At 66.7% G+C, this 230686-nt stretch carries 213 protein-coding genes, 3 rRNA genes and 3 pseudogenes (2 of these 219 running past the window's edge); 77 read left to right on the top strand and 142 right to left on the bottom strand.

The window, feature by feature from the left end; translation table 11 throughout:
- Nucleotides 1-217, top strand: the 3' end of a protein-coding gene (locus tag OG203_RS41660; protein WP_405162689.1) for a DoxX family protein. Its footprint begins 257 nt before the window's first position; 217 of the gene's 474 nt are visible here — the last part of the coding sequence; its start codon lies off the left edge, out of view; the stop codon is at nucleotides 215-217.
- A gap of 3 nt (nucleotides 218-220) precedes the next feature.
- Here the strand turns inward: OG203_RS41660 and OG203_RS41655 are convergent, their stop codons facing one another.
- Complete coding sequence (locus tag OG203_RS41655) at nucleotides 221-1282, bottom strand: threonine aldolase family protein (protein WP_405162688.1); 1062 nt, start codon at nucleotides 1280-1282, stop codon at nucleotides 221-223.
- A 133-nt stretch (nucleotides 1283-1415) separates the two neighbouring features.
- On the opposite strand from OG203_RS41655, the gene OG203_RS41650 reads away from it, so the two are divergent.
- Nucleotides 1416-1751, top strand: coding sequence for an Lsr2 family protein (locus OG203_RS41650; protein ID WP_405162687.1), 336 nt, complete (start codon nucleotides 1416-1418; stop codon nucleotides 1749-1751).
- Nucleotides 1752-1889: 138 nt separating this feature from the next.
- Here the strand turns inward: OG203_RS41650 and OG203_RS41645 are convergent, their stop codons facing one another.
- From OG203_RS41645 to OG203_RS41635, 3 genes are all read right to left on the bottom strand, one after another.
- A complete protein-coding gene (locus OG203_RS41645; RefSeq protein WP_405162686.1) occupies nucleotides 1890-2222 on the bottom strand; it encodes a hypothetical protein in 333 nt (110 codons plus the stop codon).
- Nucleotides 2219-2479, bottom strand: coding sequence for a hypothetical protein (locus OG203_RS41640; RefSeq protein WP_405162685.1), 261 nt, complete (start codon nucleotides 2477-2479; stop codon nucleotides 2219-2221). The genes OG203_RS41645 and OG203_RS41640 overlap by 4 nt, the downstream gene beginning before the upstream one ends.
- A gap of 311 nt (nucleotides 2480-2790) precedes the next feature.
- On the bottom strand, nucleotides 2791-3516 hold the full coding sequence (locus OG203_RS41635) for a LuxR C-terminal-related transcriptional regulator (RefSeq protein ID WP_405162684.1): 726 nt from the start codon (nucleotides 3514-3516) through the stop codon (nucleotides 2791-2793).
- A gap of 329 nt (nucleotides 3517-3845) precedes the next feature.
- On the opposite strand from OG203_RS41635, the gene OG203_RS41630 reads away from it, so the two are divergent.
- Nucleotides 3846-4658, top strand: coding sequence for a thioesterase family protein (locus tag OG203_RS41630; protein WP_405162683.1), 813 nt, complete (start codon nucleotides 3846-3848; stop codon nucleotides 4656-4658).
- Nucleotides 4659-4909: 251 nt separating this feature from the next.
- Entirely contained in the window at nucleotides 4910-6961 is a 2052-nt protein-coding gene (locus OG203_RS41625) for a phosphocholine-specific phospholipase C (RefSeq protein WP_405162682.1), read from the top strand.
- 10 nt (nucleotides 6962-6971) lie between these two features.
- Here the strand turns inward: OG203_RS41625 and OG203_RS41620 are convergent, their stop codons facing one another.
- Nucleotides 6972-7169, bottom strand: coding sequence for a hypothetical protein (locus OG203_RS41620; protein ID WP_405162681.1), 198 nt, complete (start codon nucleotides 7167-7169; stop codon nucleotides 6972-6974).
- 173 nt (nucleotides 7170-7342) lie between these two features.
- Here OG203_RS41620 and OG203_RS41615 point away from each other — a divergent pair, with 173 nt between their 5' ends.
- On the top strand, nucleotides 7343-8161 hold the full coding sequence (locus OG203_RS41615) for an SDR family oxidoreductase (RefSeq protein ID WP_405162680.1): 819 nt from the start codon (nucleotides 7343-7345) through the stop codon (nucleotides 8159-8161).
- A gap of 62 nt (nucleotides 8162-8223) precedes the next feature.
- Here OG203_RS41615 and OG203_RS41610 read toward each other — a convergent pair whose 3' ends face one another.
- Nucleotides 8224-8427 carry a cold-shock protein gene (locus OG203_RS41610; protein WP_107655522.1) on the bottom strand — a complete coding sequence of 68 codons (204 nt, stop codon included), beginning with the start codon at nucleotides 8425-8427 and terminating at the stop codon, nucleotides 8224-8226.
- Nucleotides 8428-8740: 313 nt separating this feature from the next.
- On the opposite strand from OG203_RS41610, the gene murJ reads away from it, so the two are divergent.
- On the top strand, nucleotides 8741-10324 hold the full coding sequence (gene murJ / locus OG203_RS41605) for a murein biosynthesis integral membrane protein MurJ (RefSeq protein ID WP_405162679.1): 1584 nt from the start codon (nucleotides 8741-8743) through the stop codon (nucleotides 10322-10324).
- A gap of 11 nt (nucleotides 10325-10335) precedes the next feature.
- Here the strand turns inward: murJ and OG203_RS41600 are convergent, their stop codons facing one another.
- Nucleotides 10336-11220, bottom strand: a complete 885-nt coding sequence (locus OG203_RS41600) for an SDR family NAD(P)-dependent oxidoreductase (RefSeq protein ID WP_405162678.1) — start codon at nucleotides 11218-11220, stop codon at nucleotides 10336-10338.
- Between the two features lie 111 nt (nucleotides 11221-11331).
- A complete protein-coding gene (locus OG203_RS41595; protein WP_405162677.1) occupies nucleotides 11332-12555 on the bottom strand; it encodes an MFS transporter in 1224 nt (407 codons plus the stop codon).
- A gap of 74 nt (nucleotides 12556-12629) precedes the next feature.
- On the opposite strand from OG203_RS41595, the gene OG203_RS41590 reads away from it, so the two are divergent.
- A complete protein-coding gene (locus OG203_RS41590; RefSeq protein WP_405162676.1) occupies nucleotides 12630-13388 on the top strand; it encodes a DeoR/GlpR family DNA-binding transcription regulator in 759 nt (252 codons plus the stop codon).
- Nucleotides 13389-13506: 118 nt separating this feature from the next.
- Nucleotides 13507-14514 (top strand): iron-containing redox enzyme family protein, encoded by a 1008-nt coding sequence (locus tag OG203_RS41585; RefSeq protein ID WP_405162675.1) that lies wholly within the window; start codon nucleotides 13507-13509, stop codon nucleotides 14512-14514.
- Here OG203_RS41585 and OG203_RS41580 read toward each other — a convergent pair.
- Both OG203_RS41580 and OG203_RS41575 read right to left on the bottom strand, forming a co-directional pair.
- Complete coding sequence (locus OG203_RS41580) at nucleotides 14497-14730, bottom strand: CDGSH iron-sulfur domain-containing protein (RefSeq protein WP_405162674.1); 234 nt, start codon at nucleotides 14728-14730, stop codon at nucleotides 14497-14499. The two genes, OG203_RS41585 and OG203_RS41580, sit on opposite strands and share 18 nt — an antisense overlap.
- A gap of 56 nt (nucleotides 14731-14786) precedes the next feature.
- The gene (locus OG203_RS41575) at nucleotides 14787-15299 is read right to left on the bottom strand and encodes a hypothetical protein (RefSeq protein WP_405162673.1); all 513 of its coding nucleotides are present in this window, start codon (nucleotides 15297-15299) and stop codon (nucleotides 14787-14789) included.
- A 213-nt stretch (nucleotides 15300-15512) separates the two neighbouring features.
- On the opposite strand from OG203_RS41575, the gene OG203_RS41570 reads away from it, so the two are divergent.
- The 4 genes from OG203_RS41570 to OG203_RS41555 all read left to right on the top strand — a co-directional run bounded on the left by OG203_RS41570 (nucleotide 15513) and on the right by OG203_RS41555 (nucleotide 20282).
- Nucleotides 15513-17033 carry a catalase gene (locus OG203_RS41570; RefSeq protein WP_405162672.1) on the top strand — a complete coding sequence of 507 codons (1521 nt, stop codon included), beginning with the start codon at nucleotides 15513-15515 and terminating at the stop codon, nucleotides 17031-17033.
- Nucleotides 17034-17115: 82 nt separating this feature from the next.
- Nucleotides 17116-17283 carry a hypothetical protein gene (locus OG203_RS41565; RefSeq protein WP_405162671.1) on the top strand — a complete coding sequence of 56 codons (168 nt, stop codon included), beginning with the start codon at nucleotides 17116-17118 and terminating at the stop codon, nucleotides 17281-17283.
- Nucleotides 17284-17366: 83 nt separating this feature from the next.
- A complete protein-coding gene (locus OG203_RS41560; RefSeq protein ID WP_405162670.1) occupies nucleotides 17367-18731 on the top strand; it encodes a DUF5933 domain-containing protein in 1365 nt (454 codons plus the stop codon).
- Between the two features lie 93 nt (nucleotides 18732-18824).
- Nucleotides 18825-20282, top strand: a complete 1458-nt coding sequence (locus OG203_RS41555) for a WS/DGAT/MGAT family O-acyltransferase (RefSeq protein WP_405162669.1) — start codon at nucleotides 18825-18827, stop codon at nucleotides 20280-20282.
- A 6-nt stretch (nucleotides 20283-20288) separates the two neighbouring features.
- On the opposite strand, the gene OG203_RS41550 is transcribed toward OG203_RS41555, so the two are convergent.
- From OG203_RS41550 to OG203_RS41505, 10 genes are all read right to left on the bottom strand, one after another.
- A complete protein-coding gene (locus OG203_RS41550; protein WP_405162668.1) occupies nucleotides 20289-21986 on the bottom strand; it encodes a DUF885 domain-containing protein in 1698 nt (565 codons plus the stop codon).
- Between the two features lie 153 nt (nucleotides 21987-22139).
- Entirely contained in the window at nucleotides 22140-23846 is a 1707-nt protein-coding gene (gene ilvD / locus OG203_RS41545) for a dihydroxy-acid dehydratase (RefSeq protein ID WP_405162667.1), read from the bottom strand.
- 9 nt (nucleotides 23847-23855) lie between these two features.
- Nucleotides 23856-24566 carry a cation transporter gene (locus tag OG203_RS41540; protein WP_405162666.1) on the bottom strand — a complete coding sequence of 237 codons (711 nt, stop codon included), beginning with the start codon at nucleotides 24564-24566 and terminating at the stop codon, nucleotides 23856-23858.
- Nucleotides 24566-24895 carry an ArsR/SmtB family transcription factor gene (locus tag OG203_RS41535; RefSeq protein ID WP_405162665.1) on the bottom strand — a complete coding sequence of 110 codons (330 nt, stop codon included), beginning with the start codon at nucleotides 24893-24895 and terminating at the stop codon, nucleotides 24566-24568. Before OG203_RS41535 ends, OG203_RS41540 begins: the two co-directional genes overlap by 1 nt.
- 53 nt (nucleotides 24896-24948) lie before the next feature.
- Nucleotides 24949-26358 (bottom strand): AMP-binding protein, encoded by a 1410-nt coding sequence (locus tag OG203_RS41530; protein WP_405162664.1) that lies wholly within the window; start codon nucleotides 26356-26358, stop codon nucleotides 24949-24951.
- Nucleotides 26351-26953 (bottom strand): energy-coupling factor transporter transmembrane component T family protein, encoded by a 603-nt coding sequence (locus OG203_RS41525; protein ID WP_405162663.1) that lies wholly within the window; start codon nucleotides 26951-26953, stop codon nucleotides 26351-26353. The genes OG203_RS41530 and OG203_RS41525 overlap by 8 nt, the downstream gene beginning before the upstream one ends.
- Nucleotides 26950-27630 carry an energy-coupling factor ABC transporter ATP-binding protein gene (locus OG203_RS41520; RefSeq protein ID WP_405162662.1) on the bottom strand — a complete coding sequence of 227 codons (681 nt, stop codon included), beginning with the start codon at nucleotides 27628-27630 and terminating at the stop codon, nucleotides 26950-26952. The genes OG203_RS41525 and OG203_RS41520 overlap by 4 nt, the downstream gene beginning before the upstream one ends.
- Nucleotides 27627-28754 (bottom strand): thiolase family protein, encoded by a 1128-nt coding sequence (locus tag OG203_RS41515; RefSeq protein ID WP_405162661.1) that lies wholly within the window; start codon nucleotides 28752-28754, stop codon nucleotides 27627-27629. Before OG203_RS41515 ends, OG203_RS41520 begins: the two co-directional genes overlap by 4 nt.
- Nucleotides 28751-29866, bottom strand: a complete 1116-nt coding sequence (locus OG203_RS41510) for a class I adenylate-forming enzyme family protein (RefSeq protein ID WP_405162660.1) — start codon at nucleotides 29864-29866, stop codon at nucleotides 28751-28753. Before OG203_RS41510 ends, OG203_RS41515 begins: the two co-directional genes overlap by 4 nt.
- Nucleotides 29859-30350: a biotin transporter BioY gene (locus tag OG203_RS41505; RefSeq protein ID WP_405168167.1), complete on the bottom strand. Its 492-nt coding sequence runs from the start codon at nucleotides 30348-30350 to the stop codon at nucleotides 29859-29861. Before OG203_RS41505 ends, OG203_RS41510 begins: the two co-directional genes overlap by 8 nt.
- A gap of 331 nt (nucleotides 30351-30681) precedes the next feature.
- On the opposite strand from OG203_RS41505, the gene OG203_RS41500 reads away from it, so the two are divergent.
- A protein-coding gene (locus tag OG203_RS41500; protein WP_405162659.1) for an IS5 family transposase occupies nucleotides 30682-31601 on the top strand; the annotation gives its coding sequence in 2 pieces (ribosomal slippage) (nucleotides 30682-31071 and nucleotides 31074-31601; 918 coding nt in all).
- On the opposite strand, the gene OG203_RS41495 is transcribed toward OG203_RS41500, so the two are convergent.
- Nucleotides 31598-31879 carry a DUF2277 domain-containing protein gene (locus tag OG203_RS41495; protein ID WP_405162658.1) on the bottom strand — a complete coding sequence of 94 codons (282 nt, stop codon included), beginning with the start codon at nucleotides 31877-31879 and terminating at the stop codon, nucleotides 31598-31600. The two genes, OG203_RS41500 and OG203_RS41495, sit on opposite strands and share 4 nt — an antisense overlap.
- A gap of 401 nt (nucleotides 31880-32280) precedes the next feature.
- Here OG203_RS41495 and OG203_RS41490 point away from each other — a divergent pair, with 401 nt between their 5' ends.
- From OG203_RS41490 to OG203_RS41455, 8 genes are all read left to right on the top strand, one after another.
- Nucleotides 32281-33699, top strand: coding sequence for a family 2B encapsulin nanocompartment shell protein (locus OG203_RS41490; protein ID WP_405162657.1), 1419 nt, complete (start codon nucleotides 32281-32283; stop codon nucleotides 33697-33699).
- A gap of 132 nt (nucleotides 33700-33831) precedes the next feature.
- The gene (locus OG203_RS41485) at nucleotides 33832-34854 is read left to right on the top strand and encodes a polyprenyl synthetase family protein (protein ID WP_405168166.1); all 1023 of its coding nucleotides are present in this window, start codon (nucleotides 33832-33834) and stop codon (nucleotides 34852-34854) included.
- A 29-nt stretch (nucleotides 34855-34883) separates the two neighbouring features.
- Complete coding sequence (locus OG203_RS41480; RefSeq protein ID WP_405162656.1) at nucleotides 34884-37232, top strand: germacradienol/geosmin synthase; 2349 nt, start codon at nucleotides 34884-34886, stop codon at nucleotides 37230-37232.
- The gene (ispH, locus tag OG203_RS41475) at nucleotides 37229-38182 is read left to right on the top strand and encodes a 4-hydroxy-3-methylbut-2-enyl diphosphate reductase (RefSeq protein ID WP_405162655.1); all 954 of its coding nucleotides are present in this window, start codon (nucleotides 37229-37231) and stop codon (nucleotides 38180-38182) included. The genes OG203_RS41480 and ispH overlap by 4 nt, the downstream gene beginning before the upstream one ends.
- Nucleotides 38179-39303 (top strand): flavodoxin-dependent (E)-4-hydroxy-3-methylbut-2-enyl-diphosphate synthase, encoded by a 1125-nt coding sequence (ispG, locus tag OG203_RS41470; RefSeq protein ID WP_405162654.1) that lies wholly within the window; start codon nucleotides 38179-38181, stop codon nucleotides 39301-39303. Before ispH ends, ispG begins: the two co-directional genes overlap by 4 nt.
- Entirely contained in the window at nucleotides 39300-40382 is a 1083-nt protein-coding gene (locus tag OG203_RS41465; RefSeq protein WP_405162653.1) for a polyprenyl synthetase family protein, read from the top strand. Before ispG ends, OG203_RS41465 begins: the two co-directional genes overlap by 4 nt.
- A gap of 15 nt (nucleotides 40383-40397) precedes the next feature.
- On the top strand, nucleotides 40398-41171 hold the full coding sequence (locus OG203_RS41460; RefSeq protein WP_405162652.1) for a DUF4239 domain-containing protein: 774 nt from the start codon (nucleotides 40398-40400) through the stop codon (nucleotides 41169-41171).
- Nucleotides 41172-41218: 47 nt separating this feature from the next.
- Entirely contained in the window at nucleotides 41219-42073 is an 855-nt protein-coding gene (locus OG203_RS41455) for a hypothetical protein (protein ID WP_405162651.1), read from the top strand.
- Here the strand turns inward: OG203_RS41455 and OG203_RS41450 are convergent.
- Nucleotides 42070-42951: a LysR family transcriptional regulator gene (locus tag OG203_RS41450; protein ID WP_405162650.1), complete on the bottom strand. Its 882-nt coding sequence runs from the start codon at nucleotides 42949-42951 to the stop codon at nucleotides 42070-42072. The two genes, OG203_RS41455 and OG203_RS41450, sit on opposite strands and share 4 nt — an antisense overlap.
- 130 nt (nucleotides 42952-43081) lie before the next feature.
- Between OG203_RS41450 and OG203_RS41445 the strand changes: the two genes are divergently transcribed.
- From OG203_RS41445 to OG203_RS41425, 5 genes are read left to right on the top strand one after another with little or no spacing between them, the layout of a single operon-like run.
- Nucleotides 43082-44800: an acetolactate synthase catalytic subunit gene (locus OG203_RS41445; RefSeq protein ID WP_405162649.1), complete on the top strand. Its 1719-nt coding sequence runs from the start codon at nucleotides 43082-43084 to the stop codon at nucleotides 44798-44800.
- Between the two features lie 37 nt (nucleotides 44801-44837).
- Complete coding sequence (gene hemA, locus OG203_RS41440; protein WP_405162648.1) at nucleotides 44838-46100, top strand: 5-aminolevulinate synthase; 1263 nt, start codon at nucleotides 44838-44840, stop codon at nucleotides 46098-46100.
- Nucleotides 46097-47332 (top strand): MFS transporter, encoded by a 1236-nt coding sequence (locus OG203_RS41435; protein ID WP_405162647.1) that lies wholly within the window; start codon nucleotides 46097-46099, stop codon nucleotides 47330-47332. The genes hemA and OG203_RS41435 overlap by 4 nt, the downstream gene beginning before the upstream one ends.
- Nucleotides 47329-48618 carry an aspartate aminotransferase family protein gene (locus OG203_RS41430; RefSeq protein ID WP_405162646.1) on the top strand — a complete coding sequence of 430 codons (1290 nt, stop codon included), beginning with the start codon at nucleotides 47329-47331 and terminating at the stop codon, nucleotides 48616-48618. The genes OG203_RS41435 and OG203_RS41430 overlap by 4 nt, the downstream gene beginning before the upstream one ends.
- Nucleotides 48611-50059: an NAD-dependent succinate-semialdehyde dehydrogenase gene (locus OG203_RS41425; RefSeq protein WP_405162645.1), complete on the top strand. Its 1449-nt coding sequence runs from the start codon at nucleotides 48611-48613 to the stop codon at nucleotides 50057-50059. Before OG203_RS41430 ends, OG203_RS41425 begins: the two co-directional genes overlap by 8 nt.
- Here OG203_RS41425 and OG203_RS41420 read toward each other — a convergent pair.
- Complete coding sequence (locus OG203_RS41420) at nucleotides 50056-50412, bottom strand: winged helix-turn-helix transcriptional regulator (RefSeq protein ID WP_405162644.1); 357 nt, start codon at nucleotides 50410-50412, stop codon at nucleotides 50056-50058. The genes OG203_RS41425 and OG203_RS41420 overlap by 4 nt on opposite strands.
- A 91-nt stretch (nucleotides 50413-50503) precedes the next feature.
- Between OG203_RS41420 and OG203_RS41415 the strand changes: the two genes are divergently transcribed.
- Nucleotides 50504-51343: an SDR family oxidoreductase gene (locus tag OG203_RS41415; protein WP_405162643.1), complete on the top strand. Its 840-nt coding sequence runs from the start codon at nucleotides 50504-50506 to the stop codon at nucleotides 51341-51343.
- Nucleotides 51344-51361: 18 nt separating this feature from the next.
- Here the strand turns inward: OG203_RS41415 and pcaC are convergent, their stop codons facing one another.
- From pcaC to OG203_RS41365, 10 genes are read right to left on the bottom strand one after another with little or no spacing between them, the layout of a single operon-like run.
- Nucleotides 51362-51739 (bottom strand): 4-carboxymuconolactone decarboxylase, encoded by a 378-nt coding sequence (pcaC, locus tag OG203_RS41410; RefSeq protein WP_405162642.1) that lies wholly within the window; start codon nucleotides 51737-51739, stop codon nucleotides 51362-51364.
- Nucleotides 51736-52512 (bottom strand): 3-oxoadipate enol-lactonase, encoded by a 777-nt coding sequence (pcaD, locus tag OG203_RS41405; protein WP_405162641.1) that lies wholly within the window; start codon nucleotides 52510-52512, stop codon nucleotides 51736-51738. The genes pcaC and pcaD overlap by 4 nt, the downstream gene beginning before the upstream one ends.
- A gap of 19 nt (nucleotides 52513-52531) precedes the next feature.
- A complete protein-coding gene (gene pcaB, locus OG203_RS41400) occupies nucleotides 52532-53884 on the bottom strand; it encodes a 3-carboxy-cis,cis-muconate cycloisomerase (protein WP_405162640.1) in 1353 nt (450 codons plus the stop codon).
- Nucleotides 53877-54416 (bottom strand): protocatechuate 3,4-dioxygenase subunit alpha, encoded by a 540-nt coding sequence (gene pcaG, locus OG203_RS41395; RefSeq protein WP_405162639.1) that lies wholly within the window; start codon nucleotides 54414-54416, stop codon nucleotides 53877-53879. The genes pcaB and pcaG overlap by 8 nt, the downstream gene beginning before the upstream one ends.
- Nucleotides 54409-55143 carry a protocatechuate 3,4-dioxygenase subunit beta gene (pcaH, locus tag OG203_RS41390; protein ID WP_405162638.1) on the bottom strand — a complete coding sequence of 245 codons (735 nt, stop codon included), beginning with the start codon at nucleotides 55141-55143 and terminating at the stop codon, nucleotides 54409-54411. Before pcaH ends, pcaG begins: the two co-directional genes overlap by 8 nt.
- Nucleotides 55140-56321, bottom strand: a complete 1182-nt coding sequence (locus OG203_RS41385) for a thiolase family protein (RefSeq protein ID WP_405162637.1) — start codon at nucleotides 56319-56321, stop codon at nucleotides 55140-55142. Before OG203_RS41385 ends, pcaH begins: the two co-directional genes overlap by 4 nt.
- Nucleotides 56318-57061: a CoA-transferase subunit beta gene (locus OG203_RS41380; RefSeq protein WP_405162636.1), complete on the bottom strand. Its 744-nt coding sequence runs from the start codon at nucleotides 57059-57061 to the stop codon at nucleotides 56318-56320. Before OG203_RS41380 ends, OG203_RS41385 begins: the two co-directional genes overlap by 4 nt.
- On the bottom strand, nucleotides 57058-57882 hold the full coding sequence (locus tag OG203_RS41375; protein WP_405162635.1) for a CoA transferase subunit A: 825 nt from the start codon (nucleotides 57880-57882) through the stop codon (nucleotides 57058-57060). The genes OG203_RS41380 and OG203_RS41375 overlap by 4 nt, the downstream gene beginning before the upstream one ends.
- A gap of 24 nt (nucleotides 57883-57906) precedes the next feature.
- Nucleotides 57907-59082: a 4-hydroxybenzoate 3-monooxygenase gene (locus tag OG203_RS41370; RefSeq protein WP_405162634.1), complete on the bottom strand. Its 1176-nt coding sequence runs from the start codon at nucleotides 59080-59082 to the stop codon at nucleotides 57907-57909.
- A complete protein-coding gene (locus tag OG203_RS41365) occupies nucleotides 59079-60302 on the bottom strand; it encodes an MFS transporter (protein ID WP_405162633.1) in 1224 nt (407 codons plus the stop codon). Before OG203_RS41365 ends, OG203_RS41370 begins: the two co-directional genes overlap by 4 nt.
- Before the next feature lie 103 nt (nucleotides 60303-60405).
- Between OG203_RS41365 and OG203_RS41360 the strand changes: the two genes are divergently transcribed.
- On the top strand, nucleotides 60406-61308 hold the full coding sequence (locus tag OG203_RS41360; RefSeq protein ID WP_405162632.1) for a LysR family transcriptional regulator: 903 nt from the start codon (nucleotides 60406-60408) through the stop codon (nucleotides 61306-61308).
- Nucleotides 61309-61353: 45 nt separating this feature from the next.
- Nucleotides 61354-62325, top strand: coding sequence for an alpha/beta hydrolase fold domain-containing protein (locus OG203_RS41355; protein ID WP_405162631.1), 972 nt, complete (start codon nucleotides 61354-61356; stop codon nucleotides 62323-62325).
- Between the two features lie 4 nt (nucleotides 62326-62329).
- On the opposite strand, the gene OG203_RS41350 is transcribed toward OG203_RS41355, so the two are convergent.
- The 5 genes from OG203_RS41350 to OG203_RS41330 form a co-directional block, all read right to left on the bottom strand.
- Complete coding sequence (locus tag OG203_RS41350) at nucleotides 62330-63238, bottom strand: dioxygenase (protein ID WP_405162630.1); 909 nt, start codon at nucleotides 63236-63238, stop codon at nucleotides 62330-62332.
- A gap of 10 nt (nucleotides 63239-63248) precedes the next feature.
- The gene (locus tag OG203_RS41345) at nucleotides 63249-64313 is read right to left on the bottom strand and encodes a maleylacetate reductase (protein ID WP_405162629.1); all 1065 of its coding nucleotides are present in this window, start codon (nucleotides 64311-64313) and stop codon (nucleotides 63249-63251) included.
- Nucleotides 64310-66082 (bottom strand): FAD-dependent monooxygenase, encoded by a 1773-nt coding sequence (locus OG203_RS41340; RefSeq protein WP_405162628.1) that lies wholly within the window; start codon nucleotides 66080-66082, stop codon nucleotides 64310-64312. Before OG203_RS41340 ends, OG203_RS41345 begins: the two co-directional genes overlap by 4 nt.
- Nucleotides 66083-66084: 2 nt before the next feature.
- Nucleotides 66085-66552: a hypothetical protein gene (locus OG203_RS41335; protein WP_405162627.1), complete on the bottom strand. Its 468-nt coding sequence runs from the start codon at nucleotides 66550-66552 to the stop codon at nucleotides 66085-66087.
- A 140-nt stretch (nucleotides 66553-66692) separates the two neighbouring features.
- Nucleotides 66693-68144 (bottom strand): glycosyltransferase 87 family protein, encoded by a 1452-nt coding sequence (locus tag OG203_RS41330; protein WP_405162626.1) that lies wholly within the window; start codon nucleotides 68142-68144, stop codon nucleotides 66693-66695.
- A 323-nt stretch (nucleotides 68145-68467) separates the two neighbouring features.
- On the opposite strand from OG203_RS41330, the gene OG203_RS41325 reads away from it, so the two are divergent.
- From OG203_RS41325 to OG203_RS41315, 3 genes are read left to right on the top strand one after another with little or no spacing between them, the layout of a single operon-like run.
- Complete coding sequence (locus tag OG203_RS41325; protein WP_405162625.1) at nucleotides 68468-69865, top strand: cytochrome P450; 1398 nt, start codon at nucleotides 68468-68470, stop codon at nucleotides 69863-69865.
- Entirely contained in the window at nucleotides 69862-71109 is a 1248-nt protein-coding gene (locus OG203_RS41320; protein ID WP_405162624.1) for an ATP-binding protein, read from the top strand. The genes OG203_RS41325 and OG203_RS41320 overlap by 4 nt, the downstream gene beginning before the upstream one ends.
- Nucleotides 71099-72205, top strand: a complete 1107-nt coding sequence (locus tag OG203_RS41315; protein WP_405162623.1) for a hypothetical protein — start codon at nucleotides 71099-71101, stop codon at nucleotides 72203-72205. Before OG203_RS41320 ends, OG203_RS41315 begins: the two co-directional genes overlap by 11 nt.
- A 209-nt stretch (nucleotides 72206-72414) precedes the next feature.
- Here OG203_RS41315 and OG203_RS41310 read toward each other — a convergent pair whose 3' ends face one another.
- A complete protein-coding gene (locus OG203_RS41310) occupies nucleotides 72415-73515 on the bottom strand; it encodes a helix-turn-helix domain-containing protein (RefSeq protein WP_405162622.1) in 1101 nt (366 codons plus the stop codon).
- 181 nt (nucleotides 73516-73696) lie between these two features.
- Nucleotides 73697-74125, bottom strand: coding sequence for an NUDIX domain-containing protein (locus OG203_RS41305; RefSeq protein ID WP_405162621.1), 429 nt, complete (start codon nucleotides 74123-74125; stop codon nucleotides 73697-73699).
- Nucleotides 74126-74221: 96 nt separating this feature from the next.
- On the opposite strand from OG203_RS41305, the gene OG203_RS41300 reads away from it, so the two are divergent.
- Both OG203_RS41300 and OG203_RS41295 read left to right on the top strand, forming a co-directional pair.
- Nucleotides 74222-74956, top strand: coding sequence for a TauD/TfdA family dioxygenase (locus OG203_RS41300; protein WP_405162620.1), 735 nt, complete (start codon nucleotides 74222-74224; stop codon nucleotides 74954-74956).
- Complete coding sequence (locus tag OG203_RS41295; protein ID WP_405162619.1) at nucleotides 74953-75204, top strand: hypothetical protein; 252 nt, start codon at nucleotides 74953-74955, stop codon at nucleotides 75202-75204. Before OG203_RS41300 ends, OG203_RS41295 begins: the two co-directional genes overlap by 4 nt.
- A 619-nt stretch (nucleotides 75205-75823) precedes the next feature.
- Here the strand turns inward: OG203_RS41295 and OG203_RS41290 are convergent.
- Together OG203_RS41290 and OG203_RS41285 are read right to left on the bottom strand one after the other, a co-directional pair.
- Nucleotides 75824-76192 carry a DUF664 domain-containing protein gene (locus OG203_RS41290; RefSeq protein ID WP_405162618.1) on the bottom strand — a complete coding sequence of 123 codons (369 nt, stop codon included), beginning with the start codon at nucleotides 76190-76192 and terminating at the stop codon, nucleotides 75824-75826.
- Between the two features lie 143 nt (nucleotides 76193-76335).
- Entirely contained in the window at nucleotides 76336-77064 is a 729-nt protein-coding gene (locus OG203_RS41285) for an alpha/beta fold hydrolase (protein ID WP_405162617.1), read from the bottom strand.
- Nucleotides 77065-77207: 143 nt separating this feature from the next.
- Between OG203_RS41285 and OG203_RS41280 the strand changes: the two genes are divergently transcribed.
- From OG203_RS41280 to mraY, 3 genes are all read left to right on the top strand, one after another.
- The gene (locus tag OG203_RS41280; RefSeq protein WP_405162616.1) at nucleotides 77208-77588 is read left to right on the top strand and encodes a winged helix-turn-helix transcriptional regulator; all 381 of its coding nucleotides are present in this window, start codon (nucleotides 77208-77210) and stop codon (nucleotides 77586-77588) included.
- A 163-nt stretch (nucleotides 77589-77751) separates the two neighbouring features.
- The gene (locus tag OG203_RS41275; RefSeq protein ID WP_405162615.1) at nucleotides 77752-78057 is read left to right on the top strand and encodes a hypothetical protein; all 306 of its coding nucleotides are present in this window, start codon (nucleotides 77752-77754) and stop codon (nucleotides 78055-78057) included.
- Between the two features lie 191 nt (nucleotides 78058-78248).
- A complete protein-coding gene (mraY, locus tag OG203_RS41270; protein WP_405162614.1) occupies nucleotides 78249-79325 on the top strand; it encodes a phospho-N-acetylmuramoyl-pentapeptide-transferase in 1077 nt (358 codons plus the stop codon).
- A 26-nt stretch (nucleotides 79326-79351) separates the two neighbouring features.
- Here the strand turns inward: mraY and OG203_RS41265 are convergent, their stop codons facing one another.
- From OG203_RS41265 to OG203_RS41200, 14 genes are all read right to left on the bottom strand, one after another.
- Nucleotides 79352-80113, bottom strand: a complete 762-nt coding sequence (locus tag OG203_RS41265; RefSeq protein WP_405162613.1) for a type 1 glutamine amidotransferase domain-containing protein — start codon at nucleotides 80111-80113, stop codon at nucleotides 79352-79354.
- Nucleotides 80114-80142: 29 nt separating this feature from the next.
- A complete protein-coding gene (locus tag OG203_RS41260) occupies nucleotides 80143-80688 on the bottom strand; it encodes a hypothetical protein (RefSeq protein WP_405162612.1) in 546 nt (181 codons plus the stop codon).
- Complete coding sequence (locus tag OG203_RS41255) at nucleotides 80685-81839, bottom strand: hypothetical protein (RefSeq protein ID WP_405162611.1); 1155 nt, start codon at nucleotides 81837-81839, stop codon at nucleotides 80685-80687. Before OG203_RS41255 ends, OG203_RS41260 begins: the two co-directional genes overlap by 4 nt.
- 55 nt (nucleotides 81840-81894) lie before the next feature.
- The gene (locus OG203_RS41250) at nucleotides 81895-82323 is read right to left on the bottom strand and encodes a FixH family protein (protein WP_405162610.1); all 429 of its coding nucleotides are present in this window, start codon (nucleotides 82321-82323) and stop codon (nucleotides 81895-81897) included.
- Nucleotides 82320-83954, bottom strand: coding sequence for a hypothetical protein (locus tag OG203_RS41245; RefSeq protein WP_405162609.1), 1635 nt, complete (start codon nucleotides 83952-83954; stop codon nucleotides 82320-82322). Before OG203_RS41245 ends, OG203_RS41250 begins: the two co-directional genes overlap by 4 nt.
- A 180-nt stretch (nucleotides 83955-84134) precedes the next feature.
- A complete protein-coding gene (locus OG203_RS41240; RefSeq protein ID WP_405162608.1) occupies nucleotides 84135-84818 on the bottom strand; it encodes a VC0807 family protein in 684 nt (227 codons plus the stop codon).
- Nucleotides 84818-85447 carry a TetR family transcriptional regulator gene (locus OG203_RS41235; protein WP_405162607.1) on the bottom strand — a complete coding sequence of 210 codons (630 nt, stop codon included), beginning with the start codon at nucleotides 85445-85447 and terminating at the stop codon, nucleotides 84818-84820. Before OG203_RS41235 ends, OG203_RS41240 begins: the two co-directional genes overlap by 1 nt.
- Nucleotides 85448-85508: 61 nt before the next feature.
- Entirely contained in the window at nucleotides 85509-86276 is a 768-nt protein-coding gene (locus tag OG203_RS41230; protein WP_405162606.1) for a class I SAM-dependent methyltransferase, read from the bottom strand.
- On the bottom strand, nucleotides 86273-87295 hold the full coding sequence (locus tag OG203_RS41225; RefSeq protein ID WP_405162605.1) for an alpha/beta hydrolase: 1023 nt from the start codon (nucleotides 87293-87295) through the stop codon (nucleotides 86273-86275). Before OG203_RS41225 ends, OG203_RS41230 begins: the two co-directional genes overlap by 4 nt.
- Nucleotides 87296-87608: 313 nt before the next feature.
- On the bottom strand, nucleotides 87609-88181 hold the full coding sequence (locus tag OG203_RS41220) for a DUF779 domain-containing protein (protein WP_405162604.1): 573 nt from the start codon (nucleotides 88179-88181) through the stop codon (nucleotides 87609-87611).
- Nucleotides 88181-89704, bottom strand: coding sequence for an aldehyde dehydrogenase (gene adh / locus OG203_RS41215; RefSeq protein ID WP_405162603.1), 1524 nt, complete (start codon nucleotides 89702-89704; stop codon nucleotides 88181-88183). The genes OG203_RS41220 and adh overlap by 1 nt, the downstream gene beginning before the upstream one ends.
- Before the next feature lie 81 nt (nucleotides 89705-89785).
- Nucleotides 89786-91063: a transcriptional regulator gene (locus OG203_RS41210; protein WP_405162602.1), complete on the bottom strand. Its 1278-nt coding sequence runs from the start codon at nucleotides 91061-91063 to the stop codon at nucleotides 89786-89788.
- A gap of 74 nt (nucleotides 91064-91137) precedes the next feature.
- On the bottom strand, nucleotides 91138-92247 hold the full coding sequence (locus OG203_RS41205) for a TerD family protein (RefSeq protein ID WP_405162601.1): 1110 nt from the start codon (nucleotides 92245-92247) through the stop codon (nucleotides 91138-91140).
- A gap of 203 nt (nucleotides 92248-92450) precedes the next feature.
- A complete protein-coding gene (locus tag OG203_RS41200; RefSeq protein ID WP_405162600.1) occupies nucleotides 92451-94073 on the bottom strand; it encodes an acyl-CoA synthetase in 1623 nt (540 codons plus the stop codon).
- A gap of 177 nt (nucleotides 94074-94250) precedes the next feature.
- Here OG203_RS41200 and OG203_RS41195 point away from each other — a divergent pair, with 177 nt between their 5' ends.
- The 4 genes from OG203_RS41195 (at nucleotide 94251) to OG203_RS41180 (ending at nucleotide 103619) form a co-directional block, all read left to right on the top strand.
- Nucleotides 94251-95105, top strand: coding sequence for a tryptophan 2,3-dioxygenase (locus OG203_RS41195; RefSeq protein ID WP_405162599.1), 855 nt, complete (start codon nucleotides 94251-94253; stop codon nucleotides 95103-95105).
- 4 nt (nucleotides 95106-95109) lie between these two features.
- A complete protein-coding gene (locus tag OG203_RS41190; RefSeq protein WP_405162598.1) occupies nucleotides 95110-96345 on the top strand; it encodes a kynureninase in 1236 nt (411 codons plus the stop codon).
- Nucleotides 96326-97186 (top strand): PaaX family transcriptional regulator C-terminal domain-containing protein, encoded by an 861-nt coding sequence (locus tag OG203_RS41185; RefSeq protein WP_405162597.1) that lies wholly within the window; start codon nucleotides 96326-96328, stop codon nucleotides 97184-97186. The genes OG203_RS41190 and OG203_RS41185 overlap by 20 nt, the downstream gene beginning before the upstream one ends.
- A 175-nt stretch (nucleotides 97187-97361) precedes the next feature.
- Entirely contained in the window at nucleotides 97362-103619 is a 6258-nt protein-coding gene (locus OG203_RS41180; protein ID WP_405162596.1) for an amino acid adenylation domain-containing protein, read from the top strand.
- Here OG203_RS41180 and OG203_RS41175 read toward each other — a convergent pair.
- The 4 genes from OG203_RS41175 to OG203_RS41160 all read right to left on the bottom strand — a co-directional run bounded on the left by OG203_RS41175 (nucleotide 103566) and on the right by OG203_RS41160 (nucleotide 108026).
- Complete coding sequence (locus OG203_RS41175) at nucleotides 103566-104834, bottom strand: lipase family protein (RefSeq protein ID WP_405162595.1); 1269 nt, start codon at nucleotides 104832-104834, stop codon at nucleotides 103566-103568. The genes OG203_RS41180 and OG203_RS41175 overlap by 54 nt on opposite strands.
- Nucleotides 104835-105203: 369 nt before the next feature.
- Nucleotides 105204-106082, bottom strand: a complete 879-nt coding sequence (locus OG203_RS41170; protein ID WP_405162594.1) for a biotin-dependent carboxyltransferase family protein — start codon at nucleotides 106080-106082, stop codon at nucleotides 105204-105206.
- A complete protein-coding gene (locus tag OG203_RS41165) occupies nucleotides 106079-106729 on the bottom strand; it encodes an allophanate hydrolase subunit 1 (protein ID WP_405168165.1) in 651 nt (216 codons plus the stop codon). Before OG203_RS41165 ends, OG203_RS41170 begins: the two co-directional genes overlap by 4 nt.
- Nucleotides 106730-106748: 19 nt before the next feature.
- Nucleotides 106749-108026, bottom strand: a complete 1278-nt coding sequence (locus OG203_RS41160; RefSeq protein WP_405162593.1) for an MFS transporter — start codon at nucleotides 108024-108026, stop codon at nucleotides 106749-106751.
- Nucleotides 108027-108183: 157 nt separating this feature from the next.
- On the opposite strand from OG203_RS41160, the gene OG203_RS41155 reads away from it, so the two are divergent.
- The 3 genes from OG203_RS41155 (at nucleotide 108184) to OG203_RS41145 (ending at nucleotide 110538) form a co-directional block, all read left to right on the top strand.
- Nucleotides 108184-108891: a GntR family transcriptional regulator gene (locus OG203_RS41155; protein ID WP_405162592.1), complete on the top strand. Its 708-nt coding sequence runs from the start codon at nucleotides 108184-108186 to the stop codon at nucleotides 108889-108891.
- 99 nt (nucleotides 108892-108990) lie between these two features.
- Nucleotides 108991-109461 (top strand): GAF domain-containing protein, encoded by a 471-nt coding sequence (locus OG203_RS41150; protein WP_405162591.1) that lies wholly within the window; start codon nucleotides 108991-108993, stop codon nucleotides 109459-109461.
- Nucleotides 109462-109644: 183 nt separating this feature from the next.
- Nucleotides 109645-110538, top strand: coding sequence for a class I SAM-dependent methyltransferase (locus OG203_RS41145; protein WP_405162590.1), 894 nt, complete (start codon nucleotides 109645-109647; stop codon nucleotides 110536-110538).
- Between the two features lie 48 nt (nucleotides 110539-110586).
- Here OG203_RS41145 and OG203_RS41140 read toward each other — a convergent pair whose 3' ends face one another.
- On the bottom strand, nucleotides 110587-111240 hold the full coding sequence (locus OG203_RS41140; RefSeq protein WP_405162589.1) for a maleylpyruvate isomerase family mycothiol-dependent enzyme: 654 nt from the start codon (nucleotides 111238-111240) through the stop codon (nucleotides 110587-110589).
- Nucleotides 111241-111284: 44 nt separating this feature from the next.
- Here OG203_RS41140 and OG203_RS41135 point away from each other — a divergent pair, with 44 nt between their 5' ends.
- The gene (locus OG203_RS41135) at nucleotides 111285-112199 is read left to right on the top strand and encodes a MerR family transcriptional regulator (protein WP_405162588.1); all 915 of its coding nucleotides are present in this window, start codon (nucleotides 111285-111287) and stop codon (nucleotides 112197-112199) included.
- 83 nt (nucleotides 112200-112282) lie between these two features.
- Here the strand turns inward: OG203_RS41135 and OG203_RS41130 are convergent, their stop codons facing one another.
- The 8 genes from OG203_RS41130 to OG203_RS41095 all read right to left on the bottom strand — a co-directional run bounded on the left by OG203_RS41130 (nucleotide 112283) and on the right by OG203_RS41095 (nucleotide 122756).
- Entirely contained in the window at nucleotides 112283-113971 is a 1689-nt protein-coding gene (locus OG203_RS41130; protein WP_405162587.1) for a hypothetical protein, read from the bottom strand.
- Nucleotides 113972-114220: 249 nt separating this feature from the next.
- Nucleotides 114221-115459, bottom strand: coding sequence for an acetyl-CoA acetyltransferase (locus tag OG203_RS41125; RefSeq protein ID WP_405162586.1), 1239 nt, complete (start codon nucleotides 115457-115459; stop codon nucleotides 114221-114223).
- Nucleotides 115460-115491: 32 nt separating this feature from the next.
- On the bottom strand, nucleotides 115492-117267 hold the full coding sequence (locus OG203_RS41120; RefSeq protein WP_405162585.1) for a class I adenylate-forming enzyme family protein: 1776 nt from the start codon (nucleotides 117265-117267) through the stop codon (nucleotides 115492-115494).
- Nucleotides 117268-117276: 9 nt separating this feature from the next.
- Nucleotides 117277-118461, bottom strand: coding sequence for a thiolase family protein (locus OG203_RS41115; protein ID WP_405162584.1), 1185 nt, complete (start codon nucleotides 118459-118461; stop codon nucleotides 117277-117279).
- Nucleotides 118454-119446 (bottom strand): LLM class F420-dependent oxidoreductase, encoded by a 993-nt coding sequence (locus tag OG203_RS41110; protein ID WP_405162583.1) that lies wholly within the window; start codon nucleotides 119444-119446, stop codon nucleotides 118454-118456. The genes OG203_RS41115 and OG203_RS41110 overlap by 8 nt, the downstream gene beginning before the upstream one ends.
- The gene (locus OG203_RS41105) at nucleotides 119443-120903 is read right to left on the bottom strand and encodes a carotenoid oxygenase family protein (RefSeq protein ID WP_405162582.1); all 1461 of its coding nucleotides are present in this window, start codon (nucleotides 120901-120903) and stop codon (nucleotides 119443-119445) included. The genes OG203_RS41110 and OG203_RS41105 overlap by 4 nt, the downstream gene beginning before the upstream one ends.
- Before the next feature lie 77 nt (nucleotides 120904-120980).
- Nucleotides 120981-121925, bottom strand: coding sequence for a winged helix-turn-helix transcriptional regulator (locus OG203_RS41100; RefSeq protein ID WP_405162581.1), 945 nt, complete (start codon nucleotides 121923-121925; stop codon nucleotides 120981-120983).
- Nucleotides 121926-121967: 42 nt separating this feature from the next.
- A complete protein-coding gene (locus OG203_RS41095) occupies nucleotides 121968-122756 on the bottom strand; it encodes a glutamate racemase (protein ID WP_405162580.1) in 789 nt (262 codons plus the stop codon).
- Nucleotides 122757-122816: 60 nt separating this feature from the next.
- On the opposite strand from OG203_RS41095, the gene OG203_RS41090 reads away from it, so the two are divergent.
- Together OG203_RS41090 and OG203_RS41085 are read left to right on the top strand one after the other, a co-directional pair.
- Nucleotides 122817-123482, top strand: a complete 666-nt coding sequence (locus OG203_RS41090) for a class I SAM-dependent methyltransferase (protein WP_405162579.1) — start codon at nucleotides 122817-122819, stop codon at nucleotides 123480-123482.
- Nucleotides 123483-123513: 31 nt separating this feature from the next.
- Entirely contained in the window at nucleotides 123514-124149 is a 636-nt protein-coding gene (locus tag OG203_RS41085; protein ID WP_405162578.1) for a histone deacetylase, read from the top strand.
- Between the two features lie 9 nt (nucleotides 124150-124158).
- Here the strand turns inward: OG203_RS41085 and OG203_RS41080 are convergent, their stop codons facing one another.
- Nucleotides 124159-125058, bottom strand: coding sequence for a class I SAM-dependent methyltransferase (locus tag OG203_RS41080; RefSeq protein WP_405162577.1), 900 nt, complete (start codon nucleotides 125056-125058; stop codon nucleotides 124159-124161).
- A 139-nt stretch (nucleotides 125059-125197) separates the two neighbouring features.
- Between OG203_RS41080 and OG203_RS41075 the strand changes: the two genes are divergently transcribed.
- Nucleotides 125198-125398 (top strand): hypothetical protein, encoded by a 201-nt coding sequence (locus tag OG203_RS41075; RefSeq protein ID WP_405162576.1) that lies wholly within the window; start codon nucleotides 125198-125200, stop codon nucleotides 125396-125398.
- Here the strand turns inward: OG203_RS41075 and OG203_RS41070 are convergent.
- Nucleotides 125395-127965: an MFS transporter gene (locus OG203_RS41070; protein WP_405162575.1), complete on the bottom strand. Its 2571-nt coding sequence runs from the start codon at nucleotides 127963-127965 to the stop codon at nucleotides 125395-125397. The genes OG203_RS41075 and OG203_RS41070 overlap by 4 nt on opposite strands.
- A 729-nt stretch (nucleotides 127966-128694) precedes the next feature.
- On the opposite strand from OG203_RS41070, the gene OG203_RS41065 reads away from it, so the two are divergent.
- The 3 genes from OG203_RS41065 (at nucleotide 128695) to OG203_RS41055 (ending at nucleotide 132017) form a co-directional block, all read left to right on the top strand.
- Complete coding sequence (locus OG203_RS41065; RefSeq protein WP_405168164.1) at nucleotides 128695-129867, top strand: PP2C family protein-serine/threonine phosphatase; 1173 nt, start codon at nucleotides 128695-128697, stop codon at nucleotides 129865-129867.
- A complete protein-coding gene (locus OG203_RS41060; RefSeq protein WP_405162574.1) occupies nucleotides 129864-131498 on the top strand; it encodes an ATP-binding protein in 1635 nt (544 codons plus the stop codon). Before OG203_RS41065 ends, OG203_RS41060 begins: the two co-directional genes overlap by 4 nt.
- Before the next feature lie 75 nt (nucleotides 131499-131573).
- Entirely contained in the window at nucleotides 131574-132017 is a 444-nt protein-coding gene (locus tag OG203_RS41055; protein WP_405162573.1) for a response regulator, read from the top strand.
- 64 nt (nucleotides 132018-132081) lie between these two features.
- On the opposite strand, the gene OG203_RS41050 is transcribed toward OG203_RS41055, so the two are convergent.
- The 10 genes from OG203_RS41050 to OG203_RS41005 all read right to left on the bottom strand — a co-directional run bounded on the left by OG203_RS41050 (nucleotide 132082) and on the right by OG203_RS41005 (nucleotide 136953).
- Nucleotides 132082-132450, bottom strand: coding sequence for an STAS domain-containing protein (locus OG203_RS41050; RefSeq protein ID WP_405162572.1), 369 nt, complete (start codon nucleotides 132448-132450; stop codon nucleotides 132082-132084).
- Nucleotides 132451-132806: 356 nt separating this feature from the next.
- A complete protein-coding gene (locus OG203_RS41045; RefSeq protein WP_405162571.1) occupies nucleotides 132807-133382 on the bottom strand; it encodes an alkaline shock response membrane anchor protein AmaP in 576 nt (191 codons plus the stop codon).
- Nucleotides 133382-133918: a DUF6286 domain-containing protein gene (locus OG203_RS41040; RefSeq protein ID WP_405162570.1), complete on the bottom strand. Its 537-nt coding sequence runs from the start codon at nucleotides 133916-133918 to the stop codon at nucleotides 133382-133384. The genes OG203_RS41045 and OG203_RS41040 overlap by 1 nt, the downstream gene beginning before the upstream one ends.
- Nucleotides 133915-134241: an Asp23/Gls24 family envelope stress response protein gene (locus OG203_RS41035; protein ID WP_405162569.1), complete on the bottom strand. Its 327-nt coding sequence runs from the start codon at nucleotides 134239-134241 to the stop codon at nucleotides 133915-133917. Before OG203_RS41035 ends, OG203_RS41040 begins: the two co-directional genes overlap by 4 nt.
- Nucleotides 134238-134426 carry a hypothetical protein gene (locus tag OG203_RS41030; protein WP_405162568.1) on the bottom strand — a complete coding sequence of 63 codons (189 nt, stop codon included), beginning with the start codon at nucleotides 134424-134426 and terminating at the stop codon, nucleotides 134238-134240. The genes OG203_RS41035 and OG203_RS41030 overlap by 4 nt, the downstream gene beginning before the upstream one ends.
- Nucleotides 134427-134930 carry an Asp23/Gls24 family envelope stress response protein gene (locus tag OG203_RS41025; protein ID WP_405162567.1) on the bottom strand — a complete coding sequence of 168 codons (504 nt, stop codon included), beginning with the start codon at nucleotides 134928-134930 and terminating at the stop codon, nucleotides 134427-134429.
- A 95-nt stretch (nucleotides 134931-135025) separates the two neighbouring features.
- On the bottom strand, nucleotides 135026-135343 hold the full coding sequence (locus OG203_RS41020) for a hypothetical protein (RefSeq protein ID WP_405162566.1): 318 nt from the start codon (nucleotides 135341-135343) through the stop codon (nucleotides 135026-135028).
- A 76-nt stretch (nucleotides 135344-135419) separates the two neighbouring features.
- On the bottom strand, nucleotides 135420-135797 hold the full coding sequence (locus OG203_RS41015; protein WP_405162565.1) for an Asp23/Gls24 family envelope stress response protein: 378 nt from the start codon (nucleotides 135795-135797) through the stop codon (nucleotides 135420-135422).
- Nucleotides 135794-136396: an Asp23/Gls24 family envelope stress response protein gene (locus OG203_RS41010; protein ID WP_405162564.1), complete on the bottom strand. Its 603-nt coding sequence runs from the start codon at nucleotides 136394-136396 to the stop codon at nucleotides 135794-135796. Before OG203_RS41010 ends, OG203_RS41015 begins: the two co-directional genes overlap by 4 nt.
- Nucleotides 136387-136953 carry an RNA polymerase sigma factor gene (locus OG203_RS41005; RefSeq protein ID WP_405162563.1) on the bottom strand — a complete coding sequence of 189 codons (567 nt, stop codon included), beginning with the start codon at nucleotides 136951-136953 and terminating at the stop codon, nucleotides 136387-136389. The genes OG203_RS41010 and OG203_RS41005 overlap by 10 nt, the downstream gene beginning before the upstream one ends.
- Nucleotides 136954-137121: 168 nt before the next feature.
- On the opposite strand from OG203_RS41005, the gene OG203_RS41000 reads away from it, so the two are divergent.
- The 3 genes from OG203_RS41000 to OG203_RS40990 all read left to right on the top strand — a co-directional run bounded on the left by OG203_RS41000 (nucleotide 137122) and on the right by OG203_RS40990 (nucleotide 138594).
- Nucleotides 137122-137328 (top strand): CsbD family protein, encoded by a 207-nt coding sequence (locus OG203_RS41000; protein ID WP_405162562.1) that lies wholly within the window; start codon nucleotides 137122-137124, stop codon nucleotides 137326-137328.
- Nucleotides 137329-137389: 61 nt separating this feature from the next.
- Nucleotides 137390-137587 carry a hypothetical protein gene (locus tag OG203_RS40995; RefSeq protein ID WP_405162561.1) on the top strand — a complete coding sequence of 66 codons (198 nt, stop codon included), beginning with the start codon at nucleotides 137390-137392 and terminating at the stop codon, nucleotides 137585-137587.
- A 257-nt stretch (nucleotides 137588-137844) separates the two neighbouring features.
- Nucleotides 137845-138594, top strand: coding sequence for an IclR family transcriptional regulator (locus tag OG203_RS40990; protein WP_405162560.1), 750 nt, complete (start codon nucleotides 137845-137847; stop codon nucleotides 138592-138594).
- Between the two features lie 57 nt (nucleotides 138595-138651).
- Here OG203_RS40990 and OG203_RS40985 read toward each other — a convergent pair whose 3' ends face one another.
- The 6 genes from OG203_RS40985 to OG203_RS40960 form a co-directional block, all read right to left on the bottom strand.
- Nucleotides 138652-139737 (bottom strand): amidohydrolase family protein, encoded by a 1086-nt coding sequence (locus OG203_RS40985; RefSeq protein WP_405162559.1) that lies wholly within the window; start codon nucleotides 139735-139737, stop codon nucleotides 138652-138654.
- 150 nt (nucleotides 139738-139887) lie between these two features.
- Complete coding sequence (locus OG203_RS40980) at nucleotides 139888-141000, bottom strand: ABC transporter ATP-binding protein (RefSeq protein ID WP_405162558.1); 1113 nt, start codon at nucleotides 140998-141000, stop codon at nucleotides 139888-139890.
- Between the two features lie 10 nt (nucleotides 141001-141010).
- Entirely contained in the window at nucleotides 141011-141874 is an 864-nt protein-coding gene (locus tag OG203_RS40975; RefSeq protein WP_405162557.1) for a carbohydrate ABC transporter permease, read from the bottom strand.
- Nucleotides 141871-142839, bottom strand: coding sequence for a carbohydrate ABC transporter permease (locus OG203_RS40970; RefSeq protein WP_405162556.1), 969 nt, complete (start codon nucleotides 142837-142839; stop codon nucleotides 141871-141873). The genes OG203_RS40975 and OG203_RS40970 overlap by 4 nt, the downstream gene beginning before the upstream one ends.
- Before the next feature lie 2 nt (nucleotides 142840-142841).
- Nucleotides 142842-144185: an ABC transporter substrate-binding protein gene (locus tag OG203_RS40965; protein WP_405162555.1), complete on the bottom strand. Its 1344-nt coding sequence runs from the start codon at nucleotides 144183-144185 to the stop codon at nucleotides 142842-142844.
- A gap of 4 nt (nucleotides 144186-144189) precedes the next feature.
- Nucleotides 144190-145197 carry a sugar-binding transcriptional regulator gene (locus tag OG203_RS40960; protein ID WP_405162554.1) on the bottom strand — a complete coding sequence of 336 codons (1008 nt, stop codon included), beginning with the start codon at nucleotides 145195-145197 and terminating at the stop codon, nucleotides 144190-144192.
- A gap of 101 nt (nucleotides 145198-145298) precedes the next feature.
- On the opposite strand from OG203_RS40960, the gene OG203_RS40955 reads away from it, so the two are divergent.
- A complete protein-coding gene (locus tag OG203_RS40955) occupies nucleotides 145299-146786 on the top strand; it encodes a mannitol dehydrogenase family protein (protein WP_405162553.1) in 1488 nt (495 codons plus the stop codon).
- Nucleotides 146787-146831: 45 nt separating this feature from the next.
- Here the strand turns inward: OG203_RS40955 and OG203_RS40950 are convergent, their stop codons facing one another.
- The 14 genes and pseudogenes from OG203_RS40950 to steA all read right to left on the bottom strand — a co-directional run bounded on the left by OG203_RS40950 (nucleotide 146832) and on the right by steA (nucleotide 163481).
- Nucleotides 146832-147590 (bottom strand): acyl-[acyl-carrier-protein] thioesterase, encoded by a 759-nt coding sequence (locus OG203_RS40950; protein WP_405162552.1) that lies wholly within the window; start codon nucleotides 147588-147590, stop codon nucleotides 146832-146834.
- A gap of 1149 nt (nucleotides 147591-148739) precedes the next feature.
- Nucleotides 148740-148898: pseudogene (locus OG203_RS40945) on the bottom strand (hemolysin III family protein); the annotation flags it as partial.
- A 270-nt stretch (nucleotides 148899-149168) separates the two neighbouring features.
- Entirely contained in the window at nucleotides 149169-150578 is a 1410-nt protein-coding gene (gene der, locus OG203_RS40940; protein ID WP_405168163.1) for a ribosome biogenesis GTPase Der, read from the bottom strand.
- 11 nt (nucleotides 150579-150589) lie between these two features.
- Entirely contained in the window at nucleotides 150590-151333 is a 744-nt protein-coding gene (gene cmk, locus OG203_RS40935; protein WP_405162551.1) for a (d)CMP kinase, read from the bottom strand.
- Nucleotides 151333-152193: pseudogene (locus tag OG203_RS40930) on the bottom strand (pseudouridine synthase); the annotation flags it as partial. The gene cmk and the pseudogene OG203_RS40930, both read right to left, overlap by 1 nt.
- Nucleotides 152194-153258: 1065 nt before the next feature.
- Nucleotides 153259-153903: an SMC-Scp complex subunit ScpB gene (scpB, locus tag OG203_RS40925; protein ID WP_405168162.1), complete on the bottom strand. Its 645-nt coding sequence runs from the start codon at nucleotides 153901-153903 to the stop codon at nucleotides 153259-153261.
- Between the two features lie 772 nt (nucleotides 153904-154675).
- Nucleotides 154676-155551, bottom strand: a complete 876-nt coding sequence (locus OG203_RS40920; protein WP_405168161.1) for a segregation and condensation protein A — start codon at nucleotides 155549-155551, stop codon at nucleotides 154676-154678.
- A gap of 851 nt (nucleotides 155552-156402) precedes the next feature.
- Nucleotides 156403-157347 (bottom strand): ParA family protein, encoded by a 945-nt coding sequence (locus OG203_RS40915; protein ID WP_379292109.1) that lies wholly within the window; start codon nucleotides 157345-157347, stop codon nucleotides 156403-156405.
- Between the two features lie 225 nt (nucleotides 157348-157572).
- Nucleotides 157573-157713 (bottom strand): hypothetical protein, encoded by a 141-nt coding sequence (locus OG203_RS40910; RefSeq protein WP_405162550.1) that lies wholly within the window; start codon nucleotides 157711-157713, stop codon nucleotides 157573-157575.
- A 165-nt stretch (nucleotides 157714-157878) separates the two neighbouring features.
- On the bottom strand, nucleotides 157879-158832 hold the full coding sequence (gene xerD / locus OG203_RS40905) for a site-specific tyrosine recombinase XerD (protein WP_405162549.1): 954 nt from the start codon (nucleotides 158830-158832) through the stop codon (nucleotides 157879-157881).
- A gap of 12 nt (nucleotides 158833-158844) precedes the next feature.
- Nucleotides 158845-159507, bottom strand: coding sequence for an NUDIX domain-containing protein (locus OG203_RS40900; protein ID WP_405162548.1), 663 nt, complete (start codon nucleotides 159505-159507; stop codon nucleotides 158845-158847).
- 4 nt (nucleotides 159508-159511) lie between these two features.
- Nucleotides 159512-161233, bottom strand: a complete 1722-nt coding sequence (locus tag OG203_RS40895; RefSeq protein ID WP_405162547.1) for a CTP synthase — start codon at nucleotides 161231-161233, stop codon at nucleotides 159512-159514.
- A gap of 75 nt (nucleotides 161234-161308) precedes the next feature.
- On the bottom strand, nucleotides 161309-162253 hold the full coding sequence (locus OG203_RS40890) for a copper transporter (protein WP_405162546.1): 945 nt from the start codon (nucleotides 162251-162253) through the stop codon (nucleotides 161309-161311).
- A gap of 13 nt (nucleotides 162254-162266) precedes the next feature.
- Nucleotides 162267-163481: a putative cytokinetic ring protein SteA gene (gene steA / locus OG203_RS40885; protein ID WP_405162545.1), complete on the bottom strand. Its 1215-nt coding sequence runs from the start codon at nucleotides 163479-163481 to the stop codon at nucleotides 162267-162269.
- A 740-nt stretch (nucleotides 163482-164221) separates the two neighbouring features.
- On the opposite strand from steA, the gene OG203_RS40880 reads away from it, so the two are divergent.
- The 3 genes from OG203_RS40880 (at nucleotide 164222) to OG203_RS40870 (ending at nucleotide 167113) form a co-directional block, all read left to right on the top strand.
- Nucleotides 164222-165070 carry a M23 family metallopeptidase gene (locus tag OG203_RS40880; protein WP_405168160.1) on the top strand — a complete coding sequence of 283 codons (849 nt, stop codon included), beginning with the start codon at nucleotides 164222-164224 and terminating at the stop codon, nucleotides 165068-165070.
- A gap of 385 nt (nucleotides 165071-165455) precedes the next feature.
- Nucleotides 165456-165875, top strand: coding sequence for an SRPBCC family protein (locus OG203_RS40875; RefSeq protein WP_405162544.1), 420 nt, complete (start codon nucleotides 165456-165458; stop codon nucleotides 165873-165875).
- A 329-nt stretch (nucleotides 165876-166204) separates the two neighbouring features.
- Nucleotides 166205-167113, top strand: a complete 909-nt coding sequence (locus tag OG203_RS40870) for an IS5 family transposase (RefSeq protein WP_405162543.1) — start codon at nucleotides 166205-166207, stop codon at nucleotides 167111-167113.
- Between the two features lie 131 nt (nucleotides 167114-167244).
- Here OG203_RS40870 and recN read toward each other — a convergent pair whose 3' ends face one another.
- The 12 genes and pseudogenes from recN to OG203_RS40810 all read right to left on the bottom strand — a co-directional run bounded on the left by recN (nucleotide 167245) and on the right by OG203_RS40810 (nucleotide 183014).
- Entirely contained in the window at nucleotides 167245-169020 is a 1776-nt protein-coding gene (recN, locus tag OG203_RS40865) for a DNA repair protein RecN (RefSeq protein WP_405162542.1), read from the bottom strand.
- On the bottom strand, nucleotides 169020-169991 hold the full coding sequence (locus tag OG203_RS40860; protein ID WP_405162541.1) for an NAD kinase: 972 nt from the start codon (nucleotides 169989-169991) through the stop codon (nucleotides 169020-169022). Before OG203_RS40860 ends, recN begins: the two co-directional genes overlap by 1 nt.
- Nucleotides 169988-170809: a TlyA family RNA methyltransferase gene (locus OG203_RS40855; protein WP_405162540.1), complete on the bottom strand. Its 822-nt coding sequence runs from the start codon at nucleotides 170807-170809 to the stop codon at nucleotides 169988-169990. Before OG203_RS40855 ends, OG203_RS40860 begins: the two co-directional genes overlap by 4 nt.
- Nucleotide 170810: 1 nt before the next feature.
- The gene (locus OG203_RS40850; RefSeq protein WP_405162539.1) at nucleotides 170811-171119 is read right to left on the bottom strand and encodes a hypothetical protein; all 309 of its coding nucleotides are present in this window, start codon (nucleotides 171117-171119) and stop codon (nucleotides 170811-170813) included.
- Nucleotides 171120-171132: 13 nt separating this feature from the next.
- Nucleotides 171133-172041, bottom strand: coding sequence for an HAD-IIA family hydrolase (locus tag OG203_RS40845; protein WP_405162538.1), 909 nt, complete (start codon nucleotides 172039-172041; stop codon nucleotides 171133-171135).
- A 350-nt stretch (nucleotides 172042-172391) separates the two neighbouring features.
- Complete coding sequence (locus OG203_RS40840; RefSeq protein ID WP_405162537.1) at nucleotides 172392-172706, bottom strand: hypothetical protein; 315 nt, start codon at nucleotides 172704-172706, stop codon at nucleotides 172392-172394.
- Nucleotides 172707-173056: 350 nt separating this feature from the next.
- Nucleotides 173057-174103 (bottom strand): annotated as a pseudogene (locus tag OG203_RS40835) (tetratricopeptide repeat protein); the annotation flags it as partial.
- 1107 nt (nucleotides 174104-175210) lie between these two features.
- Nucleotides 175211-175327, bottom strand: a 5S ribosomal RNA gene (gene rrf, locus OG203_RS40830).
- Between the two features lie 147 nt (nucleotides 175328-175474).
- Nucleotides 175475-178613, bottom strand: a 23S ribosomal RNA gene (locus OG203_RS40825).
- A 341-nt stretch (nucleotides 178614-178954) separates the two neighbouring features.
- Nucleotides 178955-180471 (bottom strand): 16S ribosomal RNA (locus tag OG203_RS40820).
- Together the 16S, 23S and 5S rRNA genes form the textbook arrangement of a ribosomal RNA operon.
- 541 nt (nucleotides 180472-181012) lie before the next feature.
- The gene (tyrS, locus tag OG203_RS40815) at nucleotides 181013-182290 is read right to left on the bottom strand and encodes a tyrosine--tRNA ligase (protein ID WP_405162536.1); all 1278 of its coding nucleotides are present in this window, start codon (nucleotides 182288-182290) and stop codon (nucleotides 181013-181015) included.
- A gap of 82 nt (nucleotides 182291-182372) precedes the next feature.
- Complete coding sequence (locus OG203_RS40810) at nucleotides 182373-183014, bottom strand: TetR/AcrR family transcriptional regulator C-terminal domain-containing protein (protein WP_405162535.1); 642 nt, start codon at nucleotides 183012-183014, stop codon at nucleotides 182373-182375.
- Nucleotides 183015-183105: 91 nt separating this feature from the next.
- Between OG203_RS40810 and OG203_RS40805 the strand changes: the two genes are divergently transcribed.
- On the top strand, nucleotides 183106-183432 hold the full coding sequence (locus OG203_RS40805; protein ID WP_405162534.1) for a hypothetical protein: 327 nt from the start codon (nucleotides 183106-183108) through the stop codon (nucleotides 183430-183432).
- Between the two features lie 69 nt (nucleotides 183433-183501).
- Here the strand turns inward: OG203_RS40805 and OG203_RS40800 are convergent, their stop codons facing one another.
- The 4 genes from OG203_RS40800 to OG203_RS40785 form a co-directional block, all read right to left on the bottom strand.
- Nucleotides 183502-183927 (bottom strand): DoxX family protein, encoded by a 426-nt coding sequence (locus OG203_RS40800; RefSeq protein WP_405162533.1) that lies wholly within the window; start codon nucleotides 183925-183927, stop codon nucleotides 183502-183504.
- A gap of 99 nt (nucleotides 183928-184026) precedes the next feature.
- Nucleotides 184027-184653 carry a DNA-3-methyladenine glycosylase gene (locus OG203_RS40795; protein WP_405162532.1) on the bottom strand — a complete coding sequence of 209 codons (627 nt, stop codon included), beginning with the start codon at nucleotides 184651-184653 and terminating at the stop codon, nucleotides 184027-184029.
- Nucleotides 184654-184668: 15 nt separating this feature from the next.
- Nucleotides 184669-184950, bottom strand: a complete 282-nt coding sequence (locus tag OG203_RS40790) for a DUF3761 domain-containing protein (protein WP_405162531.1) — start codon at nucleotides 184948-184950, stop codon at nucleotides 184669-184671.
- Between the two features lie 106 nt (nucleotides 184951-185056).
- Entirely contained in the window at nucleotides 185057-186205 is a 1149-nt protein-coding gene (locus tag OG203_RS40785) for a low temperature requirement protein A (RefSeq protein ID WP_405162530.1), read from the bottom strand.
- Nucleotides 186206-186412: 207 nt separating this feature from the next.
- Here OG203_RS40785 and OG203_RS40780 point away from each other — a divergent pair, with 207 nt between their 5' ends.
- The 4 genes from OG203_RS40780 (at nucleotide 186413) to OG203_RS40765 (ending at nucleotide 189628) form a co-directional block, all read left to right on the top strand.
- Entirely contained in the window at nucleotides 186413-187144 is a 732-nt protein-coding gene (locus tag OG203_RS40780) for an ABC transporter ATP-binding protein (RefSeq protein WP_405162529.1), read from the top strand.
- 44 nt (nucleotides 187145-187188) lie between these two features.
- The gene (locus OG203_RS40775; protein ID WP_405162528.1) at nucleotides 187189-187983 is read left to right on the top strand and encodes an ABC transporter permease; all 795 of its coding nucleotides are present in this window, start codon (nucleotides 187189-187191) and stop codon (nucleotides 187981-187983) included.
- Complete coding sequence (locus OG203_RS40770; RefSeq protein ID WP_405162527.1) at nucleotides 187980-188645, top strand: TetR family transcriptional regulator; 666 nt, start codon at nucleotides 187980-187982, stop codon at nucleotides 188643-188645. Before OG203_RS40775 ends, OG203_RS40770 begins: the two co-directional genes overlap by 4 nt.
- A 425-nt stretch (nucleotides 188646-189070) precedes the next feature.
- Entirely contained in the window at nucleotides 189071-189628 is a 558-nt protein-coding gene (locus OG203_RS40765) for a hypothetical protein (protein ID WP_405162526.1), read from the top strand.
- Between the two features lie 13 nt (nucleotides 189629-189641).
- Here OG203_RS40765 and OG203_RS40760 read toward each other — a convergent pair whose 3' ends face one another.
- The 4 genes from OG203_RS40760 to OG203_RS40745 all read right to left on the bottom strand — a co-directional run bounded on the left by OG203_RS40760 (nucleotide 189642) and on the right by OG203_RS40745 (nucleotide 195066).
- Nucleotides 189642-189869 (bottom strand): Trm112 family protein, encoded by a 228-nt coding sequence (locus OG203_RS40760; protein WP_405162525.1) that lies wholly within the window; start codon nucleotides 189867-189869, stop codon nucleotides 189642-189644.
- A 9-nt stretch (nucleotides 189870-189878) separates the two neighbouring features.
- Nucleotides 189879-190472, bottom strand: a complete 594-nt coding sequence (locus OG203_RS40755; protein ID WP_405162524.1) for a GtrA family protein — start codon at nucleotides 190470-190472, stop codon at nucleotides 189879-189881.
- Nucleotides 190473-190647: 175 nt separating this feature from the next.
- A complete protein-coding gene (locus tag OG203_RS40750; RefSeq protein ID WP_405162523.1) occupies nucleotides 190648-192891 on the bottom strand; it encodes a hypothetical protein in 2244 nt (747 codons plus the stop codon).
- 15 nt (nucleotides 192892-192906) lie between these two features.
- Complete coding sequence (locus OG203_RS40745) at nucleotides 192907-195066, bottom strand: hypothetical protein (RefSeq protein WP_405168159.1); 2160 nt, start codon at nucleotides 195064-195066, stop codon at nucleotides 192907-192909.
- 348 nt (nucleotides 195067-195414) lie between these two features.
- On the opposite strand from OG203_RS40745, the gene OG203_RS40740 reads away from it, so the two are divergent.
- Nucleotides 195415-196530 (top strand): glycosyltransferase, encoded by a 1116-nt coding sequence (locus OG203_RS40740; protein WP_405162522.1) that lies wholly within the window; start codon nucleotides 195415-195417, stop codon nucleotides 196528-196530.
- Entirely contained in the window at nucleotides 196520-197659 is a 1140-nt protein-coding gene (gene rffA / locus OG203_RS40735; protein WP_405162521.1) for a dTDP-4-amino-4,6-dideoxygalactose transaminase, read from the top strand. Before OG203_RS40740 ends, rffA begins: the two co-directional genes overlap by 11 nt.
- 93 nt (nucleotides 197660-197752) lie before the next feature.
- Here the strand turns inward: rffA and OG203_RS40730 are convergent, their stop codons facing one another.
- On the bottom strand, nucleotides 197753-198358 hold the full coding sequence (locus tag OG203_RS40730; protein WP_405162520.1) for a class I SAM-dependent methyltransferase: 606 nt from the start codon (nucleotides 198356-198358) through the stop codon (nucleotides 197753-197755).
- A 128-nt stretch (nucleotides 198359-198486) separates the two neighbouring features.
- Nucleotides 198487-201480, bottom strand: a complete 2994-nt coding sequence (locus OG203_RS40725; protein ID WP_405162519.1) for an acyl-CoA synthetase — start codon at nucleotides 201478-201480, stop codon at nucleotides 198487-198489.
- 509 nt (nucleotides 201481-201989) lie between these two features.
- Here OG203_RS40725 and OG203_RS40720 point away from each other — a divergent pair.
- From OG203_RS40720 to idi, 4 genes are all read left to right on the top strand, one after another.
- Nucleotides 201990-203396, top strand: coding sequence for a family 2B encapsulin nanocompartment shell protein (locus OG203_RS40720; protein ID WP_405162518.1), 1407 nt, complete (start codon nucleotides 201990-201992; stop codon nucleotides 203394-203396).
- Nucleotides 203397-203410: 14 nt separating this feature from the next.
- On the top strand, nucleotides 203411-204922 hold the full coding sequence (locus OG203_RS40715) for a family 2 encapsulin nanocompartment cargo protein terpene cyclase (protein ID WP_405162517.1): 1512 nt from the start codon (nucleotides 203411-203413) through the stop codon (nucleotides 204920-204922).
- Nucleotides 204923-204986: 64 nt separating this feature from the next.
- Nucleotides 204987-205859 (top strand): geranyl diphosphate 2-C-methyltransferase, encoded by an 873-nt coding sequence (locus tag OG203_RS40710; protein WP_405162516.1) that lies wholly within the window; start codon nucleotides 204987-204989, stop codon nucleotides 205857-205859.
- Nucleotides 205856-206428 (top strand): isopentenyl-diphosphate Delta-isomerase, encoded by a 573-nt coding sequence (idi, locus tag OG203_RS40705; protein ID WP_405162515.1) that lies wholly within the window; start codon nucleotides 205856-205858, stop codon nucleotides 206426-206428. Before OG203_RS40710 ends, idi begins: the two co-directional genes overlap by 4 nt.
- On the opposite strand, the gene OG203_RS40700 is transcribed toward idi, so the two are convergent.
- Nucleotides 206406-206930, bottom strand: a complete 525-nt coding sequence (locus OG203_RS40700; RefSeq protein ID WP_405162514.1) for a hypothetical protein — start codon at nucleotides 206928-206930, stop codon at nucleotides 206406-206408. The genes idi and OG203_RS40700 overlap by 23 nt on opposite strands.
- A 265-nt stretch (nucleotides 206931-207195) precedes the next feature.
- On the opposite strand from OG203_RS40700, the gene OG203_RS40695 reads away from it, so the two are divergent.
- Nucleotides 207196-207546, top strand: a complete 351-nt coding sequence (locus OG203_RS40695) for a hypothetical protein (RefSeq protein WP_405162513.1) — start codon at nucleotides 207196-207198, stop codon at nucleotides 207544-207546.
- A 79-nt stretch (nucleotides 207547-207625) separates the two neighbouring features.
- Here the strand turns inward: OG203_RS40695 and OG203_RS40690 are convergent, their stop codons facing one another.
- The 3 genes from OG203_RS40690 to OG203_RS40680 form a co-directional block, all read right to left on the bottom strand.
- Nucleotides 207626-208354 (bottom strand): aspartate/glutamate racemase family protein, encoded by a 729-nt coding sequence (locus tag OG203_RS40690; RefSeq protein WP_405162512.1) that lies wholly within the window; start codon nucleotides 208352-208354, stop codon nucleotides 207626-207628.
- Nucleotides 208354-209868, bottom strand: a complete 1515-nt coding sequence (locus OG203_RS40685; RefSeq protein ID WP_405162511.1) for an NCS1 family nucleobase:cation symporter-1 — start codon at nucleotides 209866-209868, stop codon at nucleotides 208354-208356. Before OG203_RS40685 ends, OG203_RS40690 begins: the two co-directional genes overlap by 1 nt.
- 86 nt (nucleotides 209869-209954) lie before the next feature.
- On the bottom strand, nucleotides 209955-210677 hold the full coding sequence (locus OG203_RS40680; protein ID WP_405162510.1) for a GntR family transcriptional regulator: 723 nt from the start codon (nucleotides 210675-210677) through the stop codon (nucleotides 209955-209957).
- Nucleotides 210678-210832: 155 nt separating this feature from the next.
- On the opposite strand from OG203_RS40680, the gene OG203_RS40675 reads away from it, so the two are divergent.
- Nucleotides 210833-212002, top strand: coding sequence for a serine hydrolase domain-containing protein (locus tag OG203_RS40675; protein ID WP_405162509.1), 1170 nt, complete (start codon nucleotides 210833-210835; stop codon nucleotides 212000-212002).
- Nucleotides 212003-212218: 216 nt separating this feature from the next.
- Complete coding sequence (gene ilvA / locus OG203_RS40670; protein ID WP_405162508.1) at nucleotides 212219-213448, top strand: threonine ammonia-lyase; 1230 nt, start codon at nucleotides 212219-212221, stop codon at nucleotides 213446-213448.
- A 121-nt stretch (nucleotides 213449-213569) separates the two neighbouring features.
- Here the strand turns inward: ilvA and OG203_RS40665 are convergent, their stop codons facing one another.
- Genes OG203_RS40665 through OG203_RS40655 form a run of 3 tightly spaced genes read right to left on the bottom strand, consistent with a single transcriptional unit; the run spans nucleotide 213570 to nucleotide 216504 of the window.
- Nucleotides 213570-214544 (bottom strand): ABC transporter substrate-binding protein, encoded by a 975-nt coding sequence (locus tag OG203_RS40665; protein WP_405162507.1) that lies wholly within the window; start codon nucleotides 214542-214544, stop codon nucleotides 213570-213572.
- Nucleotides 214545-214586: 42 nt separating this feature from the next.
- Nucleotides 214587-215642, bottom strand: coding sequence for an ABC transporter permease (locus OG203_RS40660; protein ID WP_405162506.1), 1056 nt, complete (start codon nucleotides 215640-215642; stop codon nucleotides 214587-214589).
- A gap of 55 nt (nucleotides 215643-215697) precedes the next feature.
- On the bottom strand, nucleotides 215698-216504 hold the full coding sequence (locus tag OG203_RS40655; RefSeq protein WP_405162505.1) for an ATP-binding cassette domain-containing protein: 807 nt from the start codon (nucleotides 216502-216504) through the stop codon (nucleotides 215698-215700).
- A gap of 350 nt (nucleotides 216505-216854) precedes the next feature.
- Between OG203_RS40655 and OG203_RS40650 the strand changes: the two genes are divergently transcribed.
- Nucleotides 216855-217412 carry a Uma2 family endonuclease gene (locus OG203_RS40650; RefSeq protein WP_405162504.1) on the top strand — a complete coding sequence of 186 codons (558 nt, stop codon included), beginning with the start codon at nucleotides 216855-216857 and terminating at the stop codon, nucleotides 217410-217412.
- A gap of 57 nt (nucleotides 217413-217469) precedes the next feature.
- On the opposite strand, the gene OG203_RS40645 is transcribed toward OG203_RS40650, so the two are convergent.
- The 4 genes from OG203_RS40645 to OG203_RS40630 all read right to left on the bottom strand — a co-directional run bounded on the left by OG203_RS40645 (nucleotide 217470) and on the right by OG203_RS40630 (nucleotide 221716).
- Entirely contained in the window at nucleotides 217470-217793 is a 324-nt protein-coding gene (locus OG203_RS40645; protein ID WP_405162503.1) for a DMT family transporter, read from the bottom strand.
- Nucleotides 217794-217963: 170 nt separating this feature from the next.
- Complete coding sequence (argH, locus tag OG203_RS40640; protein ID WP_405162502.1) at nucleotides 217964-219385, bottom strand: argininosuccinate lyase; 1422 nt, start codon at nucleotides 219383-219385, stop codon at nucleotides 217964-217966.
- Nucleotides 219382-220305, bottom strand: coding sequence for an SAM-dependent methyltransferase (locus tag OG203_RS40635; RefSeq protein WP_405162501.1), 924 nt, complete (start codon nucleotides 220303-220305; stop codon nucleotides 219382-219384). Before OG203_RS40635 ends, argH begins: the two co-directional genes overlap by 4 nt.
- Before the next feature lie 208 nt (nucleotides 220306-220513).
- A complete protein-coding gene (locus OG203_RS40630) occupies nucleotides 220514-221716 on the bottom strand; it encodes an argininosuccinate synthase (protein WP_405162500.1) in 1203 nt (400 codons plus the stop codon).
- 256 nt (nucleotides 221717-221972) lie between these two features.
- Between OG203_RS40630 and OG203_RS40625 the strand changes: the two genes are divergently transcribed.
- A complete protein-coding gene (locus tag OG203_RS40625) occupies nucleotides 221973-222128 on the top strand; it encodes a hypothetical protein (protein ID WP_405162499.1) in 156 nt (51 codons plus the stop codon).
- Nucleotides 222129-222135: 7 nt separating this feature from the next.
- Here the strand turns inward: OG203_RS40625 and OG203_RS40620 are convergent, their stop codons facing one another.
- The 7 genes from OG203_RS40620 to OG203_RS40590 all read right to left on the bottom strand — a co-directional run bounded on the left by OG203_RS40620 (nucleotide 222136) and on the right by OG203_RS40590 (nucleotide 228670).
- Nucleotides 222136-222651, bottom strand: a complete 516-nt coding sequence (locus OG203_RS40620; protein ID WP_405162498.1) for an arginine repressor — start codon at nucleotides 222649-222651, stop codon at nucleotides 222136-222138.
- A gap of 128 nt (nucleotides 222652-222779) precedes the next feature.
- Nucleotides 222780-223736 (bottom strand): ornithine carbamoyltransferase, encoded by a 957-nt coding sequence (gene argF, locus OG203_RS40615; protein ID WP_405162497.1) that lies wholly within the window; start codon nucleotides 223734-223736, stop codon nucleotides 222780-222782.
- Nucleotides 223733-224956: an acetylornithine transaminase gene (locus OG203_RS40610; protein ID WP_405162496.1), complete on the bottom strand. Its 1224-nt coding sequence runs from the start codon at nucleotides 224954-224956 to the stop codon at nucleotides 223733-223735. The genes argF and OG203_RS40610 overlap by 4 nt, the downstream gene beginning before the upstream one ends.
- A complete protein-coding gene (argB, locus tag OG203_RS40605; RefSeq protein ID WP_405162495.1) occupies nucleotides 224953-225885 on the bottom strand; it encodes an acetylglutamate kinase in 933 nt (310 codons plus the stop codon). The genes OG203_RS40610 and argB overlap by 4 nt, the downstream gene beginning before the upstream one ends.
- Nucleotides 225882-227102 carry a bifunctional glutamate N-acetyltransferase/amino-acid acetyltransferase ArgJ gene (gene argJ, locus OG203_RS40600; protein WP_405162494.1) on the bottom strand — a complete coding sequence of 407 codons (1221 nt, stop codon included), beginning with the start codon at nucleotides 227100-227102 and terminating at the stop codon, nucleotides 225882-225884. The genes argB and argJ overlap by 4 nt, the downstream gene beginning before the upstream one ends.
- Complete coding sequence (argC, locus tag OG203_RS40595; RefSeq protein ID WP_405162493.1) at nucleotides 227099-228172, bottom strand: N-acetyl-gamma-glutamyl-phosphate reductase; 1074 nt, start codon at nucleotides 228170-228172, stop codon at nucleotides 227099-227101. The genes argJ and argC overlap by 4 nt, the downstream gene beginning before the upstream one ends.
- A 27-nt stretch (nucleotides 228173-228199) precedes the next feature.
- Entirely contained in the window at nucleotides 228200-228670 is a 471-nt protein-coding gene (locus tag OG203_RS40590; protein WP_405162492.1) for a DUF5946 family protein, read from the bottom strand.
- Nucleotides 228671-229150: 480 nt separating this feature from the next.
- Between OG203_RS40590 and OG203_RS40585 the strand changes: the two genes are divergently transcribed.
- Both OG203_RS40585 and OG203_RS40580 read left to right on the top strand, forming a co-directional pair.
- Nucleotides 229151-229486 (top strand): hypothetical protein, encoded by a 336-nt coding sequence (locus tag OG203_RS40585; RefSeq protein ID WP_405162491.1) that lies wholly within the window; start codon nucleotides 229151-229153, stop codon nucleotides 229484-229486.
- Nucleotides 229487-229574: 88 nt separating this feature from the next.
- Nucleotides 229575-229775, top strand: a complete 201-nt coding sequence (locus OG203_RS40580) for a hypothetical protein (RefSeq protein WP_405162490.1) — start codon at nucleotides 229575-229577, stop codon at nucleotides 229773-229775.
- On the opposite strand, the gene OG203_RS40575 is transcribed toward OG203_RS40580, so the two are convergent.
- Nucleotides 229750-230487 (bottom strand): ArsR/SmtB family transcription factor, encoded by a 738-nt coding sequence (locus OG203_RS40575; RefSeq protein ID WP_405162489.1) that lies wholly within the window; start codon nucleotides 230485-230487, stop codon nucleotides 229750-229752. The genes OG203_RS40580 and OG203_RS40575 overlap by 26 nt on opposite strands.
- A 64-nt stretch (nucleotides 230488-230551) precedes the next feature.
- Here OG203_RS40575 and OG203_RS40570 point away from each other — a divergent pair, with 64 nt between their 5' ends.
- Nucleotides 230552-230686, top strand: the 5' portion of a protein-coding gene (locus tag OG203_RS40570) for a hypothetical protein (RefSeq protein WP_405162488.1). 555 nt of this gene lie beyond the right edge of the window; only the first 135 of its 690 coding nucleotides appear in the window; its start codon is at nucleotides 230552-230554; its stop codon lies off the right edge, out of view.

Genomic DNA, 230686 nt, shown 5'->3' with positions numbered 1-230686 from the left:
GCTGTGCTCGGGCTCGATGGCCTACGCGTTCCTGTTCGTGCATCTGAAGAGCGGCATACTGCCGATTCAGAATGGCGGGGAAGCCGCCGTGATGTTCTGCTGGTCGTTCTTCCTCATCGCCGTTATCGGTCCCGGCGCGTTCGCGGCCGGGGCGCTGATTCCCAGCCGCTCACTGCGACGCACTGCCCCCGCGGACGTGGCGCCTACCCGCGGATAACGGTCAGGCGCGGCTCATTTCGTCGGCGATCGCGTCGGCGAAACTGTCGATATCGTCCTCGGTGGTGTCGAAGGCACACATCCAGCGGACCTCGCCGGTGTGCTCGTCCCAGAGGTAGAAACGGTGCCGCTTGCGCAGCCGCTCGGTCACCGGCGGCGGCAGCATCGCGAAGACCGCGTTGGCTTGCACCGGACGCACGAGCCGCACGCCGTCGATATCGCGGACCGCCGCCTCGAGCCGCTTGGCCATGGCGTTGGCGTGCGACGCGCTACGCAACCACAGATCACCGCCGAGCAACGCCTCGAACTGCACCGAGACAAAACGCATCTTCGACGCCAACTGCGCCGACATCTTGCGCAGATAGACGATGTCGCGGACCGCCTCCGGATTGAGCACCACAACACACTCGCCGAACAGCAGACCATTCTTGGTGCCGCCGAAGGACAGCACATCCACACCGACATCGGTGGTGATATCGCGCAGCGGCACACCGAGCGAGGCCGCCGCATTGGCCAGCCGCGAGCCGTCGACGTGCACCAACATGCCCCGCTCGTGCGCATGTTCGCAAATCGCGTGAATCTCGTCGGCGGTGTAAACGGTGCCGAGTTCGGTGCTTTGCGTGATCGAAACGGCCGAGGGCTGGGCGCGGTGTTCGTCGCCCCAACCGTAGGCGTGGCGGTCGATCAGTTCGGGGGTCAACTTTCCGTCCGGTGTGGCGACGGAATAAATCTTGATCCCGGCCAGCTTCTCCGGCGCACCGCATTCATCCACGTTGATGTGCGCGGAGTCGGCCGCGATCACGGCACCCCACCTCGGCAGCAGTGGCTGCAGCGCAACGATGTTCGCGCCAGTGCCGTTGAATACCGGGTAAACTGACGCCCGCTCGCCGAAATGCAGGCCGAAGACGTCCCGCAGGTTGGCGGTGTAATCGTCCCCGCCGTAGGCGATCTGGTGACCGCCATTGGCCAATGCCAGCGCGGCAAGCACCTCGGGGTGGACCCCCGCGTTGTTGTCGCTGGCGAAGCCGCGCGCGGCGGGATCGTGCCTGCGGACGGCGTCGGTCATCGGGAAATCAGCCACAGAATAGGTTCCCATCGAGTTCGGTTGTGCGGACTCGGATACCGCGAAGTCCACGTGTTGTTCGTGGGTCTACGATTGTCGCTTCTACACATTCGAGCAACTACGAAGGGGAAACTCCATGGCACGCAAGGTCGTTGTGACACTGGTCGACGACTACGACGGCAAGTCTCAGGCCGAAGAAACAGTGCACTTCACCTTGGATGGCGTGGCCTACGAGATGGATCTGTCGGCACTGAACGCCAAGCAGCTCCGCGGCATTTTCGCGGAGTGGACGGCGACGGCCCGCAAGGTCGGACGCGCGCCGCGGGGCACGGGCAACCGCTCGCAGCCGGCGACCGGGCGGGAGCAGACCGGTGTCATCCGTGAATGGGCACGCCAAAAGGGTATTGATGTGTCGAGCCGCGGGCGGATTTCGGCCGAGGTCGTGGACGCCTACAAGAAGGCGAGCATGTAAGTCCACCCGAAACGCCGAGTTGGGCTCGGCCGCGGAGACCTTGGTCTTCCCTGCCGAGCCCGCCCGTCGATTTCACCGACACGTCGCCGCTGGCGACACACAGTTAGCTGCCGCGCCACCCCTCGGGGCGCGGCTTTCTCATCTCGGCCGACCGTTCATCGAGCGCGCGATCCGCCGGATTCGTTCGCGCGCAAGCAATTCGGTCATTTCGGCGAGCGAGTCGGCCAAGAATGGATGCAGTTCGGCGCGGGCCCGTGCGATAGCCGCATCGATAACGACCGGGGATACCGTCGGGAATTCCCCGCCGAGTAGCTGCGCCGTCGCGCGACTCGCCGTCACCGATTTCGCCCACTGGAACGCCAGATCCGGGGCGCGGTTGCCGGACCCGCTACCAGGACTCGGCGCGGCGGCGAGCGGCCCGAATTTCGAAGGCCTTCGCCCCGAACGCAAGTCGGACCTGTCGACGCTCATCGACCGCCATCCCCTTCCGCGTAGGCGCTGGCGTGACGAGCCGGAGCCGATCCGGCCGCGCCGGGGTGATCCGCCTCGTCCCACATCCTGACCAGGCTCATCCGGCGTAGCGGCGGCGCCGGGCGCGCGGAAAGGAACACGCGAGCCAGGATTCGGTCATCGACGACACGCACCCCGTGCTCGTAGAGCGCGCCACCGAACACCCACAGGCGCTGAGGAAGTCGACGACCCACGTCGCAGCGATCAACAAGAGGCATGAATTACTCCAGAGTCGGCACCCGCACGGAGCGAGCCGCACGTCGGGACCCGAGGAAAGTAGTTGAACTGTACGCCGCAAATAGCGCCGGACACAAACCAATCCGCACATTAGCTCGTCGAACCCGGAACAATGTCAGCGACTCCGGATCACATCAATGTGAAATAGCGTTCCCGCTGGTCACAGCTAGTAGTGGTAGCTGATGCCGATAAGCCCTGAACACTCGAACTGGACAATTGCCCGGGGCCCGATTTGACCGAATTCGACGCGTCACGTGACACTGTCGCACCGCCAATTGGGCGCTAGTTCAATTCAATACGAGGTGCCGAGGCCCGCGTCTCGCGCGCGCACGATCGCATTCGCACGGTCGGCGACACCGAGTTTGGTGAAGATGTGCGAGAGGTAGTTGCTGACGGTCTTCGGCGCGAGGTGCAGTTCAGCCGCGATGGCCGCGTTCGGTAGTCCCGCGGCGACCAGGGTGAGCACGTCGAATTCTCTGGCGGTCAGTTCCGGAAACGGGCGGGTGTGCCGGGCGGGGTCGGCAAGCATGGCGGCAAGCCTGCTGCCGATGTGCGGGCTGAGCACCACCCAACCGGCGGAGACCGCGCAGATCGCGCGCAGCAGGTCGTCGCGATCCGCGGCGTTGCGCAGGTAGCCACCGGCCCCGGCGCGGATCGCGGCGAACACCGACTCGTCGTCCTCGGCGACGCTGAACACGAGCACCGCGACACCCGGCGCCGAACGCGCCAATTCGCCGATGACAGCGGCGCTTTCGGGTTGTCGCCACTGACCGAGGATCAGCACGTCCGGCCGGTTCAGCACCGCCTCGCGCAACGCGCCGTCGGCGCTCGTCTCGGCGACGACACTGATCCAGTCGACCGAGGTGAGCAGCGATCGCAGCCCGGCCCGGACCACGGCGTGGTCATCGGCGAGCACAACGGTCAACGGACGCGTTTCGGTGAGCGTCGCGCCGATGCCGTCGATGACCGACAGCTCGGGTCCGAAGGTTCGCTGCTCGGGAACAGGCTTCGACAGCACAGTGATCAACCCCCTGCTGGTTTCGATACCGCTGAGAATGGCTTGACCAGCGGCGAATAGGAAGATTCCGGACCACTGGCCGAACCTCGGCGGCGACCGAATTCTTGTCGGTCCGCTTCCCCACCGTTCGGGAAAGGTTCCCGGCGAACTGTGGCTGTGCGTGTTCCACAAACGCCCGAGCCTCAAAGGCCGAATCTTCCGCCTGCAGCTGCGCTAGCTCCCGCCTCACTCTGCCGACCCTCCCCGAAGCGGAAACCCTGCGCACACTCGACGAATTCGTGAAGCTCGCCGATCGCTACCTGGAGCGGAATAGCTAAGCTCAGCGCATCATGGATGCGTTCTACTTTCGCGACTCCGCCGACCCAGATCTGTTCCATCCCACCGAGCTGACGCGGGGGCCGTGGTCGCCGGATGCCCAGCACGGCGGGGCGCCGTCGGCACTGCTGGGGCATGTGATCGAACGGTGCGAGCCGCGACCGGAATTCCGGGTCGGCCGGATCGCGGTGGAAATGCTCGGGCCGGTGCCGATCGCGCCGCTGCGGGCTGAGACGCGAGTCACCAGGGCCGAGGCGCGGGTCCCCGGGTCTGGCCGCACTGTCGAATTGGTCGAGGCCACACTGAGTTCCGCCCAGGGACCGGTGCTGAAGGCCAACGCGTGGCGGCTGCGGCAGTCGGAGCTGGACGTGCCGGCCGAGGTGCTGCCGACCGGCACCAAGCCCGGTCCGGACACTGTGACGCAGCGCCCGGATCATGCCTTCCCGAGCAGTCAACCCGTCGGATTCCATACCGGCGTCGAATACCGTTTCGTCTCAGGAGCATTCCAGACTCCGGGCCCGGCGGTGTGCTGGATTCGCCTGCGCTATCCGATTGTGGCCGGCACGTCGTCCAGCCCGGTGGAGCGAACCCTCGCCGCCGCTGACTTCGGCAACGGTGTCAGCTCTGTCCTGCCGTGGGGCCGATACTTCTTCATCAATACCGATCTCACGGTGACCCTGCACCGCGAGCCGGTCGGTGACTGGGTGTGCCTGGACGCGGTCACCTACCCGGAACGCAGCGGTGTCGGCCTGGCCGAGTCCCGTCTCTTCGATGAGCAGGGACCGATCGGACGCGGCACCCAGACCCTGCTGCTCGGCACGCGCTGACCTGCGACAGCGCGAAAACGGGCATTCCGGGCGAGTTCTCGATCGGCAACTCGGTGCCAGATCCATTCTTCTGGCGTCTTTCGAAAATTAACGGGGATTTTGCTCGCACCCCGTGGCCCCCGCCCGTTCGGTTCCCAGTTACGACTTGTTTACTGCCCAGTTGACTCCGACCGAAAACATCATTGGTGGTTATAGCAAGCGAACATTCTTTACTCTGCACGTCAGCTACATGTCGTATCGAGAGGAATGCTGTGCCCCACGTAGGTTCTGGTTTTCCAAGGCGGCGATTCATCGGCGGGGCGCTCGGCGCGGCGGCGTTGGGCGGCGGGTTGCAGCTATTGCCCGCCGATATGGTCGAGGCGCTCGCGGCGCCTGGCCGCAAAGGCACACTGAGCGATGTCGAGCATGTGGTGATCCTCATGCAGGAGAATCGTTCCTTCGACCACTATTTCGGCACTATGCGCGGGGTACGCGGGCTGGCCGACGCGACCGCCGTCGTCAAGGCGGACGGCCGCAACGTCTACTACCAACCGGATCCGCGTCGATCCGACGGCGGCTACCTGCTGCCCTTTCACGTCGACACCACGAAGGTCGACGGCCAGGATCTCGGCGATCTGCCGCACGGCTGGGACGATCAGCATCTCGCGGTCCGCGGCGGCTGGAGCGACGGCTGGACCGCGGCCAAAGGCGAGATGGCCATGGGCTACTTCACCGAGGCCGACATACCGTTCCATCGCGCCCTCGCCGACGCGTTCACCGTCTGCGACCACTACTACTGCTCGGTCCTCGGGCCGACCACCCCCAACCGGCTCTACCAGTGGACCGGAACCATCGATCCCGCAGGCCAATACGGCGGTCCGGCGATCAGCAACCCGGCCGACTACAAGCCGGTCTATCGATGGACCACCTACCCGGAACGCCTGCTCGACAAGGGAATCAGCTGGAAGGTCTACGCCAACGACGAGGTGGGCGACAACGGTAGCCACCCCTTCGTCGGCGACTACGGCGACAACCCGCTGTGGCTGTTCGACGCCTATCACGACGCGAAGAACACCGAACTCGCTTCGCGGGCAAAGGTATTCGGCGAAGAAAACTGGAAGCCGGATTCGGGGCAGGGCAAGAAGGTCGACCACGTACTCGCGGATTTCATCGCCGACTGTGCCGGCGGACGCCTCCCCCAGGTGTCCTGGGTGGTCGCCCCCTACGGATACTCCGAGCACCCCGCTGCCCGCCCCGTTGACGGTGCCGCCTACACCCAGGGCGTGCTGAGAGCGTTGTGGGGCAATCAGAATCTGTGGAACTCGACCGCCCTGCTGATCAACTTCGACGAGAACGACGGATTCTTCGACCATGTGCCGCCGCCGATGGCACCGCCCGGCACCCCCGGCGAGTACGTCAACGGCCAGCCCATCGGCCTCGGCCCGCGCGTGCCCATGCTGGTGATCTCACCGTGGAGCCGCGGCGGCTGGGTGAATTCGCAAGTGCACGACCACACTTCGGTGATCCGCTTCCTGGAGAAGTGGACCGGCGTCAACGAACCCAATATCTCCGCCTGGCGCCGATCCATCTGCGGCGACCTCACCGGATGCTTCGACTTCGCCAAGCCGAACACCAGCGTGCCGACGCTGCCCGACGCCAATGCCCTTCGGGCACAAGCCGATGCGACCCAGAGCTCACTGCCCAAGCCCGCACCGCCCGCCGCGGGCAGCCAGCAGCCACCGCAGCAGGAATCGGGAACCAGACCCGCCAGGCCGCTGCCCTATGCCCCCGTGGCGAACGGAACCCTCGCCCCGAGTGGTGCGCTCACCACCACGTTCCGCAACACCGGCTCGGCCGACATTCAGTTAGCGGCATATCGCGCCGACGGGCGCACCGACGGCCCGTGGCGCTATGACGTGAAATCGGGGGCGACGGTCACCGATACCTGGAGCGTGCAGAGCTATCCCGACAAGAAATACGGTATCGCGATACACGGGCCCAATCGCTTCCTCTGGCGAATGATCGGCACCTCGGTGTCCCCCCTCGAGGTGACCGCCTCTTACTCCACCGACAACAAACTGCAGCTGTCCATGACGAACAAGGGCACCGCGCCCGCCGTGGTCACGGTGAAGGCCAACAGCTACCGCACCGACGGACCGTGGACCTACAAGATCGCGCCGGGCAAAACCACCACCGACACCTGGAACGCGCTCAGCTACGGCAAAGGCTGGTACGACCTTTCGCTGACCGTCGATATCGACCCGGTCTATCAGCGCCACTTCCGCGGCCATATCGAGAACGGTCAGGCGAGCGTCACGGGCTGAGGCGCGCAGGTCAGTGGCGATGTGCCGTGTCGTACCACTGGTGCGGCACGGACCAGTCCCAGCACTGCTTCGACGACGGCGGGTCGATGGGATTTTCCCGCGCCCATTCGAGGTAGCAGCTGCCTGATCCACCGGCGCACGAGCCGAACAGGATCAGGCCACGCTGCACGTGACGCCACAGCGGGCGGAGTGAGATGCGTCGCCGCATTGCGACCTCCTCGGCAGGGAAAGCGGTTCCGAGTAGAGACATAGTCTCAGGTCAGGGACGATACCGGCGCGGTACGCGGCGCGGACGCGAATCGCGTCGACTGGTCCACGTGGCGGGAAATCGGGTGCGTCGAAGCTTGCTTGGAGTGCACTCCAGGTAGCTACCGTTGTCGTATGAGCAAAGTTTGGTTCATCACCGGTGTTTCACGAGGATTCGGCCGCGAATGGGCACTCGCCGCCCTGGAGCGCGGCGACAGTGTCGCAGGCACCGCACGCGACCTCAGCACGCTCGACGACCTGGTCGCCAAGTACCCCAACACCTTTGAGCCGATCCGGCTCGACGTCACCGACCGGGCGGGCGATTTCGCCGCGGTGCGGCAGACGGTCGACCGGTTCGGGCGGCTCGATGTGGTCGTCAACAACGCGGGCTACGGGCAGTTCGGCATGATCGAGGAGCTCAGCGAGGACGAATTGCGCGCGCAATTCGAGACCAACGTGTTCGGCGCGTTCTGGGTCACCCAGGCGGCACTGCCGATCCTGCGCGAGCAAGGCAGCGGCCACATCATCCAGGTCTCCAGCATCGGCGGCATCTCCGCGTTCCCGAATATCGGCGCCTATCACGCGTCGAAGTGGGCGCTTGAGGGGTTCTCGCAGTCGCTCTCGCAGGAAGTCGCGTCGTTCGGCATCCATGTGACGCTGGTCGAGCCCGGCGGGTTCAGCACCGACTGGGCGGGCCCGTCCGCGAAGCGCGCCACTGAGATCCCGGCGTACGACTCCGCGAGGGAACTTCGGAACAAGCAGCGTGCGGGGATGCGCAGCGGTGATCCGACCGCTACCGGCGATGCGATTCTGGCCGTGGTCGACGCGGACGAGCCGCCGTTGCGCATCTTCCTCGGCGAGGCTCCGCTCACGATCGCTACCAAGGACTACGAGTCCCGGCTCGAGCTGTGGCGTCGGTGGCAGCCGGTTTCGGCTGCCGCACAGGGTAATTGACAGGTCGGCATAGCAAAAGCCCCGCACCCAGAAGGGTGCGGGGCTCTATGACGCTACGTCGATCAGATAGCGCGGACGTCCTGGGCCTGCGGCCCCTTCTGTCCCTGTCCGACCTCGAACTCCACGCGCTGTCCTTCTTCAAGGGACTTGAATCCCGAGCCGGACACGGCGGAGTAGTGGACGAACACGTCAGCGCCGCCACCATCTTGTGCGATAAAGCCGAAGCCCTTTTCGCTGTTGAACCACTTCACACTGCCTTGAGCCATTACTTTTACTTCTTCTTTTCTGTAGATGAGCCAAACGAATCACGTCGATAAGCTTGATCTCACTGGACAACCATGTCATGGATCGGTGGCAATCCCTACGAAATATCCCAGTATGTGAGCTAACCGACACCCGCGCCGGGGCCGGGGCCCTGGCATCATGGCGAAAGGCTGTCCAGGGGGGGAGCATCCGAGCTGCCGCCACCGAGCGCGAGTGAGGGCCATGACCGACTACGGCAATTTACCGACGCAACCACTGCCGATCGGGTTGAGATCGCGGGCGCAGACCACACCGGAAGCGCCACGGCGGAAGGGGATGCGCTCGGGAAATGGGCTCGCGCGAGCTGGCGGCCACGTCGCGCTGGCCGGTGCGGTGAGCCGCGTGACCGGGTTTTCCCGCACGATCCTGTTGACGGCCTTGCTCGGTACCGCGGCGGTGGGTGATGCCTACACGGGGGCGAACAGCCTGCCGAACATGGTCTACGAAATGCTGCTCGGCGGCGTGTTCGCCAGCGCTGTCGTGCCGTTGCTGACGAGGGCAAGGCGGCACGGGCGCAAGCACTCTCGGGAATTCACGCAGCGGGTGATGGTGGCGGCGGTGCTCGGACTCGGCGCGGTGACGGTGGTCGCTGTGCTGTGCGCTCCGCTGATCGTGCGCGCCTTGGTTGGCGATTCCGATCAGCGGCAGCTCACCACCTTGTTCGCCTATCTGCTGCTGCCGGAGATCTTCTTCTACGGCGTCACCGTTTTGCTGACGGCCGTGCTCAATGTTCGAGACAGCTTCGCCGCGGCCGCGTGGGCGCCGGTGGTCAACAACGTGATCGTCTTGCTGACGTGCGGGATCTTCGTGCTGCTTCCCGGTCCGGTCACGCTGACGCCGACCTCGATGACGGCCGCGCAGGTGCTCACGATCGGGATCGGTACCACGATGGGGATCGTCGGGCAGGCGGTCTGGGTGGTGTTCGCGTTGCGGCGCAATGGGTTTCAGTGGAAGTGGCGGGTTCGGCCGTTCCCGTACACGTGGCGGCCGGTGCGCGCTGGTATGCCCGTGCTCGGTTGGATTCTGACCTACGCCGCGATCAGCCAGGTCGGCGTCATCATCACGATGCGGGTCGCGTTCTCGCACAACGGAGTAACCATCTACAACTGTGTTGACCTGCTGTTCCAGGTGCCGTACGGCATCCTCGCGGCATCGCTGCTCACGGTGCTGATGCCGCGCATCTCCCAGTCGGCCGCCGCGGGCGATCAGGCCGCCGTGATCGCCGATCTCGGGCGCGGCGCGCGCTATCTCACCGTCGCGCTCGTTCCGATGACCATGGCGATGGGCCTGCTCGGTCCTGTGTTCGCCGTCGTCGTGTTCACCGGTCGCGTCGACGCGCACGCGGCCGGGCTGATCGGGACGGCCCTCGCGTCGTCGGCGTTCGGACTGGCACCGTTCGCGCTGGTGATGCTGCAGATGCGAGTCTTCTACGCGAACAACAACACCCGCACACCGACCATCATCAATATCGCCATGGTCGCGACGAAGGTCGCCGTGGTCGCCTGCTCCGTCACCGTCTTTCCCAACAGTGTCGTCGTGGTCATGCTCAGCGTCGCGAGTTCGCTGTCCTATGTGGTCGGCGCGATCATGGGACACGTGCTGCTGCGCCGACGCTACGGCTTGCTCGGATTCTCCGACGTCGCAGTGACATTCACGCGCGTCATCTGGGCAACCGCCAGCGCGGGCTGGGCCTGTCTGGCGATCATGGCCGTCACGCGCCACACCGTGCCCAACCCAGGTGTGGAGCACCTCGTCACGCTCGCGGGCGGGACGACGATCGGTGTCGCGGCATTCCTGCTGGCCGCCAAGGCAATTGGGATACCCGAGGTGCGCAATGCGCGCGCCCTGCTGGCCGCCTGATCGGATTCCGTTTACAGCCCGACCAATTCGGCGCTGCGCAGCCAGAGCCGGTGCTGGTAGTCGGTATCGCGGCGAATGGCGACGGGCGGCAGCAGGTGCAGGCCGGGGGTCGAGGTAATGAACTGGCCGGTGGTGGTTCCCAGTTTCGGGTCGATGCTCAGCTCGATTCCGGTGCGGGCGCCCACCTCTGGTCGTCTGATGATTCGGGTGCTCGCCAGCGCCTTCATCGGGACCGCGATGAGGCGGTTGTCGCCGATGAGGCCGGTGGCGTTGGCGCCGGGGCAGAAGCAGTTCACCGTGACGCCGCTGCCCGCAAGTCGCCGGGCGAGTTCCTGGGTGAACAGGATGTTCATGAGTTTGGACTGTCCGTAGGCACGGAAGGAGCCGACCGGTCCGAAGCGGCGGGGCTCGGCGAAATGGTCGAGGTCGGGGCGGCCGCCCTGCCGGTGCGCCTCGGAGGCGGTGATGACGATCCGGGACGGTGCCGCGGCCACCAGCCGATCGAGCAGCAGGTTGGTCAGCAGGAACGGACCGAGATGGTTTGTCGCGGCCATGGATTCGAATCCGTCCACCGTCGTGTGCGGGGACAGCGCGTGGATGCCCGCGTTGTTGACGAGCACGTCGATGCTGGCGTAGCGCGAACGGATCTCCGCGCCCGCGCGCCGGACCGAGGCGAGGTCGGACAGATCGCCGCTGACCACGTCGGGGCGGCCCTTCGCGCCAGGCTCGCGCTGGAGTTCGTCGGCGGTCGCCGCCGCCTTGGCCTCGTTGCGGGCCACCAGGGTCAGGTCCGCGCCGCGGCGAGCAAGTGCCCGCGCGATCTCCTTGCCGATGCCGTTGGTGGCGCCGGTGATGACGATTCGTTTGCCGGTGACGTCGGTGTCGTTGTCGCCCATGGGAATCAGCCCTTCATGGTCAAGTGGCGACAGCACGGACGGTCGGTGTGGCCAAGCGAGAAGGAGTCACCACAAGTAACAGATAAACAGCGATGGTGACGACCGTAGCCGCTATTCACCGACACGGCGAGGGGCAGCGCGTTCCAGTGCGTCGTCTGGAATGAGGTCAGCGGAGTGTGCAGCCGAAGACGGTTGTGGGCGCAGCACGTTCGCCGCGACAGCAGCGACGACGCAGAACGCGACGGGCAACAGCAGGACGATATTGAGCGGAGCGAGGTGGGTCAGCGGTCCGATGATGGCAGGCCCGGCGAGCACGCCGAGGTAGCCGAGCCCGGCGACGCGAGCGACGTTGGCGCCCGCGGCATTTCGGTCCGCGTGACCTGCCGCGCTGAACAGTTGCGGGACACACCCGGACAGCCCGGCCCCGAACACGGTCCAGCCGACCAGCGCCAGCGGAATCCATGGCGACAGCGCCGCCGTCAGCATGCCGACCGCGCCGATGGCCGTCCCGTAACGCAGCACGGCCATCGACCCGAAGCGGGTGGCGACGCGGTCCGCGAGCAGCCTGCCGACGGTCATCGCGGTGGCGAAGGCGCCGTAGGCCAGGGCCGCGGTGGCCGGTGGCGCCGCGAGCACATCGCGCAGGTGCAGCGCGCTCCAGTCGTTGGCGACGCCCTCGCACAACATCAGCAGCAGCGCGAGACCGGCAAGCAACCAGATGCGCCGCGGCGTCACCCGCCGCTCCCCCACCGCAAAAACCCCGGCGGGGCGCGGACTTTCGGGTCGCAGCAACGCGGGGGCGGCCAGCGCCGCGCCGACGAGACCGAGCAGCGCCGCCATGCCGAGCGCGGTCGCCGAACTCCAACCCCAGCTGAGCGTGCGCGCGCCGACCAGCGCGGCGAGCACGCCGCCGAGCGAGTAGGTGGCGTGGAACGCGGACATGACCGACCGCTGGTAACGGTGTTCGACCCGCACCGCGTGCGCGTTCATCGCGACGTCGAGGCAGCCGTTGCCGAAGCCGAGCGCGAGCAGCGACATCCCCAGCGTCCAGACATTCGCCGACAAGCCGGGCAGGACGACGGCGGACGCGCACAGCGCCGCGCTGACCGGCACGACGATGTGGGCGCCGAACCGATCGGCGAGCGGACCGACCAGCCGCATCCCGACGAAAGCCCCGGCGCCGAGCAGCAACAACAACCAGCCGAGCGTCGGATGACCGATCCCGACCCGGTGCTCGACCGCGGGAATGTGGACGACCCACGTCCCGATCAGGAAGCCGTCCAGCGCGAAAAAGACGAACGTGGCCAGTCGAGCGGCCCGCAACGATCTCTGCATGCTTTCGAACATATCGGACAGATTAAGTGTTCGAAACATTGACTTTCGAATACTGAAGATGTTCCATTGCGGGTGTGGCGAGCGCAGACCGACTGAAACAGATCACCGATGCCGTGCGCGAAGCAGGCCAGCTCGGCGTGACGGAGCTGGCCGAGCGCACGGGCGCCTCGGAGATGACCATCCGCCGCGACCTCGAGACCCTGGCCGGTCAGGGCATCCTGGAGCGTTATCGCGGCGGCGCGCGCACCCTGCTGCTGCGCGGCGACGAACCACCGTTCGCCCTGCGCGCCACCGACGGGCTCGAGGTCAAGCGGCGCATCGCCACCGAGGTCGCCGGACTGATCGCCGACGGTGAGTCCGTCGTCCTCGACAGCGGCACCACCTGCCTCGAAGTCGCCCGCGCACTGGCCCATCGCCGCCTGACCGTGCTGCCCCTGTCGCTGCACGCGGTGAACGCGCTCACCGACGCACCCTCGCTGACACTGCTTGTGCCCGGCGGCAATCCACGCCAGGGCGAGCTGGCGTTGACCGGCCCGCTCACCCTCGCATCGCTGGCCGCGCTGCGTTTCGACACCGCGATCCTCGGCTGCTGCGGCCTGAACGCGACCGACGGACTCACCGCCTACGACCTCGACGACGCCGCCATCAAACGCGCCGCGATCGCATCATCTCGCCGAGTCATCGCCGTCACCGAGGCCGCCAAGCTCACCCACACCGCCCTCGCCTTCGTCGCCCCGGTCGCCGCCCTGCACGCCGTCGTCACCGACGACACCGCCGCGCGCGACGACACCGACCCGCTGGAAGCCGCGGGCGTCCTCGTGCGACGGGTGTGATCAGGGAAGACAACAGTCACGAACCTGGATGTGCGGGCGGGTTGGCAAGCCTGGCAGCGGGTATGCGGTCGGTGAAGGGAGCGTGATCAACGATGACCCATACCCGAGTAGAACGCCTGTGACGAGCGACCGCTCGATCGCACTCCCCCGCCCCCGTGGCGAATTGTCCGCAGCGGTCACCGAAATCCTGCGGGGCACACCGTCCGCACAAACCCGTTTCCCCGAGGTCGGTGCCGCCGATCCGTACGGTGACGATCTGCAACTAGCCCTGCACACCTGCTACGAACTGCACTATCACGGCTTCGCGGCGGTCGACCCCGGCTGGGAGTGGGACCCTGAACTGCTGCGGTTACGCGCAAGCATGGAGCGGTTGTTTCGCCGAGCCCTGCGCAACGACGTCAAAGGCGGCGACGAGGTGACCCAGGCATTGGCCGAGTTGCTGATCGAGCCGATCGAACCGAACGATGTCGCACAGTATCTGCACGACGAGGGCCAGTGGTCGCACCTGCGCGAACACTTCGTGCAACGCTCGATCTATCACCATAAGGAGGGCGATCCGCACGCCTGGGTGATCCCGCGCCTGTTCGGGCAGGAAAAGGCGTCGCTGGTCGCGGTCGAGTACGACGAGTTCGGCGGTGGCCGTGGTGAACGGCTGCACGCGCGCCTGTATGCCGATCTGCTCGCCGCCGCCGGACTGGACGACGGCTACCTGCACTACCTCGACCTGGTACCCGCGCCGATGCTCGCGCTCGTGAACATGATGTCGCTGTTCGGCCTGCACCGTGCGCTGCGCGGCGCGCTGGTCGGCCAGCTCGCCACCGCCGAAATCACGTCCTCACCCGCCGCGCGCCGCATGATCGCCGCGCTCGACAAGCTGGACGCGCCGCCGCAATGCCGACTTTTCTATACCGAACATGTGGAGGCCGACGCCGTGCACGAGCAGGTCATGCGGCGCGACGTGATCGGCAGCCTGCTCGCCCGCGAACCCGCGCTCACCGAGTCCGTCGTCTTCGGCATCCAGGTGACGAACCTGCTGGAGGACCGGTTCACCGACCACGTGCTCGGCAGCTGGCGGGCAGGTCAAAGCTCCCTGCTGGAGACGCTGGGCTCAGTCCGTACGCCGTGATCGCTTGCGATGGCTGGTGTCGCAGAACGGAAAGTTCTTGCTGCGCCGACACATACACACCGCGACGAGAAAGCGATCCGAACACACCACGGTCCCGTCCGCACGCACCAACTCGACCGGACCCGCCACCAGCGCTGGTCCGTCCGCGGCGAACGTGATCCGGCGCCGGTCGGTGTCGGTCGCCGGCACAGGCTTGCCGTCTCGGTTTGCCGACATATCGCACCTCCTGCGCCACGGATACCCCCGCGCACGGTACGAAACCAGCGATCAGCTCACACGACCTCGAGGTCGTAGGTGACCTCCACCCAGAATCCGCCGGGTTCGTACTCCCCACCGAGGGTCAGGATGTAGTCGCCTCGGCTGAGGTCGTCCAGGCTGCACCACAGGCCCCAGGCGTTGGCCCGGTACCGGCCGGGCGGCCCGAACGGCCCATCGGGATCCGCGTCGATGAGAAACGGACTGCGGTTGGCGACTTCGCGCAGCGGCAGGGACACCCCGTTCAGCTCCGCGTGACCGCTCGCCGTCGGCACCACCGGAACCCGCCGGCCGAACAGCGACGCGCGCTGCAGGATATTGAAGGCGGGAAAGAAGATCGGGCGACCATGCGGCACGGCACACTTCCTGGTGACCTTGCCGCCGAACGTGCCCCCGAGAAACCAGACGTCCGCGGGCTGCCCCTCGGCCGCGAACTTCCCCGTCTCATCGCTGACCGGATTCCTGTCGGTCGGAATCGCCATGGCCCACTGCCACCATCGAGCCGCCAGCTCGATATCCCTGCTCCGCATAACTACCCACCTCGATCAGCACGCCTTGAACCCAGGTCAGGATAGCCATGCGTTTCGGCCACGGAGCACCGAGTTCGCGATACGTTTGACCTTCAGGCACCTGGGAAGTCGATCGGTGAACCGAGACGGACGGGCACAGCCACCCGCCGTCGTCGGCGCATCAAGACCGGCTCGCCGCAGGGCCCTCCTTACCGCTGGTAGAAGAGGAGAGACATGTCTGATCCGAACTACACCACCGACGACGCCGGTATCCCGGTACCAAGCGACGAACACTCGCTCACGGTCGGCGCCGACGGCCCGATCCTGCTCAATGACGCGTACCTGATCGAGAAGATGGCCGCGTTCAACCGCGAACGGGTCCCCGAGCGTCAACCGCACGCCAAAGGCGGCGGCGCGTTCGGCACCTTCGAGGTCACCAACGACGTGAGCGCCTACACCAGGGCCGACGTCTTCCAGCCCGGCAAGAAAACCGAGCTGCTCGCCCGCTTCTCCACCGTCGCCGGCGAGCGTGGCAGCCCGGACACCTGGCGGGATCCGCGCGGGTTCGCCCTGAAGTTCTACACCGAGCAGGGCAACTTCGACATGGTCGGCAACAACACCCCGGTGTTCTTCGTGCGCGATCCGATGAAGTTCCAGGACTTCATCCGCTCGCAGAAGCGCCGGGCCGACAACAACCTGCGCGATCACGATATGCAGTGGGATTTCTGGACGCTGTCACCGGAGTCCGCGCACCAGGTCACCTGGTTGATGGGTGATCGCGGCATTCCACGCACCTGGCGGCACATGAACGGCTACTCCAGCCACACCTACCTCTGGTACAACGCCGCCGGCGAGAAGTTCTGGGTCAAATACCACTTCAAGTCCGATCAGGGCGTCGAGTTCTTCACCCAGGACGAGGGTGACCAGATGGCCTCGATGGACACCGACTATCACACCCGCGACCTGTGGGAGGCGATCGACGGCGGCGACTTCCCGAGCTGGACGCTGAAGATGCAGATCATGCCGTTCGAGGACGCGAAAACCTACCGGTTCAACCCCTTTGATCTCACCAAGGTCTGGCCGCACGGCGACTATCCGCTCATCGAGGTCGGCAAGATGACCTTGAACCGGAACCCGGCCGACTACCACACCGAGATCGAACAGTCCGCGTTCGAGCCGAGCAGTTCGGTGCCTGGCACCGGCCCGAGTCCGGACAAGATGCTGCTCGGCCGGTGGTTCTCCTACCCGGACGCGCATCGGCACCGCATCGGCGTCAATTACAAAGAGCTGCCGGTCAATTCGGCGCACGCGGCCACCGTGCGGTCGTATTCGAAGGACGGCGCGATGCGCCACCACAACCCGGGTGATCCGGTGTACGTACCGAATTCGAAGGGTGGCCCGCACGCCGACGCCACGGTCTCCGGCCCGGTCGTCGGCTGGCACACCGACGGCGAAATGGTCCGCACCGCTTACACATTGCGCAAGGACGACGACGATTGGGGCCAGGCCGGCACCATGGTCCGCGACGTGCTCGACGACGCGGCCCGGAATCGGTTGGTGGACAACATCGTCGGGCATCTGCTCAACGGCGTCACGGCACCGGTATTGAGCCGGGCGTTCGAGTACTGGCGCAATGTCGACAAGGATCTCGGCGACCGGATCGAAGCTGGCGTCCAGGCCAAGCAGAACGAGCGCGATCCCAAGGCCGCGAAGCAGGCGAATCCCGCACGCTCCTCGGCACAAGACAAAGCCTGACATTTCCGACAATCGCAGGGTGTGCCACGGCGCGCCCTGCGATTGTTCGTTTAAGCCCAAGATCGGCGGGTAGCTCGCGGCCATGACCGTGAGACATCGCGCCAACGGACCGCGTTCGGAGCAGGGACCAGCATGGCTCGAGGTGCCACTGAGCGCGCTCGCCACGGCCGCCGTAGTGATCGTGGACTCGGTCGGCGCGACCGCGACGGCGAGCCTCGGCATCATCTCGGCGCTGGTCCTGGCGCTATGAGCCGATAGGCGTTCGCATGGGCGCCAGCGGCACGTGTTCACCGGGCCGCATGGCCATGTTCACATCGTGTTTACGATGTCCGAATGCTTATTCACGACGCTCCGTGCAGTCCGCCACCACCCGGCGAGCACACGGGTGCCGCGCGGCTCCAGGAACGTCGCGTTCGACCGGTGGCCGTCTGGTGCGGTATCGCCGCCGCGGTGCTCGTGCTCGTGGCCGGCGAGCTGATGGCCGCGCACATCGACGCGCTCGGCCCGCTGACGAGCCTGCTGCGCGATTACGTCGGCAGGCCGAAGTCCGCGACCACCCCGTGGGCCGGATTCCTGCTCGCGCTCGTCGGCCTCACCAACCGGGTCCGGGTGACCGCGCTTGCCGCGGCGATCGGCATCGACCTGATCTTCGTCGCCATCCGGGCGATCGAGGGCAGGCTGTTCACCGTCGGCAACGGTCCGACCATCGTGCTCACCGCGCTCGCGGTGATCGCCGCCTGGCGCTGGTCCGGTGAGCGACGCCGAACCGCGCTGCGCGCCATCGCTTTCGGCGCGCTGCTGATCCTCGCGACGAAGGTCGGCGAGATCTGGCTCGACGTCACCGCGTGGGCCTGCCCGAACGTCCTCGATCCGTACGCGCAACTGGCCGACCACGCGCTCGGCAATCCCTCCTGGTTCGTCGGCCACGCGCTCGACCTGGCGGGACCGGTGGCGCTCGGTGTGGTGCGCTGGGTGTATTTCGAGCTTCCGGTCGCGGCCATCGTCGTCGCCGTCTGGCAGTTGCGCGGCGTGACCACCGGACCGTGGCCGCGACACCACCTGGTGCGCACGTTCCTGGCGCTCGGGCTCATCGGCCCGCTCTGGTACGTCGTGTTCCCCGTGGTCGGGCCGGTGCTCGCGTTCGGGCCGCAGGGACACGGCCTCGAACTCGCCGACGTGTGGCCGAATATCGTTCCGCCGCTGCCGTTCTCCCTCGAGCCGATGCCCTTCGACGGCATCACCCCGCGCAACTGCATGCCGTCGCTGCACACCGCGTGGGCGCTGTCGCTGTTCATCCACTCCCGCCGCGGCCCGCTGTTGCTGCGCGTCGGCGGCGCGTTCTGGCTGGTCTGTACCCTCATCGCGACCCTCGGCCTCGGTGCGCACTACGGCGTCGACCTGGTCGCGGGCGCGGCGCTGTGCATGACCGTCGAATCCGCGCTGCGCGACCCCGACCGGGGATGGGACCACTACCGAATCCGCGTGGTCGCCTTGGGCGTCGTCACCTTCGCGACGACCCTGCTGTCGGTCCGCTACTTCGCCCAGACGATGGCCGACCACCCGCTCGTGTCCGGCGTCGCCCTGCTCGGCCTGCTCGCCGCCCTCGCGACCACGTTCTACCTGACCTGGTTCGCGCCGACCCGCGCGCAGCATGCGTCAGCGCCCGAAGTCGCCCTCGACGATCGGATTTCGCGCTGACCCACCCGCTTCGCGCAGTCTCGCGACCGTTTCGCAGACTGCGCGAACCGGAGGTGCGATGCTCAGATCCTCAGGAGCAACAGAGGATCAACGATGAAGCAGCTCTCCGGCCTCGATGCCGCGTTCTTGTCGCTCGAGACCCACAACTCCACCGGGCACGTCGGCGGGTTGTGCGTGCTCGACCCGCGCGACTCACCCACCGTCCTCGACCTTGCCGCGCTGACAAGTCTGCTCGGCGAGCGGGTTCCGCTGATACCACTGCTGCATCAGCGACTGACCTATGTTCCGCTCGGCCTCGATCAGCCCTATTGGATCGATGACGAGAACTTCGACATCGAGTATCACGTCCGCGAGATCTCGCTGCCGACACCGGGTTCGGACGCCCAGCTCACCGAACAGGTCAGCAGGCTGCACGCGCGCCCGCTCGATCGGCGCAGACCGCTGTGGGAGGCGTATCTGATCTCCGGGCTCGCCGAGGGTCGCCTCGCCGTCTACACGAAAATGCATCACGCGGCGATCGACGGCGTCTCCGGTGCGGAACTCATGACGATCCTGCTCGACCTCACACCGGAGGGTCGAATATCCATTCTCCCAAGCACTTTCGCCCCGGAGCCGAAGCCGAGCACCCGAACGATGCTCACCCGCGCGGCGCGATCGATGGCGAGCACGCCCTTACAGGCCGCGCGGATCGCCGGGGATCTCGGCCGTTCGCTGCCGCTCATCGGCAGCTATCTGACGCCCTATGTTGGGGCGCTGCTCGGTCGCGAACACGATGACGGTGCGGTGATCGCCAGCGTGGTCGGGCTGGCACCGGCGACACCGTTCAATCGCGAGATCACCCCGCACCGCCGATTCGCCTTCCGCAGCGTCGATCTCGGTGCGGTGAAGACGGTCAAGAACACCTTCGGCATGTCGGTCAACGACGTCGTGATGGCCATGTCCGCGGGGGCGTTGCGGCAGTGGCTGCTCGATCACGACGCGTTGCCCAAGGTGCCGCTCGTCTCGATGATCCCGGTCTCGGTGCGCGACGAGGGCAGCAAATCCGCACTCGGCAACAAGGTTTCGGCGATGCTGGCATCCTTACCGACCCACCTCGACGATCCCGTCGCCCGGCTCACCGCCGTGCACCGGGCAACGAAGATCGCGAAGGCACAGCAGGCCGCGATCCCGGCCGGCCTCGTCGAGAACGTCACCGACTTCGCGCCACCGGCACTGGTAGCCCGTGCCGCCCGCGTCGCCTTCGCAATGGGCCTACCCCACCGCATCCCACCCTTCAACCTGGTGATCTCCAACATTCCAGGCCCGAACGTCGACGTATACCTCGGCGGCGCGAAAATGGTTGCCAACTACCCCCTTTCGGTCATCATGGACGGTCAGGGCTTGAACATCACCGTCAGCAGTTCCGGTGGACGCCTACACTTCGGCCTGCTCGGCTGCCGCGAACTGGTCCCCGACATCGATGACATCGCCGGTCACCTCGTCACCGAGCTGGAAGTACTGTTGCGCGCGGCGGATCAGGACGGGTCCGTCGCCGAATTACCCAGGGGCTGAAAGATTTCAGAGCGCGGAGAGTTCGGCGACGAGGTCGTCGAGGCCGAGGGAGCCTTGCGACAGGGCGGCCATGTGCCAGGCCTTCAGGTCGAAGGCTTCGCCGTGCGCCTCGGCGGCCGCGGCCCGGCCGCGTAGCCAGGCGCGTTCGCCGAGCTTGTAGCCGATCGCCTGGCCCGGCCAGCCGAGGTAGCGGATGAACTCGCTGTCGAGATACTCCTCGGACTGTCCGTAGAAGAGGCCGAAGAATTCCCTGGCGTTGTCCGGCCGCATCCGCTCGCCGGGCTGATACGGGGAGTCTGGCGGATAGTCGAGTCCGACGTGCATGCCGATGTCCAGGATCACCCGAAGTACCCGCAGCATATGCATATTGAGGTAGCCGAGTCGATGGCCCGCGTCGGTGAGATAGCCGAGTTCGTCCATCAGACGCTCGGCATACAGCGCCCACCCTTCGACATTGGCGCTCACGCCGCCGAGGCTGACCTGATAGACGGACAGCTGGTCGGCCAGGTAGGTCCACTGCGCGATCTGGAGATGATGGCCGGGGACCCCCTCGTGATACCAGGTGGAGATCAGAGTCCACACGGGGATTCGGGTCCGGCCGAGCGGGGGCAGCCAGGTGCGGCCAGGACGGGTGAAGTCCAGCGAGGGCTGGGTGTAATAGGGCGCGGCCGCGCTGCCCGGCGGCGCGATCATCGATTCGACCTTCAGCAGCGGCTCAGCGAGATCGAAATGGGTGCCTTGCAAATCATTGATGGCTCTGTCCATCAGGTCCTGCAGGTAGACGCGCGCGTTTTCCGCGCCGTCGAGCGCCGGACCTTCCTGCTCCAGCCACCGCATGGCCTGCATAGGAGTCGCGCCAGACAACACCCTGCCTGCCTCGGCCCGCATCTGGGCGTCCACCTCGTGGAACTGTTCCCATGCCCAGCGGTATGCCTCGTCGAGGTCGAGGTCGGCACCGTTCCAATAGCGAGCCCAACGCTGGTAACGCTCACGACCTACCGTGTCAAGGGCGTCGATTGCCTTCGGGCCGTAGACATCTCGGAACCAGTCCCGCAGTTCGGCCACGGCGGCCGTCGCACCGACGGCGGCCGAGTCCAGTACGGTGCGCAGCGATTGCGGCGCCTCGGCAACGAATTCGCCGAACCAGCCGCCCGGACTATCGCCTATCCATTCGCCGAGTTGCTGGACCATAGTGCTCACTTGCCGAGGTCCGGCCAGCAGGCCACGATCGATTCCTTCGGCAAGCGTGGACCGGTACTGCGCCAACGCGATGGGAACCCGGCGCAGTCGGCGGCCGATAGCGTGCCACTGTGCCTCGGTATCGGTCGGCAGCAGGGTGAAAATGTCGCGGACGCCGTGCACCGGAGATGCCAGGTTGCGGATGGCGCGGAAATGTTCACCGGCGTCGTGCACGGCCAGTTCCGCGGTAAGGCGCTCGCGTAGCAGTGTGGCACAGCGTCGTTCGGCCGCGTCCGGGTAACCACCGGCGGGCTCGGCGGCGTACAGCTCGGCCAGGGTGGCACGGGCGGCCGCGGCCTTCGCTTCGAGACCGGCCGGGGACAGGTCGGGTAGTCGATCGTCGTCGAGGTTGCGTCCCAGTCCGACGGCGACCAGTGGATCGAGCTCGGTCATGATGTCGACATACGCGTCCGCGATGCCACGCGCGGTACGCGTCGGAGTCGAATCGGTTGTGGTGTCGTCCATCTCATCGACTCTGCTGGAAATCGTCACCCCTGACAAGGTCAATTGCTCGCCGCCCGCCCGCCCGTCACGGCTTCGGGCGGCGGCGAGCAATTGATTGTCCAGGGGACGGCGGGTGAACGTCCCTCGCGGACCCGCCGGACCACCCCGCCGACCTCAGCCGCAGACGGCACCGTAGGACGCCGAGCCGACCAGCTTCGAGTACTTGGCGAGTACGCCGCGGGTGTAGCGGGGCGGCAATGGTTCCCAGCCCTCGCCGCGGCGGGCGAGTTCCCCGGCATCGACCAGCAGGTCGAGGGTGCCCTTGCCGACGTCAAGGCGGATTTGGTCGCCGTCGCGGACGAACGCGATCGGTCCGCCGTCGACCGCTTCGGGGGCGACGTGTCCGACGCACAATCCTGTTGTGCCGCCGGAGAATCGGCCGTCGGTGAGCAGCAGGACGTCCTTGCCGAGTCCGGCTCCCTTGATCGCCGCGGTGATCGCGAGCATCTCGCGCATCCCTGGACCACCCTTAGGGCCCTCGTATCGGATGACGACCACGTCGCCCGCCGAGATGGTGCCGTCCTCCAACGCGTCCATTGCCGCCCGCTCGCGATCGAAAACCCTTGCCGTGCCGGTGAATACGTCGGAGTCGAAACCCGCCGACTTGACCACGGCGCCGCCTGGCGCGAGGGTTCCTTCGAGGATGGTGATGCCGCCGGTCGGATGGATCGGCGACGTCATCGCCCGCACGACCTTGCCGTCGGGGTCCGGCGGCGCGATCTCGGCCAGGTTCTCCGCCACCGTCCGCCCCGTCACGGTCAGGCAATCCCCGTGCAGCAGACCGGCATCGAGCAATGCCTTCATCATCACGGGTACGCCGCCGACCCGGTCGACATCCGTCATCACGTGCTGCCCAAAGGGTTTCACGTCGGCGAGGTGCGGCACCTTGCGACCGATCCGCGCGAAATCGGCCAGCTTCAGGTCGACATTCGCCTCATGCGCGATCGCGAGCAGATGCAGTACGGCGTTGGTCGAGCCGCCGAATGCCATCACGACGGCGATGGCGTTCTCGAACGCCTCCTTCGTCAGGATGTCCGAGGTCGTGATCCCGCGCCGAAGCAGCTCGACCACCGCTTCGCCGCTGTGCCTCGCGTAGCCGTCGCGGCGGCGGTCGGTCGCGGGCGGTGCCGCGCTGCCAGGCAGTGACATCCCCATCGCCTCGGCCGCGCTGGCCATGGTGTTGGCGGTGTACATGCCACCGCAGGCGCCCTCGCCGGGACAGATGGCCCGCTCGATGGCGTCGACATCGGCGCGGCTCATCAGCCCGCGCGAGCACGCGCCGACCGCCTCGAACGCGTCGATGATCGTCACCTCGCGCTCGCTGCCGTCGGACATCTTCGCGATACCGGGCAGGATCGAACCGGCGTACAGGAACACGCTCGCCAGATTCAGCCGGGCGGCCGCCATCAGCATGCCTGGCAGCGACTTGTCGCAGCCGGCCAGCAGGACCGAACCGTCGAGTCGCTCGGCCTGCATCACCGTCTCGACGCTGTCCGCGATCACCTCACGCGACACCAGCGAGAAGTGCATCCCCTCGTGGCCCATGGAGATGCCGTCGGACACCGAGATGGTGCCGAACTGCATCGGGAACCCACCACCGGCGAACACCCCGTCCTTGGAGGCCCTGGCGAGCCGGTCGAGCGAGAGGTTGCACGGCGTGATCTCGTTCCACGACGAGGCCACCCCGATCTGCGGCTTCTCCCAGTCGTCGTCCCCCATCCCGACCGCCCGCAGCATCCCGCGGGCGGCGGTTTTCTCGAGGCCGTCGGTGACGTCGCGGCTACGGGGCTTGATATCGGTGACGTTCGAATCAGTGGGCACGATCCCCCATCATCCTCTCGTCGGTTCCGATTCCCGCGGCGCCCACACCTTGCCCGTGTCGCGCGAACACGGGGCAGGTCCGCCACAGCACGCGTCGCCACGCCACGCATCGCGACCCTCCTTGATCGCGATCACCGCGATGACGAGCGCCGCGATCGGGTCCGCCCACGACAAGCCGAACAGACTGTTGAGCAGCAGGCCGGCCAGCAGAACCGCCGAGAGGTACGTGCACAGCAGAGTCTGCTTCGAATCGGCGACCGCTGTCCGCGAACCGAGTTCACGCCCGGCCCGCCGTTGCGCCGACGACAGTATCGGCATGACCACCAAACTCACTGCGGCCAAGGCGATTCCGACCGGGGAATGCCCTGCCTCGCCGAGCCCGAGCAACGAGCCGATCGCGTCGATGGTGACATACAGCGCCAGCGCGAAGAACGAGAACGCGATGATCCGCAGCGTCACCCGTTCGCGCGCCGCGGGGTCTCTGCCAGCGAACTGCCACGCAACGGCCGCCGCGGAGGACACCTCGATGACCGAGTCGAGACCGAAACCGATCAACGCCGCCGAGGACACCCGAGCGCCTTCGGTCAACGCGATCACCGCTTCGATCACGTTGTAGGTGATCGTCACCGCGACGAACAGCCGGATTCGCCGCGAAAGAACTTGTCGCCGTTGTGGACTCGGAGCGCTGCGCACACTCGGCAGCCCGAGGTGCGAGGCCATCAGCAGCACCCCTCGGTGTCGGAGTCGGGACAGCAGGCCGGATCGACCGCCAACACCAAGCCGACCAGGTCGTCGAGGGCTCGCCCGATCCGCGGATCAGCCAACTCATACCGGCTCCGCCGCCCTTCAGGAACGGCAACAACCAACCCACAGCCCCGCAAACATGCGAGGTGGTTGGACAGAATCTGACGAGAGACCCCGATCTGATCAGCAAGATCCGACGGATAGCTCGGCGCGGTCCGCAGCGCGAGCAGGATCTGTGATCGCGTCGAATCCGACAGCGCGTAACCGAAGCGGGACAGTGCGTCGCTGTGCACCAGGGTGACCATGGCCAGACAGTACAGATTTTTCTGTATTCACGTCAATCTGTACAAACAGGCGATTAGCGTTCGGCCTCGGCGGGGTGCCCGTTTCCCCGATGGCTCGCAAAGACAGCGGCGAGGGCTTGACGATCGAGCTTGCCGCGTGGCGTGCGCGGCAAGCTGTCGAGCGTCAGCAGCCGCACCGGGATGCTCGGACTCGGCAGGGTCGCGCGCAGGTGGCGCCAGATGTCGTCGATGGTCGGGGCGTTGTCGTCTACCACGATCGCGGCCGCGGGAGCCTGGCCCATTCGTTCGTCGGGGATGCCGATGCAGGCGGCCTCGGAGATGCCGGGGATTGCGATGAGGGCGGCTTCGATGGCGGCGGGTTCTACGTTCAAGCCCGCGCGGATCAGCATTTCGCTGTCGCGGCCGAACAGTCGCAGCTGATTCCCGATCACGGCGCCCCTGTCCCCTACCGACATCCAGCCGTCGACGGGGCCGTCGGCCACGCCGTGTTCGGTGAGGTAGCCGTCGAAGAGCATGTCGCTGCGGACGAATACCAGGCCGTCTCGGATGTCTATCTCGACGCCGTCGAACAGTTCGCCTGCCGAATTCTCATCGATGGCGCCGAGTCCTCGGTCGAAGGATACGAAGCTCAATTCGGATGCGCCGTAGAAATGCACGAGCGATGCGTTCGGCAAAACCTCTTGCAGCGCTTGCCTTCCCGTGCGCGGCCAGCGTGCCGCCGAGGACAGCACTTCGCGGACGCTATGGATCGCGCCGGTGCCCGATCGCACGATGTCCCAGGCGATGGTTGGCACCGAATACAGGTGCGTCGCACCATCATCGAGCGATTCCAGGACCGGTCGCAGGTCAACCGTCGCGCCTCGGGTCAGCGCATGCAACGCGCCGTACAGAAAATGCGTGTGGTCGAGTACGCCGGGCGCTGAGACCAGGTCTCGGCTGCCGATGTCGAAGGTGGCGTCGGAGCGGTCGAGGGTGGTGGCCCACGATTTCTGGTTGCGTACGAACAGCTTTGGTTCGCCGGTGGTACCTGACGTGATGCCGACCAGCAATTCGGTGTCGGGCAAAGCCTGGACAGCCGAGCCATCCGATTCCAGTGCGGCGGCAGTCTGGATTGCTCCGTCGTATCCCATCTTCCGCAGTCGGCGGTGCTGTTGGGGCGAGGCGACGACGGCACCGGGTTTCGCGAGGTCGAGAACGCGGGTCAGCTGCTCAGGGATGAGGTGCCGGTGCAGCAGCACGATGCTGACACCGGCGGACATGGCCGCCGTGACGGTGACCAGTGATTCGATGTCCGAAGTCGGCAGTACGGCAACGCGATTCATGCCGTCGAGTCCGGCTGCGGTGCGGGTGACGCGGGCCCAGAACTCGCGGTAGTCGACGCGTTCGCGAGTGGAGATGACGGCGGTCGAGTCCGGGCGCTCGGCGGCGCGGCGGGCGATGCGCTCGGCAAGCAGCTCAGTCATCGTCGACTCCTCTCGCGGCGAGGGCGTCGCCCATCGCGTCGGCGGTGCGCAGCGCACGGACCAGCACCGGCGTCGCCAGGGCCGTCATCGACCATTGCAGGCCGCGGGCCCGCCGTGCCTCGGCGACGTCGTGCACGATCCCGGCCAGCAACGGTACGCACCGAATGGCCAGCGCCAGTAGCAAACCCACCCGATCCGGGTCGACGCCGAACCTGCGCAGCGGTCCGAGCGCGCGCGTCACGGTGTCGAGCAGGTCCGTCACCCGGGTGGTGAGCGTGACCAACGCCGCGAGCGCCACCGAGATCAGCAGCACGCCGCAGACGACGACCGCCCGCGCGGGCGAGGTGATCAGCACCTGAAACACGGCGATGATGAGCAGCATCCACACCATCGGACGGAGTTGCGCCACAGCCACTGTGAAGGGGATGCGGGCGAGTGCGAACAGTCCCGCCACCACCGCGGCGACCACGCCGACCTCAATCGGACTGCGCACGAACACCGTTGCCGCCACGATCAATACGATCAGCAGCACCAGCTTCGCTCCGGCGGGCATCCGGTGCAGCAGCGAGTCACCGGGGCGGTAGAGCCCGATCATTCGACCAGTTCCCGGTACGCGGGGACGGCGGCGGCCGGAGTTCCGTCGAACGCGACGAGACCCTCGTCGATCACGATGACCCGCTCGAAACTATCCAGCAGCGCCAGCTGATGCGTCACGACGATCACCTGCTGATCCATCGCGTCCAGCGCGTCGGCGACCACGCGGGCGTTGCGCAGGTCCAATAGGGTGGTCGGCTCGTCGGCGACGATCACCTCGGGCCTGCGGATGAGGACCGCGCCGATGGCGAGCAATTGCTTCTGCCCACCGGAGAGCAGATGCGAAGGATGGTCGCCGTGCTCGTGCAGCCGGAACCGAATTAGCATCTCCTCGACCCGCGCCGCGACCTCCTGCTTGCTCAAACCTGTTCGGCGCAGGGAGAAAGCGAGATCCTCGGCGACCGTCGGCATCACGATCTGGGTGTCGGGGTCGGTGAACACGAACCCGACCTTGCGCCGCACCTGCCCACCCTTGCGCGCCGCGTCGATGCCGTCCACCGTGACGGTGCCCGACGTCGGCGCCAACAATCCGTTGATCATGCGCGCCAGGGTCGATTTGCCGGAACCGTTGGCGCCGATGATGCCGACACGGCGCTCGGTAATGCGAAGATCGATGCCACGCAATACTTTTCGTTCACCGAAGCGATGACTGACCGCGGAAAAGACGATCTCGCTCACGAAACACGCTCCACCAACATGGCAATCCCCTGCCCACCACCGATGGCGCAGGCCGCGAGTCCGAGCGCGGGCCCTCCCTCGCGCAACATCTGACTTGCCAACCGCACCAACAAAATAGCTCCCGACGCACCCCACGGATGCCCCATCGCGATCGCCCCACCCTGCGGACAGATCTTCGATTCGTCCAAACCCAGTTCGTCCGATACCGCGAGCACGACCGAGGCGAAAGCCTCGGTGATCTCGACGATCCCCAGCTCTGCCGCATCAATTCCGGTGCGCCGCAGCAGCTTCCGTATCGCTGGCACCGGCCCGAGCCCGGGGTACGCGGGATCGGATCCGGCGACGGCCGACCCGAGTATCCGCAACGCGGGCACCCCCGCGGCCAGCGATTCGCTGGTCACCGCCACCACGGCTGCCCCATCGGAGATGCCACACGAGTTACCCGCCGTCGCGGTCCCGTCGGCGCCGAAACTGGGCCGCAGCCGCGCGAGCCGTGCCTCGGTCATCCCCGGACGGATCCGTTCGTCGCGACGCACCTCGCCGATCGGCACGATCTCCGCGGCGAAATCGGCCGCTGCGGCAAGGGTGTGCGAACGCGCCGCGTACGCGTCCTGCCGCTCCCGACTGATCCCACGAACCCGGGCAAGATCATCGGCCGCAACACCCATGTCGGGGTCCGGAAAGCCTTGCGGCGCAAAGGGAGCACGGGTGTACCGCACGGGCTCGGCACCCGCGACCGGCGGCCAGCACCGCCACGGCGCGGTACTGGCCGACTCGACACCACCCGCCAGAATCAGCTCATCGGCACCGCTGCGCACCCGCAACGCCGCCTGCATCACCGCGTCGAGGCCCGACCCGCACTGACGATCAACCGTGACACCAGGAACCTGCACCCCGAAACCCGCCGCCAATGCTGCGATCCGGGCCGGATCCCCGCCAGGTCCAAGGCAGTTGCCGAGGACGACATCGTCCACCTCGGCGTCGATGCCCGCACCGCGCAACGTCGACAGCACCTCGCGCAACACGGGCGCGGCCAGATCGGTGGTCGTCAACGCGGCGAACCCGTGCCCGGCATTGCCGATCGGCGTTCGACGCGGCGCTACCAGCACGGGGACCGAGTTCATGCCAGCAAGTCTTTCAGCTGACCTCTGGCCACCTTCCCGCTGGCGGTCCGCGGCAGCGTCGGCAGCGGCACCCAGCGACGCGGCATGGCCTCCTTCATCAGCAGCCCACGCGCCTGCGCACGGACCGCATCGATCCCGACGCCGTCGAGTTGCACTGCGGCCGTGACGATCTCACCGAACACCGCATGCGGCGAACCGATCACGGCCACCGCGGTGACACCGTCGAGAGTGCCTAGGACACGCTCCACATCCTCGGCGACGACCGTGGTGCCGCCGACATTGATCGCGGATTCACCCCGGCCCCTGACCGTGAGCTCGCGGTTCGCGCCGAGCTCGGCAAGGTCGCCGACGCCGAACCATTCCGGGGCCCCGAGCACGCTGTACGGGGTTCGGACATAGAGCAGCCCGTCGCGAATGTCGGCATCGACATCGTCCAGCAGGCGAAGCGGCTCGGGCACCCGGCGGGCCGCGACAAGCGAGACCTCCGCGGCGCCGTAATACTCGACGATCTCGATATCGTCCGCCGCCGCACGAGCACCGTCGTCCAGTGCGATGCCCGCGACGATCGCCGTCCGCAGCTTCGGCGCCTTACTCACCACGTCGCGAAGCACAGCGGGTACCGCGTGCACGACCGTAGCCCGCGACGGATCGTCGGTGACGCACGCACCGCGCCACAGTGTGTGCAGCGCGCCGAACAGATGCATCGTCGCGTGCAAGGGACCGGTGAGGAGCACGCGATCCGTGGCCTCGACGCCGGTGATCGTCGTGAACGCCGGGAAACTGTCGAACCAGGACGCCGCGGTACGAGCGAGCGGTCGCGGACGCCCGGTCGAGCCCGACGTAGTCACCAGCAGAAACGCCCCGGACGGAATGGCCGGGCGATCGGGCCGCGCCTCGGGATTCTCGACGAGCACCGGAACACCCCGCCGAAACGCGGCGCAAACGCAGATCAACGCGTCCGGAACCGACAGTGTCGACGCGTCGTAGACGGGCGCGGTCTCCCGTTCGATCCACTGCTCGATCGCCTGATCGAGTTGGCCGTAAGTGTAAGCGCGGCCGTCGAATTCGAGGGCGGGTCGGTCCAAGGAGCCGCCGAGTTCCGGACTACGCACGGATCAGACCGGGGTACGCGCGGTGCACACCCTTGGCGACCACCGTCGCGACGACAACCTTCGCCAGGTCGCCGGGGATGAACGCGAAGTTGGTGCTGACCGCGTGCGCGAAGTCCAGATCGGTGCGCAGCAGCAGCCCGAGCGTGCCGAAGAGATAGATGACCACGATCCCGCCGAGCGCGTTGATCAGCAGCCCGAGCACCAGCGGATACTTCGGCAGAATGCGATAGGTGAGCAAGCCGATGACCAGCGCCGCGGGCGCCCAGCCGACCAGGTAACCGGCGCTCGGCCCCGCCAACGCCGACAGCCCCGTTCGACCACCCGACAGCAACGGCAGGCCGATCAACGTCAACGCGAGGAACACCAGCACCGCGGCCGTCCCCTTGCGCGCACCGAGCACCGCACCGGCCAGAATGACGCCGAGCGTCTGCACCGTGATCGGCACACCGCTGAACCCGACCGTGATGGCCCCCGGCAACCCCATCGCCGCGATCAGCGCGGCGAACACCGCGATCTGCGCGATCTCCCGCGCGGAAAAGGCGAACCTCGTCCCCCGCGAGTTCTCGACTTCGTCCACGACGACTTCCTCCCGCTACCAGCTTGAACGACGTTCAAGATAGCAGGACGGTCGTCGCCTACTTCACCCGCGCACAGCGGCCGAGGCGGCTAGGCCGTGTTTAAGAAGTGGTTGATGGCGGCGTCGCTGACGCGTAGTCGCTTGTAAGCGTTGGGGTTTCGCGTGTCGCTGCCGGGAGATGGGCGAGGTCTCCGGTAGATGGTTTGTTTACCAAGACGAACCGAATTCCGGAGACCTCGTGACCAGCGTAGCGGCATCGAGGCGTGCGGATCTCACCGATGAGCAGTGGGCGGCGATCGAGCCGCTGCTGCCGGTCGGTAAGAGGGCCGGGCGCCCGCCGAAGTGGATGAAACGGCAGCTCATCGACGGGATCCGTTGGCGGACAAGGGTGGGGGCACCGTGGCGGGATGTGCCCGAGCGGTATGGACCGTGGCAGTCTGTGTACGGATTGTTCCGGTCCTGGCAGCGCGGCGGGGTGTGGGCGGCGATCTTGTCGGCGTTGCAGATCTGCGCCGAGGCCGCAGGCGACATCGTCTGGGAGGTCAGCGTGGATTCCACGATCGCCCGCGCCCACCAGCACGCCGCTGGTGCGCGTAAAAGGGGGATCTGCAGGTCGAAGCGCCCGGCGGGGTTACCGTCGAGCCTGCCGACCACGGCCTGGGGCGCTCTCGCGGCGGGTGGACCACGAAACTGCACTTGGCGTGTGAGCAGGGCCGTAAACCCTTGGCGCTGTTGATTACTCCTGGTCAGTGGGGTGACAGTCCGCAGTTCGAGGCAGTCCTCGACGCGATCGAGGTTCCCCGTTTCGAGACCGGGCGGACCCGCACGCGACCAGACCGGGTGTTGGCCGACAAGGCCTACAGCTCCCGCGCCAACCGCGCCTACTTACGGCGACGAGGCATCAAGGCGACTATCGCCATCCCTGCCGACCAACTCGCCCACCGCCGACGGCGAGGAACCTCCGGTGGCCGGCCCCACGCGTTCGATACCGAGATCTACAAGCAGCGTCACGCCGTCGAATGCGGCATCAACCAGCTCAAACAACACCGTGCCGTCGCGACCCGCTACGACAAACTCGCCGTCCGCTACCTGGCCACCGCCCAGATCGCAGCCATCAACATCTGGCTCGGCAACGGCCACTTGTTAAACACGGCCTAGTCGTGCGAGTGCGCCCTGGCCTGGATTCGCGCCTGTACCTCGGGCCTGCGCAGCGGCGGAATCGACTTCGGCGGCACCTTACGATCGGGCAGCTGGGCCAGCAGCCTGGTCGTGACGGCGGCGATGTCCGCGACGGCGGCATCGATCGCGGGCTGGGTCGCGGCCGAGATGCTGGACAGCCCGCCGACCTTACGCACGTATTGCAGCGCGGCGGCCTGGATCTCCTCCGGCGTCGCCGCGGGCTCCAGCCCCCGTAGGGCAGTGATGTTTCGACACATACTGCGAGGCTAATCCCCTACACCGACAGGTGCCCGAGTCTCGCCGAAGGGGTTGTCGACGCCGCGGTCAGAAGATAGCTACCCGTCGGCGATCTGTCCGGACTTTCGCGATCCACGTCGAAGTGTTATCTCGTGTTGGCCCAATCGAACACGTGTCGTAACCATCCGAATAATAACGACTAATATTCGAACTTCCGCTGCGCCCAACGGGTTCCGCGACTTAAGATCGACAGCGTCTGAAATGCACTGTCATATAGCAACATTCGCTCCAGTGATCTCTTCCCGCGGGCTTCTTGCCGCCTGCCGACCTGCTGTGCACAACCATCGAATCTGAACGATCACCTATTCGGATATTCCAGCGTCGGCCATCCGAGGTGACCATTTCGAGGTGAGGATCCAATATGACAATCGAAATGCCAGTTTCCACCGAGACCAATGGCAACGGCAATGGCCGTAAGAGTCTCAGTACCGCAGCCGCTCACCAGTTGGCGACCACCACCAAATCCGAACCCCAGATGCAGGGCATCACCTCGCGCTGGCTGACCCGCATGCTGCCATGGACGCAGGTCAACGGCGGTATCTACCGGGTGAACCGGCGACTCACGCACACCCTCGGCAACGGCGAGATCGAGTTCGTCATCGACGGCTCGCACGCCAAGGTGATCCCCATGGAACTGCGCGAGATGCGCGCATTGCACGACGTCGACGACGAGGACGTGCTGCGGGCACTCGCACAACGATTCGAACAGCGCGACCTCGAACCTGGCACTGTGGTAGCCGAATTCGGCAACCCGATGAATCAGATCATGCTGATCGTGCACGGCAAATTGGCCAAGATGGGTTCCGGCGAATACGGCGAGCAGACGATGCTCGGCATGCTGGCCGGCGGCAACTTCTTCGGCGACGAATGCCTCACCGACGACTCCGCCATTTGGCCGGTCACCGTCAAGGCGGTCACCAAGACCACCATGCTCGTCATGCAACGGCAGGCGTTCGAGGAAGTTCTCGACAACACACCGGCGCTACGAGAACAACTCTCACAGGTGGCGGAAGCCGCCGCGCAACCACAGAACAAACAGGGCGAGGCGGCCATCCAGATCCATTCGGGCCACGAGGGTGAACCCCTTTTGGACGGCACCTTCGTCGATTACGACGCCAGCCCCCGCGAATACGAACTCAGCCTCGCCCAGAGCGTGCTCCGCGTGCACACCCGCGTCGCCGACCTGTTCAACGATCCGATGAACCAGACTCAGCAGCAGTTGCGGCTGACCATCGAGGCGCTCTACGAACGCCGCGAGTACGACCTCGTCAACAGCCCCGACTTCGGGCTGCTGAACAACTGCGACCTCAAGCAGCGCATCTACACCGAGTCCGGCCCGCCGACCCCCGACGACATGGACGAGCTGCTCAGCATGCGGCGCAGCACCAATCTCTTTATCGCGCACCCGAAAGCGATCGCCGCATTCGGTCGCGAGTGCAGCAAGCGGGGCCTGTACCCGGATCCGGTCGACATCGACGGCCACCGCGTGCCCGCATGGCGCGGCGTACCGATCTTCCCCTGCGGCAAGATCGCGGTCAACGACACCCACACCACCTCCATTATCGCCATGCGCCTCGGCGAGAAGGATCAGGGCGTCATCGGCCTGCACACGACCGGACTCCCCGACGAATACGAGCCGAGTCTCAACGTCCGGTTCAAGGGCATCGACGACCAGTCGATCATCTCCTACCTGGTGAGCTGTTACTACTCGGCGGCGATCCTCGTCCCCGACGCGCTCGGCATCCTCGACAACGTCCTCGTCGCCCGCCAGACCGACTGACCTGGACGATCAGCGACCTCGATGTCTTCGACGCCGCGGCGGCCGCGAAACACCAAGCAGCCGCGGCGTTCCCAGGTCGTGGACGACCGGACTCCGGCGTTCCCGACACCGCAAGGGAAGGTGTATGTGCTGATGGTCGAGAGCACCTCGGCGGCGACGAGCCGCCGGGCCACAGAGATCCTGACCAGCGTCCGCAAGATGTGCGATCCGCTACTGCGCGAAGCTGTTTCGTCACTACCCGAACCGCTGTGCCTGATGGGCGGCTACCACCTCGGCTGGTGGGATGCCGAGGGCACCGCGACCCCGCAACCGGCCGGAAAGGCGCTGCGGCCCGCGCTGACCGTCTGCGCGGCCGTCGCGTGCGGTGCCACCTCTCGGCCCGCGCTCGCCGCGGCGGCCGCCGTGGAACTGGTGCACAACTTCACGCTCCTGCACGACGACATCATGGACGTCGACCAGGTCAGGCGGGGCAGGCCCGCGGTGTGGACGGTATGGGGCATCGCTGACGCGATGCTGCTCGGCGACGCGCTACATGCCCTCGCGGCGCGCGTATTGGTGACCGGCCTACCGGGTCGGACGGCGACGGCGGCGGTCGCCAGGTTGGAGACGGCGGTCATCGAGATGTGCCACGGCCAGCACAAGGACTGCCAGTTCCGTTCGGGCGGGCACGTCGATGTCGAGGAATACACGCGGATGGCCATGGGCAAGACGGGCGCGCTGATGGGCTGTGCGTGCGCGCTCGGCGCACTGTGCGCGCAGGCCGATCTGGCGACCGTGGCGGCGATGGAGACGTTCGGGCGGGAACTGGGGATGGCCTTCCAGTTCGTCGACGACCTGATCGGCATCTGGGGTGATCCGGATGTCACCGGCAAACCGACGAGCGACCTTGCCCGCCACACGATGTCGCTGCCGGTGGTCGCGGCGCTCGGTTCCGGCACCGAGGCGGGCGCCGAGCTGGCGACGATGTACGGCCTCGATCCGGACTCGATGGATACCGCTCGGGCCGCGGCGCTCGTCGAGTCGGCGGGCGGGCGGCAGTGCGCCCAGCAGCTCGCCGACGACCGGGTGCGCGCGGCGATCGCGGCGTTGGCCGACCCCGCCGCGGCCGCGGACCTGATGGCGCTGGCAGGCATGGTTTCGCGCCGGAACCACTGAGCCGCGAGTGTCGACCGTAAGGAGATGACATGCAGCCCTTCGAACTTCCCGACTTCTACATGCCGTACCCCGCCAGGCTCAACCCTCATGTGGACAGCGCCCGTGCGCACACCAGGATCTGGGCCGACGAGATGGGCTTCTTCGAACCCCAAGAAGGACACCATATTTGGGACGAAGCCGACCTGGAAAAACACGACTACGGCCTGCTGTGCGCCTACACCCACCCCGAATGCGACAGCCAGGAGCTGTCTCTCATTACCGACTGGTATGTGTGGGTGTTCTATTTCGACGATCACTTCCTCGAATTGTTCAAGCGGACAAGGGACACCGAGGGCGCGCGGCAGTATCTGGAGCGGCTGCGCGACTTCATGCCGCTCGCGGGCGGCCCGATGCCGGAGCCGACGAATCCGGTCGAGCGCGGACTCGCCGATCTGTGGGTTCGTACCGTGCCGTCGATGCCGATGGACTGGCGGCAGCGCTTCGTCGCGACAACCACCGCGCTGCTGGAGGAGTCGCGGTGGGAGCTGACCAATATCACCGAGGGCCGGATCGCGAATCCGATCGAGTACATCGAGATGCGGCGCAAGGTCGGCGGCGCACCGTGGTCGGCCAACCTGGTCGAACACGCCGTCGGCGCGGCGGTACCGGCCGAGCTGGCCGCGACAAGACCACTGGAGGTACTGCGCGACACCTTCTCCGACGGGGTGCACTTGCGCAACGACATCTTCTCCTACGAACGCGAGGTGCGACAGGAGGGTGAGAACGCCAACGGAATCCTGGTGGTGGAGAAGTTCTTCGACTTCGACACCCAGCATGCCGCCGACGTCGTCAACGACCTACTGACCTCACGCCTGCAGCAGTTCGAGCACACCGCGCTCACCGAACTGCCGATGCTGTTCGCCGAGCACGCCGTCGGCCCGCAGGACCAGGCCGCGGTCCTCGCCTACGCGAAAGGCTTGCAGGACTGGCAATCCGGCGGCCACGAATGGCATATGCGCTCGAGCAGGTACATGAACAAGGGCGGTACGACGGCGAGCGATCCGTTGCCGCGACTGTTCAAGCCCGTCGGGCTCGGCAGTTCCGCGGTCTATTTGTTCACCCCCACAGCGGCTCTCGGCACGAACCGGATCAGGACCTTCCTGCGTCCGCGCTTCGAAAACGTCGGCCCGACGGCCTTACCGGAGCTCTATCTGCCCTATCGACTCCAGCTGAGTCCGTTCCTCGACACCGCGCGCGAGAACCTGCTCGCCTGGGGCAAGCAGATGGGCTTCCACGGCCCGGTACCGGAATTGGGTGGCCGCGCGCTGTGGCGGCCGGTGGATCTCGCGGAGTTCGACTTCGCTTTGTGCTCAGCGGGTTTGGATCCCGACGCTACCCCGGCCGAACTGGATCTCTCGGCGAATTGGCTCGCCTGGGGCACCTACGTCGACGACTACTACCCCCAGGTGTTCGGTGCGCGCAAGGACATGATCGCGGCCAAAGCGCAGGGCAAACGATTCCTGGCGTTCATGCCGCTCGATGCCGAGGTCGTCCCGCCGGCGACCAACGCGATGGAGCGCGCCCTCGCCGACCTGTGGCACCGCACGACCGCCATCCTCGATGACGAGCAGAAGCGTGAATTCCGCCGTGCCGTAGTGGCTTTCCTGGAGAGCTGCGCATGGGAGGTGGCCAACGACATCGCCAATCGCATTCCCGATCCGGTCGACTATGTCGAAATGCGCCGCCGCACTTTCGGTTCGGACCTCACCATGGCGCTGTCGAGATTCTCGCACGGCCATCTTGTCCCACCCGATGTCTATCGCACCCAGACGATCATGGACCTGGAGCACACCGCGAGCGACTACGCCACGATGGTGAACGACCTGTTCTCATATCACAAAGAGACACAGTACGAAGGGGACTTCCACAACGCGGTCCGCGTGATGCAGAACTTCTTCGACTGCGACTCGACCGCGGGCGTCACCATCGTCAACGATCTGCTGACTGCCCGAATGCAGCAGTTCGAACGCATCGTCGGCAGCGAATTACCCGCCCTCTACGAGGAATACGACCTCGGTCAGGACGTGCGCGATTCGCTGGATCGGCGAGCCGTCGAACTCCAGGACTGGATGGCGGGAATCGTGAACTGGCACATATCGTGTGGGCGCTATAAGGAGGCGCAACTCGAGGACCGCTATCGGCCCTCGGCCGCGCCCGATGACCCGGCAGCGCCCGATGACCCGGCCGCGCACGGCGGCGACGCGGCCACCGAGCAGGTGACCGCGGCGGCACCGTCCTACCTGCGCCCGAACGGCCTCGGCACCGGAGCCACCCGTATCGATGGACTCCATCGTTCGCTGGCCGACCACGCTCCCGCGCCGCAAACGGTGTCGCCATGACGACGGCCCGCGTGAGAACGGTATTGCTCGCCGCGCCACGGTCGTTCTGCGCCGGTGTCGAGCGGGCGATCGACACCGTGGAACGGTTGCTGGCCGCACCGGATCGGCAGCAGCCGGTCTACGTGCGCAAACAGATCGTGCACAACACCCACGTTGTCGCCGATCTGGCCGCGCGCGGCGCGATATTCGTCGAGGAACTCGACGAGGTTCCGCCGGGCGCGACGGTCGTCTTCTCCGCGCACGGCGTCTCCCCCGCCGTGCATGAACAGGCGAAAGCGCGCGGGCTCACCGTGGTAGACGCCACCTGCCCGCTGGTCACCAAAGTGCATGCCGAGGCACGACGTTTCGCGGCCCGCGGTAACACCATCGTGCTGGTCGGCCACGCCGGGCACGAGGAGGTCGAAGGCACCGCTGGCGAGGCGCCCGAGGTGACCGTGGTGATCGACAGCCCCGCCGAGGTCGCCGCGCTCCAGGTCCCCGACGAAAGCCGGGTCGCGTTTCTGACCCAGACCACACTGTCGGTCGATGAGGCCGAGGAGACCATTCAGGCACTGCGCCAACGCTTTCCACAGGTGCACGGCCCGAGCAGCGCCGATATCTGCTACGCGAGCACCAACCGGCAGCAGGCGGTCGAGGCGGTGGCGCAACAGAGCGACGTCGTGCTGGTCATCGGCTCGGAGAATTCCTCCAACTCCCAGCGTCTGGTGGAAGTCGCTCAGCGCCAAGGCGTTCCGGCCTATCTGATCGACGACGCATCAGCGATATCGCCCGCGTGGATCGAGTCCGCGGACACCATCGGCCTGTCCGCGGGCGCCTCCGCACCGGCGGCGCTCGTCGAAGCGGTCGTCGAGGCGCTGCGCGGCTTTGGCCCGATCACCGTTCGCGAACACGTCACCGCCGTCGAGCACATCGCCTTCGCCCCACCGCCCGAAATCAGGCACCTGCCATGACAAGTAGCGATCTCGGCCTGCCGACCGCACCCGCGCGCCACCGCACCCGGAGGCTGAACATCGGCGGCGTTCCGGTCGGCGGCGGCGCGCCGATCTCCGTGCAGACCATGACCACCACCCGCACCGCCGATATCGACGGCACGCTGCAGCAGATCGCCGCGGTCACCGCGGCGGGCTGCGATATCGTCCGAGTGGCGGTGCCGACCACCGAAGACGTGGCCGCGTTGCCGACCATTGTCGCCCGATCGCCGCTACCGGTGATCGCCGACATCCACTTCCAGCCGCGCTATGTCTTCGCCGCGATCGACGCGGGTTGTGCGGCGGTGCGGGTAAACCCCGGCAATATCAAGCAATTCGACGATCGGGTCGGCGAGATCGCGAAAGCGGCGGCGGCAGCGGGCATTCCGATCCGCGTCGGGGTCAACGCGGGCTCGCTCGACCCACGCGTGCTCGCCAAGCACGGCGCCGCCACCGCCGAGGCCCTGGTCGAGTCGGCGCTGTGGGAGGCGGCGCTGTTCGAGGAGCACGGCTTCACCGATCTCAAGATCGCGGTCAAGCATCACGACCCGCGCACCATGATCGCGGCCAATCGGCTACTCGCCCAACGCTGCGACTACCCGCTGCACCTTGGCGTCACCGAGGCGGGGCCGATGTTCCAGGGCACCGTCAAATCGGCGGTCGCCTTCGCCATCCTGCTCGGCGAGGGCATCGGCGACACCATCCGCGTCTCTATTTCGGCGCCGCCGGTCGATCAGGTCAAGGCGGGCTGTCACATCCTGCAGTCGCTCGGCCTGCGCCCGCGCAAGCTCGAAATCGTCTCCTGCCCCGGCTGCGGTCGCCTTCAGGTCGATATTCATCGGCTGGCCGGGCAGGTCGAGGCGGCGTTCGAGGGTTTCCCACATCCGCTGCGGGTCGCGGTCATGGGCTGTGTCGTCAACGGCCCCGGCGAGGCCCGCGAGGCCGACCTCGGCGTCTCCTCGGGCAACGGCAAGGGGCAGATCTTCGTCCGGGGCAAGGTGATTCGCACCGTGCCGGAACACCTCATCGTGGAAACCCTGGTGGCGGAGGCCATCGCGCTCACCGAGCACCTCGAAGACGCACCGGCGGAAGGGATCTCATGACCACCGCGCACGCCGAGCCCACGACACCGGCGCCACTGGATCTGGCCGCGATCCGCACGCGGGTGGATGACGAGCTTCGACATTTCCTGCGCGACAAGGCCACCGGCACCGAACCGGCGCTGCCCGACGAGCTCACCGACACCGTGTACGGCTTTCTTTTCGCGGGCGGCAAGCGGATTCGCCCGCTGCTGTGCGTCCTCGGCTGGCATGCCGCGGGCGGCGGCACGCCGGTGCCGCCGCCGATCGTGCGCGCCGCCGCCTCGCTCGAGCTGTTCCACGCCGCCGTGCTGATGCACGACGACATCATCGACAACAGCGACACCCGCCGCGATCACCCCACCGTGCACCGCACGCTGGCGGCACGGCATCAGAATCGCCGCGATCCCGACCGGTTCGGCGCCGATGCCGCCATCGTGCTCGGCGACCTGACCATGGTCTGGTCCGCCGAACTACTACACACCGCACAGCTGACCGCCACGCAGCTGTCCGCGGCGCTCACGGTGCTCGACGGCATGCGCGCGGACGTCATGTACGGCCAGTACCTCGACCTGCTCACCACCGGGCGTCCGTCGCGCGACCTCGACCGTGCGATGCGGATCATCCGATACAAGACGGTGTCCTATACCTGCGACCGCCCGCTGCAGCTCGGCACCGTGCTCGCCGGTGCGCACCGCGGGGTTCGCGAGGCGCTCACCGCCTACGCCGGGCCGCTCGGCGAGGCGTTCCAGCTGCAGGACGATCTGCTCGGCGTCTACGGCGATCCGGCGCGCACCGGCAAGTCCGATCTCGAGGACCTGCGCGACGGCAAGCACACCGCGCTGGTCGCGCTTGCCCTCGAACACGCGCCCGCCGCGCAATCCGCGCAGCTGCTCGCCCTGCTCGGAAATCCGGAACTCGACAATCGACAGGCCGACACCTGTCGCGAAATCCTCACCGCCACAGCACGACCTCGCGTCGAAGCGATGATTCGCACCCGATGGGCCCAGGCCAACCGCGCCCTCGACGACGCGCCGATCCCCGCCGCGGTCAGCCAAGCACTTCGTCATATCGCCGACGTTGTCGTTTCGAGGAACACCTAAGAAAGGCCGCGCGCCATGGATAGTGAGCTCATTCTGCAATTGCTCGTTCCCGTCGCCCTCGGGATCGTGGCGGTGATCATTTTCGTGGTCGGGGATCGGCTGCGGCCCGATTCGTGGCGCCAGAGCGAGGACGAGGCGCCGGGCACCCTGGTGATCGACCTGATCAACACACTCTTCATGGCCGTTGCCGCGTTCGTCGTTGTGATCTGCTGGCAGCAGTACGACAACGCGCACAATCACACCATCGCCGAGTCCAAGGCGCTCATCGACGTCTACTGGGCCGCGCACTCGATGCCGGAGCCCGAACATCAGCAGGTGCAAAAGCTGGTGCACGATTACACCGAGCAGGTGGTCACCGTGGAGTGGCCGGAGATGGACAACGAGGGCAGGCTGAGCCAGTCCACCCAGGACACCCTCGACAACCTGCGCGACACGGTCATGGCGATCCAGTCGCCGGACTCCAACGTCACCGACCTGCGAGCCAGCGCGGTGGCCGCCCTCGAAGCGGTAGCGCAGGCGCGCGCCGATCGCGCGATGGACGCCGATCTCGGCATGCCCGGATTCCTTTACACCGCTTTGTGGTTCACCACGGTGCTGCTGTTGTTCACCGCGGTGCTCTCCGGTGTCTCGGTCAACAAACGCAGCCTGCTGATGACCGCGCTGCTCGGCATCGTGGTCGGCGCGGCGATCGTCGCGATCTACGGCCTCGATCGGCCGTTCTCTGGCGGGAACATCGTGCCGAAGGACGCCTTCGATCTGGCCCTGTCCCGTTACCAGCACATCACCTAGCTGAATCTCGTTGCCTGAACACCACTTACGGATGGGGATGTGCGCACATGGCACACACCAGAAGACTCGTCGTCGCGGCCGCGCTGCCGATCGCGGCGGCATTGCTCACCGGTCAGTCCGCTGTCGCGGCCGCTGACCTGTTACCGCCGGACTTGCCGACGATCGGCGAAATCGCCAGTGGCAGTGCGGGTCCCGCTGCCATCGATACCGGAAGCGCGTTCGCCGGGAATGAGTTGGGCCTCGGCCCGAGCAGTACACCGGCCGGGCACCTCGGTACCGGCAGTGCGGGCCAGACCCTCGGCCTCGGTGCCCGCACCCGCATAGGCACCGGGGAGACCAGCCGCCCTGCACCTGCCCCGGCCGCTGAGCCCGCAGCTCCGCAACTCTTCCCCGAGGGCTCCGTCGAGCTGCCCGATCCCCACTCCGACGGCGCCCGAACGGCATGCACCGGCAGCGTCGCCGTCGGTGGCGCGCTGATTCTGCTCGGCATCGTGACCGGCAGTTCGCACGGCATCCTCGGTTCCAGCGGGTCCGCACTCGGCAGCGCCGCCGTCGGAAGTGCGGCCGTTGGCAGCGGCCTGGCCTGCCTGCTGTGGCCGCGCGATGTCGTGCCGCCATTCCCGGGTGCGCCACTCCTGCTCGCTCCCCCAGCCCCGGCTTTGCCGGTGTTCGCCACTCCCCCGGTCGAGGCCCCACCTCCGATACCCGAGCAGCCGACACCGGTGAAGCCGAACCCGCCACTGGCCCAAATATTGCCCCCACCAAAGCATTTGGCCGAGGCCATCCCGAAGCCCGACCCGGTTGCCTGGAACATCATGCAGCTGTTGACGATCATGGTGGTCGCGATCCTCACCACGGTGCGCGGCGTAACCATCGTCCGGCGCAGCAGGCACGCCGGTTAACTACAGCGCCGCCACCATTCGAGGAAGTGCGCGAGGGCGGGCGCATCCGAGCCGCGCATCCAGGCGATCTGGATGGCGATTTGCGGCGGGTTCGTGCCGAACGGGATAACGACGATGTTCTCGTGCGCGATGCGGGTCGCGCGTTTTCGGTCGAGCACGCTGATTCCGGTGCCGCTCGACACCAGGTCGAGGACCTGTTCAGCGTCGGATTCCTCGGCGACCAGGTTCGGGGCGCCGTCGCCCCAGACATGACTGACCAGTTCGTCGTAAAAGTCCGGTCCGGTCTGCCGTGACCAGAGCACGATCGGCTCGTCGACAATGTCGGAGATTTCCACGCTGGCCTTTTCGGCAAGCGGGTGTCCCTTGGAAACCACTACGGCGGCTTCCTGCAGCCCGATCAGGTGCGTTTCCACCCGAGGATGGGCGATATTGCCACGCACGAACGCGACATCGACCTCACCCGATTCGAGCAGGTCGAGATTCCACGAGGTCCATCCGGTGATCGTCGACACATCAATGTCCGGAAATTCCTTACGGAACGACCTGATGCGCTGCGAGATATCGCTGTCGGAGCCCGACCGAGTGAAGGCGACCTTCAGCTCCCCGGCCGTACCCGACGCCCGTGCGCGGACGGTGCGTTCCAGGTCCGCGGCGGCCGACAGCAGTTGCTGGGAACCTGCCTGCAGCGCGAGACCGGCCGGTGTCAGGACGAAGCCGCGCCCGGTGCGCGCGAGCAGCTCGACACCGAGCTCCTTCTCCAACGCCTTGACCTGCTGAGACAGCGCGGGTTGGGTGATATGCAGCGCCTCGGCCGCGCGACCGAAGTGTCGGTGCTCGGCTACCGCTAGGAAGTAACGAACGCGACGTAGGTCGTCCACGCGGCCAGCCTAGCCAGATAAGAGTTCCTTATCAATGGCAAGTAAATACGTATTGGACCTGCGGTTCTCCGCGGGCCGAGACTGTAGCTACCGATCAAGTCAACGTCCGCTACCGCGAGAAGGTGTTCCGATGCCGACAGTCGCCGCCGCCATAGCCGAGAATCTTCGAGCAAGGCAGATATCCGAATTCTTCGGCCAGAGCCTGCCGTCGCTGCTTGTTTTGGCCGCCGAGGATCTCGGCATCAGGCAGATCGTTTACCGCACCGAAAACGCGGGCGGCACAATGGCCGACGGTTTCGCCAGGGTTTCCGGGCATTGTTCGGTTGTCGTCGCGCAGAACGGTCCGGCGGCAACGCTGCTCGTGCCGCCGCTGACCGAGGCCGCGAAGGTGTCGATTCCGGTGGTCGCATTCATTCAGGACGTGCCGAGTCCGATTCGCAACAAAAACGCGTTTCAGGAGATCGATCACCAGAGTCTTTTCTCCGGCTGCACCAAATGGTTCGATCGCCTCGACGATCCCGATCGCGTGCACGACTATATCGACGCGGCATTCCGGGCGGCGACCAGCGGACGGCCCGGCCCGGCGGTGCTGATGCTGCCGAAGGATGTCCTCGAACTGGACGCACCGCAGACACCCGAGCACCTCGGCCCCACCGTCTTCCCGCTGGATCGGATCCGGCCGCCGGAAGCCAACATCCGTGCCGCGGCGGAACTGCTCGCCGGTGCCAAGCGGCCGCTGGTCGTGGCGGGTGGCGGCGCGGTCTCCGCCGACGCGGGCGCCGCCTTGGCACGGCTCAGCGACCTGGCCTCGTTGCCGGTCGCGACCACACCGATGGGCAAGGGCGTTGTCCTCGACACCGCGGACCTGAGCGTCGGCGTCATCGGCAATTACATGGGGCCGCACGGGGTTTCGCACGGCATGCGGGAGTGGATCGGCGGGGTGGACACGGTTCTGCTCGCGGGTTCCCGCACCAATGAGAACGGCACCGACGGCTGGAGCCTGTTCCCGCGCGAGGCCACCTTCATCCACCTCGACATCGACCCGACCGAGATCGGCCGCAACTACCCGTCGCTACGACTGGTCGGCGACGTCCGGACCGGCATCGACGACCTCGCCGCCGCACTGCGCGAACTCGACCTCAGCAAACGCAGCGCGGACCGGCCTGCGGTCACCGCGCAAATCGCCCGGTCCCGCGCCGAATTCGAGACGACAACGGCCGCCGTGCGAACCTCGACGCGGCAGCCGCTGCGCCCGGAGCGGGTGGCCGACGAGATCAGCACCCTGCTGCCCGATGACGCGATCGTCGTCGCGGACGCGAGCTACTCCTCGATCTGGGTGGCCAACTATATCCGCGCCACCACGCACCGCCAGCGCTTCATCCTGCCGCGCGGCATGGCCGGGCTCGGCTGGGGACTGCCCCTCGCCCTCGGTGCGAAAGCGGCGCGACCGTCCGCGCCGGTCATCTGCCTAGTCGGCGACGGCGGCTTCGCGCACTGCTGGGCCGAGATCGAAACGGCCGTCCGGGAAAACCTGGATGTCGTTGTGCTCGTGCTGAACAACGCGATCCTCGGCTACCAGAAGCACGCCGAAATCGTCCAGTTCGGCAGGCCGACCTCGGCCGTCGAACTCGGCCACGTCGATCACGCGCAGATCGCGACCGCGTGCGGCGCGCACGGTGACACCATCCACACCGATGTGGAACTGCGCGAAGCACTGTCGAAGGCGATCGTCGACTCCGCCACCACCGTCTTGGACGTCATCACCGACTCCGACGCCTACCCACCGATCACCGGGTGGGACACCAACCGCTCGCTCACCGACCATCTCGCCGACCAGAAGCTCAACTGACCAGACAGATAGACACTTCGAGAAAACGGAGATTCCCATGGCATTCGACTACACCGCCTTTTTCGAGAGAAGAATCGACGACATCCGAGCGTCGGGGCAGTACCGAACCTTCGTCGAAATCGAGCGCCTGGCAGGCAGATTCCCGCACGCGGTACACCACCACCGGGACGGGCTGCGCGAGATCACGGTGTGGTGCAGCAACGATCACCTCGGCATGGGCCAGTTCCCCGCCGTGGTCGAGGCCATGCACCGGTCGGTGAACCGCTCGGGTGTCGCGGCAGGCGGATCGCGCAATATCTCCGGCAACAACCACACCCACATCCTGCTCGAACGTGAAGTGGCACAGCTACATCGGAAGGAAGCCGGCCTGACGTTCATCACCGGCTACGCGGTGAACGACGCCGTGCTCGGCGTGCTCGGCAAAGAGCTGCCCGGCGCCATCTTCTTCTCCGATGAACAGAACCACGCGTCGATGATCCTCGGCATGCGGGCTTCGCGCGCCGAGCGACAGATCTTCCGGCACAACGATCCGGCCCATCTCGACGAGCTGCTCTCGGCCACCGATCCCGATCGCCCGAAAATCGTTGCCTTCGAATCGATCTACTCGATGGACGGCGATGTCGCGCCGATGCCCGAATTGTGTGCCGTGGCAAAGAAACACGGCGCACTGGTCTACGTCGACGAGGCGCACTCCGTCGGCATGTACGGCCCGGAGGGGTCAGGCATGGCGGCGCACATGGGATGCGCGGATCAGGTCGACCTGCTGATGGGCACCTTCGCCAAGGGTTACGGCACCCTCGGCGGCTATCTGACCGGGCCGGCGCCGATTCTCGACGCCGTACGCAGCTTCGCGCCCGCGTTCATCTTCACCCTCGCGATGCCGCCCGCCCTCGCGGCCGCCGCGCTGGCCAGCGTGCGGCATCTGCGCGAATCGGACAACGAGCGAATCCTGTTGCACCACCGGGCCCGACTACTCCAAGACCTGCTCACCGATGCCGAAATCCCTTTGGTATCAACCGAAAGCCATATCGTTCCCGTTCTCGTAGGTGACCCGCACAAATGCAAACAACTGGCCGATATCCTGCTCGAGGAATACCGCCAATACGCCCAGCCGATCAATTTCCCGTCCGTCGCGCGCGGCACCGAACGACTCCGGATCAACCCGTCGCCGGTGCACAGTCCCTCGGCCGTGCATCGGTTCGCCGAGATCATCGACACCGTCTGGTCGCAGCTGAAGCTGCCTCGTCGTCCGGTACTCCCGATCGCCACGCACGAGGCGCTGGAGAAGGTTTCGGTATGAGTGTCGAGACGCGGCCGAAGCCACCCCGGAACCTGCGTCCGGCGGCGGAGGCTGAGCCCCCAACGCCGTGGGCTCAGCACATACTTCTCTACGCCGCGTTCTTCCTGATGGGCGCCGAAATGTACTTGGTGGCACCGATGCTGCCCGGTATCGCCCAGTCGTTGCACGCTTCGGTGGCCGCCTCGGCCACCATCGTCACCGCCTACGTTCTGGTCTACGCCGTCGCAGGACCGCCCTTCGGCATCCTCGCCGACCGCTACCCGCGGCGATGGTCGATCCTGTTGGGTTCGCTCGTCTTCATGCTCGGAAATCTGGCCTGCGCGGCGGCGAGTTCACTGCCGATGTTGATCGCGGGCCGCGGCATCACCGGACTCGGCGCGGCCATCGCGGCACCCGCGATCTGGGCCTATCTCGCCGAGCGCACGCCGCAGCACAAGCGCGGACGGGTGATCTCGCTCGGCGCGAGTGTGTATTCGCTCGGGCAGGTGCTCGGTGTGCCGCTCGGCGCGGGTCTCGCCTCGTTGACCAGTTGGCGGTGGCCGTTCCTGGCCGTCGGCGTGCTGATGATCGCGACATCGGCGGTGCTGTACCTGCGCCTGGATCACATCCCGGCGACCGGAACCGCACGCGGCTTCAAGGCACTGCTCGCACCGTGGGCGCAGCCGCGAATCAGCCTGGGGCTCATCGCGACTCTGTTCCTACAGGCGGGCCGCCTCGGCGCCTACACCTTTGTCGGTGTGATCTTCGCGCAGCGATTCGGCTTCAGCCTCAACACACTTGGTCTCGTCGGCCTGCTCGTCGGCGCCGGATCGCTGATCGGCTCGCTGAGCACCGGGACAATTCTCGATCACCTGCACCGGCGCAACGTGAGCGGTGTGTGGGTCTCGGTCATCGCGGCGGTGGCGTTCGCGCCCTGTGCCGCAGTGGCTTTGAGCACGCACACCATGATCCTGGCTCTGGTGGCGCTGACGCTGTGGTGTGTTTTCGGCGGCGCGTTCTACTCCAGCCAGCAGGCCTACCTGTCGTCGGCCGATCCGACCCAGCGCGCGTCCGTGGTCGCCTGGAACAACTCGATGATGAACGCGGGCATCGCGATCGGCACCACCCTGCTCGGCACGCTCACCGTCGGCGGCGCCGCCTTCGCGGGCCTGACCGGCTTCCTCGGCATCGCGGCGGCCCTGGTCGCGGCCGCGCTGCTCGTGCTCATTCGAAAGGATCGTCAGCCAGCATGATTCCCGCTCCGGCCACCGCGCCAAGCCGAACCGCCCTGCCTGTCGCCGCATGGGCCAAGGGCCCCTACATCTACGACGCCGACGGAAACGACTATCTCGACGGGTCGTCCGGTGTCCTCAATGTCAATGTCGGACATGCGCATCCGAAGGTCTTGCAGGCCATCGAGGCCCAGCTCGGACAGCTGACCTTCGTGCATCGCACGCAGTTCCGCAACGATCCGGCGCTGCGGCTCACCGAGCGACTGCTTGCCATCGCGCCCGCCAAGACCGCCGCGGTCGAGTACAGCAATTCCGGTTCCGAGGCGAACGAATGCGCGCTGCGGCTGGCTTTCGCCTACCAGCACCGCCGTGGCAAAGCACAACGCACCGTCATTCTGTCCGAGGAGCCCAGCTACCACGGGATGACCGCGGGGGCACTGTCCATCACCGGCAGTCCCAATAAGCGCGATCCGTCGGTGGAGCCACTGTTGGGTGCGGGCGTGCATCGAGTTCTGGTGCGCCCCAGGCCCGGTCGGCGGCGCGCCACCCACGAGGAGTGGGGTCAGGCGCTGCTCGGAGTCGGGCCGTCCAAGGTCGCCGCGATCGTCATCGAACCGCTCGGCGGCGCCTCGTCCGGTGCCGCACCGATCGACATCGACACGATGCACTGGCTGCGCAGGGAGACGAGGAACAATGGGATCGTCCTCATCGCCGACGAGGTCATGTCCGGCTTCGGGCGCACCGGAAGGTGGTGGGCCTGTGACCATTCGAGCATCGCCCCCGACATCCTGACGTCGGGAAAGGGCGTCACTGGCGGTTACACCAGCCTCGCCGTCACCATGATCTCCGAAAAGGTGACCGCGGCGATCGCGGAGCCGCTAGGGCCGATCGCACTGGGGCACACCATGTCCGCGAATCCGCTCGCCTGCGCCGCCGCCAACGCGGTGCTGAGCGTCATCGAGGACGAAGCTCTGCTGAGCAACGCGGCCAAGACCGGCACGCTGCTCACCGAGGCACTGCAAGCCCTGTGCGACCGCTATCCGACGCTGCTGTCGGATCAGTCGGGAATCGGCTTGATGCGAGCGCTACACATCGATGCCGGACAACCGGCGGACACGAACAAGCGAATCATCGCCGCCGCCAAGGAAAGCGGGCTCGTGCTGTGCACGGCGGGCATCGGAACGACGACCAACTCGGTACTCGTTGCTCCGCCACTGAACAGCACACCGGAGCTCATCGACGAGCTCGCCAACCGCCTCGACAAGGCACTTGCCGCGGTCGCCGGGATTCGAGCCGACAATGCGTGAGGCGGCCGAACTACTCGCCTCGCTGCCAACGGACCTGTGGATCGGCGGCGAACAGGTATCGGCGAGAAGCACTTTCGCCGTGGACAATCCCGCGACCGGTGAGATCCTCATCGAGGTCGCCAACGCGTCGGCCGCCGACGGTGCCCGCGCGCTCGACGCAGCCGCGGCGGCGCAAGGCGCATGGGCCGCGACACCATCCCGCGAGCGCGCCGAAATCCTGCGCCGTGCTTGGGAACTGGTGATCGCCCGACGCGACGACTTCGCGTTGCTGATGACCTTGGAAATGGGCAAGCCGCTGGCGGAGAGTCACGGCGAGGTCACCTATGGCGCGGAGTTCCTGCGCTGGTTCGCCGAGGAGGCGGTCCGCGTGCACGGCCGCTACACGCACTCGCCGTCGGGCAGCGGCCGCATCCTCGTCACCAAGCAGCCCGTCGGCCCGACGCTGGCCATCACACCGTGGAACTTTCCGCTCGCCATGGGCACTCGCAAGATCGCCCCCGCCCTCGCGGCAGGCTGCACGATGGTGGTCAAGCCCGCCGCCGAGACACCGCTGACCATGCTGCTGCTCGGCCAGGTCTTCGCCGACGCCGGATTGCCGCCCGGCGTGCTGTCGATCCTGCCGACCGCTGCCGCAGCACCGCTCACCGACCCGATGTTCACCGACAACCGGCTGCGCAAAGTCACCTTCACCGGATCGACCGCCGTCGGCAAAACCCTTCTCGCGCAATCGGCTACGCGCGTGCTGCGGGTCTCGATGGAACTCGGCGGCAACGCGCCGTTCGTCGTGTTCGCCGACGCCGACATCGATGCCGCGGTCGACGGCGCCATGGCCGCCAAAATGCGCAACACCGGCGAGGCCTGTACCGCGGCGAATCGCTTCCACGTCGACAACGCTGTGCGCGCGGAGTTCACCGCGAAGCTGACCGACCGCATGCGCGCACTGAAGATCGGGCCTGGCCACCTGGACGGAGTGCAGGTCGGACCGCTGATCAGCGAGAAGCAACGCGGCACGGTCACCGAGTTGGTGCGCGATGCGAGGGAGAAGGGCGCGCGCGTCACCACCGGCGGCGCGAGCATCGCGGGCGAAGGCTTTTTCTACGAGCCGACCGTCTTGGCGGAAGTACCCGCCGACGCACGCATTCTGCGCGAGGAGGTATTCGGCCCGGTGGCCGCGATCACCAGCTTCGACGGCGAGACGGAGGGGATCATCGCCGCCAACAACACCGAATTCGGCCTCGCCGCATACCTTTACACCACCGACCTCGACCGCGCCCTGCGCGTCGCCGAGGCACTCGAATCCGGCATGGTCGGCATCAATCGGGGCGTCATCTCCGATGTCGCCGCCCCGTTCGGCGGCGTCAAGGAATCCGGCCTTGGCCGCGAAGCAGGCACCGAGGGCATCGAGGAGTACCTCGAGACCAAATACCTCGCCCTGTCCTAGGGACGGTCGCGGCCGATCCGTTCGAACAGCTCATCGAGCGATTCGCTGATGTCCTGCCCGAACGGGGTCAGGCCGTAGGTGACCTGAGGTGGCGTCGTCGGCTCGACCTCGCGCCAGACCAGGCCGTCCTGCACCAGCCCGCGCAAGGTCTGGGCGAGCATCTTCTCGCTGATGCCACGGATGCTCTCGCGCAGCTCGTAGAACCGAAGGGCGTTGCTGCGCAGGGAGATCAGCACCCAGACGCCCCACCTGCTGGTGATGTGGTCGAGCACATCACGGGCCGGGCAGTCGGTGTGAAACACCTCATACCGTTGCTCCGCCGCACCCTGTGCTTGCTGCACGCCTCCTGCCATGTCATGAGCTTACCCAAAGGTACGTCCTTACGAATGGTGAGCCCGGCTCCTAGCGTCATGCCGGCAGTGAACATGAGACAAGGAGCTGAACATGATCGTAGTGACCGGGGCTACCGGAAATGTGGGCCTGCCGTTGACGCGGGCGCTGGTCGAGGCGGGCGAGCAGGTGACGGCGGTGTCGCGGCGCGCGACGGCGGTGCCGGACGGTGTCCGGCACGTAGCCGCCGACCTGACCGAGCCGACGAACCTCGAGCCAGTGCTGGCCGGGGCGAAGGCGCTGTTCCTCCTGCTTAACGGCGACCTGCACGCCCCAGGCGCCAAGCCGTCCGACATCATCGACCTGGCGGCCGCCAGTGGAGTCCGCCGAGTCGTGCTGCTGTCCTCGCAGGGCGTGGCGACCAGGCCGCTCGGGCCGACGCGGATCGCGGTGCGCGCGGTGGAGGACGCGGCGCGGGAGTCCGGCATGGACTGGGCCATTCTGCGGCCGGGTGGCTTCGCCTCCAACGCTTTCGGCTGGGCGGAGTCCGTCCGTACGCAACGGGTTGTCGCCGCGCCCTTCGGTGACGTCGGGGTGCCGGTCATCGATCCGGCCGATATCGGCGAGGTCGCGGCGGCCTGCCTGCTCGATGACCGGCACACCGGCGGCGTGTACGTGCTGACCGGGCCGGCGGTGATCACGCCGCGCCAGCAGGCGGAGGCCATCGCCACCGCGGTCGGCTCGCCGGTGCGATTCCAGGACCTCACCCGCGCCGAGGCCAAGGCCGAGATGACCCGGTTCGTGCCAGCGGAACTCGCCGACGACACCCTGGATATCATCAGCGCCCCGAACCCGGCCGAGCTACAGATCAGCCCGGACGTGGAGAAGGTCCTCGGCCGCGCGCCGCGCCCCTTCGCGGACTGGGTCGCCCGCAACATCGACGCATTCCGTTGAGCTGCAACTGAACTCGCGCTACGAGTCGCCGAGTTCGTCGAGTACCCGCTGCCCGATGGCGAACGCGGCGTTCGCGGCGGGAACTCCCGCGTAAGCGCCGGTGTGCAGCAGCACCTCGGCGATCTCGGCGCTGGTGACGCCGTTGCCGATCGCGGCACGCACGTGCATCGCGATCTCCTCGTGCCGACCGAGGGCGGTGAGCACCGCGAGGGTTATGCAGCTGCGGGTGCGGCGGTCCAGGCCGGGGCGGGTCCAGATCGAACCCCACACCGCCTCGGTGATGTAATCCTGGAAAGGCCGGGTGAATTCGGTGGTCTTCGCTTCGGCGCGGTCGACGTGCGCGTCGCCGAGGACCTCGCGGCGGATCTGTGCACCCTGCTCTGCGCGGTCGGTCACGAATGCTCCTTCAGGTGTCGCAGGATCAGGTCGTTGACGGTGTCCGGCAGTTCGGCATTGGCGAGATGTGCTGCCGGACGGATGATTTCGAGACGCGCCAGCGGCACCGCGTCGACTATCCGCTGTCCGTGCTGCGGCGGGGTCGCTTGGTCGTTCGCGCCCGCGATGACCAGTGTGGGTGCGCTGATCCGGCTCAGGCACGCGGCGATGTCCATCGTCTCGATCGCCGCGCAGCATGCCGCGTAGCCCTCGGCGGGCGTGGCGGCGACCATGTCCGTGTAACCGCGGGTGCGCTCGGGGTTGGCGGCGCGCCACTGCGGGGTGAACCAGCGTTGCACGACCGCCGCCGCGACCGCCCCGGTGCCTTCGGCTCGAACGAGGGCGGCGCGGTCGGCCCAACCACTGGGCGGGCCGAGTTCGGCCGAGGTGCAGCACAGCGTCAGGGTGCGCAGCCGACGTGGCGCGTACTGGCCGAGCCACATGCCGACCATGCCGCCGAGGGACAGCCCGACGACATCGGCCCGGCCGATGCGCAACCGGTCGAGCAGTGCGAGCACGTCGGCACCGAGATCCGCCAGCGCATACGGGCCGGGCGGCACCGGCGAGCGCCCGTGGCCGCGATGGTCATAGCGCACCACCCGGTAGCCCGCCGCGACCAACGCGGCGACCTGCGGCTCCCACATCCGCACATCGCTACCCAGTGAGCCACTCAGCAGCACAGCTGGACCCTTCGACGGTCCGTCGACGGCATAGTCGACCGCTACGGGGGTCACGACGCCACCTCACCGGCACTCATAGTCGCGACTGCCAATCGTTCAGCGCGCGGCGAATGAACTCGTCCGTGGATCCTAGATAGCCGGCCGGCTCGAGCAGTTCACCGATTCGCTTGCGGTTCAGGAACTTTCCGACAACGGCGTCGGCGGCTAACACGTCGGCGAGATCGTCCGGCCCGGCCGCGCGGCAGCAGACCGCGACGAGGTCGCTTGCTTCCTGCCTGCCAACGGCTCCGTGCGAGACCGACGTCAACTCGATGGCGACGTGCTCGGCAAGCAGCTGGCCACCGGTGCTGTCCAGATTGACGCGCATGCGCTGCGGGTCGACCTGGAGTCGTTCCAGGCACACGCGAAGCCAGTGCACCGAAGACCCTGTGCTGCGCAGCAATTCGACCAACGGCCGCCACTCGGCATGCCATGATCCGGCGGCGCGCTGATGTTCGTGCGCCCCCGCGCTCAGCAGCGTCGCGACCAGTCCGGGAGCCTGGGCTGCCGACCCGGCGGCGAGGACCGCGGCGACGGGATTTCGCTTGTGCGGCATCGTCGATGAGCCGCCACTACCCGGTGGCCCCTGCTCGGACACCTCGCCGATCTCGGTCTGCGCGAGCAGTGTGATATCGCGGGCGATCTTCGCGACCGCACCGCACGTCTGCCCCAAAGTCCCGGCGATCTCGGCGATCCGGCTGCGCTCGGTATGCCATGGCAGCACCGGCTCGACGAGCCCGAGGCGGCGCGCCAGCTCGCTCAGCACCGGAATGCCGTTGCCGCGCAACGACGACAACGTGCCGACGGCACCGCCGAACTGCACCGCGAGGCGTTCACGGCGAATCAGATCGATGCGGTCCAGCGCCGCGACGATGCCGCCGAGCCACCCGGCCGCGGTGCGCCCGAACGTTACCGGCGGCGCCTGCTGGAGCAGGCTGCGTCCGGCCATGACGGTGCCCGCATGCTCCTCGGCCAACTGCGCGAGCCGCGTCGCGCAAGTGCGCAGATCGGCATGTAGAGCGGCCAAGGCCCGCGCGGTCACCACCATCGCGGCGGTGTCGATAACGTCCTGACTGGTCGCCCCCAGATGCACATAGGCGGCCGCCTCGGGCGCGACCCGCTCTGTCAGTGCACGCACCAGCGGACCCGCCGGATTGCCGATCCGCACCGCGTCCGCGCCGAGCGCGCCGATGTCATAATCCTCAGCGCGACAGCAGCTTTCGATGGCTACCGCCGCCTCGTCCGGAATCGCTCCGGCCGCCGCAGCGGCCGAGGCGAGCGCACCCTCGAAATCGAGCATCGCCTGCACCCAGGCTCGATCGCCGACCAGCTCGGCGACGGGCCCCGCCGCGAGTACGCCGTCGAACAGCCCGTGCCCGTCAGACATCGAAGAACACCGTCTCGCCCGCGCCCTGGAGGTGCACGTCGAAAACGTATCCGTCACCGTCGCGCACGGCGATCAACGTGTCGCGACGCTCCAGCGGCACCGTCGCCAGCACCGGGTCGACGAGATGGTGGTCGGCGTGTTCCGGAAAGTAGACCCGGGTGACCACCCGACGCAGCAGCCCACGAGAGAACACCGACATGTCGAGGTGCGGAGCCTGCTCTCCCCCGGCACCGTCGCACACCGGACCAGGGACGACGGTGTACACCGCGAACTGCCCGGCACGGGTGTCACTTCGCGCGAAACCTCTTCTGCCGCTGCGGGTCTCGCTACATTCCGGTCCAGCGAGATCGGCCTGCCACGTCTCGACCATCGCGTCATCGATGGCGGTGCCCGCGCCGTCGAACACCCGCCCGGTGATCCACACCGCACCCGGCGTCCCCGACGGCACCGCGAACGGTCCGTCATCCTCGATCAGCCCGATGTGCAGAAACGGGCCGACGGTCTGCGAGGGGGTGCTGCGCAAACTAGTCATCGTGGTCCTCGTTCTCGAACGGTGTCGCGGCATGACCGCGCAGGACGATGTCGAACTCGAAGGCCAGCGCCCGCTCCGGCTCGGTGCGCTCGTAATCGAAACGGCTGACCAGTAATTCGCGCGCGTGCTCGGGCACCGCGTTGTAGAGCGGGTCCTGGAAGAACAGCGGGTCGTCCGGGAAGTACATCTGCGTCACCAGCCGCTGGGCGAACGCCTGCCCGAACAGCGAGAAGTGAATGTGCGCTGGCCGCCACGCGTTGTGGTGGTTGCGCCACGGGTAGGCGCCGGGCTTGATGGTGGTGAACTCGTAGCGCCCCTGATCGTCGGTGTAGGTGCGCCCGGCACCGTCGAAGTTGGGATCCAACGGGGAATCCCAGCGATCGCGGTCGTGCCGATAGCGGCCGCCCGCATTGGCCTGCCAGATCTCGACCAGCGATTTCGGGATCGGCTTGCCGTCGCCGTCGAGCAGCCGTCCGTGCACGATGATGCGCTGACCGATCGGCTCGGCGCAATGCTGGGCGGTCAGGTCATTGTCGTTGGGGCCGACCAGATCTGAACCGAACACCGGACCGGTGAGCTCGGTCAGCCGCTGCGGCAACACGATCAGCGATTCGCGCGGATGGCGGAGCACCGTGGAGGCGTAGCCCGAAAAGTCCAGCGGCGGATGGGTTCCGGCCGGATCACGGCGGTAGCGGTGCAAATGTGCGGTGCACGGTTGAGCTTTCATGATGTTGCCTCCAGGACGACGGCGAGGCCTTGACCGACGCCGATGCACAGTGCGGCAAGTCCCCATCGACTACCGCGGCGCCGCATTTCGCGGGCGAGCTGGTTGACGATCCGCCCGCCGGACGCGCCGAGCGGATGACCGAGCGCGAGTGCGCCGCCATTGCCATTGACGATCTCCGGGTCCAGCTCAGGCCACCCGGCCAGGCAGGCGAGCGATTGCGCGGCGAACGCCTCGTTCAGCTCGACCACCCCGATATCGGCCCAGCCGATTCCGGCTCGCCGCAAGGCAATTCGGGCCGCCTCCACCGGACCGATGCCGAACTCGTCGGGGTCGACCCCGGCCGCACCGCGCCCCGCGATCCGGGCGAGCGGTGCGCGGCCGATCCGATCGGCCAGGGACTCGTCACCGAGTAGCAGCGCGCACGCGCCATCGCTCAGCGGCGAGGCATTGCCCGCAGTGACGGTCCCGGTCGGGCGGAAGGAGGGCCGCAGTCGCATCAGTTTCGCCACCGTGGTGTCCGGGCGCATCGGTTCGTCCCGGGTGAGGTCGGTGTCCGGGACGGCAACGACGTGATCGTCGTAGAACCCGTTGACCCAAGCCTTCGCGGCGAATTGGTGACTGCGCGTGGCGAACTCGTCCTGCGCCGAGCGATCGATGCCGAAGCGGTCGGCGAGCAGCTCGGTGCTCTCGCCCAGCGTCACCGTCCACTGCCCCGGCATCGCCGGGTTGACCATCCGCCAACCGAGCGTGGTCGAGTGCATGGTGGCATCACCGGCGGGAAATCCCTTGGGCGGCTTGGCCATCACCCACGGCGCGCGGCTCATCGACTCGACCCCGCCCGCCACAACGGTCGAGGCGTCGCCGGTCTCGATCGACCGCGAAGCATGCAGTACCGCGTCCAGACTCGAGCCACACAGCCGGTTCACGGTGGTGCCGGGCACCGACGTCGGCCAGCCCGCGAGCAGCGCGGCCATCCGCGCGACATTGCGGTTGTCCTCGCCCGCCTGGTTGGCGGCGCCGAACAGCACGTCATCGACCGTCGCCGGATCAAGCCCGGTGCGTTCGGTCAGTACGCGCAGAACATGCGCGCCGAGATCGTCGGGGCGGACACCCGCGAGCGCTCCGCCGTAGCGGCCGAAGGGCGTTCGCACACCGTCGTAGAGAAATGCGCCACTCATGACGCCGCCTGCAACGTATGCAGAGCCGCGAGCTCGCTGGCGGTCGGCGGCTCGGTGACCGCCAAGTCGGCGGCAACCTTCAGCTCCCAGCCGGTCGCCGCGCGCACCTGCTCGACGGTCACCCCCGGATGCACGGCGGTCAGCACCAATTCACCGTTCTCGTCGGGCCGCATGATGCCGAGATCCGTGATCACCTGAGTCGGTCCGGCCCCGCGCAACCCGAGCCGCGCGCGCTCCCCGCCGCCACGCCCATGCCCGAACGAGGTGACGAAATCGACTCGCTCGACAAAGGATTGGCGCGATTGGCGGACAACGACGAACACCTCACCGCAGGACGCGGCGATCTCCGGCGCCCCACCGGCCCCGGGTAGCCGCACCTTCGGATGGTGATAGTCGCCGATGACCGTCGTGTTGATATTGCCGAACCGGTCCAACTGCGCGGCGCCGAGGAACCCGATATCGATGCGTCCCGGCTGCAGCCAGTAGTTGAACACCTCCGGCACGCTGATCACGGCGTCGGCGGTTTCCGCGAGGATGCCGTCGCCGATCGAGGCGGGCAGCCTGCCCGGCTTGGACCCGAGCGTGCCGGATTCGTAGATGAGCACCAGGTCCGGCGCGTGCGTGGTGCGCGCCAGATTCGCGGCGGTGGACGGCAGGCCGATGCCGACGAAGCAGCGCTTGCCGCCGCGTAACGCCCGCGCGGCCGCGACAGTCATCGTCTCGTCGGAGGTCGAGTTCATGCCAGGCTCCCTTCGATGTCGGCGAACACGTGCTCCTGGAGCCAGTCGTCGAATCGTCCTCGATCCCGGCTGATCGCGTCCCAGGCCGCGTAATAGGCGTTGTCCCGTTCGGAATACCCGTGGGCGTACGAAGGATTCGCGCCGCCGGGGACCTCGGCGACCGCGGTCACCGCCCACGCGGGCAACACGATCGCGCCGGGCACCGGTGTGAGTTCGTCGACGATCTCCTCGACGGTGACCAGGCTGCGGCGCGCCGCGAGCACGGCCTCCTTCTGCACGCCGAGCAGACCCCACAGCTGCACATTCCCGGCCCGGTCCGCCCGCTGGGCGTGGATCACCGTGACGTCCGGGTTGATCGCGGGCACCGCGGTCAACCGCTCACCGGTGAACGGGCAGGTGATCGGCTTGATGGTCTCGGTCACCGTCGGCAGATCCGTGCCGACGTAACCCCGCAGCACCCCGAACGGCAGGCCGGACGCGCCGGCGACGTACCGGTTGGCCATGCCGGCGTGGCTGTGCTCTTCGATCGCCAGCGCGCGCGGCCAGCCATGCTCGACCGCGTCCCGAAACCGGTGCAGCGACCCGACACCGGGGTTGCCACCCCAGGAGAACACCAGCTTGGCCGCGCACCCGGCACCGATCAGCTGGTCGTACACGATGTCCGGGGTCATCCGAACCAAAGTCAATTCGCGTCTGCGCTGCCGGATGATCTCCTGTCCGGCCGCGACCGGAATCAGGTGCGTGAATCCCTCTAGCGCGACAATGTCGCCGTCGTGGACGAGCGCTGCCACCGCGTCCGCCAAGGACGATATCCTGGCCACGATCACTCCTTACCTTCGTCGGGTCTATTTCTGCCAGCCGGTGTATGCCTCAGCGAAATACGCTGCGCCATAGCGTGATCCGGTGACCATCGAGAACTCACCGCGCTGTCGCTCGATATCGAAGGGCGTCGCGCCGTCGACCGCGTGCAGCATCGTGGTCGCCCAATAGGAGAAGTGCTGGGCCCGCCACACCCGGTCCAAGGCGCGCTCGGTGTATCGGTCGAGCACGTCGGCGTCACCGTTGCCGAAGAAGTCGGCGATCACCTCCGCGAGCACCGCCACATCGGCAAGCGCGAGATTCAGCCCTTTCGCGCCGGTCGGCGGGACGGTGTGCGCGGCGTCACCGGCGAGCAGCAGCCGGCCGTGGCGCATCGGCGCGGTGACGAAGGAGCGAAACGGCAGCACCGACTTCGCGCGGATCGGACCTTCCTTCAGTGCGAAACCGTTGCCGTTGACCCGGCGGCGCATCTCGGTCCAGATCCGGTCCTCGTCCCACTCTTCCGTGCGCTCATCGGGATCGCATTGGAAATACATCCGCTGCATCGTCGGCGTGCGCTGACTGATCAGCGCGAAACCGAATTCCGAACGCGTGTAGATCAATTCGTCGTGCGAGGGCGGCGCCTCGGTCAGAAATCCGAACCAGGCGAACGGATATTCGCGGAACCATTCCGCGCGTGCGCCGTCGGGGAAGGCGTGGCGGCAGATCGATCGGGAACCGTCCGCGCCGACGAGCAGGTCGGCCTCGACGCGTACCCGCACGCCGTCGGGTTCGGTGAACGTCATCGTCGGGCGACTACCGGAGATGTCGACGACGGTCTCGGCCACGCTGTAGCGCACGTCGCCGCCGTCGACCGTGCGCCGCACGGACAGGTCCATGAACACCTCGGTCTGCGGGTACAGCCAGACGGATTCGCCGACCAACTCCTGGAAGTCGATCCGGTGGTTCTCCCCGTCGAAGCGCAACACGACACCGTCGTGCCGCTGCCCCTCGATGAGTACACGATCGGACACCCCCGAATCCACAAGCAGCCGAACAGAACCCGCCTCGAGAATCCCCGCGCGGATCGTGCCGGCGATCTCCTCGTAGCCGCGGTGGTCGATGACGACGGACGCGATGCCGGCGCGGTGCAGCAGATGCGAAAGCAGCAGACCGGCCGGGCCTGCGCCGACGATCGCTACCTGGGTGCGGGTTGTCTTCATGCCGGACGTACTCCTCGGGCGGCGGACTCGACCGGGACGAGGCCGTCGACGGTGGTGCGCGGAACAGCGGCCATGGCGAGCAACGCGATGCCCGCCACCGCGGCGAAAAGATAGAAACCCCAAGGGTTCGCGGAGCCGACGACAATGAGCCAGCCGGTGACCGTCGGGCCGAAGATGGCCCCGAGGCGTCCGACGCCTGCGGCGAATCCCATTGCGGTGGCGCGCATCTCGGCGGGATAGGCCTGGGTCACGTAGGCGTAGATGAGTACCTGGGCCGAGAAGACGAAGATGCCGGTGACGAGTACCAGCGCGTTGAGCAGCACGGTGCTCAAAATCTTGATGCTGAGCAGCGCGAGGAAGATCGCCGCCGCGCCGTACCACACCAGGATCGTCGGTTTGATGCCGCGCCGATCGGCGAGTGTCCCCGCCGCGAGCAGGCCGATGACCGCCCCGATGTTCAACATCAGCAGCACGGTCAGCGAGGTGGACATGTTGTATCCGGCGTCGCGCATCAACTTCGGCAGCCAGGTGTTCAGGCCGTAGACGAGCAGCAGCCCCATGAACGAACCGACCCAAACCCCCAGCGTCGCACGCAGATACACCGGTCGCAGCAATACCGTCGGCCGCACCCGGGTCGGTGCGTCCTTGGCCGCGAGGTAGGCCGCGGACTCGGGCAGCTTGGCCCAGATCACCGGAAGCAGCAGCAGCCCGGCCAGACCACCGCCGTAGAACAGCGGCTGCCAGTGCGGGATGAGGCGCAGCGCGACGAGCGAGGTGAGCACCGCGCCGGTGTGGTAGCCGGTCATGGTGATCGTGCTCGCGAAGGCCCGCCGCTGCGGCGGCATGAACTCGGCCATCAGGGTCAGCGCGGTCGGCAGGCACGCGCCGAGCCCGAGTCCGGCGATCAGCCGGAACGCGGCGAACACACTCACCGACCCCGCGAGCGGCACGGCGGCGGTGAACAGGGAGAACACCGCGATCGACACGAGCAGCATGCGGCGGCGGCCATAGCGATCGGCGATCGGTCCCGAGGCCGTCGCGCCGATGGCCACCCCGACCAGCGAGATGGTCGCGGCGAAAGTCGCACTGGCGGCGGTGAATCCGAGGTGATGCTGATCGATGAGCGTGGGAATGACGGCGCCGAGAACGACGAGGTCGTAGCCCTCCAGCAGGACGGTCAGCCAACAGAGCGCGGCGGACCAGGACAACAACGTCTTCATATGCAGTTCGTTTCTGGAGAAGCAAGCGTGATTGCCATCACGCTACGATCGGCCACATCAGAAATCCAATAGATGTTTTTTCATATCTACATAGAGGTGATCTATGGGCGCCGAGTTCGATCTCAACCTCATCCGGACCTTCGTCCTGCTCTACGAGACACGGAGCGTGACGGCGGCGGCCGACGTCCTCGGCGTCACCCAACCCACCGTCAGCTACGGGTTGGGCAAGCTGCGCAGGCGGCTCGGCGACGAGCTGTTCGTGCGCGGTCCTGGCGGGCTCGTCCCGAGCTCGGAGGCCGAGCGGCTGTATCCGCCGCTGCGCACCGCCATCGAGCAGCTCGATGTAACCATCGGCGCCGCAACACAATTCGACGCATCGGGCCCGGTCAGCTTCTCCATCGGGCTCACCGACCTCGGCGAGGTCAACTCGCTGCCGCTGGTGATCGCGGAACTCTGCGCCCGCGCGCCCGACTCGACCTTGCAGGTACACGCGTTCGATACCGAGACGGCGGCGGATCAACTCACCCGAGGCCAGGTCGACGCGATCGTGGCGAGCCCGGTGCTGGATTCGGTGCGCCTGCACCGGGTACCGCTGTTCACCGAGGACTACGTCGGCATGGTCGCGGCCGACCACCCTCGGCTGCGCGGTGCCTCCGCGACCGACGCGGAACTCCGAGGTGAACGACATATCGTCGTCGAAGGAACCACCGGTCATCCCGCGCCGCGCCATGCCTTGCGCGCGTACGGGCTGGAAGAGCGAATCTCGGTCCGCGTCACGCGCTTCGCCACGCTGCCCTACGTCGTGCAGGACACCACATACGTCGCCATCGTGCCGAAACGCATCGCTTGCGCGATGGCCAGCACACATCGGGTCCGAACCTTCGCACTGCCGTGGCACATCGAGCCCGTCGAGGTCGCCGTCTATACCCGCCGACCACCGGGCCGCAGCGCCGCCCAGTCGTGGTTTCTCGATGTGATCCGCGCCGCATTGCAAGACTTACCCTGATTCCTCATCGATCCCGGCCGTTCAGATACGGGCCGCAGACTCCGCATGCCTTCGACAGAAAAGTTCGACATGATGATCCTCCGCAGGCCCCTCCTCCGATTCACGGCGACTCTGCTGCTGGCAGCGACGACAGCGCTCGGCTGCACCGCCGCGACGGCGAACACCGCACCAGCTGATCGACACCTATCCGGCATTGCCTACACCGAAGAAGCGGGAACTCCACAGCTCCTCGATCTGTATCTGCCGAGTACTCGGCCCGATGGACCCGCGCCGTTGGTCATCTATTTCCACGGCGGCGGGTTCTTCTTCGGCGATCGGACCAATATGGGCGCCCCGCTCCCGTGGGGATCGGTGGCCGATATCGCCGACGCGCTCAACAAGCGCGGGTATGCCGTGGCCAGTGTCGACTATCGCCTGAGTCCGCAAAGTCAATGGCCCGCTCCGGTTTTCGATGTCAAGGCCGCGGTGCGCTGGCTCCGCGCGCATGCCGGCACCTATGGCTTCGATCCCGCCAGGTTCGCCGCATGGGGAGATTCGGCGGGCGGTTACATGGCCGCCATATTGGGCACCACCGGCGATATCCCCGAACTCGAAGGCAACGGCGGCAACCCCGGCTATTCCACCCGGGTGCAAGCGGTGGCGGACTGGTTCGGGCCGACTGATTTCACCACGATGAACAGCCAGGCCATCCCCGGCGGTCTCGCGCACGATGAAGGCTCCCCCGAACACAGGTACCTGGGTTGCGCCCCCTCGCAGTGCCCCGACTTGGCCCGCGCGGCCAGCCCTGTCACCTACGCGAGCAGCGACGACCCGCCGTTTCTCTTCCAGCACGGCATTATCGATCACCTGGTGCCATTCGGGCAGAGCGTCGAGTTGAACACCGCGCTGAGAAATACCGGAGTGCGCACGCTGTTCTTCGACTACCAGTTCACCGACCACGAATTCATCGGCGCCGCCGATACACGCACCATCACGCAGCAATTCTTCGACTTCCTCGATCTGGCTCTGCGGGCCTGAGTTCTCAGGTGCCACTGGGGGCGAGGACGATGTCGAAGCGGGTCTGCGACCATGCTCGATTGCCGAGATCGCGCCCGTCCGGCGTCGGGGTACCCGGCGGATGCTCGATGAACTCCTTGACCAGGGACTGCTTCACGCCGAAAACACTGTCCCGGTCCAGCAATTCGTCACCGCGCACGAAGATATGGGTGACCAGGGTGCGCAATCCTTCGGCGGAGACCATGAAATGCAGGTGCGCGGCGCGGACCGGCGAGCGGCCGACGGCCTCGAGCAGCATGCCGACCGGGCCGTCGTGTGGGATGGGATACGGCGTCGGAGTGAGCCCCCAGAACCGGAATTCGCCATTGGCATCCGAAAACAGCTGGGCCCGGCCGAATACCTTGCCGTCGGCGTACTGGACGTCGTAATAGCCTTGATCGTCGGCCTCCCACACCTCGATGCGGGCACCGGGCACGGGCAGGCCTTCGGTGTCGGTGACGGTTCCCTCGACCAAGCACGGCTGGCCGGACGCACCACCGGCGATATCGCCACCGAGTTCGATGCGGGGAGCGTTCTCGACGAAGAACGGACCGAACACGGTCGCCTCCGTCGCGCCTTTGTATGCCTGGTTGTTCACCGCGATGCACTGCGCGGAGGCGCCGAGGACATCGGAGAGCAAGATGAACTCCTGACGCTTCTCATCGGTGATTTCACCAGCGGCGGTGAGGAATTCGATCGCCGTGTGCCATTCGTCCTCGGTCAGCCGCACCTCGCGGATGAAGGCGTGCAGGTGTCCGGTCAGCGACCGCATCAAGAACTTGAGCCGCTCGTCGTCGGCATTGCCGAAGGACGCAAGGACGGTCTCGACGAGCGTGTCCTCGACGTCATGTTGCTGCGGCGAGATCGGCTGTGCCGCAGTGCTGAACTCGGTCATGGTGCCGCTCCTATCGTCCCGGCGCCGCGCCGGTCAACGCCGCGCGGAGCAGTTCGTCGAGGTTGCCGCTGGTGACCTGGCGTGGGTTGCTCGCCGGGATGTGCGGCAGGATCAGTTGTACCGCTTCAGGGATATCGTCTTCGGTCAGTCCGTAGTCCTGAAGTGCCGTCGGCGCGCCGACATCGGCCCGGAGCTTGTCGAGTCCGCCTGTCGCGGTGATGCTTCCGAACGCGTCGGCGAGACGCTGCTCGGCCTCCGGGGCTGCGGCAGAGTTGAACGCGAGCACATGCGGCAGCACGGTGGCGTGAGTCTGGGCATGCGGCAAGCCGAACGCGCCACCGAGGACATGGCAAATCTTGTGGTGCATACCGGAACCGGCGGACGCGAACGCGACCGCGGCGAGATAGGCGCCGTAGAGCATCCTTTCGCGTCCGACAGCGCCTTCGGGGTCCATGACGACCAGCCGAAGACCCCAGGCCAGCGCATGCACCCCCTCGATCGCCAGCGCCTGATTGATCGGGTCGGCCCTGGGCGCCCACATCGAATCGACGCAGTGCGCAAGCGCGTTCAGCCCTGAGGCCACCGACAACGCGACCGGCAGCGTGAGCGTCAACTGCGCCTCATAGATCACCGTGACCGGCAGGACCGCGTTGTTCACCCCCGTTGTCTTCCTGGCTGCCTCGGTCAGCCCCCACACATTGGTGGCCTCGGAACCGGCATAGGTGGTGGGAATCGCCACAATGGGCACCTGCCGCACCATGGCGACCGCCTTGGCCAGACCGGTGGTCGACCCGCCGCCGATGCAGACCAGCAGGTCGATATCGGCGTCATTCGCGGCCTTTCGCGCGTTCGCGGCCTTCTCGATCGGCACGTGCGGCGCAACGTCGGTATAGACCAGGGCGACATCGAGATCTTCGGTCAGGGTGGCGGCGATGGTCGCTTCCGATTCGGCCGCGATCACCATCACCCGATGCGCTTTCAGCCTGGCGATCTCCGCGGCGAGGTGCGCGGCCGCGACGCCGGTGCCGAACAGCACTCGCTGGCCGAGGGTTTCGTGCTCGAAACGCATGCTCATGTGTGGCTCCCTCGACTCAGGATGACAGATAGGGACTCGATCAGCGCCGTCTCCGGATCAGCGGGCATGACGGGGGATCGCCACCCGATGTGCTTGTCCGGGCGCACCAGCACCGCACCGTCCTCGGCCACACCGCGCAGGTCGGCCCAGTCGAAATAGAGGTCCGTGTAGTGGTTTCCAGGTCCGATCACGACGGTCTTGATATTGATACCGAGTTGCTCACCGACCTTCTCCGCCACGGTGATCCAGCGGTCGCCGGTGGTTCCGGTGAAGAGGGTGAATTGCCCATAGGGGGCCAGGTCGTGGGTGGAGTGCTTGCTGCTGCTGTCCCCCACCCATGCGTGCGGCAACCGAACTCCGGGGAAAGTCGATGGCTCGTAGTACAACTCGGGATCCCTGGTCGACGCGGGGCGCTCACTGCCGTCCGCGACCACCGCGCTGGAGACGTAGCACTGCCCTAATTCGACACCGTGCGCATTGAATTCGTAGTTCTTGATCGCCATGGCCTCGCTGATCGCGCGTCGCTTGGCGGCACCCGCCGGGGTGTTGTCCTTGCGGGATTCGATCAGCGCGGCCATCTCCTGCGGTGTCTCGGCCTTGTCGATGCCGAGGGCTTCGAAGAGCCTGCCGAATTCACGGCTGGACTTGTTGGCGCGCCGGACGATCTGTTCGGCGACCGGCGCCCGTTCCGCCGAATACGTCTCCAGCAGTGCCGGACCCGCTGTGCCCGAGAGTACCGCGGCGATCTTCCAGGCGAGGTTGTAGGAATCCTGGATGGAGGTGTTCGAGCCGAGACCATTGCTCGGCGGGTGCCGGTGCACGGCGTCGCCCGCGCAGAAGACGCGGCCGGTGTGCAGTCGCGTCGCGAACTGTTCGTTATTGCCCCACAACGACTTTCCGGTGATCTCGACCGCCAGATCGGGGACACCGACGAGGTTGCGGACGATCTGGGTGGCCGATTCGTCGGTCACCTCCGGTGGCGGCCCGTCGATGTCGTATCCCCAGACGATCAGCCATTCGTTCCACGGCCGAACCATGCGGACCAGACCGGCACCGATGCCGCCGATATTCGATCCCGGTTGCACGACCCAGTACAGGACCGAAGGGCGTTCGCGGACAAGGTCACCCATGTCCGCCTTGAAGGTGATGTTCATCGATCCGGCGATGTCCATCCGGCCCTGCATCGGCAGATCGATATCGGCGGCGACTTGGGACCGCGCGCCGTCCGCGCCGATCAGGTACTTGGCCACGATCGTGTACTCGACTCCGAGCAGCCGGTCCGCTACCCGAACTGCCACATGATCGGAATGCTGTGTGTGCGAAAGGTATTCGGTGGAGAAGCGGGTGTGTGTGCCGCGAACGGTCGCGTTCTTGACCAGGATCGGTTCCAAATAGGTCTGCGGGATATCACAATTCATCGACGGCGAGGCGAGTTCGTAGTCCGCGTGGCGCGTGGGATGGTTTCCCCAGGTGAGGATGCGGCCCAGTTCGTCACCGGCGAGGGAGGTGCAGAAGACCGTGTCGCCGATCATCGCGTGCGGCGTGGCCTCGGCCAGCACCTGGTCCTCGATGCCGAGGTCGCGGAAGATCTCCATCGTCCGCTGGTTGGTGATATGCGCGCGTGGCGTATTGGCCGTCCATCGATACTTGGTGATCATGATGTTCGGCACGCCGAGCGTCGACAGAAACAACGCCGCCGCCGCGCCCGCGGGGCCGGAACCGACTATCAGGACATCGGTTTCGACAACACGATCATCGAAGCTCAGCACGCCTACCCCCGCGCCCGGCGGCGGATCTTGCGCAACATGGCGAGGGTGCCGAATTCGCTCAATCGCGAGTCGACCACGACCGCCTGGTAGAGGCGTGCGATCACGCCGGGGAAAATGGCACGCGTCTCGGCGTGCAGCATTGTCCGCGCGCCCTCGGCCGCGAGCCGGAAGGTGACCACATATCGCGAGAACCGGTGCTGCCCATGGAATACGAGCTCCCGGCACGGTTCCGCGCGCACTGTCGCGAAGCCGGGCAGTGTCGAACCGACGAACAGCGGGTCGCCCCCGGCAACGGTTGGCCGGACACCCAGCAATCGACCGCCGACCTCGACACCACGAGAACCCAGCTGCCCGACTACCACGCCGAGTTCCCGCCAGACCACCGCCGCGGGTGCGTCGATGAAGATCGCCTGATCATCGACCACCGGCAAGAGCGACGGGTCGACGGCCCTTTTCCCCGACTCAGCCATGGGTTTCCTTCCACGCAGTACCGACGTTGCAGCCGTCACTGTATTCTAAGTACACATCCGTAGCTACGGTTTCGTACTTAAAGATTCGCGAGGTCGATACCCAGGCTGGCAGAGAGCAATACCCGCCGACGCCGTCCCGGCTACAACGGGACTGAATCCCGCTGTTCCGCAGGCACTTCGACCGATGCCCCGACTCTGCGCCGACGCAGTCCACGACCACGGGAACCCGTGATCTCTTCGGTAGTCATCGAACTCACCACGACCACGGAATCCGGCTCGATGCCCGATGTGGATTCGGGGTTCCGTGGCCTGCGTAGCAGCAGCCAGCCGCACGCGGCGAGCAGCGCGCCGACGGCGAGCAAGGTATAAGAGTCGCCGAGCAGGAATTGCCATAGTGTCCAACGGTATTCGCGGCCATTGGTCTGCGGTACCGCCCAGACCAACCCTTGCGGCAGCAGGGGTAGGTCAGGATCCCACCAGCCGACCCGATCGATGCGCATCGGCCACGCGAATACGAACAGGTAGATCACCGAGGGAACCGCGATCCGCACACCGAGCGAACGATCACGCAACGCGTGGAACACCCACATCAGCGCCGGAACGATCCACACCCAGTAGTGGGTCCAGGAGATCGGCGAGGCGAGCAGCATCACGGTGGCCGCGAGCAGCGCGCCCAGCAGTTCGTCGCCGCGCAGGTAAGCGATTCGGGCGGCGGCTATTCCGGCGATCCCCAACAGTCCGGCACACACCAGCGAGGAACTGCTGTCCTCCCATGTCGACCATTGCAGACGACCGAACAGCCCGTTGATCGATTGATTCTGCACATAGGCGAAGCCGATCCGGTTCTGCGAGGTCATCGTCGTCGTCCAGAACTGCCACGCCTGCGTCGGCCGATACCAGAAGCCGATCGCGACCGTTGCGGCAAAGGCGCCGCCCGCCGCGGCAGCGGCCTTGAATTGACGGGTGACAAGCAGATAGACGACGAAGACGGCGGGCGTCAGCTTTATGCCGGTCGCGATGCCGATGAGAATGCCGCGATACCAACGGTTCTTGGGGATGGCGAGATCGGCGAGCACCATTGCCATGAGAATCACGCTGAGCTGCCCGAACTGCAATGTCTGCTGAACCGGCTCCAGCCACAGCCCCGCGGCACCGACGGCGATGGTCATCGCGACCAGGACGAGTCCGCGCCGTCGACGCTGGAGCACACCGGCACTCCACACGCTAACTCCGAGCGACGTCGTCGTCATGATGACAATGCCCGTCCCGACATAGTTGATCGGGAACTGGGCCAATTCCGCGCAGATCCACGCGGCGAACACCGGATAGAGAAAGGGCAGGCCCAGCGGGCCGCGCCCGTCATAGAGCAACTCGGGATGCAGCGCGGCCATCGAGCCGCCCCACATATAAACCTGCAGGTCGACCTGGTGCCAGTACATATCCCAGTTCGGCCGGAGGAATGCCAGCCAGGCGCCGACGGAAACGCAGGCGAACACGATCGCGGCACCGAGTATCGCGAGTTCGCGCGGGACCCGAGGCTTCTCAACCGTGGTGGTACCGCGCTGTTCTCCCGATTGCAGCATGACAGCCATGGAGTTGTTTTTCCTTCATCAGGTTAGGCAACACACGCAGACCAGCAACTGTTTAGCTAAACTAAGATCAATCATCCTATCACTTAACTCGGGGACGTCGCGCACCCCGAACACGCTGCCGTGGAACACATCTCACGGAGGTTGCCGACCTGGGAAAACAGCGCCGGAACGCGCACGGGACCCCACTTCTACGGGCATGACTACCGGCCGTCGCCCAAATATCATCCGGCAGAGACAGATTGCTCGTCAGACGTCCTAACACCGGGGCGGCGGGGCTGACGAATCGCTCTGACTTCGATGACGAACCACGGGAGGAATCGTCAGTGAACGATGATCGGGCGGGAAAAGGCGAGCTACTCGACCACGGACGTAGTGGCGTGCTCGGCCTGGGTACAACCCTGCGCTGGTTCCATGATCCGCTGGCCGTCATGGGCCGGCTTGCCGACGAACAGGGCCCGGTGGCCGGGTTTCGCATCGGGATGTTTCCGGCCGTGCTGGTGACCGGACCCGAGCAGATCCATGAGGTGCTGGTATCGCGCGCCACGGAATTCCGGCGGGCGCGGGCGGTGACCGGAACACTGTGGCCAGCGCTGCGCGAGGGATTGATCATCTCCGAGGGCGAGGTGCATCGCAGTCAGCGCGCGATGGTCGCGCCGCTGTTCACCGCTCGGCGGGTGCCGAAATACGTCGACGTGATGGCGACCCGCATGCAGGCACATCTGCGGCGGTGGCAGGCGGTGGGCGAGATCGACCTGCTCGCCGGGGTGCAGGCGATGATGCACGATGTCGTCGCCGGACTGCTGATCGACGAGCCGCTCGACGACCATCTGGATGTGGTCGACGCGGCGACCAGAATCTTCGACTGGGAAATGCGGGCGATGTCGCGACCGATCGTCGCGCCGTTGAACATTCCGACGAAACGCAATCGCGACTTCATTCAAGATCTCGCCCTGGTCCGCGACTGGGCCGCTCGAATGATCGATGCGCGGCGCCGCAACCCCGACGGACAAGACGACCTCGTGTCAGCGCTGCTCGCTCAGCGCGACCGAGATGGCGCGCCGATGAGCGAGGACCGGCTCGTCGACGAGGTGATCAACCTGTGGGCGGCGGCGCACGAGACCAGCGCCGACGCGATGTTCTGGACGACGTACGCGCTGTCGCGGCACCCCGATATCGCCGAGCGTGCCGCCGCCGAAGCCGACCGCGTGCTTGGCGGTGCGACGCCGACGGCCGCGGATCTGGCCGAACTCCCCTACTGCCTACAGGTGTTCAAGGAGTCGATGCGGTTGTATCCACCGTCGCCCGCGTTCCTGCGCGAGGCCGCGTGCGCAACGCGGATCGGCGACTACTCGATCGCCGAGGGCACGATCGTGTTCGTCGCCCCGTACGTCATGCATCGTTCGGCACGACAGTACCCGGATCCGGCGACATTCGACCCCGATCGATTCGCCAAGGAAGCGGACCGGTCGTGGGAACGACTGTCCTACTTGCCTTTCGGTGCCGGTGAGCACGTGTGCATCGGTTCCGCCCTCGCCCTGCTCGAGGGCCAGATCTTCACCTCGCTGCTGCTCAGCGGCGGTATGGTGCGCATCGACCGTGATGTCGCGATGAAGTTGACGATCAACCTGCGCCCGAAGCGCGAGGCGCGGGCCGTGTACACGCCGAGAAAGCAGGCGGCGCACCGCGATCGGTCCAGGATCGAGGTCAGCGAACCGCGATGACGTCGCTGTCGCCGTCGCTGTTCGGCCGCACGGTGGCCGCGTTATCGGGTCGCCGCAGCCAGGGGACTTCGATCAGCCGGGTGGCCACCGAACAGATCGATCGCATCCTCATCTTCGCGCTCGGCGTCGGCGTGTGGATCTTCGGCGCCGGCGACGCCGCCGAGATCGTCAGGCAGTCGCGGTACTTCCCGAACTGGTGGACCACGGTGGCGATGTTCGGTGTGTTCGGCACCGCGCTGCTGCTTGCCGCGACCGCCCTGCGGGTCGCGCTGCCCGCTGTTCGATGCATCGCGGCAACGCACGCAACGGTTTTCGCGGTGGCCGTCGCGCTGTCCGGACTCGCGGTGCGCCCCGGTCAGATCACCGACGATGTGGAGTGGATCTATCGGATGGTTCCGCTCGGCGGGGTCGCGGCCACGCTGGCCTGGCGGACCCCGGCGACCTCGATCTACGTCGTCATCATCGGGCTGCTTGCCGCGTCGTCGACCGGGCAGGCCACCGGCGACCTCGGCTGGCGCGAATTCGCGCTCACCTCGATTCGCATCATCGGCATCACCGTGACCTTCGTCTACATCGCCGAAACTGCCCGCCGCGCGGCACGCCTGCTCGACAAGGAACGGGCGCGCGCACACCACCAGGCCTCGCTCGCGGCGGCCGAGGAAGCACGCGCCCGTGAGCGGGCGCGCTTCGCCGGTGTGATCCACGACAAGGTGCTCGCCACCCTGCTCGACATGTCCCGCGGCGGCTGCCCCAGCATGCTTGCGCGGCAAGCCAATCAAGCCCTCGGCCAGTTCGCGGCCATCGGGCGCGTCAACGATCTGTGCACCGATCTCGAGGCGATCGAGCGGATCGGGCGCGAAGTGGTCGACGCCACCGATGCCGAACTGCGCGTTCAGGTTCGGCACGACTACAGCTCGGCCGACCTGCGCATCGACGCCGCGACTGTCACCGCACTCGCCGAAGCCGCCGCCGAAGCCGTCCGCAACAGCGTTAAGCACGCCGACGTTCCCGGACGCGCGGTGCTACGGCAATTGACGATCGTGGCGCGCGCGTGCGGCATCAGCGTCGTTGTCGCCGACGACGGTGCCGGATTCGATCCGGCCCTGGTCGCGGCCAACCGGCTCGGTCTGACGCTGAGCATCGTGCAGCGGATGCGAGAGGCGGGCGGGCGCGCCACCATCGAGTCCCGTCCCGGCGCCGGCACCCGAGTCGCATTGGAATGGAACGCACCCGATGACAGCTGACGACGGCGACCTGAGCCGACTGCTCAGCGAACACCGCTCCACCATGGTGACGATCATCGCCGTTGTGCTCGCCACCGACGCCGCCGTGGTGATCCGCTCGGTGCACCGAGCCAGCCTGCCGATCTCCGGGCAGCTGGTCGCCGCCGCCGTGATCATCGCCGCCGCCACCGTCGTCGTCGTGCTCGACACCGGCAAGCCGATCCACGAGTACGCGGCGGCCTTTGTCGCCTCGTCCGGTGCCATCGCCACCTTCATCGCCAACGACCAGGTAGCCGCCGAACTCCGTGCGCACACCAGCGTGTGGATCGCGTACACCGCGGGCAGCGCGCTCGCGATGCTCGTGCTGCGCGGCCGAAACCTGTTGGCCTGGTCGGGAACCGCGGCAACCTGGTTCGCCATCGTCCTCGCCGCCGGCGGCGAACCGACCGCCTATGTGCAGGCGGTCGTGCCGCTGGTCAACGTCGCCATCGCCGCTGCCTTCGCCGCGATCATGCGCCCGACCCTGCGATCGCTACACCTGCTCGAAATCGAATCGACCGCACGCGCGGTGAAACAAGCCAGGCTCGACGCGCAGAACGCCGAACGCAAACGTCAACTCAACCGGCTCGACCGGCGCGCCCGCCCGATGCTCGAACGCATCGCCGCCGCAGTGCCTTTCGACCCCGAAGAACGCGAAGAATGTCGTCTGCTCGAAGCCGAACTCCGCGACGAACTCCGCGCTCCCCAACTGTCCACCCCCGAACTCCTCGCCGCGGCACGTGCCGCACGCCAACGCGGCGTAGAGGTAATGCTGCTCGATGACGGCGGCCTCGACGCGGCATCCCCCTTGCTCAGCACCCGCGTCCGCCACCTAGCCACCCGCGAACTCGACAACACCCAAGACGGACACATCACCGTCCGAGTACTTCCCCCCGGCCGCACCAACCTCGCCACCGTGCTCGTGGACGAGAAGCGAGGCAACCGCCGCACCGAAATCGACAGTGCCGGAACAGTAACCGTCACCCTCGATCGCACCGCGATGTCCCACTGCGACGACACCCACCCAGCATGCGACATCCTGAACGAACCACCACACGTCCGATCGTTGGATGCTTGACCGGCTCGACATGTGCCGCGCATTACCGCGCATCGCCCAGCTCCGGCTGCTGCTCCCCACCGAATACGCTGTCGGACAACCGATCCACGACCAGTCCTCCGCTGCCCTGAGTCGCCCTGGACGACGGCGCCAACAATAAGTTATTGCACGCCATCACGCTCGGCAGCGAGGGTGAGCTCCGCCAGCTCCGTGGTGTCGATCATCAATCCCTACCCCTTCAAATCAGCGTGGTGCAACAGCCGTCGGGTTCGCCGCAGTGCCGCTTCGGCTTCGGCGGCCAGTTCACGCATACCGGTCTTGATCGTTGCCCGAATTGTCCGCTGAATCTGATGCGGTAAGCGGTGCTGCCCAGCCGCCTGGATGGCATCACGGAAAGCCTCGGCGGCAGCGTCGGACTCACCGACCGCAACCAGCACTTCGCCGGTCGTCACCCGCTCGATGATGCGCCACTGCGGAGCGGAAGGTGAGCCGACCATGACGTTAACAAGTCGACCGGCCTCAGCAACGCGACCCGTGCCGAGTAAGCCTCGCAGCTCGATCTCACGCAATGTAAACGGTTGGAATAATAAGCCACTAAAGGTATTTCGATCGAGCAGTTGCCGATAGTGTTGCAGGACAGCGTCAAATCGGTCGCCGTCGCCGAGCTCACCAGTGGCTCGGCATAGGAACGCAAGAGTCGAGCCCTGGTCTGCGGGCTCGACCGATAACGCTAGCGAATGCTCCAGTCGGGCGACCGCTGCGCCGACATGGCCGGCTTTCCGTAACTCGTTGCCGTGCATGCGAAGGGTGTGTGCGTAGAACGCCGGGTCTTCGAGGTGGGCAGCCACCCTAACCGCCTGCCCTGTCCATCGGGCCGCCGAGGACAGGCGTTCTTCGGGCAGGACCGTACCGAGCGAGACGCCGAGGGCTGCGCGGGCTTGAGCAAGCAAGATGAGGCTGTCGCGGTCCATCCGCCCCTCTGCCGCCCTGGTTTCCAATCGGGCGACGAGGGGCCACAGCTCGTTAACGGCTTCGACGGCGTGCCCGGCCTTTCGGGCGATCTCAGCGAGTCGTACTGTGCTGTCGCCGAATTGGACCATGGCCCGATATTCCGCATCGTCGGTATCGGTCACTCCAAGTACGTGCGCAGGTAATCCCAACCTCGCCGCGATGTGGCGGCGCGAAGCTAGGTCAGTAATTGCGCGGCGGCCGGTTTCGAGCATCGACACATAGGATTTGTCGTAACCGAGTAGATCGGCCAATGTGGTTTGGTTGAATCCGTTGATGCGGCGGTAGGCGCGAAGGATCGTCGGTAGGTCACGACTCGCCATCGCGGTTGCCGCCTCAGGGGCAGCCCATAACCAAATGGCGGACGCGATCGGAGCAGGACGGACAACGGTCTGGCTGACCACACTGGTGTTCGCGGCACAGGTGGGACACACAGGCTCACTCGCGTAGCGGCTGATGGTGACGCCACAGGCCTGGCACCTGTCACTGCTCATAGTGTTCCCTCTAGACGTTCTCCGCGGCCCGGAGCTGAGCGAACCACGTAAAGATGGATCGCTTGTAGCCATCTGGCATGTTCAAGTCCGCTATCTCGTCTTCGCGAAACAATCCGACCGCTTTATGTTCATGCGATAAGACAGGCTCGGCGTCGGTGTCCGGATAGCAGCCATAGGTCACGATGAACACATGCTTCTCAGCCGAGTTGATGTAGTAGATCCATGAGTCGAGGATCGGCCCGGTAGTGACGGACCATTGTGTCTCCTCGGTGATTTCCCGAGCCACGCATGCTTCCGGCGTCTCATCGGTTTCGATTCTGCCACCCGGCAATTCCCACTCTTCGCGCTCATTCTTCAACAGCAGAACCTGACCGTCACGAACAACAACACCCTTGATCGAGATCGAGTACATGTGCGGCACGTAACCGGAAGCAGTCATGTCGCGACGCTAGCACCGGCCGAGGCCCAAGGCAGATGGTTGATGTTGACAGCCTGTCAGTGGACGTGTCCGTAACCCGCAGCGCACGGTTAGGCCATGTTGATTGACTTGCAGCAGGATTGGGCGGCGAGACTCGTTGCCGACGGGTTCGCCCGCTTCGACAGGATCAGTACTCGAGCCCAACTATTGACGCTCGGGACATCGCTGGGCCGCGTCGTCGCGCACCGCGATAGCGACGACGACGGCGTGACAACACTCCAAGACCGGGGTGGGATCGCCAAAATGATCGGCTACGAGGGATTCGGTGTCGGCGCCCTCTCGCCCCACACCGACCGATCGGGGGTGGCGGAACCACCCGCACTTCTGCTCGTCGTCTGCGGGCGAAAAAGCAACTCCGGCGGTGAGTGCGTCGTGATCGACGGGTGCAGCGTGTACAACGACCTCGCGATGAACAATCCGGAAGCAGCGCATGCGTTATCTCAACCGCGGACAGCGCTTTTCGGTGGAGCTGCCGGATACTTGGGATCGATCTTCGAGCATGCTCAGCGAGGCCGGATACGAGTCCGCTACCGCAATGACGGACTGGTCAAATACTCGCCGGAGATCACACGTTTCTTGCCCGTGCTCACCGCGTCGATCAAAAGGCACACCACCTGCTTCACCCTCGAACCAGGACAGGGGTACGTACTGCACAACCACCGATGGCTGCATGGCCGGACGGCGTTCACCGGCGATAGGGTCATGTACCGGCTGAGCTTGGAGCCCCATCCTGAGGTCGCGATCCCGTCCGGGTTCGCGAGGCCAGACGGGTCGGTGGTGGTTGCGGGATGAACGTCGACTTCGACACGGTCCGCGTGGCGGTGCGCTTCGAGAACGGCTCCGACGACCCGAACACCTATCCCTTCTACGACCACTGTGGTTTCGACCCTGGTCGTCTCAGTGTCGAGGAGGCGCACAGGCTTTCGCAAATTCACTTGCATAACGAGTCTGTGCAGTGCAGACAGAAGCAGGCCGCCCTATCGACGCTGGAAGCGGCGGGAGTACTGCGCCGCACCTTGCGATCGAGTGTGCGGTCATGAGTGATGCACTCGGTCGTCTCCCATGGCGAAATCGACTCGAACCGGCGGAGTTCGCGCGGGTCGAGTCGATCCTGCGCGAAGCCAGCCGAGCCGACTTAGAGACCATGACGCGCATTGCGGCAGAACTCCGGACCGAGCCTGGTTTGCCGCGTCAGCAGGCTGAAATAGACGGCGTGATCGCTCGGTACAGGGCCGCACACCCCGAGACGGTGCGAGCACACGATGGACCGCAAGGACAGGCTGCCAGACCAGTGCTCGACATAGCAGTGGAAGACAACAAACGGTAGCCCGCTCGTATGCATTCGGCGGTAGCGCTGTTGCCCGACCCGGCATGTTCAACCCAGCGCATATCGCGACGCTGACACCACCCACTGCTGGACATGGCAGGAACCTCCTGCTCCGCAACGCGCCACATCAGTAAAGCCGAGCAACTTACCGATCCACGTAAGCGCCGCGTCGCGATCATCGCCGGAATTCGTGGTTCAAGGCTGGCGGACCAGCCAGCCGGAGAATATCGAAATCCCCCACCTGCTAACTGGTTTCGCTGATCCGGACACGTTCATCGGAGCGATGCTGACCGACACCGGGCGCGGAACGTTCACCCTCATGGGTCGACCGATCACCGACCCCGAAGTGCTCGGCCAACTGGACTTGGCCGAGGATGAGTGTCGATCTGTTCGCGGAGAATGTCGCCGTGACCCGCGTGCCTGGCGAACTCTTGGGTCATGGCGAGCAGTGTCCATCGCATGCTGACGTTTCCCTCGCGGGGGTTGTCCTTGGTGTCGTCGAGGTCGAAGCGGGACGCGATCGCACGTGAGCGTTGGCTTGCGCGCTCGAACTCGGCGATGACCGCTGCCAGCGACTCGTCGTCGGCGACGGCGAAGGTGCCCTCGTCGCGGCGCGAGTATCCGTCGCATTCGGATTCGTCGAGTCCCGCCCAGAACCGTTGGAACCAAATCCGTTCCGCGGCGGCGGTCGATATCAACACCGCGGTCCGCCAGGGGCACCGCTGCCGGGGTCAGTGTATATCGCACTCTGCGCCAGAATCCACTGACGCCGAATAGTATTGCCGGACCGTATGATTGGATTCAGGCCACCCCCGCGGCGAGCAGCGCCCTGTGCAACAACCACCTACCGACCGACCTCGAGCAGTAGTTCACTGAGCTCGGCGGGCATGGTGATCATGCAGTCGTGGCCGGTCGGCAATTCCCGAACTCGTGCCGGAGAACCGTTGGGCTGTAGCGCCGGGACCGGCCGCCGGGTGATGCCTGCTGGCCTGGCGCCGACGCAGTGGATATGGGTGCGCGCGATCGCGTTCATGGCTGGGTTGTCGAGCCGGACCGGTTGCTGGAGGCAGCGCACGGGCTGATCGGAGAGCATCGTGCGCAGCCAGGCCATATCTGCGGGGTCGGTGACCCCGAACAGGCCGAAGGGCAGCGGCTGTTCCGGGAGCGGCGGAATGCGCCAGGGGCTGGCAGACTTTGCGGCGAGGTCGATCAGGTGCTGGCTCATGGGCTGAACGTCGACCGCGGTCTCCCCGTCCTCGGGGACCATCGCATCGAGGTAAACGAGGTGTGCGATCCGGTCCGGAACCTCGTTGGCCACAGACGAAATGACCAGTCCCGCATAGCTGTGGCCCACCAGGACAACCTCGGCGAGGTCTTCCTTGTCGATCAGCGTGACGATGTCGTCGACATGCGTGTCGAGCCCAACCTCGGGGCCAAGTAGATCCATCTTGTCGCCGTAGCCGGTCAGCGACGGCGCGAGCACTCGGTGTCCAGCCGACTCCAGCAGCGGCACGACCCGCTCCCAGCACAGTCCGCTGTGCCAAGCACCGTGTACGAGCAGAAATGTTGACATGGTTTACCACCTGTTCGACGCACGAAAAGCCGCGAGTTACCATTCGTAACCCGGTATGATTTAGGAACCACAAACAGCATGATCGTTCGACATACCGCAGGCAATAGGGCACATTCCGGTGCCCCGGTTCCTTGGAGGTAACCATGACCACGACGGGCAGCGAGTCGCCGGACAACGCGTGCCGGACCCGGATAGTGCTCGACATCGTCGGGGACAAGTGGTCTTTGCTGGTCGTGCGCAATCTCAGAAACGGACCGCGCCGCTTCACCGAACTCAAGCGAGAGGTCGACGGAATCAGCCAGCGCATGCTCACCGTCACCCTGCGCAGCCTGGAACGCGACGGAATCCTGACGCGGACCGTGCACAACGTCATGCCGCCGCACGTCAGCTACGAACTCACCCCGATGGGCACGACCCTGCGCGGCGCCACCGCGCCCCTGCTGGAGTGGAGCGTCGCACACCTGACGCATATCGATGCCGCCCGCGCCGAATACGACACCCGCCCCAACCCCCAACCGAACTAGCAGCGGAAGGTGTCACCGGCGCGAACCGGCTTCAGGAACTTCACAGCGATCGGCCGGGGTGTTCCACAGGCAGGGCGAGTGTAGTGAGTGCCGAGCGGCCCGAGAGGGGCCGACTCTGCGCTCACACAGCGTATTTTCAGTTCGCCCTGAAGGGAATTGCACTATGCCAGTTCAATCATTCCGTCGACGTCGTATCGGGATCCGCCTGGCCGCGGCCGCCGCGGTCGTTGCCGTGCCCGCGGTCATGGTTGCCGCACCCGCCATGGCCGCACCGACGGCGATTTCCAGCCCTTCGGTGCAGCTCATCGACGATGGCCGGCACCACCACTGCAACGCCTGGGATCGTGACGACTTCTGCCGCGACCGCGGCGCCGGAGACTGGCACCGGCGCCCCGACGGCGGCTGGGACCGCGACAACACCGCACCCCAACCCGCACCGGCCATGCCCCCGACCGGCAGCAGCCTGTAACCGCTGAAAACACCCCTAACCAACAATGACCGTGCATCGGCCCGGCCCGACACCCCGTGCGCGCCGGGCCGATTCACCACCCATCCCCCACCAGCACCGGGGCGTCGATGTCCTGACATTGGCTAGCATCTGATCGGCGCACATGTGTCGACGGTGGCTAGGTCCGCCGAATTGGGCTCGGAGGGGGGCGGATGAGGCAGATTCTGTTTGCGGCGTTGATCGGGTTGGTGGTGTCGATCCTGTTGACGCCGTTGCTGATCATGGTGTTCGCGAAGAAGGGGTTCGGTCAGGAGATCCGGGTCGAGGGACCGGCGAGTCATCAGGCCAAGCGAGGCACCCCGACCATGGGTGGTTTCGCGATCCTGATCGGCATGTGGGCCGGATATCTGGGGTCACATCTGATCGGAATCCGCTACCACGCGCACGGGCCGTCGGCGTCGGGTCTGCTGGTCCTCGGCCTGGCCACCGCACTGGGCGGTGTCGGATTCATCGACGACTTCCTCAAGATCCGCAGGCGGCACAATCTCGGTTTGACCGGCGTCGGGAAGATCATCGGCCAGGTCTGTGCCGCAATCGTTTTCGGTGTGCTCGCGCTGAGATTCCCCGGCAGCACCGGGTTGACTCCAGCAAGCCGCGACCTATCGCACGTCCGCGACACCACCATGATCTCGTTCGCGACGATCGTCTTCCTGCTCGTCGCCTGCTTGCTGGTCATCTCCTGGTCCAACGCGGTGAATCTGACCGATGGGCTGGACGGTCTCGCGGCCGGTTCGATGAGCTTGGCGTTGGGCGCCTACGTGATCATCACCTTCTGGCAATACGAAAACGCTTGCGCCACCAACCCCGGCGCCGGGTGCTACACCGTGCGCGATCCACTCGATCTGGCGCTGGTCTGCGCCTCGGGCGCGGCGGCGTGTGTCGGTTTCCTGTGGTGGAACGCGGCTCCGGCCAAAATCATCATGGGCGACACCGGAGCGCTGGCGCTGGGCGGACTACTGGCCGGGCTGTCGATCACCACCCGGACCGAGTTGCTGATGGTCGTGGTCGGCGCGCTGTTCGTCGCCGAGATCGGTTCGGTGCTGCTACAGATCGTCGTGTTCCGCACAACGGGGAATCGGCTGTTCAAGATCGCACCGTTCCATCATCATTTCGAACTCAGCGATTGGGCCGAGACAACGGTGGTCATCCGATTCTGGCTCGTGGCCGCGATCGCCTCGGCGATCGGATTGTCCTTCTTCTACGGCGAGTACCTCTCCGCCATCGGGTGAGCGCCGGCCCGGTCAGTCGTCTCGACTCAGTGTGCGGCGCTTCGATATTCCAGCACCAGATCCCGGTATTCGGCGGCCAGGCGGTGACAGTCGCCGGGCCATCTGGCGGAGAGGTAGTTGCGGTCGTGGACCGTGAACCCGCGGTTCAGGTTCGTTGCGGTGTCACGTTGCGGGAATAGCGGTCCGCGTACGAATTGACGCGGATCACGCAGTGCGGCAGTAACTTCCGCCTGCACGGTTTGCGGGTAGGTGCGGTAGTAGTTGCCGAGCCGCAAACGGGTCAGGTTCCATGCCGACAGTTCCAAAGTGGCTGTGACAGCGGTGGTTCGGCGGTCGTACAGCACCGAACGTCCGGCCTCCGGGTCCTTGGCGCGGGCGGCGAGCAGGACTCCGTGACAGACCGCCGCTACCGGCTTTCCGGTTAGCAGAGCGCGGCCGAAAATGTCTTGGGCGGTGGTCGATTCGAGCATCGACTTCATGCCTGGGGCGTGTCCGCCGGGCACGACGACGCCGGAGACCTCCGAGTCGACCACGTCCGAATATGCCAGGGGCGACTGGAAATCGGGGTCCTCGCGCATTCGGTCGTAGTCACGCAGGGCGTCCGAGCGGGTCATGAGCAAGGGCGAAAGTATCGAGAAGCCCTGGTCGACGAGGCGTTCGTCGGCGAGGGCGACGCGACCTTCCGGTGTGGCGAAGCGGACGGGGATCCCGGCGCCCCGCAGTGCCGCCCACGGCACCGCCGATTCGGTCGGGTCGTAGTCGCGGGCGGGCAGGAGAAACAGGATCATGTACGAAGGGTAGCCGTAATGTTGCCAGTTCAGAGGGGCAATGGTTGACGGGCGGGGCGGGTGCGGCGCCAGGAGACGCTGAGGAAGGCGATCAGGCCAAGGAGCGGGAGGGAGGCGATCGTCCAGCTCAGTGACAGGGGCGGGCCCGGCTGGTCGAGTACGTGCACTCCTTCGAGGGTGCCTTCGCCGTGTCCGGCGGGGCCGTCGAGGGTGAAGCGGAAGTCGTAGCTACCTGGGTCGTTGATGGCCAAGATGTCGAGACCCCAGGAGTCGCGTTTGCGGGGGTGCCGGACGAGGGGCGCGGCGCGTTTCCAGCCATGGAATGCGGGACCTTCTATCTGGATCGTCCCGGATTTGCCGTCGATGCCGCCGTCGGGCATGAAGGTGAAGTCCAGGGACTTCATCGCGCGGATGGGCCAGGTGGAGAAGCCGACGGTCATGGCGTACGGGCCGACCTGGACCCGTTCGGTGTGCACGACATCGACGGGGGCGTATGCGGATGCGGGGCCGACCGCGACCAACGACAGGGTGATCGCGGCCAGCACGGTGAGGGCGAACTTGCGCAGTGCGGTCATCGGGCGGCCTCCGTCGTCGGCATGGGCAACATACGGGCGAAGCGCCCGGCAAGGAAACCGGCGAGCAGGCCGAGCGGGATCGCGACAACAGTCGAGGTCACGACATCGCTGAAGGCGAGGTGTGCCGAGGCGTGGGTGAACTGCAACTGCAGCGGAAAGGTCACGCCGACAACGATTCCGGTCACCAAACCGGCCGCAAGCACGATCTTGTTCGCGTCGTAGCCTCGGGTACGGGCGAGCCAGAACAGCCCCTCGATGGCGACGGCCGCGATGATCAAGAACATCGGCAGGATGCCGGGCAACGACGGCGGACGAGCGCTCAGACCGTCACGCAGTGGCAGCCCGATCGCCGAGGCGTAGGTTTCCGCGGCCCACGGCGAGAACCACCACAGGATCGCCTGAATGGCGCCGAGCGCGGCCGCGATGGCGATGGCGGCACCGGGGCGGGCCAGCGCCGCCGCACCGAGGACAAGCAGCAGCGGCCCGAAGAACAGCACACCGAGGATGGTCGAATTGACGGGCAGATTCAGGTTGTTCAACGCCTGGGCGAGGATCGGGGCGAAGGTGATCAGGATCGGGATGGCGAAAACGATGCCGAACTGGGCCCAGCGATGGTCACGATGGGACGCGAAGACCATGATGCTGCCGATCATGGTGAGCGTGATCGACAGGAACAGCGCGACGTGCGACGGGGTGTTCAGCACCGCGTCGAAGCCGTAGATCGAATGCCACTGCATATCGAGCAGGCCGTAGAGCAGGAACAACGCCGCACCCGCCCCGGCAACCATGTAGCCGAGCGGGGCGGTGAGGTTGCTGCCGAACACCCGGATGGGTGTGCCGCCCATCGCGGGCACGGGCCGTCCGGCACGTTGGGCGAACGTGGCGATGAGCACCATCGCGAGGCTGGCGAAGCCGGCGATGGCACTGCCGGAGTACAGGAACAGGTGGGGCAGCGTGAAGAAGGTGTCGGGGCCGACGTCGTTGTGCCACTGGATATCCCAGCTGAGACCGACCAACGTGACGGCGGTGCCGAGTAGCACAACCCATGCCCCGACCCGGGCCGCGGTGCTGTTGTCGGACGCGGCGTCGACGGTCGACGTCGCCGACCCGCCACCGCCTTCGATCGTGTCGGACGGTGCTGAAACCCTCATGACGAGCGGTCCCTCCTGTGTAGTGCTCCGATGTTTCGTGCTGATAGGCCCCGGCTCATCCGCCGACCCAAAGGGGCAGGGTCACTTGGTCTATGCCGTTGTGCGCGTCGATCGACAGCCGCAGTTCCCATGGGCCGGTCATCATCAGCGACACCGCCGTGGCGTGGAAACGACCGGGTCCGGTGGCGGCGGCCGGAACCGACGCTCCGGCGTGCCCCATCAGCGGCTGGATCGCCTGAACCTGTACTGCCGCATGGTCTATCGGGGTTCCGGCGCGGTCGGTGACGGTGACGTCGACGGCGGTGTCGCCGAGACGGAGGCTGTCGATGGTGACGGTGACGAGGTGTTGGGGCGTACCGGTTTTCAGCACGACCGGGGCGTGCGGGCTCGGCCACACCAGCCAGCCGATGACGGCGAGTATGACCACGACACCCACTGCGACGCCAATACCCAGCGAACGCCGACGGGTTGCAGATGTGCTCATCGATATGCCCCCTGCGCTGCCGCGACATCGAGTATCACGGGAACGGTGAGCAGAGTGTAGTTCCGTTCGACCTGGATCCAGAGCCGGTATCGGCCCGCGACCGGGAACGTGAAGGTGAACGGAACGTCGGGTCCGTACGCGGCAACGGTTTCGTCGGGTGGACTCTCGCCGTTGACGGGCGGCATGAGCATGACCCCGCGGTCGCCGGCGGCATCACCCATCCCCGGCATGTCACTCATCCCCTGCATGTCATGCATCCCGCTCATCCCCGGCATGTCGGACATGGTCTGCATCGATGTCGGCCCCATCGAGTGCGCGTGGCCCCAGACAGGCGAATCCTGCACGGCGGCAGCGATATCCACGCTTCCCTCCGGCACCGGACCCGCCATGATCAGATGTCCGACCATGCCGAGCCACGGTTGCAGATCGGCGGCGTCACCGATTTCGGCAGTAACGGTGGTGGGTTTTCCCACCACCGCCTCGGTGGTCCGGACGGTGATGGGATTGCCAGCGAGCACCATCGACGCGGACTTGTCGTTCGCACTGAGATGCAGTGGCGCGGTGGACGATTGGGGCGCCACGTCACTCGGCCCAGCGGTGAATCCGCCTGCGGCACGCACCATTTGGACACCACCTCCGCGACGAGCCAACTCCGCCGACAGCGCGTAGCGACCGGGCTCGGGAGCCGTCAGATGAACCTGATAGCGGCCGGGCCCGGTCCGGATCGGATGCAGGTGCGACAGTCCGCCGGACGGGCTGACCACCAGCAGATGCATCAGCGCACTGTCGTGCACGAGCAGATCGTCCACGGACGCTCCGGTGGCGGCATCGATCAGCACCAGGTCGAGATCGCCTGGCCGCCCGGCGGTTACCGAATCACCCTCGACGGTGAGCAGGACGGGCGGACGGGAGAAGTCCGAAATCATCGGCTGGTTCAGCGAATACGGGTCGGTGACGTTGGCCACGGTCGGGTCGAGCTGGTTGCCCGGTTGCGGCGGCAGCGGCAACGAGGCCGAGAGCAGCGCGGCGGTCACCGACACGGCGATCCCGGCCACCATGCCCCCGGCCGGAAGCAACGCCAACGCGGTGCGCCGGGCGCGCAGCGCGACCACCACCGAAACCGGCAGCAGCACACCGGCGATCAGGAACCCAACGTAGACCAGACGTTCCGGCGGCGAGGTGACCTGCGCGGGTATCACAAACGGAATCCGCGCCACCCGCACACCGTCGCCGACGGCAAGATCCCAGGGGCCGGGCCGGTCGATGTCGAGAGTGGCCGAGTACATCCCGGGTGTGGCACCGAGTTCGACAGCGGACTCGGCGGTCGGCGCTCCCGGAGCAGGCAGATTCGAGTCGGCCCCCGTCGGCGTCACTGCGAGCGTGAGCTTTCCGGCGGCCGTGCCCGCGTGCGTGACAACGTCAACGCGCAACGGTCCAGGCACGCTGGTCACCCGGCGGAGCACGATCGTGAGTTCCCGATCACCGAGCGACTGCGCCACCGAAACATCCGCGCCCGCGGCGGCGGAATCGGCGGACGCCGGTGCCATCCCGACCGACGCGAGCAGGATCCACAGCCCGGCGACGAGCAGGACGCGGCAGCGAGCAGCGCGGGCGACAATCACGATCGCCATCGTAGGGAAGACATCCTACGAGTTCATCACCTCCAGAGGGGATCTCCGCTACCCCGCTGGGGTGATGTCACAGTGGGGGAAGTCCCGGAGAATACCCCGACCCGTGACCCGCACCCGCGTGCCGGAGCAGATCGAGCAGAGTCGAGCGCGGTCTCGGCACGGGCATCATCGAACCGCGGCTCAGACCTTCAGCCCACACCTGGTGACGTAGATGTTGTGGAAGACGAGCAGGACGGTGAGGACGACCAGCCATTGCACCGTGCTCACCAGCGGTATCGCATCGATCGGCAAGGTGTAGGCGAGTAAAACCCGCACCAGGGCGTCCAGTGCGAAGGCGGCGCCCCACGCCGTGGTCAGTACCCGTAGCTGGTGGCGGAAGCGGGAGTCGTTGTCCCAGCGAGCATCCCACTGTTGGTAACCTTCCTCGCCGATCTTCGCGGTAACGATCGCACGGGAGGCCGTGCGCATGAATGGGCGCTGGGTCAACAGGGTGCCAAGCATCCACAGGCCGAGCACGCCGAAGATCCAGCTGTCGCGCACCATCAGCGTGCGCGGGTCTCCGGTCACCAGCGTCATCACCGAGCCGATCACGATCATGCTGAGGGTGAACAGCGCGAACGCCTCGACGCGGCGGTCCCGGATCGCGTGGTAGACAACAAGTCCCGCGATGAGCAGCGAGGGCGCGATGAGCGCGAGCCACGGGTTCACCCCGGCCGCGCGCAGGGCGTAGTAGCCGCCGAGCGGAAGGATCAACTCCAGGATCAGCTGGCGGATGAGGTGGCGGCGGACGGCGGCGCGCTTGCGTTCCTGCGTGCGGTCGGCGGTGAGTGCCTGCGGTGCGTTCATCTCGACTCCGGTGTTCATCACGATTCCTTACGGGTGGCGCGTTCGAAGAGATCGGCCAGTTCACGGGTACAGGCCGCGGTGTCGAAGCCGGGTTCGTCGCCCGCGCGGGCAACAGCCGCATCGCGGGCGGACCGAATGGCGAGCGCCATGATCGCGGGGTCGAAGGCGCGAAATGCCCCGGCCCGCTGCCCTTTTCGGAGCCAGTCCTCCTGACCGCGGGCGATCTCGGCGACCTGCTCGATCAGGCTCACCACCTGCGGATCGCCGGGCCTGGCATTGGCGATGATGCTGGCGAGCGCCCGCTGATGCTTGGGGTACTCGTCGAGCAATGCCAGGTTGGCGGCGAAGTACGCGCGCAGCGTGGCCGTATACCCGGCCTCGTGCTCGAGCTTGGCGACGACGAATTCCGTGTTCACGCGCACGATTTCGTCGGCGACGGCACGAATCAGATCATTCTTGCCGCGAAAGTGGTAGGAGATCATTCCGGTACTGCTCAGCCCCGCCACCTGCGCGATCTTCGCGAACGAGGTGTTCGGCAGCCCGTGCTCGGCGACCACCTCGATCGCCGCCTCCACGATCTGCACCCGCCGACCCGCCTCGGTGAACGTGCGCCCGGATTGCTTATCCGAGCCATCTTTTGCTTGCATGAGCAAAACTGTAACCCGCCTTGCTCACGCGAGCAAGAATCAATTCAGGCGAGCAACGGTGTCAGATCTTCTTGGTCGCGGTGACGAGCCTGGTGGGGAAAAACGGGCTGCCCCACCACATATGCCAGCCGAGGTTGCGTCGACGGACGTCGGTCAGGCCGAGTTCGCGCAAGCGGGCGCGGTATCGGTGGGTGGCCAACAGGTCGGCGATGGCGAGGCGGCCGCCGGGGCGTAGCACTCGGACGGCTTCGTCAATGGCGGCGCGTCGATCGGCGTTCGAGGCGATGTTGTGCAGCACCAGGTTGCTGATGATCAGGTCGAAGGTGTTGTCGGCGAACGGAAGTCGCGTGATGTCCCCGGTTTCCACCTCGATCCGGTCGGCTACCCCTTCGAGTTCGGCGTTGCGCCGAGTGGCGTCCGGGCTGTTGCCGGTCTGGTCGGGATGCCACAGATCGATGCCGACCGCGCGGCCGCGGGGCAGCAGTTCGGCTGCCATCAGCAGCACCGCGCCGCGACCGCAGCCTAGGTCGAGCACCTGCTCGTCACCGTGCAGGGCGAGATCACCGAGGATCCGCGCCCACACCTTGAACTTGCCGACTCGGCTCGTGTGCACATACGAGCCGGCGAACAGCACAAGCCCGAGTGCGATCACGCCGGCGACCAAAGCGACTACGAGGGAGCCGATTACGATGCCGCACACCGTCAGCGCAATCAGCACTGCGACGATCGCGGCAAGGATCATGGCTTGCCAGCGCGCTGAAATCACACGGAAATCCCCGTCGAGACCGTAGTCACCCTGTCGGCGCACGTCCGGCGCATGTGTCGTCATCGCGCCTGCGCCTCAGTCGGTTCCGCCGCTGCTGACTGTGCTCCAGCAAGGCGACCACGGAGGAACTCGGTGATCTCCGCACGGGCGACCTTGGCCTGTGGCACCACACCGGGCAGCGTGATGAACGCGTGCGGCGCTCCGGGATATTCGGTAAGTGTTGCGGGCGTATCGAATTCGCGTAGTCGTTCGGCGTAGCGGCGGCCCTGATCGGCCACCGGATCGATGGTCGGCACCACAACGAGTGCTGGTGCCAGGCCGCTCAGGTCGGCGGCGTGCATGGGCGATACCGCACGGCGATCCGTTCCCGCCGGGACGGCCAATCGCTGGAACAACCGCAGCTTCGACACGGTCAGCATCGGGCTGTGCGCGTGCTGGGCGATCGAGGGGTAGTCGTACATCGTTTCGGTCAGATCGCAGGCGGGATTGATCAACACCTGCGCCCGCAGGTGCAGGCCGGACGCTTTGGCCCGGATCGCGGCCAGCGCGGCGATCAACCCGCCGGTGCTCTCACCGGCGACCGCGATCCGTGCCGGGTCGATACCCCATTCGGCAGCGTGCTGAACTACGTGCCGCAGCACGTCCCAGCCGTCATCGACGGCATCGGCGAGCGGAGTCCCCGGAGCGAGCAGCCGGTGCTCGACCGAGACAACCACCGCGGGCAGCCGCGCGGCGAGATGACTGTTCGCCCAATCACATTGCGCGGCCGTGCCAACGAACCCGCCGCCGTGCACGTGCAGCACGAGCGGCAGGCCGGTGCCGCCATCTCCTGCCGACGGCCGATACACCCGGACCCGGAGCACGCGATCAGGCAGCGTCACCTCCTGCCAACGGATCTCCGCGCCGCGATCCGGCAGCCCGGTGATCACCCGGCTGAAGCGCGCGGCCGCGACGCGGTTCGCCTTGTCGCGGAAGGTGATCAACTCCTCGGGCGTTATCGTCGACCAGTCCGGGTCCTTTCGCAGGGCATGCAGCAGTCGAATACCGAGCGGCAGCCGTTCGATCCTGATTGTGTCGTTCATCTAGACCTCCTGCGAGCGCGTGTTTCCAGACCCAGCATCGCCAGCACACCGGCAGGTGTCTTGGACAAATCTTCCCGTCCCGGTAATCAGCACCGGCCGAGCACACTGGCCTCGGCAGCCAGCCGCTCGACCCGAATCTGCCCACGGCTCACCATGATTCGCGCCCAGGCGAAGGCAATCTCCGGGTCGACCGTGCCGGGACCGCGATATCCACCACGGCCCCGGCAAGGCGAAACGGCTCGACGGGCATGTCGCCATGCTACGAGCCAGTCGAGCCGTACGCTTCGGCCTTAGCCGCCAACCGAATTCGACATCACCTGCCGGGTGGTGGCGCGGGCACCGGGCAGGCGTCCGCGGCCTCCGCCACGACCTGTGCCGCATCCGGAATCGGTGGACGGACGCCGTCGGCGTAATCGGTACCGACCACGGGTGGCGCCGAGTCGAGTGCCTCGTTCTCCACTGTCGTGAAAGCCCTTGCCCTGCTGAGGAATCGCCAACCCTCGGGGGCTTCCAAGCTGAAGCCGCCGCCACGGCCCGGCACCACGTCGAGGACGAGTTGGGTGTGTTTCCATGCCTGGAACTGAGATCCGGAGATCCACACCGGTACCGCGTCGAGGTCGGCCGACGGCAGACTCTCGGGCACCTCCCCTACCGCGAGGCGCAGATCGAGGATGCCGAGGAGGATGTCGCGATCGCCGACGATGAACTCTCCCAACGGATAACACATCGGCGACGACCCGTCGCAGCAGCCGCCGGACTGGTGCATCATCAGCGCACCGTGCACGTCGCGGAGGCGGCGCAACAGCGCCGCCGCCCCGACGGTCGCGACCAAGCGGGGCGGGGCGACACTCACCGTGGCGCCCGTTCCCGCTTCGCTACTCGACATCAGAAGAATCCCATGGCCTTTGGCGCGTAGCTGACCAGAAGGTTCTTGGTCTGCTGGTAGTGATCGAGCATCATCTTGTGGTTCTCCCTGCCGATGCCGGACTGCTTGTATCCGCCGAACGCCGCGTGCGCCGGGTACTGGTGATAGGTGTTGGTCCACACCCGCCCGGCCTGGATGTCGCGGCCCGCGCGGTACGCCGTGCCGCCGTCGCGGGACCACACGCCCGCGCCGAGCCCGTACAGGGTGTCGTTGGCGATGGAGATGGCGTCGTCGTAGTCGGTGAACGAGGTCACCGAGACCACCGGACCGAAGATCTCCTCCTGGAAGATCCGCATGGCATTGCGGCCGGTGAAGATGGTCGGCTGCACGTAGTAGCCGCCGTTCAGGTCACCGCCGAGCATCGCGCGTTCGCCGCCGGTCACCAGCTGCGCGCCCTCGCCCTTGCCGATCTCGATGTAGGACAACACCTTTTCCAGCTGATCGTTGGACGCCTGCGCGCCGATCATCGTCTCGGAATCGAGCGGATCACCTTGGCGCACCGCCTTTGTCCGCAATGCGGCCAGATCGAGGAAGCGGTCGAAGATGTCGGCCTGGATCAGCGAGCGCGACGGACACGTGCACACCTCGCCCTGGTTGAGCGCGAACATGGTGAAGCCTTCGAGGGCCTTGTCCAGGAAGTCGTCGTCGGCGCTCAGCACATCGGAGAAGAAGATGTTCGGGCTCTTGCCGCCGAGCTCCAGGGTCACCGGGATCAGGTTCTGCGACGCGTACTGCATGATCAGTCGGCCGGTGGTCGTCTCACCGGTGAACGCGATCTTGGCGATCCGGTTGCTCGATGCCAGCGGCTTGCCCGCCTCGACGCCGAAACCGTTGACGATATTGACAACTCCGGGCGGCAGCAGATCGCCGATGATGCTCCACAGGAACAGGATCGAGGCGGGCGTCTGCTCGGCGGGCTTCAGGATCACCGCGTTACCCGCGGCCAGCGCGGGCGCCAGCTTCCAGGTGGCCATCAGGATCGGGAAGTTCCACGGAATGATCTGTCCGACAACGCCGAGCGGCTCGTGGAAGTGGTAGGCCACGGTGTCGTTATCGATCTCCGACAGCGAACCCTCTTGGGCGCGAATGGCCGCGGCGAAGTAGCGGAAGTGGTCGATGGCGAGCGGGATGTCGGCGGCCAGGGCCTCCCGGATCGGCTTGCCGTTGTCCCACACCTCGGCGACGGCGATCGCCTCGAGGTTCTCCTCGATCCGGTCGGCGATCTTGTTCAGGATCACCGCGCGTTCGGCGGGTGAGGTCTTGCCCCAGGCCGGTGCGGCGGCGTGCGCGGCGTCCAGCGCGAGTTCGATGTCCTCGGCGGTGGAACGCGCTATCTCGCAGAAGGTTTCACCGGTGATCGGTGTCGGGTTCTCGAAGTACTGACCCTTCACCGGCGCAACCCACTGGCCGCCGATCCAGTTGTCGTAGCGTGGCTGGAAGCTCGTCGAGGACTCCGGCGAACCAGGACGTGCGAATACGGTCATCAAAACTCCTAGCGGTCACGGCGGTTTGCACTGTGATCCACGACACTATTACGTCAACGTTGCATCAACGTTGGAAATGGATCACCGACCGCCGAACTCCCGATCGAGCATGCCGATCTGCGCGGCCACTTGGGCATGCAGCGACGAATCCTGGTCGAGCGAGGCAAGATAGGCCGACCACGCGCCACGGTCCTCGCGCCCGTCGACGGACGAGATCCACCAGCCGAGGATCGCTGGGTCCCTGGACCTCAGCACGGCCGCCCGCATCCGTGCCCGCAACGATTCGCGGACCCGGCCGACGCCGGGCGCCCGTGAGCAGGGCAGCAATTGGCCGCGGTAGCGCGCGACGGCCGCGCCGATATCGCCGCGGCGCAGACTGCGCCGCAACTCGCCGACATCCGAATCGAGTTCCGTCAGTAGTCGATAGGGGCGCGAGCCCAGTGCGGTGCCGCCGAGAATCCGGCGCAGGCGCGAGATTTCGGCGCGCACGGTGACCGCGTCGAGGTCCCGTTCATCCAGCAGCACACCGATGTGCTCGGTCGCGAGCCCCTCGGGATGCTCCATCAGCAACAGCAAGATCTCTGAATGCCTGCGCGACAACGGGATTCGTTCATTACCGAACAGCAGCGCAGGCTGGGAACCGAGCAGTTCCACCCGTGGCGCCGTGCGGACGGACACCGGATGTGCCCGGAGTTCGGACTCCGCAACGGCCACCGTCGCCCTGATCAGCGACAGCACTTCCGGCGCCGCGACGCGCGGACCGCCGGTGATATCGATCGCGCCGAGTATCCGGCCGGTCGCCGGGTCGTGCACCGGGCCGGCCGCGCAGCTCCAGGGGTGAACCAGCCTGCTGTAATGCTCAGCGCCGAAGATCTGCACGCAATGATCAAGTGCCAGTGCGGTTCCCGGCGCATTGGTGCCGACCGCGGCTTCACTCCAGTCCGCGCCGTCGACGAAGTTCATCCCCGCCGCCCGATCCTTTGCCGCGGAATCGCCTTCCACCCATAGCAATCGGCCGTGCGCGTCGCTCAACGCGATCAGCAGCCCGGTGTCCCTGGCATCTTCGACAAGCAAGGTCTGCACGACCGGGCGCACCGACGACATCGGATGCATCCGCCGATAGCGCTCCAATTCGATGCCGGTCAGCGACGTCCGGCCGATCTGCCGATCCGGATCGATCCCGTTGCCACGGCTGCGCACCCAGGACGCCTCGACCACCCGCCGCACCGACGTGGGCGCCTCACCCCGCTCGACAAACGATTCGTGGGCCGCCGACACATCCGTGCCCACCTGCTCCGCATCCTCGTCCGGACGCAGCGCTACCCACGGATTCGCCCGAATACCCGCACCGCTGCCCACGCCCTCCATCCTCCTCGGCCTATCCGCGAGGATCAATGCACGACAGTTAGTGCGCCTCGAGGAGCCGACGATGCTCAGAGGTAGGGCGCGACCTGTGCGGCCGCCTCGACCGGGTGGCCCGCCTGGATGGGCGCGCCGACGGCGTGGAACCGCCAGACATCCGCTTCCCGCTGCACCTTCGCCACCACCATGCCGGTGTGCCTGCCGCCGACGCGCAGGTTGCCGCCGATCAGTTCGACGTCGGTATTGCCGTCGACCAGGCGCCAGAATGCGTTGCTCACGCGCTCGAAGGTGTGCCCGGCGTAGGAGGTGACGACGAAAACGACCGTCGACACCTCGGCGGACATACGGGTGAGGTCGACGTCGATCATCTCGTTGTCGCCGTTGCCGGAACCGGTGAGATTGTCGCCTTGATGCCGAACGGATCCGTCTTTGGAGGACAATTGACCATAAAAAGCGGCGTCCATGAGTTCGCTTCCGGAAAACACCAATGCCGAGGCATCGAGGTCGATATCGACTTCCCGTAGTCCGAATCGGCCTGGTTCACGGACCGGGTCCCAGCCCAATGCCATCTTCACATGCGACAATTCCGCGCCACCCGGTTTGCGCAGTGCCAATTCCTGGTTGACGCCGAGCAGGTTCGCATCGTGGGACTGCTGCCGCATCGAAGGTTTCGGCGTGCGCCCCACCGCGACGCCGTGCGCGGTGACCAGGGTGGCGAAACCGCTGTGGTAACCGTGTCCGAGCGGGCGGAGCTGCCAGTCGGGTTCGGCCCGGTCCAAGTCGAGCGCGACGACCGTCGACTCCGCGCCGAGATCGTCGATCACGTAGTCGCACAAGCGGTTTCCCGCAGCGTCTTCGATCATCAGCTCAGGGGCTGGATACTCACCCAGGCCGTCCTGTTGGTCGTCGAGCGCGATGACAACGCGGACATGGGCAACCTCGACGGGAACCGCGCGCAGATCTATCACCAACACACCCGGACCGCCGTCCTCCCCCGGCATCAGTCGGACGCCCTGACCGAGCGGCTGGTTGTAGAAGACCAGATCCGCGTCCGCGCGCACCATGGCATTCGCGGTGAGCAATAACGCGGACAGGTCGACAGCGGCGCTGTGCCGCACCGAAACAATGATGTGCTCGGCTTCGAGCACATATGTCTGCCCCCGAGCCAGTTGCACGGTCATTCACCACACACTACAAAACAATCCCGATATGCACGCTAACGGCACGCGTTGTTTACGGTGTGCTGACACGTCCTTCGAAAGATGTCCGGCACGGGTTATTCGAGCGGCAGCCGATAATGCCTTGTTGCACCGGCGGCAATGGCGTGCCATTCGGTGCGGCAACGCCGAATTCCGGCTCGGGAACGTTATCGCCGGGCCGGCCGTCAGCGCGGCGCGCGCACCTCGTCGGGATGCTCGGTGACGTGCTTCTTGGCCGCCGGGTAGTTGGCCTTCCCGCTCGGCTGCCGCATCACCTCGTCGACGATCCAATAGCCGCGCGGCGCTTTGTAACCCGCGACCTTGGTGCGCACATGGGCATCGAGCCCGGCCAGATCGAGCGTCACCCCCTTGCGCGGCGCGATCACGGCGGCCACCGATGCGCCGAACCGCTCGTCTCGCACGCCGACCACGAGCGCGTCGAACACGTCGGGCGATGACTTCAGCGCGCCCTCGACCTCCTCCGGAAAGACCTTCTCACCACCGGTATTGATGCACTCCGAGCCGCGGCCGAGCAGCGTGACGGTGCCGTCCTCCTCGTAGCGGGCGTAGTCGCCGGGCACGACATAGCGGGTGCCGTCGATCTCGACGAAGATCGTCTTCGACTTCTCCGGGTCCTTGTAATAGCCGAGCGGCACGTGACCCCGCCGTGCGATCCGGCCGACCGCGCCCGGCTTCGGCTCGATCAGGTTGTCGTCCTCATCGATCAGCGCGGCCTGCGCGTTGAACTTCACCCGTGGCCCCTGGGTGTGGTCGGAGTCCTTGCCGACAACCGCGAGGCCGGTGCCGCCGCTCTCCGAGGAGCCGATCACGTCGGTGATGAACAGATGCGGGAACAGCTCGACGTACTGCTGTTTGAGCGAATGCGAGAACAGGGCCGCGTTGCTGCTCAACGCCCACATCGACGACACGTCGTACTGCTTGTCCCGATAGGCGTCGAGCAATGGCCGCGCCATCGCGTCGCCGACCACGGTGAGCACGTTGACCCTGTGCCGTTCGACCGTCCGCCACACCTCGTGCGCGTCGAACTGCGGCACGAAAACCACTGTGCCGCCGGAGTTCAGCGCGATGAACGCCGCCCACTGCGCGGCACCGTGGATCAGCGGCGACAGCGGCGCCATGACGATGCCGGTCGGCCCGGACTTGGCACCCTCGGCCAGTTCCCATTCGTCGGCGACATACTCGCCGGTGACGTGATTGATGCCGCCGCCGAGGGTCCGCCACACGTCCTCGTGCCGCCACATCACGCCCTTCGGGAAGCCGGTGGTGCCGCCCGTGTACAGCAGGTAGAGGTCGTCGGAGCTGCGTTCGGCGAAGTCACGCGCCGACGATTCGTTCGCCAGCGCCGCCTCGTACTCGGTGCCGCCGTATCGGCGGTAGTCCCGATCGGAACCGTCCTCGACGACGATGACATCGGTGAGCAACGGCGTGTGCGGCAGCACCTCGGCGACCACGTCGGCGTAGGCGCGTTCGTGCACCAACGCCTTCAGGTCGGCGTTGTCGGCGATGTAGCGGACCTCCTCGGCGACGTAGCGGTAGTTCACGCAGACCACCGCGGCACGCAGTTTGTAGGTCGCGATCATCGCTTCCAGGGCCTCGATGGAGTTACGCGAGTACACCCCGACGTGATCGCCCTTGCCGATCCCGCGCGCGGCCAGGTGGTGCGCAAGCCGGTTCGCGCGTTCGTCCAACTCACGGTAGGTGACCTGGCGGTCCCCGCAGATGATGGCGATGCGGTCTGGCACCGCGTCCACCGCGTGTTCGAGAAGGTCAGCGACGTTGAAAGCCATGACAATCAAACTAGAACCGGTTCTACTCCGCGACAAGGCGAGTCCCGGTGACCAGACGGCCGCTGGATACGGACGAGCCCGGTGCGACAGTTGCGCATCTATGACATAGATCTAGCGCACGTCACGATAGTGTCATACGGTGGGGTGAAGGCAGCACCCTACTGATGGGGACCTCGCATGACCGTCGAGCACAACACTCGCGCACTCGAACACGACATCGTCACCGACTTCAGCTCGCGTCTGAGCTATGGCGGCTATCTCGATCTGGACACGTTGCTCAGCGCGCAGCATCCGGTCAGCAGGCCGGAGCATCATGACGAGTTGTTGTTCATCATCCAGCACCAGACCACCGAGCTATGGCTGAAACTGGTGCTGCATGAAACCCGTGCGGCGCGGGCGGCTTTCGAGGCTGACGAGGTCGGTGTCGCTCTCAAATGCATTGCGCGCGTTAAGCATATCCAGAAGACGCTCACTGAGCAGTGGTCCGTGCTCGCGACGCTGACGCCCACCGAGTATGCCCAGTTCCGCGACGTTCTCGGCAATTCGTCCGGCTTTCAGTCGTATCAGTATCGTGCCATCGAGTTCATCCTCGGCAATAAGAACGCCTCGATGCTTCGGGTCTTCGAAGCGGATCCGGTCGCGCACAAGGAGTTGCGGTCGCTACTGCACGAACCGAGCCTGTATGACGCGTTCTGGCAGCACGTCGCGCGCATCGGGCTCGATGTACCGCGCTCGACGCTGGATCGGGACGTGACGAAGGCGTACGTCTTCGATCCCGAACTGCTCCCCCTCGTGAAGTCCATTTACGAAGCACCGCGAGAGCATTGGTCGATCTACGAGACGTTCGAAGAACTGGTCGACCTCGAGGAGAACTTCCAGCTGTGGCGATTCCGGCACCTGCGCACGGTGCTGCGCACCATCGGCATGAAGCGCGGCACCGGCGGATCCAGCGGTGTCGGGTTCCTGCAGCGCGCCCTCGATCTGACCTTCTTCCCCGAACTGTTCGCCGTACGCACCGAGATCGGACGTTGATGCCATGACCACCGCACCGTTCGACTTCGTCACGCGCGCAAGTGCTCTCGACGAGGCTGATCCGCTGCGCGACTACCCGGGCCGCTTCCTCGGCAGTGACGATCCGGAGATCGTCGCTTACCTCGACGGCAACTCACTCGGCCGCCCTACCCGGGCGACCGCCGAACGTCTCGCCGCGTTCGTCACCGACGCGTGGGGCGGGCGCCTCATTCGCGGCTGGGACGAGCAGTGGTTCGACCTGCCGTTGACGATCGGCGCGCGGATCGGCGCGTCGATACTCGGCGCGGCCCCCGGTCAGACCACGATCGGCGACTCGACCACGGTGCTGCTGTACAAGATCGCCCGCGGCGCCCTCGCGCTGCGGCCGGGGCGCACCGAGATCGTGCTCGACCGCGACAACTTCCCCACCGACCGCTACCTGCTGGAGTCGATCGCACACGAGCTGGGCCTGACGCTGCGGTGGATCGAGCCGCAGTTCACCGCTGGCGTCACCGCTCGGGACGTGGCCGATGCCGTCTCCGAGCGCACCGCGCTGGTGGTGCTCAGTCACGTCGCCTACCGGTCCGGGTACCTGCTCGACGCACCCGCCATCTGTGCCGTCACGCACGACGCCGGTGCCTTGCTGCTGCTCGACCTGTGCCATTCGGCGGGGGCCGTGGAGATCGAACTGGACTCCTGGGCAGTCGATTTCGCGGTCGGCTGCACCTACAAGTATCTGAACGGCGGACCCGGCGCGCCCGCGTTCGGCTACGTCCGCGCCGAGTATCTCGCCGATTTCACCCAGCCGATCTGGGGATGGATGGGTCGTGAGAGCCCCTTCGAGATGGCGCAGGGATACGTTCCGGCCCAGGGCATCCGGCGGGTCATCAGCGGAACGCCCGCGATCATCGGCATGCTGCCGATCCAGGACACCCTCGATCTGATCGAGGAGGTCGGGATGGCGGCCGTGCGGGCGAAGTCGGTCGCGCTCACCGAATTCGCGCTCGAACTGGTGCGGACCTGGCTGCTGCCGCTCGGTGTCGAGGTATCGTCGCCTATGGATCCAGCCCGCCGTGGTGGCCACGTGACGATCGACCACCCACAGTTCAAGGAGATCACCGCGCGACTCTGGGAACGCGGCGTCATCCCCGATTTCCGTCCGCCCCAGGGCATTCGGATCGGCCTGAGCCCGCTGAGCACCACCTACGCCGAGGTGCTTGCCGGGGTTGCCGCGATCCGCGATGAACTCGCCGCGCGCTGACCTCGCCGGTGCCGTCCTCGACGACATCGATTCGCGGCCGGGCAGCGCGACCTCGCTCGCCAGGACCGTGCTCGGCGCGTACGTCCGCGATCTGGGTGGCTGGATCGCCATCGCCGATTTCAGCGGATTGCTGGCCGGGCTCGGCGTGCCGGAGCAGAGTACAAGGACGGCGGTCGCCCGGCTGAAGAGTAAGGGCGTGCTCGACGCCGAATCGCGAGGCGGGCGCAGCGGATACCGCATCACCGACGCCGCCGAGGCGATGTACTCCCGCGGCGACCCGCGCATCTTCGGGTTCCGGCAGATGGCCGATGGCGATGCCTGGCATCTGATCTCGTTCGGCATTCCCGAATCCCAGCGTGCCGCACGACATCAGCTGCGCCGCCGACTGTCCTCGATCGGCTGCGGCACGGTCTCCGCCGGTCTGTGGATCTGCCCGGAGTATCTGGCGGCGGAAGCGTCGACGATTGTCTCGGCGCTGGATCTCGACGACTACGTGACCTCCTTTCGCGCAACGGAACTCACGGTCCCCACCACCCTGCGCGCGGCGGCCGCGCAGTGGTGGGATCTGCCGGCCCTCGCCGATCGGCACCGCGAATTCCTCGAGCACCACCGCGATATCTTGACCCTCGAAAACCTCACCGCCCGACAGGCATTCGACCGCTTCGTGCCCCTGCTCGATGAATGGCGCATCATCCCCTATCTTGATCCAGGGCTCCCCGAAGCGATGTTGCCCGCCGACTGGCCGGGACTGGACAGCGTGCGCCTCTTCGCCGACGCGCAGCGGCGTTGCCTGACGCCGAGCCGTCGGTGGGTGCGGACGAGTATCGAAACCGAAACGTAGGACGAAAATCCTCTGAATTCGAAATGTCTTGGCCCGCAGTGCCGTAAAGTGTGCCTCCGCGCCGAGCAACCGGGCTGAGCACGTGCGCGGACAGCTCTCTGCATATCGGTGGTGAACCCGACGACCGCGTTGTACCATCAGGCCCCTTTGTCACTTCGGATGGCGGGACCAGAGCTTGACCAGTGGTATTCAGCGGACCCCCTCGTCCGCTCGTCGTGAGCGTTCCCGCCGAACGTCGGCGTCCCACTCACCCACCCTCGCCGCGCTGCTCGCTTCGGCCGTCGAGCGTAATCCCGACGGCGTCGCGGCGGTGTGCGGCGACGACTCGATCACCTATCGCCAATTGGACGCGCGCTCCTCGCAATTGGCTCGGACCTTGCTCACGATGGGGGCCGGGCCGGAGACGAGGGTGGCGCTGGCGCTGCCACGGTCGATCGACTCGGTACTGGCGGTGTGGGCCGTCGCGAAGACCGGCGCCGCGTTCGTGCCGATCGATCCCGGCCTGCCGCGCAAGCGCATCCAGTTCCAAGTGACCGACTGTGGTGCCGAAATCGGGCTGGCGGACAGTGCATACGCGCCAACGCTGCCTGCTGGCGTTCGCTGGCTCGCGATCGATGACCCGGAGTTCGTCACGCGGACTTCAGCGGAATCGACCACCCCCATCTCCTATCTCGATCGTCCCGCACTGCTTCGGGTTTCGAACGCGGCGTATCTGATCTACACCTCCGGCTCGACGGGTCGCCCGAAAGGCGTCACCGTCACCCATGCCGGTATCGCCGCGTTTTGTGCCGAGCAGATCACGAGGTACACCCTCACTCCCGCCGCGCGCACCTTGCATTTCGCGTCACCGAGCTTCGACGCCTCGGTCCTGGAGCTGCTGCTCGCCATCGGCTCCGCCGCCACCATGGTGATCGTGCCGCCGACGGTCTACGGCGGCGCCGAGCTGGCGAACGCGCTGGCGCGACACGAGGTCAGCCACGCCTTCCTGACACCGTCGGCCCTCGCCTCGCTCGAGCCGACCGGACTCGATGCGCTGCGCGTGGTGATCGTCGGCGGCGAAACCTGTTCCGCGCCACTGGTTCGTCGCTGGGCGGCACCCGGTCGCCGGTTCTTCAACGGCTACGGGCCGACCGAAACCACCATCATGGTGACCATCAGTTCGCCGTTGTCGCCGGACCTGCCGGTGAGCATCGGCTCCGCACTGTCGGGCATGAATTGCCGGGTGCTCGACAAGCGCCTTCGCCCGGTCGGTGTCGGCACCGCGGGCGAACTGTACGTCTCCGGCCCCGGCCTGGCCCGCGGCTACCACGACCGATCCGGCCTGACGGCACAGCGTTTCCTGGCCGACCCGCACGGCCACCCAGGCACGCGGATGTATCGCACCGGCGACATCGTCCGCCGCGGCACCGGTGGCGACCTCGAATACCTTGGCCGCACCGACGATCAGGTCAAGGTCCGCGGCTTCCGCATCGAGCTCGGCGAGATCGACTCGGTGCTGGCACGGCAATCGGGGGTGCGTTCGGCGGTGACCGTCGACCGTAAAACCGCGGTGGGCGAGACGACGCTGGCGGCCTATGTGCAGCCCGCGCCGGGGCACATCCTCGATGTCGCCGGGCTGGCGAACGCATTGGCCAAGCAGCTGCCGCAGTACATGCTGCCAACCTCGATCACCGTTGTCGACCGTATTCCGTTGACGCCCACCGGAAAAGCGGATCGGGCGGCGTTGCGCGTCCGTGCCGTCGATCGGCTCGCCTACCGGTCGCTGTCCGGTCCCGGCGAGCAGATGATCGCCGAGGTGTTCGCTCGGGTCCTTGGTCAGGAACAGCTGGGCGCTGACTCGGATTTCTTTGCCTCGGGCGGTAATTCGCTGCTCGCCACCCAGGTTGCCGCGCGGCTGAGCGAGACGTGGCAGGCGCGGATCCCGACCCGGCTGCTGTTCGATCATCCGACCGTCGCGGCGCTGGCGAAGGCCATTCAGGCGCAGCGATTCGACAAGACCCGACCCGCGCTGCTCGCCAGGCCGCGACCCGAGCGGGTGCCGCTCTCGCCGTCGCAGCTCCGGTTCTGGCTGCGCAATCGGTTCGATCCGGAATCCTCGGTGGACAATATCGGCTTCGCCTTGAACATGGCCGGTGATCTCGATATCGCCGTCCTGCGCGCGGCATTCGCCGACACCGTCGCGCGCCACGAGATTCTGCGCACGATGTATCCCGCCGACGCCACCGGACCGAGGCAGCTGGCGATCGAAACAGCAAGTGTCGTTGCCGATTTCGCCGTCGAGGACATCGCTTCCACCGATCCCGATGCGGTGGCCGAACGCATCCGCGCCATCCTGTGGCGCGGTTTCGACGTGTCGACCGAAGTGCCGCTGCGGGTTCGACTGCTGCGGACGGACGACGGATACGTGCTGGTGTGCGCGGTGCACCATATCTGCGCCGACGGCTCCTCGCTGGCCCCGCTGGCCCGCGATATCGCCCTCGCCTACACCGCGCGCGCCGCGGGCACGGCCCCGATGTGGCGGCCGTTGGATATCCAGTACGCCGACTACGCCCTGTGGCAGCAGGAGCTGCTCGGCTCTCGCGACAACCCGGATTCGCTGCTGTCCCAGCAACTTTCCTATTGGACGACGGAGCTGGCCGGGCTGCCGGACGAGCTGGACCTGCCGACCGATCGGCCGCGACCGAGCACCGCGTCGTTGCGCGGCGCGGCGACGCAGCGGCCGGTGCCGGCCACGCTGCACCGCGAATTGCTCGCCGTCGCGCGCGAACACAAGGCCACCCTGTTCATGGTGATGCGGTCGGCGTTGGCCGTCCTGCTGTCCCGGCTGTCCGGCAGTACCGACGTCGCCATCGGCGTGCCGATGACCAACCGCGCCGAGGCCGCCCTTGACGATCTCGTCGGCATGTTCGTCAATACGACGGTGTCGCGGACCAGGATCGATCTCGCCGAGAGTTTCGCCGCGCTGCTCGACCGGACCAGGGACCGGGATCTGGTGAACTTCGCCCATTCCGAGGTGCCATTCGAGCACGTGGTCGACGCGGTCAATCCGGTGCGATCGCCGGGGCGGCATCCGCTGTATCAGGTCGGCTTCGCGTTCCAGAACTTCGGCAAGGCCAGTCTCGAACTGCCCGGCCTGACGTTCTCCGGGCTCGATATCGATACCCGAACAGCGAAGACCGATCTGCACATCGCGGTGGTCGACGAGCACGCCGACGACGGCACGCCGGGCCAGATCATCATCCGGTTCAGTTATGCCACCGACCTTTTCGACGAGCCGACGGTGCGGCGGTTCCTCGACGCCTACATCCGGGTGCTGCATCAGGTGGCCGCCGATCCGGTCGGTGCGGTCGGTGACATCGATATGGTGCATCCGGACGAGCGGCGGCAGATCGAATCCTGGTCGGCTGGCGCCGATCACGCGTTAGCGCCCGAAACCCTCGGTGCGGCATTGCAGCGCAATGCGGAAGCCACGCCGGACGCCCCCGCCTTGGTGTTCGGATCGGCGACGGCGACCTACGCGCAGTTGCGGGATCGGTGTAACCGGTTGGCGCGCTGGCTGATCAGGCAGGGCGTTGGCCCGGAGACCGTCGTGGCGGTGGCTATGCGGCGATCCATTGATCAGGTCGTCGCGCTGTGCGCGATCGCCGAAGCAGGCGGCGCCTGGGTGCCCATCGATCCGGACCATCCGGCCGAACGGATCGGCTACGTGCTGGATTCGGCAGCGCCACAGTGCGTGTTGACCACCAGTGGTGACGCGTTCACGGTCACGGCAGCGCACGCTGTCGACACCCTGGATCTGACGCAGCTGGATTCCGCGCCCGTGCGCCAGGACGAGCGGCGCATACCGCTGCGCGGCGATCACCCCGCCTACGTCATCTACACCTCCGGATCGACCGGTCGCCCGAAAGGTGTTGTGGTCACCCACGAGGCGATCGTCAACCAGCTCGATTGGATGCAGCACCGGTACGAGGTCGAGGCCACCGACACCTATCTCCAGAAGACTCCGGCGACCTTCGACGTGTCGCTGTGGGGATACTTCCTGCCGCTGCGCGCGGGGGCACGGATGGTGCTCGCCGGACCGGACGAGCATCGGGATCCGGCGGCGCTGTGTTGGCTGATCGCCACGCACCGGGTCACCCTCACCGATTTCGTGCCGACCATGCTGACGACGTTCGCCGGTCACGCCACCGCCGCCGAAGTATCTTCGCTGCGAGCCGTTTTCGTCATCGGCGAGGCGCTCGCACCGGAGACGGCGCGGGCGTTCGACGCGATCAGCCACGCGGAGGTGCACAACCTGTACGGCCCGACGGAGGCCGCGGTCAGCATCACCGAGCACCGCGTCGACGCCGCCGATCCGGCGGCCACGGTGCCGATCGGTGTGCCGGAATGGAATTCGCGGGTCTCCGTCCTCGACGCCCGGCTACGGCCGGTGCCGGTGGGCGCGGTCGGCGAACTGTATTTGGCCGGAGTCCAACTCGCCCGGGGCTATCACGGTGCGCCCGGTCTCACCGCCGGACGGTTCGTCGCGAATCCGGCCGACCAGGGCGCGCGCATGTATCGGACCGGGGATCTGGTGCGCTGGAACACGCGCGGGACCCTGGAGTATCTCGGGCGCAGCGACTTTCAGGTGAAGGTGCGCGGGCACCGCATCGAACTCGGCGATATCGAAACCGCGCTACTCATGGACCCGGGTGTCGGGCAGGCCGCGGTCGCGGTGAAATCGTCCGATGCCGGTGACCGCCTAGTCGGCTATGTAGTCGCGGCACCCGATGCCGCCATCGAGCCGAATGTGGTGCGGCAGTCGGTTTCTCGCCTATTGCCCGCCTATATGGTGCCGTCGGCAGTGGTACTCCTCGATGCGCTGCCGGTCAATACCAGCGGCAAACTCGACCGGGCCGCCCTGCCCAAGCCGGTATTCGCCTCGCGGGACGGCGTTGCCCCGTCGACAGCGCTCGAACAGGCGATCGCCGAGGTATTCGCCGAGGTGCTCGACGTATCCCCGATCGGGGTGACCGATGACTTCTTCGAGCTCGGCGGCTCCTCACTGATGGCTTTCACACTGCACCAACGGCTTTCGGCCCGCCTCGAGCGTGACGTGCCGATGTCGGCGCTGCTCACCACACCCACGGTGGGCGGCCTCGCCGCGCATCTCACCGGAACAGCGCAACAGACCAGGGTGGCGACACCTGCCGAGGACGCCGTACTCGACCACGGAATCGATAGCCACGCTTGCCTGCCCGCACACTCCGGTTCCCCGCGCGAAGTGCTGCTGACCGGCGCGACCGGATTCCTCGGCGCCCACCTGCTCCGAGAACTGTTGCAGCGCACCGACGCGCGGATCCTGTGCCTGGTCCGCGCCGACAGCACGGAACAGGGTGCCGATCGCATCCGGCAGGCACTGCACCGCTACCGGTTATGGGACGACGCCACCGCCGCTCGGATCGTCGCCGTCCCCGGCGATCTCGCCGCACCACGACTGGGTCTGTCCGACAACGACTTTGCTCGCCTCGGCGACAGTGTCGATGTGATCGTGCACAACGGCGCTCGCGTCAATCACATCGACCCGTACGCGCGACTGCGCACGGCCAACGTCGAGGGAACCCGAGCCGTACTCCGGCTCGCGACGACGCGACGGCTCAAGCCCGTGCATTTCGTCTCCACCCTCGGCACCACTGTTTCCGCCACGGAGACAACGGGACTCATCGAGGAGAACGTACGGCTCCAGGCCGACCAACTGTCCGACAACGGCTACGTCACCTCCAAATGGGCCGCCGAGGAACTGGTCCGACAGGCGGGCGAGCGCGGCATCCCGATCGGCATCTATCGACCGGGAACCATCTGCGGCGACCCGAAAACCGGCGTGAACAGCGCCGACGATTCGTTCTGGAACATGATCCGCGCCGCAGCCATCCTCGGCCTGGCACCGGATGTCGGCGACGCGGCCGTCTCCCTCGTCCCGGTGACCTACGTGGCCAGCGCGATCGTCGAACTCGTCACCGAGCCCCGGCCGGAAACCGTGTTCCACCTGGTCAACAAGACCCCGGTGACGGTAGGCGAGATCTTCACCTGCCTGCGCTATCACGGCCTCCCGGTGACGATCGCACCGCTCGACACCGTGCGCGCCGCCCTCGCTGACGAATCCCACCGCCGCAATGCCGTCGGCGACGATTCCCTCGTCCGGGCGGCCCTGCTCAGCGCGAACTACCTCGGCCTCGGACACCTCGACTGGAGCGACGCGCACACCCGAACCGCCCTGGCCGACACCGGCATCGCGTGTCCACCGATCACCGAAGCCGCCCTCGACGCCTACATCAGGGAGTTCATCACCTCCGGCTTCCTGCCGTCCGGCACCACCCCCGGCGCGGTGCTCCGGCCCAGCTCAGCAGGTGGTTGGTCCGGGGTCGGCGCCAGCGACGACGGCGGTCAGCCATAGCACCGACGGTTCGTACCCGATCAACTCGGCCGAAATATGTTCTGTCGCAGGGACTCTGAAGAAGCGCAGGTTCGCGCCCGCGGCGCAGTAGCGCTGCACGACGGGCTCGATGGCGGCGATGGGGATGATCGGGTCGGTGGTGGAGTGCCACATCGCCACCGGGATGTCGGGGGTGTCGCCGTAGCCGAGACTGTCTCGGTGCAAGGCGGTTTGGACGTCGGGGTCGCGGAACGCCTGCTTGTCCTTCAGGTAGTTCTTCAGCGGCCGCCACGCGCCGGTGGCGGCCGCTGTGTAGAGGCAGCGATGTTCGATATCGGCGGCCACGGTCATGCCGTCGGGGGTGAGGAACTTGTCGAGCGGGATGAGATCCGGGTATTCCCTGGACAATCCGATCAACCAGATCCAGCCGACGAAATCGGCCTGTCCGGCGATACCGGGTCCGGCGTCCATGGCGAACATCGTCATCGCGTGCTTATCGCCGGGCACGCCACCCTGGGCGCTGCCCTTGATCGGCAGTTCGGGGGCGTAGCTCCGGTGTAGTTCGGCCGCCCAGCCGGTGGCGCTGCCGCCGCCGGAATATCCCCACAGGCCGACCGGCGCATCGGTCAGGCCGATGCCAGCGCGCCGCGCCGCTCGGACACCGTCGAGCACCATCCGGCCCTCGCTCGGCGCCAGTGTCGTATCGGTCTTGCCGTTGAAGTCGGGGACCGACACCGCCATGCCCTCACCGAGGAACTGCAGCAGCAGCTGGGTTTCCTTCATAGTCCCCGCGCGCACGGTGTGCGAAGGATTGCACGCCGGGTCGAGTCCGTCGATCGCCTCCTGATAGGAGATGACCGGGCGCGGACTCGGGCCGAGCCACGGGATACCCGGAATCATGACGGTGGTCGCGGTGACGGTCGGCCGATCGAGACTGTCGGTGCTGCGGTACAGGATCTGTTCGGTGTGCACCGGCGGCCACGGCAGACCGAGCAGATAGCTGGTCACCACCCGCTTACGGATCACGTCGCCATTGGCGTAACGGTCCAGATCGGCCGGGTCGTCGAACCACCGGTCGTCGGCGGGCATGGGGACGGGAATGACCGAGTAGATATCGGTTTCGCGCGGCAGCGGCGGCAGCTGGTTCTCGTCGGGCCGCACCGGCCAGGCGGGTTGGGTTCCCCCCTGGCCGGTGTTCGGCAGATCCGGTCCGGCGGCCGCCGTCGCGGCGACCACGAGCGAGACAGCGAATGTGAAACCTACTGCGAATGTGGCACGACAAACACGGATCACAAGCGGGGCACCTCTCAGGCGAAGATGACATCGAAGCCAGAAGCCGCCGATAACAGCGACCGCCAACCGGGACACCATCGAGCGCCCGACGGACCGAAAGAGGTATCAGTTCACACGACACCTCGCGGCAGTGTCACTACGCAACTGCCCAGTATTTGCCCGCTACCTGTGTGCAACGTGCATAAGCCTCGCCGTCGGCCCGGCAATGTTCGTCGACATCGGCGCCGAGGACGGAGCCGATGAGGCGCGAGCGAACCTCGATGCGATGAACGGATCGACTGGTTGATTCAGTGGTGGCCGGGCCCGAATTCGCTACTGCGCCAGGCGAAACCGCAGGTGCTGTCCCGGCCGCAGCTGGGCCAGCAGGTCGACGTCGGCCGTGACGACGGTGCCGATCACCGGATAGCCGCCGGTGATCGGATGGTCGGCGAGGAACACCACCGGTTCACCGCTCGGCTGCACCTGGATCGCGCCGAGTGGCATCCCCTCGGTGGGCAGTTCCTTGTCGTTGATCCGAGTCAGCGGTGCCTCGTCGCCGACGCGGGCCAGCCGAACGCCGATTCGATCGGCCCGGTCGGTCATCTCCCAGGTGCCGGTGAACAGCGATCGCGGATCGGTGAACCAGTCGTCGCGCGGGCCGAGCAGCACTCGGACGGTGACCGTGCCCGTCGGCATCGAAAGCACCGGTGCCACAGCGATATTCGGCCACGGGTAGGCGTCCGCCGCACCCGCGCTGAGCGCCACGCCCTCGGCCAGCGGCTCCGGACCGAGTCCGGCGAGGGTGTCCCTGCTGCGGGAACCGAGAACCTCATCGACGGCGATACCGCCGCGCACGCCGACATACACGCGCAACCCGGCGGCGGCCATGCCGAGCTTCAACCGCTGCCCGGTTCGCAAGGCGAGGACCGACGCGTGCGCCTCGGCGACGCCGTCCACGGTGATCGGCGCCTCGGCACCGGTCACCGCGAGCAGCACCGGCGCCTCGGCCACGAGTTCCAGTCCGCCGAGCAAGGTTTCGATGCCTGCGGCGTTCTCGGGGTTGCCGACCAGTCGATTCGCCAGCTTCAGCGAGCCACGATCGGCGGCGCCGGAAACGCCGACGCCGATCGAGAACCAGCCGGGCCTGCCGAGGTCCTGGATGGTGCTCAACGGACCCGCATCGAGGACCCGCAACGCGGCACGGCAGCTCATCCCATCGCCTCCTCGGTGAACCGAACCCGGGTGCCCGGGCGCAACAGGGACGGTTCGGCTCGGTCCAGATCCCACATCCGAACGTCGGTGGTGCCGATGAGCTGCCAGCCGCCGGGCGAACGCCGAGGGTAGACGGCGCTGTACCCGTCGGCCAATGCCACCGAGCCCGCGGGCACCGAGGTCCGTGACACCGCTCGGCGCGGCACGGCCAACCCTGGCACGGCGGTCTCCAAATAGCCGAATCCAGGCGCGAATCCGATGAACGAGCACCGCCACACCGCCCGGGTATGCGCGGTGATCAGCGCGCGCACCGAGATACCCAACTGTGCCGCAACGCTTTCCAGATCCGGACCGTCATAGCGGACCGGGATGACGCGGACCGCGTCCGGCTCCGGCTCGGCTGATCCGGTGCCCTGGATAGTCCGGAACAGTTGCCGCAGTTGCTCTTCGACGGCACGACTGTCCGCGGCATCGGTCATGGTGACCAGGACCGTCTGCGCGGCGGGCAGCACATCGTGCACGCCGGAGGGCAATTCGCGCCGCAGCAGGTCGATGAACGCGACCAGGTCGGCATGCTCGTCGGGCGCGACGAGCAGCGACCGGTCCCCTGCGGGCAGGATCCGCAGCGGCGCCGTCGGCACGGTGATCGCGGACATCGACACTCCTTCAGGCTAATTCGCGGCCGCGGGTCTCCGGCAGGCCGAACAATGCGAACACGGCGAGGACGTAGCCGAAGGCGCCGAACATCATGGCACCGGCCAAGCCGAGCGTTGTGGAAGCCAAAAACCCTACGACAGTGGGGAATACCGCGCCGACGCCGCGGCCGAAGTTGTAGGTGAAGCCCTGCCCGGTGCCGCGCGACGCGGTCGGATACAGCTCGGAGAGGAACGATCCGAAACTGGAGAAGATGGCCGCGGTGCAGAAGCCGAGCGGGAATCCGAGGACAAGCACCATGGTGTTCGCACCCTCCGGAACCTGGATGTAGGCGACCATGAACGCGACCGACAACACGGCGAACAGTTGGATGGTGCGTTTGCGTCCGATCCGATCGGCGAGGATGCCGCCGGTGACGTACCCGAGGAACGCGCCGCCGATCAACGCGAACAGATAACCGCCGGTACCAACGACATTCAGGTGACGGCTCTTCTTCAGATAGGTCGGCAGCCAGGTGGCGAGGGTGTAGTAGCCGCCCTGGACGCCGGTGGCGAGCACCGAGGCGAACAGCGTCGTCCGGAGCAGGTCCCGCCGGAAGATCGAGGCGAACGATCCCGCCCGTTTGCCCGCCGATTCGCGCCGCTGCGTGACGGTTTCGGAGTCGGTCAGATTGCGGCGCACCCAGATGATCAGCAACGCGGGCAGCGCACCGGTCCAGAACAGCACCCGCCAGGCCAGATCCTCACTGACGAACTGGAAGACCAGCGTGTAGACCAGAACCGCCAAACCCCAGCCCACCGCCCACGCGCTCTGCACATAGGCCACCGTCCGGCCGCGATACTTGGTCTGCGCGTATTCGGCGACCAGGATCGCGCCCGCCGCCCATTCACCGCCGAAGCCGAGACCCTGAAACGCCCGAAAGACCAGCAGCGTCTCGAAATTGGGCGCGAAGCCGCACAGCACCGTGAACAGCGTGTAGGTGGCGACGGTGAGCTGGAGGGTGCGCACCCGCCCGATCTTGTCGGCGAGCACGCCAGCCAGCGCGCCGCCGAGCGCGGACACCAGCAGCGTCACCGTGGTGAGCAGACCCGCCTTGCCCGAGCTGATCACGAAGTACGACGAAATGGCGCCGAGCGCCAACGGCAGAACCTGGAAATCGTAGGCATCCAAGCCATATCCGCCGAACGCGCCGAGGAAGGCCTTCTTGCCTTTGGCGCTCAGCGTGCGGAACCAGTCGAAGGGTGGTGACTTCTCGGCCGGATCCACCGGGAGGTCTGTGGAAAGGCTCATGGATGCCTCGCAATGCTCGAGCTCAAGAGAGCGACGTACGTCACAGCAGACTACGGATCGTTGAACGATTCTGCAATCCTAAAGTTGGATCGTCGGCTGGCGGTTCGATCCCTGGGCTATGCTCGAACGGCAAAGCCACTGGTCCGCGGAGGTTTGGATGACGACACCGGTAGATCGGCCCGATCCCGTCTACACGGCACTTTCCGAACACAAGGGTCTGCTCGCCCGGTCCAGTCGCAGTTCGCAAACCGCCGACATCGTGCGGGCGAGCATCCTGGACGGGGCATTGCGGCCGGGCACCCGGCTGTCCGAGCCGGATATCTGTGCGGCGCTTGGCGTTTCGCGCAACACCCTGCGGGAGGCGTTCCGCTCGCTGATCGAGGAGCGGCTGGTCACCCACGAGCTCAATCGCGGTGCGTTCGTGCGCATCCCGACCTCGGACGATGTCGCGGAGCTCTACCAGTGCCGCCGGGTCGTCGAGGGCGCGGCGGTGCACGGCTTCGACCGCGCCGACCAGGAACCGACCGAACTCGCCGCAGCCCTGGCCCGCGCGGATGCCTGTGCGCGGGAACAGGATTGGACCGGTGTCGGCACGGCCGATATCGACTTCCACAAGGCGATCGCCGCGCTCAACCGCAGCAGGCGGCTGGATCAGATGATGTCGAACGTGTGGAACGAGCTGCGGCTGGTCTTCCACGTGATGGCCGATCCGCTCACCTTCCACGAGCCCTACCTCGCCCGCAATCACGAGATCTACCAGGCGATAGTCGACGGACGGTCCAGCGAGGCGGCGAAGATGCTCGCCGACTACCTCACCGACGCCGAATCCCACATTCGCGGCGCGTACACCCACATCGTCGCCTGAGCGGTTCGCCGCAGTGTGAGCGCAATCCTGGCGACTGGACGACACACCGAGGAGAGTGGGACGACTTGTCCCGTGTGTCTCAGGCCAGGAGAGGTCGTCATGTCCGACAGCAGTGCACAGTTCCGGCCGATCGAATCGCTACTCGAGCAGACAGCCGCCGAACTCGGAGTGCGCTCGGTCTTGGTGATGCGCTCGACGCCGACCCACATGACGGTCGAGGCGACGGCCGGTGCGGCGCAGGTGCACTACACGGTGGGCGCCGAGGGGAAGAAGGGCGTGGCCTTCGCGGAGGCGAAGGAGCTGTACTGCGAGCGGGTGGTCGACAACGACGCCGAGCTGTTCGTGCGCGACTCGCGCGCGAACCCGGATTTCGCGGGCAACGAGGACGAGGTGGAGTTCGGGCTCGTCAACTACCTCGGGTTGGCCGTGCACAATCCGGACGGCAGTGTCTACGGCACCGTCTGCGTGCTCGATGACCAGGCGCGCGACTACACCGCCGAGGAGCGGGCGCGGCTCGCGGAGCTGCGCGCGGCGGCCGAGCAGGCCCTCGCCACCGAGCCACGCCCCTGACCGACGAAAGCATGCGCTGACCGGGTGTTCTGCAGGTTTCAGCACTGAGTCGTAGGATCAATTCCGTTACCGGCTCTACCCCTTATCGACAGCAGCGTAATCGCCAAGTCGGCAAGCGGTTCGCGTGCATTTCTACCGGGACTGCTTGCCACACAGGTCATTCAAGACTTCGAGGAGAGCACCATGCGTACTGAAGGTGATACCTGGGACATTGTCAGCAGCGTCGGGATGACCGCGCTGTTCGTCGCGGCCGCGCGGGCGGTCGAGACCGCCCAGTCCGACGCACTGATCCATGACGAATTCGCCAAGCTGTTCGTCGAGGCGTCCGGCGATCCGGTCACCAACCAAATGCTCACCGAACGCGATAAGTGGGCGGAGCATCCGCTCGGCACCGGATTCATGGGACTGCGCAGCAAGTTCTTCGACAACCTGTTTCGCACCGCGGCCGAGGACGGGGTGCGGCAGGCGGTGATTCTGGCCGCCGGGCTCGACGCCCGCTCCTATCGCCTCGACTGGCCGCAGGGCACGGTCGTGTACGAGATCGACCAGCCCAAGGTGCTCGAGTTCAAACGGCAGGTGCTCGCCGACGCGGACGCGACGCCCAAGGCTGACCGCAGGGAGGTGGCCGTCGACCTGCGGGAGAACTGGCCCGCCGCGCTCATCGAGGAGGGTTTCGATCCGACCGCGCCGACGGTGTGGTCGGCCGAGGGCCTGCTCCCGTATCTGCCAGGGGCCGCACAGGACGCGCTGTTCGCCAGGATCGATCAGCTTTCGGCGCCGGGCAGCAGCCTGGCCTGCGACGCCATCGACTCCGATGTTGACTTCAAGCAGCTCCTCGAATTCCAGAAGGAGCAGCTGCACGACACACCGTTCGCGACGCTGGACATCACCGACCTGTTCTATACCGACGATCGCTCGGATCCGGCCGAATGGCTGACGAAGCAAGGCTGGACCACAGCCACCGCGCTGCCCGAGGAACTGGCCGAACGTTATAACCGGCCGCTGGGCGAGATGCTCGATCCACTGGCCCAAATGTTCAACAGCATCACGTATTTGACCGCCGTCAAGCCGTCCTGAGACCTGGTGGACTACGTGGGCTGCCGGTGGTCGACGGCAGCCCACGATTCATGTCCGGTCCGCGATCAGCGTGGCCGCGCCTGGACCGGTGAGTTGCGCGGCCGCCGCGGCACGGCCGGTCGCGAGTAGAAGCAAAGCGCCAGCCGTCCCTTCTACGAGCACCCCGTCCCCGGCCGACCACTCGATGTCGGTCGCCACGAGGCGATAACCCGCCAGCCGCTCGTCGATGCCGAACCTTGCGGCGGTCGCCCATACCCGGTCCAGCGCCGATCGTGCTGGCGCGGAAGGCATCTCGCGGACGATGCCGAGCGGTATCGCGATGTCTTGCACGTGCACGAGCATGTCGATCAGTCGATCGGCGGGGACCGTGCCGACCGGGACGAACCGCGAGGGTGCGCTCGCGCGCAACTCGGCGAGCAGCTCCCGGGTGCCGACCCGGTCGGCGTACCGAATGGCGGTGTCCCGCAGGGCTCCGTGCACGCTGCCACGCGCGCGGATCAGGTTGACCAGGATCCAACCGAGATTCGCGCGGGTGCACAGCACCGCGTGCGCGACGACATCACGGACGCGCCAGTCCGCGCAGAGGGACGGGTGGTCCCAGTCGGACTCGGCGCGGTCGGCGAGCAGCTCGGCCATGATCGTTCGTTCGGCGGCGACCGCGCGCCAGATCTGTTCGGTCGTCATGGATTCGGTGTGGTTCATTGCATTACCGTAGGAACTCCACCTGAGTGGAGGTTCAAGCTGTTGTGACCGAGGACACGCGTCATGCCGCGGTGAGCATCGGGGAGTTGGCACGCCGCACCGGCGTTCCGGTCCGGACGATCCGGTTCTATTGCGACAGCGGGATTCTGGAGTATCGCCGGACCGGCGGCGGCCATCGGATGTTCGACTCCCCCGCCGCGGTCGATCGGCTGCTGCTGGTTCGCCGGTTGCGTGCGATGGGTTTGCCGCTGCCCGCGATCGTGCGCGTGCTCGACGGTAGCGAGTCGATCGGCGCGGTGGCCGCAGCGGAACGCGCCGCGCTCGATACCGAACTGGATGCGTTGCGGTGGCGTCGGGCGGCGCTGTTCGCGATCGAGAGCGCGCCCCCGGACGAGCGCGCCGGCCGTCTGGAACTGCTTGCGGCGGTGCATGACCGCAGCGTTGTCCTCGACAGCATCGTCACGTTCTGGCGACCCATCCTCGGCCTGCTGTCGCGGGCGGACTTCGATTCGTTCATCGATATGACCGCGCCGCCGCTGCCGAGCGAGCCGGCGCCAGGTCAGGTCGTCGCCTACGCCGAGCTCGCCAACCTCGCCACCGATGCCAGCGTCAAAACGGCGATGACACACCAGATCTGGCGATCGGACCGCGAACGTATCGGCGATCGACGGCAATTCGTGACCGCGCTCGCCTACGCGTGCGGGGTCGCGGGCCCACTCGTCGCGGCCGGCGAAGCGCCGCGTCCCGGAGCCGAGCTCGACCAGTACGTGCACGCGCACGCGGCGGCCAGGCACGAACGGGACACGCCCCGGTTCCGGCGCGCACTACTCGACGGCGCGACGGACGCCGATCCCCGGGTGCACCGCTACTGGCGCCTCACCGCCGAAATCACCGGCACCGAGGCGACAGCGGGAGGCATCCACTACTGGTTGCTTGACGCGCTGCGACAGACGGTCTAGCGGTCTGCGGAAACCGGGCTCAAATAGCAAGCGAGCCTGTCGAGTTGGCTACCAACTCGACAGGCCGCTTCGCGACTCGATCATTACCGGTCGCGCCCCGTGGCCGGGGTGGACGTCTTCCGGCTGGTCCTGGCACGCCGCCGGGCCGCCTGCAGTTCGGCGAGTTCCTGTTCGAGGATCTCGGCGATGCGGAACTGGCCGGTGTCGTGGATCTCCGGGGTGGGGGTGGCGTCCTTGTTGGCCTTGGCATCGGTTGGGGTGCTGGCCTTTTCGTCGGCCGCGGCGGTCGGCCGCTTGATGGCGGCGGTCGGCGCGGTCGCGGACGGGCGTTCCGCCGACGTCACGGTGAGCTTGTCCGGCGCGGGCGCGGCGGACTTGGTCGCCTTCGCCGGTGTTGGCTGCTGCGCGGCGACCTTGGTCGGGGTGACCGGCCTCGGGGTGACCGACTTCGGGGCGGGCGCCGGGTTCGCGGGCTTGGCGGGCGTGCTAAAGCCGTTGACCGTCGGGACCGGCTTGCTGTCGATATCGGCGGCCGCGCTGCGCTTTTCGCCGTTCACGGCCGCGGGCGTGCTCTTCGCCACCGGCGGGGTGACCGCCTCGGCCGCGGGCTTGCGGTCGGAAGTGCCCGGTGCGGAACCGTTTTCGGACTTCGCCGCAGGCCGGGTCTCGGCCTTGGTGTCGGCGAGGTCGCTGCCGAGGGTCGCGGCCGCCACCACCTTCGCCGAGGGCGGCGGGGTCGCGGAGCGGAACGCGGATCGAACCGGAGCGGCGGGCTCCGACACCGTGTCGTCGTCCTCGTCGGCGATCAGGACGGTCGGCGCGTCGTCGATCTCGGGGTCGACGATGGCCTTGCCGCTCGGTCCGGCGTTCAGTTCCGCCAGCGGGTCCGGTTCGGCCTCGACGGTCAGTTCGGCGATCGAGCTGGCCGCCATCATCTCCGACGGCGAGCGGCGCATCCGATAGCTCGCGATCGCGGGCAGGGTGCGGCGAATCTGCTCGGCCGGGTCGGGCAGATCCCGGACCTGGTCGGTGGCGCGGTGGATGGCGAGGCCGTAGCGCGCGCTCGCGGCGTCGTGGATGAGCAGCGAGACGCCGATCATCACCGGCGCGACGGCGTGCACGGCAGCGTCGTACCAATGCTCGGCGCGCAGGTATGGATACGTGTTGAGGGTGACGGTCAGCGCGAGCAGCGCGACCTCGGCGGAGACAACCTGACGGCGGTTGTCGACGACACCCCATTCGGCCACCTTGTTGGTGCCGATCATGATGATGATCAGGCAGACGCTGATCATGCCTTCCAGCAGGTAGCTGAACCAGTACAGCGGGTCGCCCGGACCGCCGGGCGCGATGTTGTGCTGGACATTGACCGCGGACCACAGCATGCCCGCAGCGACGACACCGGCCAGCGCGCGCAGCGACCAGGCCCGGTGCCGATATAGGGAGGCCAGTTTGGCATGCGGGCTCGACTCACGGCGCTGTGCGGCAATTGCCTTACGGGCCACCAGTAGATCTCGCATGTCGGCCTTCTCGATCGCTTCGGTGGTCTGCCTGGCGCGGTCGGCCGCTCCCGCGGCGGCTTGAGCCTCTTTCCAGCGCTGACCCCGGTCTTGCCCGCGAATCTTCTCCGCGAGCTCGCGTTCCGCTAGCAGCTCATCCTCGGAGAGCGCTTCGGTCAACGCGGGATCGAATTGGTATGCCAGCCGGCCGCGGGCCTTCTCGACCCGCCTCGCCAGCTGTGTGACCTCGTCCTCAATGGGATGCTGGATGGTCATTTCGGCTCCAAGAGGAGATTCGATGGCAGACAAGTGATCACGCGTGGGAAGGCTACATCGCATTCGCCGTCGACGCACCGTTGCCAGCGAAAACCGTCGATTTGCCGGGTGGATGCGGCGTGCCGCGACCGCGTTTCCTTGATGATCATAGAACAGGCGCGACGATCCGCAACCGCAAAGTTGCCGACCATCGCCGAGTGTCCTTGCCGCCTCGGCGAATACGGCAAGATCAGGAACGGTGAGACTTCACTATGACCGTTTCGTCTGACTCTCCACGACGAAACTCGCTGCGGTCGTGGCGCTCCCACCAATGTTGAGGGTGGCGAACCGGCGGGCGTCCGGCACTTGGTAGGCTCCTGCTTGCCCGGTGACCTGTTTATAGGCATCGAGTACCATTCGTACACCAGTCGCACCAACGGGATGACCACCACCTATCAATCCGCCGCCGGGGTTGATCGGCAAGCGGCCGTCGCGCGCTAAATCCCCACCCTCCACGGCTTTCCAGCTCTCACCCGGGCCGGTAATGCCGAGGTGGTCGATCGCCATGTACTCGGACATGGCGAAGCAGTCATGCACTTCCACGCCGTCGACAGCATCGATATCGGGCAGTCCGGCACGGCCGAGCGCATCGAGCATCGTCTGGCGCACATGGGGAAACACGTACGGATCGTCCGCACTGACGCGCAACTTCTGTGCCAACGACAGACCCGCGGTGCGATGACCCCAGCCCGTGACCACCGCGCGGCCCTCGGGCCGTAAGTCGGTGCGCCGCGCCAAGAATCGGTCCGAAACCAGAATCACGGCGACCGCACCATCGGTCATCTGACTGCAATCCTGACGGCGCAGCCGACCGGCCACCTGCGGGTTCGCCACGTCGTCGGCACCGAAGCTGTTCGGGGTAAATGTCCAATTCCTGGTCTGCGCAAGCGGGTTGGCGCGGGCATTGGTGATGTTGAGTTCGCTGATCGCGCGCAGATGGGCGTCATCGAGACCGTAGCGGCGGTCGTATTCGTCGGCGAGATCGGCGAACATGGTGGGCCACACGAACTTCGTGTCCTGCGCCTCGTGGCCGACCCAGGCGGCGGCACCGAGATATCCGGCGGCCTCCGCACCGGGCACGGTCTTCTCCAACTCGGCACCCAGCACCAGCGCGCAGTCATAGCGACCCGACTCCAGATCCGCCATCGCGGCCAACATCGCCATACTGCCGGAGGCGCAGGCGGCTTCGTGCCTACTGGCGGGTATGCCCCACAGCTCGGGGATGACCGTGGCGGGCATACCGCCGAGTTGACCTTGTCCGGTGAACAATTGACCGAACGCGTTGCCGACGTGGATCACGCCGATCTCGGCCGGCGCGATGTCTGTCTCCGCCAGAGTGTGGCCGATCACCGACCCGACGAGCGCGTCGAAGCCCTTGCCGTCGCGGTGCCAGTTGACGGCGAAATCGGTTTGGCTGCCGCCGATCAGGTGAATGGTGCTGTTGGACATGGAAACTCCTGTAAGTCGTTCGACTCTCGTTGCTAGTGGTCATCGGTGAGCGTCGCCCGCAGCTCGCGGCGCAGCAGCTTGCCGACCGGGTTACGGGGCAGCGTGTCGACGATCGCCAACCGTTCCGGCAATTTGAACGACGCCACCTCGCGGGCCCGCAGATGTTCGATCAGGGCGTCCAAGGTCACCGTCGCACCGGGAGCGGGAACGACGAAGGCGCAACACTTTTCGCCGAGCACGTCATCGGGGTAGCCGACCACCGCCACATCGGCGACGCCGGGAGCGTCGGCGAGCAAACCCTCGATCTCGGCCGGGGCGATATTCATGCCACCGCGGATGATGATCTCCTTGATCCGGTCGACGAAGCGCAGATATCGTCCGTCGACGCCGCACAGCTCGAATACGTCTCCGCTGCACAGGAACCCGTCTTCATCGAACGGTTCCGCCGTCGCGGTGCCTGGCAGGTAGCCGCCGAAAACCGCAGGGCCCGTGATCCGGAGTTCGCCAACCCCACCGACTTCGGTGATCGTCGCGCCGGTGCCGACGTCGACGAGCTTCACCCTCGTACTCTCGGCAAGCCGGGTCGCCCAGCGAACGCCCGGCGCGCCGTAACGCGGCAGGTACTGCGCGCGGGCGATGGGATCGGGGAAGTCGACGGGCGCACCGAGCAGGCTCACGCCTTCGTTGGAACCGAAGAAGTTGAGCACCTCGATGCCGAGCTGGTCCTGCCAGCCTCGAACCACGCTGGGCGGCAACGGCGCACCGCCGGAACCGACCCGCTGCAGCGAGGACAGATCCGCCGAGGTACGCAGCGCCTCGTTGTGCAGCAGCATCGTCAGCAGCGCGGGCGGCATGCTGGTGTGTGTCACCCGATGTTGCGCGATCTGTCCGAGGAATACCGGCAGATCCAGTGGTTGATGTTGCACCAGGTGTCCGCCGGTGAGTAGCCACGGCAGGAACGAGGCCGCGAAGCCAGCCATGTTGACCATGGGAAAGGGGTTGAGCAGCACCGACTCCGGGGTCAGGTGCAGTCCGTCCTGCACGCCCCACGCCATCGCGAGCCAGTCGCCGTGACAGCGCGGAATCCCCTTGGGCGCCGCCTCGGTTCCGCTGGTCCAGCAGATGGTGACCCGATCGTTCACCGAAACCGTCAGTCCGCGAAGGTAGAACCGCAGCCGCTCTCGGTCGGCCGCGTCCACCGGGTCGTCCAGCGCGATCGCGTCGTCAGGCACGCCTTGGCCGAACGCGAAGACGGTGCGCGAGCATCCGGCCACTTCCATTGCCTCGCAGGCGAGTTCGCGTCCCGACAGCTCGCCCGCGGTGATGATCGCCGTCGCGTCGGCGGCGGCGACAATGCCGGACAACTCGTGACGGCGATAGGAGGCGGGCATGGGTGTGGCGACCGCACCGAGCCGCCATAGCGCGAAGTAAGTGGCGGTCAACGCGATCGAATTCGGCAGCAGCACCGCGACCGTGTCGCCCTGCCGAATGCCGTTGCGGTACAGCACCGCCGCGAGATCGGTGCTGCGCTGGTCCAATTCGCGCCAGGACAGGGTTTCCGGCCGCGCACCGGTCAACGCGGCGAGGTTGGCGGGGTCGGTGACGGCGGGCGCGTCCGGTGCCGCGGCTACCCGGCGCTGAAACAACTCCGGCAACGTATCCGGTTGCCACCAGCCACGATCGAGGTACTCGCGCACCGTGTCCGCGGGGTGACAGGTGCGTACCGATGCGCCGGTGCCGGAATCAGCGGCTACGGCAGCGGCGTTGGCGGCAGCGACGTCGGCTGCGGTGATCGGCGACTCGGCCATGGTGTTCCTTCAGTTCAGACGGCGCAGCACGACCGCGGCGCCAAGCCCGAGGGCCGCGGGAATGGTGACCAGCGCGTATTCGCCACCCGTGCGCGTGAGCGCGTCGAGCGCTTGGACGATCAGGTTCCCGCCGGTGGCCCCGAGCGGATGCCCGACCGCGAGCGCGCCGCCGGTCGGGTTGACCAGTTCGTCATCGAGGCCGAGTTCTCTGGTGAGCAGAATCGGTGTGACAGCGAAGGATTCGTTGACCTCGACCACGTCGAGGTCGGCGGTGGTGAGGCCAGCGCGATCGAGGGCAAGTCGCGCCGCGACGGCCGGTGCGGTCAGCAGTGGCGAGCGGACCGCGGTCTGCGCGGTGCCGACGATCCTGGCGATCGGCGCCCGCCCGAGCAGCCGCTCCGCGCGGCGGCCGCCGACGACCACGGCGGAGGCGCCGTCGGCAAGCTGTGGCGCGGTCGCGATCGTGTGCAGGCCGTCCGCCGGGCGGGGTGCGCCGGGCAGGCGGCGAGTCACCCGCTCCCACGCGGGATCGTCGCCGAATAGCGCGGGCAGTGCGGCGAAGGCGTCGGCGTTCGCGTCGGTGCGTGCGCCCTCATCCGCGCCGAGCAGCACGGTTCCACCCTTGCGGACGGGCACGATGGACTCCGAACCCGTTGCGGCAGTGGCTTTCCGGTGTGATCGAACCGCGTAGGCGTCGAGTTCGGCGCGGGTGATGCCGTAGGTCGCGGCGGTGAGATCGGCGGACACTCCGATCGTCACGAACCCGGTGCGTTCGCCGAGGTCGGTATCCGTGGCGATGGCGGGCCGGTCCGACAGCATCGGCACCCGGGACATCGATTCCACCCCGCCCGCGACGATCACGTCCGCGTAGCCCGCGGCGACCCGGGCCGCCGCGCTCTCGATCGCGTCGAGCCCGGAACAGCACAACCGTGACACCACGGCGCCGGGCACCCGGTCCGGCCAGCCCGCCCACAGAGCCGCCGCGCGGGCGAGGTTGCCGCCCTGCTCCCCCACCGGCGTGCTGATGCCGACGAGGATGTCGTCGACGGAATCCGGGCTGAGCGAGCGGCTTTCGAGCGCGCCGAGTAGTTGCCCGAACAGCTCGTAGGGTGGGATCTCGGCCAAGGTGCCGCCGGATTTGCGGACGCGGGCGCGGGGCAGTCGGACGGCGTCATAGATGTAGGCGTCAGTCATGGTCGATCCTCGCCAGGGTCTCGAGCGTGTAGTGGCCCGCCGGGTCATCGGCCGAAGTGGCGGGCACTACGACGATTTCGTCGGCACCCGCATCGCGATACGCGTCGAGTCGCTTGGCCAGTGCGGCATCGTCGCCGAACATGCCTACGACTGCGGGCAATTCGTCGGGCACGGCCGCCAGGACGTCGCGCGGGTGCGCGCCGCTGTGCGCGAGACGCACGACCTCGCCGAATCCCGCCTCCTCGAACATGGCGTCGTAGCCCGGTGCCCGCAGATAGCCCACGACACCGCGACGAACGGTGGCGAGCAGGTCGGCCGTCGGATCCGCGGCCGCGGTGACCCACACCGAGATCGCGGGACTCGGTACGCCCGCCGCGTCCGCGGCCTCCCGCGCCAGCCCGGCGCACCGCGAAACCTGTTCGGGTGTGACCAGATTCAGCACCACGCGATCGGCGGTGCGTGCGGCGGCGGCCAAGGCACGCGCGCCGAAGGCGGCAACGGTGATCGACGAGTGCGGCGGCGCGAGCCGGAGCCGATAGCCCTTGGTGCGCTCCACCGTCCCCTCGAAATCGACCTTGTCGCCGGCGAGCAGGCCCCGCAGGATCCGGGCCGAGTCTTCCAGATGTGGTGCGGTGCGACGCCTTTCGCGGCCGTGCCAGCCGTTGACGACAACCGTGCTCGAGCTGCCGATGGCGACGTCGACGGACCGACCGGTGAGCGCGGCCACGCTCGCGACGCCCATGGCGATGGTGGCGGGGCTGCGGACATCGACGGCAAACGGGCCGAGGCACAACGGCATTCGGCCGGGAGCCACACCGATCGCGGTAGCCACCGCGAAGGCGTCGAAGGTCGCCATCTCGCCGATCCACAGCCGGTGGTAGCCGAACTTCTCGGCGGCTTCGGCGACCGCAAGCGCGTCCAACGGATCACGGTCCTGCCAATACGGCAGGCTCACACTCAGCTGGGCGCGGTCGGCCGCGCTCACTCGGCCGGGTTCGCGGACGCACGCATCCGCTCGCCGCTGACCCAGGTGGCGTGGAAGCCGAGGGGCACCCGGGTAGGCAGGCCGAGGCGGCACACCGGACCGGCGGCGAGGTCGGCGGCGTTGTAGATCCACACCTCCGACAGCTGGGTGTGGCTGTTGAACGCGAACATCGTCAGCCAGGCGTCGTCCTCGTCGCGCGCGTCCGGGCGCGGCACCACGGTGAGTTCGCTGCCGAAGAAACCGTCGCCGAACGGCTGGGTTTGTTTGGCGCCGGTGCGCAGGTCGTATTTGATCACCGCGTCGAAGAGCATGGTGCTGTCCACCGACAGTCGCATTTGATACGACCAGCGACCGCGCTGGCCGGTGGTGCCCTGGTCGATGGCCGGGAATTCGGTGTTGACGTCGTCCATGGCCTCCTCGAGGGTGGCGCCGGTGCGCAGGTTGAAGCGGTACCTGTGCAGTTTCGCCTCGGGGCGCAGATAGGCAAGCAGCTGTGCGAGCGGGTTCGTGCGGTCGGATACGGGGCTCGGCTTGGCGACCCGGCAGACGACCATGACGATCTCGTCACCGTCCTCCCACGAGTTGACCGTGTGATAGATGTAGCCGGGCGCGGCCTCGAACCAGCGCACCTTGGTACCGTCGCCGCGCCGGGGCAGCACCGCGAAACGGCTCGGCAGCGTGCGATCGAAGAACAGTTTGAAGCGGCCCGCCGCGGCGGCTCTCGGGTCGTTGTACAGCGGCAAGTCCATCAGGATCGAGTAGTTCTCGGTGATCGCCATGTCGTGCGGCAATCGCGGGCCCGGCAGCTCGAGTCCGGTGTAGTGGGTGACCGTGCCGGACGGGTCGGCGATGCCGTAACGCAGGTACGGCGCGTGGATGCCGTAGTCGAAAAAGATGAATTCCTCGGTCTTTTCGTCGACTTTGGCGTGCGCGGAGATCTCGCCGGGCAGCGTGCCGCCGAAGGTGTCGACGCCGCGGGTCTCCAGGCTGATCGGGTCGAGCGCATAGGGTTTGCCCGCGCGGTACCACAGCGAGAGCAGGTTGCCGTGATGGAAGGCGACGTCGGTGTTGGCGGAGTTGCGTTCCCTGCGGTCGCCCGGCGGGTTGGCGTCCCACGGCTCGATCACGCCGCGCCACAACGCGGTTCCCGCGGCACGTTCGGCCTCGAACTCGGCGGTGCGGATGTAGCGGTTGCGGTAGGTGGCCTTGCCGTTCTCGAAGTGCACCGCGTGCAACATGCCGTCGCCGTCGAACCAGTGGTAGCGGCCGATCGGCGCGAACTGGGGGTTCGGGCCGTTGCGGACGTAGACGCCGTCGAGGTCGGCGGGGAGTTCGCCGTGCAGGACGGCGAGGTCAGTGGCGGTGATCTCGTCCGCGGTGGGCGCGTACATGCCCTCCAGATACGGGTTGGTCAGCGCTTGCGCCGCCGGTGCGATCAGTTCTTCCTTGAGCGTCATGAGTTGCAACCCTTCACTACAGTTATTGAAGTGATACGCGTCTCAATGAAGGGTGTCAAGAGGCCCTGGTCGACGGCTCAGGCGAGGCGGTCGAGCGCGGCCTGCGGCACGGGTTCGAACCGGACATCGGTGCGCCCGAGCCTGGCATCGCAGCCGCGGCAACGCAGCGCGGGCATCAGGTCCGCACCGCATTCGCGGTGCCGAATGCGCAGGCCGGGTTCGGGCGCATCGGGGTGCGCCAGATTCGACCAGGCGAGCAGGAACGCGTAGATCGCGAACAGCGCCCGGCCGCGCGGGGTCAATCGGTATTCGCGGCCGGTTCCCTCGCCGGATCGGCGCAGGATCTCGGCATCGCACAGGCGGGACAGTCGCTCGGTCAGGGTGGTCGGCGACATGTTCATGGCCGTGCGGAACGCGCTGAACCGGCGCATGCCCGCCAGCGCGAGGCCGGTCACGCTGGCGCTCCATCGGTCGCCGATCGCCGCCATGACCTCGTCGAACCGCATATCGGTTCGCGCGGAGACGAGGGCGCGGGCGCGGCGCCTGCCGCTGGAAGTGAAGCGCAACAACGCATCGTCGCCGAGATCGACATCGGTGTCGCGCGGGGTCACCGTGCGGCCGCAGCCTCGACACATCAGCACCGGCGGTCCGCGATGGCCGCACGCGTCGTGCACCAGGTCCGGGTGCAGGGCACCCTCGGCGGTCCACTCGCGTTGCCAGCTCCACACCGAGACGAGGATCTCCCAGGTCGCCAAGCCGAGATCGGTCAGCAGGTAGTCGAAGCGGTCCGGTGCCGCCGTCTGCGGGGTGCGGACGAAGACGCCCGCGTCGACCAGGGCAGTGAGTCGCTCGGTGAGCACGGCGGGTGGGGCGCCGGTGCGCTCGATCCACTGGTTGAAGCGGCGGGTGTGGTTGACGAACGCGTGCCGCAGGATGGTCAGCGTCAGCCGGTCGCCGAGCAGGTCGAAGGTGGCCGCGACGGGGTGCGGGACGGGTTGCCCTTCGTCGATCGGCTCTGTCATCCGCGCTCCTACTGGTTGCACTTCATTAACTGTAGCTGTCACTCAGCGAATGACGACAGGCTCCAGTTCGAGGTCGATGTCGAGACGAGCGAGCATTTCCCGGAATTCGCTGGCCGGGTAGTGCTCGTTCTCGGTGACCAGACCGAGGACGGTGCCGCTGCCCGGTGCCGATAGCGGGCGGATCTGCTCGACCACGCCTTCGATGGGGTCGAACAGCCGAAGCTCGGGGCGGGCCCGCTCGAAATAGTCACGCAGCCAAGGCAAGTGGGTGCTGGACAGGGTCAGCGCATCGATGCCGGGATGGGCGGCGAGCAGGGTGTCGAGGAAATCGCCGACCACCGTCGCGGTGTGCTCGCGACGGAACAGGAAGTCGCCACTCTCGACCAGTTCCACCAGCGACGACGCGTTCACCGCGTGGACGCGCGCGATCGCCGAACCCGCTTCCGCACGCAGGAATTCAACCAGCTCAACGCTTTCCACCAGCGAGCGCACACCGAGCACCGCCACCTCGGTCGCGACCTGCAGTGCTGCCCGCACCGGCGGGCGGACTCCGAATATCGGGGCCGGGCTGCGCAGATCGTCGAGGATGGTCACCGAAGGCGCGTTGGAAGCCAGCAGAATCGCGCTCGGTGCGAATTCGGCGAGGAACCGCACCGCGCGATCGACCACCGTCAACAGCTCGGACCGATCCTTTGCGCCATACGGAAAGCTGGCGCGGTCGGCGAGGTAGACGATGTCTCGATCGGGCAGGCGCTGATGCAGCAGTTCCACCGCCGAGTAACTGCCGAGGCCCGCGTCGAAGACCGCGATGGGCTGCCGTAGAGAGGTCACCCGCCGATCATGCCCGGTGGCCGCCGTGCGGGCGCCTGGGGCGCCTGACAGACTCGCCGGGTGACCGATTCTCGTAATGCTGATGCGTCCCGGCTGGCCGCCGCGTCGCTGGAGCAAGGTGATCCCACTGGATGGTTCGAGCGGCTCTACGTCGCGGCCGCCGACGGTGCGGCGGTGGTTCCGTGGGACGCCGCCGAGCCGAACCCGCTGCTGGTCGACTGGATCGAGCGGCATGAGCGGGAAAACGGCGGGATGCGGGCTGTGGTGGTCGGGTGCGGGTTGGGGCGCGATGCGGAGCACCTGGCCGGGCTCGGCTTCGACACGACCGGGTTCGACGTGTCCGAAACCGCGATACGGACTGCGCGCGAACGCTTTCCATCATCCACGGTGAAATACACGGTGGCCGATCTGCTCGATCCGCCCGCCGCATGGAACGGCGCGTTCGACCTGGTTGTCGAGTCGATCACCGTGCAATCGATGCCCGTGTCGGTGCGCGCCGTGGCGACCGCGAACGTCGCGCGGATGGTGGCGCCCGGTGGTGAGCTGCTTGTCATCGCGGGCATCCGCGAGGAGGGCGAGGAGGTGGACGGGCCGCCCTGGCCGCTCACCCGTGCGGAGATCGACGCGTTCGCGGGCGGGGATCTCCGGTCGACCCGGGTGGAGCAGGTATCGCCCGCCGGGAAGCCGGACTTCACGCGATGGCGCGCGGTGTTCCAGCGGGGCTGACATCTCGCGGCTCCACGTTCAGGATGGTGGGGTGACCGAGAACGGCGACGGTAGCACCCTGGTCTGGTACGCGGCCTACGGCTCGAATATGCACCTGAGCCGACTGCGCTGCTACCTCACCGGTGGCACGCCGGAGGGTGGCGCACGCACGATGCCCGGCTGCCGCGACCCGGCCGAGCCCGCCCGCTCACTCCCCATCATGCTCCCCGGCCTGCTGTATTTCGCCACCGAATCACTGGTATGGACCGGCGGCCGCGCGTTCTACGACCCGGACGGTCCCGGCCAAACCGCCGCCCGCGCATACCTACTCACCCTCGCCCAGTTCTCCGACATCGCCGCCCAGGAGATGTACCGATTACCAGGCGCCGATCTCGACCTGACCGAGGCAATCACCACCGGCCGCGCCCCACTTGGCCCCGGCCGCTACGAAACCCTCTCCTACGCAGGAACATTGGAATCCCACCCGATCCTCACCTGCACCGCGCCCTGGCACCACAACACGTTGCCCGGAAACGCCCCGTCCCCCGCCTACCTCCGCCACCTTGCCGCGGGCTTGATCGAATCCCACGGCTGGACAATAGAAACCACCGCCACCTACCTGGCCACCCGACCCGGCGCCAACCACGCCTGGACCCCCGAATCCCTGGCCACCCTGCTCACCGCCTGATGCGTTACGTCATGGTGTGGACGGTTTGGCGACCGTCACCCAGCGCGAGCTGTGGAACATCGCTTCTAGCGGCTCCGGGATCGGCGGCAGTTCACGGTGGTAGCGGGCCGCCAGTTCGGGCACCTTCGCCGGGTTCGCCGACCAGCCGCGGGCGGCGAACCATTCCTCCGGCTCGATGCGCTGGTCGGTGTAGAACAGCTCGCTAAGGTCGATCTCGGCCATCGGCGAGTTCTGGGTGTTCTCGGCCTGGTGCTCGGTCACCTGGTCCAGATTCTGATAGTTGCCGATCCAATCGAAGGCCAGCTGGCTTCCTGGCGCCGACAGCCGCGTGATCTGGTCGAACAACCCCTCCTGTGCGGCGCCGGGCAGATACGGCATCAGCCCCTCCGCGAGCCACGCCGTCGGCGCGGACGCGTCGAAACCCGCGTCCAGCAGCGCGGCGGGCCAGTCCTCGCGCAGATCGACCGGAACTTCGCGTCGATCCGCAGACGGCCGCGCGTCGTTGTCGGTGAGCACCCGACGCTTGAATTCGAGCACCTCGGGCCGATCGAGTTCGAACACGACCGTGCCCGCGGGCCACGGCAGTCGGTAGGCGCGCGCGTCCAGGCCCGCGGCCAGAATCACCGCCTGGCGTACTCCCTGGTCGGCGGCGGAAACGAAATGGTCGTCGTAGAACCTGGTGCGCAAGCCGATCATGCCCGAGCCAAGCAGCCAATCATCCTGGGCCGCAGGACCTTCCAGCATCGCGATCATTCGCTCGTGCCCGGACGCCACGACAAAGTGCGCGGCATACTCGTCACGCACCAGCGGGTCGGGCTTAGCGGTCTCCATGGCCCGGGCAGCCGCGATGCCAAGCGCGGTGACACCGACGCTGCTCACGATGTCCCACGAATCTCCCTCAGCACGCACGGCATTCCTCCGATCAGCAGACCCAGTTGTGACACAGCGCAAACGAGCGACCGTCAGCAGCGGCGACACGACATGACCTTATGTCCGTCAACCAAACTACGCCCAACTGAAAACAACCCGACTGCAAACAACCGATGACATGCCCGAATCAACGGCGGTCGCCCTGTTCGTTCCGCCCCAAGCGCTGTCGGCACGCCGCGCGCTGCCGCGCATAGTCGTAGCCGACGGCACCTCAGGGGCGGTGGATCTCGGGGCTGTGTTCACCAGGACGATGGGTGAGCTCGAGGTGTCCATCTCGGGCCGGTTGGCCGGGCGATCGGGGTCTGCGGGGGGCGACTAGGGGTGGGTTGGTGAATCTTCTTGTTGGTAGCCGAGTTTCACGTCGTGGTTCACTTCGCCGCCGGTGACGGTTATTCGGCTGGTGGATGGGGGGTAGCCGCGGGCTACTACGGTGTATTGGCCTTGGGGGAGGTCGGTGACGAGGTAGCGGCCGTTGTCGTCGGTGCGGGCGGTGGCGGTCAGGTCGCCGGTGGTGTTGAGGACGCTGATCTGGGCGTCGGGGACGGGGCGACCGTCGTCGGCCAGGGCCGACCCGACGAGTACCGCCATGGGACCCAGTTCGATGTCGTGGCGGAGCAGGCCGGTCTCGGGGACGGTGAGGGTGGTCGCGCTCGGGCGCATGTGTTCGGCTACGGCGACCAATGTGTATGTGCCGGAGACGATTCCGTGACAGGTGTATCGGCCGTCGGCGGTGGTGGTTGCCGCGCCGACGACTTCGCCGCGCAGGTCGGTCAGCGTGACGGTGGCGCCGAAGAGCGGGGTACCGCGGGCGGCCGAGCGCACAACGCCGGACAGTTCGCCGGAGCCGAGGAGGGTGAGGTCAAGGTGTTGCGCCCGCTGCCCGACCGAGACTGTCACCGCGGCCGGTTGATGGTCGGTCGCCGAGATGATCAGCACGTAGCTGCCGCTCTCCGGCACGCCGATAACGTAGCTGCCGTCGGGATCGCCGGTGGCTCGCGAAACCTGATGCCCGCGTTGGTCGATCAGGGTGAGCGCGGCGTCGGGCACCGGTTGACCGTTCTCCCGGCGGATGCGCCCGCCGATCGCACCGTCGCCGTATCCGTCGAAGCCCTCGATCGAGTCGAGCACGGTCACCGTGGAACCAGCTGCCGCCATGGCGAACTGGCGCGAACCGTTGCCGAGATGCTCGACAGGCGTGTGCCTGGCGACAGCACCGGCCAACACCGGTTCGGGTTCCGCGAGTGCCTGCGCGGCGCCCTCCCAGATCTGATCCTCGTCCCAATTCGACGCCACGGCAGGCGAAGCCGCGACAGGCTTCGGATCGTCCTGCAGCGGAATCTCTTTCATGAACACCAGCACGAAGCAGGCCAGCAGCGCCACCGCCGCGGCGACATAGAACACGCCGTGCATGGAGTTGGTGAACCCGATGAGGATCGGCACCTTCAGCTGCTCGGGCAGTGACTCGATACCGCTGGTGTTGCTCTGCATATTGCTGAGCTGTTCGGCATCGAACCCCGCGGGCAGTTCTCCGCCGAACGCGTCGATGATCTTGTTGGGCAACAGGTTGAACAGGATCGTCAGGAACACCGCGACACCGAGGGTGCCGCCCATCTGCCGGAAGAAAGTCGCCGCCGCGGTGGACACGCCCATATCCGAACGCGGGCCCGCGTTTTGTGCCGCGATCACCAACGTCTGCATACAGAAACCGAGCCCGAGCCCGATCACCGCACAGTAGGCCAGCGGCTGCCACAGCACGCTGTCATAGTGCACCTGCGCGAACAGCGCCGAACCGAACGCGGTGATGAAAGTGCCTGCCACGGGCAAGATCTTGTAGCGCCCGGTCCATTTGGTGATCCGGCCGCCGAACTGCGAGCCGGCCGTGATGCCGAGCACAAGCGGCAGCATCAACAGACCGGCATTGGTCGGGGTAAAGCCGCGCACCACTTGGAAATACTGCGGAACCATCGTGATGGCGCCGAACATGGCAATGCCGACGATGAAGCCGCCAAGGATGGTGACGCTGAACGTCGAACTCTTGAACAGCCGCAACGGAATCAGCGCCGCGTCCTTCATCAGGAACTCGACGAGCAGGAACAGCAGCAACCCTGCCGCGCCGACCCCGTAGCAGACCAGCGACCGATGCGATTCCCACCCCCAGTTCCGGCCCTGCTCGGCGACGACAAGCAGCGGAACGGTGCAGATCGTCAGCGTCACCGCGCCGAGCCAGTCGATGCGATGATTCTGGCGCTGATGCGGCACATTGAGCACCTTGGCGACCACCAGCCAGGCGAGCACACCGACCGGCACGTTCACCAGGAACACCCAGCGCCAGCCCGCGATGCCGCCGAGGGTGTCGAGATCGGAGAAGAAACCGCCGAGCACCGGGCCGAGCACCGTGGCGAAACCGAAGACCATCATGAAATAGCCCTGGTAGCGCACCCGCTCGCGGGCGGGCACGATATCGCCGACGATGGTGAACGCCAACGACATCAGGCCGCCGGCACCGAGACCCTGGAACGCGCGGAACCCGGCGAGCTCATACATCGAGGTGGCGAAGGTGCACGCCACCGAGCCGATGATGAACAGCCCGATCGCCGTGAGATAGAACGGCTTGCGCCCGTAGATGTCGGCCAGCTTGCCGTACAGCGGCGTGGTGATCGTCGCGGTGATCAGGTAAGCCGTTGTCGCCCACGCCTGTTCATCGAATCCGTGCAGGCTGTTGGAGATCTTCACGATCGCCACGCTGACGATGTTCTGGTCGAGGGCGGCCAGGAACATGCCGAGCAACAGGCCGGACAGGATGGACAGGATCTGCCGGTGCGACAGCGCGGTACCCTCGCCCGCTTCCAGGCCCGGCAGCGCTGCCTGGGTGGTGGAATTCGTCATGTGCGCCCTAATTCTGGTCGGCTGCGTTGTTTGCGTTTTTCCTCGAACACGCGCATCCGGTCGCCGCACCGTACCGATGCGCGGCCGTCGATCGGGTCGGCTCGGCGCTCGGCCAAGCCATGTGCCACAAGTGATCTGCTCTAACTAACTGCTGGTGAAACTCTCAGCGTGCAACTCGCATGACCTGCGCAACTAGTTGCTAATGCAAACATACATAGGCATGCATAGCGGTTTCCATCGCGGGTAGGGTTCACGCCGAACCAACGCCGAGATAGCCGCTTGCTACGTAAGGCCTTTCGCGCCTCCCCGCCCGCGACGAACGGCAATACTGCCCTATCCCGCGCGGCGATACGAACACTGGCCCCGACCACTATCGCCGCTGAACACTTTCGAATTCAACTTCCCAGGTGAGCCACCCGCCCGAATCCGCACGGCAGGGAAAACGCGCGCGACACCCGCCACAGGCAGTAAGGCTCGGCGCGGCCTTCCGGGACGGTAATGTTGGCACGTCGCGAGGTACAAGGCCCGGAGGGTGTGCCGAACGAGTGTGCATGCTCCGCGTTAGTCGTGAGTAACGAGGTAAACGCGGAGGGAAGGAGACCGGAGTCGATGCTTTCCGGGCAGAGTGGGCAGATAGGCCTCCTCGGCGACGGCGACGGCAGGGCCCGCGCAGAAGCACCGATTTCAGAGCGCCGACCCGACCGTGCCACGGTCTGGAGCTGGCCTGAGTTGTCGGTGCTGCTTGTCGAGGACGATCAAGCCGATGCCCTGCTGGTAGAAGAGTTGATCGCCGATGGCGCGCCGGGCCTTCCGGTGCGGTGGGTGCGCTCGGCGGCCGAGGCCCGCGAGCGGCTTGCCGCGGAACTACCCGACTGCGTGCTGTTGGACCTGCACTTACCCGACGCGCACGGCTTGGAGGCGCTTGCCACGGTGCGCGAGTACACCGACCAGGTCGCTGTCGTCGTGCTCACCGGACTCGACCAGGAGCAGATCGGGCTCGCCGCGGTGGCGGCCGGCGCGCAAGACTACCTCGTCAAGGGTCGGGTCGAGCCCGAATTGTTCGGCCGCGCACTGCGCTACGCCATCCAGCGTAAGCAGGCCGAGCGCGCCGCCGCGGCGCTGCGGGCCAGCCAGATGCGCGCGCAGGAGAACGCGCGACTCGAACGCGGCCTGCTGCCGACCCCGCTGCTGCGCGGTGAACGCGCGGTCGACATCGTCGCGCGCTACCGCCCTGGCCGGGCCAACGCCCTGCTCGGCGGCGACTTCTACGACGTGGTGCAACAGGCCGACGGCACCGTGCACGCGCTGATCGGCGACGTCGCCGGCCACGGCCCCGACGAGGCCGCGACCGGGGTGGCGCTGCGCCTGGCCTGGCGCACCCTGGTACTCAGCGATATCTACGGCATCCGGCAGTTGCGGCTGTTGGAGGAGGTGTTGTTGGCCGAGCGCACCGGCAAACAGACCTTCGCCACCCTGACCAGCCTGGTCCTGCGTCCTTACGATCATCGCGTCGTGGTCACCAGGGCCGGGCATCCTGGCATGCTGCTGCGCACCGGCTCGAAGGTGGACTGGGTAGAAGTGCCTGGCGGTCCCGCGATCGGCGTGCTGCCCGGCCGCGCCGAATGGTCCGCCCATGAGGTCGAGCTGCCTGTCGGCTGCGGCCTGATGCTGTTCACCGACGGCCTGTTCGAGGGACACACCGACGCGGGACAGGACCGGCTCGGCGAGGAAGGTCTACTCGACCTGGCCCGCACGATCACCGTCGCGGAACCGGCGGTGTTCGTCGACGAGCTGATCCGGCGCGCGGAGGCGCTCGCCGAGTCGCACGGCGGCCTCGAGGACGACGTGGCAGTCATGTACTTGCAGTGGAATCACCGAGACCTGAAGCAGGACAATCGATGACGACATCCCCCAGGGAAAAGTTCGTGGCCGGTCGGCTGACCGTGCAGGGCTGGTTCATGCTCGTGTTGGCCTTCATGGTGATCCTGGTGATCACCGGCACGGTGATCGGCGGCCTGCAACTCAGCAAGACCAACCAGGTCGCCGACCGGATGGTCGACGGGGTACAGCCCGCCACCGCCGAGACATACCGGCTGCAAGGCGCGCTGCTCAACCAAGAGACCGGCGTCCGCGGGTACGCCATCAGTGCCGACTCGCAGTTCCTCGCACCGTATTCCGAAGGGGTACAGGACGAGGCGCGGTCCGCGGCCAAGATCCGCGAGCTGCTCGCCGACCGCCCGCAACTGCTGGCCGATCTCGACGCGGTGGAACGCGCGGCCGCCGAGTGGCGCACCGGCTACGCCGAGCCATTGACCGCCGCGGTGGCCGCGCGCGGCACCGCGGCCGTCGACGAGAGCGCGGCGGCACGCGGCAAGGCGAGCTTCGACAACCTTCGCGTCCTGTTCGGCACCCAGAACGCCGATCTCGCCGCCGAGGTCGACCGGGATCAGGCCGAGCTGAAAGACACTCGGGCCGTGCGCGATGCGGTGCTGGCCGGAATGGTCGTCGCCTTCCTGTTGGCCGCGTTCGCGCTGACCATTCTGGTGCGCAAGCTGATCGCGCAACCGCTGGACTATCTGGAGGCCGCCTCCCGGCGCGTCGCGGGCGGCGACTTCGACCATCACATCACCGCGCACGGACCCGCCGACCTGGCCACCGTCGCGGAGGCGGTGGAAGGCATGCGCCGCCAGGTCGTCGCCGAACTCGAGTCCTCTCGGGTCCAGGAGTCCGTGCTCGCCGCGCAGACGGCCGAGCTGGACGCGCAGACCGCGGAGCTGCGCCGCTCCAACGCCGAACTCGAACAGTTCGCCTATGTGGCCTCGCACGATCTGCAGGAACCGCTGCGCAAGATCGCCGCGTTCTGCCAGCTGCTGGAAAAGCGCTACGGCGACCAACTCGACGAGCGCGCAACCCAATACATCGCCTACGCGGTGGACGGCGCCAAGCGCATGCAGGTGCTGATCAACGATCTGCTCACCTTCTCCAGGGTCGGCCGCGTCATCGACGGCAATGTGCCGATCGGTCTCGACCAAACCCTGGACAAGGCGATGACCAATCTCTCGGTGGCCGCCGAGGACACCGATCTGCGGCTGGAACGCCCCGACGAGCTGCCCAAGATCACCGGCGACCCGACGCTGCTGACCATGCTGTGGCAGAACCTGATCGGCAATGCGATCAAATTCCGCGCACCCGATCGGGCGCCGGTCGTCCGGCTGGAATGTGTCGCGGATGGCGACACCGGCGGCTGGCTGTTCTCGGTGTCGGACAACGGGATCGGTATCCCGCCCGAGTTCGCGGAGAAGGTGTTCGTGATCTTCCAGCGGTTGCACAGCCGTGAGGAATACACCGGTACCGGCATCGGCTTGGCGTTGTGCAAGAAGATCGTCGAACATCACGGCGGCAAGATCTGGCTCGATACCGAATACACCGGCGGCACGCGCTTCTGGTTCACGCTGAATTCGCCGGTGTCGGTCGAGGAAATAGGGGTACTCGAAGAAACGAGCTCATCCGAAGCAACCAGCGAAACCAGCTGACCAGATCGAACTGTTTCGCCTGGTCGACACGTTCCCCAATGAGTATGTACGCCCGATGAACACAGGAGCTTCCACTTGAGCAATCCCGGCCAGCCCATCGACATCCTCCTCGTGGAAGATGACCCCGGCGACGAGTTGATGACTCGGGAGGCGTTCGAGGACAACAAGATAGGCAACACCCTGCACGTCGCGCACGACGGCCAGGAAGCCCTCGACTTCCTCTATCAGCAAGGCGAACACGCAGGCGCCCCGCAGCCGGATCTGATCCTGCTCGACCTCAATCTGCCGAGGTACGACGGACGCCAGGTGCTCGAACGGATCAAGGCCGATCCGGAGCTTGCCCACATCCCGGTGGTGGTGCTCACCACGTCGGCGGCCGAGGAAGACATCCTGCGCAGCTACAAACTGCACGCCAACGCCTATGTGACGAAGCCGGTCGACCTGGACCAATTCGTCACGGCCATCAAGCACATCGACGATTTCTTCGTCCAGGTCGTCCGGCTGCCACGGCAACGCTGACCTGCGAGGCAGCGTCACGCCCGGTGACGCTGCCTTACTCCTTCAGACGGCGCAGGCCCCAGCCTCAGGCCGGGCGGCGCGGCTCCTCGACGGCGAGCGCGTCGTCCACGGTGTTGTGCACGCTGAGCAGCTTGTCCAAGCCGGTCACCTCGATCGGGCGGCGCACCGGCGGCGAGGCCACCACGCGCAGCTGGCCGGACGGCAGCGACTCCGCGGCGACGAGCAGCACACTCAATCCGGCGGAGCCGAAAAACTCCACCAGGGACAGATCTACGACCAGCATGCTCGGCTGGTCCCGCAGTGCCTCGTCCACCGCGGCCTGGAACTGCGGCGCGGACGCCATGTCGATTTCTCCGGTGAGCGACAGGATGCGCGCGGAATCCACCGACCGCACATCGGACTCGAGGCTCTTGGCCTTGCCGTCAGCGCTCATCGAGCACCCACCTGGACACCGCCGCACACGGCGCCACCGAGCACCATTCGCCCTCGGCTCGTCCGACCTGAGCCTGCTACACCAAACCGGTTGCCTGGCATCGCCACTTCGCTACCTCCGACGCGTCGACCCTCCGCCCGCTCGAGCACGGCGCGGAGATGATCCAACTCGCCAAACTACCGTAGGCCGACCTCGATCGCCGCGCCCGCCTCGGACTGCGGCGCGCCGATTGGGCGAAGTGTCCGGCAGAGTTGGCGGCGGTATCGGCGACCGCGGGGCCCACCTGGCCCGATGTATCCGAAGGTGGTGCGATCGTGCCGATCGTTGATGTCTGACACATGGTTGCCAGCAACCGGTCAGCGCACCCGGGCCGGGTGCCGGTCATCGGCGAAGTCGAGTTCCAATGTCACCGGGATGACCTCGACCTCCAGCGCCGCGCGCAGGCGAGTAACCGCGTGGCCGAGAATCTTGCGGCGCAGTTCGGCGATATCGGCACTCGGTTCCGCGGTGACCACCAGGTGCAGTTCCGGCGCGGTGCGCACACCGGACAGCCAGGCCGAGGCCGAGCGCACGCCCGGGTAGCTCTCGATATCCGCGGCGACCGGTGCGGCGGCGGTCGATGAGGCCAGCGTGGTGGTGCCGGCCGACTCGATACCCGCGGTGCGCCAGGTGACCGATTTCGGCATCCGGAACACCTGAGCCAACAACCAGCGCAGGCACAGCAGGCCGAGCAGCACCGCCACCGCGACCGCGGCCCACAGCACCCAGGTCGGCGGGGCGGCCGTACCGGGAACCAGGGTGTCGTCGGAGTGCACCCAGCGCAGCCGCCCGTAATGCGCGGCGACCGCGAGCAAGCCCGCGGCGAGCAGCAGCACGCCGGTCAGGCCGAGCATGCTGCGGTTCAAGGCGGCCGGACGGTTGGTTCGATTCATCAGGCCTCTCCTGTCTTCGGTCCGTGCAGCTTGGCGCGCACGCGGCGCACCGGCTGCGGGCCGATCTCCTGCACCCGGCGGGTGAGCGTCTCGCAGATCTCCTCCGGCAGGCCCTCGGTGCCCGCTCGATCGGTGTGCGCGGACACCTTGACCGCTTTGCGGCGCAACCGGATTCGCGCCGAACTGACGCCATCCACCGAGCCTGCGGCGCTGCGCAGCGCCGAACGCAATCCGCCGCGCGTCACTCCGGCGGACATCCCGTCGTCGGTGGTGAGCGGCAATACCGCGGCCCGACCCGGCCACAACGCCACCGCGAGGAGCACGAATCCGAACACCATCGCCCCGGCACCCACGGCGAGCACCGGCATGTCGTGCCAGGTCATGCCGTGCAGGTCGTCGGCGACGGTGTCATAGGAAAGGAACTCGTGCGCGCCGACCAGCCGCTGGATCAGCGACACCGCGACCGCGACACAGACCGCGAGCAGCAGCACCGCGACAATGATCGCCGGAACCACCCGGCGCGGTCGGCGCCTCATCGAACCCTCCTGCCCACAACGGTTTCGGTGGTCAGCTCGGCCACCGCGATGTCGATCGCGGACACCGCGAGTCCGGTCAGCTCGCGCGTGCGGCGGGCCAGATGCGCGCGGCACGCCTCGGTCACCCGGCCCACCGGCGACGGGTACAGGATCGGCAGCCGGACATCGAGCGCGGTCCGGTTGCCGAACACTCTGGCGTCGACCTGTACGTCGGCGCCGACGCCCGCCACCTCGCGCGCGGCCTGCGCGACGATCCGCCGGACCGCGCGCGGCGCCACTGTGGTGACGCCCGGATACTCGTCCGCGACGACGGCGGTGGTCATCGCCTGCCCTTGCGCTGTGCCGATTGCAGCAGGCCGGGCAGGTCGAGCTCGCCATCGAGCCAGCGGCCGACCAGCAGGCCGAGCACGGCGAACAGCAGCACGATGGTGAAGGCGCCGAACCCGCCGAACGCACCGGCGAAGCCGAGCGCGAGACCGACGGCGAGGCAGATCGCTGTGGCGCTCATCTACTGCACCCGGCTGCTCGGCACGGGTTCGTCGTCGTCGCCAGGGATGTAGACGTCGTTGACGTTGATGTTGACCTCGACCACGTCGAGCCCGGTCATCTGCTCGATCGCGTTGATCACGTTGCGGCGCACCGCACGCGCCAATTCCGCGATGGCGACGCCGTATTCGACGACCAGCTCCAGGTCGACGGCGGCCTGGGTCTCCCCGACCTCGACCGAAACCCCTTGGCCGATACTGGCGGACGCGCCGGGGATGCGGTCGCGAATGGCACCGAACGCGCGGGCCGCGCCGCCGCCGAGATCGTGCACGCCGCGCACCTCGCGGGCCGCGAGCCCGGCCACCTTCTGCACGACGATATCGGCGATGGAGGTGGTGCCCTGGTCGCTGGCCAGCTTGCTGTCCTTGTCGGATGCCGCGGCGGAGGAAACCCGGCTCGCCGGTGCCTTGTGCTCCGCGGGCGCCTTGGTGTCCGTGTTCTTGTCCGTGGTCGTAGTGGTGCTCATTGCTCCTCCTGATTTCCCTTGCGGTACAGCGGACATCGGCCTCATCTGAATCGACACTCGGTTCGGCCTGATCGTCACGGCCGGAACGGTGTGAGCTAGGTAACCCCCTCACTGCCGAAGGCTCCGGCATCGAGTTCGGTCACCACCACACGCAGGCGGGCATCGGACCAGTCCGTCCCTGCCAACGCGGCGCGCACGGCCGCCGTCGCCTTCTCCAGCAACGGCGCCAACGGCAGCTCGGCCGCCGCGACCCGCACCTCGACCCGCCCCGGTCCTACATCCACCGCGAATCCCCTTGCGTCCCACGGCCACCAGGCCGGGCTCTCCGCACCGAGGGGTGTCGCGGGTCGAATACCGTCGATCGTGTCCAGCGCGCCAAGGATCACGGCGATGATGTCGCTGGCTGAGTTCACGACTGCGCCTCGCTGGCGCTCAGCTCCGTCGTACCCTCCGGCATGCTGGCACTTCGGTTCGCTCGCTGACGCTCACTCACTGCCGCTCCGGCTCGATATCGAGAATGGTCACCGACACCTCGTCGACCGTCTGCCCGGTCTGCTCGAACACCACCCGCGAAACCTCCTGTTGCACCGCGTGACCGATCACCGCCGCGGCGCGTTCGGCCGAAATCACCACGTCCACTTGCACACTCAGCGCGCCCGAGGCGGTCCTGCGCACTCGCACGCCCTCCGCTGGCGCGGGATCGGCACTCGTCAAGCGCTGCTTGCCAACTCGCACCAACGACGAGACCAGCCCGCGAACACCGGGTTCCAGCCGCACCACCCCCGGTGTCGCGCACGCCGCCTGCGCGGCCACCGCGGCGATGACGGGTGCCTCGATCCGCACCTCGGAAACAGCATCAGTCGTCATCGCCGCACGCCCCCCGTATCACCTTCGTCGTAGATATCCGCGACAACCAGATCCAGCGTCGCAAGCACGAGACCGACCTGCGCGGCCAGCGCTGCGCTGACCCGTTCGCGCACCAGCGGCAACGCCTCGCCGACCGTGGCGTGCCCGAACCTGATGGCGACCGACAACTCGACCGCGACCAGGGTTTCCCCGTCCATCCCCATCCCGACGCGGCGCACCCGGCACTGCCTGGCGCGCACGCCAGGCACCGAATCGGCGGCGTAGCGCAGCACGGTGGCGACGGCTTGTTCGCTCACCTCGACCGTGCCTGGCGCGGGTGTCGGCAGGACCAGGGTCCGCCCGCGCCGTGCCTCGGCGCGCACCGCGGACATGATGCGCCCGGTCAGATCGGAAGGCGCCGGGTCCGGTTCATCGATCAGCTCCCTGGTCGCCGCGCGCAGGGCGAGCAGACTGTCCCTGGCGGCTCGGCAATGCGGGCAGGTCTTCTCGTGTTCGTCGCCGAGACCCGCCTCGACCGCGTCGAGCCGATCCCAGACCTGTTCGATCTCGCGGCCGCAGGGCAGCCGATAGTCCTGTTCTGTCGTTCCGTTCACCGCCATGGTTTCATCACCTCGGACAAGTGGGCTCGCGCGCGGGCTATGCGGCCGCGCACCGCCGTCGTATTCACTTCGACGATGTCGCCGATCTCCTCGTAGGTCAGCCCGTGCACCTCGCGCAGCAGCCAGCAGGCGCGCTGTTCGGGCGTGAGCACCTGAAGCGCCGCGTTCAGCGCCTCCAATTGCGTGCTCACCTGCACCGCGTGCTCGGGCTGGGTATCCGAGCGTGGCGATTCGGTGGTGTCCGGGTCGACCTCGACCGTAGGCCTGCGGGCCCGGATCACGTTCAGGCAGCGATTGGTCGTCATCCGATAGAGCCAGCCGACGAAGGCGGCGTCCTCGTTGAGTTGCGGTAGGCGGCGCCAGGCACCGAGAAAAACCTCCTGGACAACGTCCTCGGCATCGGAACGGTCGGCGAGCATCTTGACCGCGAGACGAAACATCTGGGCCTGATAGCGCAGTACTAACTGCTCATAGGCCCGCATATCGCCGTCGCGCGCCCTGCTCACCAGGGTCGCATCATCAGGCGCGGTCTCGGCAACCGTTTCTGTCGTGGTCACAGCACCTCCTCCACCGCTCATCACATAGACACCGGGGATTGGAAACCGTCACGGCCAGTATGACGTGATCGTTGTCTCATTGGTTGCTGCGTGCGCTTTGTGGTGCGGCCGTGTCAATACGACGTGTGCATCCAACCCCGGATGCGCCGCGACACAGCGGAGGTTTCGATGTCTCTGAGCGACAAGATCGGGAACAAGGCCGACGAGCTGGGCGGCAAGGCGAAGGAAGCCGCTGGCACCGTGACCGGCGACGACGATCTGCGCGCCGAAGGCAAGGCCGACCAGGTCGAATCCGCGGTCAAGGGCGCGGTGGAGAACGTCAAGGACGCCATCGGCGACGCGGTGGACAAGGCGAAGAGCGCGCTGGGTAAGTAGTCAGGCGCGTGCGGTGTGCGGCCGCGAGTACGGCCGCACACCGCACGGCTCGAACAGAGGTATGACTGTGATCAATCATCGACCGACCAGAATCGCCGGTGTCGAACCGGGAACCGCAGTGCTGGCGATCGCCACCTGCCTGTTCTTGACCATCGGTGTCGCCGCCATGACGGAGTCCGTCGTCGCGACCGTCGCGGCCTGCGTGAGCATCCTGATCGGGCTCGTTGTCGTGCTGAACATCTTGCCGCACAAGGCTTGAAATTCCTCCTCCGATTTCACCGCACTCGACGCGGTGAGACGTCGATGAAACGTGGGTGAAGGGCGGGGACCGGAGACTCTTCCCTGTAGAAGAACCGCCCGGCGCCCGTTCGGCGCGACGGACCAATGCGCTAGCCGGTCCGCCACGTCGCGGACGTTGTCGGTCTGCTGAGCGAACCGGGCGTTCCATTTGCTGGATCGGGAGCGATAAGCACGACGTGCTCGGTTCGTTGCAGTATCTGCACGGGAGGACAGAGAGTGAGCGAAGCGACGATGGAAAAGGCGGCCTTGGGGGGCCGCGGCGTGCTCGAGGGGGCATTTGCCCTGTTGGAGGCCCTCGCGCATGGTGATGAGCTGGGCTTGACCCAGCTGGCGTCAACGGCGGGACTACCGAAGGCCACGGCCTATCGGTTACTCAATCAGCTGGTCGTGGAAGGAGCGGTGCAACGCCGCAGTGGCCGTTATCAGATCGGGCCACGGGTGTTTCGGCTCGGGCAGACCTGGCAACCGGCGCGGCTGCTGCGGGCCGCCTCGGCCCGGCCGCTCGGGCAGCTGACCGCGGCATCGGATCGGGGCGGTTTCAGCCTCGCGGTGACCGATCGGGGTGACACGATGTTGATCGGCGGCATCGGACGGGATATCGATGAGGTCTTTCCGCTGCGGGCGGGGGTGCTGCTGCCATCGGGCACCGCCGCTGAGCAGGCGCTGGCCGTCGGCCATCCGAATCACACACCGCCCGAGGGGTTCTCCGCGCGCGAGTGGGGTCGTCAGGTCACCTTGACGCGGGAACGCGGAATCGCCTACGACACCGACCTGAGCCGGTTCGGGCTGGCCTGTGTCGCGGCGCCGGTGCGTGGGCCCGCCGGTGAGGTCGTCGCCGCGCTGGCGGGGACCGTCCGCGAGTTGAACCGGGTCCCCGCGATGGCGGAGGCGGTCCGGCGGACAGCGGGCTTGGTGAGTGCCAATCTCACCAGGGTGCTCAGGTCACAGGGCGCCATGTCGCTCTGAGGCGGAGAGCCGTCAGGGTGTCGCCCAGGCAGTGGGGCGACACCCTGACGGCTCGTCCTAACTCCGCACGTGTGGAATGCCGCCGCACCAGACTCGGGCGATGGTGCGGGTGGCGCGGATGTCGGCCAGCGGGTCACCGTCGACGAGAACGAGATCGGCCCGCAGGCCGGGTGCGATCGTGCCACGGTCGGGCAGGCCGAAGTATTGGGCGGGCAAGGTTGTCGCGGCGCGCACGGCTTCCGCCGGGGTCAGCCCGGCGGTGACGAGTAGCTCCAGTTCGCGGTGCAGCGAGTCGCCGTGCGGCGGCTGATACGGGACGCCCTGCTCGCTGTTGGCGTCGCTGCCAGCGAGGATGGGCACACCGGCGGCGTGCAGCGTCGCGACGCTGGCGAGGGAATCGGCGAAACCGAGACGGCCCAAAGCCGTTGCGATGCCCTGCATCATGACGAGGGTTGGCGCGGCGACCCGGCGTTCCACCGCCATCCGGCGCACGTCTTCCGACGGTAGCTGGCCGTCCGAGGGAATGTGGGTGATGATGTCGACCCCCGCGTCCAGCGCGAGGGTGTAGGCGCCGAGCGACGCGGCGTGCGCGACGACGCGCAGATCCTTGGCATGCGCCGCCGCGACAACAGCTTTGGCGGAGGCCTCGTCGGGTCCGCCCTGTCCCGGCGCTTCCAGGATGAGCTTGATGTAGTCCGATCCGGCCGCGGCACGTTCGGCCACCATCGCCTCGGCCTGCTCCGGACCGTGGATGACCGAGTGCTCGGCCAGGCCGGGAATCCGGACGTGCATGCCGCTCGCGCCGATGATCGGCGTGCCCGCGCTGCGAATGTCGGTGGTACCCAGCTGGTTTCGCAGCGCCACGAGCCGCTCGGGCGGGACGGTGGTCATGTCGAGTGCCGTGGTCACGCCGTGCGCGGCGAGCTGGTCGAGTGATTGCGTGCCGTGCAGGTGGACGTGGGCGTCGATGAGTCCGGGCAGCAGGATGGCGCCGTCGCCGTCGATGGTTTCGGCGCCGCTGGCATCGGTGCCGATCACCGCCCCGTCGATCACCACCGTTGTCGGCTCGGTCAGGCCTTGGCCATCGAAGACGCGAACATTGTGCAGGGCGGTTTTACCGGTCGCTGGGGAGTCGACGGTCACGCAAGCCTCCGGTGCGGGTAGTCCATGCAGCGGCGGTGCGACCGCTCCGCTAGGGAACGTTAGTAGCCGACCGCGAATTTGTCCGCACACGAAGTGATAACGCATTGTTCTTGTGACGGCACTGTCCGGTCTCGCTCACGAGATGTACGGCTATTCGGCGATCCGGGCACCTGTCCGCGGATGGAACAGGTGCACGGCGGCGGGATCGGTCACCGTCAGATCGACGGATTCGGCCAGCTTCGCCGGAGATCGCATGGCCGAGCGGGCCACGAACATGAACTGCTCGCCGTCGAGGCCGGTGACCTTGGTGCCGGAAGGGCGCGCGTAGACATAGGATTCGCTGCCGAGCTCCTCGATCAGTTCCACGGTGACGGCGAAACCGGTACCGTCGCGGCCGAGTTCGAGCTGTTCGGGGCGGATGCCGACGGTGACGGTGTCAAGGCCTTGCTCGCCGAGCCTGGTCATCCGGTCGCGGGGCAATTCCAGTGTGCTGTCCGCGATTTCGACGCCGCCGGGGACGAGCGGGGCGGTGCACAGGTTCATCGACGGCGAACCGATGAACCCCGCGACGAACGCGGTGGCGGGGCGATCGTAGAGCTCGGCGGGGGTGCTGAACTGTTGCAACCTGCCGTCGCGCAGCACCGCGACGCGGTCGCCCATGGTCATGGCCTCGACCTGGTCGTGCGTGACGTAGACGGTGGTGGTGCCGAGACGTCGCTGCAGGGCGGCGATTTGGGTGCGCGTCTGCACACGCAGTTTTGCGTCGAGATTGCTGAGCGGTTCGTCCATGCAGAACACGCGGGGCTCGCGCACGATCGCGCGCCCCATCGCTACCCGTTGCCGTTGTCCGCCAGACAGTTTCGCCGGTTTGCGGTCGAGGTAGGGGGTGAGGCCGAGCAGTTCGGCGGCCTCGGCGACGCGGCGTTTGCGTTCCGCGAGCGGCACTTTCAGCATCTTGAGCGCGAAACCCATGTTCTCGCCGACGGTTTTGTTCGGGTAGAGCGCGTAGTTCTGGAAGACCATGGCGATGTCACGGTCCTTGGACGGGACGCCGACCATGTCGGTGCCGTCGATGCGGATCGATCCGGCGTCGATCTCCTCGAGCCCGGCGAGCATGCGCAGTGCGGTGGACTTCCCTGAGCCGGAAGGTCCGACCAGGACGATGAATTCGCCGTCGGCGATGTCGAGGTCGAGCGAGTCGACCGCGAGGGTGTCGGCGCCGGGATAGACGCAGGAAGCCGCGTCGTAACGAATGGTGGCCATGGGTTTTTCCTTACTTGATGGCGCCGAACGAGAGACCGCGCACCAGCTTGTTCTGCGCGATCCAACCGGCCAGGACAACGGGCAACGCGGTGAGCACCGCGGCGGCGGACAACCTGGCCCAGTACAGGCCCTCCCCCGTGATGAAGCCGACCAGGAACACCGGAATCGTCTGTGCCTGAACAGCGGTCAGGTTCACCGCGAAGAAGAATTCGTTCCAGGAGAAGATGATGCAGATCAGCGCGGTCGCGGCGATGCCTGGTGAGACCAGCGGCAGGATCACCTCGCGCACGCCGGTCCAGGTGCTCGCGCCGTCCATGCTCGCGGCTTCGAGGAGTTCGCTCGGCACCTCGAGGAAGAACGAGCGCATCATCCACACCGCGATCGGCAGGTTCATCGAGGTGTAGAGGATGACGAGCGCCCAGATGTTGTCGAGCAGCCCGATATCGCCGACAATCACATACAGCGGCACGATCGCCGCGACCACCGGCAGCATTTTGGTGCCGATGAAGAAGAACAGCGCGTCTTGAGTGCGGCGCACCGGACGCAGCGATAGCGCGAACGCGGCGGGCAGCCCGAGCACGAGCACCAGGATCGTGGACATCGCGGTGGCGAAGGTGGAGTTCAGCAGCGTGGTGCCGATGCCGCTGTCCAGCACCGCCTTGAACTGGTCGAGGGTCGGGGTGAAGAGCAGTTTCGGCGGGTCGGTGTAGGCGTCACCCTCCTGTTTGAACGCGGTGAGCACCATCCACAGCACCGGGAAGAAGAAGCCGATGCCGACCACCCAGGCAAGCACGGTCCAGAAGATGCCGGTCCGGCTGCGTCGGCGACGCACCTGGACGTCGGGTTTCTCGTCGAGGGTAGGCGCAGTCGTCATGCTGCTTCCTCTTTTCCGGTGAAGGACTTGAACAGCAGACGCAACGCCAGGGTGGCGACCACGGTGGTGGCGATGACGGTGATGACGCCCATCGCGGCCGCCTGGCCGATGTCGAAGCCGAGGAACGCGCGCTGGTAGATGTAGAACGGCAGGTTGGAGCTGGCGATGCCGGGACCGCCCGAGGTCATCATGTACACCGCGTCGAAGGTGTTGACCAGGTAGATGGCGCCGAGCACCGCGCCGAGTTCGATGAATCGGCGCAGGTGCGGCAGGGTGAGTTCGCGGAAGACGGCGAAGGAGTTCGCGCCGTCGACCCGCGCGGCCTCCACGATGTCGCGCGGCATGGACTGCAGCCCGGCCAGGATCAGCAGCATCATGAACGGGGTCCACTGCCACACCAGATCCGCCATCACCGAGGGCAGCGGGTATTTGCTCACCCAGTCGACCTGGCCGACGCCGAAGGGTTTCAGCACGAAGTTGATCAGGCCGAAGACCGGGTCGAGCATGGTGGTCTTCCAAATGAGTGCGGCCGCAACGGGAGTCACCAGGAACGGGGTGATCAGCAGGGTGCGCACGACACCGCGGCCGAAGAACGCCCGGTCAAGCAGCAGCGCGAGCAGCAGTCCGAGGAGCACCGAGATGATGACGGTGCCGACGATCATGATCACGGTGTTGAGCGCGACCTCACGGAACTGGCTGTCCCCGAACACATCCGCGTAGTTCTGCAGGCCGGTGAAGTGCCGGGAGCCGGGGCGGACCAGGTTCCACGACTGCGTCGAGTAGTACAGCGTGAAGACGAACGGCACCTGGGTGACGACGAGCATGAAGATCAGCGCGGGCAGCAGCGGGCCGCGGCGGCGCCAGCCCTCGGCGCGGGAGATACGGTCGCGCCGCGAGACGAGCGGTGGTGGCGCTGCGGTGGCTGCCTCGGCGGAAGCCGCTGGGGCCGTGGTGGTTTCGGACATGGTTACTGGCTCTCTCGATACGACCGTCCGACCACCTCGGCGTACTGCTGAGCTTGGTCGAGGGCGTCGCGGACGCTGATCCGGCCCGCGATCGCGGCGCTGATCTGCTGGCTCACCCGGGTGCCAAGGTCCTGGAATTCCGGGATGGTGAGGAATTGGATGCCGGTGTAGGGAACCGGTTGCACGCCTGGGTGTTCCGGGTCGACGCCTTCCATCGCCGACAACGTCAGCGGGCCGTAGGCCTTCGACGCTTCCTTGTACTCCGGAATCTGGTAGGTCGACAGGCGGCTGCCCGGTGGGACGTGTGACCAGCCGAGTTTCTCGCCGACCATCTTGATGTAGGGCTTGCTGGTCATCCAGGAGACGAATTTCCAGGCGGCGTCGGGCTTTTGGCTGGTCTTCGGGATGCCGAGGGACCAGGTGTAGAGCCACCCGGAGTTGGGCTTCTGCTGGATCGGGGCGAGCGCGTAGCCGATCTTGCCGACCACCTTGCTTGCGGCGGGATCTTCCAGCACGCCGACGGCCGAGGTGGCGTCGTACCACATCGCGGTGTTGCCCTGCGAGAGCTGCGTGGCGCATTCGCCGAAGCCGCTGGTTGCCGCGCCGGGCTCGCCGTGGTTGCGCACCAGATCGACGTAGAACTGCACGGCCCGAGCGACTTCGGGGCTGTTGAGTTGGGCGTGCCAGTTCTCGTCGAACCAGCGGCCGCCGAAGGTGTTGATCACGGTGTCGAGCGGGGCGAGCGTCTCGCCCCAGCCGGGCTTGCCGCGCAGGCAGATGCCGGAGCGGCCGTGCTGTGGGTCGTCGAGTTTGGCCGCGGCGGCGGCGACCTGGTCCCAGGTCGGTTCGGCGGGCATGGTGAGCCCGGCCTGCTCGAACAGGTCCTTGCGGTACATCAGGAACGACGACTCGCCGTAGAACGGCACCGAATACATATCGCCCTGATAGGACAACGACTTTCGCAGTGACGGGATGAAGTCCTGCTCGTCGTAATCGGGGGTGTTGCGCGCATAGGTGGACAGGTCGGTCAGCCAGCCGTTGGCGGCCCACTGCGGGGTCTCGTAGTTGCTGATCATCACGACGTCGAATTCGCCGCCGTGGGTGGCGACCGACGCGGTGATCTTGGCGCGCGCCTCGTTCTCCGACAGCGACACGAATTTCAGCTTGGTGCCCGGGTTTTCGCGTTCGAACTCGCCGGACAGCGCGATCGCGTCTTGCATCTGCGAGTTGGACACCATCGCGATGGTGACGGTGTCGCCGCCGCCGGAGGTGAACGAGCCAGCACCCGCGCATCCCGCCGTGACCATGACGGCTGAAATGGCAAGCGCCAGTAGGTGTCTGCTCATCGGCCTATACCTCGACCACGTCATCGGCCACGGCCTCCTTTTGTTCGAGCAGCCACCGCGCGCATTCGATGTCGGTGACGAGGATCTTGGCAAGTCCGCCGCGCAACACCCCGAAGGTGGCCTCGTGTTTGACCTCGCCACCGGCGATCAGCAGCGACGAGCGGCAGGCGCGCACGGCATCGAGAGTGACCGAAACCGTGCGCGCGGCAAGTGATCCCGCGACGTCGCGGCCGTCGGAGCGGAAGAATCGGCCGCCGATCTCGCCGACCGCGCCGAGCCCGCGCAGCTCGTCGAGGATGGCGGTGTCGAGGTAGCTGCCCTCGAACAGGGTGGTCGCGGTGGAGACGGTGCCGACGCCGAACATCATCACGTCGGCGTTGCGGCCGAGTGCCATGGGGTGGCCGAGCAGCGAATCCTGTTCCAGCGCGGTGACGGTCGCGGCATCGGCGTAGAGCGGGGCGTTCAAGCGGACCGGGGTGGCCTGTAGGACGGTGGCGCAGCGGCCGAGCGTGTAGTCGACGCCGGTTTGGTAGTCGACCGAGGTCATTGATCCGTCGAGCTGTACGACGGTGGCGCAGCGCGCGGACTTGGTGCGCAGTTCGCGTGCGACGGCGATTGTCTCTGGGCCCCAGGTGAATCCGAGTGTTGCCTGCGGTTGCAGCCGACGGGCGAGCACGCCGACCGCGGCGCGGGCCAGCGGCAGCAGGCCCGACGGTGAGCCGTCGGGCACGTCGCGGAGCACGACGGCCTCGGTGAGTCCGAACGCTCGCTCGAGATCGCCCTCGATATCGGTGTGCACCGAATCGCGCAGTTCGTCGGGGACGCTGATCTCGATGCGCACCAGGCCCTGCGCGCGGGCCCTGGCGATGAGCCTGCCCGCGGTCGGCCGCGAAACACCGAGTTTGGCGGCGATTTCGGCCTGTGTGGCGCCCTCTAGGTGGTACAGCTGCGCGGCTCGTAACGCGAGCCGGACGTCGTCGGGCGAGCCCGGGCGGGATGGGACGGTGGCCACACGGCCTCCTCAATGAGTCTGAGCATATGCTCAGCATGTGATCTACTGCTCATAGAAGGTACCATCCGAGGTGTGACGTACACAACACTGACGGGGTAATCATGACCTGGGACACAAGCGTGCCGTTGCGTGCCGCGAGCCTGCGGGACCTCGACTCCGGCATTGCCGTACCGACCTATGACCGGTCGGGAATCTCCACCGGCATAGTGCATTTCGGTGTCGGTGGGTTTCATCGCGCGCATCAGGCGATGTATATCGACCGGCTGCTCGAGCGCGGCGGCGCGCGCGAGTGGGGCATCTGCGGGGTGGGCGTGCTGCCCGCCGACCGCAGGATGCGCGACGCGTTATCGGCGCAGGACGGGCTGTACACGCTGTCGGTACTCGCACCGGACGGTTCCTGGACCACGCGCGTGATCGGCTCGATCGTCGAATACCTTTACGCGCCAGACGATCCCGAGGCGGTGCTGACGAAGCTGGCCGATCCGGCCACCCGCATCGTCTCGCTCACCGTCACCGAGGGTGGCTACCATTTCTCCGCGACCACCGGCGCGTTCCACGCCGACGATCCGGATATCCGCGCCGACCTCGCGCCGAATGCGGTGCCCGCCACCATCTTCGGGCTGATCACCGAGGCGCTGGCCCGGCGAAGGGCGCGCGGTGTCACGCCGTTCACGGTGATGTCGTGCGACAACATCGAGGGGAACGGGGACGTCGCGCGCGCGACGTTCAGCGCGTTCGCCCGGCTGCGCGATCGCGAACTCGGCGACTGGGTGGCGCGGGAGGTGTGGTTTCCGAACTCGATGGTGGACCGGATCACGCCGGTCACCCCGCCCGAGGCGGCTGAGGAGGTCGCGCGGCGGTACGGGGTGGCGGATCGATGGCCGGTGGTGACGGAGCCGTTCACGCAGTGGGTGCTGGAGGATTCGTTCAGCCTCGGGCGGCCGGATTACGGCGCGGTGGGCGTGCAGTTGGTCGATGACGTCGCGCCGTATGAGCTGATGAAGCTGCGGCTGCTGAACGCCAGTCATCAAGCGTTGGCGTATTTCGGGTATCTCAGCGGTTATCGGCTGGTGCACGACGCGGCGCGGGATCCGGCGTTTCAGCGGTTCCTGTTGCGGTACATGGATATCGAGGCGACGCCGACCTTGCGGCCGGTGCCCGGGGTCGATCTCGGGCTGTACAAGCGGACGTTGATCGAGCGGTTTTCCAATCCGGCGATCGGCGATACGGTGGCGCGGCTTTGCGCCGAGTCGTCCGATCGGATACCGAAATGGGTGCTGCCGGTGATTCGGCAGCGGCTTGCCGAAGACGGCGAGATCACCTGTGCGGCTGCGATTGTCGCCAGCTGGGCGCGTTATGCGGAGGGTGTCGATGAGCAGGGCGAGCCGATCGAGATCGTGGATCGGCTACGCGACCGGTTGGTCCCGCTGGCCCGCCGCCAACGCGAGGACCGCACCGCATTCCTCAGTGAGCGTTCGGTTTTCGGCGATCTGATCGACGAGCCGCGATTCGTCAGCGCCTATGTCAAGGTACTGGATTCGTTGTACGCCAAGGGATCTCGGGCAACCGTCGCGGAGTTGGCAGGTTAGCGGTTCGGGCCTCCCCCTGCTTGCTGTCGCCGCGGGTGGACCCGATCAGATGGGCAGGATCCGGGTTACCGCGTGGGTTTCGTCGGCGACGGTGAACCAGATATCGAGGCCCGAGCCCGCGCGCTGGGCGGCCAGGTCGACCTGATCGCCGGACTTCAGCGGTTTCACGTACTCGATGATCGCGCGATGCGGGCCCGACTTCAGGTCGTCGTGGTCGGTGAGGACTTCTTCGACGCCGCTGAGGTAGACCGAGTTGTTGACGTGGTCGAGCATGTCGATATCGGTGATACGCAGCGGGAAGGGGCGCACGCGCACGTCGGGGGCGTCGGCACTCGGCGCCGGGTCGGTGAGGGCGGCCTTCCAGCGCAGGCGATGTTCGGTGGTGCTGGCCAGCATCGGTTCCATGAAGCGGTCGCTCATCCGGGCCGGCACGCCGGATTCGGTGCCGAAGTGGATCAGGAAAGCTTCGGTCTCGACCAGCCCGCCCCCGCTGCCGGTGATCTGGACACGCATATTGCACCAGCGCGTCGACAAGCCCGAGCACCAGCGGCGCAGAATAACCCGTTCACCGAACTGAATCGGCTTGAGAACGTCCATCACCGTCCTACGCACCACCCACCCGCGATGGGCGTCCCCATCCTCGACGGCATCGAGATGCTCGAACCCGATGTCCTGCAGATAGCGGGCAATGGCATCGAGCCGAAGTCGCTGATCACCATCGGTATCAGCAAGACGAACCGGCCACCCCGTCTCGAACGGGGTTCCGGCGGTCGGACGTTCCGGCAGCACGCTGGGAATGACCATAGTTCGGATAATGCCAGGTCACCCTCCCCCCTCGCGCGTCGGCACGGTCAGCGCGTCGCCCATCTCACACCACGATCCACCCCACCATCCCCGCATAGCCCCGGTCAAACAACCCAGTTCACGACCAACAGGACACGGTGGCGCCCCGCCCACACTTCCCCACCACCATGTCCCGTTCGACGGTCAACACCACCCCGCACAGGACATGACGGCGGCCGTACTCACACTTCCCGCCACCACGTCCCGTTCGACGATCAACACCACCCCATCCGGGACATGACGACGTCCCCACTCACACTTCCCCGCCACCATGTCCCGTTTGACGATCAACACCACCCCATCCGGGACATGACGACGTCCCCACCCGCACTTCCCCGCCACCACGTCCCGTTCGACGGTCAACGTCACTCCGTCCGGGACATGAGGGCGGCCGTACTCGCACTTTCCCGCCACCATGTCCCGTTGGACGATCAACACCACCCCGCACGGGACATGAGGGCGGCCCCACCCGCACTTCCCCGCCACCATGTCCCGTTGGACGATCAACCTCACTCCGTCCGGGACATGAGGGCGGTACCACTCGCACTCTCCCGCCACCATGTCCCGTTGGGTATGAAGATCCCACTACCTGAGACCGCCCTACTTGGAAAACGCCCGAAAACAGCACCACAGCCAGTCCTCCCCTCCCCAACCGCCACCTCCCACACCCAAGCCGCGGCAGAGAAAGTCGGGTACCCCACCTGACGCGCTCAGCACTACTCGGGCATCCCACGGACGGCCGGAAACCTTGGGGCAGTACACCATTGAACTTCTCTAAGCACTCGATCCTGGGCGGGTATACCAAGAGATTTCCGTCAAGGTGGACCGTCCAAGGTGTTTACCCAGCAGTGCTGGGCACGTCGCCTGCCGTACCCGACTGTAGTTATTCGTCAAGTGCGCGGGGTGAACGTTCCAGCGTGGTCATCTGGCTGTGGTTGCGTCACAAACGCTTCGGACAAGGGAGGGTTGTCGTGTGGCGGCATGGAGGAGGGGTCTCACAGACCGTGCATACCTTTCACAGGGGACAGACCCCCTGTGAAAGGTATGGGCGCTCCGTGGGTTCGGCGGCCCTGGGAGTCGGGCACGGATCAGCCCGGCGCGGCCTGGCAGAGCGAACGGCGTGCAGCGGCCCGCTATGAACAGGAAGATCATCGAGTGGTCCGCCCGCTTCATCCGAATGCGGACCTGCGGGGTCGACCAGCTCACCCGGCGATAGACCGCACTGATGCCGAACAGTCCGCACACCATCAGTCCGCACACCGCGGCACTCCCCTTCGAGCCTGGCCCGGCTCGAGCTCGGCCCCATGCTTCCATGTCCATGATCTGCACCCGGACTCGGGATCAGCACTCGCTTTAGGGGCCATATTCCGGGTGCGGATCCCGAGTCTGGGTGCGAATTCTGCTGAATGCGGCGGCGTTCAAGATCATGGGGAACTGGTGGCGGGGGTTCTCGAACTTTGCCGCCATCAGTTCCCCATGATCTTGAAAGAGCCCCGGGACGGTTGGCGTCTCGGGGCTCTTTCGGGCTGGGGGTTCTGGTCAGCGCTTCTTGGAGGTGCGTTCGCGCTTTTCGCGGACGCGGACCGAGATGCGGACCGGGGAGCCGTCGAAGTTGAACTCTTCGCGCAGGCGGCGTTCCAGGAAGCGGCGGTAGCCTGCCTCGAGGAAGCCGGTGGTGAACAGGACGAACGTCGGCGGGCGGGTGGTCGCCTGGGTGGCGAACAGGATGCGGGGCAGGCGGCCGCCGCGCATCGGGGGTGGGGTGGCCGCGACTACTTCCTTGAGCCAGGTGTTCAGGCGGCCGGTGGAGACGCGCTTGTCCCAGGACTCGAGCGCGGTTTCCATGGCGGGCACCAGCTTCTGCACCGCGCGACCGGTGTGCGCGGAGATGTTCACCCGCTGGGCCCACGGGACGCGGACCAGGTCGCGGTCGACCTCGCGGTCGAGTTGCAGGCGGCGGTCCTCGTCGACCAGGTCCCATTTGTTGAAGGCGAGCACGAGCGCGCGACCGGAGTCGGCGACCATGCTGATCACCCGCAGGTCCTGTTCGGTGATCGGCTCGGAGGCGTCGATCAGCATGATCGCAACCTCGGAGGCCTCCAGTGCCGCCTTGGTGCGCAGCGAGGCGTAGAACTCGGTGCCGTTGGCGTGCGAGACCTTGCGGCGCAGACCGGCCGTGTCGACGAACTTCCAGATCTTGCCGCCGAGATCGACGAGCGAGTCGACCGGGTCGACGGTGGTGCCCGCGACATCGTGCACGACCGAACGCTCGTCGTCGGCCAGCTTGTTCAACAGGCTGGACTTGCCGACGTTGGGCTTGCCGACCAGCGCGACGCGGCGTGGACCGGTGCCGCCGGTGCCCTCGCGCGGAGTTTCCGGCAGCACGGACAGCACATCGTCGAGCAGATCGCCGGTGCCACGACCGTGCGCGGCGCTGACCATCCTCGGCTCGCCGAGACCGAGCGACCACAGCGCGGCCGCCTCGGATTCGACCTTCTGATCGTCGACCTTGTTGGCGACCAGGATGACCGGAATCTCGGAGCGGCGCAGCATCTTTACCGCCGCCTCGTCGGTGGCGGTGGCACCGACGACAGCGTCGACCACGAGCAGAATCGCGTCGGCGGTCTGCATGGCCACCTCGGCCTGGCGGGCCACCGACTGCTGCAGACCCTTGGCGTCGGGCTCCCAGCCACCGGTGTCCTGCACCAGGAAGCGGCGCCCGGACCAGTTGGCCTCGTAGGAGATTCGGTCGCGGGTGACGCCGGGGATGTCCTCGACGACGGCCTCGCGGCGGCCGAGAATCCGGTTCACCAGGGTCGACTTGCCGACATTCGGGCGGCCGACAACCGCCACCGTCGGCATGGCAAGCACCTCTTCGCCCGCGAACTCGCCGTCGAGATCGGTGAGCTCCCAGTCGGTTTCGTCACTCCAGATGCCGTCGCCGGCCATCACGTCTTCAGTCACTGCGGACCTCCCGTCCTGGTCGCCGAAATCTGTTGCGCGACAACGCGATACAGCTCGTCGATGACCTCATCCATGTTCAGGTCGCTGGTGTCGACCAGCACGGCGTCGTCGGCCGGACGCAGTGGGGACACCTTGCGGGTGGAATCGAGGTTGTCGCGTCGCTGCACGTCGGCGAGCACGGCCTCGTAGTCGTCGCCGCGGCCTTCGGCGATGTTCTGCTGGTTGCGCCGGTGCGCGCGGGCCTCGGCCGAGGCGGTCAGGTAGATCTTGGCGTCCGCGTCGGTCAGCACGACCGTGCCGATATCGCGGCCCTCGACCACGATTCGCTGTGCGGACGCGGCGATCTCGCGTTGCAGCGCGACGAGCAGATCACGGACCTCGGACACGGCCGACACCGCGGAGACGGCCTTGGTCACCGCGTCGCCACGGATCTCCGAGGACACGTCCTCGCCGTCGAGCTCGATCAGCTCGCGGCGCGGATCGGTGCCGATGGACAGCGGCAGTTCCTTCACGGCCGCACCGATGGCGGCGGCGTCGGTCAACTCGATGCCGGCGCGCAGCACGCGCAGCGTCGCGACCCGGTACATCGCGCCGGTGTCCAGGTAGCGGGCGCCGAGCCGGGTGGCGAGGCGGCGCGAGACGCTGGATTTACCGGTGCCGGACGGGCCGTCCATGGCGACGACGAGCGGAGTTGTTCCCGACATCTGCCGTGGCGCCTCGACCGGAATCTCCACACCCATCACAACGACACCGCCTCGTAGAGTTTGCCGATTTCACCGCGACCGAGCACGCGCAGCGTGCCGGGCCGTTGGTCGCCGAGCGCGACCGGACCGATATTGGTGCGCACCAACCGGGACACCGGGTGGCCGACCGCGTCGAGCAGTCGACGCACGATGTGCTTGCGCCCTTCGTGCAACACCAGTTTCACGAGGGAACGTCCCTCGTTGATTTCGAGCACCTGGAAGCTGTCGACCTTCGCCGGGCCGTCCTCCAGCTCGATGCCGTCCTTGAGCTTCTTGCCGATCCCCTTGTGCACCTCGCCGTTCACCGTCGCCAGGTAGGTCTTGGAGACCTCGTAGGACGGGTGCATGAGCCGGTGCGCGAGGTCGCCGTCGTTGGTGAGCAGCAGCAGGCCCTCGGTGTCGGCGTCGAGGCGGCCGACGTGGAACAGCCGCTGACCGGCCGCGATGCGCTCGGCGACGATGTCACCGACGCAGGGGCGGCCGAGATCGTCGGACATGGTCGACTGCCAGCCCTTCGGCTTGTTCAGCACGATGTGCACCAGTTCGGAGCGGACCATCACCCGGGTGCCGTCGACCCGGACCACTGCGACCTCGGGATCGATGCGCAGGCCCTGTTCGACCACGATGGCACCGTCGACCTCGACGCGGCCCTGGGCGATCATCTCCTCAGCGGCGCGCCGCGAGGCGACACCCGCCTTGGCGAGGACCTTCTGCAAGCGCTCGCCCTCGCCCCACGGCATCTTGACGTGGCCCTCGGCAGCCGCCGGTTCGACGTACTGGCGCTTGGCAGGCTTGGCGTTGTTGAGCAGCGGGTTCGACTGTGTCTGCTTCTGCGGCTTGGGGTTCTTCTTCTTGCCGGTCGGCGCGGACTGGGTCGCGCGGCGCTGCGGGATACCGCCCTGCGCGGGGGCTTGTGCGGCACCACGATAGGAGTTGCCGGACTGTGCGTTGCCGCTGCCTTCGCCACGGCCGCGGTAGGCGTTGCCGCCGGAGCCAGCTTCGCTGCGGTCGCGATAGGTGTTGCCCTGCGCGGAGCCGCCTTCGGAACGACCACGGTATGCGTTGCCGCCGGAGCCAGCCTCGCTACGGTCGCGATAGGTGTTGCCCTGCGCGGAACCACTTTCCGAGCGGTCGCGATAGCTGTTGCCGCCCTGCGTGTTGCCGTCGCGCGAGCCGCGGTAGCCGCCGCTCTGCGAGGAGCCGCCCTCGGAACGGTCGCGGTATGAGCTGCCACCCTGCGAAGAGCCGCCGCGATAAGCGTTGCCGCCCTGCGCGGAGCCGCTCTCGGAACGGCCGCGATACGCGTTGCCGCCCTCGGAGCGATCGCGATAGGAACTGCCACCTTGTGTGGAGCCGCCGCGATATCCGCTGCCACCCTGCGCGTTGCCATCACGCGAGCCGCGGTAACCGCCCTGCCCGGAACCACCTTCGGAACGGCCGCGATACGCGTTGCCGCCCTCGGAGCGATCGCGATAGGAACTGCCACCTTGTGTGGAGCCGCCGCGATATCCGCTGCCACCCTGCGCGTTGCCATCACGCGAGCCGCGGTAGCCACCCTGCGCGGAACCACCCTCGGAACGACCGCGATACGCGTTGCCACCCTCAGAACGGTCGCGGTAGGAGCCGCCACCCTGCGCGTTGCCACGGTCGGTGCGGCCGCGAGATGTGCCGCCCTCGGAACGGTCGCGGTATCCACTGCCGCCCTGTCCGGTGCTGCCGCGATATGCGTTGCCGCCCTGCGCATTTCCGCGCGGGCTGCTGGATTGTGCGGTGCCGCGGTAGCCGCCTTCACTGCGCGCCGCGCCGCGTTCGGTCCCCCTTCGAGCAGCGCCTGCGCCTCTTACGGGCCGCTGCTGCTCGTCATTGCGTTTCCTGCGATCCGGTGTGCCATCTCGGCGAGCGGAAGTATTCATTTTGTCCTGTCAATCCTCGCTGCCAAGGTCCAAGTCGGCCTCGGCGGGTTTTTTCAGCCTGGTGTAACGGGGGTCCGTATCCAGGCTCTCGTTGATCTCATCGATCAGGTCGACGCCCGGGAGCAGGGGCGCCAGTGGCGGCAAATCGGACAGCGACGCGAGTCCGATCCGTTCCAGGAACAGCTCGGTCGTGCAGTACATCGTCCCGTTGGTTTCCGGGTCGACACCTGCCTCGGCGAGCAGGCCCCTGGCCAGCAGCGTGCGCATCACCCCATCGACGTTCACGCCGCGCACCGCGCTGACCCTGGTCCGGGTCACCGGCTGACGGTATGCCACCACCGCCAGAGTTTCCAAAGCCGCCCGCGTCAGTTTGGTGCGGGCGCCATCGAGCAGCACCCGTTCAACATATGGTGCGTACTCGCTGCGAGTATAGAAGCGCCACCCGTCCCCGACGAAACGCAGATCGATCCCACTGCCCCGCGCGGACAGTTCCGCCCGCATCTCCCGCAACACCTCATCCACCCGCTCGGTGGTGTCGTCGAGCGCCGCCGCCAACTGCTCTACCGGGGCCGGAGCGTCCACAACGAGCAGCATGGCCTCCAACGCCGACCGGAATTCAGCATCGTCCAGATGCTCGGGGGTGAACTCCGCCACTGTGTCATTGGCGACTGGTGTCGCGTCGTGGGTGGTCGAGTTCGGAGCGGCGGCGTCGGGAGCCACGTCGTCAGCATTTGGAGCTGCGTCGTCAGTGTCCGGAATCGCGGTAGCGGCATCCGAAGTTGTGTCCTCAGCAGCCGGGATCACGTCGTCGGCATCATCCGGGGTCGAGTCATCGACAGCCGGAGCCTCGGTGTCGGCGACCGATGTACCGACGGACTTCTTCGCGGTGGCAGCGGTTTCACCCCTCGCAGCGTGCGCCGAGTCGCCCGAGGGTGTCGCGACGGCAGCCGAAATCGCGTCGGCGGCATCACCCGCGGTCGAGTCGTCGACAACCGGAGCCTCAGTGTCAGCGACGGAGGTACCGGCGGACTCCTTCGCGGTGACAGCGGTTCCACCCGTGGCAGTGCGCGCCGAGTCGCCCGAGGGTGTCGCGACGGCAGCCGAAATCGCGTCGGCGGCATCCCCCGCGGTCGAGTCATCGACAACCGGAGCCTCAGTGTCAGCGACGGAGGTACCGGCGGACTCCTTCGCGGTGACAGCGGTTCCACCCGTGGCGGCGCGCGCCGAGTCGCCCGAGGGGGTCGCTTTGGCGGAGAGTTCTACTGCCTCGGTGTTCTTACCGCCAGTTTCCGTCGCGTCGGTGTCGCGGTCGGTTGTATCAGAGACGTCGGCGTCCACGGTGTCGCTCACGACTCCACCTCGCTGACGCTCGGTTCCGTCGCGCGCGAACGCACGCTGCGTCCTTGGTTCGCTCGCTGACGCTCGCTCACCCGTAATCCTCCTCGATGGTCAGGTCCGCAGGCTCGTCCTGGACGTCGTCGCCGATCCAGCTGACCGACAGTGGGCCGAGCGGGTCGGGCTGGTCGAACTCGATCGTTTTGCCTCGGTAGAGCTCTAGTAGTGCGAGGAAGCGCGCGACGATCTCGATCGGCACGTCGCAGTCGACGACCAGTTCGGCGAAGGTGGTCCAGCCACCTTTGCCGCGCAGTTTGAGCAGTTCGAGCACGAGCGCGGCCTGTTCGGCGACCGAGATGGCGTGCGAGTGCAGGTGGTCGAGGCCGACCTTGGGCACCGGGCGTGGGCGGAAGGCGGCTGCGGCGATGGCGGCGAATTCGTGCGCGTCTACTCCCAGCGTAACCTCGGGCAGCAGGTCGGCGAAGCACTCCTCCAGCCCGACCGCGCGCGGGTAACGCCGCAGTGCGACGGCCTCCAGCTCGCCGAACAGCTCGGCAACCTGTTTGAACGCCCGATATTGCAGCAGCCGCGCGAACAGCAGGTCGCGCGCCTCGAGCAGTTCGAGGTCCTCGGCGTCGGTCATCTCTCCCGAGGGCAGCAAACGCGCCGCTTTGAGATCGAGCAAGGTGGCCGCGACGACCAGGAATTCGGTGGTCTGATCCAGGATCTTGTCGGCCCGCAGTTTCATCGTGGCGTCGTCGGACAGCGCTGCGGTCAACGCCTTGGTATAGGCGATGAACTCGTCGGTGACCTGATGCAACGCCACCTCGGTCACGTCGAGCTTGCGCGAACTGATCAGCGTCAGCAGCAGATCGAACGGCCCTTGAAAGTTACTCAGCCGCAGATGGAATCCGGACTTCTTCTCCTCAGGCGCGGAGCCTTCACCGGAGGAAGCGCCGCCGGGCACCGCCGCGGCATCACCGGAAACGACCGCAGCACCGTCGGGCACGACCGCGGCATCACCGGGCCCGACCGCAGCACCGTCGGACACCGCCGCAGCACCACCGGAAACGACCGCAGCACCGCCGGGCACGACCGCGGCATCACCAGGCCCGACCGCAGCACCGCCGGACACCGCCGCAGCATCACCGGAAACGACCGCAGCACCGTCGGGCACGACCGCGGCATCACCAGGCCCGACCGCAGCACCGCCGGACACCGCCGCAGCACCACCGGAAACGACCGCAGCACCGCCGGGCACGACCGCGGCATCACCAGGCCCGACCGCAGCACCGCCGGACACCGCCGCAGCACCACCGGAAACGACCGCAGCACCGCCGGGCACCGCCGCGGCATCACCAGGCACGACCGCAGCACCGTCGGACACCGCCGCAGCATCGCCAGGCACGACCGCAGCGGCAACAACCGCATCGTTGTCCGCGCTGCTGGAATCAGCGGCGCGGACAACAGCACCCATCGATACGACGGCATCGTCTCGCCCAACGGCGTCGCCCGAGTTCTCCGCACGCTCGGCAACATCGCCCACAGCGATCGACTCCGAAACGAATTCGGAGTCCGCGGTGGGTGGCTTGTCGGGCATGTCGACATCATCGAGCACAGTCGTCTCGTGCGATACGTCGAGGTCTGGCGTTGCCGCGTTGCCCGATTCGCTCGAAGTCACCGTGTCGGCCTGTTCGTCCGGGGCGTCGGGGGCTGCGTCGGCCCGCTCCAGGAGATCACCCGGTGCGGAGTCGTCATCGGACTCCGAGCCGGGTGAGTGGGTTACTGCTGCGGGTGGCGCGGGGTCTGGGCCGCCGATCACCGGCCGGACCGGTGGATGACTTCCCGCGCCATTGCCCGATATGCTTCGGCCCCACCGGATTTCGGTGCCCAGGTGGTGATCGGTTCGCCCGCGACGCTGGCGTCGGGGAAACGGACGGTGCGTGAGATCGCCGCGTCGTAGACCAGGTCGCCGAACACCTCGACGACTCGTGCCATCACCTGACGGGAATGGAGTAGTCGAGCGTCGAACATGGTGACCACTATCCCGTACAGGCTCAGCCTCGGGTTCAGCCGGTCGCGCACCTTTTCCACGGTGTCGTTGAGCAGTGCGAGCCCGCGCAGCGAGAAGTACTCGCATTCCATCGGGATGATCACACCGTCCGAACACGCCAGCGCGTTGACGGTGAGTAAACCGAGCGAGGGCTGGCAGTCGATGATGATGTAGTCGTACTTGTCACGAATGGGATGCAGTGCCCTGCCGAGGGAATGCTCGCGCCCAACCTCGTTGACCAGCTGGATTTCCGCCGCCGACAGATCGATATTGCTCGGCAGCAGATCCATGTTCTCGACCCGCGTCGGCATCAGCACGTCATCGATCGAGCCCTTGGAGCCGACGAGCAGGTCGTGCACGGTCAGGTCGAGATCGTGGTGGGCCACACCCAATCCCGCGGACAGCGCGCCCTGCGGGTCCAGGTCGACCAGCAGCACCTTGCGCCCGTATTCGGCAAGCGAGGCACCGAGGTTGATGGTGGAGGTCGTCTTGCCGACGCCACCCTTCTGGTTGCACATGGCGACGATGAGGGCGTCGCCGTGGCGTTCCAGCGGTGGTGGGTCCGGCACGAGGCGCAGTGGGCGCCCGGTGGGTCCGAGTGCCGCGTCCTCCGGGACCGGTTCGGCCCCGGTGCCCCACAGGGTTTCGGCCGCGGCCTCCGAGTACGGACCCGTGCGCTGCCCCGTGCGCGGCTCCGCCCCAGCACCCATCGGCGGCTCTGCCGCTTCGGCTGATGTCACGATCCGCTGCTCCTTATACGTTCCTGCCCGTTGCCTCGCCGAGCGTAGCGAGGCCGATCAGGCCCGACCCTCGCTTTCGTACGGTCCGACTCTCGATAGACGCTACCGCGTACGAGCGGTCAAGTGCCGCGACGCGCGCGGCGTGTTCGCGGCACCACGCCGGGCCGCGAACAGCAAGACGCTACCGCGTATCGCTCAGCGCCACTCCGGGTCACCGTCGAAACGCACGTCGAACCGGTCGTGCGACGCATCCATGCTGCCCCATTCCGCCTCCCCGCGGTCGCTCCGGCCGAGCTGCCGGAAACACTCGAAACGGACGATACCCGGTGTCAGCACAGCGAAAACTCCGCGGGTCGAGACTTCTTCGCACACCCGCTTCATCCGTCACATATCGGGTGGCGTGCTGAGGGGTATGTGAGAGACGAAGGGGGTGTGCGAAGTTGACCTATCTGTCGCTTGGTCTGAGGTCGTTGGCGGTCTCGATGCGCCTGGCTGCGAAGTTCAGCGGGCGCGGGGGTGGGCGGTGGCCCAGACTTCGCGGAGGGTGTTGACGGTGACGAGGGTGTAGATCTGGGTGGTTGTTACCGAGGCGTGGCCTAGAAGTTCTTGGACCACGCGGACATCCGCGCCACCGTCGAGCAGGTGGGTGGCGAAGGAGTGGCGCAACGTGTGTGGCGAAACCGTGGCGCCGATGCCCGCGCGTTCGGCTGTGGTTTGTAGTACCTGCCAGGCGCTCTGCCGTGATAGTCGGCCGCCGCGCGCGTTGAGGAACAGCGCGCCCGCGTTGCCTTTTCCGCTCGCGGCGAGCTTCGGCCGGCCCCGAACCAGGTACGCGTCGACCGAGGCGAGCGCGGGCCTGCCGATCGGCACCATGCGCTGTTTGCCGCCCTTGCCGTGCAGCACGACAGCGCGTTCGTCGGTGTCGATGTCGTCGACGTCGAGGCCGACCATCTCGGAAATCCGTGCGCCCGTGGAATAGAGCAATTCCAGCAACGCCCGGTCACGCAGACCGCGCGGACCGCCGTCGGTGCCCGGCGCGGCATCGGGATCGTTCACCGAACCACCGCCCGCGGCCTCGAGCAGTTTCAACACCTGGTCGTACGGCAGCGCTTTGGGCAGCCTGCGACCCGGCGCTGGCGGCTTCACCGCATGCGCGACATCGGTGGTGGTCATCCCCTCGGCCGCGGCGAAACGATGCAGCCCGCGCACCGCGATGAGCGCGCGGGCCACCGAACTCGCGGCCAGCGGCGGGAATTCGGTGCCACCGGCCCGCAGCGCCATGGTGAACTCGGCGACGTCGCCCTCGGCGACCTGATCGAGCGCGGCGATACCGCGCCCGGTCAGGAAGTCGAGGTACCGGCCGAGGTCACGCCGGTAGGCGCCGAGGGTGTTGCGCGCGGCGCCGCGCTCGACCGCGAGATGGTCGAGGTAGGCGTCCAATTCCCGCGCGAGCACCCGCGGTCCCCGTCAGTCCGTCGACTTCGCGGCTGTTTTGCGGCGCAGGAACGCGGTGGGCTGCCCTGGCCACGGCGCGTCGGCCGACCGTAGCTCGGCATTGCCGGCGCGGGCAGCGGCCAACGCGAAGACACCGGCCACGGCGGTCGCGTTGACGATCTCCCCGGCCAATGCCGCGCGCACCGCCTCATCGACCGGCATCCGGACGATCTCCAGGTCCGCCTCCTCGAATTCCGGCTCCGGCCGGTCGGTTTCGTACAGACCGCGGGCGTAGTACACCCGCAACGCCTCGTCGGTGAACCCCGGCGAGAGCGCCACATCCACCAGCACGGCCCATTCCCTGGCAGCCAGTCCGGTCTCCTCGGCGAGCTCACGCTGCGCGGCGACGAGCGGGTCCTCGCCGGGCAGGTCGAGCAGACCGGCGGGCAGCTCGAGCAGCCGCCTGCCGATCGGATGCCGGTACTGGTTGATCAGCACCACGTTGTCGTCGTCATCGATCGCGGCGACGGCGACCGCGCCGTGATGCTCGATCACCTCGCGTTCGACGACCTTGCCGCCCGGCATCCGCACCTGGTCGAGCCGCAACGCCAGGATGGCGCCGCTGTAGACGGTCTTGCTGGACACGGTCTCGAAATCGTGGCTGCCCGGTTCGGCGGTGCCACCGTCCTGCGTCATCGTCCTACGCCTGATCCGCCGCGCTCGCGAATTCCTCGTCCGGGATGTCGACCGGAAGCCGCTCGGCGAGCTTGTATTCCAGCGCCGCCGCGACGAGCGCCGCGAACAGCGGGTGCGGGCGGGTCGGGCGGCTCTTGAGCTCAGGATGCGCCTGGGTGGCGACAAAGAACGGGTGCACGTCGGCGGGCAGTTCGACGAACTCGACCAGATGCCCGTCGGGCGAGGTGCCGCTGAAACGCAACCCGCTCTTGGCGATCCGGTCGCGGTAGGCATTGTTCACCTCGTAGCGATGCCGGTGCCGTTCGGAAACCTGCTCGCTGCCATACGCCTGCGCGACGACCGAACCCTTCGCCAGGGTGGCCGGATAGGCGCCGAGACGCATGGTGCCGCCGAGATCGGCCTCACCCGCGACGGCCTGTTCCTGATCGGCCATCGTGGAGATGACGGGATGCGGTGTGTCCGGCTCGAATTCGGCCGAGTTGGCCTCGGCAAGACCGACCGAACGCGCCGCCTCGATGACAACGCACTGCAAACCGAGGCACAGCCCGAGCAGCGGAATGCCGCGGGCTCGGGCGTAGCGGATGGCGCCGACCTTGCCCTCGATGCCGCGAATACCGAAGCCACCGGGGATCAGCACCGCGTCCACGTCACGCAACGCGGCCTGCGCACCGGCCGGGGTCTCGCATTCGTCCGACGGCACCCAACGGATGAGTACCTTGGCCCGCGAGGCGAACCCGCCCGCGCGCAACGCCTCGGTGACCGACAGGTACGCGTCGGGCAGGTCGACGTACTTGCCGACGAGCGCGACCTCGACCGTCTCGCGCGGCGAGTGCACCCGATCGAGCAGATCGCCCCACACGGTCCAGTCCACGTCGCGGAACGGCAGCCCGAGCTTGCGCACCACGTAGGCGTCGAGGCCTTCGCGATGCAGCACGCGCGGGATGTCGTAGATCGACGGCGCGTCCGGGGTGGAGATGCAGGCGTCCACGTCGACGTCACACATCAGCGCGATCTTGCTCTTGAGCGCCTGCGGCACCTCGCGGTCACAGCGCAGGATCAGCGCGTCGGGCTGGATGCCGATATTGCGCAGCGCCGCCACCGAGTGCTGGGTCGGCTTGGTCTTGAGCTCTCCGGAGGGGGCGAGGTAGGGCACCAGCGAGACGTGCAGGAAGAAGACGTTGTCCCGGCCGACATCGTGACGGATCTGGCGAGCCGCCTCGAGGAACGGCTGCGACTCGATATCGCCGACGGTGCCGCCGATCTCGGTGATGACCACGTCGGGGGTCTGATCGTCGGCGTCCGGCGCGCTCATGGCGAGCACCCGGCTCTTGATCTCGTCGGTGATGTGCGGGATCACCTGCACCGTGTCGCCGAGGTATTCGCCGCGACGTTCCTTGGCGATGACTGTCGAATAGATTTGCCCGGTCGTGACATTCGCGTCCCGGGTCAGGTCCCTGTCGAGGAACCGCTCGTAGTGACCGACATCCAGATCGGTCTCGGCCCCGTCCTCCGTCACGAAAACCTCTCCATGCTGGAAGGGGTTCATGGTGCCGGGATCGACGTTCAAGTAGGGGTCGAGTTTCTGCATCGTGACGCGCAGTCCACGCGCCGTCAACAGCTGACCGAGGCTGGAGGCGGTAAGACCTTTACCCAATGAGGAGGCGACTCCACCGCTGACGAAGATGTGCTTCGTGGCCGTTCGCGCCTGATTCCGTGTATGACCCACGGGTCTTCACGGTAACACGGATCAGGCGTCCAGTTCTAACGCCACGCACGTTTGCTGTGAGATGGCCGCGTACTTCTAGCGAGGGGCAGAAGCGAGTGTGAGCGAGGTCGCCTTGTCGCCGGTGCCGTATCGGCCGGTGCCGCCGTTCAGTTGTTCGCTCAGCGCGAGCACGGTGGTGACACGGCCGATCTCGCGGTCCAGGTTGTCGACGGTGCTGACCGAGGTGGCCAGCGGGCCGTCGGAGCGGACGATGGCGAGCGGCCCCGGGTTCTCGGCCGCGCCGGAACGTCCGGCGAGGACAACACCCGCGCCACGGCCGCGCAGTGCGCCCGCGAAGCGCGCGATGTTGGCGCCCTGGCTGTTCTCACCGGACTTGGCGCCGTTGCCGGTGATCACGACCGCGGACTGGGCCGGGTGCACCGGGGTGTCGCCGTAGGCGAGAAAGCCGCCGCCGCGCAGTGTTTCCAGGACGAGGCCGAGTTCCTGTGGGGTGCCGCGGGTTTGCCCGTTGGCCGGATCGAGCAGAAGGACGAGGCCGAGCAGGTCACCGGCCATGCTGCCCTGATCGACTGCGCCGGTACGCAATTGGGCACCGGCGGGAATGACATTGGTGACGGTGGTGCGCATCCGGTCGCCCTCGGTGGCGTCGACGAACGCGTCGGTGAGCGCGATCCGGCCGGTGATGGTCGCACCCGAGGTCTCCAGCGACTTGGTCACGCCCTCGATGTCGGCGGGATCGGCGTCGGGCGTGGTGAACACCGCGACGCTGCGATCGGCCAGGGTGCCGCCGAGGATGCGGCCAGCGGATCCGGCGATGAAGCGGTCGGCCGCGTTCATCTGGTCGGTGAGGTGCCGGTTCTGCTCCGACACCGTGTCGACCTGTTGGCGCAGATCCGATTTGTCCGCGCGCAATCCCGATAGCAGATCCGCGGCCAGCGTCTGCGATCCGAGCACAACGCCGATGGCGAGGGCAAGGAAGATCGCCACGATCGAGATGGCGTGCTGGCGTAACGAGATCATCGTTCTCCCTTGGTCATTTGTTGCCAGCGCCGACCAGGCCCTGCGCCCACAGCGCGAACCGGTCCCAGGTGTCGGCGGCCCAGGCCATGGCGTCGGTGCCGGTATTGGAGGCGAGCAGCACCACGATCACCGCGATCAGGGCGGCGAGCACCACCAGCGCGACGCCGATGCCGGACACCCGATTTCGGTACAGCGTGGCGACGGCTTTGGCGTCCATCAGTTTGGTGCCGAGCTTGAGCCGGGTCAGGAACGTCGCCGGATTGCTCTCGCGGCGGCTGCGATCGAAGAAGTCGTCGAGGGTTGCGGCGGCGCCCGCGGTGACGATCAGCGACGCGCCGTGGTGATGGGCGAGCAGCAGCGCCAGGTCGGCGGGCGCGCCGGAGGACGGGAAGGTGGTCGCCCCGATGCCGAGATCCTGGATGCGTTCCAGGCCCTTGGCGTGGCCGTCGGTGTCGGCGGGCAGGATCACCTCGGCGCCGCATTTCAAGGTGGGGCTGGTGATCTCGTCCGGGTCGCCGACGATGAGGTCGGGGCGGTAGCCCTGTTTCATCAGGGTGTCCGCGCCGCGGCCGACGCCGACCATGATCGGCACGTACTCCTTGATGAACGGCTTGAGCCGCTTGAGGTCCTCGGCGTGGTCTGGGCCGTCGGCCACCACCACCACATGCCGATGCTTCATCGATAGTTCCAGCTCCGGCACGCCGATGCCGTCGATCAGCAGCGCGCTCTCGGTGCGGATGAACTCGATGGTGTTGCCCGCGAACGCCTCCAGATGATCGGCGAGCCCGTTGCGCGCCTCGATCATCCGCTCGGCGATATCGGAATCGGTCAGCTCGAGGCCCTCGACCAGGACCTCGGGCTCCTTCTTGGTGAGCTTGTCGGCGTAGACGACACCCTCGTGGATACGGACCTTGACGCCGTCCTTGATCTTGCTGAACGCGTCCGAGCTCACCGTGTCAAGCAGCAGAATGTTGTTCGCCACCAGCACTTCCGGGCCGAGGTTGGGATAGCGGCCGGAAATCGACGGCGACGTATTGATCACCGCGACCACCCCCGCCTCGACCAACCGGTCGGCGGTGAGCCGGTCCAGGTCCATCTCGTCGAGCACGACGACATCCCCCGGTCCGACTCGTTTCAGCAGGCGCCGGGTGTTGCGATCCACCCGGGCCATCCCGGAGAGGCCGGGCAGCGTTTCGGTGTTCCTCGACAACAACGCCAGCATCTTCATGGCTCCGATGCTGCACGCAAACCCTCAACCGTTGGTGGAGGCGCGCCGCACCATCTACCACATACATCACTGTGACAACAGTGACACGACACGCGACACGCGGAAGAAGCCGTGACAGCGTGTCAAACGTGGCGACCGTCACATAAGGGCCCTTAATCCGCGCGCCCAACGAGCAAGACCGCTACCGTTTCGTTACCGTCGACCAGCCCGACGACATCTCGACGTGATGTGACAAAGGACGACAGCGTGATGTGCCTCGAAATAGCCAGGGAGACCAGGCTTTTGCGCCGAAGACCAGACATTTCTCCGATACCGCCAGGTTCTGGACATTGCCGACAAATGCGGTCGATTCGATGAGCCGACACCGGACGATCGATGCCGAGCGGCGCCTTGTCGCCGATCTGCGCAATTCGAGCAGTGGTCAGCAAATTAATAGCTACTCCAAGCGGCAGGCCGATGCGTGGCCGTCGCTGGAGGAGCCGTGGTCGTCGGAAGATCAATGGGCGGCGGCGGATCAGTGGGCTCCGGACGATCGATGGGTGCGGCCCTCGGATCAGTGGCCGTCATCGGTGGATCAGCGAGCACGGTCGGGCGATCGCGTGCCGTCAGCGGATCAGCGGGCACGGCAAGGCAATTCGTGGCCGTCGACGGATCAGCGAGCACGGCCGGGCAGTTCATGGCCGGCCGCGGAGCAGCGGACGCGGCCGGGTAATTCGTGGCCGCCAGCGGATCAGCAGCCACTGCCGGACAGTTCGTGGCCCGCGGCGGAGCAGTGGTCACAGTCGGGTGAGCAGTGGGCGCAGTCGGCCGACCCGTGGCCCCCGGCAGATCCGCAGCCATCGCCCGTCGCCGACCTTCCGGTACAACGCAAGCGCCGCGGCGGCAAGCATCGGATGCCAGCGCCGCCCGCCGCGCTGAAGGGCCGCGCCGCCATCGTCGCGGTTGCCGCCGGTGCGCTCGTCGCCGCCGGGCAGAACTTCTTGACAACCAATGACAAACCGCCCGTGGAAACCGTCGCCCCGATGGCGCTCGGCCAGCCACAGGCATTCGAACCGGCACCGCCCACCGCCACCGAACCGGGGCTGCTCGACGAGGGACCGGCCGACCTCGGTCAGTTCAGCGACATCCTGAGCAACGGCAGCAAGGTCGCCGACGAGATGTCGGCCGAGGCCGCCGCGAAGCTGCGCCCGCTGTTCATGAAGTTCACCTCGGGCACCTTCACGTCTGGCTACGGAATGCGCTGGGGCGCACTGCATCCCGGCGTTGATATCGCCGCACCCATCGGCACCCCGATCGTCGCGGTCGAGGACGGCACCGTCATCAGCTCGGGACCGGCCGCCGGATTCGGCATGTGGGTGCGCCTGCTCGGCGACGACGGCACGATCACGGTGTACGGCCACATCAACACGTCACTGGTCAACATCGGCCAGCGCGTGCTGGCGGGCGACCAGATCGCCACGGTCGGCAACCGCGGCGAGGCCACCGGACCGCACTGCCACTTCGAGGTCTGGCTCAACGGCACCAACCGCATCGACCCGCTCCCCTGGCTCGCCACCCGCGGCATCAGCCTCGGCCCCGAACGCGACTAGTTCGAGGTCGGTCTGCGGCATCAGCCTCGGCCCCGAACGTGACCAGCCCGAGGTCGGTCTGCGGCATCAGCCTCGGCCCCCAACGTGACCAGCCCGAGGTCGGTCTGCGGCATCAGCCTCGGCCCCCAACGTGACCAGCCCGAGGTCGGTCTACGGCATCAGCATCAGCCCCAACGTGACCAGCCCGAGGTCGGTCTGCGCGGCGCCTGCTGACGGCACGATTGCCGGAACCAACCGCGCTGCGCCTACTCGAAGCGACCGCGGCCGCCGAGCGCCCCGACGATGCGTCGAGCCAACTGTCTGTGACACCGGTTACATCAGCGCACTGGCCGCCAAGGTGATACCTATATGCTGCCCGTCACAGGTAACTCGAAGAGGAGACCCCATGGCCAGCACGACCGTCGACGCCATCATCGCCGCCCCGCGCGATGTGGTGTATCGGCTCTTCGCCGACCGCGAGAGCATCAGCCCATACCTCCCGATCCAGGTCAAGCTGACGAAGCCGGGCCTGACCGAGCGCGAAGGGGTCGGCGCACAACACCTGCTCGGGGTCGGCCCGGTCGGCATCACCGAGGAGATCACCAAGCTGGTGCCCGGCGAGCGGATGGAATACAAGATCGTCAAGGGCGCCCCGGTGAAACGGCACGTCGGCGTGGTGACCTTCGCCGACGCCGACAACGGCACCCTGGTCTCCTACACGATGGAGTCCGAGCCCAGCCTCCCTGTGCCCGCCAAGGTCCTCGAGTTCGGCCTCAAGAACCTCATCACCCAGTTCATCAAGGCCGCGCAGAAGGCAGTGCGCTAGTCGCCCGGCTGGCGACCCGGCCGCTGCCCCAACAGCCGCACGCCTTCTGATGTCCCGCACCGCGACTCGCCGCACAAACACGCGTGCGGATGTCAGAAGGCGTGCGACTGCGCTTGACAGTCGCGCCGACCTTCTCAGCGCGCGAGCGCCAGCAGTCTCTCATCGAGGCGGCATAGAAGGCGTGCGCTAGGGCCTGTTTCATAAGTGCTGGGGCAGCGCAGATGAGCTGAAAGTTGTTGCGGTGGTTGGCGTGTTGGTGACCTGATGCGAGGGAGGTCTCCGGTAAAGGGGTTTAGCGACCAAGCAAAACCTTGAATACCGGAGACCTCGTGACCAGCGTATCGGTCGCGGGGCGTGCGGATCTGACCGATGCCCAGTGGGCGCGGTTGGAGCCGTTGCTGCCCCGTGGTGTGAAGGCGGGCCGTCCGCCGAAGTGGACGAAACGGCAGCTCATCGACGGGATCCGGTGGCGGACCCGCACCGGCACGCCGTGGCGGGATGTGCCGGTGCGGTATGGGCAGTGGCAGACGATCTATGGGCTGTTCCGGCGCTGGCAGCGTGGCGGGAGGTGGGCCTTGATCCTGAAAATGTTGCAGGCCTTCGCTGATGCTGTCGGCGCGATCATCTGGCAGATCAGTGTGGACTCCACCATCATGCGGGCCCACCAGCACGCCGCTGGCGCCCGCCGCGACGGCGACGGGCAGAAACATCCACCCGGCGGGGTCGAAGTCGAACCCGCCGACCACGCGCTGGGTCGCTCGCGTGGCGGATGGACCACGAAACTGCACCTGGCCTGTGAGCAGGGCCTACGGCCTCTGGCGTTGCTACTGACCGGCGGCCAAGCCGGTGACAGCCCGCATTTCGCCGCCGTGCTCGCCTCGATCCGAGTGCCACGCCTCGGACTGGGCAGGGCGCGGGTCCGACCAGATCGGGTCCTGGCCGATAAGGCCTACTCCTCCCGCGCCAACCGCGCCTACCTGCGCCAACGCGGGATCAAAGCCACCATCGCAATCCCGGGTGACCAGGTGGCTCACCGCCGTAACCGCGGCTCGGCCGGCGGTCGGGCACCGGCCTTCGACTCCGAGGCTTACCGAAACCGCAACGCTGTCGAACGCGGCATCAACCAGCTCAAGCAACACCGTGCTGTCGCAACCAGATACGACAAACTCGCCGTCCGCTACCTGGCCACGATCCACATCGCCGCCATCAACCAGTGGCTCCGATGCCCCGACTTATGAAACAAGCCCTAGTCGCTCTTACCGGGCGGCGGGTACCGCAGCCGAGTCGGCACCCATAGGCTTCCCGCCACGACTCGATACCGGTCTCCGCCGTGATGATGGCATCGATGACATTGGACCGCAGGCGACTGTCAGACCGTCGCTCCGGACTTCTCCGCGCGGGCGAGGTCGAGGAGTTCCTCGGCGTGGGCTCGGCCGGTCTCGGTGTCGTCCAAACCGGCCAGCATGCGGGCTAATTCGATGACACGCTCGTCTTTGGTCAGGGCGTGCACACCGCTGTTGACCTTGCCCTTGCCGTCGTCGGACTTGTCGACCACCAGGTGGGTGTCGGCGAAGGCGGCGACCTGGGGCAGGTGGGTTACCACGATGACCTGGTGGGTGCGCGCGAGGCGGGCCAGCCTGCGGCCGATCTCGACCGCCGCGCGGCCGCCGACGCCCGCATCTACCTCATCGAACACCATGGTCGCGCCGTGATCGGAGCTGGCGAGCACCACTTCGAGGGCGAGCATTACCCGCGACAGCTCACCGCCGGATGCGCTCTTGCTCAACGGAAGTGACTGCGCACCCGAGTGCGCGGACAACCGGAATTCCACCTCGTCGATGCCTGATGACCCGGCGTGCAGTTCTTTTCCGTCGATGGTCAGCGGCGCGGAATCCTGCGGACCCGCTGGCATCGGACGCACCTCGACCTCGAGCCGCGCCTTACCCATTGCCAGACCACCCAATTCGGCACTCACCGCCGACCCGAGCTTGCCCGCCGCCTTCTTACGCGCGGCACTCAGTTTGCGCGCCGCCTCCCTGACCCGCTCGGCCGCGATATCGACCTCGGCCGCCAACGCCGCCAGGGTCTCCTCGGACACGTCGAGCGAGCCGAGCCGGGCGCGCGCGTCGTCCGCCCAGGCGATCACGCCGTCGATATCGGGCGCGTACTTGCGGGTCAGCGACTTGAGCTCGGCCTGCCTGGTGAGCAGCGAGTCAAGGGCGCCGGGATCCGAGGGCAGATCCGACAGGTAGCCACTGAGTTCGGTGGTCAGATCCACCACCACCGCGATGGCCTCGCCGAGCCGAGGCCCGAGCGCGGTCAGCGCGGGATCGTCGGCCGAGTCGATGCGGGCGAGCGCGGCGCCGAGCAATTCCAGTGCGCCGGAACCCTCTTCGGGCGAATCGACGGGACCGGCGAGCGCGTCGTGCGCGGTCGTCGCGCCCTCGCGCAGCGAATCGAGATCGCTGAGCCTGCGCACCTCGTCGACGATGCGCACGTCCTCGCCGGGTTCCGGTGCGATGGCGTCGATTTCGGAAAGCGAATGCTGCAGCCGGTCCGCCTCCTGCGCCAATTCCCTACTGCGCGCGGTCCGTTCGAGCAGTTCGGTGCGTGCGTCCAGCCAGGAGCGGCGCTGCACACCGTATTTGCGCAGCAGCGGTCCGACGGTCTCGGCGGCGAACTGGTCCAGCGCGGACAACTGCTGATCGGGGCGCTGCAACCGCAGCTGATCGTTCTGGCCGTGCACCGTCAGCAGCGGCGCGGTGAAATCGGCGAGCACCGAGGCAGGCACGCCACGCCCGCCCAGATGCGCACGGGAACGACCGTCGCTACCGACCGTGCGGATCGCGATGATGCTGCCATCGTCATCCTGTTCGGCCGCAGCCGATTCCAGCACCTGCGCCACTTCCGCGCGCGCGGCGTCGTTGACGTCGTCGACGGTGAACCGGCCCTCCACCACCGCACGGGCGGCACCTAGCCGCACCCGGCCCGCGTCGGCCCGCGCACCGCTCAGCAGGTGCAGGCTGGTGACCACCATGGTCTTACCCGCACCGGTCTCGCCGGTGAGAACAGTGAGACCCTCGTGGAATTGCGCAGTGGCCGTCGATATAACGCCAAGGCCATCAATCCTGATCTCTGTCAGCACTAGTCCTCACCCACCCCGCCGGCTGCCGTACCCGGGCTGCTCTCCGTTCGCCGTCGGCCACGCCAGCCTGTCACGGGCAATTGGAACTTGCGCACCATCCGGTCCGCGAACGGCGCGGAATCGAGCCGCACCCACTGCACCGGTTGTGCGCCGCGGACTGCCTCCAGGCGGCTGCCGCGTGGCAGCTCGATGCTGCGCCTGCCATCCAGGAAAACTATCGCATCGTGACCGGTGGCCACGCATTCCACCGCGATCCTCGACTCCGGGCTCGCCACCAGCGGCCGCGCGAACAACGCGTGCGCGTTGCTCGGAACCACCAGCAGCGCTTCGAGTTCCGGCCACACCACCGGGCCGCCCGCGGAAAACGCGTACGCGGTCGAGCCGGTAGGGGTGGAGATCAGAATGCCGTCGCAGCCGAACGCCGACACCGGCCGCCCGTCCACCTCCAGCACCAACTCCAGCACGCCTGTCCGCGAGGCGTTTTCGATGCTCGCCTCGTTGAGCGCCCAGCCGGTCTGCACCACAACGTCGTCCACCCTGACGGTGACGTCGATGGTCATCCGCTGCTCGATGCGGTAGTCGCCCCGAACCACGTGTGCCAGTGCGTCATCCAGATTCTCGGCCTCGGCCTCGGTCAGAAAACCGATGCGGCCCAGGTTGATTCCCAGCACCGGCACCCCGGCCGGGCGGGCGAGTTCGGCGGCACGCAGGAAGGTGCCGTCACCACCGAGCACCAGCACGATCTCGCAGCCGACGGCGGCTTCCGGGCCGTGTTCGACCACCCGCACCGGGTAACCGCCCGGCTCGGCCTCGAACCTGGTGTCGACGGCCTCATCGGCGAGCACCCGCAGGCAGATGCCCGCGTCCGCGAAGATCTTCGCCACCCGGTGGGCGGTCTCGATGATCTCCGCCCGGCCCGGATGCGCAACCAGCAGGATCTCCCGGCCACCGGACCTGGTCGGCGCGTTCACTCTGGACCCTCCTCAACCGCACGCTCGACGAGAGCAGCGACTCGCTCACCATCGTCTTCCGGCTGCCCGTTCTTGCGCAGCCACACAAAGTATTCGACATTGCCCGACGGGCCAGGCAACGGGCTCGCCACTACGGCTTCGGTGCGCAGGCCGAGCGCCGCGGCCGCGGTGGCGACCTCGCGGACCGCTTCGGCGCGCAACGCCGGATCACGCACCACGCCACCGGTGCCGACACGATCCTTGCCGACCTCGAACTGCGGCTTCACCATCGGCAGCAGGTCACCGCCGGGCGCGGTGCACGCGGCCAGCGCGGGCAGGACAAGGCCGAGCGAGATGAACGACAGGTCACCGACGACCAATTCGACTGTGCCGCCGATGGTTTCGGTGGTGATGCTGCGCACGTTGGTGCGATCGACGACGCGCACCCGGTCGTCGTTCTGCAGCCGCCAGATCAGCTGGCCGTAGCCGACGTCCACCGCGATCACCTCGCGGGCCTCGCGCGAGAGCAGCACGTCGGTGAAACCGCCGGTCGACGCACCAGCATCGAGGCAGCGCTTACCCGCGATGGTGAGCCCGGCCGGCTCGAACGCCTCCAGGGCGCCGAGTAGCTTGTGCGCGCCCCGCGAAGCCCACGACACCTCGTCGGGCTGCTCACGGACCAGCAGCGGTGTGCCCGCCTCGACGGCGGTCGCCGGTTTCACGGCGACCGTTCCAGCTATCAGGACGCGACCGGCGCCGATCAGCTCGACCGCGTGTTCCCGCGATCTCGCCAATCCGCGGCGAACCAGTTCGGCGTCAACGCGCGCGCGTCTGGCCACCTCAGATCTTGTCCACCGTGGCCAGTGCCTGCACGAGCACGTCGTGTGCCTGCTCGAGGATGCGCGCGCGGCGGGTGATGTCCGTGCCGGACTCGGCGCCCTCGGCCGCGGTCGGTGAGCCCGGCCAGCTGGTGCGCGTGGCGAGTTCGGTGAGCAGGCCGTCGATCTCGCTACGGATGCGCTCCGGGTCGGCCGGCTCCGGGCGCCCTGGCGCGCCAGGCAGATGCTGGCCTGGCAGCGGGGCCCCGGGGCGGGGGCCGTTCGCGCCGGGCATACCTGGGCCGGTGGGGCGGGGCATGGGAGTAGTCATCGTGGCGTCAACGCTATCGGATTTCCGAACCAGACGCGCGTACCGTCACGGCTCGTCCCGGGTTGCGCCGCAACCGGTCGGCCAGGTCCGCGGCGAGGTCGCTCGGATCCATGTCCGTTTCGGCCGGTATCGGCGGATAGTTCAGCGCGTCCAGCGAATCCGCGACGTAAGTAGGAATGAACTCCGCGGACGCGTCTTTCAGCTCGTCGAGGGTGCTGACGCCGGTCAATACCAGCAGCGATTCGAGGCCGACAGCGTTCGCGCCTTCGATGTCGGTGTCGAGGCGGTCGCCGACCACCAGTGCGCTGCGGGTTCCGGCGCGCACGAGCGCGTCTTCGAGCAGGGGCGCGTAGGGCTTGCCCGCCACGATCGGTTCGCGATCGGAGGCGGTGCGCAAGGCCGCGACCATCGACCCGTTGCCCGGCCCGAGGCCGCGCTCGGTCGGCAGGGTTTTGTCGGTGTTGGCCGCGACCCACAGCGCGTCCGCGCGCAGGGCGTATGCCGCTTCGGCGATATCGGCCCAGCAGGTCTGCGGCGAATGTCCTTGCACGACAGCGGCGGGCGGGGTGCCGTCGAAGCGGCGGATCGGACGCAAACCCACCGCGGTCACCTCGGCGGCCAGATCGTCGGTGCCGACAACGAGCACGTCCGCGCCCGGCTCGAGCCGTTCGGCGAGCAGTCGCGCGGCGGCCTGCGCGCTCGTCACCACCTCATCGGTGGTCGCGCGGAAGCCGAGCCGCGTCAGATGTGCGGCGACCGTCTCCGGCGCCCTGCTCGCGTTGTTCGTGACGTACATGAGCCGCTGCGCGGGCCCATCGTCGGCCAACGCCGCCGGCGCACCCTCGATCACCGCGTCGCCGCGGTACAGGGTGCCGTCCAGATCCAGCAGCAACGCTTCGTACCGATCTCGTAGCCGTCCCACACCACTCTCCGTGTCACCGATCGGCCCAGTGCCGAACTCCGCCCCGCCGAGGCGGTTGCCCTCGCCGGTCCGAGACATCCGAACAATACGCCAGCGGACCGACAGGAAGCTCGTCCGCCTCTCCGCGTATTCAGGCCAGGCTGAGGTGCGGGGAGGGTTGCGTTGGCGGCCGGCGGTGTTGTGGCAAGTTGGGTTAGCCGGTACCCGGGGAGTTACCCATGTGCCAGCGAGATCAGTTGTGGCGGATGGCATATAGGGGTGGCCATTGGGACATGACGGCGGTAGATCGTGGGGTACCGCACCGTCATGTCCCGCTCGCCACGTCTAGTTCTAGGACGCGGTGGGGTGAATCAGCTTGTGACGCAGTTGCCTGCGCCGTCGGCCTTGCCTGCCTTCGGCGACATGATGCCGGGGATGGAGCAGTCCGTGTCCTTGGGCATCGGGACGAACTGGACGGTGTCTTCGCCGGTCTTGTGGCAGGTCGCCGTGGCGGCCACGCCGCCGGGCAGGTTGATGCTCTCGGTGTATTCGAGGCCCGCTTGTTCGCAAGCGGCCTTGGCCTGCTGGCCGTAGTTGGACGGCTCGGCGTTGGCCGATGCGGCACCCATCGCGGTCAACGCGGCGGCAGCCAAGCCGACGAATACAGTGACCCGGACACTACTCATCGTGAATCTCCTTGAAATCGGACGTCCCCGAACGTATCGCTGACCCGTCTCGCTTGATCGGCCACGCCCACCGAAGTCGGCATACCCGTAGCGATTTCGCGCCACGAGAACAATACGCGGTCCACGCAAGGCTAGTGAGCATTCCGCCGAAGAGTCCAACCCCCGACGAACAGCGAATCCTGCTGAACCGCCCAGCAATCCAGGAAACTGGTCGTCATGCTTCGACGGCCACTGCCGGACTTCGCACAGCTACTCTCCCTCGCACACCTCGGCCAGCTAACTGGTGGGTATGTGAGGGGCGAAGCTGATATGCGAAGTTGCCCAACGGATATGCAGGGGGTTGGCTGGGGTTATAGCTCTAGGTTGTCGCCGGGGTGGGTGGGGCCGGTCAGTTCTTCGGCGCGTTCTTCTGCGTCGGTTTCGCCGTCGAGGTCTGCCGAGGCCGCGTTGAGGAACCAGGTCAGGCCCTCGTCGGTGCGGCCTGCGGCGACGAGGGCGTCGGCGTAGGCGTAGAAGAGGCGGGCAGCGGCGGAGCCGGTGCGCGACGGGTCGAGTTCGGAGGTTTGCAGAGTGACCACGGCCTGGTCGTATTCGCCGAGGTCCATCCGGGCGCCCGCGACGACGATGCGCAGTTCGGTGGCTTCGTCACCGGTCAGGGCGCGGGCCTCGTCGCTGCGGCCGAGTTCGATGGCGCGTTCGGGGCGGCCTAGGCCGCGTTCGCAGTCTGCCATCACCGCGAGCAGGCCGGAGCCGCCGGACATGCGGCGGGCGGTGCGCAGCTCGGAGAGAGCTTCGGCCCATTCGCCCGCGTGATACGCGGTGACGCCCGCGGTTTCGCGAACGACCGCGATGCGGCCCGCGCGCTGCCGTGCGGCACGAGCGTGCGCGAGGGCAAGGCGTGGGTCGTCGTCGATCAATTTGGCCGCCATCACCAAATGGCGCGCCACGGCTTCCGCGTTGGACTTGTCCAGGCTCAGCAGGTCGCGGCGGACAGCGGGCTCCAGATCGGTCGGCTGCACGTCATCGGGGAGATCGGGCTCCTCAGGACGCGGCGGACGCCGATCCTGCGAACGGTCGCCACCGGCACCACTGCGAGCACCCTCACCGCCGCGACGCCGATCGTCCGATCCGCTACCCCGCGAATCGCTACCCCGGTCGAACCCACCGCGTCCGCCGGAATCACCACCGCGCTTGAAACCGCCACGATCACCGGAATCACGCTGGCCACCCGAGTCGCCACCACGGTTGAACCCGCCGCGATCACCCGAGCCACCGCTGCGATTGAATCCACCACGATCGCTGGAGCCACCGCTGCGGTTGAAACCGCCACGGTCGCCCGAGTCACTGCCGCGATTGAATCCACCACGGTCGCTGGAACTTCCACGGCCCGAATCACTACGCCCGGTCGAGTCGCCGCGATTGAAACCGCTACGTCCCGAATCACCGCCGCGATTGAAACCGCCGCGATCGCCCGAAGATCCGCCGCGATCACCGGAGCTGCCGCCACTACGGTTGAATCCGCCACGGTCGCCGGAACCACTACTGCGATTGAAGCCGCCGCGATCACCGGAACCACCGTCACGGTTGGAACCGCCGCGATCGCTGGAACCACCGCTGCGATTGAACCCACCGCGATCGCCGGAGTCGCTACTGCGATTGAAACCGCCGCGGCCGCCCGAGTCACTGCCGCGGTTGAAACCGCCACGCTCGCTGGAACTTCCACGGCTGGAATCGCTACGCCCGGTCGAGTCGCCGCTGCGTTTGAAGCCACCGCGGTCACCGGACGCACTGTCATGGCTCGAGCCACTGCGATCGTTGGAGTCACCACCACGGTTGAAACCACCACGGTTGCCCGAGTCGCCACTGCGGTTGAACCCGCCACGGTCGCCGGAACCACCGCTGCGGTTGAACCCGCCGCGTTCATTGGAGTCACCGCTGCGGTTGAAACCACCGCGATCGCCGGAACCGCCGCTGCGGTTGGCGCCGCCACGATTGTCCGAGTCGCCACTACGGTTGGCGCTGCCTGAGGCACCGGCGTCGCCGCGGCGATTGAAGCCGCCTCGCTCGCCGGAGCCCTCGCGGCGCTGGTATCCACCGCGCTCGCCCGAGTCGGTCCGGTCACCGGAGGTACCGCGCTGGGCGGAGCCGCGGTCGTTGGAGTCGTTGCTTCGTTTGAAGCCGCCGCGCTGGCCGCTTTCACGGTCCTGGCGGGTTTTGGAGGAGTCGCTGTCGGCCCCACCGCCGCCCTGAGCTGGGCGATCGGATCCCTCGCCGCGCCCGGAGGACTTCCGGTCGTCGTTCTGTTCCGACACGGTGATCCCTTTCTGAGGTCCGCAAGAGTGGTCGGGGCCCCACAAATTCAATCACGTGTCTTGGTGGGGGCCTGACACGGCTGATCTTTGCGAGCGTCCTGCAAGCAGTCGCAAGCGATGTCGTCTTGGCACGTCAAGGTGCTGAAACGACGATAGGGGACCCAGAATCTGGGTCCCCTATCGTGAAGGATGTTCCGGCGGTGTCCTACTCTCCCACACCCTGTCGAGTGCAGTACCATCGGCGCTGGCAGGCTTAGCTTCCGGGTTCGGAATGGGACCGGGCGTTTCCCTGCCGCTATGGCCGCCGTAACTCTATGAAACTGTCACACTCCGTGTCCCAGGTTCACCAATGGGGGTAAATCTCAGGGGCCTGCGGCCCCTGAAACCCCACCTCGAACCCGTGAACACGGATCGTGTGTTGTTTCAGATACTGCACAGTGGACGCGTAGCTTCTTTGTTGGTAAGTCCTCGGCCGATTAGTACCAGTCACCTACACCCGTTACCGGGCTTCCAGTTCTGGCCTATCAACCCCATGGTCTGTGGGGGGCCTTAACCACTCGAAGGTGGTGAGAAACCTCATCTTGGAACAGGCTTCCCGCTTAGATGCTTTCAGCGGTTATCCCTTCCGAACGTAGCTAACCAGCAGTGCTCCTGGCGGAACAACTGGCACACCAGAGGTTCGTCCGTCCCGGTCCTCTCGTACTAGGGACAGCCTTCCTCAAGTTTCTGACGCGCGCGGCGGATAGAGACCGAACTGTCTCACGACGTTCTAAACCCAGCTCGCGTGCCGCTTTAATGGGCGAACAGCCCAACCCTTGGGACCTACTCCAGCCCCAGGATGCGACGAGCCGACATCGAGGTGCCAAACCATCCCGTCGATATGGACTCTTGGGGAAGATCAGCCTGTTATCCCCGGGGTACCTTTTATCCGTTGAGCGACACCGCTTCCACTTGCCGGTGCCGGATCACTAGTCCCGACTTTCGTCCCTGCTCGAGCTGTCGCTCTCACAGTCAAGCTCCCTTGTGCACTTGCACTCGACACCTGATTGCCAACCAGGCTGAGGGAACCTTTGGGCGCCTCCGTTACATTTTAGGAGGCAACCGCCCCAGTTAAACTACCCACCAGGCACTGTCCCTGAACCAGATCATGGTCCGAGGTTAGAAGTCCAATACGATCAGAGTGGTATTTCAACGATGACTCCACAAACACTAGCGTGCCCGCTTCACAGTCTCCCACCTATCCTACACAAACCGTACCGAACACCAATACCAAGCTATAGTGAAGGTCCCGGGGTCTTTTCGTCCTGCCGCGCGTAACGAGCATCTTTACTCGTAATGCAATTTCGCCGAGTCTGTGGTTGAGACAGCTGAGAAGTCGTTACGCCATTCGTGCAGGTCGGAACTTACCCGACAAGGAATTTCGCTACCTTAGGATGGTTATAGTTACCACCGCCGTTTACCGGGGCTTAAATTCTCAGCTTCGCACCCAAAAGTGCTAACCGGTCCTCTTAACCTTCCGGCACCGGGCAGGCGTCAGTCCGTATACATCGTCTTACGACTTCGCACGGACCTGTGTTTTTAGTAAACAGTCGCTTCTCACTGGTCTCTGCGACCACCCCCAGCTCAGGAAGCAAGTTCCGTCACCGGTTGTGGTCCCCCTTCTCCCGAAGTTACGGGGGCATTTTGCCGAGTTCCTTAACCACAGTTCTCTCGATCGCCTTAGTATTCTCTACCTGACCACCTGTGTCGGTTTGGGGTACGGGCCGTGTACCAACTCACTAGAGGCTTTTCTCGGCAGCATAGGATCACTGAATTCGCCTCAATCGGCTACGCATCACCTCTCAGGCTATATGCGGTGCGGATTTGCCTACACCACGCCCTACAGGCTTACACCAGTACAACCACTGACTGGCCCAGCTACCTTCCTGCGTCACCCCATCGCTTGACTACTACCAGCCAGGGTCATGTGCATCCCTCCACTCGAGACCCGAAGGTCTTCTCGGAAGTTCAGGACACTTAGCACAACTGATTCATCATGGGCGCGGATACACGGGTACGGGAATATCAACCCGTTGTCCATCGACTACGCCTGTCGGCCTCGCCTTAGGTCCCGACTCACCCTGGGCGGATTAACCTGGCCCAGGAACCCTTGGTCATTCGGCGGACGAGTTTCTCACTCGTCTTTCGCTACTCATGCCTGCATTCTCACTCCCATAGCCTCCACAACTAGGTCACCCTGCTGCTTCCATGGCTATAGGACGCTCCCCTACCCATCCACACCGCTGCACACACCCCCGTAGAGATGTGCGGACGTATTGTGTGAATGCCGCGGCTTCGGCGGTGTACTTGAGCCCCGCTACATTGTCGGCGCAAAATCACTTGACCAGTGAGCTATTACGCACTCTTTCAAGGGTGGCTGCTTCTAAGCCAACCTCCTGGTTGTCTTCGCGACTTCACATCCTTTTCCACTTAGTACACGCTTAGGGGCCTTAGCCGGCGATCTGGGCTGTTTCCCTCTCGACTACGAAGCTTATCCCCCGCAGTCTCACTGCCACGCTCTCACACACCGGCATTCGGAGTTTGGCTGATTTCGGTAAGCTTGTAGGCCCCCTAGACCATCCAGTAGCTCTACCTCCGGCGTGAAACACGTGACGCTGCACCTAAATGCATTTCGGGGAGAACCAGCTATCACGGAGTTTGATTGGCCTTTCACCCCTACCCACAGCTCATCCCCTCAGTTTTCAACCTAAGTGGGTTCGGGCCTCCACGACGTCTTACCGTCGCTTCACCCTGGCCATGGGTAGATCACTCCGCTTCGGGTCTAGAACATGCGACTCAGGAACGCCCTATTCGGACTCGCTTTCGCTACGGCTACCCCACACGGGTTAACCTCGCCACATGCCACTAACTCGCAGGCTCATTCTTCAAAAGGCACGCCATCACCCACAGTCAACCAAATGACTCACAGGCTTTGACGGATTGTAAGCGCACGGTTTCAGGTACTATTTCACTCCCCTCCCGGGGTACTTTTCACCTTTCCCTCACGGTACTAGTCCGCTATCGGTCACCAGGGAGTATTCAGGCTTACCGGGTGGTCCCGGCAGATTCACAGCAGATTTCACGGGCCCGCTGCTACTCGGGTACTCACTACAAGAGCCGCTGAGTTTTCGTCTACGGGATTCTCACCCTCTACGACAGGCCGTTCCAGACCACTTCGACTAACACAACGGTTTCTGACTCTCGCTCACTACGGCAGTAGTAAGAAAGTGAGCCCCACTACCCCACACACGCAACCCCTGCCGGGTATCACACGTGCATGGTTTAGCCTCTTCCGCTTTCGCTCGCCACTACTCACGGAATCACTATTGTTTTCTCTTCCTGTGGGTACTGAGATGTTTCACTTCCCCACGTTCCCTCCACACACCCTATATATTCAGATGCGGGTAACACGACATCACTCGTGCTGGGTTTCCCCATTCGGAAATCCTCGGATCTCAGCTCGGTTGACAGCTCCCCGAGGCTTATCGCAGCCTCCTACGTCCTTCATCGGCTCCTGGTGCCAAGGCATCCACCGTACGCTCTTAAACACTTACTAACAAAGATGCTCGCGTCCACTGTGCAGTTCTCAAACAACACACAAAACCCGGCTTCGATCACCACCATGCCCACCATCTCCGAAGAAATAATGCGGTCTGCGTGACCACCGGATCTTGTCGTTTGTTTTGATATCCAGAAAGTGCAGACAGCGTCTGTGCTTTCAGGACCCAATAGTGTGTCGGTATATCACCGCGGAACAAGACTGAGCTCGTTCCGAGTGCGATGAGGTTGTCAGCGTTCCACCCATGAGCGTCCGCGGTCCCACGAATGGGGACACAAACGGTCTCTGACGCGGTCGAAACGACTCTTCGAACCGACCAGCGTAGAAGTGCTCCTTAGAAAGGAGGTGATCCAGCCGCACCTTCCGGTACGGCTACCTTGTTACGACTTCGTCCCAATCGCCAATCCCACCTTCGACGGCTCCCTCCCACAAGGGGTTAGGCCACCGGCTTCGGGTGTTACCGACTTTCATGACGTGACGGGCGGTGTGTACAAGGCCCGGGAACGTATTCACCGCAGCGTTGCTGATCTGCGATTACTAGCGACTCCAACTTCACGGGGTCGAGTTGCAGACCCCGATCCGAACTGAGACCGGCTTTAAGGGATTCGCTCCACCTCGCGGTATCGCAGCCCTCTGTACCGGCCATTGTAGCATGTGTGAAGCCCTGGACATAAGGGGCATGATGACTTGACGTCGTCCCCACCTTCCTCCGAGTTGACCCCGGCAGTCTCTCACGAGTCCCCGCCATTACGCGCTGGCAACATAAGATAAGGGTTGCGCTCGTTGCGGGACTTAACCCAACATCTCACGACACGAGCTGACGACAGCCATGCACCACCTGTACACCGACCACAAGGGGGCCTACATCTCTGCAGGTTTCCGGTGTATGTCAAACCCAGGTAAGGTTCTTCGCGTTGCATCGAATTAATCCACATGCTCCGCCGCTTGTGCGGGCCCCCGTCAATTTCTTTGAGTTTTAGCCTTGCGGCCGTACTCCCCAGGCGGGGTACTTAATGCGTTAGCTACGGCACGGATCCCGTGGAAGGAAACCCACACCTAGTACCCACCGTTTACGGCATGGACTACCAGGGTATCTAATCCTGTTTGCTACCCATGCTTTCGCTTCTCAGCGTCAGTTACTTCCCAGAGACCCGCCTTCGCCACCGGTGTTCCTCCTGATATCTGCGCATTTCACCGCTACACCAGGAATTCCAGTCTCCCCTGAAGTACTCTAGTCTGCCCGTATCGCCTGCAAGCTTAAGGTTGAGCCCCAAGTTTTCACAGAAGACGCGACAGACCGCCTACAAGCTCTTTACGCCCAGTAATTCCGGACAACGCTCGCACCCTACGTATTACCGCGGCTGCTGGCACGTAGTTGGCCGGTGCTTCTTCTACAGGTACCGTCACTTTCGCTTCGTCCCTGTCGAAAGGAGTTTACAACCCGAAGGCCGTCATCCTCCACGCGGCGTCGCTGCATCAGGCTTTCGCCCATTGTGCAATATTCCCCACTGCTGCCTCCCGTAGGAGTCTGGGCCGTGTCTCAGTCCCAGTGTGGCCGGTCACCCTCTCAGGTCGGCTACCCGTCGTCGCCTTGGTGGGCCGTTACCCCGCCAACAAGCTGATAGGCCGCGGGCCCATCTCGCACCGATAAATCTTTCCACCACGAAACATGCGTCCCATGGTCATATCCGGTATTAGACCCAGTTTCCCAGGCTTATCCCGAAGTGCGAGGCAGATCACCCACGTGTTACTCACCCGTTCGCCGCTCGTGTACCCGAAGGCCTTACCGCTCGACTTGCATGTGTTAAGCACGCCGCCAGCGTTCGTCCTGAGCCAGAATCAAACTCTCCGTTGAAGACTCTTGACACACTCCGAAGAGCGAATCAGAAATATCTAAACTAGAGTCCGAAAATCTAGCAAAATAAAACGCCAGCAAAAAGATTTGCTGACTAAATGTCCGACCTCATCAACCGGGGGGTATGAGAGGCCGGAACCAATTAAATAATTGGCACTGACATTCATCGACACACTATTGAGTTCTCAAAGAACACACGCACACACTTCATCCCCGGCGCTAACCGGTTCGTCCGTGAGGCAACTGTTCCAGCCTAAACGGCATCTCCCGCAGAGTCAAGTCCGCGTGATCACCTTAGGTTTCTAGCTGATGGCCAGGCGCTCTCGTACTACCTCGTTTCCCGGTCCATCCGCTCAGCGTTTCCGCTGTGCTTCTCGGCTCCGGGTCGGTGTCCGTGTCGCTCTGACTCGAACTAAGTTACGCGGCGGATAACGCAGAGTCAAATCCGCCGTTCGGGCCGGTGTTTCCCCAGGTCAGAGCCTCGGTTTCGGCCCGACCGGGGGCTTGAATCACATGGATGTGACTCAAGCCACCGTGATCTTCATGCACCTGCCCGCAGTACCCCAGCGAGGTTCTTCTTTCCGCGCCGCAAAACCAGCCAGCGCCCGTGCAGGTAGTCGCTGTCGGCGGGGGTCCATTCCAGATCCGAGACCCGCTCGTTGTTCACCGACGCACCGCCTTCGTTCACCGCGCGCCGGGCCGCACCGCGACTTTCGCTCAATCCGGTGGCGACGAGCAGATCAACGATCGTGCTCGGCTCCCCCGCGGCCAGCTCGGCGACGGCGGCTTCGCGCAGCGCGGCACCCAACGTCGGCTCATCCAGTTCACGCAGCTCGCCGCGACCGAACAGCGCCTGACTCGCCAACTGCACCGCGCGGGTGTTCGCCTCGCCGTGCACCAGCGTGGTCATCTCGGCGGCCAGCCTGCGCTGCGCTTCTCGCGCGTGCGGCCGTTCGGCCGTTGCCGTCTCGAGTTCGGCCAGTTCCTCTCGCGACAGGAAGGTGAACCACCGCAGCTGCCGGACCACATCGGCGTCGGGCGTATTCACGAAGTACTGGTACCAGGCGTACGGGCTGGTCATCTCCGGATCGAGCCACAGGTTGCCGCCGCCGGTCGACTTGCCGAACTTCTTGCCGTCGGCGGAGGTCACCAGCGGAACGGTGAGCCCGTGCACCAGGGCGCTGTCGACCCGTCGGTTCAGTTCGACGCCCGCGATGATGTTGCCCCACTGATCGGAGCCGCCGACCTGCAACGTGCAGTCGTACTGCCGGCGCAGCTGCAGGTAGTCGTTCGCCTGCAACAGCATGTAGCTGAACTCGGTGTAGGAGATGCCCTCGCCGTCGAGCCGTCGCTTGATGGTGTCGCGCGCCAGCATGACGTTCACCGAGAAGTGCTTGCCGATATCGCGCAGGAAGTCGATGGCGGACAGCTGCCCTGTCCAGTCCATGTTGTTCGCGATCACCGCGCCGGTCGACGGATCGTCCAGGTCGACGAACCGTGCCAGCTGCGAACGGATGCGTCCGGCCCATTCCTCGACCGTGTCGGTGGAGTTCATGGTGCGCTCGCCGACGTCGCGCGGATCGCCGATGAGCCCGGTGGCGCCGCCGGCCAGCACGATCGGCCGGTTGCCCGCGCGCTGGAAACGCTTCAGCGCGAGCAGTGGCACCAGGTGTCCGGCGTGCAGGCTCGGCCCGGTGGGATCGAAACCGGCATAGACGGTCAACCGTCCCGCGTCCAGGGCAGCGCGCAGCGCGTCAAGGTCGGTGGATTGCGCGATCAGTCCGCGCCAGGTCAATTCGTCGATGATGTCGCCGCTCACGGTGTCCCATCTTTCCGCACGGGTAGTAGGTGCCTCGAGTGGACCTCAGTGTGTCGCGGTTATCCGCCGCAGGTCGAGCGAATTACGGGGCGGCGGCGAACCCGCGGACGAGGATGTCGACGGTCAGCGTGAAGCGGGATTCGAAGTCGAGGCCGGCGCCGGTGGCCAGCGACTCAGCGAGCAGTGGATAGGCGTCCGCGTCCGCCTCGGCCTGCGCGGAGTCTGCCTGTTCGTGGCCGGGTGTCGTGCCGACCTCGGCGAGGGTGTGCCCGATGACGAACATCATCAGGGCATTGACGATGTCCATCGCCCGGCCGAGCGGCACGCCCTGATCGCACATCACCGCAAGGCCGGATTCCAGAATCCGATAGGCGCCGGGTGAGTTGACCGGCCTGGTCGCGAGGATGCCGAGGGTCGCGGGATGGGCGAGCAGGGTCGCGCGCATCGCGTGCGCCATCGCGGTCATGGCTTCGGGCCACGGCTGGTCCTCGTCGGGCAGCAACTCCCCCTTCGATCGCTCGAGCAGGCGCTCGACCATGCCGTCCAGCAGCGCGGCCTTGCTCGGCACGTAGTGATAGAGGCTCATGCCGTCGACGCCCATCGCCGCGCCGAGTTTGCGGGTGGACAGGGCGGTGAGCCCGTGTTCGCCGACGAACGCGATCGCCGCGTCGAGGATCTTTTCCCTGGTGAGCCCGGCACGCGGACGGGACCTTCGATCTGCCACGCGACCATCCTCGCAGATTTCTCTTGCACTGCAAGAAAACGGCGGCTACGGTTTATCTTGCACTGCAAGATAACTGGAAAGGCCCCCGAAGATGCTGATCGCAGCCATGTCCCGCCGCCTCAACGACGATGTCGACTACGCCACCTTCCGCAAGGCGTGGATCCCCGACGAGACCGTTCCCGGCGACCCGCGCACCCGGATGCTCAGCGCGCTGAACATCGAGGACCCCCGCGAGCTGTTCACCCTCGCGCTCATCGAGAACGCCGAGGTCGCCGACATCCCGGCGTGGATGGAGCGCCTCACTCCGATCGAGGAACGCCGCTACGAACGCATCAAGCACCTGGTGAGCGAACCGACCTTGAACGCCGTGTACCAGGTGGTCGCGGAAGACGATCTCTCCCAGCCGATTACGGAGTGAGGCTGCCCGACAACGCGGCATGACGATCGGCGGACCGAAGTCCGCCGATCGTCCGCGTTATCGAATTGTTCAGCGGGACAACATCTCCCGCACCGCGACGATGCTGTCGCGCCGCTCGTAGGCGATCCAGGCGAAGAGGACCGCGAGCACCAGCGGGAAGGGCGCGAGGGCGGCGGCGTCGAGCAGGAACACCTGGGTGGCCGCGGCGAGCACGGTGGTGATCGACAGGCCGGCGGCGGCAAGCCCGCTCAGCCGCGGCACCAGCAGGCCGATGCCGCCCGCGACCTCGACGATGCCGGTGAAGTAGCGGAACCAGTCGCCCCAGCCGATGTCGTTGAACGCCTGCACGGCGGCTTCCTGGCCGTACAGCTTCGGCAGACCCGAGACGATGATGAAGAACAGGCCGAACAGGATCTGCAGGGTCCACAGCACGCGGTTCAGCTTCTTGCCTGGGCGGGCGTCGGCGGCGGGGGCGGAGGCGGGGATGGCGGTCATGATGTCGTTCCTTCAGGTCGGTCGCGCTGGGTGTTAGCGCGTTCACCAGATAGGACGTGGCCCCTCGGAAAAACTCATCGGCCGCCGAGCAGAAAGTTTTCAGGACGCCTCGGCGCGCGGCGCACGCGGGCTGCGCCGGTAGGTGGAGACCGCGGGCGAGGACGGCAGCCAGAACCGCCACGGCAGGTCCGCCGCGGTACTCACGCCGACGCGCGGGCCGCTGGCGATCTGCTTGGCGGCAATGGCCTTGCCGAGTTCCAGTCGAATCACCGAGGACGGGTCGAATAGCGGAGTTCCGTAGTCGCTCAACGTGATTCCCAGCGCACCACCGAGATTGCCCGGCCCCCTTGCCAAGTCGGCGTCGGTGCGTGCGGTGCGACGCCGCGCACGCACCTCGTCCACCCCGGCTACCACCTCAGCGGACCTGATCAGCGCGGCGCTGGCGATCCCGTCCGGCCCGGTCGTCACATTGATGCAGGTGTGCATGCCGTAGCTGAGGTACACGTACAGCACTCCGGCCGGGCCGAACATCACCGTGTTGCGCTTGGTACGCCCGCGCCCGGAATGCGACGCGGGATCGGGCCACGGTCCGGCGGGATCGCCGCCGTACGCCTCGACCTCGACGATCCGCACGCCCACCGAGCCGGACCAGAGGGTGGCGCCCAGCAATCGGCGGGCGGCAACGGGCGGTTCGACGGCTAGCTCATCGGCACACACAGCCGCCATTGTCCAAGACGACCGCTACGGCAACTCCACCAGCCACTCGTCGACGCCCTTGTGTCCGGAGCAGGTGCCGCTGCGGTGCTGACTCTCGCTGTAGGTGCCGTCCTTGCATCGCGCGGTCGCCCCCGACGGCGCGGTGTCGGCCTGCTGCGGACGCGGGATGCACCGCTTGTCGACGTTCAGGTACTGGCTCGCCGGGCACGCGGTGTGCAGCGCCGGTGTCGCCGCCGCGGGCGCGGATATCAGCGCCGCCATTCCGACGACAGCCGCGAACAGCCCGAGCAGCGATTTCGTTCTCATATGAAATTCCTTGCGACAGAAGGACATTCAACGAGACGAAGAGCATATCTCGCCGGTCGCAACAACCTACCGCGCGGCGTCGATACTCGGGTATCGGCTGTACGACCTACACGTAGGAGCTGTGCTGCCCGGTGCGCAAGGTGATCAGGTCGTCGGCGATGACGGCGATGTAGCCCACCGCGACGAGCGCGGCCAACTGCGCCCACGACACCCACGCCACGCCGATCGGGATGGTCGCGGCGACGGCGACGGCCGCGAGCAGCCGCATCCATGGCCGAGGCAGTTTCAGGGCGACCCGGAAGAAGAACTGCGCGAGGAAATACAGCGCGACACCGCCGGATAGTGCGGACGCGGCGGCGAGGCTGAGGGATTCGTTGCCGTGCCCGATGCTCATCTGGATGCCCGCCGAAGTCACGATGATGCCGATCAGCAGCGGAAACAGCGCGTAACCGTAGCCGAGCACCGCGGGCCGGGAACGCTCGCGGGCGGGTACCGCGGCGAGCGCGTGTTCCCCGCGTTCGTCATCGAAGCCGAAGTAGGCCCACCACAGCACGTAGGCCAGGCACAACGCCAGCGACACCGTGACGATCAGCTGGGGCGTGATGTCCACCCCCGCCAAGCCGACACCGATGGCGACGATGGACTCACCGATCGCGACAATGACCACGAGGCCGTTGCGCTCGCAGAAGTGGCTCGCGCGCACCACGAAATCGCCGGTGTCGACCAGGTAGGGGCTGATCACCTGGACCGCGAACGCCAGTCCCCAGCACAGGTATTGCGGCCAGCCGTGGAGGAAGCCACCGGCGAGCACCAGGGCCGCGGCGAGCGCGTTGTAGGGCCACATGTGTTTGATGGCCCGCCGGGCGGAGGCGCCGCCGCCGGAGACGAACAGCGCGGCATGCACGACCGTCACCAGGACGTAGGCGATGCCGAAGGCGATCCCGGTGCCGTGGAAGGCGTCCGGAATGGCCAGCGCGAGTACGAAGAACGAGAACATGCCGACCAGCAGCCAGGTCCGCCGGGACGAGCTGTTCGGCGCCACCTCGTTGGTGAGCCAGACATACCCGGCGTACATCCACCAGATGATGCCGAACACCAGCGCCACCTGGCCGAGCGCCTGCCAGCTCGGGTGGTGGGTGAACACGTGGGTGAGCTGGGTGATGGTGAAGACGAAGACGAGATCGAAGAACAGCTCCAGCGTCGAAGCCCGCACCTGTCCCCCGTCGACGGACAGTTCTGCGCTCTCGTTGGTCACCGCAGGAGCCTAAAACGCCGAAGTGGCCAACGCTTGTCAGACGAGGCCGAACTCGAGCTGATCGCGGACTTCCTGCGCCGCACCGCCACGGCCGGGCACGATTCGGCCGCCGAACTCGGCGGTTGAGCATTCACCCCTTGCCCCCACGGCATGCTCGCGCTAAATTCATCACATAGTGAATTCAACACTCGATGAATTGAGCCGACCATGTCGCAAAACACCTCATCACCTGCGGTCGAGGTGCAGAACCTGACGGTGCGCCGCGGCGGGCGCGAGGTCCTGCACGATGTTTCGCTGACCATCCCGCGCGGATCGATCACCGGACTGCTCGGCCCTTCGGGGTGTGGCAAGACGACGTTGATGCGCAGCATCGTCGGCACTCAGATCATCGAGTCCGGACAGATCTCGGCGCTGGGGCAGCCCGCAGGGGCGGCGGAGCTGCGGCGCCGGATCGGGTATGTCACGCAGGCGCCGAGCATCTACTCCGATATCAGCGTGCACGAGAACGTCGCGTATTTCGCCGCGCTCTACGGGCGCGAGCGTGGCGCCACCGATGACGCGATCAACGCGGTCGGGCTGGCGGAGCACGCGTATCAGCGCGGCGATCAGCTGTCCGGCGGGCAGAAGACGCGCGCCTCGCTGGCCTGCGCGCTGGTCGCCCAGCCGGAGCTACTGGTCCTCGATGAGCCGACGGTCGGCCTTGATCCCGTGCTGCGCGTGGATCTTTGGCAACAGTTCCGCGAATTGGCGGCCGGTGGAACCACTTTGGTGGTGTCCAGCCATGTGATGGACGAGGCCGAGCACTGTGATCGACTGTTGCTGATGCGCGACGGGCACTTACTCGCCGAGCTGAGCCCCGACGAATTGCGCACCGAGACCGGCGAACAGAACCTCGAACGTGCCTTCCTCACGCTGATCACGGCGCGGCATGCGGCATGAACACTCCCAAAACCTCAGCATCGCCGAACATTAGGCAGCAAAACATGACCAGCACACTCGAGCCCGCGACACGGCGGTCTCCCACCCTTCGCCCGTACCTCGCGACGACCACCCGCATCCTGCGCCAGCTGCGCAACGACCACCGCACCGTCGCGATGATCCTGGTGGTCCCCGCGGTGCTGATGACGTTGCTGTACTTCATCTATCGAGACACACCGACCACCCCGTTCAACCCGGTACCGCTGTTCGACCGGATCGGCATCGCCATGCTCGGCATCCTGCCGTTCATCGTGATGTTCCTGATCACCGCGATCGCCATGCAGCGCGAACGCACCTCGGGCACGCTGGAGCGGCTGCTCACCACGCCGCTGTCGAAACTCGATCTGCTCGGCGGCTACGGCACCGCGTTCTCGCTGGCCGCGGCGGCGCAGGCGGCGGTGGCCTGTCTGGTGTCGTTCGGTCTGCTCGGCCTCGACTCGGCGGGCAGTCCCGGCTGGGTGGTGCTGATCGCGATGGTCGACGCGGTCTGCGGTGTGGCGTTGGGTCTGCTGGCAAGTGCGTTCGCGCGCACCGAGTTCCAGGCGGTGCAGTTCATGCCGGTGGTGGTTGCGCCGCAGATCTTCCTGTGCGGCTTGCTCGTTCCGCGCGGTGATCTGCCCGGCTGGCTGGAGGCGATCAGCAATGTACTGCCGCTGAGCTACGCCGTCGATGCGCTGCAACAGGTTTCGACGCACCCGAACGCGACCGGCGCGATGTGGCGCGACCTCGCGGTGGTCGCGGGCTTCGCGATCGTCGCCCTGTGCCTCGGCGCGGCGACGCTACGGCGGCGCACTCCGTGACGGCGACCAACGAGGACCGTCCCGCCCGCAGCGGGCGCCGACCTGGCCAGTCCGGTGCGCGCGAGGCGATTCTGCGGGCGGCGCGGGACCGGTTCTCGGAAGGGGGTTTCGACAAGACCTCCATCCGCGCCGTCGCGGGCGACGCCGGCGTCGATCCCGCACTGGTGCACCACTACTTCGGGACCAAGCAGGGGTTGTTCGCCGCCGTCGTCCAGCTCCCGGTCGACCCCGAAATCATTTTGCGGACAATCGATTCCGCCCCGCTGGACCGTCTCGGCGAAGCCATCCTGCGCGGCGTCCTCGGCCTCTGGGACTCCCCCGCGGGCCCCGGCATCGTCGCCATGGCGCGCAGCATCATCGCGGGCGGGGAGAACGCGCTGGCCCGCACGTTTCTGCTCGAGGTCGTCTTCGAACGGGTACGTCAGCGCATCGCGACGCCCGAAGACGATGCCCGCCTGCGGATTACCCTGGCCGCGTCACAGATGATCGGGCTGCTGATGGCCCGCAAGGTTATCGAACTCGACCCGATCGCCACCCACCCCCAAGAAGGCCTGATCACCGCGATCGCACCCACCATCCAGCGCTACCTCACCGGCGAAATAGGCACGCCCCCCATCGAAACCCGCTCGGCGTCGCCCGTCGACGCCGAACCCGGCCACTGAGACATCAATGCGAGCGGACACGCTACGAAATGTGAGTATTCGCTGCTGAAGACCCGCATTGACATGCTTCTTAGCGAATTATGCTGTGCCCCTGGCATATTCGATCAGTTAACTTGCGATCGAACCTTCCCCACACCCATACTTCTCAGCGATCACACAGTGAACGATCTACGCGGCCCACATGGCCGACGGGGGAATGGGGTATAGACATGTTCGGGCTATCACACAGGCGCGCACTGCGTTCAGCGGCAATTGCCGTGGCGATATTGAGTTCGATCGGGACGACATCGGTCAATCTCGGTGCGGCGCACGCTGATCCGCTCTGCATGCCAACGGGATCCTCGGGTTGCGCTCCGATACCAACCTCGCCAACGCGGACCATCCGTCCCGGTGATTTGATCAGGTCCGGTAAGGGGGCGTGCTCGGTGGGGCTCACCGGGACCATCCGGACACTGACGTACGCAGTGACCGCCGGTCACTGCTGGGTGCCCGGCAAGAACGTGGATACGGTGACTCATGATGCCAACGGCGAAATCAACGGCACATTCGTAGCCGGGGCGCCCGATTCCGAGAACGTCGTCGGCGCGGCGATGGGCTACGGCTTACTGGAGATCAACCCATTCCAGGTGGCCGTATCGGGATCCTTCGACAGATACTCCCTGGAATCCATCGATACTAATCCGCAAGTAGGACAACAGGTATGCAAACTCGGTGCGCGAACCGGGCTGTCCTGCGGCACCATCTCGCGGATCGGCGACAACTACTTCCTCATCGACGGCATGCACAGCGACCATGGCGACTCGGGCGGCATCGTCTTCCGTGAGCTTCCCAATGGACATGCCGTTTTTGTCGGCACTGTCAACGGTTTTCTCGAGACACAGCGTGAGACGGTCATCGCGCAGTCGGCGAGCAACCTGCTCGGCCAGCTCGACGCCTTCGCCGCCGGCAAGGGCGACACCTTCCATTTCCAGGCGGGGAGCTGAGCCAGCGCTGCGGTCAGGCTTCTACCGGCTGCTCGATGAAGTCGGCGTGTTCGGCGTCGGAGACGTCGCGGGCCTCGTCGATGAGCAGCACGGGGATGCCGTTGTCGATGGGGTAGGCGCGGCGCAGGCGCGGGTTGTAGAGGACGGTGCCCTCGGTCGCGCGGACCAGCAGTAGCGGGCCCTTGTCCTGAGGGCAGGCCAGCAGGCTCAGCAGCGTGGCGTCCAAGGTGTGCTCCGGCATGAGCAAAACCTACCCGACGGCGCCGTCCGCCTCGACCGGCGGTCGGCGGCGGAAGGAGAAGTGGCGGTGGCCGAAGTAGCTGGCGGCGGCGACCAGCGCCATCACCACGACCGCTGCGGGCTTGTCGGGAAAGTGCCAGACCGAGACGGCCAGCTCGAGCAGCAGCATATTCAGCAGCAGCCCACCGGAATTGACCGCGACGAAGCGCAGGAAGTCGCGCAGCAGGTGCCCGCGCACCCGGAACACCAGGGTGCGATGCAGCACGAACGCGATGACGATGCTGACGGCGTAGGACGCGGCCACCGCGACCGACGGCGGCACGCTGTCGCCGAGCACCGCGAGCCAGACAACGGTCAGGCCGATCCCCAACGCGGTATTGAACCCGCCGACCGCGGCGAACGCGACCTCTTGCCGTTGCACGAGACGCAGCAGCGGACCTGGTTTCGCCGCGGTAGCGCTGAGACCGGACGGATCCGCCACTTGGCTCGGATCCGTAATGTCCAGGTCCGGCGCGTCGACCAGGGCGGCTACGTCGCGTGTCACCGTCGCCGCCGCACTGTCGACGCCCGCGGACGCCGTGCTTCGCTCACCGTTGAAATTCATCGGACGTCCACCTCCAGTCGCGCCAGCACTCTATCGTCCTAGCACCGCGACTGATAGGCAGGCGCACCCATTCGAACTGGCGCACCTCGGCTGAGCCGCACGCCTTCTGATGTCCCGCGCCTGGAATCGCAGGCAATTCCAGGCGCGCGAAATCAAGAAACGTGCGGCTGTCGGGTCAGTGCTTCGCGTCGACCAGGTCCGGCTGCGGGGTGGTGGGTTCGGTTTCGATGGTGTCCGCCGAATCCAGTTCGTCGTCGCGCCGCCGACTCCGCAGGAACGCCCACTGCAGCACCCCGACGCCGAGCAGCCCGAGCAATGCCGTCGCGCCGCCGATCTTCCAGCCGGGCGGACGCCAGCTCAACTCCAGGTCACCGTTCTTGGTGCCCGCCGGGATATCCACCGCGACAAACGTTTTCGCGACGACCCTGATCGGGATGTCGTGCCCGTTGATGCTCGCCCGGTAGCCGGGCCAGCCGAGCCGGGCGAACACGACCTGGCCACCGTTGTCCGAGTTCACCCGGACCCGGCTGGTCATATCGGATTCGGCGACCGAGGTCGCGGTGACGCCCGCCGTGGCCGAGACGCGCCCGTTGCGGGTCGAGATCGGGCCGCCGACCCGTTCCAGCACGGAGATGTACTGCTCGTGTCCGGGGTAGTCGACCCACTTCCAGCCATCCGGCGCGGGTTGGTTGCGCGCGTCCGGGTACAGGGCGCGCTGCAGCACGACCCGGTCGACCTTCATCAGGTCGACGACGGTGCGCCCGGTGCTCGGTTCGACGTCGAACGCCCGGCGGAACGCGTCGGGGCACACGCTGGTGTCCCATCGCATGCACAGCATCTCGCCGAACCAGAAGTGCCCGTTCGGGGTGTAGCCGCTGACGTAGGTCTTCTCCAGATCCTTGGCGTAGTTGCCGAACACGAGCGAGCCGTAGGCGCCCTTCAGGTCCCTCGCCACGGGCGGGATCAGCGCTCGATCGGCGAGTTGCAGTGTGGTGCCAGCGAATTCGGGGAACGCGGCCTTCATCTCCGACCGCTTCTCCGGCAGGTTCCAGCTCATCGGCGTCGGCTGCGCGCCGCGCACCTGGATGTAGGCGATCGGGACAACGGCGACGAGGGTCAGCACGCAGGCCGCGACCATCCCCCTGGTCCGCGCGAGCCACACCACCGCGGCACCGAGCGCGGCCACCGAAAGTGCCGCGAGCACATGCCAACCCAGCTCGTGCGGCGCCGCCGAGAACGAGCGAACGAACAACAACCCGATCAGCACGCCGGCGGCCACCCCGCGCCTGCGCCAGCCGTCGAAGGTGGCGAAGCGACCGAGCAGCACACACACGAGCACGAGCAGCCCGAGCGCCACCATCGGCAGCACGCGCGCCGGCCAGCGCAGTGGCCCGATGGTGCCGGGCCCCGCGGTCCACATCAGCCCCATGATCGCGACGAGCGCGATCGCGGTGAATTCCCGCCAGTTCTCCCGCGCCTTGTGCCAGTCGATGAACGCCAGCGCCGGAATCAGGAACCAGGCGATGTAGACCACCGGCATCGGCTGCACGTAACCCCACCAGGAGGTGTACGCGGGCAACGTGCTCGGCAGGCTGGCGTTGAGCGATTCCGACCATGGCACGGTGAGGAACTGGTCGTTGTTGATCTGCGCGGTGCCGCGCCAGGTGACCTTCGCCGAGAACATGCTCGGCAGGTAGGTCGCCAGCCCGGCCAGTGCGGCGAGGGCCGAGGCCGCGAGCAGCCGCACCGACGGCATCCATTTGCGTTGGTAGACAACCTCACCGACGGCCACCGCGCCGATCATCAGACCGGATTCGACGGCGGGGAAGATGTACTGCACCGAGATGGCCAGATACAGGAAGACGAAGGTCGGGATCGGCCCGCTGCGCCCGCGCGCGTAGCGGACACCGGAGGCCCAGGCGTGCACCAGCCAGGCGGTGCCGACGAAGGCGGTGTACCAGCTTGCCTCGTCGAAGAACAGCAGCCAGCCGGTGAACGGAATCGAGATGCCAGCGACCGCGGCCCACGGGGCGCTCGCTCCGTACTCGAGGCACACCCGGTATACGCCGAGTCCGAGGACGATCGCGAAGATCAGTTTGACGATCGTGGCGTAGAGGGCGACGTTGTCCACCGAGGGCGCGATCAGGTCGATCAGCAGCTGCGGCGGATTGAGCAGACCCGCCTCTTCGATGGTGTAGTTACCCGCCATCCAATGCTCGGGGATCATCGCGGGGAACTGCCCGTCGCGCAGGCGATTCCCGAGCATCACCCACAGCGGGGCGTACTGCGACTCGGTGTCGTCGGTGTAGAAATGCCGGACATTGGCCAGCAGAACGGCACCGTATCCGGCCAGCACACCGAGTGCGGTTATGAGGCCCCATTTGTACACGTCCCGCCGGGCCAGGGCGCTGCTTTCCACCACGAGTTCCAGACCCTACATGGCGGCGGGAAACACCTTCGCACGCCGCCGCGACCGCACGTACAGCCACTGCAATACGCCGACGCCGACCAGCCCGACGGCCAGGGTGCCGATGCCGATCTTCCACCCGGGTGGACGCCAGGTCAGGACCAGTTCGGCGTTCTGTGTACCAGCGGGAATATCAACGGCGACAAACGATTTGGCCACGGTGGTGATGGGAATCCGGGTGCCGTCGATGGTGACGCGGTAGCCGGGCCAGCCGAGTCGGGAGAACACCACTTTGCCGCCGTTCGGCGAGCTGACCCGCACCCGGCTGGTGGTGTCGGTTTCGGAGATCGAGGTCGCCGTCGCGTTCTTGGTGGCCGCGACCCGGCCGTTGACCGTGGAGATCGGCCCGTCCGCGCGTTCGAGCACCGAGATGTACTTCTCGTGGCCGGGGTAGTCGACCCACTGCCAGCCCTCCGGTGCCGGCTGGTTGCGGGCGTCCGGGAACAGGGCCCGCTGCAGCACAACCCGGTCGAGTTTCATCAGATCGGCCAGGGTGCGCCCGGTGGTCCGTTCCGGGGCGAACAGGCGCCGGAACGCGTCGGGGCAGACGCTGCTGTCCCAGCGCATGCACAGCAGCTCACCGAAGTAGAAGTGACCGGTCGGGGTGTAGCCGTTGACGTAGGTCAGCTCGAGTGATTTGGCGTAGTTGCCGAAAACCAGGGAGCCGTAGGCGCCGTCGAGGCTGTTGTCCCCCGGCTGCAGCAGGCCGCGCTCGGCGAGCTGCAGTGTGGTGCCGGGGAAGTCGGGGAAGGCGGCCTTGGCGTCGGAGCGGTTGGTCGGCAGGTTCCACGTCATCGGGGTCGGTTGCGCGGCCTGCACCTGAACGAACGCGATCGGGAACATCGCGACGATCACCAGCACGCACGCCATGGCAACGCCCTTGATGCGGGTGAGCCACAGCGCCGCGACACCGAGCGCGACGATCGCGACGGCCGCGAGCACGTGCCAGATCAGATCGTGCGGATCGGCGGAGAACGACCGCACCAACAGCAGCAGGATCAGTACGCCCGCGGCGATCCCGCGATTCTTCAGATCCCGTGTCGTGCCGTAGCGCCCGAGCAGCACGCACACCAGCACCAGCAGTCCGATGGCGAGCATCGGCAGCACCCGCACCGGCCAGCGCAGCGGGCCGATCGAACCAGGGCCCGCCGCCCACATCAGCATCATGACCGCGAAGAACGCGACGCCGAGCAGTTCCCGCCAGCTGTCCTTGGCCCGTCGCCAGTCGATGAACGCGAGCGCCGGAATCAGGAACCAGGCGATGTAGGTGACCGGCATCGGCTGCACGTACCCCCACCAGGAGGTGAACGCGGGATGCGTACTCGGCAGGCTGGCATTCAGCGATTCCGACCAGGGCACCGTCAGGAACTGGTCGTTGATGACCTCCATGGTGCCGCGCCAGGTCACCTTCGCCGACAGCATGCTCGGCAGGAAGGTCAGCAGGCCGGCCAGCCCGGCGCAACCGCCAACAATGGCCAGCCGGAGCACCGGCCACCACTTGCGCTGATAGACGATCTCGCCCACCGCGACCGCGAGCAGCATCAGCGCCGCCTCGACGGCCGGGAAGATGTACTGGGTGGAGATGGTCAGATACAGATAGACGAAGACCGGGATCGGTCCGCCCTTGCCGCGCGTGTAGCGCACCGACGACGCCCACGCGTGCACCAGCCACGCGGTGCCGGTGAGCGCGGTCATCCAGCTGGCCTCGTCGAAGAACAGGAAGAAGCCCGACAGCGGGAATGCGACACCGGCCACCGCCGACCAGGCTGGCCGCCCGCCGTAGGCGAGACAGATGCGGTAGACGCCGAGTCCGGCGATGATCGCGAAGATCAGTTTGACGACGGTGGCGTAGAGGGCCATGTTGTCGACGGACGGTGCGATCAGATCGATCAGCAGCTGCGGCGGGTTGAACAGGCCCGCGTCGTCCATCGTGTTGTTGCCCGACATCCATCGCTCGGGCACCAGCACCGGGAAGGTGCCGTCGCGCAGAGCGTGGCCGAGGCCGACCCACAGGCCGGTGTATTGGGATTCGGTGTCGTCGGTGTAGAAGTGCCTGGCGTTGGCGAGCAGCACCGCGAGGTATCCGAAGATCACTCCGACGGCGGTGACCAGGCCCCAGAGGTACACCGTGCGACGCGACGCGCGGTCGAGATCATCCGGCCCGGCGGCAGCTACGGACCCGGCGGCGTCGGGCTCGGCGGCAGCCACGAAGGTCTCGGCCGTCTCGACCGAATCACCCCCTGTGACCTCGGCGGACCCCGGCCGCGGCACCCTCGACACTGCACTATCCGTCACGACTTCCAAACCCTACACAGCAGTGTGGCGCTTGGCATCCGGCCGCCGCCGCGTTGATGATGTACGGATGCGCTGGCCCAGGATCTCAAACCCGCACCATGCTAAAGTTCTGGGCGGCTCGGGCCCTGCTGTCCAGCGGGGAATACCGGCACGCACCGTCTTCGAAAGTCGATCCAGCTGATGCCGATTCCCTCCCGCACGCCCCGCCCCGCCGCGGTCGCCCCGAACGGCAGGCCGTCACGGCCGCACGCCGTCTCGGTGGTCGTGCCGATCTACCGTGGCGAGGACACCATCGGCGGACTGGTCGCCGAACTCCACGAGCTGGCCCGCCCCACCCAGACCCCCGGCGGCGCCACCTTCCAGATCGACGAGATCATCCTGGTGCACGACCGCGGCCCGGACCGTTCCGACGTGGTGCTGCAAGACCTCGAGCAGAGCTATCCCGAGGTCCGCACCATCTGGCTCAGCCGCAACTTCGGCCAGGACGCCGCGACGATCGCGGGCATGTCGGCCGCCGGTGGCGACTGGATCGTCACGATGGACGAGGACGGCCAGCACGATCCCCGCTTCATCGGCACCTTCCTCGACGCCGCGCTGACCGAGCGCGCCGAGCTGGTCTACTCCAAGCCGAGCAACACCCGCCCGCACGGCTTCCTGCGCAATATCACCTCGCGCGGCGCGAAGCTGGTGCTCGCGACGCTCTTCGCGTTCCCCGATTCGACCCGTTTCGAGAGCTACCGGCTGATCCGCGGCGCCATCGGCCGCCAGCTCGCCGACGTCGCGTCCAACGGCGTGTATCTCGATGTCGCGCTGACCTGGGTGGTCGGCACCGTCGCGCAGGTGCCGGTGACGCTGCGCGCCGAGGGCCGCGAGGAATCCGGCTACAACTACCGCCGCCTGTTCTCGCTGTTCTGGAAGATGGTGCTGTGCAGCGGAACTCGCGGCCTGCGCCTGGTCAGCCTGCTCGGCGTGACACTCGGCCTCGGCGGCGGCGTGATGGCGGGCGTCATCGTGTACGAGGCACTCACGCGGGACAATTGGGCGCCCGAGGGCTGGTCCTCGATGATCGTCGTGCTGCTGCTGGTTTCCGGTGCGATCTTGTTCTCGCTCGGCCTCATCGCCGAATACCTCGGGGTGGCATTGCATATCCTCGTGGGTAAACCGTTGTATCTGACCGTCGATTCACCGATGCCGCGCCCGGTAGCCGCGGCGGACCCGGACACCGTCTTTCCGGCCGGTGCCAGGGAACTGACCACGACCATCGCTAGCAAGGGGAACGACCGGGTTGAGCACTGATCGCATCATCTTCAGCCGCCCGTTTCGGGCAAGCCGCGAACTGACCAACCTCGCCGCTGTGCTCGGCTCCGACCACAGCCACGGCGACGGACCGTTCACCGCGGCGGCGACCGAGAAGCTGAAGGTCATCACCGAGGCATCGCACGCGCTGCTGACCACCTCGTGCACCTCGGCGCTGGAGATGGCGGGCCTGCTGCTCGAGCTCGGCCCGGACGACGAGGTGATCGTCCCCAGCTTCGCGTTCACCTCCACCGCGACCGCCATGGCGTTGCGCGGGGCCACCTGCGTCTTCGCCGATATCGATCTGGAAACCGGCAACCTCGACCCCGAATCGGTGGCGGCCGTGCTCACCGAACGGACCAAGGCCGTGGTGGTCATCCACTACGGCGGTGTCGCCGCCGACATGGAAGGGCTACTCGCCCTTGCCAATACGCACGGCTTCGCCATCGTGGAGGACAACGCGCACGGCCTCGGCGGCCGGTGGCGCGGGCGCCCGCTCGGCACCCTCGGCAGCCTTGGCACGCTCAGTTTCCACGACACCAAGAACGTGCACTGTGGTGAGGGCGGCGCGCTGCTGCTCACCGACGAGATCCTGATGGCGCGGGCCGAGATCATCCGGGAGAAGGGCACCGACCGCGCCCGCTTCCTGCGCGGCGCGGTGGACAAGTACTCCTGGCAGGACATCGGCTCCAGCTACCTGCCCAGCGAGCTGAACGCGGCGGTGCTCGACGCGCAACTCGACGAGTTCGACACGATCCAGGCCGGACGGCACCGGGTGTGGGACGCCTACGCCGCCGCGCTCCCGGAATGGGCCGCCCGCAACGACGTTCGGCTGATGACCGTGCCCGCCGACCGCGATCACACCGCGCACCTGTACTACCTGCGCACGCCCACCGAGGAACGCCGCGACGACCTGATCGCCCACCTGCGGGCACGCGGCATCGTCGCCCCGTTCCACTATGTGCCACTGGATTCCAGCCCCGCCGGGCTCAAGCTCGGCCGCACCCCGCTGACCTGTGTGCGCAGCGCCGAGTTCTCGGGAACCGTTGTGCGCCTGCCGCTCTGGCCCGATCTCACCGACGAGCAGATCGGTCGCGTCATCGAGGCGGTCACCGACTTCACCGTCTGACGAACGCGTGCCGCTCAGCCGCACGCCTTCTGACATACGCACGCGTGTTAGGGCGGCAAGTCTGCGTGCGAGGAATCAGAGGACGTGCGGCTGTTACGTATTGGCGTCGAGGACGTACAGCTTCTCGCGGCCGCCCGCGATCAGCGAGCGACGCAGTACGCGCGACTCGTAAGGACGGAAGAACTCGTCGAGCGTCGGCTCGGTGAACCGGTGCGCCTGAACGCCGTCGCCCGCGTTGGTGAAACGCTTACCGACGGCGGCGAGCACCCGGTTGTCACTGCTGGCCATATTGCGCACCGGTTCGGCGATGATCACCTGCTTGCGCGCGGCGGTCAGCATCCGGTCGAGCACGGGCGCTGGCTCTGGCAGGAAATGATAGAGGCTGGCCTGCATCAACAGATAGTCGGCCGCGGGCAGCGGGGCATCAGAGTTCAGGTTCCACACCTTGCCCTGCCCGCCCGCTCTGGTGAGCCGGGCAACGAATCGCTCGTTGCGATCGAGACCGGTGTAATCGACCGATTTGGCACGCAGATAGCGGGCGTACAAAGTCGCTGGGCCGCAGCACAAATCGACCACGCTGGCGCCCACCGGCAGCAGCCCTTCGACCGCGCGATACCGATCCGTGTAGTACCGGCCGTATAGCGCGCGGATCAGCAGCTCGTAGACGGTGGCGTTGCGGTAGATAAGGCTCGTACTCACCCAGTACTCCTGACAAATCGGACAGCAACGTCAGCGTCGGATGGTACGGCGCTTGCCACCTCTGCGCGCGACCGGGTCGAGCCGCCGACCTGGGAAATCCGGGCCGTTCGGCAACTCGATTCAGTGCGTCAGCGCTCGCCTAGGAGCTTGGGCGCGTCGTCTTCGGTGAGGACCTCGTAGGCGTCGGAAGTCCGGTTGTACCACCAGGTGTCGGGGCCCGGCGCCGGACGTCCCGCCGCCTGCACCGCGCGAGTGGACGGGCGGTACGAGGAGCTGCGCGGGATCTCGTCCACCACGTAGACCAGATCGGGTCGCTTATCGGGTTCGAGGGCACGCAGCGCCTCGGTCACGTCCTTGGGCTCCAGCCGGAAACCCTTACGCACACTGACCGCGGCAACGGCAATGCAGTGTCCACCCACCCCGCCGACTCCGTCGGCCGCCGACCCCCGGTGATCATCGACTTCGAGCCCATAGGCGACTTCCATGTCGATAGAAGTGATGTCGTTGAGGACATCGACGATCGGCTGCCCATACACCGGCCCGCGCCGGGTGCGGATCACGGTGTCCTTGCGGTCGATCAGCCAGTAGTCGCCCTCGCTGTCGCGGCGGAACAGATTCTCCGTCGGCATCCACGAATCGCCCGGCGCGAACACGCCGCGCAACCCACCCGCGGAGATATCAACCCCCTCGGAGGCCTTGCCCAGCAGCAGCCCGACCTCGTTGTCCGCGCAACGCCGGGCGTAGCCGGAATCGTCGACCAGGATCTCCTCGGCGATCGGGTCGTAGGCGACCAGCTCGACCCTGGCGGTGCCCGGCACCGGCCTGCCCTTGCAGCCCCGTTTGACGCCCTTCACATTGGCAAGCACCACGTCGCCCTCGATGGAGGCATAGAACTCCAGCACCCTGGCCGGGGCGAACTGTTCGGTGGTACGTCGCCACAGACCCGCGGGCATCCCTGAGCCGATGAACAGCCGGATCGGATGCCGATGCCCGGCGGGGAACACCTCGGCGTCGAGGATGTCGCGCAGCATCGTCCAGGTGTAGGTGACCACGGTGACGCCGTAGCGGTGCACCTCCTCGGCGAACTGCGCCGGATCCAGCGAACGCGCGAGCGCGATCCGGCTGCCGCCCGCGATCGCACCGCCGAGGCTCACCAGCAGGCCGGACGAATGATGCAGCGGCGCAAGGCAATACACCGTGTCCCTGCGGTTAAGGTCGGCGGTGGTCGCGGTGCCGAAGGCGGAAAGCGCCCAGCGGTGGTTGCTGATGTACTTGGTCTCCAACCGGTCACCGGTGCCGGTGACGAGCACGAACGCCAGCTCACGCGCGAGCCCGGGATCGGCCCGATACCAGCCGGGCAGTCGCACCTGCGCCGGATCGATCTGCTCGAGGTCGATCACCTTGTCGCTCAACGGAATATCGAGCTGCCGGGAATCACCACCACCGAGTACCAGCACCCGTGCGGCCGTGGTCGCAGCCTGCCGCAGGTTCTCCGGATCCGCGACAACCGTGTCGACGCCGGTGATTTCGAGCGCGCGGGCGAGTTCGCTGCCCGGGGCGAGCAGCACCGCCACCGCGCCGAGCCGAGACAGCGCGGCGACCGTCGCCAGCGCGCTCGGCCTGGTCTCCATGATCACGCCGACCCGCATCGCAGGCCGGATGCCGACCGAGACCAGCCCGCGCACCACGTTGTCGATGCGGACGTTGACCGCGGCGTTGGTGTGCACCCGATCTTCGAACAGGAACAGGTCTTTCAGCGGTGCGCGTCTGCCCTGTTCGGCGATCAGGCGTCCGAGCGAGATGCGGGTGTGCGGCTGGATCATGCCGAGCCTGGTCAGTCGCGGCAGTGCCCGCGCGGCCTCACCGGCCAGCTCGACCGAACCGCGCATGGTGTTGCTCGCAATGCCTTCCAGTGCCTTGCCGACGCCCGCGCCCGCCTCGGCCAGCGACGCGGCGGTGTGCACCGCTCGGGTGGCCGCCGAGCGCGGCCGGTTCGAGTCGACATGCTCGGTCATCGGATGGATCTCCGGCGGCAGCACCTTGTCACGTTCGAGCCAGTCGATCCACTGCCGCACCAGCGGCCAGGTCTGGTTGGTCGCCATGCTGCCCGCCACCAGGCCGAAATGCCCGGCGAGCAGATTGGCCTCATATACCTCCGCGTTCGGCGCGGCCCGCACGATACCGCGCACCGCGGCGGGCTGGCCGATGTCGTCGACCTCGCCGACGAACGCGAGGATCGGGCACTTCAGCTCGGCGAGTGAGACCGGCTGATCGCGAATCACGAAGCCGCCCAACATCAACCGATTGTGCGCGACGAACTGCTTGAGCAGATCCGCCGCGGCCGGACCCGCGTAGCCGACCCAGCCGTCACTGTTGAGGAACCGGCGCTGCCGCTCCTTGGGCAGCAACGCCTCCCGGTCGTGCAGCTGCCGCAGGAAGTCGAGCCTGGCCTTCGCGGTCTTCATCGGGTCGAGCAGCTGGAAACCGATGCGCACCATCGAATCGGTGATCGGCAGCCGGGTGACGACGTGATCGGCCAGGAAGTCGGCGACGTCGGACACCATCCCGTAGGGCAGCCCGAACGGCATGCCCGCGACCACGTCGACGGGACTGCCGAACGTCACGATGCTCTGCACGCCCTTGCCGTACCGGTAGGCGGCGACCTGGTAGGCGAACATGCCGCCCTGCGAATACCCCATCAGGTGCACGGCGCTGCCGGTCGCCTCGGTCACCGCGTCGATCGCGCTGCTGACCGCGAGGACATGGTCGGCGAGGTCGCGCTCCCAGCCCCCCTCTTCGCTGGCGGGTGAGCCGAAATCGACTACCCAGCAATCGATTCCGCCGCGCTGCAGGATGCCGACGGCGCCGTCCTCGACGTTCACGTCCCAGATGTCGGCGTTCACCATCAGTGGCGGAACGAGCAGCGCGACCGGACGACCGGGTGTGGTGTCGTCGGGGAAGTAATGCCGCAGCCGGTACATCCGCCTTCTCTCGACCACCTCGAACGGGGACGATTCGACATCGTGGGTCAGCCCGCCGAAGCGGATGACCTCGAGGCCGTTCTGCGCGGTCGCCATCAACCGCTGCACCGATCCGACCAAATCCTTCGCACTGAACTTCAAGATCGCTCCTGGCCCTACCCTAGAACGTAACCCTCATCATCCGCATCCGCGCACTCCACCGAAGGGATACCCTTCGGCCCCCTGGAAAGTGCGCTGCGATGTGTTCTGACGAGCTTCCCATACCGCGTGTCCATTATGTGTCCGCTGTGACACGATCCATGCACGTTATGCGGGGTCAGTGGCCGATTAACGGCAGATTCACAGGCGGCGCCTGCCGCGCAAGGTAGCTACCCGACGGCGATCTGTCCTCAGTTTCCTCGAATCCGTCCGGGAAGTTATGCCCCGGCGATTCGATCGGCAGCGTGTCGTAACCATCCGTTACGGCATCCGCCGTTTCGCTGCGTGCGGCCCGCTGTCCGGCCTACGATCGATGCCGTCTGGAACGCGCTGTCGCGTAAGCCATTTCGCTCGAGTGACTGGTTTCGCGGGCCGCATTGCCCGCTTGTTTCGCCGTGCAGAATAACCGTCTCCGCATAACGGGGTGACCCCTCTCGAGGTGAGGACAACGCATGACTATCGAAATGCCGGTCCAAACGGAAAACAACCACCGCAAGAGCCTCAGCACCTCGGCCGCGGCCAAGCTGGCGCACACCACCAAATCCGAACCACAGATGCAGGGCATCAGCTCCCGCTGGCTCACCCGCATGCTGCCGTGGACCCAGGTCAACGGCGGTGTCTACCGGGTGAACCGGCGGCGCACGCACACCGTCGGCAATGGCGAGGTCGAATTCGACGTGGACGGCCCGAGGGCCAGGGTCATTCCGTCGGAATTGCGTGAGCTGCCCGCATTGCGCGATTTCGACGACGACGAGGTGCTGCATGCCCTCGCGCAACGATTCCAGCAGCATGATCTGGTGCCGGGCAGCGTAGTCGCCGAATTCGGTAATCCGATGCATCAGATCGTCCTTGTCGTGCACGGCAAGCTGAGCAAGAACGGTTCCGGCGAATACAACGAACACACCATGCTCGGAATTCTGGCGGGCGGCAATTACTTCGGCGACCAGATCCTCACCGACCCGCACGCGATCTGGCCGGTCACCGTCAAAACCGTCACCAGAACAACCCTGCTGGTACTCCCCCGCCAGGCCCTGCACGATCTGCTCGGCAACGCGCCGCGGCTGCGTGCGCAACTGTCCCGAATGGCCGAGGCGCCGACCCAACCGCAGAACACCAAGGGCGAGGCCGCCATCGAGATCGCCTCCGGCCACGTCGGCGAGCCACTGCTGACCGGAACGTTCGTCGACTACGACGCCAGCCCCCGCGAATACGAACTCAGCCTTGCCCAGAGCGTGCTCCGCGTGCACACCCGCGTCGCCGACCTGTTCAACGACCCGATGGATCAGGTCCACCAGCAGCTGCGCCTCACCATCGAGGCCCTCTACGAGCGGCGCGAGCACGATCTGGTCAACAATCCCGAGTTCGGTCTGCTGCACAACTGCGACCTGAAGCAGCGCATCTCCACCGAGTCCGGCCCGCCGACTCCCGACGACATGGACGAACTGCTCAGCATGCGCCGCAGCACCAATCTCTTTATCGCGCACCCGAAAGCGATCGCCGCGTTCGGTCGCGAGTGCAGCAAACGCGGGCTGTATCCGGATCCGGTCGACGTGGACGGCCACCGGGTGCCCGCGTGGCGCGGCGTGCCGATCTTCCCGTGCGGCAAGCTCGCGGTCAGTCCGACCCAGACCACCTCGATCCTCGCCATGCGCCTCGGCGAGCAAGACCAGGGTGTGGTCGGCCTGCATCAGACCGGTATTCCGGACGAGTACGAGCCGAGCCTCAATGTCCGCTTCAAGGGCATCGACGACCAGTCGATCATCTCCTACCTGGTCAGCTGCTACTACTCAGCCGCCGTGCTGGTGCCGGACGCGCTAGGCGCGCTCGACAACGTTCTCGTCGCTCGGCAAACGGACTGACGGAGAGATGAGCCATGTCGATGCTGTCGCGCACCCTTGCTTTGCCCGCTACCCACGAGGTCGCCACCGCCGTTACCGCACTGCTCTCCAACCTGAGTGGTGGCGCACCATCGGTATTGGTGCGCAAGGAGGCAGCCGCGCCGGAGGGGGCCGAGACAGCCACGCCGGACGCACCCGCCGCCACTGTGCCCGCCCGGCCACGAATACTGGGTCCGACCGGCCTCGGTGCCGCGTCACTCTTGATCACGCCACCGATCCCCACGACGGGATCGACTGTCCCACCGGTCATCTCATCGACACCGCCGGAACAGCCGCGCATGACGGCCGGCACCGTTGCGGAACAGACCAGCACACCGCCACGCGTGATGCCAACCACCGGCACTATCGGGGAACAGACGACGCCGACAATGCCGTCCGGCCCGACTATCACGCTGAATCCGACTGCCGCACCAAGGATCAGCGAGTCGCCCACCCCGGCGACAAGCCGTATCCCCAGCGGCCCAACTGGATTGGGCACTACATCGACCCGCCGCAGCGGCACCGATGCCGCGGTCCCCCCGCTCTATTGCCCGCCCCCGATGCGCGATGACCCGACGCTTGCCGCGGTCGTCGACGAGCGAATCATTGCCTGGGCCAAGGCGATCGGCCTCTATGAGGGCAGGCTGGACGATCTGCGTGACGCGGGCTTCGGCCGGCTGATCATGCTCGCCCACCCCGACTGCGACGACCCGGACCGGCTGCTCGCCGCCGCGAAGTGCGCGGTCGCCGAATGGTCGGTCGACGACTACTACTGCGACGCCGGAGCCGACGACACCGCACCCGACGGCACACCGTCGAGCGCCGAGACCGAACTGGGCCCGAGGCTCGAACTGGTCGCTGCCGCAATAGATCCCGTCCACCTCCCCGCGCGCTACGTCGCGCGGGTCGAACAAGCGATGCAGGCGGACCCGATCCTGCGCGCATTCCGCACCGCCTTCGCGCACATGGCCGAGTACGCCACGCCCGCACAGCTGGCCCGCCTGCGTACGGAGATCTCGGGCTGGTTCATCGCGCTCGGCGCCGAAGCGGGCTGGCGGCTGTCCGGCCGGACACCGCAGGCCTGGGAGTACCTCACCAACCGCCAGCCGCACAGCTTCCTACCGTGCATGGCAGTGATCGACGTGGTCGGCGGCTACGAACTCCAGGCAGCCGAATACACCGATCCCCGGGTGCGCCGGGTGGTCACCACCGCCGCGCTCGCCAGCCAGCTGGTGAACGACCTTTACTCCATGGCTCGCGAAGACCGTTCGGACGGTAGGGAATTCAACCTCCCGACCGTGCTGGTCGCCGAGGAAGGCTGCACCCAACGCGAGGCCGTCCTGCGCACGGCCGAGATACACGACGAACTGATGCACCGCTTCGAACTAGAGGCGGCGCCCTTGGCCGCCCTCGGCTCCGCCGAACTACGCCGATACCTCACCGGCGTGTGGGCCTGGCTCGGCGGCAGCCGCGCCTGGCACGCGGACAGCAAGCGCTACATCGATTGACACCTCGAAAAGCCGCGCCACCGCTAGCGAAATCGACAGTGCTGCAACGAGAGGGTGAATTGGCATGACCATTCTCAATCCGGCCACCGACGCCGTGCTCCAAACCAGCTACCAGAAGGCCGTTGCCGCGTACTGGAACAACAACCCCAACGATGACCGGGTCAATACGAAACTCGGTGAGGTGGACGGGCTTTACCACCACCACTACGGCATCGGCGCACCCGACCTCTCGGTGCTGAGCGGGCCCGAGGAGACCCGCCAGGAGCGAATCGTCAAGGAACTGCACCGTTTAGAGACCGCGCAGGCCCAGCTGTTGCTGGACCATCTCGGCACGGTCCACCCGGGTCAGCGCCTGATGGACGGCGGATCCGGCCGTGGCGGAACAAGTTTCCTGGCCAACCAGCGCTTCGGCTGCCAGGTCGACGGCGTCACCATCTCCGAGTACCAGGTGCGCTTCGCGAACCAGCAAGCGGCGCAGCGCGGAGTACAGGACAAGGTGCGGTTCCATTTCCGGAACATGCTGGAGACCGGCTTCGAGCCGTGGTCGATGCGCGGCATCTGGACCAACGAGACCACCATGTACGTCGACCTGTTCGAGCTGTTCCACGAATTCTCCCGGCTGCTCGAACCGGGCGGCCGCTACGTGTGCATCACCGGCTGCTCCAACGACGTCACCGGCGGCCGCTCGTCCTCGGTCAGCTGGATCGACGCGCACTACGGCTGCATGATCCATCCGCGCAGCGAGTACTTCCGCGCGATGGCCGAGAACAACCTGGTCCCGATCGAGGTGACCGACCTCACCGCGGCCACCATCCCCTACTGGGAACTGCGCACGAAATCCGAGCTCGCGACGGGTGTGGAGCGCCCATTCCTCACCGCCTACCAGGAGGGCAGCTTCCAGTACCTGCTCATCGCCGCCGATAAGGTGGGCAGGTGACCGAGACCTTCGCCAAGGCGATCACCGACCGCGAGTCCCTGCCCGTCGAGCTCGTCGACGACGCGGGGCACGCGATCGGTACCTGCCCGGTGTCGCAGGCACATCAGGCGCCGGGACAGCTGCATCGCGCGTTTTCGGTGCTGCTGTTCGACGATGCGGGGCGGGTGCTGCTGCAGCAGCGGGCCGCGGTGAAAACCCGCTTCCCGTCGCGGTGGGCCAACACCTGCTGCGGCCATCCCGCGCCGGGTGAGCCCGTAGCGGCGGCCGCGGCGGTTCGCCTCGCCGAGGAGATGGGCCTGGCCACCTCGTGCACCGAGGTAGGCGTGTACCGCTACCGCGCCGAGGACCCGGCGACCGGCCGCGTCGAGTTCGAGTGGGACCACGTCCTGCTCGGCAAGCTCAGCGTCGGTGTCCCTCGCCCCGACCCGGCCGAGGTCGCCGACTACGCCTGGGTCGAGCTCGGCGCGTTACGCGAGGCGATGGCCGCCGATCCGGCCGGCTACACCCCGTGGCTTGCCGGTGTGCTCGAGCTGGCCGAGCGGGCGCTCACTGAAACGTGGCCGCGCTGAGCCGTCCGACACCGGTGCGCACCCCTGGGCCGAGGCAGCCGCCGATCATGGCCGGGGTCATCATCTCGTAGTCGGCGATGATCCGGACCTTGCTGCCCTGGCCGAGCCCGTCGACGACGTCGAGGGTGCCGATCGTCGGCTGCTGCATGGTCACCGGCCACGGTCCCCACAGCCTGCTCGTCTCGCCGTCCGACCAGAGCACGTCGACGGTGATCGGCCCGTCCGCCGGGCGCATGCAGTCCGATGTCGCGATGTGCGTGCCGGTGAAGGTGCCGCCGCTGATGCCCTCCGGGCCGCCGGTGCAGTCGCGGAGCACGCCGACGGAGGTGAACGTCAGCGCGTGCGGCGTCATATCGATCGCGCCGTCCGCCGCCGTCCACCGGAAGTCGCCGTTCGCGCAGGTACCCCCGGGCGGCAATGCGGACACGACAGGGATATCGCACGGGACGAGCAAGGCCGCGGCTACGGCGGTCGTTGTGGCGATCTTCCCGAGCATCAACACTGCGGCACCTCTTCTCGCGGGTGGTGGACCTGCAGAAACGGTGGAGCACGAGCAGGGTGAGACTCCCATACCGTCCATGCTGTTCTAGTCCGACACACTCGGGACCGAGCCTTGATCAACTATGGCAACCACATCCATAGATGCGCATATCTAAGTAATGCCATGTTATAAACCCTGAGAGAAATCATAGGAACGGCACAGGCTATGACCAGGTCGGCCCGGCATTGTGGGGTGCGTAGGAGTTCTCGGCGAAATGAGGTGCGTGATGGTCGAAATCCAGGTCACCGGTACGACTGTGACTATCCAGGTAGTCGGCGGGCATCAGGTGCTCGCCCTGCGTGAGCACATCACCTTCGACCTAGCGAACATCACCGAGGTGGTCCGAGCCGAAGTTGACCTGCGCCCGCCGTGGGTGCGCGCGCCAGGCACCTTCTTCCCCGGCGTGATCGCGGCGGGGACGTTCCGAGGCAAGGGCCGTAAAGAGTTCTGGGACACCAGGTTCGACGGCCGCGCGGTCCGCATCGAGCTCGACGGCGGCCCGTTCACCCGCCTCGTCGTCGACGTCGACGATCCTGACCTCACCCTGCGCGCCCTGCGGACCGCCGCCGCCGCGTAACCGGCACAATCGCACGCCTCCTGATGTCCCGCACCGAACTTCGCACGCGATTCTCGGTGCGGGACATCAGGAATGGGGACTAACCACCGAAGCTACGCAGCATACCGGTGTACGGCTTGGGTGGCGGTGCGGCGAACTCTCCCCTGCCCGACTTGCGCAGGCCGAGCGTGACCAGCGACTGCACGGTCAGCGTCGCCGCCGCCACCCCGTCGATCACCGGCACCCCGATCTCGTCGCGGATGTGTGCGCACAGGTCCGCCATGCCCGCGCAGCCGAGCACGATCGCGTCGGAGCCGTCGGCGTCCACCGCCTCGCGGCAGGCCTCGGTAACGATCTTGCGCGCGTCCGGGTCCGTGTCGAGCGCGAGCACCGGTAGCTCACAGGCGTGGATGCCGAGGCAAAACCGTTGCTGCCCATAGCGTTCCACCAGGTCGCCGGCGCGTCCGATGGTTCGGCTCAAGGTGGTGACGACGCTGAACCCGCGGCCGAGATGACCGGCCGTCCGCATCGCCGCCTCGGCGATACCGATCACCGGACCGCTCGCGAGTTCCCGCGCGGCGTCCAATCCTGGATCGCCGAAGCAGGCGATCACATAACCGTCGACACCCTCCTGCTCGCCGCGCCGTATGGCGGCGAGAATGCCTGGGACGCTGAGGGCTTCGTCGTAGTGACTCTCGATCGACGCGGGCCCCATCTCGGCGGTCACCGCGTCGAGGAGGGTGCCGGGACCGGCGACGGCCCCGGCACACTCCGCGATCGTGTCGGTCATCGCCCGCGTCGTGTTCGGGTTGACCAGACGGATACGCATCAGGCGGGTACTCCCTGCACCGCCAACCTCGTTCGAGTGGCAAGCACGTGGTAGACGGCGAAGCCGAGGCCGCAGCCGATGAACCAGCTGTACTGCGCCGCCGTGTACATGCCGGTGATGTCCTTGGCAAGCACCGGGATCACCGCGACCAGCGCGCCGATCGCGGTCGCGATGACCGCCGCCGGGTTGTATCCCTTTCGGTACCAGTAGCTTCCGGACTTCGACATGGTGAACAGGTCGTCAACCACCACGTGCTGCTTGCGCACCAGGTAGTAGTCGGCGATGAGCACGCCGAACAGCGGACCGATGAACGCGCCGAGCACCTCGAGGGTGTAGTGGATAACCTCGGGGTTGTTGTACAGGTTCCACGGCGTGATCAGCACCGAGCCGACCGCGGCGATCATGCCGCCCGCGCGCCAGCTGATCCGCTGCGGGTTCACGTGCGAGAAGTCGAAGGCCGGTGAGATGAAGTTCGCCACGATATTGATGCCGACGGTGGCGACCGTGAAGGTCAACGCGCCCAACACGATCGCGAACGTGCTGTCGATGCGCGCGACCGTCGCCACCGGGTCGGTGATCAGCTCGCCGTAGACCGGAACCGTCAGCGACGCCGTGATCACCACCAGCAGCGAGAACAGCAGGAAGTTGACCGGAAGGCCGAGCAGGTTGCCCCGGCGCACGGCGGCGAAAGTCTTTCCGTAGCGGGAGAAGTCACCGAAGTTCAGCATCGGCCCGGAGAAGTAGGACACCACGAGCGCGATGGCGCCGAGCATGACCGGCAGCGAGTCCCAGCCCGTGTATTTCACCGTGCCGAGGTTCAGATCGATGGCATGCCAACCCGCTTTCGCGATCAGGTACCCGCAGAGCAGGAACATCACCACGTACACGGCGGGCCCGCAGAAGTCGATGAACCTGCGAATGGATTCCATGCCGCGCCAGAACACGCATGCCTGCACCACCCACAGCGCCAGGTAACTCCCCCAGCCGAGCAGCGAAAGGCCGAGGAAGCCATAATCATCGACCACCGCGTAGGGCGCCAGGCTCGGAAAGAGCTTCACCAGAACGACATCAAGCGCCGCTGAAGCCAGGAAGGTCTGAATCCCGTACCAGGCCACCGCGATCAAGCCGCGAATGATGGCGGGGATGTTCGCGCCGATCACCCCGAAGGCGCTGCGGCACATCACCGGATACGGCACGCCGGTCACCTGGCTCGGCTTCGCGACCAGGTTGCAGAAGAAATAGACGATGGTGATGCCGATCAGCAATGCCGCGAGCACCTGCCAGCTGGCCAGGCCGAGCGCGAACAGGCTGCCCGCGGTGACGTAGCCGCCGACGCTGTGCACGTCCGACATCCAGAAGGCGAAGATGTTGTACGAGCCCCAACTCTGCTCGCGCAGCGGCGCGAGATCCGCATTGGTGAGGCGCGGGTCGTAGCCGGTATTCGGCGATATCGTGTCGGGCGATGCGGCGAGAGTCGGCGGTGCGAAGCTCGGTGCCGCGATGGTTTCGGTCATTGTTTTTCCCATCCGGGAGGTGAAACTGTGCTCGAAACGACGCTAGGGATTCGCCATTGCCCGTCCGTTTCGCCGTTATTTCCCGGCTATTGCGCGGCAGATATATCTTCCGGCGCGAGCAGCCCGGTATCCGTCGGCAACGTCGCGATCACCGTCTCCAGCCTGCGGTGATGGCGTTCGGCGATGAGCAGCAGCCGATCGACGTCACGGGCAAGGAAGGCGTCCATCATCAGCGCGTGATCGGTGTGCAGGCGCACCCGGTCGCCGCGGCTGATGTGCACCATGGACTGCACCGGCTCGGTGACGTTCCACGCCGATTCCAGCATGTACAGCAGCCGGAACATGCGCGACGGCCTGGTCAGCGCGACGTGGAAGTCACGGGATCGGCGGTGGTAGGCGGCCGGATCGTCGTCCCGGATCGCCTGCTCGAGCAGCGCGTTCACCTCGATCAGTTCCGCGCGGTCGGCGGCGCTCGCGTTCAGCGCGGCCGCGGCGAGCGAGGCGTTCTCCAGGGTCTCCCTGACGATGTACATCTCGCGCAGCTCGGCGGCGGTCAGCTGACCCACCGCGTAGCCGCCGTGCGGTTCATGGGTGACCAGGCCCTCGCCGATCAGCGTCTTGAGCGCCTCGCGGACCGGGATGTGACTCACCCCGAACAGCTCGGCCACCTCGCGCAGCGGGATGACGGTGAGCGGGGGCACCGCGCCGTCCAGGATCACCCGGCGGAGTTCGCCGAGGATCACTTGCGGTCGGCCGGGCGCGTCGACAACCAACCTCGCGAGCAGCGCCGAACGTCGTCTCGGGGGCATGCCGAACACGCTAGGCCAGGCGTGTTGCCATCTCGGTCAGCTGTGTGACGCTCAGGAAACGTCTTCGGGAGAACCGACCGGTCGCGTGGGAGGGCGGATACGCCGATTGATCACGTTCGTGCAATTCTGGATTCACGTACTACAGAGAGTTTTCGATGACGGCTTCGGCAGCACAGTTCGTAGATCGCCGGTTCGCGACCCTGGTCGCCGAGTTCGACCGGCTGTTCCGGCGGCCCATCGACGGCGGCGGGGCGCTCGCGGTCTACCTGCACGGCGAGCCGGTGGTCGACGTCTGGGCCGGATACGCGCGGCCGGAGGTGCCGTGGGAGCGCGACACGATGGCCATGGCGTATTCGACCGGTAAGGGCGTGGCGAGCACGGTGCTGCATCGGCTCGCCGAGCGCGGCCGAGTCGCCTACGCGGAACCGGTCGCGACGTACTGGCCCGAATTCGGTGCGGCCGGTAAGGAACGCATCACCGTGCGCGAATTGCTCAGTCACCGAGCGGGTTTGCATCGACTACGCGGTCTGCTGCCCGGTCCGTTCGATCGATTCTTCGACGACGCGGCGGTGACGACGGCGCTCGCCGCGGCCGAGCCGGATCCGCGCCGCCTCGTCACCAGTGGGTATCACGGAATCACCTTCGGGCATTTGGTCGCCGAGCTGGTGCGGCAGATCACCGGCACGGAGTTCACCGAGGTGTTGCGCACCGAGATCGCCGAACCGCTTGCGGCGCACGACCTCTGGTTCCGGGTGCCGGAGGGTGAGCGGAACCGGATCGCGACCAACTTCCCCCGGCTGACGGTGGCGGGTATGAGTTGGGAGAACAGCTCCCGGCTGCTCGGCCGAACCAGGTTCTCGGCCGCCATGGACACCACTCCGAAGGGCTTCGCCGACCTGGTTTCCGATCCGCGCCTGCATGATTCGGTGATGCCCGGCCTCAACGGGGTGTTCTCCGCCCGCTCGCTGGCCCGTGTCTACGGCGCGCTCGCCAATGGTGGCGAACTCGATGGGTATCAGCTGCTTCGCCCCGAGACCATCGAGCTGATCACCCGACGCCAGGTCTTCACCCCGGATTATGTTCTCGCTCTGCGTGTTCCCTGGGGTCTCGGTTATCACGCCGTCCCCATGAAGCCGTCCAAGGCTGAGCCGATCTCCGCGTTCGGCCATTTCGGACTCGGCGGCTCCGGCGCGTTCGCCGATCCGGCCACGGGCATGTCCCTCGGCTTCGTCACCAACCGCTTGGGCGGCCGCCTCACCCCCTTGGGCGACGCCCGCCTGGCCCGCCTCGGCGCGGTTGCGCACAACCTCGCCAAAGCAGCCTGACGCCTGCTCGCCAGAGTGGCGATCGGAGGGCCGCCTTCGGTCGCTCTTGTGCGTCGCCTTCGGTCATAGGTCGACCGACGCATCAGGTCGACTGTCGAACGACGGCGGCATTCCGGCTGAAGTCGCCTTCAGTCGACAGCGGTCGGATGGCCCGTCGAATTGGGGGCGCGGCGTCCGCCCGGGAATCGTGGGACGTATCGGGCCCGGGGTGGCAGCATGTGCGGCATGGAGTTGGTCGGTATGGAACGGATCAAGGCTGCCGCGGAGTTGCTGGCGCCGGTGATTCGGAAGACGCCCATCGTGGCGTCGCGGGTGCTTTCGGAACGAGCAGGCACCGAGGTTTTGCTGAAATGCGAGAACTTGCAGCGGACCGGGTCGTTCAAGCCCCGCGGCGCCTATAACCGCATTGCTAATCTGCCCGCCGAGGATCGCGCTCGCGGGGTGGTTGCGGCGAGCGCAGGTAACCACGCGCAGGGGGTGGCCTGGGCGGCGACTTCGCTTGGCATCACCTCGACGGTTTTCATGCCGGTGGGTGCCTCGCTGCCGAAGCTGGCGGCGACCAAGGCGTACGGGGCCGAGGTGCGACAGGTCGGCGAGATCATCGATGACGCGTTGGACGCGGCGATCGAGTTCGCCGAACGCACCGGCGCGACGCTGATCCATCCGTTCGACCACCCGGACATCGTGGCCGGGCAGGCGACGGTGGCGCTGGAGATTCTGGAACAGATCCCTGATGTCGGGACGGTGCTGGTGCCGACCGGCGGCGGCGGACTGCTCGCCGGCATCGCGGTGGCGCTGCATCATCTGGCCCCGCAGGTGCGGGTGGTCGGCGTGCAGGCGAAGGAGGCGGCCGCCTGGCCGGGTTCGCTGGCGGCGGGCAAGCCGGTGCGGGTCGGGCGGATGGCGACGATGGCCGATGGTATTGCCGTCGGACAGCCGGGGAAGGTGCCGTTCGTTCATGTGGCGGAGCATGTTCCGACCATGTTGACCGTCGACGAGGATTCCCTGTCCAAGGCGCTGCTGCTGTGCCTGGAGCGAGCCAAGCTGATCGTCGAGCCTGCGGGCGCCGCCGCGGTCGCGGCTCTGATGAGTTGTGCCGCAACGGATCTCGATCTGAAGGGGCCGGTCTGCGCGGTGCTGTCCGGCGGCAATATCGACCCGCTGCTGCTCACCCGTTTGATCGGCCACGGTTTGAGCGCGGCGGGCCGCTATCTCGCTGTCCGCGTGACGATTTCGGACCGGCCCGGCGGCTTGAGCGCACTGCTCGCGGTGGTCGGCAAGACCGGCGCCAGCGTGGTCGACGTGGCCCATGCCCGCACCGGCACCCGGCTCGCACTCGACGAGGTAGAGGTCTCCCTCACCCTCGAAACCCGAGGCCCCACCCACCGCGACGACGTCCTCAACGCCCTCGCCAACGCGGAATACTCGGTCCGCGTAGAGGATTGACGTCCCCGAGCGGGACATGGTGGCGGCAAACGTCGAGTAAGCCCGCCCCCATGTCCCGTTCGGCGACCTGGATATGCCGACCGGACGCGGTGGCGCGCCCGGTCGGCCCCTCATCCGACTGTCAGCACTTGCGCTTGTAGAAGTACTTCGCGTTGGCGTCCATGTCCGCCTGGGTGATCGCGATCATGTCGGTCTGAATGTTGCGGGTGACCGGCTTGCCCTCGATGGCCGCGGCGGCCTGGTCGACGCCCTTGGCGCCGATGCCCGCCGGGTCCTGGGCGATAAGTGCTTGCACGGTACCGGCTTTCAGGTCCTCGACCTGCTTGGGGCTTGCGTCGAAGCCGACCAGCTTGACCTGACCGAGCTTGTTCGCGTTGCGCAGGCCGGTGGCCGCGCCCTCGGCCGAGCTGAGGTTGGTGGCGAAGATACCGGCGAGGTCGGGGTGCGCGGCCAGCGTCGCGGTGACGATCGACGCCGCCTGTGCCGCTTCGTTGTTGTTGTACTGCACGCCGAGCGAGCTGATGCCGGGGAAGCTCTTGACCGCGTCCTCGAAGCCCTGTGCCCGTGCGTCGGTGGTTGAGGTGCCCGCCTTGGTGTTGATCACCAGCACCGGGCCCTTCTCCCCCACCAGCTTCGCCAAGGTCTGCGCCGCAAGCGCGCCGCCCTTCGTGTTGTCCGACGAAATCGACGACACCGCAATGGATGTGTCGTCGAGCGCGGTGTCGACCTCGACGATCTTGATGCCCGCGTCCTTGGCCTGCTTGATCGGATTGGCCATGGCGGTGGCGTGCGTCGGCGCGATCAGGATGGCGCCGGGCTTGTTCGCCACCACACCGGTCAGCACCGGGGTCTGCGACCCGGCGTCGAATTTGGTCGGCGCCTGGGTGTCCAGCTTGTAGCCGAGCTTCGCGGCCTCGTCCTGCGCGCCGCACTGCATCGAGATGTAGAACGGCTCGTCGGCGACGCCCGGAATCAGCACCAGCTTCTTGCTGTCCGTGCTGCCCGAATTGCTCACCTGCCCACTACAGGACACCAGCAGCGCGCCGACCGACACGATCGCGCCGATCACCACCGCTGTCCGCTTGGCCACCCTCATTGGCTTACCTCCGCCGTATTGTGTTGTTGCACTATCGAATTCCTACTTCCGGTCCCGGGCCCGGCGGCGGAGCTGGTCGAACCAGACCGCCGCGACGAGTACCACGCTCACCGCGATCGGCTGCCAGAACACCGGCACCTGCGCGATGACGAACCCCTTCTTCAGCACCGACGGAATGAACACGCCGATCACCGTGCCGACGATCGATCCGACGCCACCGAAAAGGCTGGTGCCACCGATCACTACGCCCGCGATGGCATCCAGGTTGTCGGTGGTGTGCCCGCCGATGGTGGTGGTGCCGAAGTAGGCCAGGTTCATGAAACCCGCCAGACCGGCGAGCACGCCGGTGAGCAGGTACACCGCCACCAGATGCCGGGTGACCGCGATGCCGGAACGCCGGGCGGCCTCCTCATTGGAGCCGATGGCGTAGGTGTAGCGACCGAAACGGGTGGTGTGCAGCACCCAGGCGGCGAGCACCGTCACCACGGTGGCGACAAGCACCAGGTTGGGTATGCCGCCCAGCGTGGTGCCGAAACCGAGTGTGTCACGCAGATTTTCGGGCACCGTCCTGGTGTCCACGCCGCCGGTGATCAGCTGGGCCGCGCCGAGCGCGGCGCCGAACGAACCGAGCGTGACGATCAGCGGCGGAATCTTGGCCTTGGCCACCAGCAATCCGTTGATCAGCCCCCAAACACCGCCGCCCGCAATGGAAAGCAGGAAGCCGACGGCGATGATGCCCCAGCCCGCGCCGGTGGCGTCCTGGTCCGGGCTCAGCCACTCCATCGACTTCGCGCCGATCACGCCGGAGAAGATCAGCACCATGCCGACCGAGAGGTCGATGCCGGAGGTGATGATCACGAATGTCATCCCCACCGAAAGCACAAGCAGCACCGAGGTTTCGATGAGCAAGGTCTGAAAGGTGAACCGGGTCGGGAACGCATCCGGCCGGAGGACACTGAAGACGATGCACAGCGCGACAAGGACGACGCCGATCCATACCGTGCTCGCGCCGAGAAGTCGTTGCAGGACAGTGCGTTCGGGCAGCTCGGTGCCGCCGTTATCGTTACCGTCGACTTTGACGGACTTGACCTCACTCATGCCACATCCTGTAACTCGCGGGAATTCGACGCCGTGCGCACTGCGCGATGGTGTCTCACGCCGCCCCCTCCTGTGACAGCGCGCCGGTCATGGCGCCGACCAATTGCTCGAGGGTGGCCTCGGCCGCGGTGAACCTGGCCACCCGGCGACCGAGCCGAAGCACCTCGATGCGGTCGGCGACCGCCAAGACCTCCGGCATGTTGTGGCTGATCAGCACCACCGCGATGCCCTCACCCGCGACCCGGCGGATCACGTCGAGCACCCGCTCGCGCTGCACAACGCCGAGCGCGGCGGTCGGCTCGTCCATGAACACGACCTTGCTCGCCCACATCACCGCCCTGGCCACCGCGACGCTTTGGCGCTGCCCGCCCGACAGCGAGCCGATGGGCACGTCCGCGCTCTGCAGGGTGACACCGAGGCGCCGGAAGTGTTCGACCGCTTGGGCTCTCATGGCGGTCCGGTCCAGCATGCCTAGCCTGCCCGCCAAACCCTTGCGCACCAGCTCGCGGCCGAGGAACAGGTTCGCGGCCGGGTCGAGATCGGGGGCGACCGCCAGGTCCTGATACACCGTCTCCACGCCGAGTTTGCGCGCGGCCGTCGGCGTATTCAGCACCACTTGCTTGCCGTCGAGCAAAATCCGCCCGGAATCCGGCTGCTCGGCGCCGGAAAGGCATTTCACGAGAGTCGATTTACCGGCGCCGTTGTCGCCGATCAAGGCGACGACTTCACCGGCGCTCACCGCGAAGTTGGCGCCGCGCAACGCCTCGACCCCGCCATAGCGCTTCACCAGCCCATCGGCCTGCAGCACGGCAGCGGAATCGCCCGTCGTTTCCGCCTGTTTCGCGGCATCGTCCGAGGTCATCGGCCACATCCGTGCGCGCACAGCTGAGCAAACGTCCAGTCCATCGCCCGATGCTACGTTCGCCCCGACACTTCATGGGACGTATTCGGCAAAATGCGGACAGCGCAACGTAACCCGGATTTCGGGCCGAGAAAACAATGCACTGAACGCCAACTTCGTCAGTTCATCGGGTAGTGCATCGCCAATCCTCGGAGTTTCAGCGCTGAAACTCCCCGAGATTCGCGGGAACCAGCGGGCACCGTCTCACGTCAAAGGAAATGCACAACTTTCCTGTCATCGAGCAGAAGGAGCTGCCGAATGGACCGTAGAAGCCCGCAACCGGACCAGGGCCACCCAGTTACGCTGGCGATATGAACAGCATGGACGCCGATGTGACCCTCGGGGAGTTCGAGGTGCTTGAGCGCGCATCGTCCGAGGAAGTCGACGTTGAGCTGATCAATGGAAGGATCTACGTCGTTCCGGTTCCTGATGGTGAGCATGGTGAGTTCACAGGCATCATCGGTGATCAGATTCGGGACCACTGCCCGGAATGGCGGCTATTCTCCGCCGTCGGCGTATGCATCCCGGCCTATCGCGAAAGCCGTGCCAGAGTGGACGGTGCGGTTGCACAACGAGGCTACTTCCGGGGCCAGCCATCGTGGTCCGACCCGACCGGGGTGCTGATGATCATGGAGATCACCTCGGGTCGAGAACGTGACGCCGACGTCGATCGCATCGAGAAGCGCGACGCCTACGCACAGGCCGAGATCCCGACATACCTGCTCGTCGACCGTCACCGTGGCGAAGTACTGATCTACTGGGAGCCGGCCGACAACGAATACCGGCGTCACGCCACCGCGAAATTCGGTGCGTCGCTACGACTGCCGGCACCGTTCAACTTCGACCTGGATACAAAAGAGTTCCTCTGATCTACACCAGGTTCGGGGTGCCGATCGTTCTCGATGAAGATCGGGACACCCGATAGTTCAGTGCTCGCCGCCGAGTTCGAGAGCGAGTACCCCGAGGATGACCAGCCCGATGCCGCCGACCTGGATCAGGGTGAGCCGCTCGTCCAGAAACAGCACGCCGATGAGGGCGATGGCGGCTACGCCGACGGCGGACCAGATGCCGTAGGCGACGCCGATGTGCATGCCGCGCTTCAATGATTGCGAGAGGAACCAGAAGGCGCTGCCGTAGCCGAGGACGACGAGGATCGACGGGATGACCTTGGTGAATCCGTCGGAGAGTTTCAGCGAGACAGTGGCGGTCACCTCGGACGCGATGGCGATGGCCAGCAACAGCAGGGTCATGGCCGCAGCGTAACGAGTGCCGCAGAATAACAGGAGCGGTGCGTCGGCCAGATGCTGACCGGGCACGTGGGCGGCCATCAGCAACAGCCGCACCCAGACTCGGGATCCGCACTCCCTCTAGGGCCCTATAGCCAGTGCGGATCCCGAGTCTGGGTGCGGATCTGGGGCGGCTAACCGAGCCAGGCGCGGAGTTGGGTTGTGGTGGTGGAGATTTCGTCCAGTTGGATGGTGACCTGGGAGCCCGCGGTGCCGCCGCGGGCGTTGCGGGAGGCGATGGAACCCTGGACCGTCAGCACCTCGCGGACGTTCGGGGTGAGGGCCGGATCGATGGCGGCGAATTCCGCGTCGGTGAGTTCGTCCAGCCCGACGCCGCGCGATTCGGCGGCACGCACGCACGCACCGGCCGCCTCGTGCGCGACCCGGAACGGAACACCCTGGCGCACCAGCCATTCGGCGATATCGGTGGCGAGCGTGAAACCGGCGGGGGCGAGTTCGGCCATCCGGTCGGTGTGGAAGGTCAGCGTGGAGACCAGGCCCGCGATGGCGGGGAGCAGCAGTTCCAGTTGCGCGACCGAGTCGAACAGCGGTTCCTTGTCCTCTTGCAGGTCTCGGTTGTAGGCCAGCGGCTGCGCCTTCAGGGTGGCCAGCAGTCCGGTGAGGTTGCCGATGAGCCTGCCCGCCTTGCCTCGGGTGAGCTCGGAAACGTCCGGGTTCTTCTTCTGCGGCATGATCGAGGAACCGGTCGACCAGGCGTCGGCGAGGGTGATGTAACCGAATTCCGGTGTGCTCCAGAGGATCACCTCTTCGGCCATCCGGCTCAGGTCGACGCCGATCATGGCGAGCACGAACGCGGCCTCGGCGGCGAAGTCCCGCGAGGAGGTGGCGTCGATCGAATTGGCCGCGGACCCATCGAAATCCAGCTCCGCGGCGATCGCCTCCGGATCGAGGCCGAGCGACGAACCGGCCAGCGCGCCGGAACCGTACGGCGACACCGCCGCTCGCTTGTCGAAGTCGCGCAGCCGATCGATATCGCGCAGCAGCGGATGCGCGTGTGCGAGCAGGTGATGGGCAAGCAGCACGGGCTGTGCGGCCTGCAGGTGCGTCTTGCCCGGCATCACCGCGTCGGGATGCGCGGCAGCCTGCGTCACGAGCGCGTCGACCACGTCGAGCACACCGGCCGCGACCCGGCGCACGCCGTCGCGCAACCACATCCGAAACAGCGTGGCCACCTGATCGTTCCGGGACCGCCCGGCCCGCAGCCGCCCGCCCAGCTCGGTGCCGACCCGCTCGATCAGCCCGCGCTCCAGCGCGCCGTGCACGTCCTCATCGGAGTCGGCGGGGCTGAACGCGCCCGAATCCACGTCCGCGGCAAGCTGATCCAGCCCGGTGAGCATCCCGGCGAGGTCGCTCTCGGAGAGCAGCCCTGCCTTGTGCAGCACTCGCGCGTGCGCCTTGGACGCGCGCACGTCGTACGGCGCGAGCACCCAGTCGAAATGCGTCGACTTGCTCAGCGCCGCCATCGCCTCGGCCGGTCCGGACGCGAAGCGCCCGCCCCACAGCGCACCGGTGTTCGTGCTGCCGCTCTGCGTCATGGTGTGCTGTCTCCTCCGGGTCGGATTGCGGTCATCAGTAGGTGGGTGCGCATTTCCGCGGCGACCTCGTCGGGTACGTCACGGCCACGCTCGGTCAAAACCGTTGCCGGGTCGGCTCGTACGGCCGTCCAGCCCTGCTGGTCGAACCAGTCGACCGGATCACTACGGCCTTCGGACGGGTACCACAGCGAGTCGACGTCCAGGTCGATGTCGAGCGCGGCGAGCATCCGATCGCGGCTGTCTTCCTGCTGTCGCATGGTCAGCGTCTGGTCGCCCGGCGTCATATTGATCGCCACCCGGCTGCCCGGCGCGCTGAGTGCCGCGATGTGCGTCAGGAGCCGGTCCTGTGCGTCGGCCGGGAGATAACGCAACAGGCCCTCGGCCAGCCAGGCGGTCGGCACGGCCTGGTCGAAACCCTTGTCGCGCAACGCCGCAGGCCAATCCTCGCGCAGGTCGACCGGGACCTCGCGACGCTCCACCGCGGGCTTGACGTCGTGCGCGTCGAACGCGGATGCCTTGAACTCCAACACCTTCGGCTGATCTAGCTCGAATACCGTGGTACCCGTTGGCCAGTCGAGCCGGTAGGCCCTGGCGTCGAGACCGGCGGCCACGATGACGATCTGCCGGATACCCGCGGCGGCCGCGGCCGCGAGGTAGTCGTCGAAGTAGCAGGTGCGGGCCACCAGCAGATCGCCGAGCGGACCGTAGGAACGCACCGTGGCCGGGTCGAGACCGCCGATACCGCCCTGGCTCAACCGAGTCCAGGAAGGCGAGCCGACCGCACTCACCAGCAGCTCGGCATACGGGTCATGGAACAACGCGTCGGCCCGTCGACTCTCGCCCGCGCGCAGCGCCGCGACACCGAGTGCCGTCGCGCCGACACTGCTCACGATGTCCCAGCTGTCGTCCTCGGTCCGCATCGTCGCTCCCTTCGAGTCGAGCCGATTCCTCGGCCGCCCCCGAGACTACGACTGCTTCCTGAGTGCCCCACTCGCCCACGCTCATCGACCGACCCCGAGACCGCGACCGCCCTCTCGAGCAACCGGCGCCCACGCTCATCGGTTGGCCCCGAGACTACGACCGCTTCTCGAGTAACGGCTCGACTTCCGAGCGCGGGCGAGGTCGCGCCTACTTCTGGTTCAGGTCCCGGCGCGCGGCGACCTTGGAGGACAGCCCGTGGATCTGCACGAAGCCCTTGGCCAGCGACTGGTCGAAGGTGTCGCCCTCGTCGTAGGTGGCCAGGTTGAAGTCGTAGAGCGACTGTTCCGAGCGCCGGCCGTTGACGACCGCGTTGCCGCCGTGCAGCACCATCCGGATCTCGCCGGAGACGTGCTCCTGGGTTTCGCCGACGAACGCGTCGAGCGCGCGCTTGAGCGGGGAGAACCACAGGCCGTCGTAGACCAGCTCGCCCCAGCGCTGCTCGACCTGCCGCTTGTACCGGCCGAGCTCGCGCTCGACGGTGACGGCCTCGAGTTCCTGGTGCGCGGTGATCAGCGCGATGGCGCCGGGCGCCTCGTAGATCTCGCGGCTCTTGATGCCGACGAGCCGGTCCTCGACCATGTCGAGGCGGCCGACGCCCTGGCGTCCGGCGCGGTCGTTCAGCTCGACGATCGCTTCGAGCACGCTGACCGGGCGGCCGTCGATGGCGACCGGGATGCCCTTCTCGAAGGTGATGATGAGTTCGTCGGGCGCCTCGAAGTTGACCGTGGCGTCGGCGGTGTAGTCGTAGACGTCCTTGGTCGGCGCGTTCCAGAGGTCCTCCAGGAAGCCGGTTTCCACCGCGCGACCCCACACGTTCTGGTCGATGGAGAACGGGGACTTCTTGGTGACGTTGATCGGCAGCGCGTTCTCCTCGGCGAAGGCGATGGCCTTCTCGCGGGTCCACGCGTAGTCCCGGACCGGGGCGATCACGGTGAGGTCGGGCGCGAGCGCGCCGATGCCGACCTCGAAACGCACCTGGTCGTTGCCCTTGCCGGTGCAGCCGTGCGCGACGGTGCTCGCGCCATGGAACTTGGCCGCCTCGACGAGGTGCTTGACGATGAGCGGGCGGCTGATCGCCGACACCAGCGGGTAGCGGCCCATGTACATGGCGTTCGCCTGGATGGTCGGCAGGCAGTAGTCGTTGGCGAACTCGTCGCGCGCGTCGACCACGATGGCCTCGACCGCGCCGCAGTCGAGCGCTCGCTGGCGAACCACGTTCATGTCCTCGCCGCCCTGGCCGAGGTCGATGGCAACGGCCACCACCTCGGAACCGGTCTCCTTGGCGATCCAACTGATCGCGACGGAGGTGTCCAGCCCACCTGAGTAGGCGAGTACGACGCGTTCGGACATGGTCTGTGGCTCCTCGGTTTCGATGCTTGTCTTCGAAGTACGGACCGGCTTCCCGCCTACAGCGGCCCGCACGTCCTACAAATGATTATGCACGATGATGCAAGCCCATTCACAGCGGGGGTCCGGTGCACTCCCCCGCCGCCCCGGATCGTTCGCGAAAGTCACTGCCCATCAAGCGAATTACACCCTTGGCGGGCAGGGTCCGGTGTGCGACCCTGAGAAGCGGAATCTTCGGGCGGATAGAAGGATGGACGCAATGCTGCATTTCATCGCGCAAGACTTCAGCACCCTGGGCAACGACGTCCTCAACGTCGGACGGGCCGTGGTCGACCTCATCCAAGACGCGATCAACGCGGGTACACCGAACAGCGCGCCGGGTGGCGGCGGCACCGGCCAGTACCCGTTCTCCTGACCCGAGGTCAGGCGATCTCCTCGATCTTCGCGGCCAGCTCGGCACCGGTCAGCGGCTCACGGGCGATGACGGCGATGGTGTCGTCGCCCGCGATGGTGCCGACTATGTAGGGCAGCGCGGCCCGGTCCAGCGCGCTGGCCAGGTAGTGCGCGGCGCCGGGTGGAGTGCGCAGGACGGCGATATTGCCGCTGTGGTCGGTGGAGACCAGGAGGTCGCCGAGCAGCTTCGCGAGCCGATCGGTGCCGCCGATGACGCCGCGGATCGGATTGCCGTCCTCGGGGACCACGTAGACGCCAGCGCCACCGTCGGCCGCGCGCAGCTTTACCGCGCCGAGTTCATCGAGGTCACGGGAGAGCGTGGCCTGGGTGGTCTCGATGCCCTCGGCGGACAGCAGTGCGGCCAGCTCGGTCTGGCTGCGTACCGCGTGGGCGGTGAGCAGTTCGACGATGCGGGACTGGCGACCGGCACGAGTGCGCGCGATCTCCGGGCCCGTCTTGCCCGATTCCGGATGCGCGACGCTCACGACCGCACCTCCGTCGTGAGCGCCGTTCCCATGGTTTGCTCGCCGCGTTCGCTCACGACCGCACCCCGATGGGAGCCGTGCCGCTGCTGTCCTCACTCACGACCGCACCTCATGTCGGCAACATTCACTCACGCCGCACCACCGTTTCGCTTGGCCAGCAACCACACCAGCAGCGCCTTCTGCGCGTGCAGCCGGTTCTCCGCCTCGTCCCATACCACGCTGTGCGGACCGTCGAGCACCTCGTCGGTGACCTCCTCGCCGCGGTGCGCGGGTAGGCAGTGCAGCACAACGGCGTCCGGCTGCGCCTGCGCAAGCAGGTGGCTGTTCACCTGGAACGGGCGGAACGGGCCGACCCGATCGAGGCCGTCGTTCTCCTGGCCCATCGAGGTCCAGGTGTCGGTCACCAGCGCGTCCGCGCCGTCGGCCCCGGCGATCGGGTCATCGGTCAGCGTGATGGTCGCGCCGGTGTCGGCCGCCCGTTTGCGCGCGGCCTCCAGGATCCACGGCAGCGGCTCGAAACCCGGCGGGGCGGCGATGGTGACGTTCAATCCGGCCGTCACACCGCCGAGCAGCAACGAGTGCGCCATGTTGTTGGCGCCGTCGCCGAAGTAGGTGAGGTTGCGCCCCGCCAGGTTTCCCTTGCGCTCGGCAAGCGTCTGCAGATCGGCGAGCACCTGGCAGGGGTGGAACTCGTTGGATAGCGCGTTCACCACCGGAACCGTTGCGGTCACAGCCATTTCGTCGAGCCGAACCTGCTCGAAGGTGCGCCACACGATCGCGTCGACGTAGCGCGACAGCACCCGGCCGGTGTCGCCGAGGGTCTCTTCGCGGCCGAGCTGGGTGTCGCGCCCGTCCACCACCACCGCGTGCCCGCCGAGCTGGGCGATGCCCATCTCGAAGGAGAACCGGGTGCGGGTGGAGTTCTTCTCGAAGATCACCCCGACGCCGCGCGGCCCTTCCAGCGGGCGCTGCGAGAACGGCGCCTGCTTGAGTTCGGCCGCGAGGGTGAGGATTTCGGCTTGTTCGGCCGGGCTCACGTCATCGTCGCGGAGGAAGTGCCGTACCGCGTGCTGTGCTGAAGTCATTGCGCCGCAGCCTCCTTCGCATCTTGGGTCGCCGCGTCCAGAATTTCCGGCAGATCGGCGACGAAGTTGTCGGCCTGGGTCTCGGTGAGGATCAGCGGCGGCGCGAGCCGAATGACGTTGGGCTTGGCCGGATTGACCAGATAGCCCGCCGCCCGTGCGCGCGCCTCGACATGGGCGGAGACATCGTCGGTGAGCACGATGCCGAGCAGCAGCCCCGCACCACGCACATGGTCGACCAGTGGATGTTCCAGCAGTTCGATACCGTCGGCGAGCCGCTTGCCCACCGACTCCACGTGCGCGAGCAGGTCCTGCTCATCGATGGTGCGCAGCACCGCGAGCGCGGCCGCCGCGCAGACCGGGTTGCCGCCGAAGGTGGTGCCGTGCAAGCCCGGGGTGAGCAGTTCGGCCGCCTGGCCGGTGGCGAGCACCGCGCCGATCGGCAGCCCGCCGCCGAGCCCCTTGGCCAGGGTGATCACATCGGGCACGATGCCGAAAGCCTGGTGCGCGTAGAACTTTCCGGTCCGGCCGATGCCGGTCTGCACCTCGTCGAGGATGAGCAGCGCACCATGCCGCGCGGTGATCTCGCGGGCCCTGACCAGGTAGTCGATCGGCGGAACGACAACGCCGCTCTCACCCATCATCGGCTCCAGGAACACCGCGGCGGTGTCCTCGTCGACGACAGCCTCCAAGGCGGCGGCATCACCGTAGGGCACGTGCACGACACCGGCGGGCATCGGCTCGAACGGCGTCCGCTTGGCCGCCTGCCCGGTGAGCGCGAGCGCGCCCATGGTCCGGCCGTGGAACGCCTCCTCGCACGCGATGATCTTGCGCCGCCCGGTCAGCCGCGCGATCTTGAACGCGGCCTCGTTGGCCTCGGTGCCCGAGTTACAGAAGAACGCGCGCCCGCTGTGTCCGGCGTCCGACGATCCGTCGCCGAAGTGCGCGAGCAGCCGCTCGGCCAGTTCGACAGTCGGTTGGTTGATATAGAGGTTCGAGGTGTGCCCGAGCGTGCCGAGCTGCTCGGTGACCGCGGCCAGGATGGCCGGGTGCGCGTGGCCGAGGCTGTTGACCGCGATGCCGCCGAGGAAGTCGACGTAGCGGTTACCGTCCGCGTCGTAGACCACCGCGCCCGCGCCGCGCACCAGCGCGATCTTGGGGGTGCCGTAGTTGTTCATCATCGCGGCGGTCCACCGCGTCTGGAGTTCTTGATCTGTGCTCATTTTTTCGTTCCGTCCGGCGAGCCTGCCCCATTCGAGGACGGGACAGGCGTCACCATCGTTCCGATTCCTTCTCCGGTGAACAGTTCCAGCAGCATGGCGTGCGGCACGCGACCGTCGATGACGTGCGCGGTCGGCACCCCGCCCTGCACAGCGCGCAGGCAGGCCTCCATCTTGGGCACCATGCCCGCGTCCAGGCGCGGCAGCAACTCCGCGAGCGCCGCCGTGTCGATGCGGGTGATCAGCGAGGAGCGGTCGGGCCATTCGGTGTAGAGGCCCTCGACATCGGTCAGCACCACCAACTTCTCGGCGCCGATGCCCTGGGCGAGCGCGGCCGCGGCGGTGTCGGCGTTGATGTTGTGCACCACGCCGTCCGCGTCCGGCGCGATGGTGGACACCACCGGGATGCGGCCGGCGCGGATCAGGTCGAGCACCGCGTCCGGGTTGACCGAGGTGACGTCGCCGACCAGGCCGATATCGGTCGGTATGCCATCGACCTCGACGGTGCGGCGGGTGGCGGTGAACAGGCCGGCGTCCTCGCCGGAGATGCCGACGGCGTAGGGGCCGTGCGCGTTGATGAGGCCGACCAGCTCGCGGCCGACCTGACCGAACAGCACCATCCGCACGACATCCATCACCTCCGGGGTGGTTACCCGGAAGCCGCCGCGGAATTCGCCTTCCAGGCCAAGCTTTTTCAGCATGGCGCTGATCTGCGGTCCGCCGCCGTGTACCACCACCGGGTGCACGCCGACGGTGCGCAGGAAGGCCATGTCGGCGGCGAATGCCCGCTCCAGTTCCGGGTCGACCATGGCGTTGCCGCCGAACTTCACCACGACGATCTTGTCCCGGAACTTCTGCAGCCAGGGCAGCGCGTCGGCGAGGATGTGCGCCTTGTCCAGCGCCGAAAGGTCCTCGTGGAGTTGGCCGGTCATGAGCTGTAGGCCGAATTCTCTTCGACGTAGCCGTGGGAGAGGTCGGTGGTGCGGATGGTGGCCTGCGCGTCACCGACATTCAGGTCGATGCGGACCTCGATGTCCATCCCGGACAGGTCGACGTCGCGGGCGCCGGGCGCGCCGACGCCGTCGATACAGACCGGACTTCCGTTGAACGACACCGTGATCCGGTCCGGGTCCAGGGTGACCGGCGCCATGCCGACCGCGGCGAGCACCCGGCCCCAGTTCGGGTCGGAGCCGAAAAGCGCTGTCTTGACCAGACTGTCGCGAGCGACGGTGCGTGCGGCGGCCACCGCCTCGTCCTCGGTCACTGCACCCGCGACCGTCACGAGCACCCGTTTGGTGACGCCCTCGGCGTCGGCCATCAGCTGGGCGGCCAGGTCGTCGCAGACCGCGAGGACGGCGGCGTCGAGGTCGGCCTGGCTCGGGGTGACCTCGCTGGCGCCGTTGGCGAGCAGCAGGACGGTGTCGTTGGTGGAGCAGGAGCCGTCGACGTCGAGCCGGTCGAAGGTGCGGCTGGTCGCGTTGCGCAGCGCCTGATCCAGCTGGTCGGCGGTGACGGCGGCATCGGTGGTCAGCACCACGAGCATGGTGGCGAGCGAGGGGGCGAGCATGCCCGCGCCCTTGGCCATACCGCCGACGTTCCACTTGTCGCGGTGGTGGAACGCGGCCTCCTTCGGCACCGTGTCGGTGGTCATGATGGCGTGTGCCGCGTCGAGTCCGCCGGACAGGCCGCCGCCCATCTCGTGCACGATCTCGGTGATCGCGGGCACCACCTTGTCCATCGGCAGCCGGTCGCCGATCAGGCCGGTCGAGCAGACGGCGATCTCACCGGCGCCGGTCTCGGAACCCCAATTGCTCAGTGCCGCAGCGAGTTCCTCGGCGGTCTTGTGCGTGTCCTGGAAACCGCCAGGCCCGGTGCACGCGTTGGCGCCGCCGGAGTTGAGGATCACCGCGCGCAGGCGTCCGCCGGACAGCACCTGCTGCGACCACAGCACCGGGGCGGCCTTCACCTTGTTGCGGGTGAAGACGCCAGCGGCCGCGTATTCCGGACCCTCGTTGAAAACCAGTGCCAGGTCGGGCTTTCCGCTCGCCTTGATGCCTGCCGCGATACCGGCCGCACGGAACCCGAGCGGTCCGGTCACCCCCTGGTTCCGCACCAGCTTGCCGGTTTCGATGGACGCGGATGTCGTCACGGTGCCACTCCTACGGTGGAAAGTCCTGCGGTCTCGTCGAATCCGACGGCCAGGTTCATGGATTGCACCGCGGCGCCCGCGGTGCCCTTGGTCAAGTTGTCGATCGCGCCGATCACCACGAGCAAGCCCGCGTCGGCGTCCACCGCCACCTGCAGGGTGACGGCGTTGGAACCGAGCACCGCACCGGTCTGCGGCAGTACGCCTTCCGGTAGCAGGTGCACGAAAGGTTCGTCGGCGTAAGCCTTTTCGTAGACGGCGCGGGCCTGCGCGGCGTCCACCGTTGTCGGCGCCGTGCAGGTCGCCAGGATGCCACGTGGCATCGGCGCGAGCACCGGCGTGAACGATACGGCGACGTCGATACCGCCTGCCGCGGAAAGGTTCTGGGTGATCTCCGGGGTGTGCCGGTGCGCGCCAGCGATGCCGTATGCTCGCGCCGAACCCATCACCTCGGAGCCGAGCAGCCCGACATCGAGCTTGCGGCCCGCGCCCGAGGTTCCGCTCACCGCAACGACATTCACGCGCGGCTCGACGATCCCCGCCGCGACGGCGGGCGCGAGCGCGAGGCTGGCCACCGTCGGATAGCAGCCCGGCACCGCGATCCGGCTTGCGCCGCGCAGCCTGTCTCGCCCGCCCGGCAGTTCGGGCAGCCCATAGGGCCAGCTACCCGCGTGCGCGCCGCCGTAGTACTTCTCCCACGCGCTGGCGTCGGTCAGCCGGAAGTCGGCGCCGCAATCGATGATCACCGTCGACTCGGGCAGCTGTTCCGCGATCGCCGCGGACTGCCCGTGCGGCAGCCCGAGGAACACCACATCGTGCCCCGCCAGCTCCTCGACACTGGTCGGCCCGAGCACCCGATCCGCCAGCGGCAGCAGATGCGGCTGCAACTCCCCGAGCGTGCTCCCGGCATTGGCCCCCGCCGTCAGCGCCCCGATCACGAGGCGCCCGGCTCGATACGCCGGATGCCCCAGCAGCAGCCGCAACACTTCCCCGCCCGCGTATCCACTCGCCCCGGCCACCGCAACCCGCAACGCGGGCCCGCTTGGCTCCGGCGCGTGCACCGAATCAACCATGTGATGATTATGCACGACTATGCAATCTCATTCACGCGGTGGGGTCTCGAGCCAGCCCTCGATGGTCGCCTGAGCCAGTCTGCGCATGCGTTCGCCATAGGCCGAATACCCGTCGCCGACGTAACCACCGGCGCCGTCGGCGAGGTCGTGCACGCTCAACGCGAAGCCGCTGGGAAAGTCCGACCGCGGCAGTGCCGCGTACGGCTCCAGCGGCGCCGTATCGAATCCGCTCTTGACCTTTCCATTGCGCGCGACCTGATGCCGAGCGAACCAGACGGTCGCGTCGACGCCTTTGTCGATATAGAACTGCAGCGTCCGAAACTGCCCGTCGGCGTGCTGCGCCAGGAAGTGCGAACGATGCTGCAGCACGAAGGTGCACACCAAGGGCAGGTGCCATGGGTACATCGCCGGATCTTCGCGTTCGGCCCCGAGTACCGCATGCCAGGCCTCGAGGCACGGCAGCACCGCACCGCACTCACACGTCCCCGCCTCGGCCACGTTTCGAGATTAGCCGTTCTTAGTTGACCACCGCCTTCGTCGCACAACGCTGCTGAAGACGCACACCCGCCGACGACTGGGGAACTCGCGTGGACACAAGTTGTTAACATGATCTCCGGGAGCAATCCCCTTGAACCAGTGGGCATTTCAGACCCCTATGCGGGCAGACCCACAGCGTAGGAACGACCCCGCCACTCGGCGTGGAGAGCTATTTCCCGATCGGCTCCGTTGCCGCGCGTCAACTCCTGATTCGACGCCACCGCGGCTCCCGCGCGGCCATCTCACGGCGCGTTAATTTTTACGTATTCCACTGTGGCACAACAGATTTCATCGATTTCCCCAGTGCGATTCTTGCTACGCTCAGTGCCGTCGACGTCGACTGGCCAGGCCAAGACAAAGCCCCCGGCGCGACCCACGAGGTGCCCGGGAGCGACCACGTTTCACGAGATACGTGGGTGAAGGCTCTACGAAAGGCAGATCATGAAAAACATCGGAGGCGCGCTCGCCGCGGCCGGCGCGATTCTCGCATTGGCTCTCGGCGGAGCCGCCACTGCTCATGCCGATACCGATCCGGCGACCATGGAGGCCAGGGGCACCTTCGTCTACACCGGCCACCACGGCGAGCGTCAGCGACTCGAAGATCCCAAGAACAACCAGTGCTACCGCATCGAGGGCAAAGGTTTCGCCGAGAACAACACCAATCGCGTCGCGGAACTCTTCCGCGGTGACGACTGCCGCGGCCAGGTCGTGAACGCCATGGCCCCCGGCGAACGTGAGCGCGACGTCGAGTTCCGCTCGGTGCGATTCAACAGGTAGTCACTGCCACGGCGATGCTCCAGTCCACCTCCTCCGCGAGCTCAGCGGAGGAGGTGGACGCTGGCATCGGATGCGCTATCATTAGAACATGCGTTCGAACACAGTCTTCGAGGAGCAGGTCAGCGCGCTGGAGCGCGCGGTGGCCGGGGTGCGCGGGCTCGATGTTTCGCGGGCTACCGAGGACGAGTTGGTCGAGTTGCTGGAGCGGTTGGAGTCGGGGGCTCGGATGTTGGCGGGGATCATCGCGCGGGTCGCCTATCGGCTCAGGCAGTTGCGGGATCCGGCGTAGGGGCGAGCTGAAGTGTGGAGGGCTCGATGCCGAGCAGGGCGTGCAGGCCGTCTTCGCCCTGCGCGGTGACGCGGATCGCGCGGCCGGTGCCGATACGGGTGATCCAGTCGAGTTCGTGCAGGCGGCGGCAGAGCTGGGCACCGGCGGCGCCGCCGAGGTGAGTGCGCCGTTCGGTCCAGTCCAGGCACGGGCGGGCGAGGGGACGGCGGGTGGTGCGCAAGGCGGCGGGCTGAACTCCCAATGGTCCGGTCAGCCACGCCAGACCCGCCTCGGTGAGCGCGAAACCGCCGTCTTGGTCGAGTAGCGCCTTGGCGGTCATGGCATCGGCGATGGCAACGCCGAGGCGGCCGGCCAAGTGGTCGTAACAGGTGCGGCCGCGCGCCAAAGCCGCAGCGACAGTGGCGGTTCGGAGGTTGGTCACGGCGGGGCGAGGTGGGTCGAGATGGGTGACCATGGACTCGAGGAGTTCGGCGACCTGCGGGCCCGCCAGCTGAACGTAACGGTGCCGACCCTGGCGACGTTCGACGAGCAGCCCGCCGTCGAGCAATCGGTTGAGGTGTTCGGTGGCGGTGGACGCGGCCACGCCGGTGTGGCGGGCCAGCTCGCCCGCGGTCCACGCGCGGCCGTCGACCAGCGCGAGGCATATGTCGGCGCGGGTGCGGTCGGCGAGCAAGGCCGCCAGACCCGCTAATTCGGCTCCTCTGGATGACACAACCCCATGATGGTGCGTGAACGTTTCGGCGGCCACCGAAACGACGGGGGGATACGGTCACGGCATGAATCAGACAGTTCCGCTGATCACCGGCCCCGATCAGGTGCGCGCCGCATTGATCAACGCACCGGTGCCCGCCGTGCCTTCGGTAGACGCGCCGGTCGGTATCGCGTGGCTGCGCGCCCATGTGCCGCGCTTC

The sequence above is a fragment of the Nocardia sp. NBC_01499 genome (genome assembly GCF_045040275.1).
In the GTDB taxonomy this organism is placed as follows: Bacteria; Actinomycetota; Actinomycetes; order Mycobacteriales; family Mycobacteriaceae; genus Nocardia.
The sequence above is the reverse complement of the archived record's forward strand: the minus strand, read 5'-3'. Positions and strand labels throughout refer to the sequence as shown.

What these genes read in the sequence shown, in the direction of transcription:
- OG203_RS41100 (WP_405162581.1), bottom strand. Translation starts at nt 121,925, where the DNA reads ATGACAGAGCCGATCGACGAAGGGCAACCCGTCCCGCACCCCGTCGCG.
- OG203_RS40900 (WP_405162548.1), bottom strand. Translation starts at nt 159,507, where the DNA reads ATGACGCAGGACGGTGGCACCGCCGAACCGGGCAGCCACGATTTCGAG.
- OG203_RS40850 (WP_405162539.1), bottom strand. Translation starts at nt 171,119, where the DNA reads ATGACTACTCCCATGCCCCGCCCCACCGGCCCAGGTATGCCCGGCGCG.
- OG203_RS40805 (WP_405162534.1), top strand. Translation starts at nt 183,106, where the DNA reads ATGCTGATCGCAGCCATGTCCCGCCGCCTCAACGACGATGTCGACTAC.
- OG203_RS41460 (WP_405162652.1), top strand. Translation starts at nt 40,398, where the DNA reads ATGGATAGTGAGCTCATTCTGCAATTGCTCGTTCCCGTCGCCCTCGGG.
- OG203_RS40840 (WP_405162537.1), bottom strand. Translation starts at nt 172,706, where the DNA reads ATGAGTAGTGTCCGGGTCACTGTATTCGTCGGCTTGGCTGCCGCCGCG.
- argF (WP_405162497.1), bottom strand. Translation starts at nt 223,736, where the DNA reads ATGACTTCAGCACAGCACGCGGTACGGCACTTCCTCCGCGACGATGAC.
- OG203_RS41370 (WP_405162634.1), bottom strand. Translation starts at nt 59,082, where the DNA reads ATGAAGACAACCCGCACCCAGGTAGCGATCGTCGGCGCAGGCCCGGCC.
- OG203_RS41575 (WP_405162673.1), bottom strand. Translation starts at nt 15,299, where the DNA reads ATGCGGAGCAGGGATATCGAGCTGGCGGCTCGATGGTGGCAGTGGGCC.
- OG203_RS41485 (WP_405168166.1), top strand. Translation starts at nt 33,832, where the DNA reads ATGGTCGAGAGCACCTCGGCGGCGACGAGCCGCCGGGCCACAGAGATC.
- OG203_RS40980 (WP_405162558.1), bottom strand. Translation starts at nt 141,000, where the DNA reads ATGGCCACCATTCGTTACGACGCGGCTTCCTGCGTCTATCCCGGCGCC.
- OG203_RS41385 (WP_405162637.1), bottom strand. Translation starts at nt 56,321, where the DNA reads ATGAGTGGCGCATTTCTCTACGACGGTGTGCGAACGCCCTTCGGCCGC.
- OG203_RS41335 (WP_405162627.1), bottom strand. Translation starts at nt 66,552, where the DNA reads ATGGCTGAGTCGGGGAAAAGGGCCGTCGACCCGTCGCTCTTGCCGGTG.
- OG203_RS40875 (WP_405162544.1), top strand. Translation starts at nt 165,456, where the DNA reads ATGGCCAGCACGACCGTCGACGCCATCATCGCCGCCCCGCGCGATGTG.
- OG203_RS41070 (WP_405162575.1), bottom strand. Translation starts at nt 127,965, where the DNA reads ATGACGAATTCCACCACCCAGGCAGCGCTGCCGGGCCTGGAAGCGGGC.
- steA (WP_405162545.1), bottom strand. Translation starts at nt 163,481, where the DNA reads ATGAAGATGCTGGCGTTGTTGTCGAGGAACACCGAAACGCTGCCCGGC.
- OG203_RS40755 (WP_405162524.1), bottom strand. Translation starts at nt 190,472, where the DNA reads ATGAATTTCAACGGTGAGCGAAGCACGGCGTCCGCGGGCGTCGACAGT.
- argC (WP_405162493.1), bottom strand. Translation starts at nt 228,172, where the DNA reads ATGGTTGATTCGGTGCACGCGCCGGAGCCAAGCGGGCCCGCGTTGCGG.
- OG203_RS41425 (WP_405162645.1), top strand. Translation starts at nt 48,611, where the DNA reads ATGCGTGAGGCGGCCGAACTACTCGCCTCGCTGCCAACGGACCTGTGG.
- OG203_RS41195 (WP_405162599.1), top strand. Translation starts at nt 94,251, where the DNA reads ATGACCGTCGAGCACAACACTCGCGCACTCGAACACGACATCGTCACC.
- OG203_RS40995 (WP_405162561.1), top strand. Translation starts at nt 137,390, where the DNA reads ATGACTGTGATCAATCATCGACCGACCAGAATCGCCGGTGTCGAACCG.
- OG203_RS41595 (WP_405162677.1), bottom strand. Translation starts at nt 12,555, where the DNA reads ATGCAGAGATCGTTGCGGGCCGCTCGACTGGCCACGTTCGTCTTTTTC.
- OG203_RS41250 (WP_405162610.1), bottom strand. Translation starts at nt 82,323, where the DNA reads ATGAGCACATCTGCAACCCGTCGGCGTTCGCTGGGTATTGGCGTCGCA.
- OG203_RS41495 (WP_405162658.1), bottom strand. Translation starts at nt 31,879, where the DNA reads ATGTGTCGAAACATCACTGCCCTACGGGGGCTGGAGCCCGCGGCGACG.
- OG203_RS40795 (WP_405162532.1), bottom strand. Translation starts at nt 184,653, where the DNA reads ATGGCGGCTGTGTGTGCCGATGAGCTAGCCGTCGAACCGCCCGTTGCC.
- OG203_RS41630 (WP_405162683.1), top strand. Translation starts at nt 3,846, where the DNA reads ATGGATGCGTTCTACTTTCGCGACTCCGCCGACCCAGATCTGTTCCAT.
- OG203_RS41160 (WP_405162593.1), bottom strand. Translation starts at nt 108,026, where the DNA reads ATGAGCCTTTCCACAGACCTCCCGGTGGATCCGGCCGAGAAGTCACCA.
- OG203_RS41305 (WP_405162621.1), bottom strand. Translation starts at nt 74,125, where the DNA reads ATGACTGCTTCCGGTTACGTGCCGCACATGTACTCGATCTCGATCAAG.
- OG203_RS41050 (WP_405162572.1), bottom strand. Translation starts at nt 132,450, where the DNA reads ATGAGCGCTGACGGCAAGGCCAAGAGCCTCGAGTCCGATGTGCGGTCG.
- OG203_RS41480 (WP_405162656.1), top strand. Translation starts at nt 34,884, where the DNA reads ATGCAGCCCTTCGAACTTCCCGACTTCTACATGCCGTACCCCGCCAGG.
- OG203_RS40610 (WP_405162496.1), bottom strand. Translation starts at nt 224,956, where the DNA reads ATGAGCACAGATCAAGAACTCCAGACGCGGTGGACCGCCGCGATGATG.
- OG203_RS41205 (WP_405162601.1), bottom strand. Translation starts at nt 92,247, where the DNA reads ATGACCGTGCAACTGGCTCGGGGGCAGACATATGTGCTCGAAGCCGAG.
- OG203_RS41265 (WP_405162613.1), bottom strand. Translation starts at nt 80,113, where the DNA reads ATGATCCTGTTTCTCCTGCCCGCCCGCGACTACGACCCGACCGAATCG.
- OG203_RS41255 (WP_405162611.1), bottom strand. Translation starts at nt 81,839, where the DNA reads ATGAGGGTTTCAGCACCGTCCGACACGATCGAAGGCGGTGGCGGGTCG.
- OG203_RS41535 (WP_405162665.1), bottom strand. Translation starts at nt 24,895, where the DNA reads ATGGTCACCCTGGTGCACAGCGACGCACTGTCCCGCTTCGGTTACGCG.
- argH (WP_405162502.1), bottom strand. Translation starts at nt 219,385, where the DNA reads ATGACGCAGAGCGGCAGCACGAACACCGGTGCGCTGTGGGGCGGGCGC.
- OG203_RS41275 (WP_405162615.1), top strand. Translation starts at nt 77,752, where the DNA reads ATGCCAGTTCAATCATTCCGTCGACGTCGTATCGGGATCCGCCTGGCC.
- OG203_RS41645 (WP_405162686.1), bottom strand. Translation starts at nt 2,222, where the DNA reads ATGAGCGTCGACAGGTCCGACTTGCGTTCGGGGCGAAGGCCTTCGAAA.
- pcaB (WP_405162640.1), bottom strand. Translation starts at nt 53,884, where the DNA reads ATGTCTGACGGGCACGGGCTGTTCGACGGCGTACTCGCGGCGGGGCCC.
- ilvA (WP_405162508.1), top strand. Translation starts at nt 212,219, where the DNA reads ATGTGCGGCATGGAGTTGGTCGGTATGGAACGGATCAAGGCTGCCGCG.
- pcaH (WP_405162638.1), bottom strand. Translation starts at nt 55,143, where the DNA reads ATGAAAGCTCAACCGTGCACCGCACATTTGCACCGCTACCGCCGTGAT.
- OG203_RS41650 (WP_405162687.1), top strand. Translation starts at nt 1,416, where the DNA reads ATGGCACGCAAGGTCGTTGTGACACTGGTCGACGACTACGACGGCAAG.
- OG203_RS41240 (WP_405162608.1), bottom strand. Translation starts at nt 84,818, where the DNA reads ATGAACACCGGAGTCGAGATGAACGCACCGCAGGCACTCACCGCCGAC.
- OG203_RS41600 (WP_405162678.1), bottom strand. Translation starts at nt 11,220, where the DNA reads ATGGGCGACAACGACACCGACGTCACCGGCAAACGAATCGTCATCACC.
- OG203_RS40650 (WP_405162504.1), top strand. Translation starts at nt 216,855, where the DNA reads ATGAACAGCATGGACGCCGATGTGACCCTCGGGGAGTTCGAGGTGCTT.
- OG203_RS41540 (WP_405162666.1), bottom strand. Translation starts at nt 24,566, where the DNA reads ATGGCCTCGCACCTCGGGCTGCCGAGTGTGCGCAGCGCTCCGAGTCCA.
- OG203_RS41435 (WP_405162647.1), top strand. Translation starts at nt 46,097, where the DNA reads ATGAGTGTCGAGACGCGGCCGAAGCCACCCCGGAACCTGCGTCCGGCG.
- OG203_RS41245 (WP_405162609.1), bottom strand. Translation starts at nt 83,954, where the DNA reads ATGGCGATCGTGATTGTCGCCCGCGCTGCTCGCTGCCGCGTCCTGCTC.
- OG203_RS41570 (WP_405162672.1), top strand. Translation starts at nt 15,513, where the DNA reads ATGTCTGATCCGAACTACACCACCGACGACGCCGGTATCCCGGTACCA.
- OG203_RS41515 (WP_405162661.1), bottom strand. Translation starts at nt 28,754, where the DNA reads ATGAACTCGGTCCCCGTGCTGGTAGCGCCGCGTCGAACGCCGATCGGC.
- OG203_RS41225 (WP_405162605.1), bottom strand. Translation starts at nt 87,295, where the DNA reads ATGAACGACACAATCAGGATCGAACGGCTGCCGCTCGGTATTCGACTG.
- OG203_RS40800 (WP_405162533.1), bottom strand. Translation starts at nt 183,927, where the DNA reads ATGACCGCCATCCCCGCCTCCGCCCCCGCCGCCGACGCCCGCCCAGGC.
- OG203_RS41025 (WP_405162567.1), bottom strand. Translation starts at nt 134,930, where the DNA reads ATGAGCACCACTACGACCACGGACAAGAACACGGACACCAAGGCGCCC.
- OG203_RS41420 (WP_405162644.1), bottom strand. Translation starts at nt 50,412, where the DNA reads ATGGCAGGAGGCGTGCAGCAAGCACAGGGTGCGGCGGAGCAACGGTAT.
- OG203_RS41525 (WP_405162663.1), bottom strand. Translation starts at nt 26,953, where the DNA reads ATGATCGGGCTCTACCGCCCCGGTGACTCGCTGCTGCACCGGATGCCC.
- OG203_RS41530 (WP_405162664.1), bottom strand. Translation starts at nt 26,358, where the DNA reads ATGACTGAGCTGCTTGCCGAGCGCATCGCCCGCCGCGCCGCCGAGCGC.
- OG203_RS41430 (WP_405162646.1), top strand. Translation starts at nt 47,329, where the DNA reads ATGATTCCCGCTCCGGCCACCGCGCCAAGCCGAACCGCCCTGCCTGTC.
- OG203_RS40675 (WP_405162509.1), top strand. Translation starts at nt 210,833, where the DNA reads ATGACGGCTTCGGCAGCACAGTTCGTAGATCGCCGGTTCGCGACCCTG.
- OG203_RS41060 (WP_405162574.1), top strand. Translation starts at nt 129,864, where the DNA reads ATGACGACATCCCCCAGGGAAAAGTTCGTGGCCGGTCGGCTGACCGTG.
- OG203_RS41115 (WP_405162584.1), bottom strand. Translation starts at nt 118,461, where the DNA reads ATGACTGACGCCTACATCTATGACGCCGTCCGACTGCCCCGCGCCCGC.
- OG203_RS40655 (WP_405162505.1), bottom strand. Translation starts at nt 216,504, where the DNA reads ATGACCTCGGACGATGCCGCGAAACAGGCGGAAACGACGGGCGATTCC.
- OG203_RS41610 (WP_107655522.1), bottom strand. Translation starts at nt 8,427, where the DNA reads ATGGCTCAAGGCAGTGTGAAGTGGTTCAACAGCGAAAAGGGCTTCGGC.
- OG203_RS40760 (WP_405162525.1), bottom strand. Translation starts at nt 189,869, where the DNA reads ATGCCGGAGCACACCTTGGACGCCACGCTGCTGAGCCTGCTGGCCTGC.
- adh (WP_405162603.1), bottom strand. Translation starts at nt 89,704, where the DNA reads ATGACCGTATTCGCACGTCCTGGTTCGCCGGAGTCCTCGACGAGCTTC.
- OG203_RS41040 (WP_405162570.1), bottom strand. Translation starts at nt 133,918, where the DNA reads ATGAGGCGCCGACCGCGCCGGGTGGTTCCGGCGATCATTGTCGCGGTG.
- ispG (WP_405162654.1), top strand. Translation starts at nt 38,179, where the DNA reads ATGACAAGTAGCGATCTCGGCCTGCCGACCGCACCCGCGCGCCACCGC.
- OG203_RS40715 (WP_405162517.1), top strand. Translation starts at nt 203,411, where the DNA reads ATGTCGATGCTGTCGCGCACCCTTGCTTTGCCCGCTACCCACGAGGTC.
- OG203_RS40690 (WP_405162512.1), bottom strand. Translation starts at nt 208,354, where the DNA reads ATGCGTATCCGTCTGGTCAACCCGAACACGACGCGGGCGATGACCGAC.
- OG203_RS41345 (WP_405162629.1), bottom strand. Translation starts at nt 64,313, where the DNA reads ATGAGCATGCGTTTCGAGCACGAAACCCTCGGCCAGCGAGTGCTGTTC.
- OG203_RS41640 (WP_405162685.1), bottom strand. Translation starts at nt 2,479, where the DNA reads ATGCCTCTTGTTGATCGCTGCGACGTGGGTCGTCGACTTCCTCAGCGC.
- der (WP_405168163.1), bottom strand. Translation starts at nt 150,578, where the DNA reads ATGGCCGGCGACGGCATCTGGAGTGACGAAACCGACTGGGAGCTCACC.
- OG203_RS40970 (WP_405162556.1), bottom strand. Translation starts at nt 142,839, where the DNA reads ATGTCCGAAACCACCACGGCCCCAGCGGCTTCCGCCGAGGCAGCCACC.
- OG203_RS41455 (WP_405162651.1), top strand. Translation starts at nt 41,219, where the DNA reads ATGGCACACACCAGAAGACTCGTCGTCGCGGCCGCGCTGCCGATCGCG.
- OG203_RS41365 (WP_405162633.1), bottom strand. Translation starts at nt 60,302, where the DNA reads ATGAAGACGTTGTTGTCCTGGTCCGCCGCGCTCTGTTGGCTGACCGTC.
- OG203_RS41235 (WP_405162607.1), bottom strand. Translation starts at nt 85,447, where the DNA reads ATGCAAGCAAAAGATGGCTCGGATAAGCAATCCGGGCGCACGTTCACC.
- OG203_RS41330 (WP_405162626.1), bottom strand. Translation starts at nt 68,144, where the DNA reads ATGGCTGTCATGCTGCAATCGGGAGAACAGCGCGGTACCACCACGGTT.
- OG203_RS41045 (WP_405162571.1), bottom strand. Translation starts at nt 133,382, where the DNA reads ATGAATCGAACCAACCGTCCGGCCGCCTTGAACCGCAGCATGCTCGGC.
- OG203_RS40950 (WP_405162552.1), bottom strand. Translation starts at nt 147,590, where the DNA reads ATGGTCATTCCCAGCGTGCTGCCGGAACGTCCGACCGCCGGAACCCCG.
- OG203_RS41355 (WP_405162631.1), top strand. Translation starts at nt 61,354, where the DNA reads ATGCCTTCGACAGAAAAGTTCGACATGATGATCCTCCGCAGGCCCCTC.
- OG203_RS41350 (WP_405162630.1), bottom strand. Translation starts at nt 63,238, where the DNA reads ATGACCGAGTTCAGCACTGCGGCACAGCCGATCTCGCCGCAGCAACAT.
- pcaG (WP_405162639.1), bottom strand. Translation starts at nt 54,416, where the DNA reads ATGACTAGTTTGCGCAGCACCCCCTCGCAGACCGTCGGCCCGTTTCTG.
- OG203_RS40625 (WP_405162499.1), top strand. Translation starts at nt 221,973, where the DNA reads ATGCTGCATTTCATCGCGCAAGACTTCAGCACCCTGGGCAACGACGTC.
- OG203_RS40975 (WP_405162557.1), bottom strand. Translation starts at nt 141,874, where the DNA reads ATGACGACTGCGCCTACCCTCGACGAGAAACCCGACGTCCAGGTGCGT.
- OG203_RS41145 (WP_405162590.1), top strand. Translation starts at nt 109,645, where the DNA reads ATGCGTACTGAAGGTGATACCTGGGACATTGTCAGCAGCGTCGGGATG.
- OG203_RS41000 (WP_405162562.1), top strand. Translation starts at nt 137,122, where the DNA reads ATGTCTCTGAGCGACAAGATCGGGAACAAGGCCGACGAGCTGGGCGGC.
- OG203_RS40790 (WP_405162531.1), bottom strand. Translation starts at nt 184,950, where the DNA reads ATGAGAACGAAATCGCTGCTCGGGCTGTTCGCGGCTGTCGTCGGAATG.
- OG203_RS41280 (WP_405162616.1), top strand. Translation starts at nt 77,208, where the DNA reads ATGACCACGACGGGCAGCGAGTCGCCGGACAACGCGTGCCGGACCCGG.
- OG203_RS41285 (WP_405162617.1), bottom strand. Translation starts at nt 77,064, where the DNA reads ATGTCAACATTTCTGCTCGTACACGGTGCTTGGCACAGCGGACTGTGC.
- OG203_RS41415 (WP_405162643.1), top strand. Translation starts at nt 50,504, where the DNA reads ATGATCGTAGTGACCGGGGCTACCGGAAATGTGGGCCTGCCGTTGACG.
- OG203_RS40955 (WP_405162553.1), top strand. Translation starts at nt 145,299, where the DNA reads ATGACCTGGGACACAAGCGTGCCGTTGCGTGCCGCGAGCCTGCGGGAC.
- hemA (WP_405162648.1), top strand. Translation starts at nt 44,838, where the DNA reads ATGGCATTCGACTACACCGCCTTTTTCGAGAGAAGAATCGACGACATC.
- OG203_RS41155 (WP_405162592.1), top strand. Translation starts at nt 108,184, where the DNA reads ATGACGACACCGGTAGATCGGCCCGATCCCGTCTACACGGCACTTTCC.
- OG203_RS41620 (WP_405162681.1), bottom strand. Translation starts at nt 7,169, where the DNA reads ATGCGGCGACGCATCTCACTCCGCCCGCTGTGGCGTCACGTGCAGCGT.
- OG203_RS40665 (WP_405162507.1), bottom strand. Translation starts at nt 214,544, where the DNA reads ATGAGGGTGGCCAAGCGGACAGCGGTGGTGATCGGCGCGATCGTGTCG.
- OG203_RS41360 (WP_405162632.1), top strand. Translation starts at nt 60,406, where the DNA reads ATGGGCGCCGAGTTCGATCTCAACCTCATCCGGACCTTCGTCCTGCTC.
- OG203_RS41615 (WP_405162680.1), top strand. Translation starts at nt 7,343, where the DNA reads ATGAGCAAAGTTTGGTTCATCACCGGTGTTTCACGAGGATTCGGCCGC.
- OG203_RS41030 (WP_405162568.1), bottom strand. Translation starts at nt 134,426, where the DNA reads ATGAGCGCCACAGCGATCTGCCTCGCCGTCGGTCTCGCGCTCGGCTTC.
- OG203_RS41125 (WP_405162586.1), bottom strand. Translation starts at nt 115,459, where the DNA reads ATGTCCAACAGCACCATTCACCTGATCGGCGGCAGCCAAACCGATTTC.
- OG203_RS41300 (WP_405162620.1), top strand. Translation starts at nt 74,222, where the DNA reads ATGTTGATTGACTTGCAGCAGGATTGGGCGGCGAGACTCGTTGCCGAC.
- OG203_RS41190 (WP_405162598.1), top strand. Translation starts at nt 95,110, where the DNA reads ATGACCACCGCACCGTTCGACTTCGTCACGCGCGCAAGTGCTCTCGAC.
- OG203_RS41150 (WP_405162591.1), top strand. Translation starts at nt 108,991, where the DNA reads ATGTCCGACAGCAGTGCACAGTTCCGGCCGATCGAATCGCTACTCGAG.
- OG203_RS40780 (WP_405162529.1), top strand. Translation starts at nt 186,413, where the DNA reads ATGTCGCAAAACACCTCATCACCTGCGGTCGAGGTGCAGAACCTGACG.
- OG203_RS40915 (WP_379292109.1), bottom strand. Translation starts at nt 157,347, where the DNA reads ATGGGTGCTGGGGCGGAGCCGCGCACGGGGCAGCGCACGGGTCCGTAC.
- OG203_RS41655 (WP_405162688.1), bottom strand. Translation starts at nt 1,282, where the DNA reads ATGACCGACGCCGTCCGCAGGCACGATCCCGCCGCGCGCGGCTTCGCC.
- OG203_RS41200 (WP_405162600.1), bottom strand. Translation starts at nt 94,073, where the DNA reads ATGGCTTTCAACGTCGCTGACCTTCTCGAACACGCGGTGGACGCGGTG.
- OG203_RS40635 (WP_405162501.1), bottom strand. Translation starts at nt 220,305, where the DNA reads ATGCGGACCGAGGACGACAGCTGGGACATCGTGAGCAGTGTCGGCGCG.
- OG203_RS41320 (WP_405162624.1), top strand. Translation starts at nt 69,862, where the DNA reads ATGACGTCGCTGTCGCCGTCGCTGTTCGGCCGCACGGTGGCCGCGTTA.
- murJ (WP_405162679.1), top strand. Translation starts at nt 8,741, where the DNA reads ATGCGCTCGGGAAATGGGCTCGCGCGAGCTGGCGGCCACGTCGCGCTG.
- ispH (WP_405162655.1), top strand. Translation starts at nt 37,229, where the DNA reads ATGACGACGGCCCGCGTGAGAACGGTATTGCTCGCCGCGCCACGGTCG.
- OG203_RS41555 (WP_405162669.1), top strand. Translation starts at nt 18,825, where the DNA reads ATGAAGCAGCTCTCCGGCCTCGATGCCGCGTTCTTGTCGCTCGAGACC.
- OG203_RS41295 (WP_405162619.1), top strand. Translation starts at nt 74,953, where the DNA reads ATGAACGTCGACTTCGACACGGTCCGCGTGGCGGTGCGCTTCGAGAAC.
- OG203_RS41550 (WP_405162668.1), bottom strand. Translation starts at nt 21,986, where the DNA reads ATGGACGACACCACAACCGATTCGACTCCGACGCGTACCGCGCGTGGC.
- OG203_RS41565 (WP_405162671.1), top strand. Translation starts at nt 17,116, where the DNA reads ATGACCGTGAGACATCGCGCCAACGGACCGCGTTCGGAGCAGGGACCA.
- OG203_RS40710 (WP_405162516.1), top strand. Translation starts at nt 204,987, where the DNA reads ATGACCATTCTCAATCCGGCCACCGACGCCGTGCTCCAAACCAGCTAC.
- OG203_RS41580 (WP_405162674.1), bottom strand. Translation starts at nt 14,730, where the DNA reads ATGTCGGCAAACCGAGACGGCAAGCCTGTGCCGGCGACCGACACCGAC.
- OG203_RS41035 (WP_405162569.1), bottom strand. Translation starts at nt 134,241, where the DNA reads ATGACCACCGCCGTCGTCGCGGACGAGTATCCGGGCGTCACCACAGTG.
- OG203_RS41140 (WP_405162589.1), bottom strand. Translation starts at nt 111,240, where the DNA reads ATGAACCACACCGAATCCATGACGACCGAACAGATCTGGCGCGCGGTC.
- cmk (WP_405162551.1), bottom strand. Translation starts at nt 151,333, where the DNA reads ATGGGTGTGGAGATTCCGGTCGAGGCGCCACGGCAGATGTCGGGAACA.
- OG203_RS41105 (WP_405162582.1), bottom strand. Translation starts at nt 120,903, where the DNA reads ATGACGCTCAAGGAAGAACTGATCGCACCGGCGGCGCAAGCGCTGACC.
- OG203_RS40660 (WP_405162506.1), bottom strand. Translation starts at nt 215,642, where the DNA reads ATGAGTGAGGTCAAGTCCGTCAAAGTCGACGGTAACGATAACGGCGGC.
- OG203_RS41505 (WP_405168167.1), bottom strand. Translation starts at nt 30,350, where the DNA reads ATGGGGTTGCCGGGGGCCATCACGGTCGGGTTCAGCGGTGTGCCGATC.
- OG203_RS40775 (WP_405162528.1), top strand. Translation starts at nt 187,189, where the DNA reads ATGACCAGCACACTCGAGCCCGCGACACGGCGGTCTCCCACCCTTCGC.
- OG203_RS41120 (WP_405162585.1), bottom strand. Translation starts at nt 117,267, where the DNA reads ATGGCCGAGTCGCCGATCACCGCAGCCGACGTCGCTGCCGCCAACGCC.
- OG203_RS41490 (WP_405162657.1), top strand. Translation starts at nt 32,281, where the DNA reads ATGACAATCGAAATGCCAGTTTCCACCGAGACCAATGGCAACGGCAAT.
- OG203_RS40585 (WP_405162491.1), top strand. Translation starts at nt 229,151, where the DNA reads ATGAAAAACATCGGAGGCGCGCTCGCCGCGGCCGGCGCGATTCTCGCA.
- OG203_RS40740 (WP_405162522.1), top strand. Translation starts at nt 195,415, where the DNA reads ATGCCGATTCCCTCCCGCACGCCCCGCCCCGCCGCGGTCGCCCCGAAC.
- OG203_RS41380 (WP_405162636.1), bottom strand. Translation starts at nt 57,061, where the DNA reads ATGAACTCGACCTCCGACGAGACGATGACTGTCGCGGCCGCGCGGGCG.
- OG203_RS40685 (WP_405162511.1), bottom strand. Translation starts at nt 209,868, where the DNA reads ATGACCGAAACCATCGCGGCACCGAGCTTCGCACCGCCGACTCTCGCC.
- OG203_RS40580 (WP_405162490.1), top strand. Translation starts at nt 229,575, where the DNA reads ATGCGTTCGAACACAGTCTTCGAGGAGCAGGTCAGCGCGCTGGAGCGC.
- OG203_RS41465 (WP_405162653.1), top strand. Translation starts at nt 39,300, where the DNA reads ATGACCACCGCGCACGCCGAGCCCACGACACCGGCGCCACTGGATCTG.
- OG203_RS40695 (WP_405162513.1), top strand. Translation starts at nt 207,196, where the DNA reads ATGGTCGAAATCCAGGTCACCGGTACGACTGTGACTATCCAGGTAGTC.
- OG203_RS41170 (WP_405162594.1), bottom strand. Translation starts at nt 106,082, where the DNA reads ATGAGCTGCCGTGCCGCGTTGCGGGTCCTCGATGCGGGTCCGTTGAGC.
- OG203_RS40680 (WP_405162510.1), bottom strand. Translation starts at nt 210,677, where the DNA reads ATGCCCCCGAGACGACGTTCGGCGCTGCTCGCGAGGTTGGTTGTCGAC.
- OG203_RS41315 (WP_405162623.1), top strand. Translation starts at nt 71,099, where the DNA reads ATGACAGCTGACGACGGCGACCTGAGCCGACTGCTCAGCGAACACCGC.
- argB (WP_405162495.1), bottom strand. Translation starts at nt 225,885, where the DNA reads ATGACCGGCCAACTCCACGAGGACCTTTCGGCGCTGGACAAGGCGCAC.
- OG203_RS40720 (WP_405162518.1), top strand. Translation starts at nt 201,990, where the DNA reads ATGACTATCGAAATGCCGGTCCAAACGGAAAACAACCACCGCAAGAGC.
- OG203_RS41445 (WP_405162649.1), top strand. Translation starts at nt 43,082, where the DNA reads ATGCCGACAGTCGCCGCCGCCATAGCCGAGAATCTTCGAGCAAGGCAG.
- OG203_RS40890 (WP_405162546.1), bottom strand. Translation starts at nt 162,253, where the DNA reads ATGATCTCGTTACGCCAGCACGCCATCTCGATCGTGGCGATCTTCCTT.
- OG203_RS41260 (WP_405162612.1), bottom strand. Translation starts at nt 80,688, where the DNA reads ATGACCGCACTGCGCAAGTTCGCCCTCACCGTGCTGGCCGCGATCACC.
- OG203_RS41310 (WP_405162622.1), bottom strand. Translation starts at nt 73,515, where the DNA reads ATGGCGAGTCGTGACCTACCGACGATCCTTCGCGCCTACCGCCGCATC.
- OG203_RS41010 (WP_405162564.1), bottom strand. Translation starts at nt 136,396, where the DNA reads ATGGCGGTGAACGGAACGACAGAACAGGACTATCGGCTGCCCTGCGGC.
- OG203_RS40645 (WP_405162503.1), bottom strand. Translation starts at nt 217,793, where the DNA reads ATGACCCTGCTGTTGCTGGCCATCGCCATCGCGTCCGAGGTGACCGCC.
- OG203_RS41560 (WP_405162670.1), top strand. Translation starts at nt 17,367, where the DNA reads ATGCTTATTCACGACGCTCCGTGCAGTCCGCCACCACCCGGCGAGCAC.
- OG203_RS41130 (WP_405162587.1), bottom strand. Translation starts at nt 113,971, where the DNA reads ATGACCATCCAGCATCCCATTGAGGACGAGGTCACACAGCTGGCGAGG.
- OG203_RS41185 (WP_405162597.1), top strand. Translation starts at nt 96,326, where the DNA reads ATGAACTCGCCGCGCGCTGACCTCGCCGGTGCCGTCCTCGACGACATC.
- OG203_RS40630 (WP_405162500.1), bottom strand. Translation starts at nt 221,716, where the DNA reads ATGTCCGAACGCGTCGTACTCGCCTACTCAGGTGGGCTGGACACCTCC.
- OG203_RS41015 (WP_405162565.1), bottom strand. Translation starts at nt 135,797, where the DNA reads ATGACGACTGATGCTGTTTCCGAGGTGCGGATCGAGGCACCCGTCATC.
- OG203_RS41075 (WP_405162576.1), top strand. Translation starts at nt 125,198, where the DNA reads ATGCCCGAATCAACGGCGGTCGCCCTGTTCGTTCCGCCCCAAGCGCTG.
- OG203_RS41220 (WP_405162604.1), bottom strand. Translation starts at nt 88,181, where the DNA reads ATGTCGAGTAGCGAAGCGGGAACGGGCGCCACGGTGAGTGTCGCCCCG.
- mraY (WP_405162614.1), top strand. Translation starts at nt 78,249, where the DNA reads ATGAGGCAGATTCTGTTTGCGGCGTTGATCGGGTTGGTGGTGTCGATC.
- OG203_RS40965 (WP_405162555.1), bottom strand. Translation starts at nt 144,185, where the DNA reads ATGAGCAGACACCTACTGGCGCTTGCCATTTCAGCCGTCATGGTCACG.
- OG203_RS41230 (WP_405162606.1), bottom strand. Translation starts at nt 86,276, where the DNA reads ATGACGACACATGCGCCGGACGTGCGCCGACAGGGTGACTACGGTCTC.